This window comes from Arthrobacter sp. zg-Y238, from assembly GCF_024385525.1.
In the GTDB taxonomy this organism is placed as follows: Bacteria; Actinomycetota; Actinomycetes; order Actinomycetales; family Micrococcaceae; genus Arthrobacter_B; species Arthrobacter_B jinronghuae.
On sequence record NZ_JANFLU010000001.1, the window covers coordinates 280377 to 505002 of the forward strand.

A 224626-nucleotide genomic window follows, 5' to 3' on the forward strand; every position below is an offset into this window, starting at 1 on the left:
AGGATGGGAGGGCCCTCTACGCACACGCGCGGGAGGTGGTGGATGGTGCCACCGAAACCTCGGTGGCGCAGCTCTCCGCCGCCGAGCAGGGCGAACTGCGCCGGCTGCTGCAGAAGGTGGCGTTCTAGGCAGCGCCCCGGCCCCGCAGCACCCTTTCGTTATATGCGTCAAGGTGCATATATGGCGCCCTGCTGGTTCGGAGCCTGCGCCGGCATCTCCGTGCCGCTGGCCCTCAGCGGCTTTTAAGAATTCTCAAAGAAACAAGTTCGAGGATAGAACTGTCAGCGAACCACTTACGCGGAGGTGAAACAGCACCATGGGTATAGGCAGCGGAGCTCGGAAAGTCATCGCATGGGGCGGCGGCGCCCTTGCCGGTGTGGGCCTGCTGGTTGCCAGTTTCTTTGCGGGTACCGCTGTGGCGGACAACCCGGAGTTTGAGCAGGCCGGCTCCACCACCCAGGAACAGGACGCCGGGGACAACGAGAGCCGGGATCTGTTCGACGAGCAGGACGAGCAAGACACTCAGGACGAGCAGGACACCCAGGACGAGGAGGGCCGGGACGCCGACGCCGACGCCGACGGCCGCGACGGTGACCGCCACGGCGACGGACGGGGTCCCGACCGGGAGGATGCCGAGGGGCCGAACCAGGACCAGGGCACCGACGGCGAGGAGGAACAGGATCCGGACGGCCAAGGTCCCGACCAGAAGGACCAGGACGCCGAGGAGGGTGAAGGCCGCGACGACGGCGGCCGCCACCACGGCCGGCACCATGACGGCCCCCGCGACGGCGACGGCGGGCCGGATGAGGACCGGGAATCCGAGAGCGAAAGCGGTGACGGATCGGCCCCAGCGTAGTCCACGCAGCTCGAAGGGCCGGGTGCGGTGGCACCCGGACCTTTGTGTGTGGAGCAACCGAACAACCACATCGAAGCAGTGCGCTCGGGCTCTTCGGAAACCAACGTGCGGTTTTCGGTATCCTGCCGCTCGCTGGAGTGGAACCATGGCAAAAAAGGCCGGTGGACAAACCGATCAGGAATCAAGAAGCGCCCTCCGTCCGCCCGTCGGTAGCGTGAGGAAACACCGGACAGGACAGCAGCAGGGGAAGCATTCGATGAGTGTCGTATCAGCAGCCGTGGACAAGTACGGGGGATCCAGCGGGTCGTTGGAAAACTCCCGCCAGCTGGCGGACCTTGCCCGGCTGCGGCGGGTACGGGACCGGATCGACCGCGAGTATGCCAAACCTCTGGACGTCGAAGCACTCGCCCGCGGAGTATTTATGTCCGCCGGCCACCTCAGCCGCCAGTTCCGCCTGGCATACGGGGAGTCCCCGTATTCGTACCTCATGACCCGGCGCATTGAACGGGCCATGACCCTGCTCCGCTGCAGTACCTGGAGTGTCACTGACGTGTGCTTTGCAGTGGGGTGCTCCTCGGTGGGTACCTTCAGCACCCGGTTTACCGAGCTGGTGGGGGTCCCGCCGGGAACCTATCGGCGGCTGGCGGCAGAGCAGGGGCTGGAACTGCCGGGGTGCGTGAGCCGCACGGTGCAAAGACCGATCAGGAAAGGGCGGTTTTCGCCGCCCCGGAGAGGGTGAGTCCGATGGATATCTCCATCAATGCTGTATTTCTTCCCCAGACCGATCCCGATGCTTCGCTGGCGTTCTACCGCGATGTGCTGGGCTTCGAAGTGCGCAACGACGTCGGCTACGGCGGCATGCGCTGGATTACGGTAGGTCCGCCGGACCAGCCGGGAACCTCCATTGTGCTGGAACCGCCTGCAGCGGACCCGGGAGTCACTGACGCCGAGCGCAGGACCATCGAGGAAATGATGGCCAAGGGCACCTATGCCGGGATGCTGCTGGCAACGGCCGATCTGGACGCGGCGTTCGAGCGCGCCGTCGCCGGAGGAGCGGAGGTGGTCCAGGAGCCCATGCAACAGGATTGGGGCGCCCGGGACTGCGCTCTGCGGGACCCGGCCGGCAATCAGCTGCGGATCCAGGAACTGCGGTAGGCCTCCGGCACTACTCCCGGCGCGGCTCAGGCACCAGGTCCAGGAGGTGGGTCTCCACGTAGTCCAGGGCCAGGCGCACCGCACCGGTGGGCACCAGCATGGTGCCCAGGTTCGAGACGGCCACCCGGGGCGGTGTCACCACGTACCGGTTCAGCTCACGCGTCATGGCGGGCAGCAGGGCAGTGGCCGACGCCGCCACCGCGCCGCCGATTACGATCAGCCGCGGATCGAAGAACGAGGACACCAGTGCCAGTACCCGGGCCATCCGGCGGGCAATCCGGTCCAGGATTTCTTCGGCAACCGGGTCTCCCGCCTCGGCCGCTTCGAACACCAGCCGGGCCGAGGCGCGGTTGGTGTCCGGTCCCACGAGTTCGCGGATCCGGCCGTTGTGCCCTTCCTTCAGTGCGGCGCTGCCCCAGAGGCGGGCGAGCTTGGCAATGCCGTCTTCGTTGCCCACCCCTTCCACCAATTCCAGTGCACCCATCGCGCCGGTGCCGCCGGACGCGCCGTGCAGCAGGCGGCCGGACTCGATGATGCCACTGCCCAGGCGCTCGCCGGCCAGGATCACCGCCAGGTTGTTTTCGCCCGCGCCCACCCCGCGCCAGCGTTCTGCCAGCGCCGCGAGCTTGGCATCGTTTTCCACGAGCAACGGCCAGCCGCGGGAATCGCTGAAGATGGAGCTCAGCCCGAGATCGAACATCGGCGCCACCTCCTGTCCCGGGGCGACGTCGCCCGCGCCGGTCACCTGCGCCGCAATCCCCATCCCGGCGCACAGCACGGCCGACGAGGAAATCCCCGCGTCCTGCAGGGCGGCATCGACGGCCTCGGTAACCACGCGCCGTCGTTGTTCCGGTTCTCCGCCGTGACGCGGGAACCGGGCCTCCGATTCTCCGACGACGGCGCCCGCGAGGTCGGCGACCAGCACCCGGACGGTGGCGATGCCGACGTCGAGCCCCAGGACGTACCCGGCACTCTCATTGAATTCGAACCGGCGGGCGGGCCGGCCTTTCTGCCGATCGATGCGCGGGGAATCCGTTTCCCGGGCCCAGCCACGGGCAATCAGATCGTCACACACGGCAATTACGGTGGCGCGGGTCAGGCCGGTGGCGTTGATCAGGTCGGTGCCCGTGGCGGAGGGGGCAGCACGGAGCACCTCCAGCACGGCGCGCAGGTTGGTGCGGCGCAGCAGCTGCGGAGTGTTTGCGGAGGCGTCCATGGAAGTGGCCTTTGACGTGTGGCGGTAATAACAGCATAATTATAGGAGACAATAAATTTAGTTCCTAAATTTAGTTTCAGCATCAAGGAGGCACCAGTGACGGTACGCGTCGGAATCAACGGTTTTGGTCGGATTGGCCGCAACTACCTGCGGGCAGCCCTGCAGCACGGCGAAGGGTTCGAGGTTGTCGCGGTTAACGACCTCGGCGACCCCGCGCAGCTGGCCCACCTGCTCAAGTACGACTCGGTTGCCGGACGCCTGGCCGAGAAGGTCACCGTCGAAGACGGAAACCTCGTGGTCGGCGGCCACACCATCAAGGTCTTCGCTGAGCGCGATCCGGGCAACCTGCCCTGGGCCGACCTCAACGTGGACATCGTCATCGAATCCACCGGCTTCTTCACCAACGCCGAGGATGCCCGCAAGCACATTTCCGCCGGTGCCAAGAAGGTTCTGGTCTCCGCACCGGCCAAGGGTGACGCGTTCACCGTGGTTATGGGCGTGAACGACGGTGACTACGACGCCGAGAAGCACGACGTCATCTCAAACGCTTCCTGCACCACCAACTGCCTGGGCCCGCTGGCCAAGGTCCTGAACGATGCCTTCGGTATCGAAAAGGGCCTCATGACCACCGTGCATGCCTACACCGCAGACCAGAACTTGCAGGATGGCCCGCACAAGGACCTGCGCCGCGCCCGCGCCGCAGCCCTGAACATGGTTCCGACCTCCACCGGTGCCGCCAAGGCCATCGGCCTGGTCCTGCCGGAACTGAAGGGCAAGCTGGACGGCTTCGCCATCCGCGTTCCGGTCCCCACCGGTTCCGTCACGGATCTGACCGTCACGCTGGAAAAGGAAGCCGCGGTCGAAGAGATCAACGCCGCCTACGCCAAGGCCGCACAGGATCCGCGCTGGGCCGGCATCCTCACCTACACCGAGGATCCGATTGTTTCCTCCGACATCGTGGGCGATCCGTCCTCCTGCATCTTCGACTCCGGTCTGACCCGCGTTATGGGCAACCAGGTCAAGATCGTCGGCTGGTACGACAACGAGTGGGGCTACTCCAACCGCCTGGTCGATCTGACCGGACTGGTTGCTTCCAAGCTCTAATAAGCACCAAGCAACAACGCACGACGGCGCCGCGCCGGACTCCCTGCGAGTCCGGGCGGCGCCGTCGTCGTTTAATGTGCAGGTCGCTGAAACAGGGGTAAGTCGAAAAGAAAACCGGGGGAACCGTGAACCATTTCCGGTGAGCGGGCATTACAAGGTGTGAACACAGACAAAGAGATTGTGGAGCGGTCGCGCAGCGGCCCCACCATATTCGGGGAACTCTATGACCGGCACGCGCCGGACATCTACCGGTACGCGGCCCGCCGTGCCGGCGACTTTGCCGCCGAAGACGTGATGGCGGAAACCTTCCTGATCGCCTTCGAACGCAGGGCAGATTTCGAGGGGCCGTCCGAGGCCGTGCGGCCTTGGCTCTTCGGCATCGCCACCAACCTCCTGCGCCGGCATCACCGCGCCGAAGCGCGGATGCTGCGGGCCTTGGCCCGAAATGACGGCCGCGGGCATTCCGCGGACGGGCTGGAAGAAGTCGACGCGAAAGTGGATTCCGAAGGTGACCGGTCCCGGATCGGGGCTGCACTGCACGCGCTGACGCCGATCGACCGGGAAGCCATCCTGCTCTACGCGTGGGCGGACCTGACCTATGAAGGGATCGCCACTGCCACCGGCGTGCCCATCGGCACAGTCCGCTCTCGCATCAACCGCGCCCGGCGCAAGCTCCGGACGGCCCTCGGCTTTGCTCTTTTCGACGAAATGGACAGTGATCATGGACGAACTGCACCTGCTCCGCGCCACGCGTAACACCACCGGAACAGTACCCCCGGCTGTCCTGGCCGCGGGGCGGGAGAAGCTGATGCAAAGGGCAGCCGGAGAGCGCGAGCCGGCACCGGTGCTGCACCCCGTGCGGCCCTGGCGCCGCACTCTGTTTGCTTCCGCCGCGGCTGTGGCACTCGTCGCGACGCTGGTGGCGGTCGACGTCGTCGGAGCCGATGAACGCCCGGGTGCGACGGCGGAGGCGGCCCTAGTGCTCGACGCTGCTGCGACAGCCGCGATCAACACGTCTGATCCCGTAGTCCAGCCAGGCCAGTACCTGAAGATCAAAACCACCGGCGTGATAATGATGTTCGAGCCTGGGCCGACGGGAGAGGCCACTGACCGCTGGCTAGCCAGTATGGACCGGCAGATGTATGTGCCGGCGGATAGGACCGGGGAATGGGTCTGGACCTCGGAACCCAGCGCACCGGTGCGGTTCTTCGGCGAGGGTTCGCGGCAGGCGTCCGAGAAGATGGCGGAAAGGCGGGCCTTCGGAATGCCGATGGACGGCGAAGTATTGCGTGCACCCGGCGGGCAATGGGGCGGTTCCGACTGGTATGTCCTCGACAATTTGTCGCTGAACGAGGTGATTGAAAGCGCACCCCTCAACCCGGACGAATTGTTGAACATGCTTTATGAACAAACAAAGGGCAGAGGATGGAACACAGATGCCGAAGCCTTCACGGCTGCCTCAAACATCCTACGAACAGGTGTGATTCCGGCTAACCTGCGTGCCGCACTCTACGAAGCTATTGCCCTAATCCCAGGGGTGACCGTGGTGGACCGCGAGGCCACGTTGGACGGGCGGACCGGAGTCTCCCTGGGAATGAAAAGCAGCAATTACCGGGCCAGGATGGAAATCATCATCGACCCGGAGTCCGGCCAAGTGATCGGCGAGCGAGAGGTGCAGCTCAGGGAGGACAAAGGGGTCCCGGCGGGCACCGTGACTGGGTGGACGGCAATCACAACCTCCGTAGTGGATTCAGCGCCCTAGTTGTACTGACCGGCCACGCATCGACGACGACATGGGCGTTCTTCAGCCGACGGCGTGGTGTGAGGGCAGCGTTTGGGTGCGTCATGAATTCCCTCGGAGGCGGAAAGGGGCCAGCCGGATTGTGCTGGCCCCTTTGTGCGTGCAGTTCAGCTGGTTCGAGAAGCCGCTGATGCAATGACCTCGGCAAGGTCGCGGGGACGGCTCCACATCGGCCAATGTCCCGTCGGGAGGTCAACGACGTCGAGGTGCTGGATGTTCGCGACTTCGGCAAACATGGCATGGCCTGAGCGGGCCAGCTCCAGCACCTGCGCGCCCGGAATCGAGCAGCACACCAAGGTGGTCCGGACCTTGCGGCGGGCATCGTTGGTGAGTTCGACGGGCTGGCGAAGGACGGGGCCGGGCTCAGGGACGGCCCGGGACCGAAAACGCTTGAGGACCTCTGCGTCCAGGCCTTCGAGGCTCGCCTGCTGTGCCAGGACGTCGAGGGATGGAAGCCGAAGCTCCTCCAGCCCCGCCGGGAGGTCCGGGGCGAAGACGCTTCCCGCCGCCACAGGGCCGGAGTCGACCCACACCACCCGATGAACACGCTCAGGGTGCCGGTCAAGGACAAGGCTGACGGGGTAGTTCGCCCCGCTGTGGGCGACGATAGTCACGGGCTGATCTTCTCCGAGCCGGGCGACGACGTCCAGGATTGCTGCGGCTTGATCGTCGAGAGTCTTCGCCGCTCGCTCAGGATCGTCCCCGTCGAGGCCTGGCAGCGTCATCGCGATTGCACGCGGGTTGTCGGTGTTCAGGTGGTCAAGGACTTCATCCCATGCCCAAGCGCCCAGCCAGTGGCCGGCGATGAATATGATTGAGGGACTGCTCGTAGTAGTTGTCATATCCCTACCCTCGTAGCCGCTATGGGCAGGTGTATGTCACTATTTGTGGCATGAATTTGATCCGGGCTGACGGGTGAAGCGCGCAGAACGGCTCCATGCCCTGTCCGAGATGCTGCGCCGCAATGGATCACGGGGGAGCTCCGCCGAGCGGCTGGCCAGAGAGTTCGGCGTGTCCGTACGCACGGTCAAGCGAGACCTCGCTGCGCTCGAGAACAGCGGCGCGCCCGTATGGTCGCGCCCGGGTCCGGGCGGTGGCTACGGATTGGCCGTGGGCGCGTCGCTGCCGCCCGTCAGCCTGTCCCCGGCGCAGGCCGTGGCGCTCCTGGCGGCCGTGTCCGCTGCACCCGATGCCCCCTACGCCGATCTGGCAGCCGCCGGCATCCAGAAGATCCTGGACGTCCTCGATCCCGGAACCCGAGCAAGAGCCGACGAGTTGGCCGGCCGCGTCTGGGTCAACGCGGTTCCCCCGTCATCGCGCACAATCAGGTCGGCACTGGAGGAGGCGATGGCCGAGCAGCGGGTAATCCGCATTCGCTACACATCGAGAGATGGAACCACGACCACCCGCGACGTCGAACCCGTGCTTTTCGCCTCCACGAACGGCCAGTGGTACCTAGTTGGGTGGTGCCGGCTGCGCAACGCAATGCGCTGGTTCATCGTGTCGCGCATCGAGCGGGCCAGCATAACCAAGACGGCTTGCGGCGGCCATACCATCCAGGAGGTCGGGGAACCCCCTGCGAACGCCAGACCGGTGCACGGCCGGGGAGGGTGAGTCGCTCAGCCAATCGCTCCGCTAAGCATCCCTGGTTACCGGAACCCCTTGCGGGACCTCTCGATTGTCGATAAGTATTGATTGTCCTTCAATCGACGTGGTCCCGTAGGGAGAGCGTGATGGGAAAAGCAACCATCCTGGCTTTGCGGATCGTGCTGGTGCTGGTGTTCCTCGGCACCCTGTTTGTGCAGGCCGTGCTGGTGCCGCTGTTCGGCGTCGACCTGGCCGAGGCAGGCGCCGAAGCCGTCCGTGTGCCGGTCCTGGTGATTGTGGTGCTGGGGATCCTCGCCTTTCAGGCCTGCCTGGTCTGCGTCTGGCGGCTGTTGACCATGGTCCGGCGGGGAACGGTGTTTTCCTCGGCGGCCTTCCGTTATGTGGATGTGGTGATTGGCGCGCTCTCGGCGGCGGCCCTGCTGCTCTTTGCACTGGGGGCCGTGCTGGCACCGGGAGAAGCAGTCGCCCCCGGCATCGTCCTGCTGATTGGCGGCATGGGGGTGACCGTTGCGGCCGGCGCCCTGCTGGTGCTGGTGATGCGGGCGCTGCTGGCGTCCGCCGTCGACACCGCGGCCGAAGCCAGCCACCTGCGCGCAGAACTCGGCGGGGTGATCTGATGCCGATCGTTGTGGACATCGACGTGATGCTGGCGAAGCGCAAAATGCCCGTGGGCGTGCTTGCCGAGCGGATCGGCATCACCCCGGCGAACCTGGCCGTGCTGAAGAACGGCCGCGCCAAGGCGGTGCGGTTCACCACCCTGGCGTCGTTGTGCGAGGTACTGGACTGCCAGCCCGGGGACCTGCTGCGCTGGGAGCCGGAACCGGACGGAACGGTTGCGGTGGACGACCGCACGGACGGAATTGGGGGAGTGTCGCAGCGGGACACTGTCGGGCGGCCCGGGCCGTAACGTTTACTGCTGCCGGTGCTGCTCCATCTGCTGGGCCGCCCTGCTCCTGCATGAGCAGCTGACCTGGGCCACCGTGCTGGGCGGGCTGGCCGTCATCCTCTGCGCCGGCGTCGCCGTGCGGACCCGCGGACGGAAGGCGCCGCCGTCGTCCGCCTGACCGGCACGCGCCGGGCCAGGCTCAGGGCCAGGAATCCTCCTCCTCGTGGCAGATCAGCATTTCGCGGACCTCGCAGCCGGCGGGCTGGGACAGGGCAAACAGGATGCCGTCGGCCACCCGGCGCGGATCATTGAGGCGTGAATCGTCCTGCGGCCGGTACTGCTCGGTGCGGTCGTCGAAGAACCGCGTCTTCATGCCGCCGGGAATCATGGTGGTCACACCCACGCGGCCGCGGGTCTCGGCGGCAAGGGCCCGGCTGAAGCCGATCACTCCGAACTTGGAGGCACAGTACGCCGTCGCATCCGAGACGGCCTTGAGCCCCAGTGTGGAGGCCACGGTGATGACGCGGCCGTGGGAGGCGGCCAGATAGGGCAGTGCGGCGCGGACCACGGAGACGGTGCCCAGCAGGTTCACGCCGATGACCTTCTCCCATTCCTCCGCCGCCACGTCTTCAAGCCGGCCGCAGCGGTCAATGCCGGCGGCGGTGACCACGGCATCGAGTCCGCCCAGGATCTGCGCAGCCTCCTGGACTGCCGCTTCCACGCCGGCGCGGTCAGCCACGTCCACCTGCACGGCCTTGACCTCCGTGACGGCGCTGATATCGCGGTCCAGCACCACCACGCTGCCGCCGGCGGCGGTCACGGCGGCGCTGACGGCGGCACCCAGCCCGGAGGCCCCGCCGGTAACCAGCACCCGGCCGGTGAACACCGCGGGAAGGGGAAGTGTTTGGAGGAGGGGGTCCGGGACCGGCACAGGATCGGGAACAGGATCCGGCAAAGGACCGGGGAGGGCGACCGGCGCGGGGGCCACGGGGGACAGGCTCATGGGAATTCCTTTCAACGGAACGGAACGGAACGGAACGGGTAGGGGCAGCGGAAACAGGGAGCGGCTTGCTCAGCCGACCTTCGCCAGCGCGGAGGCCAGTGCGGTGGTGGAACGGGCGGGATGGAAGGGGACGGTGACGGTTTCCCCGCCCCAGGATCGGATCAGCGCGGCCTCCGGGAGCTGGTCTTCGCGGTAGTCGCCGCCCTTGACCCAGATGTCAGGGCGCAGCCGCTCCAGCACTGCCGCCGGGGTGTCCTCCTCAAAGACCAGGACCCCGTCCACGCATTCCAGTGACTGCAGCAGTTCCGCCCGGTCCTCGGCACCGATGATCGGGCGCTGCTCACCTTTGAGCCGCCGGACGGAATCGTCGGAGTTCAGGCAGACAATCAAACAATCGCCCAGCCCCCGGGCCGCCAGCAGGGTGCGGGCATGTCCGGCGTGGAGCAGGTCGAAGCAGCCTCCGGTGGCCACCACGGTTCCGCCGCGCTCCCGGACCCGCGCCGCCGTCGCCATCGCGTCCGGTGTCCCGCTGATGAACATTTGCAGGGGGTCCTCCGCCTCCAGTCCGGCCACGCCGCCGGCGGCCAGGAAGGAGGCCGCCGCCTGCACCGCGGCTTCAGCGGCGGTTTCCAGCCCGTCGCCGTCGAGCAGCCGCACGGTGAGGGAAGCGGCAAACCGGTCACCGGCACCGCACGTGTCCTCCGCGGAGACCTTCGGGGCGGGAAGGATCTGCGCCAGGCCCGCGGCGGGAAGTGCCAGCGCGCCCTGCGCCCCCATGGTGAGCACCACGGATTGGCTCTGCCACCGGGTGAGCAGCTTTTCCGCCGCGCGAAGTGCCGCCGGAACCCCGCCCGGTGCCTCCCCGGCAGCGGACAGGGCCTCGGCGAGGTTCGGTGTGACAGCCGCGACCCCGGGCACCGGATCAGCCCCGGCCGGATGCGGGTCCCAGACCACGGGAATACGCTGGGCCAGGGTTCCCAGCAGGTCCCGGAGGGCCGGATTGGCCGTGAGCCCGCGGCCGTAGTCGGCGACCACCACTGCATCGGCTGCCGCGACCACGGACAGCATCTGTGCAGTGACCGCCGGGACCGGGGCGGGGGAGCAGCCCTGGTCGAAGCGGACCACGGCGTGGGTGCCGGCCCGGATCCGCGTCTTGACCGGGGTGGGCGCCTCGGACGGTCCGCAAGTCAGGGGGATGCCGGCCAGCGCGGTCCGCAACTGTCCGGACGCGTCGTCGTCGGAGAGCACCGTCACCAGGTGGACCCGCCGACCGTCCCGTTCCAGCAGGCGTGCCACCAGGCCCGCTCCACCTGCCCGGCGTCCGACGTCGTCCACATCCACCACGGGTACCGGCGCGTCGGGGGAGAGGCGCCGGGCCGAGCCGGAAATGTCCGTGTCCAGCAGGACATCACCCACCACAACGATTGTCTTCACGCGGTTCCTCCTGCATTGGTGAGCCGTTCGATTTCGGCGTCAAAGGACCGGCAGAGGGCATGCAGGGCCACCAGATGGGCCTCCTGCGCATTTGCTGCCGGCGCATCAATGGCAATGAAGTCCTCGCAGGCCGCCGCGAGCGGATTCGGCACCCGGCCGGTCAGGGCCCAGGTCCGCAGCCCTGCACCGTGCGCGGCCTGCACCGCGGCCAGCAGGTTGGGGCTGGCGCCGCTGGTGGAGAAGAGGATGAGCACGTCGCCGGGCCTGCCGTGGCCCTGCACCTGCCGGGCGTAGAGCTGGTCGAAGCCGTAATCGTTGGCGATGGCCGTCACGGCTGAGGTTTCGGCATGCAGGGCGATGGCGGAAAACGGGCGCCGCTCGCCGTCGAACCGTCCCACCAGTTCCGCGCTCAGGTGCTGGGCTTCGGCCGCGGACCCGCCGTTTCCGGCGGTCAGCAGCCGGTGCCCGGCAAAGAGGCGGGCCGCCAGCTCAAGGCCCCATTCCGTCAGGTGCCGGGCCTGACGCTGGACGGAGAGCAGGGCGGGCTGCGCCTGGGCCAGGTGGTCCAGCACGGCCTGCTCCGGCCCGACGACGGGAGCGGTGACGGGGGATTCGATGCTCACAGCGCCTTCCCTCCCAGCGGCTGCAGCCGTCCGGGCCGCGCGGCGGCGCCCAGGGCCAACTGATAGGCCTTCTCCGTGTCCAGTGCCACCCGGTCCCAGGAGTAGCGGGCGGAGGCACGCTGCTTGCCCGCTGCGCCGAGCCGCCGGGCGTAGCGGGGGTTCTGCAGCAGCTCGGAGAGCGCGGCGGCCAGGGCGGCCGGATCCCGGGGCGGCACATGGAGGCCGGTCTTGCCGTGGACCACGGTGTCGATCAGCCCGCCCACTGCGGAGGCCACAACGGGCACTGCGCACGCCATCGCCTCCAGCGGCACGATCCCGAAGGGTTCATACCAGGGCGCACACACCACGGCATCGGCGCTGCGCAGCACCGCGGGCATTTGCTCGCGCGGAACCTGGCCCCGGAGCAGCACCCGGTCCGCCACACCCAGGGAGCGGGCCAGGGCCAGCAGCCGGCGGGCCTCCGGATCCGATTCCAGTCCGGCGCTGTCACTGGAACCGCCGACGATCAGCAGCTCCACATCTTCCAGGCCCTCGTCCCGCAGCAGCGCCAGGGCGCGGATGGCCAGGTCCACACCCTTGCGCGGCACCAGGCGCCCGACGGCGGCTATCCGGTGCCGCCGTCCGCGCGGTTCCGCCGGCCCGGTGGAAGAGAAGAGGGACAAATCCACGCCGCAGGGCGCAATGGAAATCCGGTTGGTCGGCACCCCCATGGCCTTGAGTTCAAAGACCTCGTCCGAACAGGTCGCCAGCACCCGGTCCGCACGCCGGCCCACGGAGGGCTCAAGCCAGGCCCGTTCCGGCGGGGACGTGTCCTCGGCGCCCTGATGCCGTTTTTTCACGGTGCCCAGGGCGTGGAAGGTGTGGACCACCGGCACGCCCTCGTCCCCGGCGTTGCGGGCCGCCTCCAGCGAGGCGAGGCCGGACATCCAGAAGTGCGAGTGCACGACGTCGGGCGGTTCGGTTCCCCAGTCGGCGAGGACGCCGTCGGCCAGCTGTCCCATGTACGGCAGCAGGTCATCCTTGGGCAGCGGCAGGGCCGGACCGGCGGTCACATGCACTACCTCCAGGCCGTCCTGCACCTGCACCCGGTCCGGGAGCCCGGGATCGTCCCGCCGCGTGTACACCTGCACGGTGTGGCCGCGGGCGGCCAGCGCCACGGACAGCGCGGCCACATGCACGTTCTGGCCGCCGGCATCCACGCCGCCCAGCGCGGCCAGCGGACTTGCGTGTTCGGACACCATTGAGATTCTCACTGTTGCCCCCCTCCTGTTGATGCCGGTGCGGTTCCCGCCGCCGGATTGAACGATGCAGCGGAAACCGCCTGGGTCAGCAGGTCCGCGAAGAGCGCGTCCCAGTCGGACAGGAACCGGTCCAGCCCGTACCGGGACAGCGCCGCCGCACGGGCTGCCCGGCCGCAGATGCGTGCCCGCTCGGGCTCGGCCAGGAACATCCGCACCGCCCGGAGCAGCTCCTCGGGATCGTTGCTGGCCACCCCCGCCTCCGGCGGAACCGCCCGGACCGCTTCGGTGGTTGCAAGGGCCAGGACCGGCAGTCCCAGATGCATGGCCTCAAGCAGGGACAGCCCCAGCGAGGTCCAGCGCATCGGGTGCAGGTAGGCCCGGCAGCCGGCCAGCTCCCGGTGCAGCCTGGTCACCGGCAGGTCGCCGCGGATCAGCAGCCGGTCTCCGCCCAGCACCCCGGGCGGCCGGTCCGTGCCCATCCCGAAGACTTCCAGCGGTGCGGTCCGGGCAAACTGCGGCAGGAGATCGGTGCCGGCCACCCGGCTGCGGCGGACCGGCTCGTTCACCACCACCCCCAGATGCGGGCGCTCCCCGGTGTAGAGGTAGCCGGGGTCGGGGATGCCGTGTTCGATCACCCGTACCGGTGCCCTCCCGTTATCCCAGAACAGGCGGTTGAACTGCGTGACATGCACAACCGGGATGTCCGTCCGTCCGGCCAGCGGATGCCGGGTCTCGGGCACGTTGCCGCGCGGGGTGTTGTGTTCCAGATACACCGCCGGAATGTCCCGGCCGGGCCGCCGGCCGAGCAGACGGGTGCAGGCCTCGATCTCCTCGGGACGCTGCAGCAGCACAACGTCGATCTGCTGGGCACGCAGATCTTCCGGCGCCACTTCCACGACGGATTCCGGCCAGGGGCGGCCGCCGCGGCCCAGCCCCCAGCCGTCCCGCGCCGGGGTAGCCGGCAGCAGGTATTCGTGCGCGCCGCGGACAAACGCCTCCATCCAGCCGCCGTGCACGTGCCACAACAGGATCCTCATCGGTGCCTCATTTCGCGGTGGGTCTGCAGCGACGGCACACCGGTGACCAGGCGCTGCACGGCTTCCACCACCTGCTCGGGGGAAACACCGGACAGGCAGGGATGCCCGGGCACCGGGCAGATCCGGGCACGGGTTCCGCTGCAGGCAGCGTGCTGGTTCCCCAGCAGTTCCAGCGGCACCCGGTAGGGCGCCCACCGGATGGCGGGCACCACGGGCGCGAAGAGGCTCACCACCGGAGTGCCTGTGGCGGCCGCCAGATGGGCCGGTCCGGTGTTTCCAACCACCACCGCATCCGCTCCGGCCAGGACCGCCGCCAACGCGGCCAGATCGGTGCGTCCGCCCAGATCCAGGCCGGCCACGGCCGCCACCGTGGCGGTCAGCTCCTTCTCCCCGGGGCCGCCGGTGACCACCACGCGGAACCCGGCGGCGGTGAGCAGCTCGACGGCGGCGGCATGGTGCAGCGCCGGCCAGGCCCGGGCCGGCACCGCAGCGCCGGGATGCACCACGATGTAGGGTCCGGTGCCCACCAGATGGGAGACATCGGGCAGCGGTCCCAGCCGCAGCCGGCCGTCGTCGCCGGCGGGAAGCGGAAAACCTGCGGCGGCAGCGATCCGCAGCGCACGCTCCGCCTCCGGCTGGTCTTCGGGAAAGTCCTCCCCGGGTTTGAGCCGGTGGGTCAGCAGCGCCCCGGCGTAATCCGTGGAGGCCGCCGTGATCGTTCCTACCCCCGCTTCCTGGAGCAGTAGCGCCAGGGGAAGCGGGGACTGGTGGAAGGACGTGAGGATCACCGCTTCATCGGCCCGGGAGGCGGCGACTACCTCCCGCAGGTCCTGAAGCAGGGCGGGGGAGGGGGCCGGAGCGGGATTCAGAATCCAGGGACAGGACCACTCGAGTACCTGTGTGACGCCGGGCAGCAGCCGCCCGGCTTGCGCACCCTGCGGTCCGCACAGCAGGACCGCTTCCACACCCGGAGCCGCGGCCACCGCCCGGACGGCAGGTCCGGCGAGCAGCACGTCGCCGGCCCCGTCGAGCCGAGCTACGAGTACCCGGCGGCTCACCCGGGACCCCAGAGCAGGTCAACCGCACCCGCGAGGTCCCGGGCCACGAACTTTGCCGCAGCGGTTTCTTCGGCCCGGGTCACGACGGTGGGCACCAGAACCCCGCGCGCCCCGGCTGCGGCCGCAGCCCGCATATCGATACCGATATCGCCGATCACGGCTACTTCCACCGGATCGAGTCCCAGGCGCCGGCTGGCCCGCAGCACCATGCCCGGCCGCGGCTTGCGGCAGATGCAGCCGAAGCCCGGAGCATGCGGGCAGATTTCCCAGACGTCGAACGGGCCCAGCAGATCTTCGACTGCTGCGTTGACACCGGCTACCTCGTCGGCGGAGAGCAGTCCGCGGCCGATGCCGGACTGGTTCGTGATGACCCCGATGGGCACGCCGCAACGCCGCAGCCCGGCCAGCACCTCGGCGGCGCCGGGCATCGGCCACACCCGCGCCGGGTCCGCGTTGTAAGGCACGTCAACGATGAGCGTGCCGTCCCGGTCAAACAGAACGGCACGCGGCGGCGGCCGGAAGATTCCCATACCGCATCTGTTCCCCGCCGGAAGGGGAACTAAACACCGCGCGAATCACTTCTTTGCCATCCGGAACCGCCGCCCCACCCGTATCCCGCGGCACAATCTTCTGGCAGGATGTGGACGTTCTGGCAGGAGTCGACCCGACCGGAAGGAAACTGCGCCCATGCCCGAGGTGGCCGACCGTCCCGAACTACTGGTGCTGCGAGCCCTGAAACTCGGGGATCTGCTGGTGGCGGTTCCGGCGCTGAAGGCCCTGCGGCGGGAGTATCCGGAGCACCGCATCCGGTACGCGGCGCAGGAGTGGCTGCGTCCCATCCTGCCGCTCACCGGGGCCGTGGATGACCTGCTTCCCCTGCACGGCCTGGATGTGCCCATTCCGCTCGCGCCCGGACTAATCGACATTGCCGTGAACCTGCACGGCAGCGGTCCGGAGAGCTGCAGCCGGATCGAGGCGCTGCAGCCCGGTCGCCGGATCGGTCATGCGGGACCCGGGTGGGACGGTCCGCCGTGGAAGGACGGTGTCCACGAACGGGAGCGGTGGGCAGGATTGCTGTCCTGGCACGGCATCCCTGCGGATCCGCTGGATTACCGTTTGGAGCCGCCGCCGGCGGAGGAAAACGCGCCGGAAGCGGTAGTGATCCATGTGGGCGCGGCCTACGGCAGCCGGCTTTGGCCCGCGGACCGGTTTGCCGACGTCGCCCGTGAACTGGACGCCGCAGGTTTCCCGATTCTCTTTACGGGCAGCGGGGCCGAGCGGCAGCGGGCGCTCGCCGTCGCCGACGCCGCCGGGCTGGGGGCGGAGCGCGTGGTGGCCGGTGAGCTTCGGCTGGACGAGTTCGCCGCCGTGATTTCCCGGTCCCGGCTCGTGATCTCGGCCGATACCGGAGCCGCACACCTGGCATCGGCCTATGCCCGGCCGTCGGTGGTCCTGTTCGGCCCGGCGCCGGTCAGCGAATGGGGTCCGCCGCCGGGGCCGCACATCGCCCTGACCGACGGCAGCCGACGCCGCGGAGACACCTTCGCCACGGATCCGGACCCCGCGCTGCTGGCGGTCACGGTAGAGGACGTCCTGGCCGCCGTGGAGAAGCTCGAGGCGCTCTAGCGGTCGCTCAGGCGCAGCCGGCCGCCGGATGCGTCCACGGTCAGTTCCGCGCGGCCGCCGATCGGCAGGGTCAGCTGCGGCTGGGTGTGCCCGAAGTCCACGTTGGCCAGAACCGGCAGGCCTGCCAGGGCAGGCTGCGCCGCGATCTCCTGCAGATGCGGCAGGGTGATGCCGCTGGACGCCTGGAACCTGCCAATGACCAGGCCCTGGATATCTTCCGCGTCCGGCTGCTGGAGCAGGGAAGTGAGGTCGCGGGCAAAGGTTCTGGGATCGGTGGCTGCATCGTCTTCCAGCATGAGGACGGCACCGGCCAGCGGAGGCATCTGCGCGGTGCCCTGCAGGAGGTTCAGCGTGCACAGGTTCCCGCCGATAATGCGGCCGGATGCGCTGCCCTGCTGCAGGTTCCACCATCCGCTCCCCGGCCGGGGACTGCGGTTGTCCTGGTCCAGGAACCACGCATCGTCGGTCCACTCCGCGGAGGGGGCAAGCTCCATCCGGTAGCCGTCCACCAGGGCGTCCACGAACCACTGCTGGGTTAGGTCAAAATGGTCCCGCATGCCGAAGCTGGACCAGTGCGGACCGGAATAGGTCACCAGGCCGGTGCGGGCGAAAATCGCGTTCTGCAGCGCCGTAATGTCGGAGTATCCGCACAGGATCTTCGGATTGGCGGCAATCAGGTCCCAATCCAGATAGGGGAGCAGTTCATTGCTGTTGAAGCCGCCGATGACGGTCAGGATGCCCTTGACCTCCGGATCCGCAAACGCGTCATGCAGGTCGGCAACGCGGGAGGCGACCGATGTGGAGTCGAAAATGTCGCGCTCATCCACGTGGCGGCCGTAGGAAAGCCGCAGGCCCAGGCCGGCGAAGCGGCGCTCGATGAGTGCGCTGTGATCGTGTTCGGCCACCATGGCGCGGCTCGCCGCCGGGGCAATGACGCGCAGCAGGTCGCCTTTGGCCAGTTTGGGCGGGACGGTGGCGAACGGGACTGTCTTTTCCGGGGTGCTGGTGTCCGGAGCGGCGGCGGGATCCATGGTGGAACGGTAACAGGGCTCCGTACGGTATGCGGGCAGGTGCGGGCCGCGCGGCGGTTCAGGCGGTTGCACTGCCCCCGACCGCGGGAGTCGCGGCTTGGTTGAGCGTGGAAGCACCCAGCAATTCATGCTGCAGCCGCACCAGAATCCTCGCCAGTCCGCGGGAGACCTGCATCTGGGTCAGGCCCAGCCGTTCTCCGATGGCCTGCTGGGATTCCTCGTGGAAATACCGCAGGAACAGCAGTTCCTTGTCCTGATCCGTCAGGTTCCGCACGGCGCGGCGGAGCATGGCAAGGTTTTCGGCCCGTTCCAGCCGCCCGTCGGCTACAGCCCATTGCTCGGCGCCGGTGGTGTCTGCCAGCGCTTCCAGGGATTCCGGGCGAAGACTGCTCTGGCAGTTCAGTGCTTCCGAAACGGCTTTCGTGGTAACTCCCAACGCCTCGGACAATTCACGGAGCGACGGCTCCCGCCCCAGCGTCTGCAGGAGTTCCGGTTGCAGCCTGGCGATGGCGGTCCGCAGGTCCTGGAGCTGCCGCGGGGGCCGGACTACCCAGGAGTGATCCCGGAGGTAGCGCTTGAGCTCTCCATGAATGGTGGGAACCGCGAAGGCCGGAAAGTGCGGGCCGATGGCAGGGTCAAAGCGGCGAACCGCCTTGATTAGTCCCATGTACGCGACCTGGCGCAGGTCCGCCAGCTCACGTCCCCGCCCCGCGTAGGCGGCGGCAGCCGTTTCCGCGATTTCCCGGTACCGGAGGACAAGTTCGTTGTGCAGTGCCTGCTGCAGGTCACCGCGTGCCTGGCGGGCTTTTTCAAATGGAAGCAGGGAGGACGGAACACCGGAGAAAGCGCTCATGAGCAGCACGGGTTTTCAGCAGCAGGTTCGGCCCGCTGCTGGACCGCCTGATCAGGACACCAGAGCACTCACGGGTTATCAATAGCCCGGACCACCTGTTTTGTTACTGCTTCTTGAGCTCTCGATGGAGCAGAAGGTATAAGCGCCGCGAATAGCCCTTATCCTTCGGAGCGGCGGGACCGGCTCCGTTTACCGCGCCGGCCCGGTCTGCGGAGCGGTGCAGGACCAACGCGGCGACGGCGGCCACCGCTACGGGCGCGCTTCCCAGGGCAATCATGACACTGCAGTACATCCACAGGAACATCAGGGTGGGCGGGGTGCCGAGCGGCGCCTCCAGGAACCCGGCCGCCAGGACCAGCCAGTACGCCGCGCAGGCAGCGAGGACAATCCAGGCGGTGCGGCGGCGGACGAGGGCGAGCAGCTTTTGCTCCATGGCGAAGATCCAGGCAGATAGGAGGAAGTGCCGCCTGCTTGACCCATCAACCCTAGGCCCGCAGGCGGCTCCACCGCCGGTTATGCGGAGCTTGTCCCTACTTTGTGGACATCGGGGTTGTCATTCCCGCTGATTCCTCCACAATGACGGATATTTCTCCGGCAGGTGCCTGCTCGTCGGCTGCCGCCTGCAGTGCGGTGACCTGATCCGCGGGGACCTTGACGGTCACCGTGCCGGTGCGACCGCTGGTGCTGATCGAGTGGACTTCCAGGTCCTGAACGGGCTTGTCCGCGAGCCAGGTCTGCACTTGGCTGCCGGCCTGCTGCAGTTCGTCGGCGTTGAACGCCACGAGGACCGGCTCTGCACCGGCGTCGCGCACCTTGGCCTCGGCCTCCGGACCGGTCACCGCGACGTAGAGAACGCCGCGGTCAATCCAGCCGTCCGCGTATTCGGCTCCCAGTTCGTTCCTGAGGCGCGCGTGCAGCAGCAGGAGCTGGGCAGCGGGTCCATCCGAGTTCATGGTTGCATCCGATCCTGGTGTGGGTGACGTGGCAGTGCCGGATGGCGAATCCGGTGGGGTACCGGGCCCGCCGTCTTGCGGCGCGCAGCCGGTAACCGAGCCTACGGCGATCACGGCTGCCACGGCGGCCCCGGCCAGGGAACGGGCTGAAGGCAGGTGGAGCGACGGCGGCGTCCGGTTTCGGATCATGATTCCTCCTGATGCGTGACTGTAGCTTAAGTCAAAGCGGGTCCCGGCCGTTGGCAGGGACCCGCTTCAGTTGTTTACCGCTGGCGCTGTTAGGCGTCCACGGAGACCCGGCGGCGCTTGTTGTACATCAGCGCTGCGGCACCGGCGGCGAGCAGGGATGCTCCACCTCCGGCAAGCAGACCGAGGTTTGCGGCGCCGGTATCAGGCAGTCCGCCACCCGGGTTAGCGGCCGGAGCGGGGTCCACCACAACCGGAGCTGCGGTGACCGTGATGCCCGCGAAGGCATCGGCCGACGGAGCACTGTTGATGGTCTGGGCGGCCGTGATCCCGTAGTCGCCGGCGGTCAAATCGCCCATCGGAACGGACCAGTTGCCGTCTTCATCCACGACTACGGCTTCGAGGGCCTTGTCATCGATAGCAACGGTCACCTCGACGCCGGCGGTGCCGGTACCGGTGATTTCGTTGGGGAGTGAACCTTCAACGAACTCCTGGCCGTCAGTGGGGGAGGTGATCACCGGAGCGTCGGGTGCGACCGTAAGGTTCAGCGTCGCTGCCCCCGAGTCTTCCTTGCCGTCAATGCCGCCCTGGACCGCGGACAGCTCGTAGACGCCGTACGTCAGCGGTTCCTCGAGGGTTACCGACCAGTTGCCTTCGTCGTCGACCTCGGTGTCGAGAACTGCAGCCGTAGCTACGTCCTCTTCCTCGGCGTCGCCCGGCACAGTCAAAGCCACGGTGGCGCCGGCTACGCCGGTGCCTTCAATGGTCTCAATGGAATGCAGCACTGTGGCAGGAGTCGTGAAGACCGGCGCCGGCAGGGGGGCTTCCTTGACCGTCAGTTCGAATTCGCTGACCGACGATTTGTTGTATCCGTTGACGGCCTGCGCGGTGATGGTGATCTTTTCGTCTGCCGGGACCAGGGTCGGTGCCTTGATCGTCCAGGTGCCGTCGGCGGCGGTCTCTGCCTTGGCGTCTTCGCCGTCGATGGTCACGTTTACGGTGCTGCCGGCAGGAGCGGTGCCGGTGATGACCGCGTCGGTGTCAACGGTGCCGTTGTTCGCCGGGCTGGTCAGCGCGGGCGCGTCCAGGTGGATGCCCACCGTGTAGCCCGGGACAGAGGCCAGCGCGGTATCCAGATCAGCGGCAAAGGAGATGGGTTCATTATCGGCCCCGCCGCTGGTGATGCCCACGCCGTATTCGCCGGAGATCATCGCTCCGCCGGAGTCGCCCCCGTCCACGAAAACATCGGTAAAGAAGCCGTGGACCCAGACACCTGATACGGAGGCGATTCCCAGCTCAGTGATCGTGCCGCAGTCCCAATTGGTGGTCCTGCCCGACTTGCAGATCGGGGCGCCTACGACAGGCGAAGTGGTGCCCTTGAGCTTGACCGTAGTGGCGGAGAGGTCTTCTGTGTTTTCCCAGTTGGCCGTCTCCGCGCGGAGGTCCAGCTCGGTGTTGATGTTATCGATGACAGCTATGTCGGTACCGGGTGCCTCCGCCGTGCCGTCGTGCGACCACGATCCGAACGTACCGAGTTCTTCACCCGTACCGAATTCGTCGGTCGTCACTTCGAGGAAGGTCTGGCTGCCAGCACCGTCTGCGCAGTGCCCTGCGGTGATAATGGCCTCGGCGCCGCTCGCGTTGTATCCGGTGTAGCCCACGGAGCAGCTGTAACGGTTCGAGCCGACCTCGGAGTAGTAGCCGGCGCCGCCGACGACGGTGTCGTCAGCCTTGGGTTTCACCTCGGGCTGGCCTGGGTTGAGCTTCACATTCGTGTACTGCTTATCAAATTCCTCCGGGGACATGGCAGGAGCCGTGCGTGCCGCCGAAGGGGTGCCCTCGATGGCGAACGGGTCGCCGAGGTCGATGGTGAAGCCTCGCTCCGGGCTGCCGGAGACTGACCTCAGGTTCTCGGTACCCACGGCAGAGGCGTAGGCAGACAGAAGGTCTTGCAGATCGGTGGCCTGCTTGGCCTCAGGCTCAGAAGCTCCTCCTTCAACTACCGCAGTCTCTGTTTCGTCCGCCGCGGGCGCCTCGGGCGCCTGGGTGAGAAGCTCAATGGGAGCCTGCAGGGACGGAGCTTCAGCGGGGGCTGCGGGCTCAACAACAGTGGCATCGAGTTCCGCGGCGAGTGCCTCGAGTTCTTCGCCGCTGCCGGTAACAACCAAGCCATTGTCACGGATTTCGATGTTGACAAAGCCCTTAGTGGCCCTGAGCTGCGCTAGGGCAGCTGAGGCCTTTTGGCTCAGCTCGCCTGCAGCCACGAATTCATCGACGGTCATCCCGAGATCGCGCTGGAGGGCCTCCTCGAGGCCGGGTGCCAGTTCTCCGGTGCCCTGGGTCGGGGTTTCGGTGCCCTGCAGCAGCGGTGCGGCAGGCGTTTCGGTCGTGGTCGGCTGCGGGGTGTCCCCGGTATCAGCCATGGCCGGGCCGGCGATGAATGCGCCGCTCACCGCCAGAAGGGCAGCGGCGCTAAGGGCGCCTACCCGTGCATAGAGCGGGCGTGAACTTTCCTGCATGAAATTTTTCCCCCATAAAACATCGACCCCCGGCGTTTCCATGCAGGCGCACGTACGGCACCTGGAGATTGCGGAGGTAATGAGACTGAAACTACTGAGTTTGTACTGATCCCGGCCGATTCGCTGAAAGACCGTTATCCGGCCAGTGAATTCGATCGTCCGGAATTAAAGCGCCCGGTAACCGAGATCACAGACACGCGAAAGAATAGCGGTCATCACCCGGGATGGCAAGGCGCGCGTGGTGCCTTCTATTAACCGGGACTAACGTCACCGGGGTTCGCGGAAACGGTATAAATACGAGGACGGGCCCCGGCTATTGCCGGGGCCCGTCCTCGTTTACCGCTTAGGGATTCCTAGGACTCCGAAGCCATATTGCGGCGGCGGTTGAACAACAGGGCTGCACCACCGGCGGTGAGCAGGGCTGCTCCGCCTCCGGCCAGCAGGCCCAGGTTCGCCGCACCGGTGTCGGGCAGTCCGCCCGCTCCCGGGTTTCCGACCGGAACGGGGTTGACGGTGACGGGCGGGTCAACGACTGCAGCCGTAACGGTGAAGCCGGTGTCGGAGAAATCGGACACAACGTCTCCGACGGCCTGGATGGCAACAATGTTGTGGGCGCCCTCAGCCACAGGATTCATCGGGACGGACCAGTTGCCGCTGGCATCGGCGACGGTTGCCTGGATCGCGAGTTCATCCACATCCGCTTCACCGTCGAGGTCGAAGTCGACGACGAGCTCGACGTCGGCACCCGGCACCGCGGTACCGGTGATTGCTGCCGGCAGCTTGTTGACGGGGATTTCGGCGCCCTCGCCCGGGGTGGTGACCACCGGAGCGGCGGGGGCCACGAGGATGACGCTGGAGATTTCCTCAGAGCTATCCTTGCCTTCCTGCGACTGCACGAGGGCCACGTTATGGGCTCCGTAGCCCAGGGGCGTCTCGAGGGTCAGCTCCCAGCTGCCGTTCTCGCCAACTGTGGCTGTGCCGGTAACCGGTGTTGCTTCGTCCCCGCCGATCGTGATCGTGACGGTGGCCCCCGGCACGCCGTTACCGGTCAGAACCTTCAGAGTGTCGACGACGCGGAACGGGGTGGTGAGGGTCGGAGCCGGCAGCGGAGCATCTTCAAGGGTCACTACGACGATGGTGGCAGCTGACCTGGTGTCGCCGTTGACGGCAACTATCGAAAGCGTCAGCGTCTCCCCGCCCGTCGCGACGAAGGTGGGCGCGAAGACACTCCACGTGCCGTCTTCCGCTACCGGGATGGTCTGCGGCTCTGCTCCGTTGACGGACAATTCCACAGAGGTGGCCCCCGGCGCTGTTCCCTTGATGAGGTGGCTCGTCTTAATGACATCACCATCGGCCAGATTCGTCGTGGGCGGCGCCAGAACTGCGGGTGCGGTTTCGGTGGGCGTCGGGGAGGCGGTGCCGGTGGGTGTCGGGGCAGCGGTCCCGGTGGGCGCCGGAGCGGCGGTGTCAGTGGGCGTCGGAGCGGCCGTATCCGTGGGATCCGGAGTCGCCGTGCTGGAGACCGAAGGAGCCGGCGTCGGAGACGGCGTGGTGGTCTCGCTGGGACCCGGAGACGGCGTCACCTCTGCGGCCATCGCGGGGCCTGCAATGAATGCACCACTGACCGCCAAAAGGGCTACGGCGCTAACGGCGCCGACCCGTGCCGAAATGTTGCGTGTATTTTCCTGCATGAAATTTTCCCCCATAAACCGTCAACCTCCGGCGTTTCCATGCTGGTAAGGCGGCAAATGGAGAATGCGGAGGGAACGAGACTGAAACTGCTGAACGAGTATTTGAAGTGCGCACAGTAATGTGCGTCCTCAATAAGTAGTATCTGCGACGGTCAGAGACCCTTGTCGCAGATAATGGCGAGAATAGCGTGCCTATCCCGAGATCGCAAGGCCTCGAATTATCTGTAGGGAAAGCATGTTGAAAGCGCTCCCCGCGCCGGGTAGCGTCGCCGTCGTAATCCCGGACTAAACCGCAGGGAGATTCATGGCACGGGCGCGGGTAAAAGGCAGCCAAACGGCGCTGCGGCCGGGGGCGTCCGGAATTTTCGTGGCGCTGGCATCGTCGGCGGTGTTCGGATTGTCCGGATCCTTTGCGAAGTCGCTGCTGGAAACAGGTTGGAGCCCCACCGGTGCCGTTGCTGTCCGGATGCTCGGAGCGGCACTCGTCCTCGCGGTTCCCACTGCGCTCGTCCTGCACGGCCGCTGGGAACAGGTGCGTGGCAACTGGCGCACCATCGTGCTGTTCGGGTTCATCGGGGTGGCCGGGTGCCAGTTCTTCTATTTCAACGCAGTGGAGCGCCTGTCAGTGGGCGTGGCCCTGTTGCTGGAATTCCTGGCACCGGTACTGATGGTGCTTTGGATTTGGGCTGCCACACGACGCCGGCCCGGCATCCGCACGGTCCTCGGCGCGGTGGCCGCCGTGGCGGGGCTGGTGCTGGTCCTGGATTTGGGCGGCAGCACGCGCATTGACCCGGTAGGGGTGCTGTGGGGACTCGCCGCCGCGGTCTGCCTGGCGATCTATTTCTTCATGACCGCCAAGCAGAACGATTCCCTCCCGCCGCTGGTGCTGGCCACCGGAGGCATGTTCGTGGGCGGTGTCACCATGGCCGCGTTGGGCCTCACCGGCATCCTGTCCCTGGATTTCAGCACCACGGATGTGGACCTGGCAGGTTGGCGGACCGCCTGGTGGGTCCCGCTGATCGGCTTGGTGCTGTTCTCCACGGTGCTGGCCTACGTCACCGGAATCATTGCGGCCCGCTCCCTCGGCTCCCGGGTGGCGTCGTTCGTGTCCCTGACCGAGGTGCTGTTCGCCGTCCTGTGGGCGTGGCTGCTGCTTTCGGAGCTGCCACGCCCCGTCCAGCTGGCCGGCGGGTGCCTGATCGTTGCCGGCGTTGTGCTGGTTCGTTCCGACGAACCGGCCGGGTTTCCGGGGGAGGCAGCGGCCGACGTCGAGCCCTACGCCTAACGGGGAGGTTCGCGTGCACGGGCCCCTGTGGGACCTTCAACGGTCCTGGAGGGGCCTGGAGGAAGGCGGCTTTAATATTCTCGGCGAGCTCTGCGAGCCGAGAATTTCGTTGCCGCCGTTCCAGGCCCCGTAGGGGCCGTGTCCAGGCCCGCGAAAGTCCCCGTAGGGGCCGTGTCCAGGCCCGAAACCGACTATGCCCCGGGCGCTTCGGCCGCCAGGGGTGCGGAGACCTTGATTTCGCGCTTCAGGATCTTGCCCGTGGGTCCCTTGGGCAGCGCATCGGTCAGTTCGATCAGCCGGGGATACTTGTACGCGGCCAACCGGTCCTTGGTGAACTGCTGGATGTCCGCAATCAGCTCTTCCCGGGCCGCGTCGTCAGCAGGAACTGCCTCTTCTCGAAGCCCCACAACGGCAGCGATTTCCTCGCCGTGCAGCGGGTCGGGGATGCCGATGACCGCGGCTTCGGCCACGGCCGGGTGTTCGTAGAGCACCTCTTCGATCTCGCGGGGATACACGTTGTAGCCGCCGCGCAGAATGATGTCCTTCTTGCGGTCCACAATGTAGATGTTTGCGTCCTCGTCGAAACGGGCCAGGTCCCCGGTCCGGAACCAGCCGTCCGGGATGGCAGCGGCCGTGGCGTCGTCGTTCTTCCAGTAGCCCTTCATCACTCCGTCGCCGCGGACGGACAGCTCCCCGACCTCGCCGACCGGAACGTCGTTGCCGTCCGGGTCCAGCATCCGGACCTCCGTCCCCGCCACGGTTTTGCCGATGGAGCCGGGCCGGCGGTCGCCGCCGGGAACGTTGAAGGAGACAATCGGCGAGGTTTCCGAGAGGCCGTAACCCTCCAGCAGTTCAATGCCGAAAACCTCCTCGAACTCGTGCAGGATTTCCAGCGGCATAGCGGAACCGCCGGTGATGGCTCCGCGCAGGGAGGACAGGTTGGTGTTCTTGACCGCCGGGTGGCGCAGCATGCCCACGTACATGGTGGGCACGCCTTCGAAGATGGTCACGCCGTCGCGCTCGATGATTTCCAGCGCTTTGCCCGCATCAAAGCGAGGCAGCAGGCTGATGGAGGCACCGGACAGGACGGACGAGTTCAGGGCCGCGGTCTGGCCGAACACATGGAAGAAGGGCAGTCCGCCGAAGTGGACATCAGTCTCCACCGTGTTCAGCAGGGACTGGGCAACATAGGCGTTGGTGAGAAGGTTCCGGTGCGTGAGGGCAGCGCCCTTGGGCCGTCCCGTGGTTCCGGAGGTGTAGAGGATCACCGCGGTGTCCTGGTCATCCACCTCCGCCACTTCCGTGCGGCTGTCCGCACCGGCCAGCAACTGCAGGAAAGCGGCGGAATCCACGGAGACCACCTCCACGCCGCCGGCCTCTTCCGCCCCGGCGGAGACTTCCGCGGCCACGCCCTCCCACGCGAAGACAATCCGGGCACCCGAGTCCTGCAGGTGGTAGGCCACCTCGCGGGCCTTCAGCAGCGGGTTCATGGGAACGACGACGGCGCCGTGGCGCAGGGTGCCGTAGTACAGGAACGCCATCTGCGGGATGTTCGGCATCACCAGCGCAACGCGGTCTCCGGGCTCCACCCCCCGGCTGGCGAGGAGGCCGGCAACCTTGGCGCTCATGGCGTCGAGGGCCGCATAGGAGACTACGGTTTCATCTAGCTTCAGGGCTGTCCGCTCCGGAAAGCGCGCCACCGTGTCGGTCAGGATGCCGGCGAGGTTGTGCATGGGGGTGATCTCCTTTGATCTGTGCAACGTAGAGGGAAGTCTAGCGACCGGCGTCGAACGCGGGAAACTTTCTTAACCCGGCGGCTCACAAACGGAGCGCGGAAAACGTCTACCGTATGTGGAAGTGAAACCCTTTGAGCAGATTGTCCGCGAACACGGCCCGGCCGTGCTGCGCGTCTGCCGTGCCGTCGTGGGGCCGGACCAGGCCGAAGACGCGTGGTCCGAAACGTTCCTCGCCGCCCTGGGCGCTTACCCGGACCTGCCGGAGGGTGCGAACGTCCAGGCCTGGTTGGTGACCATAGCCAAGCGGAAGGCCGTGGATCAGCACCGTTCCGCTGCCCGGAACCCGGTTCCGGTGGACGAAATCCCCGAACCTGTGAGGGCACCGCAGGCGGACACGGACGGACTGTGGTCGGCCCTGAAAACCCTGCCGGTCCGCCAGCGCGAGGCGCTGGCCTACCATCACCTCGCCGGGCTCCCTTATGCCGAAGTGGCCCGGCTGCTCGGCGGCAGCGAAGCCGCCTGCCGGCGGTCCGCGGCAGACGGCATCAAGAAACTACGCACCCTGTATGAGGAGGACCGCCATGGCATCCTTTGAGACGGACGACGCCGGTCCCACCGGCACCGGCACCGGCCCCACCGACACCGGCCTCCTGGCCCCCGACCCCCGCGAGGACGCGGTCCTTGCCACCCTGCATTCCCGCCTGGCCGCAGGAGCCGAGTTCGCCGGACTGCTGGACGTTGCCTACACGGTCATCGACAGTCCCGTGGGCCGGCTCATCCTTGCAGCCACCGATGCCGGCCTGGTCCGGGTCGCGTTCGAATGTGAAGGGGTGGATACCGTGCTCCAGGACCTCAGCACCCGGATCAGCCCGCGGATCCTCGAGGCTCCGGAGCGCCTGGCCCGTCCCGCCGCCCAACTCGGCGAGTACTTCGACGGTACCCGGCGCAGCTTCGACCTGGACTTGGACCTCCGGCTCACCGCCGGGTACCGGCGGACCGTGGTCCAGACGCTGCAGAAGATCGGTTACGGGCACACCTCCACGTACGCGGGCATAGCCGCACTGACCGGAAACCCCGGTGCCGTCCGGGCCGTCGGCACCGCCTGCGGCCGCAATCCGCTGCCCCTGGTGATCCCCTGCCACCGGGTCCTGCGCTCCGACGGGACCACCGGCGGCTACCGGGGCGGTCCCGCCGCCAAGAAAATCCTCCTCGACCTGGAAGCCGCCGCATGAGCAACTCGCTTTTCCCCCGCGAACGATCCGAACCCGCCGTCGGCGCCGTCCACGTGCCGGGCTGGCTGCCGCCGGAGAAACAGCAGCGCATTGTCCAGGCCTGCCGGCAGTGGGCCATCGGGCCGGTACCCATGCGCGCGGCCGTCCTCCCCGGCGGGCACACCATGTCCGTGCAGACCGTGTGCCTGGGCTGGCACTGGCAGCCCTACAAATACACGCGGACGGCCGACGACGTCGGGGGCGGCCGCGTCGCCGAGCTGCCGGACTGGCTGATCGAACTGGGCCGCGATGCCCTCCGCGAGGCCTACCGGCAGCCGGACGGAACGTATGCGCGGGAAGATTTCCGGCCGGAGAACTACACCCCGGATACGGCGCTGATCAATTACTACGCCGAGGGTGCCCACATGGGCATGCACCAGGACAAGGACGAGAAATCCAGCGCACCGGTGGTGTCCATCAGTATCGGGGACACCTGCGTTTTCCGGTTCGGCAACACCGAGACGCGGACCCGGCCCTACACCGACTTGGAGCTGGAATCAGGAGACCTGTTTGTCTTCGGCGGTCCCTCCCGGTTCGCCTACCACGGCGTTCCGCGGACGCTGGCAGGCACGGCGGACCCGGCATCCGGCCTGCCCGCGGGGCGGATCAACATCACGCTGCGCATGACCGGGCTGTCATGACCGGGCCTGCGGCTTTGGCAGGCAGGCAGCGGCACCCACTGCAGCACCGCGGTCCCTTCGCCTGGGAACCGCTCGCCAGGGCGCTGCAGGCGCACGCGGTACCGGGCCTGGAACGGGTCACCCGGACCGACGACGGCGCTACGGTAGAGCGGTTGCTGCGGGGCGCTTCGGCACCTGTCGCCGTGGCAGTGTCCCTGAGCGACGCCGGAGTGGTCCTCGACCTGCCCGCACTGCCCGCCGCGGAGGAAGCAACCCTGATATCAACGGTCCGGACCTGGTTGGACCTGGACGCCGATCCGGGCGTAGTGGACCCGTTCCTCTCCCGCTTCGAGCTGCTGGAACCACTGGTGGACCGGCACCCCGGGCTACGGGTGCCCGGCTCCACGGACGGTTTTGAAACCGGCGTCCAGACTGTCCTCGGGCAGCAGGTATCCCTCGCGGCCGCCCGGACCTTCGGCTCCCGGCTGGTCGCGGCGTTCGGGGAGCCCGGGCCGAACGGGTTGTTCGCTTTTCCGACGGCGGAGCGGCTGGCGGCGGTGCCGGCCGCCGAGATCCAATCCGCGGTCCGGATCACCCATGCCCGCGCCCGAACCCTGTCGGCGCTGGCCGACGCCGTGGCCGGTGGCCTGCCGCTGCGTCCGGGAGCGGAACCGGGAGCCGTGCGGGCCGGACTGTTGGCCCTGCCCGGGATCGGACCGTGGACGGCCGACTACCTGGCCGTGCGGGTGCTGGGGGACCGGGATGCCTACCCGGCCGATGACCTGGTGCTGAAACGGGCGCTCGGGGTGGGCAGCGGGCAGGAGGCTGCCGTGCTTTCGCAGCCGTGGCGCCCGTGGCGCTCCTACGCCCTGTTCCACCTCTGGACCCGGGCAGCCTACGCGGTGCCGGCCCCCGCTGCGCGGTAGCTTTCGTCCGGCGGGCGGCTAGTCAGGTCCCGAGCAGCGACAAGGCGAGGGACAACGCCGCCGGACCGCCCTGGACCAGGGACAGCCTGCCCAACCTCCGGTCGCTGAGCACCAGGACCACCGCAGCGAGCAGCATGCAGGCGGTGGTGAAGGTCATCAGCGTCAGTCCGGCCACGGCGTTGCCGGCGACAAGCAAAACCACACCCAGTCCTGCTCCCACCGCCAGGAACAGGTTGTAGAACCCCAGGTTGTACGCCAGTTGTGCGGTGGCGGAGGCATTGGCTCCCCGCAGCTGAAAGATCGCCGCGGTTTCCGGCTCGGCCCAGCGCAGGGATTCGAGCATAAAGAAGTAGAACGCGACGGCGGCGGCTACTACGGCAAAAATCGCTGCGGCAATCAGCACGGGCACAATGCTGGCAGCAGGCCCCGGAACTCCTCAAGAGGGAAGTCGGTTTTCGGTTGGCAGGCGGGACCGATTGCCCGCTAGCCTTGAAAGGGCAGCTTTTAGGATCTGCCTCCCCGGCGTTGGACGCCGTAGCCGCTTCTTTGGAAGGACACCCTTTGCGCCCAATCCGCCCCGCCCGTTCCCTGGCCACGGTGGTGCTGGCAACGCTTGCCCTCACCGCCTGCGGATCCGATTATCCCCTCGGCGACGCCCAGCGCGAGGCAGCCGAGAACAGCACCTCCAACCTCAGCGGAGTGCTCTCCGGCGCCGGATCGAGCGCCCAGGGCCCTGCAATGGATTCCTGGATTGCCGGTTTCGGGACGCTGCATCCCAAGGTCCAGCTTCAGTACTCCCCGGACGGCTCCGGCGCCGGGCGCAGTGCACTGCTGGCCGGTGCCGTGAACTTCGCCGGCTCCGACGCCTATCTGCAGGAAGAGGAAATGGCAGACGCCAAGGCAGTCTGCGGGCCGGAGGGTGCACTGGACATTCCTGCCTACATTTCCCCGATTGCCGTGGCATTCAACCTCCCCGGCATCGAATCGCTGAACCTGGACGCCGTCACCATTGCCCGGATGTTCCGCGGTGAGATTGAGTCCTGGAACGATCCGGCCATCGCCGCACTCAACCCGGGTGTCCAACTGCCAGAAACCCGGATCACTCCCGTCAGCCGGGCGGATGACTCGGGCACCACGGAGAACTTCACCGAATACCTGCACGAAGTCGCGCCCGATGCCTGGCCGGATGCACCGTCCGGAACCTGGCCGGGAGGGCTGCAGGGCGAGAACGCACAGGGAAGCTCCGGCGTCGTCAGCACCGTGACACGCACCGAGGGAGCCCTCACCTACGCCGACGACTCGGTGATCGACGATTCCATGGGCACCGCCAACCTGCTGGTCGGGACCGAATTCGTGCCGATCAGCGCGGAAGCGGCGAGCACCGCCGTCGAACAGTCCAAGCGCGTCCCCGGACGCGGGGAACACGACATTGCGCTCCAACTGGACCGGCGGACGACGGCGCCGGGGGCCTACCCGCTGGTGCTGGTTTCCTACCAGATCTACTGCAGTTCCTATGACGACGCCGACCTCGTCGAGCGTGTGCGGACCTTCGGCCAGTATGTGGTCAGCGAGGAGGGACAGCAGACATCCGCAGAGGCAGCGAAGAGTGCCCCGATCCCCGAATCCCTGGCCGAAGAGGCCCGCGAGGCGCTGGAATCCATCACCGTCCGCGATTAGTTCCACGGTCCTGCGGTGCTACCTGCCGGTAGCACCGCAGCTTCCCCTGCAGCTCTTTCGTTGTCCTCTTGCGCCCCCTTAGTGCCGGTGTCACCGTGGATTTACGCAACGCTGAAGGGGGCTGCTGTGGAACCTATCCGAATCGAACGCTGGTGGCCTTACCTAGACGGTTCGGCCAAGGACTGGTTGAGGCACAATCTCCGCCAGGACGGCCTGCCGCCCAAGGTCCAGGACCGGATTGCCGAGGCCGGCGGCCCCGTCATGGACCCGATCCTCGCCGAGCCCGACTGGGTCTTCATCGAAATGGACGCCCAGGCCGTCGAGTAAGTGCGAGGCACTCAGGCTTCTATGGGAGGGCCTGAGCCGATCTGCTAGATTGGCGCACCCCGGCCTAAGGTGGCGTTATGACCAAGCTCAGCGACGAGTCCCTTCCCCATCTTCCGCAGTCCATTGCCCGGCCCGTCTATGACCGCTCCCGTCTGCGCACCGGCATCGTGCATTTCGGTGTCGGAGGATTCCACCGGGCACACCAGGCAATGTACCTGGACCGGCTGATGAACGAAGGCAAAGCCCTGGACTGGGCCATCTGCGGCGTGGGTGTGCTCCCCTCCGATGCCGCGATGAAAACCGTGATGGACAGCCAGGACTGCCTGTACACGCTGGTCCTGAAGCACCCCGACGGTGCCTTGGAAGCCCGCGTGATCGGCTCGATTGCCGAGTACCTGTTCGCCCCCGAAAACCCCGAAGCGGTCATTGAAAAAATGGCAGCCCCGGCCACCCGCATCGTCTCCCTGACCATCACCGAGGGCGGGTACAACATTAGTGACACCACGGGGGAATTCGACGCCGGAAATGCCGGCGTCGCGGCGGATCTGCAACCGGGGGCGGTGCCGTCGAGCGTCTTCGGCCTCGTCATCGAGGCATTGCGGCGCCGGCGGGAACGGGGGCTGGAACCGTTCACCGTGATGTCCTGCGACAACGTTCCCGGCAACGGAGAGGTGGCCCGAAAGGCCTTCGGGGAGTTCGCGTGGCTGCGGGACCCGGAGCTGGGGAAGTGGGTGCAGGAGGCTGTTTCCTTCCCCTCCTCGATGGTGGACCGGATCACGCCGGCGACCACCGACGCCGACCGCACGCTGCTGGCCGATGAATTCGGAGTCGAGGATGCATGGCCGGTGGTGGCCGAGGACTTCGAGCAGTGGGCGCTGGAGGATGCGTTTCCGCAGGGCAGGCCGCCGTGGGAGGACGCCGGTGTGAACATGACGGCGGACGTTGAACCGTACGAACACATGAAACTGCGTCTGTTGAACTGTGGTCATCAGGCCCTGGCCTACTTGGGCTATCTCTCGGGCTACCGATACGTGCACGAGGCCGTGCGGGACCCTCAGATGGCGCAGTTCCTCCTGGACTACATGGACCGGGAAGCAACCCCCACCCTGCTCCCTGTCCCCGGCGTCGATCTGGGCGCCTACAAGCTGAGGCTGCTGCAGCGTTTCGGCAATGAACACGTCCGGGACACCCTCGCCCGCCTGTGCGCCGAAAGCTCGGACCGGATTCCGAAATGGCTGGTTCCGGTGGTCCGGGAGAATGTGGCCGCGGGCGGCGAAATCTCTCGTTCCGCCGCAATCATTGCCTCGTGGGCACGCTACGCCGAGGGCGTGGACGAGGCAGGCGAACCGATCCGGGTGGTCGATAACCGGCGTGATGAAGTGATGGCAGCGGCGGAGCGGAACCGGGAGGATCCGCTGGCTTTTATTTCGCAGCAGCACTTCTTCGCGGACCTGTCTTCCGATGCAAGGTTCGCGCAGGAGTACCTGTCCGCCCTCGGAACCCTGCACCGCAGCGGTGCCCGGGCAGCCGTCGCCGCGCTGGTGGACGAAGCCTGAATCGTCCCGGAGGCACGCCCTAGTCGATGAAGTGGGTTTCCACACCCTGCGACGTTACGGACTTCACCACTTGCTCGGCGAGGCCGCGGAGTTTCACGTTCCGGTTGCTGGAGGCACCGCTCAGGATCTGGAAGGCCTCCTTCTGACCGCATTTGTTCTGAGCCATGATAATCCCGACTGCAAGGTCGATGGTGGTCCGGGCTTCCATGGCCGCGCGGAGGTGATCGGCTGTGCTCTTGTGCCGGGCGATCTGGACGGCCAATTGCAGGGTGACTGCCGCCTCAGCGGCGAACGTTTCGGCTGACCGGATGATGTGCGGTGTGAAGTGACCGGCGTCCCGGGCATACAGGTTGAGCCCGGCACCGCCGTCGTTACCGAGGAGAAGCGGGACGCCGAGGATGGAATGGAAACCGCGGTCCCGGATGGCGTCCGTGTACTCCGGCCACCGGGGGTCGGTGCGCACATCTTCCACCATGACTGTCCGCCCCGTCCGCGAGGCCCGCATGCACGGCCCGTCTCCGAAGCCGTACTGGACTTCATCCAGCGCCCGCGCCGCCTCGCTGCTGCTGGCCACGGTGGTGCCCTGCTTGTTCCGAAGCAGGGTCACCCCGGCCAGGACTTCGGCATCGCTGCTGAAAAGCTCAGCGGCACGCATAGCGAAGCCCTCAAGGAAGAACTCCACCGACTCGGTCTGCAGGATAAGCTGCTGCAATTCAGCTGCAACGGACTGCTGGTCCGCGGTTAGGCTCATACGTTGATTCTATCGTCGCCCGTCCCCCGCCCCCGCATCCGCTGCGCGCTCCACGCCTAGGTGGCCTCCGCCAACTCGGTTTCTTTTTCCCTGCTCCACGTCCGGGCATAGACCCCGATCAGTGCCTCCTGGCGAAGCGTGAATCCCAGCCGGTTCAACAGGCCGTGCGCCTGGTACACGGTGAGGTGCTGGGCACTGCGGCTGGCTCCGGCCTTGTCTGCCCGGTAGAGATAGGTGTCAATGGTCCGCAGCCAGCGCCGGCGCCAGTTCGTGACGGCGGGTTCTGAGGCTGTGGCCATCATCAGCCTGTGTACCGGCATCAACTGGGCCTGGGCCTGCGCACCCGTGGCCTTCTGCACTCCGGCAGCCCGCGGATCGGAGGCCGTGCAGCTGTGGAGATGGCTGTCCCAGTAGTACTCCCAGGAGACCCGACGGCGGTCCGGCCACGTGGACGCACGCGGTCCCTTCATCATGGCGTAGGCCGAATCGAAGAGAAGCAGGGATGCCAGCGCCGACCGGTTCTGCGCCTTCGCAAACCGTGCGGTTGCCCAGAGGCAGAGATCGGAGGAAAGCTCGAAGACCTCCTCCGCCAAGGCCAGCCCGTCAACACCGCCGTAGCGGGCCACGTCTGCTTCGACCGACGGCAGCAGCGGGTCCGTGCCGATTGTCCGGTCCAGCACCGGTTCGCTGAATTCATGCTCCACCGTGAGACTTCGCACCGGATCTCCGGACTGCTCCTGCAGTGCCCCCAGCAGGGACTGCAGCCGGTCCAGGGTTTCCGCGGGGGCAAGTACCCGAAGCCGGACCTGAGCATTGGACGGCTGCATGCGGCGGGTATAGAACCATCGCTTGGTTCCGCAAAGCCTCGCCTGCGCAACAAGGGGGGTCACAAGTTCACCGATGATCCGATCGGCCAGTTCAAAACCACCGGCATCAACAGTCAGGTTCCACCACGTGAGGTGGGGGGAGGGGCGGGAGGGAGTTCGGACTGCGGCTGGCTGAGTCATGGCCATCCTTTCGGTGCTGGTAGTGCTGGACCACCCCACCCGGAACACCCAGTTCAGCGTGTCCCGGGGATCGAAGTCTTTCCCAATCCAGCGGCCGTGTCCACCACCCGAGGTTCCTCGCTGCGAAGACGGACGGAACCCATCCCGAAGCGCTCGATTAGTAGTAATATCTCCTGCTTGCGCACGCACATCCGGGGGTACCGCAGCCATGCGCAGGGGCCGGAAATGGGGAAATCCCGTCATATTACGAATCAAACAAGCATGCTGATAAATTGTTTGGCCGGGCACAAGCCTCAATCGAATACTCGACGAATGCGCGTCCCGGGAAATTGTCCCTGAGTAACTTGTTCTTCCAAAAGGTCCGGCATGCCCATGTTTTCCCGCCGTATTCCCCGCATCGGACGCCGACGAACGTCCATTCCGGACTGGCCGACCCTTTTCCATCGTTCCCCGTCCGGGTACGTTCTGGTTTCCGGGCAAGGCGTCATCCTGGAATCAAACTCCACCTTCGCGGCTTGGACCGGCAGGAACCGAAGTGCGCTGGCAGGCACCGTTTTTTCCGACCTGCTTTCACCCGAGGACCTGCTGGAATACCAACGCTGGAGCGCAGCACTCACTGCCGAACCAGCAACGTATCTCAGTGTCGACTTCAAGGGATCCGGTAACAGCAGACTGCCGGCTCACATTTCCGCGGTCCGGACTGCCTACCGCGGCCGCACCGTGGACCTGCTCACGGTCTTCCCCATGCCCGGAAGGCGCAGGTATGAACGCGACCTGGTTGACGCGCTCCAGCAGGCAGAAGCAGCAGAAGCCGCACGCGGCGTTGCCGAGCGTGCGGCCAGGGAACGGGAATCACTGCTGAAGACCATCCTGGACACGGTGGACGTGGGCGTGCTCGTGGTGGATGACGAAGGCCGGGAGATCCTCGCGAACGCCCATATGGAGGCCAGCCGGGCCATATTGGGTGCCCAGGACCTGAGTGACTTCAAGTCCGGAGCGTGGTCTGTTTACGGCCCCGACCGAATCACACCGCTTCCGGACGAGCTGCTCCCCATCCGCCGTGCCGCTTCCGGAGAATCCTTTTCGCAGCAGATCATGTGGATCGGCGCCGGCGAGGGCAAGATGGCGGTCAGTGTCTGTTCGCGCCCGGTGGTCGACGGTGGGGACTTCAAATGTTCGGTCCTGGCGTTCAGCGACGTCACTCAGTTGGTTCGTGCGCTGGCGGCACAGGGTGAGTTTGTGGGCAATGTGTCCCACGAGCTGCGCACGCCCCTGACATCCATCCTCGGTTACCTGGATATGGCCCTGGAAGAAGAGCAGTTGCCCGGCGCCGTCGAATCGGCCCTGCAGGCAGCGGTGCGGAATTCCGAGCGGCTGCTGCAGCTTGTTTCCGACCTGCTGTCCGTGGCGTCCGACAACGGCGCAATGGAACTGCAGGAAGTGGATCTGGCTTCCACTGTCGCAGCCGCCGCCGACTCCTTCCGCCCCCACGCCCGGATCAACGGGGTGGAAATCGGCGTCGAGCTGTCGGCAGGGCTACGGGCCGTGGTGGACGAAGGCCGGATCCGGCAGGTGCTGGAGAACCTGGTGTCCAATGCCGTGAAGTATTCACCCGGCGGCGGAACGGTGCAGATAGAGGCGCGGCGGCAGGATGAAACCGTGGTGATTGAGGTCGCCGACACCGGCATCGGGATGACGCAGGCGGAGCAGGAACAGGTTTTCAACAAGTTCTTCAGGTCCGGCCAGGTTCTCACCGCGGCCATCCCCGGGGCCGGGTTGGGCCTGGTGATCACCCGCAGGATTGTGGAAGAGCACGGGGGGAGCATCGACTTCAGCAGCGAGGCGGGGCGGGGGAGCGTTTTCACCGTGAAGCTTCCGGCGGCTGGACCGGGACCAGGGTTGCAAAGTTACTAAGTCTGCTTATTGTTAAGGGGCCAGATCCGGCTTCAGATGAGGAGACTGTCCAGTGCGAGCGATGGTGTACCGAGGGCCCTACAAGGTGAGGGTGGAAGAGAAGGACATGCCGCCGATCGAGCATCCCAACGATGCCATCGTGCGCGTCACCCGGGCGGCCATCTGCGGGTCCGACCTGCACCTTTACCACGGACTAATGCCCGACACCCGGATCGGGCATACCTTCGGCCATGAGTTCATCGGAGTGGTCGAGGAAGTCGGATCGTCCGTGCAGAACCTCAATGTGGGCGACCGCGTTATGGTCCCGGCCAACATTTACTGCGGGTCCTGTTTCTTCTGCGCGCGGGGGATGTATTCGAACTGCCACAACGTCAACCCCAACGCCACCGCCGTGGGCAGCCTCTACGGCTATTCGCACACCACCGGCGGCTACGACGGCGGCCAGGCGGAGTTCGTCCGGGTCCCGTTTGCCGACGTCGGACCCTCCATCATCCCCGACTGGATGGATGAAGAAGACGCCCTGATGTGCACCGATGCCCTGGCCACGGGCTACTTCGGCGCCCAGCTGGGGGACATTGTGGAGGGCGACACCGTGATTGTCTTCGGCGCCGGCCCGGTGGGGCTGTATGCCGCCAAGTCAGCCTGGCTGATGGGTGCGGGCCGGGTCATCGTCATTGACCACTTGGACTACCGGCTGGAAAAGGCGCGGACTTTCGCCCACGCCGAGACCTACAACTTCACCGAGTACGACGACATTGTGGTCCAGATGAAGAAAATCACCGACCATCTCGGTGCCGATGTCGCAATTGATGCGGTGGGGGCAGAGGCGGATGGTAATTTCCTGCAGCACGTGACCGCCACCAAACTCAAACTGCAGGGCGGCTCACCCGTGGCGCTCAACTGGGCCATCGATTCGGTCCGCAAGGCGGGCACCATTTCCGTGATGGGCGCGTACGGTCCGGTCTTCAGTGCCGTGAAGTTCGGTGACGCCATGAACAAGGGCCTGACCCTGAACATGAACCAGACTCCGATGAAGCGGCAGTGGCCGCGCCTGTTCGAGCACATCAAAGCCGGCTACCTCAAGCCCAGCGAGATCATCACGCACCGGATTCCGCTGGAACACATTGCCGAGGGCTATCACATGTTCTCCGCGAAGCTGGATAACTGCATCAAGCCCGTCATCATCCCCGGCTCCTGAAAGGAAGGACCCCGCAATGGCCTATACGCCGCAAAAGCCGGCCCTGACTCCCACCAGCGAGGAACTGCGCGCGCGGATCCCGGGCTGGGGTGTCGACCTTGATCCCCGGGACCGTCCTGCGGTGCCCAAGCTGCAGTTTGACCCGACCCTCAGCGGCGCACACTGGGAATTCCCGGAGCGCCAGGAGGAAAAGTATCCGCGGGAGCGGTCCATCGAGCACAAGTTCCTCACCCCCGTGTTCGGCACCTCCTGCCCGCCCAAGGGACTGTCCGGCGTGATGCGCCGGTACGCCTACCGCCGGTTCAGTGAGGCCCGGGCCGCGCACCGGCTGATCCTGCTCGCCGCGGACCGGGTGGACGCGGTGGAGAGCCATCTGGCGTCCTTCGCTACCCTGCACCCGGACAACCCGATCACGGAGACCGGCGTGCTGAGCGAGTTCACCCGCCACGGCTTCTCCTCCCGGGCGGGCCGGAAGCGGGCGGACGTGAACCACCAGTGGATCGACCCGATCCTCGTCGGCGGCCCGTGGCTGCTGGCAGGCGCGGGGGCGGCCACCGCCGTCGGCGCCGTCGTGCGCAGGCTGCGGAAGTAATCCGGGAACGGGCACGCTTTTGTCGCGTTTGCCGTTTCTCCTTAGTAGGAATACCGAAGAGGTCCGAACCGGTTGAAACACTAAACGGGACAGCTTAGGCGGCGGGAGATCATGGACGGCAGGGGTGTTGAGCAGTACCGGCGCAGGATGGAACGGGCCGCGCAGCTGCGGGCCGCGGCGGCCGGCGGAGACCTGGACCAGGAAGACCTGGAACAGGCCGCGGCGGAGGACAAGCTGCGGCACAATCGCCGGAAGGTCGACGACACCGCGAAGGCCGATTACCTGGTCCGGGATGCCATGGCCCGGGGGGACTTCGACAACCTGAAGTACGCCGGAAAACCTATTCCGAACCTGGGTGACGGCCATGATCCGGAATGGTGGATCAAGGGGCTGATGCAGCGCGAGAACGTGACGGGATTGGGGCCCAGGGCCATCCTGCTCCGCACGGAAGACGCGGAACTGGACGCCCGGCTGGACACCCGATGGACCGAAAAGCAGGTTCGGGAGATCGTTCAGGATTTCAATGCGCGGGTCATCGATGCGCGCCGCCAGCTTGAAGGCGGTCCGCCCGTTATCACCCGCACCCGCGACGTCGAGCAGGAAGTGCAGCGCTGGCGGGAACGGAAGGCTGAGGAAGCCGAAAAAGAAGCCGCCGCCGCTCCGGAACCGGAGCAGCGGCGGCCTTGGTGGAAGCTCTTTCGCTAGGCGTTAAACGGTGGTGGCGTCGTGGACTTCGCCCACCAGTTCTTCGATGATGTCCTCGAGGAACAAGACGCCCGTGGTGTTGCCCTTGGCGTCAAAGACCCGGGCTACGTGGGCGCCGCTCCGGCGCATGGTGGCCAGGGCATCCTCCAGCTCGCTGCCCCGGTAAGCGGACGCCAGCCGGCGGATCCGCTTGGCCGGTACCGGTGCGGCGAACTCATCCGGCGTGGTGAGGTCCATGACGTCCTTCAGGTGAAGGTAGCCGTCGGGGTCGCCGTCGTCGTTGGTGAGGATGTACCGCGAGTAACCGTGGACGTCCACGGCCTGCTGCAGGTCCGCGGGGGTGGCGGTCTCGTGCAGCAGCACCATCTGGCTGATCGGAACCTCGACGTCGGCCACGGTCTTCTCCGTGAACTCGAAAGCGGCCGTCAGGGTGCCGCTGCGGTCCGTGAGCACCCCGTCACGCGTGGACTGCTCCACGATGTTGGCCACCTCGTCCAAGGTGTAGGCGCTGGTGGCTTCGTCCTTGGGTTCGACCTTGAACAGGCGCAGGACGCCGTTCGCTATGCCGTTCAGCGTCCAGATGATCGGACGGACAATGCGGGACACCATCACCAGGGGCGGAGCCAGCAGCAGTGCAGCCCGGGTGGGCACGGAGAACGAGATGTTCTTCGGCACCATTTCACCCACCACCACGTGCAGGAACGTCACCAGCAGCAGCGCCACCACAAAAGCGATAATGCCGATGGCGTCTGCGGACAGCGGAGTCAGCCCCAGCGGAATCTCCAGCAGGTGGTGGATGGCCGGTTCCGAGACGTTCAGGATGACCAGGGAGCAGACGGTGATGCCAAGCTGGCTGGTCGCCAGCATCAGCGTGGCGTGCTCCATGGCCCATAAGGTGGTTTTTGCGGCCTTGCTACCGGCTTCGGCCTTCGGCTCAATCTGTGACCGTCGGGCGGAGATGACGGCGAATTCCGCGCCGACGAAGAACGCGTTGACCACCAGCAGCACTACGAGCCAGATGATTCCGGGCAGGTATTCACTCATGGGTCAGGTCCTTGGTCAGCGAGTCGACAATGCGGTCATGGGCGCTCACCGGGGTCTCCAGTGAGCCCGACGGGGTGAAGCGCAGGCGTTCTATATGGTTTCGGACCACCCGCTCCACGCGGAGCGTGCCACCCTCGATTTCCACTTCGTCGCCCAGTTCCGGCAACCGGTCCAGCACGTCCGTGACGAAGCCGGCGATGGTGTCATATTCCTCGCCGTCGGGAACCTCGACGCCGGTGCGGTCCAGGAGTTCGTCCGGCCGCAGCGCGGCGTCGAACGTGATGGCACGGCCCGTGCGGACGACGCCGACGCGCGCGCGGTCGTGTTCGTCCTCGAGTTCGCCGACGATTTCCTCCACGAGGTCTTCGAGGGTGACGATGCCGGCTGTACCGCCGTGCTCGTCGGAAACGATCGCGACCTGCAGGCCCTGGGCCCGCAGCAGTCCCAGCAGCGTGTCAACGCCCATGGACTCGGGTACATGCAGCGGTTCCACCATCAGTTCCGCGGCCGTGACGGAAGTCCGTGCGGCCAGCGGAACGGCGAAGGCCTGCTTGAGGTGCAGCACGCCCAGGACGTCGTCCGAATCGCGTCCGATCACGGGGAAGCGGGAATAGCCGGTTGCCGTGGCAACGGCGACCACTTGTTCCGCAGTGTCGGACTCATGAACCGTCCGCATGCGGACCCGGGGGGTCATAACGTCCGCGGCGGAGTGCTCGGCAAAGCGCAGGGTCCGGTTCAGGAGCACGGCGTGGTCCAGGTCCAGGACGCCTTCCAGCGCCGAACGCCGGACCAGGGAACTGAGCTCTTCCGCGCTGCGGGCACCCGATAGTTCTTCCTTGGGTTCGATGCCGAAGGAGCGGATGATCGCATTGGCAGTGTTGTTGAACAACAGGATTACGGGCTTGAACACCGTGGTGAAGACGGTCTGGAAGGGCACCACCAGCTTGGCGGTCGCCAGGGGGAGGGCCAGGGCAAAGTTCTTCGGTACCAGTTCGCCGATGATCATCGAGAAGATGGTGGCGAGGAAAATGCCGGCGACGGCACCGATCCCCGGCACCAGTCCTTCCGGCAGGCCCAGCGCCGTGAGCGGGGAGCGCAGCAGCGAACTAATCGCAGGCTCAAAGGTGTACCCGGTCAGCAGGGTGGTCAGCGTGATACCCAGCTGGGCGCTGGAAAGATGCGTGGAGGTGATCTTCAGCGCGTTGATCGTGGGATTGAGGCGTTTCTCGCCCTTGTCGCGGCGTGACTCAAGGTCCCCACGGTCCAGATTGACGAGCGCAAATTCGGAGGCGACAAACAGTCCGGTGCCGACGGTGAGGAGCAAACCTACGCCGACCATGAGCCATTCATACATGGGTCTGCCCCTCTCTCGCGATAGCCGGTGCAGCCGGAGTGGGCACAGTCTGCAGGTCGGTTAGGACGGGGAGGGGCAAGGGTTTATGTGAGGGAGGGTCATCCATAGTCCAAGGAATATTACAGGATGGACCTGTTTGCTGTTCCAAGGTTTTATTCAGGTTGTGGTCAGAGACCATGCCAAACTGCCTACCAGCTACCCTGCCTGTAGTTGGGCTCATGGTTGGTGGAAGCCGCCACCCGGTGCTGGCGCACCAGACAGAACGGGTCATAGATCTCAATCCCCAGCCGGCCGGTGCCGGGCACGGGCTGGCAAAAGCAGGTGCAGGGAAAGTTCACGGGCGCCTTTCCGGGCCCTCGCATCAAGGCCCTCGAAGTTCTCTTGATCCGCAGCGGAAGGCCCCCGCGGGAAGCGGAAAACCGTCCTACTCTCCTTGATACAACGCCTGCCCGCCCTGATCCAAAACGAGCAGTTACCACTGCCTTCCCGTGCGTCTGCACGCCGGCCGTGGCGTGCAGACGCAGGGGAAGCGGCAGCCGGAGCTAGCTGGTCGCCAGCTCCGGTTCCGCAATCGTTTCCATCAGGACGGAATCGAGCAGGTCGCCGGCGTCCTCCGCCGACGAGGACCTGGCAAGGGCAAGTTCGGAGACGAGCAGTTGCCGGGCCTTCAGCAGCATCCGCTTCTCCCCGGTGGACAGCGGATGGGTCCGCTCGCGGCACCACAGATCGCGGACAACTTCTGCGATCAGGCGCAGTTCGCCGGTGGACATCTTGCCTTCGTTGGCCTTGAACCGGCGGGACCAGTTGTCCGGTTCCATCCCCACCGGTCCGCGCAGCACCGCGAAGACGGCTTCTACGCCGGCGTCATCAATGACGGAGCGCACGCCAACATCTTCGGCGTTGTCCGCCGGAAGCTTGATCGTCAATTCAGTGGCGTGGACGCGGAAGGTCAGGGTTTCCCGTTCCACCCCTTTGATGGTCATGGGGGAAATATCGGTAACGGTGACTGCGCCGTGGTGCGGGTACACCAGGGTCTGCCCGACGGTGAAATTCAAAATGACGTCCCTCTGTTCAAATGGTTCCGAGCATGCTTTTAGAAGCGGGCTCCCGAGACCGCTTGGAACTGTCCAGGCCGGTCACCAGTGAAGGGTGACGGCCGGGCGGGCGGGCAATAGAGAAGGAGTCAATTTCCAGGCGGGAGGTGCGGATCTTGCTGAAAAGGTTGACGGATTAGTCATTGACTGTCCGGCTCGCGGTCCCCACGCTGTCCCGTCAGCTTATCCTCCCTGCGCAAGTGCCTTCTTTTCGGGGCCGCCGGCAGTGCTTGGGTTGCGCCGCACGGCGCACGTGCTCAGGCCTTCCTCCGGGAAGCATCGGCGTCACCGGGCGCCTCCCTGCGCCGCTGCGCCACCAGTTCCTTGGTACGCACCAGCCGCAGTGCCGTGACCAGCACCAGGCCGCCGAGCATATTGAACAGCAGGGTGTAGCCGAACCAGCCCAGCCATTCGAGGTAGGTGATTTCCGCTCCGGAGATGATGGCGCCGAAGATCAGCAGTGAGTCCAGGATTGAGTGGAAAAGCTGGAGCCCGGCGAGCAGGAAACCGCCGATGACAGTTGCCACGATTTTTGCCGGATCCGAGGTGGTTCCCTGCTGCATGCGGCTCATCAGGGTGATGGTGCTGCCGCCCAGGACCGCCAGTGCCACGGTCTGGAGCGAGAAGGGCGCCTCGGTAAAGTGCGACGCCGATGTTGCCACTGTGGGCGCCCACTGCGGAAAGGCCTGCATCACTATCCACATGAATATCCAACCGCCGGCCAGGTTGGCCAGCAGGGTTCCGCCCCAGAGCTTGGCCAGCAGTTTCATGCTGCCTTCCTTGGCAGCAACGGCGGCGACCGGCATGAGGAAGTTCTCGGTGAACAGCTCGCTGTGCGCCAGGAAGAGGGCGATCAGGCCAACGCTGAACGCGACGCCCGCCAGGAGGTGGTCTCCGGTTTCATGCATCACGGCGAGATAGGCCATGACGCCCAGGCCGACCTCCATGCCGCCGAACACGCCGGTCACCAGGATGGTCCGAAAGGTGCGGTGCAGTCGTTCTGCACCTTCCGTCACCGTGTTGTCGAAGGATTCCTTAAGTTCGTCCTCCACCGGTGCTGAGGACTCTCCGATTTCGCTGCGGCGTTCCTCGCTCATGGCGTCCTTCCGGTGCGGCTGGATTTTTCTGGATACGGTCCTCTTAAACCATAAAGCGGCCGCGGTGCGTTCAATTCCCTGTCCCGTGGCCCGGTATCCGCACTGGTCCCACAAGCCCGGCACAGGCCCGGCACAGGCCCGGCACAGGGTCGAGACAGCAGGGAAAAAATACCGGGACGCAAAGGGAACTTTGCGTTTACGCTGGACCCAGCCACGGCACCGAGCCAAAGGACGCATCCATGGCACACGTTTCGTCCCAATCGCCCACAGGCAATCTTCCGCGCCTCGCACGCCCCGACGGCAGTCCGATCCGGGCTCTGGTGGTGGACGACGAGACCAGCCTCGCGGAGCTCGTGAGCATGGGCCTGCGGATGCTGGGCTGGAACGTCGTTACTGCCGGTGATGGACTCGGTGCGGTCTCGGCCGCCCGCGAATTCCGGCCTGACGTCCTGGTGCTGGACGTAATGATGCCCGGGGTCGACGGGCTGGTGGCACTACAGAAAATCAGGGCCTTCCTACCGCAGGTTCCCGCCTTGTTCCTTACCGCCAAGGATGCGGTGGAGGACCGTATCTCCGGGCTGGCCGCCGGCGGGGATGACTACGTAACCAAGCCGTTCAGCATGGAAGAACTGATGCTCCGCCTGCACCGGCTGGTGCAGCGTTCCGGGGCCGCGGCGTCGGGCTCGGACGAACTGGTGGTCGGCGACCTGGTGATGAACCTGGAAACCCGCGAGGTCAGTAGGGGCGGGGAAGATATTGTCCTCACGAACACCCAGTGGGAGCTGCTGCGGTACCTCATGGAGAACCCCCGGCGGGTGCTGAGTAAAGCGCAGATCCTGACGAACGTCTGGAACTACGATTTCGGCGGCCAGGCGAACATTGTCGAGCTGTACATTTCCTACCTGCGCAAGAAGATCGACATTGGACGCCCGCCCATGATCCACACGGTCCGGGGCGCCGGCTACGTGATTAAACCGGCGGCCCCATGATCCATTCGGATAACCGTCCGGCTGCCGGTCGATCGCAGATACGCAGTCATCCGCTGCGCACCAAGCTCATACTCGCCACGCTGGCACTCCTGACAGTGACCTGTGCGGCGTTGGGCATTTTCAGCCACGTGGCCATGGACCGGTATCTCACCGGAGTGCTCGACGACGGCTTGGAACGTGCTGCGGCCCGGGCCGGGTTCCACCCCGGCCAGTCTTCGGGAGAGTATCAGTCACCCCAAAAGGAGCAGGCCCCGGGAGCCGCCGGTACGAACAACGGAGCCGGGGCGCGCGGGGACGGCAGCGACTACCAGCCCGGCCAACGCCCGGGCTCCCTGAATGCCTTCTTCGAGGACGGCGGTGTCCGCCGATCCGTGCTTGTGCTTGAGGACGGCACTGCCGTTTCCCTGAACGGAGCGGACCTGGACCTGCTGGCGGGAATGGATCCGGCCCGGGGCCCCCAGGACATGAACCTGTCCAGCGGGCATTACCGGCTGGATGCGTTCCCCGCCCCGCCCGGGGCGGGCGACCAAATGCTGGTCACAGGACTATCAACGGCGCAGCGGGAGAGCACCCTGGCCTCGCTCGATCTGACCATGGTTGTCCTGTCCCTGGCCGGCCTGCTTGTCACCGGATTTGCAGGCACGGTGATCATCCGCCGCTCGCTGCGCCCGCTGGACGAACTGGCCGCCGTCGCGACCTCTGTTTCCAAGCTGCCGCTGGCCTCCGGCGAAGTGGAAATTCCCGTCCGTGTGCCTCCTGCGGCGGCCCGCCCCGGGTCCGAAGTCGGAACGGTGGGGCTGGCCCTGAACGGCATGATCGATCACGTCACCAACGCCCTGCGCGCCCGGCATGCCAGCGAAACGAAGGTACGGCGGTTCGTTGCCGATGCCAGCCACGAGCTGCGCACGCCGCTTACCTCTATCCGCGGGTACACGGAGCTGGTCCTGCTCAGCGAACATGTCAGCCCACCGGGCCGTGCCGCGTTGGAACGGGTGGACAGCGAGTCCAAGCGCATGTCCGCGCTGGTTGAGGACCTGCTGCTGCTGGCGAGGCTGGACGAGGGCCAACGGGGCGAGTGGGCCGACGTCGACCTCACTGAACTGATCGTGGAGGCAGTCAGCGATGCGCAGGTCTCCGCCCCGGAGTACCAGTGGACGCTGATGCTGCCCGATGAACCGGTAGTGGTGTCCGCCGTCGAGTCCGAGCTGCGGCAGGTGCTGATTAATCTGCTGTCCAATGCCCATAAGCACACTCCTCGGGGGACCCGCGTAGAGATCGGATTGCAGGCGGGAGCAACCTGGGCCACCTTGACGGTGACGGATGACGGCCAGGGGATTGATCCGGACTTCATCGATTCACTGTTCTCCCGGTTCAGCAAGGCCGATTCCGCCCGGACGGGGAATAGGAGCAACACGGGCCTCGGCTTGGCCATTGTCTATGCCCTCGTTGAGGCCAACGGGGGGACCATCGAGGCCGAGAGCAAACCCGGCCGCACCAGCTTCACCGTGCTGCTGCCGCTGGCTGGTGCGGTAGCGGGCTGATCCAACTCCCGCAGTCTTTAGGCCGGGTCGATCCAGTACCGGCGGGTGCCGTCCCGGCTGTCCTCATAAACGCCGCCGTTTTTCTCGATAACGGCGCGTGAACCGGTGTTGTCTTCGGTGCAGGTGACCAGCACCCGTGCAATGCCCAGCTCACGGGCAACCGGCAGGGCGGCCTGAAGCGCGCGTGTGGCATGCCCCCGCCGGCGTGTGGAGGGCCGGACGCTGTAACCAATGTGGCCGCCCTGCTCGAACAGGAAATCGTTCAGGGTGTGCCGGATGGCAAGCGAGCCGAGAAACTCCTCGCCCTCCACGAGCCAGAGATAGGTGCAGGGCACAAAACCGTCCTGCCGCGGTGTGTCCGGGAGACGCTCCTTAACCAGCCCGTCGACGAATCCGGGAAAGTCCCCGGCAATTTCCGTGTGAATGCGCTCTTTCGAGGTGTCCCCGTAGACGCCGGAACCGTCCATCCATTCGCCGTTGAATTCTTCGGCCGCGGCCAGCCAGCTGTTCCGGAAACGGACGTCGGGGGTAATCAGGGTCGTCATGGGGGAATTGTACGGCCGTTTAATTTGGTGGGTTTATCGGAAATCAACCAAATGGGCAGGATTACCAGCCCCTGGGATGAAAGACTGCCGTTTCATCCGAAAGTCGGGTGGGGGCGGGATAGCTTCGGGGCCATGACTCAATTCCTGAATTACACGCGTACCTGGGGCGCCCCGGCGGCAGCTGCAGTATTTCTGGTGCTCTGGATTATCGGCGAGGCAGGCCGGATGGGTGGAGACTTTCTAAGCTGGTCCGGTCTGTTCCCGCTGCTGGCCTTCACCTTGGCCATAGGGCTTGCCTCACGGTTTGCCTACGCTGCAATGCTCATTCCCGCTGCCGTCCTTGGTGCGCAGCTGCTCCGCGCGGTACCGCCATTGGAGCCCAACACCTGGCCCATTTACCTGGGCTCCGCCGTCGTTCTCTTTTTCGCCGCGTTCTCGGGAAGCAAGTGGCAGCAGGTGGCTGGAATTGCCACCGCGCCTTTCCTCGCCGCCACCATGTCCTACCTCATGCTGAACAGAAGCTACTCGGGAGGAGTCGGTTGGCTGCCGGTTTACGGTGTCTCGTGGCACACCATGCGGGATTTCTGGATACTGTATTCCTCCTTCCTGCTGGTCATCCTGACCGTTGGGTGGCTGGCCGGCTATGCCCTTCGGGGCTGGGAGGAGCGCCGCACCCTGTCGGCGGAACGGACGGCGGCCGTGGACACGCTGAAGGCCACCGAAGTGGATCTGATCGTGGAACAGGAGCGCACCCGGATTTCCCGCGACCTGCACGATGTCCTGGCCCACTCGCTGGCGGTGATCGCCGCCCAGGCGGACGGCTCCCGGTATCTGGGCAAGGATCAGCCGCAGCCCGTGCTTGACGCGCTGGAGAACATCGCTTCGTCTGCCCGCCGCGCCCTGACGGATGCCCAGCGCGTGATCGAGGGGGTGGGCGACGGCGGGTCCGCTCTCCCGCAGCCGAGGCTGGCGGATATCGAGGAACTACTGGAACAGCAGGGCAGCAGCCTGCTCGTGGAGCGCACTGAATCCGGAACCCCGGTGGAACTTCCGGAGGGCCAGCAGATGGCCGTCTTCCGGATTGTCCAGGAGTCCTTGACCAATGCCCTGCGCCACGGCGGGACAGGCACCCGGGTAACCGTGCATCTGGATTGGAGCGGTCCCGGACTTTCGCTGCAGATAGCCTCCTATCCGGATCAGCCCGGAAAGCCGGGCACCGGAGCAACCACGTCGGTTGGCACGGGCCGCGGCATCCCCGGCATGCGGGAGCGGGCTCACCTTGCCGGGGGATGGCTTACGGCCGGTCCGGACGGGGACAGCTTCCGGGTAACCGCGTTCCTTCCCTACGGCCTGGCACTGAGTGCTCCGGGTGCGGAGATTTATGCCGCGGAGCTGGTTGGCGCAGATGAGTGAGGCTGCGGCCGGCGCCGGACCAATCACCGTGGCGTTGGTGGATGACCAGCCGCTGTTCCGGACCGGTATCCAGATGCTGATCCGCTCGCAGCAGGATCTGGCCTACTGCGGCAGCGCCGGCAACGGGATGGAAGCCGTGGAACTGGCGGAAGCCGTGTGCCCGGACATCATGCTGATGGACCTGCGCATGCCCGTGGTGGACGGCATCACAGCAACGCGTCGCATCATGGCAGCAGCGGACGAGGCCGGACGGGAACGGCCGAAGGTAATTGCCCTGACCACCTTCAACCGGGACCAGGCCGTGGTGGAAGCCGTCCGCGCCGGAGCCAGCGGCTACCTGCTCAAGAGCGCCGAACCGGAATTCCTGCTTTCCGCCATCCGGACCGTCTATGCGGGCTATTCCGTGGTGGCCCCCGGGTCAGCCCATGACCTCTTTGCGCATCTCACCCGCAGCGCGGATCCGGCGGAACCGGACACGGCGGCCATCGCCGAGCTGACCGCACGGGAAAAGGATGTGTTCCTGCTCGTGGCCAAGGGGCTCAGCAATGCGGACATTGCGGGCAGCGTGTTCCTTTCAGAGGCCACGGTCAAGACGCATATCCGCCGTATCCAGGACCGGTTGGGTCTGGCTACGCGGATTTCGATGGTGGCCTTCGCGTATGAGCACCGGCTGCTGGGCTAAGAGGGCTCCCGCTGACAGGAAACCGACCGTATCCTCCGAGGATGGACCCGGTTCGCGTTTGTTTCGAGATATTCACTGCTGCCTGCGCCGGAACCTGGGTGCTCTCACTGCTCACCCGGGAATACTCCTGGACGGACCGCATCTGGTCCATAGTTCCGCTGGCCTATCTGTGGGTTTTTGCCGTTGCGTCCGACGGCGACCACAGGGTGACGCTGATGGCGGTCCTGGTTACGCTGTGGGGCGTCCGGCTGACGTTCAATTTTGCCCGCAAGGGCGGGTACTCCCCGGGCGGGGAGGACTACCGGTGGGGGATCCTGCGCCGACGGCTGAAGCCGTGGCAGTTCCAGGCCTTCAACCTGCTGTTCATCAGCGTCTACCAGAACGTCGTCGTCTGGATGATGACCCTGCCGGTGCTGACCGTCTATCAACACCCCGGAGCGCTTACGGGCTGGGACTGGCTGCTGGCGGTCCTGTTTCTGGCCGCACTGGCTTCAGAGACCCTGGCGGACCAGCAGCAGTGGAACTTCCAGCAGTGGAAAAAGGCCCTGCGGACTGCCGGACGGATTCCGCCGGCCGACTTTCTCCGGACGGGGTTGTTCCGATACTCCCGCCATCCGAACTTCTTCTTTGAACAGCTCCAATGGTGGCTCTTCTACGGTTTCGCCGTCACTGCATCGGGGGAGTGGCTGCATTGGACGCTGGCGGGCCCGGTCCTCCTGACTCTGCTCTTCGCCGGCTCCACCGCCTTCACCGAGAGCATTTCCCTGGCACGCTACCCGGACTACGCAGGGTACCGGCGCCGGACCTCCGCGATGATCCCGCTTCCCCCGCGGCTGGGTTCGAAGCACGCCCGTTAGGCGGGGAGGCAAGGCGGAATGTTGAGCGGGCCGCCGGGCCTCAACCCGGGCACAGCGTCCCATTGGGTGGGGCGTCTGTTGCCTCCTGTTGTCCCAGCTTTCACAGGAGCACCAAATGGTGGGACCCTGTGCGGCGGAGCGGGCCGCCGGGCCCGGTCCGCGCCGACGGATGTCTGCTCAGTCACATTCGACGGTTTCGGGGCTGGGAAGTTCTTCTACAGGTGTTGAATAGGGCAGGATAGAAACCAACCGGTGCTGTTCCTGGCGAACCACTGGGCCGGTTATATCTAAAAGCTTGCGGCGTCCCCCAGCGCCGCGGCATGGAAGGGCTTCGCTTCGGCGGGGCCCTTCCGTGTATCTGAGAAGATAAGTCCCATGCCCGGACTGCACAGCCCAAAGCCGCAACGGTACTCACCGTCGGATGAGCCGCGGATTACGCGCACCCGGGATGCGCTCGAGGCGGGACTGTGGGAGCTGCTTCGGGATCACGAGCTCGCGGAGATCAGCGTGGCTGCACTCTGCCGGCAGGCCGGGGTGCACCGCACCACCTTCTACGGACACCACCGGAACATTTTCGACTTCGCCGGTTCGGTATACGCCGGCGTCGTGGATCGGCTTGGCACAGTTGAACTGGACCAACGCGGCACCGGCCGGACAATCGCGGAGATCGGGGACCTGTACGTCGAGTCCATCCGGCAGATCGTGCAGCACACCAAGGCCGAACAGCGGGTCTACCGGGCACTTTTCCACACCGAGACTTTTCTCGGGATCCTCGCTGACCAGCTAAACGTGCGGATTCTTCTGGCACTGCATGTCTGGCGGGCGCACAACGTGCCGCCGCCGGCCCTGGACCTGGACGCGACCGCGGCCTTCCTGGGCGGCGCCTATGCCTCCTGGTTCGAACAGTGGGTGGTTAGCGACGACGACGACGTCGAAGCCCGGCTGGCCACGCTGCGTTACCTGCTCCCGTGCTGGTGGCCGAGGGACGGCTTCCCGGAGGCCTAGCCCTTCGCCGCGCAGATCCTAGAGCCGGTGTAGGGATCCGCGCAGCGAGGCCAGGTCCGGGTAGCCGTTGACCGCCATGGTCAGGTCCGCTTCGGCGAGCAGGCTGCGCATGACATGGGTGATTCCCGCCTGCCCGCCCGCCGCCAGACCGTAGACGTAGGGCCGGCCGATGCCCACCGCCGTCGCGCCCAGTGCCAGCGCCCGCAGAGCGTCCACACCGGACCGCACGCCCGAGTCGAAGAGCACGGGTGCGCCGTCGGCGGCTTCGACGACGCCGGGCAGGCAATCGATCGCCGGGATGCCGCCGTTGGCCTGCCGCCCGCCGTGGTTGGAGCAGTAGATCCCGTCCATCCCGCCGTCCAGCGCGCGCCGGGTGTCTTCGGGGGAGCAGATGCCTTTAAGGATGATCGGCAGCGACGTCATGGACCGGAACCACTCCAGGTCCTCCCACGTCATCGTGGGATTCCCGAACAGCGAGGCCCACAGCATGACGGCCGCGGCGGGATCCGGTGACCCCTGGTCTGCCAGGAGCTTCCGGAACCGGTCATCGGTCAGGTAATTGGCCAGGCACTGGCCCGAGAGCATCGGCAGGTACGCGGCACTGAGGTCCCGGGGCCGCCAGCCATTCACCCACGTATCCAGGGTAATGACGATGCCCGAGTACCCGGCAGCTTCGGCACGGTGCACCAGATTTTCCGCCAGCTCCCGGTCGGCGGGCGGGTAGAGCTGGAAGAACCCGGGTGTTTCACCGGCGACTGCACGGACCTGTTCCAGCGGAGCTGAGGAGAGGGTGGAGGCAACCATTGGGATGCCCAGCTCCGCGGAAGCGGCAGCCGTCGCCAGGTCGCCGTCGTCGGCCACTGCACCCAGCACCCCCACTGGGGCGAAGAACAGGGGAGAAGGCAGCCGGTGGCCCAGCAGATCGATGCCCAGGCTGCGCTGGGCGGCTCCGACCAGCATGCGCGGCATGATGCCGAGCCGCTCAAAGGCAGCCACATTGACCCGTTGAGTGTGCTCGTTGCCGGCGCCGCCGGCCACGTAACCCAGAATCCGGGGATCCATCCTGCTTTCGGCCAATTCCTCCATGCCGGCGAAGCTCATCGGCAGATCCGGCAGGACCCCGCGTGCGCCGTTCATGTAGATGCCAAGCTGATAATCGCCGTAGTTCGTGCTCATGGAGGCTCCGCCTTTTCTTTCCGGCCGCTTTGCCGTATTTCCGCTTTGTCCGGGATGCTACTCCAGCGGCGGCGGCGCATCGGGCAGGCCCGCTGCGAACCGTTCCACCCGTTCCTCGAGTCGGGCGCGGACTGCAGGCCATTCGTCGGACAGGACCGAGTACACCGCGGTGTCCCGCCAGCTGCCGTCGGCGCGGCGTTTGTCCCGGCGTCGGACGCCCTCGAAAACTGCACCGATTCCGCGGATCGCGGCACGGGAACGGGTGTTGAGCGAGTCTGCCTGGATGCTGATTCGTCCGAAACCGGCTGCAAAAGCGGAGCCGAGCAGGAGCAGCTTCGTTTCCGCGTTGACCACAGTGCCCCAGAAAGCGGGAGCATAGGCGGTCCACCCCAGCTGCGCCGACTCGCCGGGCAGGTCCAGGTCCGCAAGGCTGCTGGTTCCCACCACCGCCCCCGGCGTGTTGCCCTCGACCAGCCGCACCGCGAACGGCAGCTCGCCCCACGGGTAATAGGCACGGGCCCAGGCCGTGAACCCGTCCAGATCGGGGTGCAGCCCGGCCGGCCCGCCGCCGTATCCACCGGCGAAGACCTCCGGCACCGCAATGGCCCGGTGCAAGTCCGGGATCAGGTCCAAGGTGAGCGGCTCAAGCCGGACAAACCGGCCCGGAAGAACCGAGTGTTGGGGCCGCACGGCGTTCATGCGGCCAACCCGGCATGGTCTGCCAGGCTCAACCCGCCGTGACCTGGAAGAGGTTGCGCCAGTCCGTGATCAGCCATTCGCCTGCGGTCTCCCCAGGCCGGGAACACAGCGTCATGGACGCCTCGATAACCTGTGTGTTGGTTCCCGGTTCGCCGGCACCGGGTGCGACCTCCATTTCCGCGTTTGCGGAAATCTCGGTGACGATGCTCTTGTTATCGTCGGCCAGCCACACCTCGAGGACTTCGATGTCCAGCTTTGTGAAGCGTGACCGGTCCTGTTCGTAGACATACCGGTAGGAGTCGCCGTAACGCTCCTGGTGGAAGGTGCTCTGCATAACGACTCCGCCAAAGGGCGAACCGTCGCTGAGGCTCTGCCGAGCCATGCCTTGGAGCTCCGGAGCGATTCGCTGCCCATTCGCTGCCCACCATTGATCCGGCGTCCAGGCGCCGCCGTTAAGCGGGGAATCGAGCCCTTCCTCGACCATAAAGGCCAGGTTGTTCCGGTGCGCTTCCTCGATTTGCGCCTGTGAGTACAGGGAAAGCAGCTTCGGCTCCACCAGCGCCGGATCGAGGGTCCACGCCGGATCATCTTCCGCCGGCGAAACCTGCAGGTAGGTTCCGTGGGCCGTCTCAAGGTTGCCCTTGACTCCCAGCCCGCGTTGGGAAGCGGACGACGCCGGCGCCGGACTCTTCGTCGCCGTTGCCGGGGAGGGCTTGGCCTTCGCTGATGCTTTTTCCGTCGATTTCACTGCGGGGGACGGGGAAGGTGAGCTGGAAGCGGTGAACCTGCTGGTGCCAGTGTCCGCCGGATCGGTGCCGCAGCCGGCAAGGACGGCTACCAGCAAGGCCAGACCCGCCGCCGTAAAAGCTGGGCGCGGGCCGGCTGAAATACCCATGGTCACGATTCCCCCAATCGGAACACACCGATTCCCGGTGCGGAAAACGCCAGTATAGGGCGGGAATTCCGGCCAGTGTGACGGAAGGAACTAAGCATGCTGCCATTTTGTGATCATCAGCACCCTTATAATTTATGAAGGATGGGTTCAGAAGCGGGCCGTAGGAAAGATTTGGGCTGGAAGCAGCCATTTCCACCGTTTTTGGGTCCTTTTTCTGCGTCTTCAGCAGGGGGAATCCGGTCCATATGACGGACATGATGAGCAAGGAAAAGAAGAATGACTGACGCAACACTGGAAACACCCAATGAATCCGCGGACGGTCCGACGACCGATGCGCTGCCGCTGGCCGTGGCAACCTTGCCGCTGCAAAGCAACGCAGTGGAGGTGCCGTCGTATGACCCCGAAAAGCTGCGCGCCGGCGTCGTCCACTTCGGAGTCGGCGGATTCCACCGGGCCCACCAGGCCGTTTACTTTGACGAGATTGCGGCCAAGGGCCTCAGCCAGGACTGGGGGATCATCGGCGTCGGACTGCACCGCCGCGAGATGAAGGACGTACTTTCAAGCCAGGACAACCTCTACACCGTGGTTGAACGGGGCGAAGACCACAACCATGCCCGGATTGTCGGTTCCATCGTTGACTACCTGTACGCGCCCGAAGATCCGGAAGCCGTGCTCACCGCGCTTGCTGCCGAGAGTACCCGCCTGGTGACACTCACCGTCACCGGCACCAGCTACCACGTGGACGCCCATACGGGGGAGTTCCTGCCCGAGGATGAGGAGATTGCCCGCGATCTGCAGGGCGACGGGCCGCCCGAAACCGTCTTTGGCTACCTCGTCGAGGGCCTGCGGCGGCGCCGCGCGGCCGGCATCAAACCGTTCACCATCCTGTCCTGCGACAACGTGCAGGAGAACGGCAAGACCACCCGCACCGCAGTGGTGTCCTTCGCCCGCCTGCAGGAGCCCGAGCTGGCGGACTGGATTGAGGAAAACGTCTGCTTCCCGTCCAGCATGGTGGACCGCATCACCCCGTCCACGTCCCCCGAGGACCGGGATGAGATCGCGGAGGAGTTCGGCGTCGAGGACGGCTGGCCCGTCCTGACCGAACCGTTCCGGCAGTGGATCATTGAAGACAAGTTCTGCAATGAGCGCCCGCCGCTGGACCAGGTCGGCGCGAAGCTGGTGCAGGACGTCGAGCCCTTCGAACTGATGAAGACCCGGCTCCTGAACGGCAGCCACTGCGGCCTGGGCTACTTCGGCTCCCTGCTGGGGCACAGCAGCAGCGACGAGGCCATGCGCGACGACGAGATCCGCGCCTATGTGCGCGGGCTCATGGGCGAAATCATCCCGCTCCTGCCCGATGTGCCGGGAATGGACCTGGCAGACTACCGCGAGACGCTGATCAGCCGTTTCTCCAACCCTGAGATCAGTGACCAGCTGGAACGCCTGGCCCGCCGCAGCTCCACGAAGATGCCCTCCTACGTCCTGCCCTCATTGAAAGAAGCGCTCGCCGCCGGCAGTGAGCACCGCCTTCTGGTCCTCACTGTTGCCGGCTGGATCGAGTTCCTCGGAGGCGAGGACCTCAACGGAAATCCGATCGACGTCCAGGATGCACTCCTGGAGGACCTGCGCCCCGTGGCCGCCAACAAGGACGTCGCGGCCTTCGCGGCGGACGAGTCGATCTTCGGCGAGCTGGCCGACGATGCCCGCTTCATCGCAGAACTGCAGGAAGCAGTCGACAGCCTGCGGACCCGCGGACCCCGCGAGACGATTAAACAAAGCCTGAAAGTTGAGAGGAACTAAGCATGCCTACGCAGACCAAGACACTCGATCCCGCAGCGGTGACCACCATCCTGTGCGACGCGGACGGGAACCTGTTTCCGTCCGAGGAAATAGCCTTCGAAGCTTCCGTGGGGGTCACCAATGACCTCGCCGCCGAACTGGGCATGGAGGAGCGCTTCGACTCGGAGCAGCTGCGTCTGGCCACCACGGGCAAGAACTTCCGGACCCTGGCCAAGGAGCTCTCCGCCGGTACCGGGCAGTGGGAAAAGCCGCAGCGCGAGCTCAGCCAGGAAGACCTTGAGCGGTGGATCGCCGAAGAGAAGCGTGTGGTCAGCGACTACCTGAACAAGCGGCTGGAACCGGACAGCGACGTCGTCGACGTCCTGGGTTCGCTCGCCAAGAGCTACGGGCTGGCAGTGGTCTCCTCCAGCGCCCTGTCGCGGCTGCATAAGTGCTTCGAAGCAACGGACCTTGAACAGTTCTTCGCGCCGGAGCGGGTTTTCAGTGCCGAAGACTCCCTGCCGACGCCGGTGAGTAAGCCGGACCCGGCCGTGTACCTGCAGGCCATCAAGGAACTGGGACTCACCGCCGGGGAAACGCTGGCCATCGAGGACTCGCTGCCCGGTGCACAGTCTGCGGTTGCTGCCGGTTGCCAGGTCATTGGAAACCTCCGCTTCGTAGCGCCGGCCGAACGCGAACAGCGCCGCCGGGAACTGGAGGAGGCCGGCGTCGCCGCCGTCATCAGTTCCTGGCCCGAGCTGCTTCCGCTGCTGCGGGGCTAAGGGCAGGCAGGACAAAAAAGATCCCGATCCGGGTTCCGGATCGGGATCTTTTTCTTGGTTGCGGGGGCAAGATTTGAACTTGCGACCTCTGGGTTATGAGCCCAGCGAGCTACCGAACTGCTCCACCCCGCGGCGTGGTCTCAACTTTACCGCAGATCCTCCGCACAGCGTAATCCAGTGGCGGGGCTCACAATTTCTCCGGTCCGGTTCGGTACGCTGGGGCGGATGAGCCTGCCGAAAATCGATACCGCCGTCACCTATCCCGCCGGAGCCCTGACGGGCACGGGAGCCGTACTCCACGTGGAGACACTGCCGGATGGACGGCTTGCGGTGCTCCTGGACGCCACTCCTGTACACCCGGTGGACGCCGGCTGGCCGGACCAAGGGCCGGACCGGGCAACGCTAACGACGCCGGGCGGCCACGAGGTGCCGCTGCTGGACTGCGTGGTGGGCGCCACTGACGGGGCCGCACTGTTCCTCGGACGGGACATTCCGGTCCGCAAGGGCACCGAGGGCTGGGTGTCCGTGGTGGTACATGTGCTGCCGGGGGACTCCGGCATTGCGGAGGAGGACCGCGTGGAAGTCAGCGTGGACGGCGCACATCGGGCCGCGCTTTCGGCCGGGCACACCGCTTGCCATCTCGCATCCCTGGCGCTGAACCGGCAGCTGGCGGGCGCCTGGAAAAAGGACGTGCAGGCAGATGCGGCAGGCAACCCGGACTTCGACGCCCTGGCCATCGAAACAACGACGATTCTGCCCGGAGGCTCCCGGGACGTTTACCGGCTGGGAAAGTCCCTGCGCCGCAAGGGCTTCCTGCCGGACGCTCTGCTGGCGGACCTGGCAGCCGTGGAAAAGGGCGTGAACGCGACGCTGGCCGAGTGGGTGGCATCCGACGGAGAGGTCCGCATCGAGCGCGAATCGGACCTTCTTACCGGCATGCGCCGCTGGGTCTGCGAACTGCCCGACGGCACGGTCAGCATTCCCTGCGGCGGCACGCATCTAGACTCATTGGCCGTTGTTTCCGAAATCGAAGTGCGGTTGAGCAGTGAACCCGGCGAGGGAGCTGCCGAAGTGGTTATGGATACCATTTGCACCCGCACCGACTCGGCTTAGTCAGCAAACGTTTCCCGGACTGCCGCCGCGGTTATTCCTCATTGCCCCATTCCGAAGCCATTCTTCTCTGCCAGTTGCCTCTGGAAGTGCTTTTCGCCGGTTGATCCGGTAACTCACTGATAGCCCTTGTCCGCTCGAATGGATGAACGTAGTGTTCCGCCCACGTGAGCGGAACCGCTGTCTCAAATGAGCAAAGGTGACCAGATGAGATTTCGACGCAGCAGGGGGAATTACAGCCACCGCCGTTACCGGCTTCGAGCGGGTCTGGCATCCGCGGCAGCAGCAGCCCTGGTGCTGACCGGCTGCGGGGGCTCCGAGGCGGAGGGCAGGGACGAAATTGTCGTAGCCATTGTTTCCAATCCGCAGATGCAGGACGCGATCACGCTCCAGGATGAATTCAAGGCTCAGTATCCAGACATTGACGTCAGCTTCGTGTCCCTCCCGGAAAACGAGGCACGGGCAAAAATTACTGCTTCCGTCGCCACGCAGGGCGGCGAATTCGACGTCGTGATGATCTCCAATTACGAAACGCCGATGTGGGCGGAAAACGGCTGGATCACCAATCTCCAGGAGTATGCCGATTCCACCGAGGGATATGATCCCGACGATTTCGTCCCCACAATCCGGGAGGCGCTGAGCTACGAAGGAGACCTGTATTCCGTTCCGTTCTATGGTGAATCCTCCTTCCTCGTGTACCGGCAGGACCTATTCGACGACGCCGGCCTGACCATGCCGGAAACCCCCACCTGGGAGGACATCCGCGGCTTCGCCGAAGCGCTCAACGATCCGGAGAACAATATGTCCGGTGTCTGTCTGCGTGGGCTGGCCGGTTGGGGTGAGGTCATGGCGCCGCTGGACACCATGATCAACACCTACGGCGGCCGGTGGTTCGACGAGGACTGGAATGCCCGTTTGGATGAGCCCGTAGTGGAAGAAGCCGTCACCGATTACGTGGACCTGGTGCAGAACTACGGGCAGGCCGGGGCCGCGACCAGCGGCTACGGGGACTGCCTGACCCTCTACAGCCAGGGAAATACGGCCATGTGGTACGACGCCACGGCCATGGTTTCCGCCATTGAGGACCCGGCGTCCTCCCTCGTGGTCGGGAAAAGCGGATACGCGCCGGCACCCGTCAAGGAGACCGAGTCCGCCGGCTGGCTCTACAGCTGGTCCCTGGCCATCCCCACCACCAGCAACTCCAAGGACGCCGCCTGGGACTTTGTTTCCTGGATGACGGACAAGGAATACATCCGGCTTGTGGGCGAGGAGATCGGCTGGGAACGGGTGCCGCCGGGCAGTCGGCTCTCCACCTATGAGATCCCGGAATACGCCGAGGTGGCCGAGGCCTATGCCGAGCCGACCCTGGACGCCATGGCCGGGGCATCCCAGGAAAACAGCATGGTCCGCGGTGTGCCCTACACCGGCCTCCAGTTCGTTGGTATCCCGGAGTTCCAGGATCTGGGCACACGGGTGGCGCAGCAGATTTCGGCAGCCATCGCCGGGCAGCAGACAGTCCAAGAAGCGCTGGAACAATCCCAGGGCTACGCCGAAACGGTGGCGGAAAGCTACCAGGACGGAGCGGGTTAAATGTCCACATTGGTAGAGCGGCAACAGGTCCGCGCCAGGAAGGCCGCAACGGAGCGCGAGGGTGGGGGAATGTCCTCTGCCGAGGGATGGCGGCGGCGCCTGCCGCTGTTGCCAGCCCTGATTTTCACATTGATCGTGACGCAGGTGCCCTTCCTCTTTACTATCTGGTACTCCCTGCAGAACTGGAACCTGCTGCGTCCGGAGGGTAACAAGTTTGTCGGTTTGGCAAACTACGTGGACATCTTCTCCGATTCCACGTTCCGCGGGGCGGCTCTGAACAGCGTCCTCTTCACCGTGGCCTGTGTTTTCTTCGCGATGTTGCTGGGCATCATCTTTGCCCTGTTGCTGGACCGCAGTTTCGCCGGTCGGGGAGTGGTGCGTACTCTCCTGATCACCCCGTTCCTGATCATGCCGGTGGCCAGCTCCCTGCTGTGGTCCATTTCAATCCTCAATCCGAGCTACGGCCTGTTGAACTGGGTGATCGGGCTGGTGGGCATCCCTCCGGTGGACTGGACGTCGCAGCACCCGATCGTGTCCATCCTGATGGCACTGGTGTGGCAGTGGACGCCGTTCATGATGCTGCTGGTCCTGTCCGGGCTGCAGGCGCAGTCCAAGGACGTGCTGGAAGCGGCTCAGGTGGACGGCGCGGGGTGGTGGCGGACGTTCATCTCGGTGACTCTGCCGCAGTTGCGCCGGTACATCGAACTCGGAATCCTGCTTGGCGCCATTTATGTGGTGAATACCTTCGACCAGATCTACCTCATGACCGCCGGCGGACCCGGGACGGCCAGTGCAAACCTGCCGTTCTACATCTACCAGCGGGCTTTCCTTGGCTTTGACATTGGCCAGGCCGCTGCCATGGGCGTGGTGGTTGTCATTGCCACCATCATTGTGGCCACCCTGGCCCTCCGCTTGATTTTCAAGAGCTTCGACGTAAAGGACTAACGACGTGGCTACCCAGACTGCTGCACCTACTCCCGCGGGGAAAGAAACAACCCCCGCCGCCAATTCCGTCCGGAAACCCGCCCGGAAGTTCAACTCCGCACCAATTCTCACCACGGTGACGTGGGTGCTGGCGCTGATTTTCTTCTCGCCGGTGCTCTGGATGGTGCTGACCTCCTTCAAGCAGGAGTCCGCTGCCGCATCCGATCCGCCGGTGTTCTTCTTCGCTCCCACTCTGGACCAGTACCGTGCCGTGCTGGACAGCGGGGCCGGAAGCTATTTCGCCAACTCGGCGATTGCCACCGGTGTCTCCACCATCCTGGTGGTCATTCTGGCGGTGCCGGCGTCCTATGCCCTGAGTATCCGGCCGGTGAAGAAAACCTCGGACGTGCTGTTCTTCTTTATCTCCACCCGCATGCTGCCTGTTGTCGCGGTCATCATGCCGATCTACGTGATAGCCGGCCAGCTGAAGGTATTGGACAACGTGTGGACGCTGGTGGTCCTGTACACCTCAATGAACCTGCCCATCGCTGTGTGGATGATGCGCTCGTTCTTTCTGGAAGTGCCCGGCGAGGTGCTTGAGGCAGCGCAGATGGACGGAGCCGGGCTCATGAAAACCCTCGTGCGGGTCTTGATGCCCATGGTCGCACCGGGCCTTGCCGCGACGGCCTTGATCTGCGTGATCTTCGCCTGGAACGAGTTCTTCTTCGCACTGATCCTCACCGCGGGCCAATCGGCTACGGTTCCGGTCTTCCTGGTGTCCCAGATGACCAGTGAAGGCCTGTTCCTGGCGCAGCTCTCGGCGGCGTCCGTGCTGGCTTCGCTGCCTGTCGTCATTGCCGGCTGGGTGGCGCAGAAACAGCTGGTCCGCGGCCTGTCCATGGGCGCGGTCAAGTAAGCGGTTCACGCTTTGGCCGGGCAGCATCCCGGTCCGGTCAAAGCGCGGAGTTCTGCTCCTGCACCGTGGCGTTGGAGGACACTTCGAAGGTCCGCTCGGGCGGCTCCACATTGGCGGGATCCATCCACATGAACTCCCAGACGTGTCCGTCCGGGTCGGTGGCCGAGCCGCTGTACATTCCGGGCATGCGTTCCTCGGCCGGAGCGTAAAGGGCACCCCCGCCGGAGGTGCAGGCGGCCAGGAAACGGTCCACTTCGTCCCTGCTGTCGCAGCTGATGCCGTTCAGCACTTCCTTGCCGGCGGAAGCAAGGTGCGGTGTGTCTCCTTTGGGCAGGAACTCCTGGTAATAGTCCTGCTGCAGCAGCATCACCACAATGCTGTCCGAGACGACAATGGCTGTGGTGCGTTCATCGCTGAACTGCGGATTCTTCGTGAATCCGAGACCCAGGTAGAAGTTCTCTGCCGTCTTCAGGTTTGCCACCGGCAGGTTGGGGAAAATCATGCGTTCCATGACGGGTCCTTCCTTCGAAGCCCGCAGGCGCGCATCGTGGCGGAGAGCCCACGGGGAATATGCGGGTAACACGCTGTTCCTTCACACTCCCACTGCCCGCCGCTGCTGACAACGGGTACCCGTTCCCCGGCCCGGCGGCCGCCGTGCCACCGAATATGACCAGCCCATATGCGTCCGCACAGCAACAACTGCTAGTCTCACTGCTGCGAAGGCGGGCCGGGGCATTTCCGGCTATCTACCTGGCATAAGCGGACCAAGGGAGAAGCCATGAGCAGCACGTCGGACGATATTTACCTGGCCCAGGCCATTCGTCTTGCCACCGAGAACGTGGCCAACGACGGCGGACCGTTCGGCGCCGTCGTCGTGACCGCGGAAGGTGCCGCGTTTGAGGGCGTGAACCGGGTGACAGCGAACAACGACCCCACCGCACACGCCGAAGTAACGGCCATCCGCAACGCGTGCGCCACCCTGGGCACCTTTGATCTCACGGGTGCGGTGCTCTACACCAGCTGTGAACCGTGCCCCATGTGCCTTGCGTCCTCGCTCTGGGCCCGCGTGGACCGCGTGGTTTTTGCTGCAGACCGGCACGACGCCGCCAGCGCGGGGTTCGATGATGCCGCCTTCTACGAGTACTTCGATATGCCGCAGGAGAAGCGTTCCATGCAGGTTGCCCAGCTGGCCGTGGAAGGCACTCCGGCGATGGCCCCGTTCGATGCCTGGACCGCGGCAGCGTCGGAACGGATCGACTACTAGGCCCGTCCGGCGCTCGCAGCCGGCCCGGGACACCTGGAGCCGGGACGCCTAGAACCGGTGCTCCAGTGCGGCGCCGATGGTTTTGGAATAACAGGTAGACCCGTCGGAGGCGATGTACGGGCCGAAGTTCGGCACCACCCGGTAACCGGCATTCTCGTAAAAGCGGTGGCCGTCCGGCTGGGCGGAGCCGGCCTCAGCCGTGAGGACCGCGAATCCCATCTGCTTCGCGCGTGCCTCCAACGCCCCGAGGACCGCCGTCGCCACTCCTGAACCGCGAGCATACGGCAGGACATACACGCGCTTGATCTCCGCCGTCGTGGTATCCAGCCGCCGAAGCCCGCCGCAGCCCAGCGGCTGGCCGGTGCTGCGCTCGTAGGCGATGAGGAAAACTGCGGAATCGCCGGCGCGGGGAGGGTTGGGGTCGTGTTCCATCGTGCCGTAACGGGCGTCCAGTTCGGCCTGCTGGGCCTCGCGCAGGTCAGCGCCCACGGGGTTGCTCCACGGCACTTCGCGGATCCGCAGGTGCGGGGTGGAGTAGGGGCGGAATCCGGAAAAGGGTCGCAAATCCGACATGCTGCCTCCAGCGTCAGGGGTAGTGCTTCCACGCTAGGAGTGCGGGGTTTCACCCGTGTTTCGGCCGTGTGCCGTCCCGGCAAAAGGAATGTTCCGGATATGCGAACCGTGCGAGAATAGTAGCGATGTCAACTGTCGATTCTTCCCCTGATAAAAACTCCGCCAAAAAGTCCGAGCTGCGCCGTGTCCGCTCGGTTCCCACCGCCACCGGGCCGCAGGTCCGTCCCGCCACGGAGGGCTGGGAGCAGGCCAAGGAGCCCGACGGCCGCCCGCTGCTGCAGTTCAAATCGCCGCGCGTGTCCCAGCCGCCGGCCCATCTGGCCGATATGACGCTGGCCGAACGCCAGGAGAAGCTGAAGTCCCTGGGCCTGCCTGCGTTCCGCGCGAAGCAGCTGTCGGTGCATTACTTCCAGCACTACACCACTGATCCGGAAGCCATGAGCGACCTCCCCAAGGAGCGCCGTGACGAGCTGGTGGGTGAAATGTTCCCCACGCTGCTCACCGAGATCAAGCGCCTGACCACCGACAACGGCGACACGATCAAGTTCCTCTGGCGGCTATTCGACGGCTCCCTCGTCGAGTCCGTGCTGATGCGCTACCCGGGCCGCATCACCCTGTGCGTCTCCAGCCAGTGCGGCTGCGGCATGAACTGCCCGTTCTGCGCCACCGGCCAGGCCGGCCTGACCCGCAACATGTCCGCCGCGGAAATCCTGGACCAGATTGTCCAGGCCAACCGGGTGATCAAGGAAGGCGGCCTCGGCGGCAAGCGGCGCGACGGCGGCCACGACGCCGAGCGCGTCACCAACATTGTCTTTATGGGCATGGGCGAGCCGCTGGCTAACTACAAGCGCGTGATGAACGCCGTGCACCGGATGGCCGCCGAGGTTCCCGAAGGCCTGGGCATGAGTGCCCGCAACATCACCGTCTCCACCGTGGGCCTGGTGCCGGCTATCAAGAAGCTTGCCGAGGAGAACATCCCGGTCACCTTCGCGCTGAGCCTGCACGCGCCGGACGACGAGCTGCGCGACGAGCTGATCCCGGTCAACAGCCGGTGGAAGGTGGACGAGGCCCTGGACGCCGCGTACAACTACTACCGCGTCACCGGCCGCCGCGTCTCCATCGAGTACGCGTTGATCAAGGACATGAACGACCACGCCTGGCGTGCAGACCTGCTGGCCAAGAAGCTCAACGCCCGCGGCCGCGGCTGGGTGCACGTGAACCCGATTCCGCTGAACCCCACGCCCGGTTCCATCTGGACGTCGCCGGAGCCGGAGGTCATCCAGGAGTTCATCAACCACCTGATCGACGCCGGCATCCCCACCACCATCCGGGATACCCGCGGCAAGGAAATCGACGGCGCCTGCGGCCAGCTCGCCGCGGCGGACTAGCGCCGGGATTTCGGTAACTTAGCTACCTAACGACGACGGCGGGAGGCCGGGCTGCGAGCCCGGCTCCCGCCGTCGTCGTTTTGGTTTTGCGCGGCAGCCTACTTGAGGTGGTCCACCAGGGTGTCCGCGATGCCCGTGTACTTTGCCGGGGTGAGGGCCTGCAGGCGGGCTTCGGCCTCGGCGGGAAGGCCAAGGCCGGCAATGAATTCCTTCATCCGTTCGGCGTCCACGCGGTGGCCGCGGGTGAGGTCCTTGAGCCGTTCGTAGGGGTTTTCCATGCCCTCAACGCCGGCTACGGCTTCGGCGCGCATCACCATCTGGATGGCTTCCCCGAGGACCTCCCAGTTGGAGTCCAGGTCTTCGGCCAGGACCTGCTCGGCGACGTGCAGCCGCTGGAGCCCCTTGGCGACGTTGGAAACGGCGAGCACCGAGTGTCCGAAGGCCACGCCGATGTTGCGCTGCGAGGAGGAGTCGGTGAGGTCGCGCTGCCAGCGGGAGGTGACCAGGGTAGAAGCCAGCGTGTCCAGCAGTCCGTTGGAGATTTCGAGGTTTGCTTCGGCGTTCTCGAAGCGGATCGGATTGACCTTGTGCGGCATGGTGGAGGAGCCGGTGGCGCCTTCCACCGGGACCTGCGCGAAGTAGCCAATGGAGATGTAGCTCCAGACGTCCGTGCAGAAGTTGTGCAGGATGCGGTTGAAGCGGGCAATGTCTGCGTAGAGCTCGGCCTGCCAGTCGTGGGATTCGATCTGCGTGGTCAGCGGATTCCAGGCCAGGCCCAGGCCTTCCACGAAGCTGCGTGCCACCTGCTGCCAATCGGTCTGCGGGGCCGCTGCATAGTGTGCAGCGTAGGTTCCGGTGGCGCCGTTGATCTTGCCCAGGAACTCAGTGTTGCGGATCCGGCGCAGCTGGCGTGTGAGGCGGTGGACGGTGACAGCCAGTTCCTTGCCCAGGGTGGTGGGGGTGGCCGGCTGTCCGTGCGTCCGGGACAGCATGGGCACGGTGCGGGTGTCCTCCGCCATCGCGGCGATCTGGTCCACCAGGTCCTGCGCGGCCGGCAACCAGACGTTTTCGACGGCGCCCTTGATGCCGAGCGCGTAGGAAAGGTTGTTGATGTCTTCGGACGTGCAGCCGAAGTGCACAAGGCTCTTCAGGTTCTCGAGACCGAGGGCCGGAAGCCGATCGGCAATGTAGTACTCGACGGCCTTGACGTCGTGCACGGTGCGCTTTTCGATTTCGCCCAGTTCGGCCACGGAGTTGCCGTCGAAGCTCGTGACGATTTCCCGCAGCCGGCTTTGCTGGTCTTCCGTAAGCGGCGCAGTGCCCGGCAGGACGGCGTTGGAGGTCAGGTGAATCAGCCATTCCACTTCCACATGGGTCCGGTCCCGGTTCAGGGCGGCTTCGGACAGGTAGTCCACCAACGGCGCGGTGGCGCTGCGGTAGCGGCCGTCCAGCGGGCCCAGGGCGATAGCGGGAGTTACGGAAGCGAGGGAGACACGGGATTCGGATTCGGCCATGCGGTAATTCTTTCATGCCGGTGCAGCGCTGTTGGTGTGTGACTCATCGCTGTTCTGCATATCCGCCTGGGCGGACCACTGTCCCTCAACAGCCAGGGTTCGAAAGGAACAGGTCCTGGCCGTTTCCACTGGAGGTGCCCGGGGCGCTGCGGTCAGGTGACAGGCCCGGCACCCTTGACGGACCGGCGTCGTTCTTGAGGGTCCCCGTCCGGACCCCTCCACGCCGGGCCCGGTATCCGGAACCTCAGCCGGGGCCATACCGGATGGAGACAATCCGTCACCCGAGGGAGGAAATGATGGACCAAATGGCTGCTGCGGCCTACGCGGCGGAGACGCAGCGGTTGCTACTGGCGTTTGCAGCAGAAACCGACGAGCTCGAGCGCGAGGTTGCCGCCTCCGCAGCTGTCCAGTGGGAGTCTCGCGCGGCGGATGCTTTCCGGCATGGACTGACCGCAGCGGTGCAGGAGATGCCTGACGCTTCCGGGCAGTTGCGGTCCGCCGCCGGTGAACTGCTGCAGGATCCACTCATGTTGGCTACGGGGAGCTGACAATGGCAGAGATAGGAACCTGTGATGAGCGGATGTACCAGGTGAGGGGAGGGGCCGCGGGGCTTCTGGTCCAGTACGAGGACCTGGTCCGGATTGCCGGCAGGCTGGAATCGACGACGGACCGCCTGCGGCTGCTTGGGCAGAGGGTGACGGAGCTTTGGCTGGAGGTCGGGGCCGTTAGCGGCGGCTCGGGGTCGGCTGACCGGGTGCGGTTGCGGATGCAGGAGGCCGCGCACACCTTGAGGAGTTCCGCTTCCGCCGTCGACGCCCTTACGGACGGGGTCCGGGAGAGCGCCCGTGCCTATGCTGAAGCCGAAGGGCAAATCAAGGCGCGGCTGCCATATTTCTTTCTCATTCCACCGAATCCCTGGTCCACAGTCGGCCCGTATCCACGGGCCGAGGGGTTCCCTACTCTGCGTCAGGCGGAAACGGTCCTTGCCGATCCGGTCTCCGAAAACTTGATGCGCGCTGCCCTGCTCCTGCTTTACGGTGCGGGGAGGGGGAAGCTGCGGCCCGTGGAGGTGTCGGCGCTTCCGGGTGCACAGGAACGTGTACGCCTGGACGGAACTGCTGCCGGCCTGCTGGAGAGGTCGGAGGTACTGTTGCGGGAAAACAGGCCAGGCGTGATCGAAGTCCTGCCGCTCACGGCGAGCGACGGAAAGAAGACATTCGTTGTCACTATTCCCGGTACGCAGAGCCCCGGCATTTCCCCCGGAAGCGAGAATCCGTTCGATGCCATGGGCGTCTTCGAACCGTCCCTGAAAGACAGTTTGTTTGTTGCTGCGGGAGTGCAGGAAGCCCTGCGGCTGGCCGGGGCTGAAGCGGAGGACGCCGTCATTCTTTCCGGCTACAGCCAGGGCGGCGACCACGCCACCCGTGTTGCCGCGTACCTGGCGGAGGAAAGCGACTACAACGTGGCGTTCCTGCTGACCGCAGGCAGCCACACGGGAGCTGCCGATCTACCCCCGGGTATCCACGCACTGCACCTGGAGCATGTGCAGGACTGGGTGTCCGGGATCGATGGCACCCCCAATCCTGATACACCGGACCGGGTCACCATGACCCTGACGAATCCGGCGGCCACGCCGGAGGGGGACGACGCCGGTTTGGGTCCCGGGCACCGGCTGGAGAATTACCGTCGGGGTGCCGCGCTCGCAGACGCCAGTGATGATGCCTCGCTGCGGGCATCTGTGGGATCCCTCGGTGCCGCTGTTGCAGCCGGAAGCGTTGCAACCAGGCACCTGTACCGTCTCTCCCGGGAAGAACTGCCGCAGCGGGAAGTGAGGGTTGTGCCGAGACCTTCGCCGGGGCCGGGCAAGGTCTACCGGCCGCCGGTCGGCCCTGGCCTCCGGCGGACCGAAGCCGATTCACCTCCCGTTTCAGGCGGCTAGCTACGGCTCCCGCTCCGGCTCCCGCTCCGGCTTCGCTTGCGGCTCCCGGTGACCGTATCCAGAACCAGCGACACGAGGCTGATGATAATTGCGCCCAGAATGGCGGTCCAGAAGAAGGAATCAACCTCGAAGCGGATGGGCGTGTAGCTGCTGAGCCAGGCGGTGAGCTCGAGCATGGCGGCATTGATGACTATGCGGAACAACCCAAGGGTCAGGATGGCCAGCGGCAAGGTCAGCCCCTGTGCGATGGGGCGGACCAGGGCGTTCACCACGCCGAAAATCAGGCCCACAAAAAGATACGCGAGCACCGTATCGATAACCGGATCGCCGCTGAGGCTCCCCGTCGGCGCGCTCACCGTGAGGCCAGGCAAAAGCCAGCCGGCCACCCAGAGGGCAACGGCGTTCAAGACTATCCGCAGCAACAGAGAGAACATGCCCCCATGCTGGCAGAAAACGGGCCATTACTGTTAACGCCATGACCACTACCGAGAATGACACCGACGCAGCTGAAGTTCCCGCACCCGGCATCACCCCACGGCCCGTTATCGGGAAGCTGCCCCAATACGCCGCGGGCAAGCCGCCGGTGGTTGTAGAAGGACTTCAGAGCTACAAACTTTCTTCCAATGAGAACCCGTTCCCGCCGCTGCCGGCCGTGTTGGATGCGATAAACGAGGCCGCAACGGTTAACCGCTATCCGGATCCGCTTTCCACTGCCCTGCGCAATGAACTCTCCACGTTCCTGGACGTTCCCGCGGAAGACATCGTTACCGGCGGCGGCAGCTTGGGAGCACTGAACCAGCTGCTCGCCACCTTTGCCGGACAGAACCCGGACGGAGCAGCGGACGAGGTTATCTACCCCTGGCGCTCCTTTGAGGCATACCCCATCAGCGTCGGCCTGGCCGGTGCCGAGAGCGTCCAGGTGCCGCTGAACCCCGACGGCACACACAACCTGGCAGCCATGGCCGAAGCAGTCACTGAGCGCACCAAGGTGATTCTGCTGTGCACGCCCAACAACCCGACCGGCCCAGTCCTGACGACGGCACAGGTGGAGGACTTCCTCCAGCGGATTCCCACCCACATCATTGTGGTCATCGATGAAGCCTATGAGGATTTCGTGCGGGACGAGGACGCCGTCGACGGCGTCGAAATGTACCGCAAGCACCCCAACGTGGTGGTGCTCAGGACCTTCTCCAAGGGTGCAGGACTGGCCGGACTGCGCGTGGGCTATTCCATTGCGCACGCGCCGATCACCCGGCACCTCCGGGTAGCGGCAGTCCCGTTTGCCGTGTCCACCATCGCCGAGCAGGCTGCCGTGGCCTCCCTCCGGCACCACGACCAAATTGTGGAGAGAATACAAGGACTCGTTGCCGAACGGACCCGTGTGGTGGAGGGCCTGGAGGCGCTGGGATGGTCCATTCCGGCTGCGCAGGGCAACTTCGTGTGGCTGGCCCTCGGGGAAGACACCCCCGGGTTTGCAGCTCTGGCGGGGCAGCAGGCACTGGCGGTAAGGGCCTTTGGCAACGAAGGTGTGAGAGTGACCATCGGCGAAGAGGAAGCAAACACGCGGTTCCTCGCGTTATGTGCGACTTATACAAAAGGCCCACGCGTTTCCTAGCGTGTCTTAGGTAGGGCCGGAAGCCGCGCCGTCGTTAGGCTTTGGAAGGTAACTTCCACTTATATGCGATGCAGGGAATGTATTCCCTCCGGAGCATATTTCCAGCGCGGTGCGGCTTTCGGCTGTCCAGGCAAGGAGAAGGCATGGACGTAGGACACTTGCCGGCCAGTGAGTTCGACTCGGCCGGACTTGAGCAATCCCTCATGGGCGCTCCGGATGCGAACCCTGTCCCGGACATGGTTCAGCTGCTCACCATTGACGGAGAGCTCCTGCAGGACGACACCTATGGCAGCTATGTCCAGGGCCTGACTCCCGAGGAACTCCGCGGGTTCTACCGGGACATGTTCCTGGTCCGCCGCTTCGATGAAGAAGCCACTGCGCTTCAGCGGCAGGGTGAACTGGTGATGTGGGTTCCGCTCACCGGCCAGGAAGGCGCGCAGATCGGTTCCGGCAGGGCCCTGAAGCCGCAGGATTACGTATTCCCCACTTACCGGGAACACGGCGTCGCCTACACCCGGGGCCTGGAGCTCGCCCAGCTGCTCCGGCGATTCCGCGGCATCTCCCACGGAGGTTGGGACCCCCGCGAGGCCAACTTCCACCTCTACACGCTGGTGCTGGCCGCCCAGGTGCCGCACGCCGTCGGCTATGCGATGGGAATGGCCCGCGACCGGCTGGTTAACCCCAAGCTGCCCGAGGCCGCCACCGTCGCGTACTTCGGCGACGGGGCGAGCTCCGAAGGCGACGTGCATGAAGGCATGGTCTTCGCCGCGTCCTACAACGCACCAGTGGTCTTCTTCTGCCAGAACAACCACTGGGCCATCTCCGTGCCCACCGAAGTCCAGTCACGCATCCCCTTGGCCAACCGGGCACAGGGCTACGGCTTCCCCGGGGTGCGCGTTGACGGCAACGACGTCCTGGCCGTCCACGCCGTAACTCGCTGGGCGCTGGAACACGCCCGTTCGGGCGGCGGTCCGGTGCTTATCGAGGCCTTCACCTACCGGATGAGCGCGCATACGACGGCGGACGACCCCACCAAATACCGTCTCAGCGCCGACGAGGAAGCCTGGCTGGACCGGGACCCGCTGCTGCGGATGGAAAAGTACCTGCGTAACCAGGGCCTGGCCGACGATGCGTTCTTTGAGGAACTCCGCGAGGAAGGCCGCAACATGGCCGTCCGGCTCCGCGAGAACGTCCAGCAGATGGAGGCGCCGGGCTTTGAAGACGCCTTCGCCGACGTCTATGCAGAGGCCCATCCTTTGATCCGCGAAGAGCTGGATGAGCATCGCCGGTATGAAGCCGGATTTGCCGGCGCCGACGACGCCAACCCCGCCACCACCGACCCCGCCGCCCGGGAGCACACCGCATGAGCACCACCATGACCATGGCCAAGGCCATCAACGCCGGTCTGCGCGCAGCCCTCGAAAACCACCCGAACTCCCTGCTGATGGGCGAGGACATCGGCTCCCTCGGCGGCGTCTACCGGGTCACCGAGGGTCTGAAGGCCGACTTCGGTGCGGACCGCGTTATGGACACGCCGCTGGCCGAATCGGGAATCATCGGCACCGCCATCGGCCTGGCCCTGCGCGGCTACCTGCCCGTCTGTGAAATCCAGTTCGACGGCTTCGTCTTCCCCGGCTTCAACCAGATCACCACCCAGCTGGCGAAAATGCATTCCCGCAGCGAGGGCGCGCTCAGCGCACCCGTGGTCATCCGGATCCCGTACGGCGGCGGCATCGGCTCCATTGAGCACCACTCGGAATCCCCCGAGGCGCTCTTTGCCCACACTGCAGGCCTGCGCATCATCACGCCGTCGAACCCCCAGGACGCCTACTGGATGATCCAGCAGGCCGTTGCCTGCAAGGACCCCGTCATCGTCTTTGAGCCCAAGCGCCGTTACTGGCTTAAGGGCGACGTCGACACCACAGCACCCACGTCGGACCCGTTCTCTGCCCATATTGTCCGCGAAGGAACCGACGCAACCATCGTCGCCTACGGGCCGCTGGTCCCGGTCGCCCTGGCGGCAGCCGCGGCGGCCGAGGAGGACGGACGGTCCGTCGAGGTGGTGGATCTGCGGTCCATTTCGCCCATCGACTTCGACACCGTGACCGAGTCCGTGCGCAAGACGGGACGACTGATTGTCACCCATGAGGCACCTACCTTCGGCGGAATCGGCGGCGAGATTGCCGCACGGGTGGCCGAACGCGCCTTCCTGTCCCTGGAAGCTCCGGTGCTCCGCGTAGGTGGCTTCCACATGCCCTACCCGGTAGCGAAGGTCGAGGAACATTACTTGCCGGACATCGACCGCCTGCTTGAGGCGCTGGACCGCTCCTTCGCCTACTGATGAGCCTGCCCGCCCGCCTACACCCCATGACGAAGAACGAGTTGCAATGACTGAAAAGACATTCCGCCTGCCGGACGTGGGCGAAGGCCTGACCGAAGCCGATATCGTGCAGTGGAAGGTTTCGCCGGGGGACACGGTTGCCGTCAACGACGTGATCGTGGAAATCGAAACCGCGAAGTCCCTGGTGGAACTTCCCTCCCCGTACGCCGGCACGGTCTCTTCCCTGATGGTTGCGGAAGGCGAAACGGTCGACGTCGGCACGCCCATCATCAGCGTGACGGTCGACGACGGCGCCGGGGCGAAGGTGCCGGCGGCGGCAGGCGGGCCAGCAGCCGCCGCGCCGGAAGAAGTTCCCGCGGCACCCGATTCCACACCGCCCGAAACGGCAGGGGAAGCCCCGGCGGCCTCGCTGACCGGCACCGGTCCCAAGCCGGACGCCGTGCGCCGCCGCCCGCGTCGCCCCGTGTCCCCGGGTGCGGCGGCGACGCCGGAACCAGCCGCAGCACCGGCTCCCGCTGCACCTGCGCCCGCCCCCGCTGCCCCCGCTGCTCCCGCAGCACCGGCTCCCGCCCCGGCGTCGTCCGGAACCGCAGCAGTCCAGGACCGGGTCAACCGGCTGATCCAGCGCGTGCTGGCCAAACCCCCGGTACGCAAGGCCGCAAAGGATCTGGGCATCAACCTGGCGGACGTCACCGCCACCGGAGCCAGCGGCGAGGTGACCAAGCAGGACCTGATCAGCTACCAGGCCCAGCGTGAAGCAGAGCGCGAGTCGGCCGGAGAGTTCTGGTCCCCGGGTGCCGCCGATTCGCGGATCGAGCGGATCCCCGTCAGGGGAGTCCGCCGTGCCACCGCAAAGGCCATGGTGGAAAGCGCCTTCAGTGCACCCCACGTCAGCATCTTCGTCGACGTGGATGCGTCCCGGACCATGGAGTTCGTGAAGCGGCTGAAGGCGGCCAAGGACTTTGAAGGCATCCGGGTTTCACCGCTGCTGATCCTGGCGAAGGCCGTGATCTGGGCGGCCGCGCGGAACCCGTCCGTGAACGCCACCTGGGCCGGCGACGAGATCCTGGTGAAGCACTTCATGAATCTCGGTATTGCGGCGGCCACCCCGCGGGGACTGATGGTGCCCAACATCAAGGATGCGCAGGAACTCTCCCTGAAGGAGCTGGCCATCGCCCTCAACACCCTGGCGGCAACGGCCCGCGAGGGCCGGACTCCGCCGGCCGATATGCGCGGCGGCACGCTGACCGTCACCAACATCGGTTCGCTGGGCATCGACACGGGCACCCCGATCATCAATCCCGGCGAGGTTGCCATCGTGGCGTTCGGCACCATCAAGCAGAAGCCCTGGGTGGTTGACGGCGAGGTGGTGCCGCGCTGGATCACCACCCTCGGCGGTTCCTTTGACCACCGCGTGGTCGACGGCGACCTGTCGGCCCGGTTCATGGCGGACGTCGCTTCAATCCTGGAAGAGCCGGCCCTGCTCCTGGATTAGGCCCGGCGGCACTGGCGCGGGTGCCTAGCGGACCTTTACGGCGGCGACGGCGGCACTCAGGATCGGGGCGAGCCGGCGCACGCCCTCGGCAATGTCCTCGGAGGAGACAGCGCTGAAGGCCAGCCGGAGCTTGTTCGAGGCGCCTTCGCCGGGCGTGAACGCCGCGCCCGGGATGAAGACCGTCCCGGCGTCGATCGCTTCATAGAGCAGGGGATAGGTGTCCACACCCTCGGGCAGCGTCACCCAGATGAAGAATCCGCCGTCCGGCCGGGTCCACGTCACGCCTTCGGGCATGTGTTCATCCAGTGCGGCCAGCATCGAGGAACAACGCTCGGCGTAGAGGCTGCGGGAGCTGCGCACGTGGCCCATCCAGTCGTACTCGCGCAGGTACGCGGAGACCAGCATCTGGGTCAACGGCGAGGGGCACAGGACCACGGCTTCGCAGGCCAGGTAGAACCGCCGGTAAAGGTGGCGGGGGACCAGCGCCCAGCCGAGCCGGACTCCGGGGGCGAAGATCTTGGAGAACGAGCCCAGGTACAGCACGTCCTGGGCGTTCCCTGCCCGCATCGGGGCCAGGGGTTCGCCGTCGAACCGGAGGAGGCCGTAGGGATTGTCCTCCAGGACCAGGATGTTGTTCCGCCGGCAGATTTCCACTACCGCCTGGCGGCGCCCGGCGGTCAGGGTGACGCCGCTGGGATTGTTGAAGCTTGGGATCGTGTAAAGCAGCTTGATGGTTTTGCCTTCGGCGCGCACCTCGCGGATCCGCTGCTCGAGTGCCTCCGGGACGAGGCCGCCGTCGTCCATCGGAACGGTGCGTACGTCCACCTCGTAGGCCTCAAAGGCATTCAGCGCCCCTACATAAGTGGGGTCCTCGCAGAGAATCACATCGCCCGGATCGCAGAAGACCTTGGCAGCAACGTCCTGCGCGGACTGTGAACCGGTGGTGATGACGATGTCCGCCGGATCGGCGTCGAGAATGCCTTCCGCGGCCATGACCTCGCATGCCTGCCTGCGCAGCTCTTCCATGCCCTGCCCGCCGCCGTACTGCAGTGCCTCCAGCCCGTGCTCGGCAATGATGCGCTGGGCGGTCCGGCCCAGTTCTTCCAGGGGGAGGGAACGCAGATAGGGACTCCCGCCTGCCAGGGAAATCAGGCCCGGACGGATGGAAATGTCGAAGACATCCCGTACCGCGGACTGCTTGATGTGGAAGGCGCGGTTGGAGAACAGCACCTCGTGGCGGTGGGAGCCGGCGGCGCGTTCCAAAGCAGCCATGGTGTCAACGGGCAGTTCTACGGCATCGGAGAATTCCTCGCGGGTCATGCCTCCAATGCTAACCCCGATAGTTGACCGTCAGGCAACGGCTGTTTAGTACACCAAGGAGGTTTAGATCCAGCCGGCCTTGTGGGCCTTGATTCCGGCCTGGAACCGGCTCTCGGCACCCAACTCCTCCAGCATCCAGGCAATGTGGCGGCGGCAGGTCCGCACACTGATGCCAACCCGCCGGGCAATGGCTTCATCCGAGTAACCGGAGGCCAGCGCCGTGAGGACGGACCGCTGCGTGCTGGTGAGTCCCTCCCTGCCGGGATTGTCGGTCAGGAACGGCTCGGCCAAGCCCCACGCAAACTCGAAGAGCAACCCGAAAATGCGGATCAGGTTGGTATCCCGCACAACCAGTCCGGCAACGTCGCCGGGGTGCAGATCGCGTGCAACAACCGCCACTTTGTCATCGAAAATCAGGGTTCTCAGGGGCATGTAGGGAAGGGTGCGGAACTCCCCTCCTGCCTGGGTAATAACTTCCACTGCCTTGCGGGTGGGCACATGGTCCCGCGTGCTTGCGTGGTACAGCGTTTGCCTACGAACACCGCCGCGCAGGAGATCCAGATCCTTCTGCACGCTTTCCTCATGGATGTCTGCGTTGGCGCCCTGCCCCGGCCGGGCGATCAGGACACGGTCGGTGGCGCTGCGCCCATACTCGATCAGTACCCGCTGGACTTGCTCCTGGTCCTCGACCACCTCCACCGACGAATCGGCGGCCAGCCGCTTACGTGCCTCGACGTAGGCCGGGGTCAATGCGGCCATTTCCCGCCGGCGGTTACTGATTCTTCCGCGCAGTTCCAGCAGCGCCCGTTCATCCGGATCCACCAGTTCCGCGAGGGCAACATCAGGGGAAACCGCGGTGTAGCTTGGGCCGCCCGTGTTCTGCTGCAGCAGGAGGCAGCTGGCGGTCAGTTCGGATATGGCACCGTCGATCACCTTGCTGGTGTACCCCAAGGCCTCGGAAGCCTCCTTCGCCGTCCACCCCGGACGACTTACGGCAAAGCGGTAAACGTCGAGCGAAACCTGAGACAGCACGGCGAATCCTTTCAACGCATCAGCTGTAGCCCCCACCGCTACCCTACCCAGCCAGCGCGGTTTCCGGGCCGCACGTGACAAAAGTGTTTTGTGACCGCAACACACTTCGGAATTCAGGCCATGGCCGGTTAATGCCAACGACGGCGGCCCAGGGCCCCTGCCGCGGAAAACCTCAGGTCGTGGCGCATCCCGAGGCGGTTGCAGCCGGAGGCAGGAACCGGGAGGGTCCACATCCGGACATGTCAGGAACCGGGCAGCGGAGGCTATTTACAGGCCGTGCGGCGGCGGGGGAAGCTTTCGGAGTCAAATCAAGGCGCCGGCTGAGCATCAGCCCAAGACCCAAGGGGGATAGCGATCATGAAGAGCTGGGATTGGTTCTAACTGAGGGCCCCGGAGGGGCCAAAGGCAAGTAACTACACAACTGCAAAGGCCGCCCAGTGGCGGTAACCGCACCCCGAGGGGAAAGACACATATGAGCCAGCTAGCTGCAGTTCGACCAGCCTCACGGACGCAACCGAGTACTCATTGGTGGTCGCTCTCAATTCATACCGGGGGCTTTGATGTTGCGGACGGCATCATCGGAGAACTGGTTACCCCGCTGGCGGCTCAGGCCCAGGTTCTGGGTGCGCAGCGCTGGTATTTCACGCGGTGCTCGGATCCGGCTAACGCACACGTAAAACTCCGGGTGCTCGCCCCTACGAGTACGTTGGACCGGCTGCAGTCGCTGTTGGTGGCCCTGCAGAACCAGTCCAGCGGTGTCATCGGGCACCTGGAAACCAGCCAGCAGTTCAGCGAGCCGGCTACGGACCGGCTCAGCCCGGGCGGCGGTGAGCCGCAGGACCTGCGTATCGAAGCGGACCTCGCGAAATACGGCGGCGTGGAGGGGCTCTCCCTCGCGGAAGAGGTTTTTGAGCTCTCTTCGGATCTGGCGAGTTGGGCCACGGCACGCTTTCCCAAGGTCCAGAACCGCTGGGCACTTGGATCGCTCCTGCTGTTTGATGCGGCCCGGAGCATGATGAAAGGTCCCCGGGCCTCAGCCTGGCCGGACCGGCGCCGCCTCTCCTGGGACTACTACTGGGACAGCCACCTGCGCAGCTGCACGGCGGGGTTCGGTCCCCGGGCCGCCGGTGTACGGCAGGCCATGACGGTCCAGGTTGGTGCGAAGGTCATGCCGACCCATCGGCTGATGGCAGCAACGGCAGCGGAATCCGCCGTCGAAAACTGGCGGCGGCGCTGGTTCCGGGGCATTGACACGTATTTGTACCGGGCGGACAAGGCCCGGCTGAGCCGAAGCGCCCAGCACCTAACGGTCTATCAGGCACACATGCTTCTGAACCGCCTCGGCCTGAGCCTCCGGGAGGAAGCGGCCATGGGATTGTACGCACGGACTTGGAGTCCGGAACGGGAATCAGTTCTGCTCGATAAGCGCTGAACCTGCGCGCAATGGGAAGGGGGCCCATCCGGTGGCCGATCATGAAGAAGTAGTGGTAGCGGACGCGCAGGAACTCGGCTCGGTCCTTGGCTGCTCGGATGACGTCTTGGCCGATCTGCAGAACAGCGGGGTCCTGGCGCCCTACGGTGAAGCCTGGAATGTTGGCCCGGCGCGTGAATACCTGAGGGACGCGGCCTGGGCGGACGAGGTCTGGTACTAGAAGGACGCCGAACGCAGAAGAGGGACGGACCAGTGACGGTCCGTCCCTCTTTTCTGTCTGCTTTGCCTAGGCTGCGGAGACAGAGGCTTCTGCGAGAACGCGGACGGCCTCGCCGAGCTGGGCAACGGTGTCCGGGTCATCCTGCGGGTGGATGCCGTCGTAGCGCGTCACGGATCCGCCGATGGCGAGGCGGACTTCCTCGACCACGCGGGCGCCGGCGATGCCGACCGACTTGCGTGCATCGTCCTGTGCCCAAACACCGCCGTACTGGCCGAAGGCAGAGCCGATGACGGCGGTGGGCATGCCGGAGATGGCACCGGCACCGAAGGGGCGGGACAGCCAGTCAATCGCATTCTTCAGCACGGCAGGCATGGTGCCGTTGTATTCGGGGCTGATCAGCAGCAGGCCGTCAGAAGCAGCGGCCGCGTTGCGCAGGGCCTGTGCTGCTTCGGGGACGAGCCCCTCTACGTCGATATCCTCGTTGTAGAACGGAATGTCGCCCAACCCCTCAAAGAGCTTCACCTCGACGCCTTCCGGAGCGCCGGCGGCGGCGGCTTCAGCGAGCTGGCGGTTGATGGAACCGACGCGGAGGCTGCCGACGAGGGTCAGGATGGTGGTGCTCAAAATTGGAACTCCTGTCTTGGCCGTGCCGCTTCTGGGGCACGGGCACGGATTCTTCTTCACGACCTTAAGCGGACTACAGTCCGATTTTATTCCCCGCGGCGCTACACTGGCCCGCATGAGTGGGAGAGGACCGTCACAAGCCGGTATCCGGGTGGACGCCGCCCGGAACCACCACCGCCTGCTCGAAGCAGCCCTGGAACTCGTTGCAGCCGGCGGTGCCGACGCCCTGACGATGGATGATCTTGCCGAGCGGGCCCACGTGGGCAAGGGGACGGTATTCCGGCGCTTCGGCTCCCGCGCCGGCTTGATGCAGGCGCTTCTGGACCATGCCGAGCAGGGTTTCCGGACCGCCTACCAGTTCGGTCCGCCCCCGTTGGGGCCAGGGGCACCGCCCAGGGACCGGCTGTTGGCCTTCGGCCTGGCACGGTTGGCATCGCTGAACGTGACCGGGGAGCTGGCCCGGGCGGCCGACGTCGATCCCCGGACCCGCTACCAGCATCCGTCCCGAAGCCTTGCACGCCGGCACCTCGCCGGGCTGCTCCGCCTGACCGGCACGGTTCCGGACCCGGAACTCGCCGCCTACCAGTTGATGGCCTTCCTTGATGCAGGCCTGCTTCTCCACCTGCGCGGCGAGGAAGGCATGGGCCTGCCCCGCCTGGAGAAGGGATGGGAGGAGTTGGTGGGCGCGTTCGCGCGGCCCAGCTGAGCTTAGAGTTTCTTCTGCGTCCCGCCGTCGGGCTGCTCGAGCCCAAGCGAGGAGATGAGGGAGCGCAGCGCCTGCCGCAGTTCCTGGCTGTCGTCCAGGGTCGTTTCCGCCTGGGCGAGATTTGCCCACTCGATGGCCTTGAGGCCTGCGTCGGTAACCGACCAGATCCCGGACTCGTCCCGGACGGAGTATCCGGAGGACTGGAGCTTCAGGAGGTGGACTCTAATAGCCGTTTCGGACTGGCCTTCCGCCTCGGCCAGCTCAGCTTCCGTAGCTGCCGCTGAGGCAAGGCATTCAAGCAGGTGAAAGCTGCCCTGGTTGAGGCCGAACCGATCCAGTGCACTGTCTGAGGCGATGTGTTTTACATGGGCAGCTGCCGAGAGGAGACGGGGGAAATAGCCCGGTGCCGTGGCGGGTTCGGAACCGGATGCAGGGTTGGCGCCGGACGGGACGCGCGAAGCTGCTTCTTCGCCGCGGGCCGGAGTCACGCTGCCGCCCACGCTGTGCGGGAGCTGACGGAAAAGCCCGTAACCGTGGTCTTAGGGGCGCTTAGGAGAAAGGTGTCGCGGGGGCAGACGTGGTGAAACGGCACTGGTTCCTCGGAGGTATGAAGGTTGGGTGCGGCTGGCAAACAGCCTGTGGCCACGTCTTGACCAATGGTCATCTTATTGTGAAGTATCCACGCCGGACAAACGGGATCGAGGGTTCACTGGAAGCTGACCGGCCGGTGCCCGGTCCGTAACGATTTCGACGTTCCGCGACATGGAATCCTTTAGTGACGCAGTTCTCAGTTAGCTTTGTTTGGTGCAAATCAAGGAACGGATCGAAGATTCGCGGATGAGCCCGCGGCAGGTGGCTATTATTGCCATTTGCACCACCCTTTACATGATCGACGGCTTCGATGTCCTGGTCATGGCCTTCAGCGCCAGCCATGTGGCCGAAGAGTGGGGATTGAACGGCGCACAGCTGGGCTACCTGCTCAGCGCAGCACTGGTGGGCATGGCTGTCGGATCTATCTTCGTCTCGACGGTCGCGGACATTATCGGGCGGCAGAAAACGCTGCTGATCGGTGTCTGCATTGTTGCCGCAGGCATGCTGGCCTCCTACTTTGCCCCGAACTATGCGGTGCTGCTGATTCTCCGCCTCCTGACGGGCGTGGCCATTGGAACGCTCCAGTCCACCATCAGTGTCTTCGCCTCTGAGTTCTCCAATGCCAAGCGCCGATCCACGGCCCTGTCCCTCGTCAGCATCGGGCAGCCAATCGGCGGCGTCCTCGGCGGCCTGATCAGCGGCGTTTTGATCAGCCAATACGGCTGGCGTTCGGCCTTCCTGTTCGGCGCCGTCGTCACCATCCTGATGATTCCGCTGGTGATGAAGGTATTCCCGGAATCGGTCGACTATCTGTTGACCCGCCGGCCTGCAGGCGCACTGGAACGGGTCAACCGCAGCCTGCGGGCCATCCGGCAGCCGGCCGTGGATGTGCTGCCGGAATCCGTGCTGGCGGAGCAGAACAAATCCCGTTTTGCGGACGTCCTTACCGGCTACAACGCCCGCCGAACCATCCTGCTGGCCCTGGCCTACTTTGTCCTTATGGCGAGCTTCTACTTCGCGAACTCCTGGACGCCCCGGCTGATTGCGGAAAGCGGTTTCACCGCCCAGGACGGCATCAATGCTGGAGTGCTGTTCAGCGTCGGGGCAATTGTCGGCGGCGTCCTGCTGGGCCTGCTCGGTGCACGCTTCCCCATGCGCAAGGTCCTGGCCGTGTTCTTCGTGATCGGGGCCGCCACTTTCGTCGTGTTCGCCAACTCGACCAACGGTTCGCTTGGCTGGGCCCTGTTCGCGGCAGCGCTGGTAGGGTTCGGCTCCAACGCGCCCATCGCCGGTATGTTGGCGATCAGCCCCACCTACTACACGAGTGAGGTCCGCGGCACGGCTCTGGGACTGGTGATCGGCATGGGCCGCATCGGCGCCATCATCTCGCCGATCCTGGCCGGTACCCTGATGGACGGCGGCTGGACGCCCGGTGACTTGTACTTCCTGTTCGTTATCCCGATGGCACTGGGCGCCGTCATCATTTCCATGCTCGGCCAGCCGGTCCTTCGCGGACCCAGCCCCAAGGCTGCCGCACCGGTTCACTGATTGGCGCCGTCCGGTCCGCAGCCGCGGCGGACCGGACGGCCTGAAACGCTAGGAAGTCACCAGATCCGGCCATTCCGAGGTCAGCTCCAGCCCGTGGGCGGCAGAGACCGACGCGTGGGTGACCCGGCCACCGGCGATGTTGAGGCCGTGGGCGAGGTCCGGGTACTTCTCGAAGGCGCCTGCCACGCCGAGGCTGGCCAGCGCCACTGCGTACGGCAGCGTCACGTTGGTCAAGGCGTAGGTGGACGTGTTGGGGACCGCGCCGGGCATGTTGGCCACGCAGTAAAACAGGGAGCCGTGCACGCGGAAGGTCGGATCTTCGTGCGTGGTGGGATGGCTGTCTTCAAAGCAGCCGCCCTGGTCCACCGCGATGTCCACCAGCACGCTTCCCGGTTTCATGCGCGAAACCATGTCATTTGTGACCAGCTTCGGAGCACGGGCCCCGGGGATCAGCACCGAGCCGATCACCAGGTCCGCATCCACTATGGCCCGCTCGATCTCGAAGGCGTTGGATGCCACCGTCTTGATCCGGCCGGCATACAGCTCATCGAGTTCCCGCAGCCGGTCAATATTAATGTCCAGGACCGTGACGTCCGCATGGGCGCCGACGGCCGCCGCCGCCGCGTTGGTCCCGGCCACGCCGGCCCCCAGCACCACTACCTTGGCCGACCGGACACCCGGAACGCCGCCCAGCAGCAGGCCCGGCCCACCCGCCGGGGCCATCATGGACTGCGCCCCCACCTGCACCGAAAGCCGTCCGGCTACTTCGGACATGGGTGCCAGCAGGGGGAGGGACCGGCCGCGCTGCACGGTCTCATAGGCGATCGCAGTGACTCCGCGTTCGAGCAGCGCAGCCGTCAGCTCCGGCTCGGCGGCCAGATGCAGGTAAGTGAAGAGGATCAGGCCCGGCCGGAAATGCCGGTATTCGGAGGCAACCGGCTCCTTGACCTTGAGAATCATGGCGGACTGGGCCCAGACGTCGTCGGCTGAGTCCAGAATCTGCGCTCCGGCGGCGGTGTATTCCGCGTCCGTAATGTTCGAGCCGGTGCCGGCACCGCTTTGTACCAGCACCTGATGGCCATGGGAGCGGAGTTCATGCACGCCCGAGGCGGTTATTGCTACACGGAATTCATTGTTCTTGATTTCCTTGGGGATACCGATGATCACAGTATTGCTCCGTCAGTAGGGTCAGCCGGCGGGGTGTCCGCCGACACATCCCCAGCATAGGTCCCCTGCCGCGCGGCCGGGCAGGGGCACCGGGAGCCGGTTTTCCTCCGCCGGCCGGCTTCCGAGATCAGGTGCCGGTGTTGTCCGCGCCGCTCTCCGTTGCTTCGCCCGCCGCTTTGGCTGCTCTCGCGGCCTGCTGCGATTCGAGCCAGGCCTGGACATCTTCCATCCGGATCCGGCGGTGCGAGCCGCGGTATTGGACCGGGATAACCCCGGCATCCGTCAGGTTGCGCAGGTAGGTGTGGGAAATGCCCGCTGCGGCGGCCGCCTGGGAAGTGGTCAGCAGGGGCACCGGTCCGGCCGGAAGCGGTGGATCCACCGGCGCGGCAGGCTCCGAGGACACCGTCACGGGGGCGCCCGCGGCGAGTCGGGACAGCAGGTCCAGCACAGCGTCCCGGGCGGCGTCGGGCAGCCGCAGCGCCGTGCCGTCCACGAAAACGGTGACGTCGCCGGCAGCCAGCGCGCGTTTCAGCGCAAGGGTGTCTTTGTCCGGCAGCGCCGGTACGGTCCTGGAACTCTTACTCATGGCCCTAATCTTGCCAAAGGAATGGCGGCGGGGCGGGCACCGATGCCGTGTTGAAGCGGTTCGGGCAGCGGAAACAGCGGGACGGCCCGGGTTGGTCGTGGTGGAATAGGGCTGGCGTATCGAAAGGGACCGGAAGCCGGTTCGAAATTTACTCGAGGGAGAGTTCATGGGCACCGACAGCACCAGGTCCATCCGCGGCGCGGTCCTGCAGACCATCGGCGCCCCGCGCCCCTACGCGCAGTCCCGGCCGGTGGTGGTGCAGGACCTCCAGCTGCAGCCGCCCGGGCCGGGTGAAATCATGGTGCGCATCGAGGCGGCGAGCCTGTGCCACTCGGACCTGTCGGTGGTGAACGGCAGCCGCGTTCGGCCGCTGCCCATGCTGCTCGGACACGAGGCCGCGGGCAAGGTGGAGGAGCTGGGCGAGGGCGTGGAGGACCTCGCCGTCGGACAGCGCGTGGTGATGGCCTTCCTGCCCCGCTGCGGTGAATGTGCAGGCTGCCGGACCGAGGGCAAGATGCCCTGCATCCCGGGATCGGCAGCGAATAATGCGGGTACGCTGCTCGACGGCGGGATGCGCCTGACCTCCGCGGACGGCGGGGAAGTGCGCCACCACCTCGGCGTCTCCGGCTTCGCCACGCATGCCGTGGTCAACCGGAAGTCAGTGGTACCCGTGGATGACGACATTCCGCCCCACGTGGCGGCCCTGCTGGGGTGCGCCGTCCTCACCGGAGGCGGCGCGGTGCTGAACCCGGCCCGTCCGGGCAAGGACGACGACGTCGCGATCGTCGGGCTCGGCGGCGTCGGCATGGCGGCCCTGCTGACCGCACTGTCGCTGGACGTGCGCAGTGTGATCGGCATCGACTCATTGCCGGAGAAACTGGCACGCGCCCGGGAGCTCGGCGCCGACGCGGTGTACACGCCGCAGGAGGCCCTCGACGCCGGCATCCGCCCCGCGCTGGTGATCGAGGCTGCCGGGCATCCCCGTGCCTTCGAAACGGCCGTACGGATCACAGCCCCCGGGGGCACCACCGTCACGGTAGGGCTGCCGGCCCCGGACCAGACCTCCGAAATCACGCCGCTGACCTTGACCGCCGAAGCGCGGACCATCATCGGCAGCTATCTCGGTTCCGCTGTTCCTGCCCGGGACATCCCGGTTTACGCGCAGCTGTGGCGGGAGGGAAAACTGCCGGTGGAGGAACTTGTCTCCTCCACCATTGGGCTGGAGGACATCAACTCGGCCATGGACACTCTGGCGGACGGCCTCGCCATCCGCCAGGTCATCCGCTTCGAACCGGATGGCGGTTCTGCATGAGCAAACCGCACCCCCGGCGCCGGTGGGAGCCGGACTTCCTGGGCGAGGGATTCGACCAGCTGACCCTGGACCTGCCCGGCGGCAAGATTGCCACCCTGGTCCGCTACACACCGTCGGATCCGCAGTCCGGCCCGGCGCCGTCAGGCACGACGGCGGATGTCCTCTACGTGCACGGCTGGTCGGACTACTTCTTCCAGACCGAACTGGCGAGCTACTGGGCCGGGCAGGGTGCGCGGTTCTTCGCCGTTGACCTGCACAACTACGGGCGGAGCCTGCGCCCGGGGGAGGAGCCCGGATACGTCCAGGACCTCAGTGACTATGACGCGGATGTGGGAGCAGCCCTGGAAGCCATGGGGCAGAACGCTGCAGATGCCAGGCCGCTGATCCTGCTCGGGCACTCCACCGGCGGCTTGACCCTGGCGCTCTGGGCGCAGCGCCACCCCGGCCGGGCCGCAGCCCTGATCCTGAACAGTCCCTGGCTGGAATTCCAGGCCACGGAACTGGCGCGCCGGGTTATTTCACCGCTGGTCAGCCTGGAGGCACAGCACCACCCGCGCCGGCCGTTGCCGCCGGTCGACCCCGGGATCTACACCCGGACGGTGTCCGCCGCGTTCGGCGGGGAATGGCATTACGACACCGAATGGCGTCCGGTGCGGGGGTTCCCGGTCACGGTCGCTTTCCTGCATGCAGTGTTCTCCGCCCAGGCAACGGTCGCCGCGGGCCTGCAGCTGCAGCTGCCCGTACTGGTGCTGCTGTCAGACAACAGCTACCTGCATCCGCGCTGGTCGGAAGATGCGGCACGCTCCGACGTCGTGCTGGACGTCAACGTCGTGGCCCACCGCGCGCTCTCCCTGGGCTCCACCGTGAGCGTGGACCGGATCCCCAATGCGATGCATGACGTGTTCCTGTCCGCACCGGCGGTCCGCGCACAGGCGTACAACGCAATCACCCGCTGGGGGAGCGGCTATCTGCGGGCCCTGCCGTCCTCCGGCAAGGCCCGCGTGCCGGAGGACTAGTCGATCAGCTCGTACGCCGGCAGGGTCAGGAAGTCCGTGTAGTCCTTGGACAGGCTGATCTCCCCGATGATCCGGCTGGCCGGCTCGAAGTAACCGGTGAACATCTCATCCGACACTTCCCCGCGCAGCCGCTCCGTTTCTTCGGCCAGGAGCCGGCTGACCAATTCCTCGGTGACGGTCTCGCCGGTGTCCTCAAGCACCACGCTGTTGCGCACCTGCTGCCAGACCTGGGAGCGGGAAATCTCCGCGGTGGCCGCGTCCTCCATCAGGTTCCGGATGGCGACGGCACCGTTGCCGGAGAGCCAGATGGCAACGTAGTTGATGGCTACATAGAGGTTGGACCGCAGCCCTGCCTCCGTGATGGAGCCTTCGGCCGTGCTGACATCGAGCAGGTCGGTGGCCGTCACGGACACATCCTCGCGCTGGCGGTCCACCTGGTTCGGCTTCTCGCCCAGGGCCTCGTCGAAGACGTCGCGGCACACGGGCACCAGATCCGGATGGGCCACCCAGGAACCGTCAAAGCCGTCACCGGCCTCACGGGTCTTGTCCGCCTTCACTTTCTCCAGCGCGCTCGCGGTGATTTCCGGTTCGCGGCGGTTGGGAATGAAGGCTGCCATACCGCCCATGGCGAAGGCGCCGCGGCGGTGGCAGGTCTTCACGAGCAGTTCAGTGTAGGCACGCATAAAGGGTGCCGTCATGGAGACATCGGCGCGGTCCGGCAGCAGATACGCCTTTCCGGCATCGCGGAAGACCTTGATCATGCTGAAAAGGTAATCCCAGCGTCCGGCGTTCAGCCCGGAGGCGTGGTCTCGCAGTTCGTAGAGGATCTCGTCCATTTCGAAGGCTGCCGGAATGGTTTCGATCAGGACGGTGGCGCGCACGGTGCCCTGCGGCACGCCCACATACTCCTCGGAGAACGTGAAGACATCGTTCCAGAGACGGGCCTCCAGATGGCTTTCCATCTTGGGCAGGTAATAGTAGGGGCCCTGCCCGTTGTCCAGCAGTTGCCGGGCGTTGGCGAAGAAGTGCAGACCGAAGTCCACCAGCGCGCCAACGGCGGGTTCTCCGTCGATCAGCACGTGCTTTTCGGGCAGGTGCCATCCGCGCGGGCGCATTACGACGACGGCGAGTGGCGCATCGGTGCGCAGCGCGTACTCCTTGCCCTCGGGTGAGGTGAAGGAGAGGTCGTTGCGCGCAGCACGGTAGAGGTTCACCTGCGAATCCACCACGTTGTGCCAGGTGGGGGTGCAGGCATCTTCAAGGTCGGCCAGCCAGACTTTGGCACCGGAGTTCAGGGCGTTGATGGCCATCTTGGCGGGGGACGCCGGGCCGGTCATTTCCACCCGGCGGTCCTGCAGCGCGGCGGGTGCCTCGGCCACCTTCCAGTCCCCGCTGCGGATGTCGGCGGTCTCGGGCAGGAAGTCCAGCCGGCCGGTGGTGGCGGCTTCCTGGCGGCGGACGGAGCGGGCGGCAAGGCGCTCGTCGCGGGTGCTGCGGAAGCGGCGGTGGAGTTCCTCGATGAATTCCAGCGCTTCGGGGGTCAGGATGTGTTCCGATCCTTCGGCGGGCGAGGAGTCGGTTACTTCAATGGCCATAATGATTCTCCCTGTGGCAATGCCGGTGGACAGCAGTAAAGTGATGCCGGTTACTTCTTCCGTATCGTGGATATTATTGTCTGACACGTGGAATTACAAGGGACTACCTCCACTGCGTCATGGCTGCTGACAGGTGTTCGCGGGCCCGGGACAACCGTCCGCGCACGGCCTGCGGGCTGATGCGCAGCGCAGCGCCGATCTCCGCATAGCTTTGCCCGTGGACCTCGCGCAGGAGCCAGCAGGCCCGCTGATCCGCAGGAAGCAGGGAGAGCGCCCGCCGCAGTGACTCCAATTCCGCCGCGACCTCCGCCGTGTGGTGCGGGTCCGCTTCCCGGTCCGAGTCCCGTGCGGTGGCAACGGCCGCCTCGTCAGCCAGCGGATCGGCGCCCGGCAGGTCCTGCGGGTGGGAGGTGCGGTGCCGAAGCACATCCAGGCAGCGGTTGGTCGCCGTCCGGTAGACCCAGCCGCCGAAGGCTTCCTCCCGGGTCAAGGTCGGGAGCATCCGCCAGCCGGCCGTCAGCGTGTCCTGGACGACGTCCTCTGCATCACCGCGGTCCCGAAGCATGCGGTAGGCGAGCCGGAACAACCTGCGCTGGTAAATGGCCACAAGGTACTCGAAGGCGGGCAGGTCTCCTGCGCGGGCCAGTGCGACCAGGGCCGCCTCGTCGGCGGGACCGTTCCCTGACCCGGCGCGCGGGGAACTCATACCGTAATACGCCGCATGCGGCAGCTCGGATCCTGCCATGGTGTCCCTGTCCCGTCCGGCAGCGGCCGGACGTGGCTTGAGTGTCCCAGAACGGGGGCCATAACGGAACAACCTCAGGACGGACTGGGCCAAAGGCAGTCGAAGTTCGGGGTTTGCCGTGACGATCCAGGTCTGGGCACGTCATTAACTCTGTAAGGGACGCGCGCGGTGCATCCGCAATGAACGCAGGAGACGATTCTCATGGCAGATCCATCAAAGGCAGCGGGGGCAACGTCCGCTACGGCCAATCCGCAGGGTGCCCAGAGTATGCAGACCGGGCAGGGCTCGCCCCAGGGGCAGGGCGGCTCCCCGGCGTCGTCGTCGGTTGACGCCGAGCGCCGGACCGGGCCGCTGCACACACCCCGGGGCGACACCACCATCGAGGAAACCGTGGTGCAGAAGCTGGCCGGCATGGCCACCCGCGAGGTACCGGGGGTTTATGCCATGGGCAATGCCGCCCGGCGGGCTTTCAGTTCCATGACCGAACGGATCCCGGGTTCGCAGACCAACGTCAGCAACGGCGTCACGGTGGAAAAGGGTGAACGTCAGGCGGCGATCGACGTCAGCATCGTGGTGGAGTACGGCTTTTCCGTGGTGGAGGTGAGCCAGGGTATCCGGCGCAACGTCATCCGGTCCGTGGAAAACGCCACCGGCCTGGAAGTGCTGGAGGTGAACGTGAATGTCACCGATGTCCACCTGCCGGACGAGAACGAGGACCAGGACGACCAGCAGCCCTCCAGCCAGTCCAAGAGCCTGGAGTAAGGGCCGTACAACAAGCAGAAGGAGGACTCCATGTCCGGAACGCGGTGGTGTTTGTTAATCGGGCTGGTGCTGGGAATCGTGCTGGCCTTCGGCGGTTGGCTGGCCTTCCTCATTACGCTGCTGTTCGGCCTGATCGGGCTGCTGGTGGGGTTGGTGGCGGATGGGAAGGTGGACGTCGCCGGGATGCTCGGTAAAGCGTCAAGCCGATGAGCATTCCCACGGCGCCGCCGTCGCTGCCTTCGGGGCGGGATGTCGATGACCGCGGGGAAACCGTCCTGGCCCGGCGGGTGCTGGAGAAAACGGCCAGCCAGGTAGCCCGGGATGAGACGTTTGCGGGTGGAAGCTCCGGAGGGTTCCTCGGTATCGGCAGCCGCGCGGATCTGTCGGCACGGCCGGATGCCAGTGTGGAGTTGGCCGGAAATGTCGCCAGCCTCAAGGTCACCGTGGGGCTGCCGTATCCGATGCCGCTGCGTCAGACAACCGAACAACTGCGCCGCCGGATCACGGAGCGGGTCACCGAGCTGACCGGAGTGCAGGTGAGGCAGGTGGACATTACGGTTTCCTGGCTGAAGCCGCCGCAGCGGGATCCGCGCGGTCGAAGGAAACTGCAATGAGCGCGAAGATCCCGCCGCCGGTGTCCATGCGGCGCAGGCCCAGCCGCTCCGTTCCCGCAACAATTTCGGCGATCGTGATGCTGGCGCTCGGTGTGGGGCTGGTTTGGGCCGCCGTCGCCCGCCTCATTCAGGGGAGTTGGCCGGCGTTCGTGACGGAACCGGTGCGTTGGCTTTCTGAGACCGGCTGGGACAGCACCCGGGGTTGGACCGGTGCCGTAGTGCTGCTCCTGATCGGGGTGATCCTGCTGCTGTGCGGGATGCTCCCAGGGGACTTCTCCGCGCTGCCGCTGCGGGCAAAACCGGTGAATATGCCGGGGCTGCCCGGAGCAGGGGAATCGGGCGGCGTTCCGTCGGTCCGGGGCGGGGAAACCGTGGTGATGAGCCGGCGCGCAGTCGCGCGGTTAGCGGCATCCACCTGCGACCACATTGACGGGGTCGCCTCCGCCTCCGCGACGGCGTCCTCACGCAAGGTCCATCTGGACGTGACGACGGCGCTGCACGGCACCACCGATTTGCAGCACTGGGTGGTGGACGGGGTGCGCTCACGCCTTGCCGCCACCGGCCTGGATCCGGTGCCGGAAGTCACGGCAACCATTCGAACGCGGGACTGACAGCCGGGACCAGCAGAGGAAGGCAGGGCAATGAGGCACCATTCAGGAAAAGCCAACCGGACGTGGCTGATAATCCTTGGGGTCCTTTTCCTTGCTGCCGGAGTGCTGGCAGCACTTATTGCCGCCGGAGGCCTGGAGCGCTTCATCGGCGGCAGCCCGGGCCGTTCGGACCGGGTGCTGTCCGAAACCGACGGCCAGGGGTTCCTGGCCGGGGAGTACGTGCCGTGGGGCATGCTGCTTGCCGGAGTGATCCTCGGCGTCCTGGGCCTGTGGTGGCTTCTGGCCCAGATTCCCCGGTCCCGGCCGGCAGGGACATTTCGACTGCAGGAAGACCCCGCGCACGGCATCACCGTGTGTGATCCCCAGGAGCTGGCCTCCGCCGTCAGCCACGAGACGGAACAGCTGCCCGGAGTGGTGGGCTCAACCGTCCGCCTGCGCGGCAGTGCTGACGAGCCGGACCTGGCCATGAAGGTGACGGTGAATTCCGACGCGGACGTGCAGGGCGTGATCGCCCGGATCCAGCAGGAAGTAGTGCCGCACCTGGTCTCAACACTGGAGGTGCCGCTGAATACCTTCGGCCTGGAGATAGACGCCAGCAACAAAGCCGGTGCCCCGGGAGGCGGCGCAACGGTCAGCTCCCGGGGGACGGTGGTGTACTAGGAGCCCGTTTACGGCTTCGCGGCCGTGAGTGCGGCGCGTTCGCGGGCGACGTCGTCGTGGTGTGCCGCTACCCGCGCCTGATGCACGGGCGTCCGGCGCAGTACGGCGTAGACGATGCCCAGCAGGACGAACCACACGGGGGTCACGAGGAGCGCCTGCAGGGTGTCTGTCTGGGTGGTGAGTGTCCACAGGATAAATGCGAAGAACGCCAGCACCAGGTAGGCCATCACGACGCCGCCGGGCATCTTAAACTTCGACGCCTCGTGCAGCTGCGGCCGGCGCTTCCGGTACACCAGGTAGCTGATCAGGATGATGGACCAGACGAACATAAAGCACAGGGCCGAAATGGTGCTCACCAGGGTGAACGCGGCGCTGACGGATTCTCCCGCGTACAGCAGGGCGACGCCGGCCAGCAGGAAGGTGCAGGAGAAGAACAGGGCGTTTTGGGGCACTTTCCGCCGGGAGAGGCGGCCGAACTGCCGCGGAGCATCGCCTTCCTGCGCCAGGCCGAAAACCATACGCGAAGTGGAATATATCCCGGAATTCGCTGAAGATGCCGCGGATGTCAGCACTACGAAGTTCACGATGGCTGCGGCGGTGCCGAGCCCGGCCAGGGTGAACATACCCACGAACGGGCTTTCATCGGCGCTGAATTCGTCCCAGGGGATCACGGCCATCAGCACCACCAGGGCGCCTACGTAGAAGAGCAGGATGCGGATCGGAATGGAGTTCACGGCCCGGGGCAGGTTCTTTTCCGGATCCTTGGTTTCCGCCGCGGTGGTGCCCACCAGTTCAATGCCGACAAACGCGAACACCGCAATCTGGAAGCCGGCGACAAAGCCCATGGGTCCGGTGGGGAAGAAGCCGCCGTGTTCCCAGAGGTTGCCGAAGCCGGCGGTAACCCCGTTGCCGTGCGTGAAGCCGGTAAGGATCATGACCAGTCCCACCACGATGAGCGTCAGGATGGCGATGATCTTGACCAGCGCAAACCAGAATTCGGTTTCACCGAACGCCTTGACGGTCGGCAGGTTCAAGGCCAGCAGCAGCAGGATGCAGGCCAGGGCCGGTATCCACAGGGGAGCGTTGCCCCACCAGAAGGTGACGTAATGGGCAATCGCCACCACGTCTGCAATACCGGTGACCACCCAGCAGAACCAGTAGGTCCAGCCGGTGAAGAAGCCGGCCCAGGGGCCCAGCAGGTCCGCCGAGAAGTCGGTGAAGGACTTGTAGCGAAGGTTGGAGAGCAGCAGTTCGCCCATGGCCCGCATAACGAAGAAGAGCATGAAGCCGATGATCGCGTAGACGAAGATCACTGACGGGCCGGCTGCGGAGATGGTCTTGCCGGATCCCATGAACAAACCGGTACCGATGGCGCCGCCGATGGCCAGCAGCTGGATGTGCCGGCTGGACAGGGAACGCGCGAGATGGGGTTCCTCTGCCCTGTTTTGCGGCGCGGGAACAGCGCTGTCGCTTGGTGGGCGGGTTCTGTGCTCAGACATTGAAATCTCTCTTTTAGGCACCCGCCGGCAGCTCATCCGCCGTAATCGCCTATGCCGCCTAAGAAAAGGCAACGCTGGATGTTGGCGCTGCCGCCGACATTTCAGTTTGGAAGCCGTTAACAGGCCCCGTCAAATTCAGGCAGCTGTGACGTTGCAGGTCACACGGGGGTCGGGGGCCTTTCCGGACGGCATCAGGCACCCGAGCCCGGGCGTGTCTGAGGGTTGAGGCGGTGCCGGGGGCAGGCTAAAGTTGGCCCTGTCACATCAGCAGTTCCAACTGAATATGCCTTTATCAGCCGTGGCGGGAGAGTCCCGCCGGATGCGCATCAGCATCGGCGGGCGCCGTAGGAGCAAACCCTCCCCGGGAATCTCTCAGGCCCCCGTACCGCCACAGCGAGGCAACTCTGGAAAGCAGTTCCCGGCCGTGCCGGAAACTCACCGACGGTGCAAGCGGAAGAACACCCGCGGAATCTCTCAGGTCCAATACAGAGCGGGGAGGAGCCGTCGCCGTCGACGTACCCCCGTCTGCCTTTCCTGGAGCCTCAAATGCCTGCAGAACCGTCCTCCTCCACTCTTGCCGCCGCGTTCGTGGACCGGCACATCGGCGCCCGTGCCGACGCCGTTGAAACCATGCTCAAGACTGTCGGCTACGACTCCCTTGACGGTCTGGTGGACATGGCCGTCCCCGCCGCGATCCGGCAGAATTTCCCGTTGGTCCTGGACCCGGCGAAGAGCGAAGAGGAAACCCTCGCGGCACTGCGGAGGATTGCCGGGAAGAACAAGACGGCCGTCCAGATGATCGGCCAGGGTTACTACGGCACCCACACCCCGCCGGTGATCCTGCGCAACGTGGTGGAGGATCCGGCCTGGTACACGGCCTACACCCCCTACCAGCCCGAAATCTCCCAGGGCCGGCTCGAAGCGCTGCTGAACTTCCAGACCATGGTGCAGGACCTCACCGCCCTGCCCATCGCGAACGCGTCCCTGCTGGACGAAGCCACAGCCGTGGCCGAGGCCGTGCTGCTGATGCGCCGGTCCAATAAGTCCGCAGGACAGAACGGAGCCAACGGCGCCATCGTGCTGGACTCGGAGCTCTTCCCGCAGACCATCGCCGTGGTGAAGGGCCGGGCCAAGGCGCTCGGCTTCGACGTCATTGTTGCGGACCTCGCCGCCGGCCTGCCCGAAGGCGAGCTGGCCGGCGTCGTACTCCAGCAGCCCGGCGCATCCGGCGTAGTCCGCGAGCAGAGCTCCCTGATCGCAGAGGCGAAGGATCGCGGCGCGCTCGTCACCGTGGCCGCGGACCTGCTGGCCCTGACCCTCATCGCCCCTCCCGGCGAGCAGGGCGCGGACATTGCCGTCGGCTCCGTGCAGCGCTTCGGTGTTCCGCTGTTCTACGGCGGTCCGCACGCCGCCTACATGGCCGTCCGCAAGGGCCTGGAGCGGTCCCTGCCCGGCCGCCTGGTGGGCGTCTCCAAGGATTCGGCGGGCACCCCCGCCTACCGTCTCGCGCTGCAGACCCGCGAGCAGCACATCCGCCGGGAAAAGGCGACCTCCAATATCTGCACCGCGCAGGCCCTGCTGGCCATCGTGGCCTCCATGTACGCCGTCTATCACGGCCCCGAGGGCCTGACCGCGATTGCCCGCCGCGCCCATGACTCCGCCCGGACGCTGGCCACCGCGCTGAAGGCTGCCGGCGTCGAACTGCTGCACGAGTCCTTCTTCGACACCGTTACTGCCCGCGTCCCCGGCCGCGCTGCGGAGGTCATTGCCGCCGCCGAAGCGAAGGGCATCAACCTGCGCCGGATCGATGCAGACACAGTGGGCATCTCCGCCGACGAAACGACGACGCCGGCCGTGATCGCCGACGTCGCCGCCGCCTTCGGTGCCGCACCCGTGGAATCCGCGGACGGCTTCGACCTGCCGGCCGGGCTGCTGCGCACCTCGGAATTCATGACGCACCCGGTGTTCTCCTCCTACCGCTCCGAAACCCAGATGCTGCGCTACCTGCGCCGCCTCTCGGACCGCGACCTGGCCCTGGACCGCACCATGATCCCGCTGGGCTCCTGCACCATGAAGCTCAACGCCACCGCGGAAATGCAGGCCATGACCTGGCCGGAATTCGCGTCCATCCACCCGTTCGCTCCGGACTCCCAGACCGAGGGCTGGCGCGAACTGATCGCGGACCTGGAAGAGAAGCTCGCGGTCATCACCGGCTATGACACCGTTTCCATCCAGCCCAACGCCGGCTCCCAGGGTGAACTGGCCGGCCTGCTGGCCATCCGCGGCTACCACCACTCCCGCGGTGACGAACAGCGCAACGTCTGCCTCATTCCGGCGTCCGCCCACGGCACCAACGCCGCCTCTGCGGTCCTGGCCGGCATGAAGGTGGTGGTCGTGGCCACCGCGGACGACGGCGCCATCGACCACGCGGACCTGCGCGCCAAGATCGACGCGAACCGCGAAAACCTTGCCGCCATCATGATCACCTACCCCTCCACCCACGGAGTGTTCGACGACGACGTCCGCGACGTCTGCGAAGCGGTCCACGAGGCCGGCGGCCAGGTCTACATCGACGGCGCCAACCTCAACGCCCTGGTCGGCCTGGCACAGCCGGGCGAATTCGGCGGCGACGTATCCCACCTGAACCTGCACAAGACCTTCTGCATCCCGCACGGCGGCGGCGGTCCCGGCGTCGGCCCCGTGGCAGCCAAGGCGCACCTCGCGCCCTTTATGCCCGGCGACGCCGCCACCTGGACCGGCGGCGAGGACATCCCCGTCTCCGCGTCCCGCTTCGGCTCCGCCGGCGTGCTGCCCATTTCCTGGGCATACGTCAGCCTCATGGGCGGCGAAGGCCTGACCAGCGCCACCAAGCACGCCCTGCTCGCAGCGAACTACGTCGCCGCCCGCCTGAACGAGTACTACCCCGTGCTTTACACGGGCAAGGGCGGACTGGTGGCGCACGAGTGCATCCTGGACCTGCGTGAACTGACCGCCAAGACCGGCGTCACTGCCGAGGATGTGGCCAAGCGGCTGGTGGACTACGGCTTCCATGCCCCCACGTTGTCCTTCCCGGTGGCAGGCACCCTGATGGTGGAACCCACCGAGTCCGAGGACCTGGGCGAGATGGACCGCTTCATCGACGCCATGATCGCCATCCGTGCCGAAATCGACCAGGTGGGCGCCGGGGACTTCACCCTCGAGGGAAGCCCGCTGCGCAATGCCCCGCACACCGCCGTCGTCGTGGCAGCCAATGAATGGGACCGGGCCTACCCGCGCGAACAGGCCGCTTTCCCGCTGCGCAGCCTGCGCATGGACAAGTACTTCCCGCCGGTGGGCCGGATTGACGGCGCCGCAGGGGACCGGAACCTGATCTGCTCCTGCCCGCCCATCGAAGACTTCGAAAACTAGAAGGAACATTCCATGACTGAGAAGTACACAGCGCTGTATGAGGCGCACAAACAGCTGGGCGCTTCCTTCACCGACTTCGGCGGCTGGCAGATGCCCCTCAAATACAGCTCCGAGCTGGCTGAACATAAGGCCGTACGCAGCGCAGCCGGGCTGTTCGACCTCTCCCACATGGGCGAAGTGGAGGTCTCCGGGCCCGACGCCGGGGCGTTCCTGGACTACGCACTGGCAGGCAAGCTTTCCGTTGTGAAGGTGGGACGCGCCAAGTATTCGCTGATCACCACCAACGGCGGCGGGATCATCGATGACCTGATCAGCTACCGCCTCGCCGACGACTCCTACCTGGTGGTGCCCAACGCGGGCAACGCGGACACCGTAGCCGCAGAACTGGCGTCCCGCGCCGAGGGCTTCGACGTCGCGGTGAACAACGTCTCGGCGGAAACCTCGCTGGTGGCCGTGCAGGGACCGGCTGCCGAAGCCATCCTGCTGGACCTGGTCCCCGCAGATCAGGCTGAAGCTGTCACGGGGATGAAGTACTACGCTGCCGACACCGTGGGCATCCGGGCGGGGGAGCGGACCCTGGACCTGCTTGTGGCCCGCACCGGGTACACCGGCGAAGACGGGTTCGAGATCTACGTCCCCAACGATGACGCCGCGGACCTCTGGTCTGCCCTGCTCGCCGCCGGGGAGGGTCGGGGACTCATTCCGGCGGGCCTGGCCTGCCGCGATTCGCTCCGCCTGGAGGCCGGGATGCCGCTCTACGGCAACGAACTCACGCTGGACACGGACCCGTACGCCGCCGGCCTGGGACCCGTCGTCGCCCTGTCCAAGGAGGGGAACTTTGTGGGCCGTTCCGCCCTCGAAGCCCGTAAGGCCGCCGGACCTGCCCGCCGCCTCGTGGGCCTGAAGGGCTCCGGCCGTCGTTCGGCCCGCTCCCATTACCCGGTGCTCAGCAGCGACGGCGAAACGGTCATCGGTGAAGTTACTTCCGGCGCTCCCAGCCCGACCCTCGGCTTCCCTATCGCCCTCGCTTACGTGGATGCGGCATTCACGGAGCCCGGCACGGAACTTAAGGTCGACCTCCGGGGCAAGCCTGAATCCTTCACGGTTGTCGAGCTTCCGTTCTATAAGCGCAGCAAGCAGTAGCGCCAAAAACAAAAAGATTCTCGTGACGGCGGCGCGGGGTGATGTGGTGGTGCGGTGCCCGGGCCGCTCACGTACGCAGGTGTGTGGGTCTCCTGAGGTACCCGGAACGTGCGCGCGGTGCGGCGTTCGTGTAGCCCCGCATCGCCGAGCGAGGAACGAGCGAGGTGTCTAAGGGGCGGCGAATGCCGCCCCGTGGGCACTCGGAACCTAAACTTTGAACCAGAGAACGAAACAACCAGACTTCCCGAGAGGCCCAAGATGAGCAAAGTAAACGCAGGACTCCGTTATTCCGCCGAGCACGAGTGGGTAGACTCCTCGAGCCCCGTCCGCGTCGGCATTTCCGCCGTCGCAGCGGACGCACTCGGCGACGTCGTTTATGTTGACCTTCCCGCCGTCGGCGACACGGTGACAGCCGGTGAGACCTGCGGCGAGGTTGAGTCCACCAAGTCCGTCTCGGACCTCTACGCTCCGGTTTCCGGCGAAATCGTGGAGATCAACCAGGAGGCCATCGACAACCCGGCCCTGTTGAACGAAGACCCGTACGGCGCCGGCTGGCTGTTCACCGTGAACGCAACGAGTGAGGGTGCACTCCTCACCGCCGAGGAATACGCGGAAAAGAACGGCGGCGACCTGTGAGCGATTACCTCAACGATTCCCTCGCGGTAGTTGACCCCGAGGTCGCAGCGCAGATCGACAACGAGCTCCGCCGGCAGCAGCAGGGCCTGGAGATGATCGCCTCGGAGAACCACACCGCCGTTTCCGTCATGGAAGCCCAGGGTTCGGTGCTCACCAACAAGTACGCCGAAGGCTACCCGGGACGCCGCTACTACGGCGGCTGCGAATTCGTGGACGTCATTGAGCAGTTGGCCATCGACCGCGCCAAGTCCCTCTTCGGAGCGAACTTCGCCAACGTGCAGCCGCACTCCGGCGCGCAGGCCAACGCCTCCGTCATGCACGCCCTGATCCGGCCCGGAGACACCATCCTGGGTCTGTCCCTGGCGCACGGCGGGCACCTGACCCACGGCATGAAGATCAACTTCTCCGGCCGGCTCTACAACGTGGTGCCCTACAACGTGTCCGAAGAGGACCACCGCGTGGACATGGCCGAAGTGGAGGCCCTGGCCAAGGAACACCAGCCCAAGCTGATCGTGGCCGGCTGGTCCGCCTACGCCCGCCAGCTGGACTTCGCCGAATTCCGCCGCATCGCGGACGAGGTGGGTGCTTTCCTGATGGTGGACATGGCCCACTTCGCCGGCCTGGTGGCCGCCGGACTGCACCCCAGCCCCGTCCCCCACGCCCACGTGGTCACCACCACCACGCACAAAACCCTTGCCGGTCCCCGCGGCGGCATCATCCTTTCCAATGACGCCGACATTGCCAAGAAGATCAACTCCGCAGTGTTCCCCGGGCAGCAGGGCGGCCCGCTGGAACACGTGATTGCCGGCAAGGCCACCGCCTTCAAGATTGCCGCCACCCCCGAATTCAAGGAGCGGCAGGAGCGCACGCTCGCCGGCGCCCGGATTCTCGCCGATCGCCTGCTGGCCGACGACGTCGCTGCCGCCGGCATCTCCGTCGTGTCCGGTGGAACGGACGTGCACCTGGTGCTGGTGGACCTGCGCAATGCGGCCCTCAACGGCCAGGAGGCCGAAGACCGGCTCGCGCAGATCGACATCACCGTGAACCGCAACGCCGTACCGTTCGACCCGCGGCCGCCCATGGTGACCTCGGGCCTGCGCATCGGCACCCCCGCCCTGGCCACCCGCGGCTTCGGCGAAGATGCATTCCGGGAAGTCGCGGACATCATTGCCCAGGCCCTCATCGCCGGTGAGGACACTGACCTGGCACCCCTGCGCGAACGCGTTACCGCTCTCGCGCAGGCCCACCCGCTGTACCCGGAGGTGGCGGATCTCGCCGCTGCCCCCGCTGCGGCAAACCGTTAGGAAGCACTACCTTGGCTGTCGGCGTTTTTGACCTGTTTACCGTGGGCATCGGCCCATCGAGCTCCCACACAGTGGGCCCGATGCGCGCCGCTGCCGTATTCGCGGCGGAGCTGGTCGACGCCGGCAGCCTGGCCGCCGTCACCGGCCTGAGAGTGGACCTGTACGGTTCCCTCGCGGCAACCGGCCGGGGCCACGGCACGATGACTGCAGTGCTGCTGGGGCTGGAGGGCTTCGCCCCCGAACTGATCCTGCCCGAGCAGGTGGAGCAGCGGCTGGCCGACATTGAGGCGACCCGGAAACTGCAGCTGTGCGCTCAGGTTCCCGGTGCCGTGGCCTGCCCGCTGGAATACGGCGAGGCGGACATTGTGCTGCACCCGCTCACGGTGCTGCCGCGGCACACCAACGGCATGAAATTCGCCGCCCTGGCCGCCGACGGATCCGTGCTGCAGGAGGCAACCTTCTTCTCCGTAGGCGGCGGCTTCATTGTCCGCGAGGGGGAAGAACGGGCGGATGCCCTGGAACTGGAGGCCAGCAAGTCCGACCTCCCCTACCCCTTCCGCACCGCCGTCGAGCTGCTGCAGCACTGCACCGGCAGCGGACTGAGCATCAGCGAAGTGATGCTGGCCAACGAAAAAATCTCCCGCACCGAAGCGGACATCCGCTCCGGCCTGCTGCACATCCGCGACGTGATGGAGGAGTGCAAGAACTCCGCCATCCGCCGCACCGGCCTCCTGCCGGGCGGGCTGAAGGTCCGCCGTCGGGCGCCGGCCTGGCACACCCGGCTGCGCGCCGAGGATCCAAACCGGGACCCGAAATTCTGGCAGGAATGGGTGAACCTCGTGGCACTGGCCGTGAATGAGGAAAACGCGTCCGGCGGACGGGTGGTCACCGCCCCCACCAACGGTGCGGCCGGCATCATTCCCGCGGTGATGTTCTACGCCACCCATTACGGCCCCGGCATGGAGAACGCGACACCGGAGCAGCGGGACGACGTCGTGGTCCGCTTCCTGCTCGCAGCCGCCGCCGTGGGGGTGCTCTACAAGGAACAGGCCTCCATTTCGGGCGCCGAGGTGGGCTGCCAGGGCGAGGTGGGCTCGGCGTCGTCCATGGCCGCCGCCGGTCTGGCCGAGATCCTGGGCGGCACCCCGGAGCAGGTGGAAAACGCTGCCGAGATCGCCATGGAACACAACCTGGGCCTGACCTGCGATCCGATCGGCGGGCTCGTGCAGGTGCCCTGCATCGAGCGCAACGCCATCGGCGCCGCGAAGGCCGTGAACGCCGCGAAAATGGCGCTCTGGGGCGACGGCGAGCACCGCGTCTCGCTGGATGAAGTCATTGTGACGATGCGGGAAACCGGGCGCGACATGAGCTCGAAGTACAAGGAAACCGCGCTCGGCGGGCTGGCTGTCAACGTGGTGGAGTGCTGACACCCCGTCTCACGTACGGCATGTGATTTGTGCAATACCACTGGGTTAAGCGAGGCTATGTTGTCGCATTCGACAGCACGCTTACAGAAAACAGGGGTTCGATCCAGTGAACGCAGCACGGGCAGTTTCCATGGCACCGGCATCGGAGGACGGTGGGCTGCTCGGCACCATTGACGCCGCCGTCAACTCCTTCTTTGAACCGATTACAGCTGTGTTCTCCGGGATCGTCTTCTTCCCGATCACCATCGGCGACTTCAGCTTCCCCGCGGTCGTCGCCTGGCTGATCATCGCCGGCATCGTTTTTACGTTCTACTTCGGTTTCATCCAGTTCCGCGGTCTGAAGGTGGCCACCCAGGTGGTCCGCGGCAAATTCTCCTCCCAGGATGATCCGGGCGAGGTGCCGCACTTCCAGGCCCTCACCTCCGCTCTTTCCGGCACCGTCGGCCTGGGCAACATTGCCGGTGTCGGCGCGGCCATGGCCCTCGGTGGACCCGGTGCGACCTTCTGGATGATCCTGGCCGGGCTGCTGGGCATGGCCTCGAAGTTCGCGGAGTGCACGCTCGGGGTGAAGTACCGCGAGGTCCATGAGGACGGCTCGATCAGCGGCGGTCCGTTCAAGTACCTGCCCGTGGCTTTTGCCCGCTTCGGCCGGTGGCCGGCGAAGATCCTCACCGGAATCTTCGCCGTCGCGATCCTGATCTTCGGCGTGGCCGGCGGCAACATGTTCCAGGCCAACCAGACCTTCGCGCAGATCCAGAACGTCACCGGCGGCGACGACGGCCTCCTCGGCAGCGCGGGTGCGGCCCTGATCTTCGGCCTGGTCCTGGCTGTCCTGGTCGCCGTGGTGATCCTGGGCGGCATCAAGTCGATCGGCGCCACCACCTCCAAGCTGGTGCCCGCCATGGCAGGCATCTACATCGTGGCCTGCCTGTTCGTGATCATCGTCAACATCGAGAACGTGCCGGCAGCCTTCGGTGCCATCATCGAGGGCGCCTTCCGTCCCGAGGGCTTCGCCGGCGGCATCATCGGCGTCATGATCGTCGGCTTCCAGCGGGCATCCTTCTCGAATGAGGCCGGTGTCGGGTCCGCAGCCATCGCCCACTCCGCGGTCAAGACCCGCCGTCCGGTCAGTGAAGGCTTCGTGGCGCTCTTCGAGCCGCTCGTGGACACGGTGCTCATTTGCACCATGACCGCACTGGCCATCATCATGGCGTCCACTCCCAGCCTGCAGGCAGGAATTGACCAGGTCCAGGGCGGCGGAGCAGCGCCCGACGGCGTCATCCTCACCTCCGACGCCTTCGCCACCGTCCTGCCGTGGTTCCCGATTGTGCTCTCCATCGCGGTGGCGCTCTTCGCCTACTCCACCCTGATTACCTGGTCCTACTACGGCCTGAAGTCCTGGGAATACCTCTTCGGGCGGGGCCGGCGCCGGGAAATCGCCTACAAGGTCATCTTCCTGCTCTTCACCGTGGCCGGCTGCGTCCTGTCCTTCAGCCAGGTCATCAGCTTCGCCGACGCCGCGCTCTTTGTCTGCGCGTTCGTGAACCTGCTCGGCGTGTACCTGCTGCTGCCCGTGATCAAGAAGGAAATGAAGGAGTACCTGGCGGACCGCAAGAGCGGAAAGCTGGAAGTGCTCGGCATTGACGACAACGACATCAAGGAGGCCGCCGCGACCGCCTAACCAGCGTGTCGGGCACGTGCCCTCGCCACTAAGCTCCTCCGCCGCTTCCGGGCATTCCCCGGAAGCGGCGGGGGAGTTTTTGGTTGAGCCCGTGCCGCGAAGGGTGGTAGACCGTAGGGAAAACGACGGACAGGGAAGACGATGCCTAAGACCGGCAAGAACGACCACGCATTGAAGAGCGAACTGCCTTCGACACTGCAGCGCTCGGATGCCAAGGCCCAGGACACGTTCGCCAAGACCTACGATTCAGCGGTGGAGGAATACGGCGACGGTGAGCGGGCCGCGCGGACGGCGTACGCCTCCCTCAAGCACACCCACGAAAAGGTGGGCGACCACTGGGAGGAAAAGGAACAGAAGGGCCCCTCCGATGCCCGTGCCGCCGAAGGGCGCAGTTCGTCCAAGGACACGGCCGGGGGAGTGGACGCCAACGCGTCCAAGGACCACTTGTATGAACTCGCGTCCCGACTGGACATTTCCGGCCGCTCGAAGATGACCAAGGACGAGCTGGTGGAGGCGCTGCAGAAGGCCAGCGAGAAGCAGACCCGGAAGGCTCGGGAAAGCTAGGGGCGGGGCCCTAGCCGCGGCCGCCGAAGGGCATCCCGGCCGCGGTGACCAGCAGTGAGCGGATATTGGCCGACGCCGGGGCGGAGGCCATAAACAGCACGGCGGCAGCGGCCTCCTCGGCCGGGAACGAGGGTTCCACCGCCCGGGTGCCGTTGGCCTGCAGCGCGCCCTGCCCGCCGCCGATCCCCGTGAGCAGGTCGGTGGCGGCGTTGCCGATGTCGATCTGCCCGCAGGTGATGCCGAAGGGGCGCCCGTCCAGATCTATGGCCTTGGTCAGGCCGGTGACCGCGTGCTTCGTCGCGGTATACGCCGCTGAAAGCGGACGGGGCGTGTGCGCGGAGACCGAACCGTTGTTGATGATCCGGCCGCCCTGCGGGGACTGGGCCTTCATGTGCCGCACGGCCGCAGCGGCACACAGCATGGTGCCGGTGACGTTGACCGCCAGGGTCCGGTTCCAGTCCTCGATGCTCAGCTCGTCAATGCTGCCCGTGGGCCCGAACGTCCCGGCATTGTTGAACAGTACGTCTATCCGCCCGAATGCGCCGACGGCCGCGGCGAAAAGCCGCTCGACGTCGTCGGGCACCGTTACGTCGGCGGGCACCACGAGTGCCGCGTCGGATCCGGCGGCGGTTTCCTGCAGTTCGGCCTCCCGGCGGCCGGCCAGGACCACTCGGAAGCCGGAGGACAGGAAAGCCCGGGCCGTGGCACGGCCGATCCCCGTACCTGCCCCGGTAATAACTGCGGTCCGGGGCGGAGGTGTTTCGGTCGAACGGGTCTGGTTGTCCATCCTTGCATTGTGCCTTGCCCTTCCTCCGGGCGGCACCGGTTCCGGAACGGAGCCGCCGCATCGCGTGCCACTGCCATTGGATTCTCTGAGGGGTCTGGCGGGCCGTCCGCCGCCGCCATACGATACCAACCACAGTCTTTCCTGACAGGGCAGTACCCTTCGGCGGATCGGGATAGTTCCATGTCGACAGTGAAATACACCGCGGAACCGGATGGAACTTTTGTTGCGCCCCGGGTGGTGCCGGTGTCCAGGGGGCGGATTGTCGTCAACTGGCTCACTTCCACGGACCACAAAACCATCGGGTTTATGTACCTGATCGCGTCCTTCGTCTTCTTCTCGCTGTCCGGTGTGATGGCACTGCTCATCCGGGCCGAACTGTTTGAGCCGGGAATGCAGATCCTGCAGACGCGGGAGCAGTACAACCAGCTCTTCACCATGCACGGCACAGCCATGCTGCTGATGTTCGCCACACCGCTTTTCGCCGGCTTCGCGAACGTGATCATGCCGCTGCAGATCGGGGCGCCCGACGTCGCGTTCCCGCGCCTGAATGCGCTGGCGTTCTGGTTCTTCCTGTTTGGCTCGCTGATTGCACTGTCCGGGTTTATCACCCCGCAGGGCACCGCGTCCTTCGGCTGGACTGCCTATACGCCACTGTCCAACGTTGCGTTCAGCCCCGGTCTCGGCGGTGACCTGTGGGTCTTCGGGCTGGCGTTATCCGGTTTCGGCACGATCCTGGGTTCGGTCAACTTTGTCACGACAATTGTCTGCCTGCGCGCTCCGGGCATGACCATGTGGCGGATGCCGATCTTCACCTGGAACACCCTGGTTACGGCGATCCTGGTGCTGATGGCCTTTCCGCCGCTGGCGGCCGCGCTGTTCGCGCTTGGCGCGGACCGGCGCTTCGGTGCGGACATCTTCAACCCGGAACGCGGCGGCTCCATCCTGTGGCAGCACCTGTTCTGGTTCTTCGGCCATCCCGAGGTGTACATCATCGCCCTGCCGTTCTTCGGCATCGTCTCCGAAATTTTCCCGGTCTTCAGCCGTAAATCCATTTTCGGCTACAAGGGTCTGGTATTCGCCACGATTGCCATCGCAGCCCTGTCGATGACGGTCTGGGCGCACCACATGTACGTGACCGGGGCGGTCATGCTGCCCTTCTTCTCCTTCATGACCATGCTGATCGCGGTGCCCACCGGAGTGAAGTTCTTCAACTGGATCGGCACCCTGTGGCGGGGGTCCATCACCTTCGAGACCCCCATGCTGTGGAGCATCGGCTTCCTGATCACGTTCCTCTTCGGCGGTCTAACCGGGATCATCCTGTCCTCTCCGCCGCTGGACTTCCACGTTTCGGACACCTATTTCGTGGTGGCGCACTTCCACTACGTGGTGTTTGGAACCGTGGTGTTCGCAATGTTTGCGGGATTTTATTTCTGGTGGCCCAAATTCACCGGGAAAATGCTGAACGAACGGCTCGGAAAAATCCACTTCTGGCTGCTTTTCCTGGGTTTCCACACCACCTTCCTGATCCAGCACTGGCTGGGCGTGCTGGGGATGCCCCGGCGGTATGCGGATTACCTGGTGGAGGACAACTTCACCTCAATGAACCAGCTGTCCACCATCGGGGCGGGAATTCTGGCGCTGTCCATGATTCCCTTCCTCTGGAACGTCTACGCCACCTGGCGGCACGGCAAGAAGGTCGAGGTGGATGACCCGTGGGGGTTCGGCGGATCCCTGGAATGGGCCACTTCCTGCCCGCCGCCGCGGCACAACTTCACCTCGCTGCCGAAGATCCGCTCGGAACGCCCCGCGCTGGACCTTCACCATCCCGAGCTGATGGCGCGCGCGAACTCCGACACCGATTCGCCGGCCGAGAAACTCTTCGGTGCTGCGGATATGGGCAGCGAGCAGCCGCGCAATCCCGATCCGCGGCAATAGGTAACCACAGCACCGCCGCCGCGGTTCCTGGCCCTTACCGGCAGGGAACCCCGGCGGCGATTGTGTTTTAACCCGGTTCCGTTTGACGGAGCCCATTTGTTTGACGGAGCCCGATTTTGTTCCGGGTGGGCACCAACCGTTGACCCTGCCAAGGGGCGGGCCTAGGGTCGAACGCATCATCACCGTGGATGTGGAAACAAAAACAAAGGAGTTTTTGTGACGACTGCTGCTGCGTTCCAACAGCCCCTCGACCCGATTGCCGGTTCCCTGGCCCTGTCCGCCATCCTGGCCGCCCTGCCGCTGCTGATTCTGTTTGTCCTGCTGGGCGTATTCCGGATGAAGGCCTACCAGGCGGCCCTGATCAGCCTGGCACTGTCCATCATCCTGGCCATAGTGGGCTGGCGGATGCCGGTGGGACAGGTTCTTTCAGCTACGGGGCTTGGCGCCTTCTATGCCATCTTCCCCATCCTCTGGATCCTGATCAACGCCCTGTGGATCTATAAGTTGACCGTGGCAACGCCGTGGTTTGAGGTCCTGGGACGCACCATCCGCTCCATCTCGGACGATCTGCGCATCCTGTCCATCCTGATTGCCTTTTGCTTCGGTGCCCTGCTGGAATCCCTGGCCGGCTTCGGAGCGCCGGTAGCCATCGCGGCGGCCATGCTGATGGCCGCTGGCATGAAGCCGTTGAAATCCGCCGTTGTCGCCCTGCTGGCGAACACGGCTCCGGTGGCCTTCGGCGCCATGGCGGCACCGATCATCGCGCTGAACGGCGTCACGGGCATCCCGCTGCAGGAGCTGTCCTCCATGACCGGACGGCAGACGCCCTTCATTGCGCTGGTGGTTCCGCTGATCCTGGTCTTCCTGGTGGACGGTAAACGCGGTCTGCGGCAGACGTGGCCGGTTGCGCTCGTCGCCGGAGCGGCCTTCGGGCTGGCACAGTTCGCTGCCTCGAACTTCTTCATTGTGGAACTGACCGACGTCGTTGCCGCCGTCGTGACAGTAGTGGCAGTACTCCTGATGCTTCGGGTCTGGCAGCCGGCCGAGATCATCGGCATGACCGGGGAAACCCGCGAGGCCGAGAAGGCAGGGGAAACCGCGCCGGTTTCTGAAACGGAATCCGTCGGAACGGACACCCTCACCGGCTCGGGCCGCGGTTCAGCGCCAGGGGCCGGAGCCGGTGCCGGAACCGGAGGGGGCGCCGGGGCAACCGCCATGGGTGCCGGCGCCGACAGCGGCCGCGCAGGAGACGGCGGGGAGGGAGATCGTGCCCCCAGCGGCAGCACATCCGCCACCGGCCGGCCCTCCGGACACGACGTCTGGATGGCCATTGCTCCCTACCTGGTGATCATCGTGGTGTTCTCCATTGCCCAGATTCCCGTGGTCAAGACCTGGCTGACCTCCATCGGCAGCACCACCTTCCTGTGGCCGGGACTCGACGTCACCGGAAACAACGGCAAACCGGCGGCCGCCCAGACACTGCGTTTTGACCACATCCGGGCGACCGGCACCCTGCTGCTTTTCTCCGGCATCATCACCATGGTGCTGTACCGGATCGCGGCTAGCCGCGGAGTACGCGTCTACGGAGAAACGCTGAAGCAGCTGCGCTGGACCATCCTGACCGTCTGCTCCGTGCTGGCCCTGTCCTTCGTGATGAACCTTTCCGGCCAAACCACCACCCTCGGGGTTGCCCTGGCCTCCGCCGGCGGCTTCTTCGCCCTGCTCTCCCCGCTGCTGGGCTGGATCGGCGTGGCCCTGACCGGGTCCGACACCTCCTCGAACTCCCTGTTCGGTGCCCTGCAGGTGGCCGCGGCCAACGAAACCGGGCTGTCACCCACGCTCATGGCCGCAGCCAACTCCTCCGCCGGCGTTATGGGCAAGATGCTTTCGCTGCAGAACCTGGCCATCGCCTCAGCCGCCGTCGGCCTGGAAGGGGCGGAAGGAACACTGCTGCGCAAACTCATCGGCTGGAGCCTTGGCCTGCTGGCGTTCATCACCGTGCTCATCTGGCTGCAGTCCACCTCTGTTCTTGGCTGGATGGTCCCCTGACCCCTGCCCGACCTACCTCCACCGAACTACAAGGAGAAATCCCGTGAGCACGCACTCCCTCGACCCGGTTCCCGCTAACGCCGCCGGGTCCGGCAGCACCGTCCTAAGCGGCTTCCCCTCCGTTTCCGTCCTGGAAGCGGACCGGCAACGGGTGAGCACCGACAGGTCCGGATTCGTTCCGGACTCGCTGCCGGACGGCGTGGTGTTCGCCCGCACCGCGGACGACGTCGTCGCCACCCTCCGGCTGGCCACCGAACACCGCATGCCCGTGGTTCCCCGCGGAGCCGGCACCGGGCTCGCCGCGGCGGCGTCCTCCCGGGCCGGGGAACTGGTGCTCGACGTTTCGGGCATGAACCGGATCCTGCGCATCGACCCCCAGGAGCAGCTGGCCGTGGTGGAACCCGGAGTCCTCAACGCGGACCTTAATGCGGCTGCCGCGGAATACGGACTCTTCTACGCACCCGACCCGGCAAGCACCGCCATCTGCAGCATCGGCGGCAACATTGCCACGAATGCCGGCGGGATGCGCTGCGCCAAGTACGGTGTCACCCGCGAATCGGTGCTGGCCCTGCGCGTGATCCTGGCGGACGGACGGGAACTGCGGACCGGCCGCGAAACCATCAAGGGTGTCAGCGGCTACGACCTCAACGCCCTGATGATCGGTTCGGAGGGGACACTGGGTGTGGTGGTCGAAGCCACGCTGCGGCTACGCCCGCTTCCGGTGCATACCGCCACAGTGGCCGCGTTCTTCCCGGATGTCACCGCAGCTGCCCAAGCCGCGTCCGCCGTCGTAGCCGCCCGGATCCAGCCCTCCGTGATGGAGCTGATGGACGGACAAACGCTGGAAGCGGTGGACATGGCCATGGGAACGGACTACCGCTCAAAGGGCGGAGCGTTCCTGCTGGTGCAGACGGACGGGTACGGGGCGTTCCTTGAGCAGGACGTGGTGATGGACGTCCTGTCCACGCTGGGCAGCTGCGAAAGGGCCGTCGACGACGAGCATGCCGCCGCGCTGATCACCGCCCGCCGGGAAGCCATCCCCTCGCTGGAGAAACTGGGCCGGGTGTCCATCGGCGATATCGGCGTTCCCCGGGGACGGCTGGCCGAAGTGGTGAGCGGGCTCGAAGAAATCTCCGCCCGCACCGGGGTCCGCATCTTCACCATCGCGCATGCCTCGGACGGGAACCTGCATCCCATGATCGTGCTGGACCCGGAGGACTCGGTGACCACGGGCCCGGCGAAAGCGGCCCTGGGGGAGATGTTCTACCTCGCCCACCGGCTGGGCGGCACCCTGACCGGCGAACACGGCATCGGGCTCCTCAAGCGGGACTGGCTGGAGGAGGAGCTGGGCGGGGTGTCCCTGGAGGTCATGCACACCATCCGCACCGCGCTGGACCCGCTGGGCATCCTCAACCCGGGGAAGGCGCTCTAGGCCGTTATGGTCCCCGAGCCGGGGGCCGGCGCAACAGTGCCCGGCGGCGGCTCGGTGCCGCGGTTTCGGTGGCGCACGACCTCGGCGGGGCCTACCCTGTGCAGTCCACCAGCTGATTATCCCCATGAGGAGAGGCCATGCGCCGACTGCCCGTAGTTACTGTTGCCGACAAACTGGAAAACGCGGGCTGGCTGGATCCTGCAGCCGGATGGGTGGCAAAGGCCGTGAAGGCGGTAATACCCTGGCCTGCCGTGAGGGACGTCCTGCACGGCGTCCCCCTTGGACATCCCCTGCACCCACTGATGATCGTGGTGCCGCTGGGAGCGTGGGTGTCCGCCGCCGTGCTGGACGTGCTGCCCGGTAATGAGCGGGCCGCGCGGACCTTGGTGGGCGTGGGCGTAGCTGCGGCGGGTCCCACGGCGCTCGCCGGCGCCGCGGACTTCTCCCAGCTGGATACCGAGCAGCAGCGCACCGGGATTGTGCACCAGGGCGCCAACGTGCTCGCCGTCGGCCTGTACTCCGCCTCCTGGCTGGCGCGCGGGAGGGGACGGACGGGACTGGGCCGGGCCCTGGCCTTCACCGGCCTGGCGGTCACCGGAGCGGGCGGCTTCCTGGGCGGACACCTGTCCTACCGGCAGGGTGCGGGGGTCAACCGCAATGAGGATTTCGCGGAGAAGGTGCCGGAGGGGTGGCACTCGCTGGGGCCCGTGGGCGCATTCGCGTCAGGAGTTCCCCAGCCTGCCCGGCTCGGAGCGGTGCGCCTCATGGTGCTCAAACGGACCGACGGCGCCGCGGACGGAGCGGTCTCCGTCCTGGCTGACACCTGCAGCCACCTCGGCGGCCCCCTGCACGAGGGTGAACTGCGGGAGGTGAAAAACGAGCTGTGTATCGTCTGCCCCTGGCACGGCAGCACCTTCTCCGTTGATTCGGGGGAGCCGATCCATGGCCCGGCAACTGCCCCGCAACCGTCCTTTTCCACCCGCATCCGGGACGGTCTGCTGGAAGTAAGCGTTAAGCCTTAAACCTGTCCGCTCCGCCACGAAGGAGACTGCAATGCGCACAACTTCCCTAGGAACCAACGGACCCGAGGTCGGCGTCATCGGCCTGGGCTGCATGGGCATGAGCTACGCCTATGACATGGACGCGGAACGCGACGAAGAAACCTCCATCTCGGTAATCCGCGGAGCGGTCGAACTGGGCACCACCCTGATTGACACCGCCGACGTGTACGGCCCCTACACCAACGAGGAACTCGTGGGCCGGGCCCTGAAGGACGGCTACCGGGAACGGGTGGTCCTGTCCACCAAGGTCGGGCTGGAGGTCAGCACCGAGGCCCCGGCCGCCGGGACCATGCCCGGACTGAAGAAGGACGGCCGCCCCGAGCACATCCGCGCCTCCATTGATGCGAGCCTGCGCCGGCTCGGCACCGATCACGTGGACTTGTACATCCTGCACCGGGTGGACCCGCAGGTGCCGCTGGAGGAATCCTGGGGCGCCATGGCCCAGGTGGTCCGTGACGGCAAGGCCCGCGCCGTCGGCCTGTCCGAGGCCAGCGTGGAACAGATCCGGCTGGCACAGACGGTGCATCCGGTAACCGCTGTCCAGTCCGAGCTCTCGCTCTGGACCCGGGACCGGCTTGCCGACGTCGTACCCTACTGCGAGGAACAGGGCCTCGCGTTCCTGCCCTTCTCACCGCTGGGCCGCGGGTTCCTCACCGGCCGCTTCACCTCTTTCGACCAGCTGCCGGCTGATGACATGCGCCGCAGGCTTCCGCGGTTCCAGCAGGAGAACCTCAAGGCAAACCTGGCCATCGTGCAACGGGTGCACGACGTCGCCGAACGGGTGGGGGCGACGCCCGCCCAGGTGGCGCTGGCGTGGGTGGTGGCGCAGGGCCGGTGGGTAATTCCGATCCCGGGCACCAAAACCCCCAAATACCTGCGTGAAAACGTGGCTGCCGGGGACTTGGTGCTCAGCAACGAGGACCTGGCAATGCTCAACAACGCACCGCAGCCCGAGGGCGCCCGGTACTGACCAGACACTTCGCGTCAGGCCCCGCCCACCGCCGCCAGATCGGCCCGCACCTGCTCGGGTTCCTGTGCCAGGGGCATGTTCTCCTCGTCCCGCACCCCGTCCAGGGAGCCTGACCGGTCCGGTGCCAGCGGAGCGAAGAATTCATCGAAGTCCTCGGTGGCCGGGCCCTTCTCGGCAACCAGCTCGAAGGTCTTGCCCACGGCCGCGTCGGAGGAGAGTGCGTGGACGAGTACCTGGGCGATCTGGCGGCGGGCGACGGCGCCGTCGGCCGGGGTTCCGGTGCGCCGGGTATCACCCTGCAGGGCAACCAGGCGGTGCTCGTCGGGGCCCGCGTAGTCGAACCAGCCGGGCCGCACGATCGTATAGGGCAGGCCGCTGGCGCGGACCAGCCTCTCGGAACGGCGTTTCCAGTCCAGAAGATGGCCGTATCCTGCGGCCCGGCTGGTGTCGCCGATGGCTGTCATCAGCACCACGCGGACCCGGCGCCCGGCCAGGGCTTCGAGGAGGTTGCGCACTCCTCCGTAGTCCACGTCCTCGGGGCTTGAGCCTCCGGCATCGGAACCCAGCGTCAGGATGATCGCGTCCGCTCCCTCCACTGCTGCGGGCAGGGTCTGCGGTCGGGTTACGTCCCCAACCGCGATCTCCGTTGCCGGAGGGAGTATCCGGGCTGCCTTGGCGGGATCGCGGACCAGGGCACGAACGGTGTAACCCTCGCTCAGGGCCTCTTCAACAACCAGGTGCCCGATGCTGCCGGTGGCGCCTGCAACCAAGATTGTGCTCATGGGGTCTCCTCCGTGGGATGTCGGTGCAGTCTTAATGGAACAGGGTGACGGGGTGTTTGTGGAGGCCGGAAGGGTAGCTGATGCCTTCCGGAACCGTTTGCACCCAGTGCAATGATGCACGTAGTGTAGAAGCGTGCTTACCATCCTCCCGGTTGAAGACCGCCGCAAAGCGCTGAAAAGCCGCCACCGGCAGGATATTGTGGCTGCCGCGGCCGCGCTGATGGACGAGCGCCAGGCCACGGACTTCACCGTGGACGAGTTGGCACAACGCGCGGATGTTTCCCGCCGCACGGTGTTCAACCACTTTGCCTCCGTCAACGACATTGTGTCGGAGGTCTGCAGCGACATACTCAGCGCTGCCGTCGCCAGCCTGACGGCCGTCCCGACCTCCGACGTCGGCCGCCCGGCAGTGCTGGATGAGATCGCCGAGGCGTTCCGCAACGCGGATCTGGTGGCACCCATGGCTTACCTGAACCGCGTGCTTGGCGACGGGGGCCCGGCGGTGACGGCACATCCCATGGCCCTGCGGGCGTTCACCGAGCTCAGTGAACGGCTTTCGGCCGTAATGCTTAGCCGCCACCCCGAGGCCGACAAACTCAGCGTGCACCTTCTGGTGGGCGCCCTGACCAGCGGACTGGGGGTGCTCTACCACCACTGGCATTGCGCCACCGGCGCCGTTGACACCCCGCAGTCCCGGCGCAGCTGGGCGACGATGCTGGACCAGCTCCTTGATACCGTCCGGTCCGGCCATGCCGCCGGACCGGCCGGCCAAGCCGGCCAACCCTGCCCTAGTTCCGTAGTTTCCTCCAACCATCCCTCTAAAGGACAGACTCTCAATGGCTGAATTCCTCTACCGCCTCGGAGCAGCGGCAGCCCGCCGTGCACGCTCCGTGCTGGCGGCGTGGTTCGCTGTGCTCGTGGTGGCCGGTGTGGCCTACACGCTCTTCAGTGGCACCCTCACCACCGCCTTCTCCATTCCCGACACGCCCACCACCCAGGTCACCGAACGCCTACAGGAGAAGCTTCCGCAGGCATCGGGCGGCTCTGGTTCCGTGATGGTCCAGACGGAGGACGGCTCCCGCTTCACCGATACCCAGCAGCAGGAAATCTCTGAGTGGGTCACCAAGGCCGCCGAGATGGACGGCGTGGAAGCCGTCATTGATCCGTTTGCCACCGAGGCGGACCGTGCCAAGCAGGGCCAGGAGCTCGAGGCAGGCCTGGCGCAGGTTGAGGCGGGCCGCGCCCAGATCGAGGACGGCCGCGCCCAGCTGGAGGCCGGGCAGGCCCAGCTCGACGCCGCACGGCAGCAGGCCGAAGCAGCCGGCACCCCCGCCGAAATGATGGCCGCACTGGACGCGCAGCAGGCCGAGCTGGATGCCAAGCGCGCGGAACTGGACGCCGGCAGTGAAGAGCTGGAAGCCGGCGCGGTGCAGGCCGAACAGGGTGCAGCCCTGCTGGACATGGCCGAGGAGATCCGCATGGTTTCCGAGGACGGCAGCGCCGCCATCCTGAACGTGACCTTCACTGATACGCAGATGGAAGTGACGGAGGAAACCAAGGACGCCCTAGTGGCCGTCTTTGAAGACGAGCCTATCGACGGGGTGAAAGTCGATTACTCCGCCGAGATCTCTGCCGCGGTGCCTGCACTCTTCGGCATCGGTGAAGTAGTTGGCCTCGTCATCGCAGGAATTGTCCTGTTTGTGATGCTGGGGACCCTGATCGGGGCCGGCCTGCCGCTGCTGACCGCCCTGATCGGTGTCGGCATCGGCGCCCTCGGCGCACTGGCCTTCTCCGGCGTGGTTGAAATGGCGTCGGTGACCCCCGTACTCGGCCTGATGCTTGGCCTGGCAGTGGGCATTGATTACGCACTGTTCATCGTCAACCGGCACCGCCGGCAGCTCAAGACCGGCCTCTCCCTGCAGGAATCCATTGCGCTGGCCAACGGCACCTCCGGCAATGCCGTGGTGTTCGCCGGTGCCACCGTGTTCATCGCCCTGCTCGCCCTGAACATCACGGGGATCCCGTTCCTGGGCCTCATGGGAACCGTGGGGGCAGCCTGTGTTGCCATCGCTGTCCTGGTTGCGGTCACCCTGACCCCGGCACTGCTGAAGCTTGTCGGCATGCGCATCCTCAGCCGCAAGGAACGCGCTGCCATCACCCCGGCCGAGGGCGCCGACTCCAAGGAAGGCCGCCCCCAGCTCGCGGAGGCCAAGCCCATGTCGACCGGCCGTGCAGTGATCACGGTTGTTGCCTCCATTGCCGCGCTGCTGCTGCTGGCGGTGCCTTCCATGGACCTCCGGCTGAACCTTCCCGACGGTTCTTCCGAATCCCACGACACCACCCAGTACCGGGCTTATGCCGCCGTCTCCGAGAAGTTCGGGGAAGGTCAGAACGGCCCGCTGCTGCTGGTGGCGGAGCTGCCCGGCGAGCCCAGCGAAGAGGAAGCACTGGTAGCCCAGAACGAGATTGCCAGCGCCATCTTCGACCAGGACGATGTGGCGGCAGTCGCCCCCATCGGCACCTCCGAGGACCGCAGCGTGGCCGCCTTCCAGGTCATCCCGGAAGAAGGCCCCACGAGTGAATCCACCGAGGCGCTGGTGAACTCGCTGCGCGGCATGTCCCCGATTGAGGGCGAGAACGGCGACTATGAGATCGGCGTGGCCGGCTCCGCCAGCGGCAACATCGACATCTCCGAGAAGTTGGGCGAAGCCCTGCCGCTCTACCTCGGCGTGGTGGTGGGACTGTCCCTGCTGATCCTGATCCTGGTGTTCCGGTCCATCTTTGTTCCGATCATCGCCACGCTCGGCTTCATCCTGTCCTACTTCGCCGCGCTCGGTGGCGTGGTGGCCATCTACCAGTGGGGCTGGATGTCCGGCATCTTCGGCGTGGAAACCCCCGGCCCGATCCTGAGCTTCCTGCCGACCATCCTGGCGGGCATCCTCTTCGGACTCGCCATGGACTACATGCTCTTCCTCGGTTCGGGCATGCGGGAGGCCTACGTCCACGGAGCCCCTGCACGCCTCGCCGTGGCCCAGGGCTTCCGCGCCGGCCGCTCGGTGGTTGCCGCGGCCGCCATCATCATGGCGTCCGTGTTCGGCGGGTTCATCTTCTCGCACAGCACGATGATCCGGCCGATCGGTTTCGCCTTGGCCTTCGGCGTCCTCGTTGATGCCTTCGTGGTGCGGATGCTGCTGATCCCGGCCCTGATGCATCTTGCCGGCGACAAGGCCTGGTGGCTGCCGAAGTGGGTGGACAAGATCCTGCCGGACGTCGACGTCGAGGGCGCGTCCCTGGAGCGCCGCCATCCGCACGTCGATGAGAAGCACTCAGAGGTGGAAGAACCGGTCCGGAGCTAGGCTCCGGCCCTCCCTGAGAATAAAAGAACGTGCCGCCATTCCTTCGGGAGGGGCGGCACGTTCTTTGTTACGGGAAGAGCATGCCTAGACTACTGCGGCCTCTTCGGCCGGAGCTTCCACGGACGTGTTCCTGCGCGTCAGCAGCAGGAAGGACGCGGCGGCCAGGACCAGGAAGCCGACCATGGCAACGCCCATCGGCACGCCGGTCTCTTCGCCCCACAGGCCAACCAGCGGGGACACAAGGGCTGCCAGGACGAACTGCAGGGAGCCCAGGAACGCGGAACCGGTGCCGGCGTGGTGCCCGGCCTCTTCGAGGGCCAGCGCCGTGGCGTTGCCGAAGATCAGGCCCAGGGAGCCCTGGAACACGGCGAACAGCACCAGGGTGGGGACCAGCGGAGTGCCGTTGGACACCGAAATCAGCATGCCGGCGGCAGCCAGGACGGCCACAGCCAGGCCGATGCCGATCATCAGGCGGTAAGGCGCCTTGCCCGCAAGGGCGGCTGCCACGGCACTGACGATGGTGATGGCGACGGCGTTCATGGCGAACACCAGCGAGAACCGGGTCTCGGACATCCCGAGGACATTCTGGATAACGAACGGGGAGGCGGCGATGTACGCGAAGAGACCGGCAAACGAGAAGCAGAAGGTCAGCAGGTAGCCGGTGTAGTTGCGGTTGCGCAGCACCTCGCCCGCCACTCGGAAGGTGGTCTTGAGGCCGCCGCGGTTGCGGTCGGCGTCGGGCAGTGTTTCCTTCACGCCGAACAGTGCGCCCAGGAACATCAGCAGGACCAGAACCGCGAGGACCCAGAACACCATCCGCCAGCCGCCGGCGGCAATGATGGCGCCGCCGGCCAGCGGGCCGACCACGGGGGCAATGACGCTGATCATGGTCAGCACGCCCAGGAGCTTGGCGGCTGTTGCTCCGCGGGAGGTGTCGGAGACAATGGCGCGGGCCAGCACAATGCCGGCGGCGCCGCCAAGGCCCTGCAGGAAGCGGGCGGTGGCCAGGATTTCAACGTTCGGTGCAACAGCGCAGAGCACGGTGGCCAGCAGGGCGACGAAGGAGCCGATCAGCAGCGGCTTGCGGCGGCCGATGCCGTCGGAGAGCGGGCCGATAACCAGCTGGCCGAGGGCCAGGCCCACCAGGAACGCCGTCATGGTGAGCTGGATGCCGGTGGCGCTCGTGTTCAAGTCATGCGCCATGTGGGGGAAGGCCGGCAGGTACATGTCGATGGACAGCGGGGCCACTGCGGTGAGCAGGGCCAGGATGCCTGTCAGCATGCCGGCGTTGGGCCGCTTGGTGGGCGGTGCGGGGAGCGTGGTGCTCGTCATGAAAAACCTTCTTCTAAAACCGTTTAAGTGCCGAGCGAGCATAGCATATGTGGACATATATATACTAAGATATGCGCTAGGATCGTTGGCATGACGAACGACGGCGTACCGGCGGCAACGCGCGAAATTGCGGACCTGCTGCGCGATCTTTCCTGGAACATCCACCGGAAGGCGCCCGAGATCACCGGGATCGAGCCGCTGCCGAACACCGAGCTGGCCGTGCTCAAGCATGTACTGGACAACCCCGGCCTGACGGTCACGGAGCTGGCCCGGCTGATGGGGCTCAAGCAGAGCAATGCCAGTGCCGCCGTCCGTACATTGGCCGAGCGCGGGCTGGTGACGCGGTCGAGCAGCCCGACGGACCGGCGGGTCAGCCTTCTGTTGCCCACCGAGGAGGCGCGGGCGCAGAACGAGGTCATTGCCCACGCGTGGGCGGGTCCTATCCGTGCCGGCATCGAGCGGCTGAATGCGGAACAGCGGGCAGCGCTGGAGGCGGCGTCGGGGGCGCTGGTTGCCCTTAACCGCGCGATGCAGACCCGGGGCTAGGCGACGGCTGCCACATGAAACCGGCAGCAGAAATGTAAACCGGCAGCCGAAATTCCCGTGACAGCCGGCGGCAGAGGGTCCTAAGCTTCCCGCCATGGCTATCGCGCGAGTTCCCAACACTGTCATCGACTGCCCGGACCCCGAGGCACTCGCCACCTTCTACGGTGCCCTCCTGGACTGGAAGGTGAGCGTGGACGACGACGGCTGGGCCGACATCACCGACGTCGCCGGCCAACGCTTCGCTTTCCAGAAGGTGGAGAACTACACGCCGCCGGCCTGGCCCGGCCAGGACGTTCCCCAGCAGATGCATATCGACGTCGATGTGGACGATCTGGACGAAGGGGAAGCGGCGGTCCTCGCCCTTGGCGCAACCAAGCACGAGTACCAGCCGGGGGAGACCTTCCGGGTGTTCCTTGACCCGGCCGGCCATCCGTTCTGCCTCTGCGTCGGCTGGAAGGATGACTGAAGCCCGGCGCCGGCGAGCAAAAATTCCCGTGACAGCCGGCGGCAGGGTGCTCTAAGGTTCCAGCCATGGCTATCGCACGAGTACCCAGCACAGTTATCGACTGCCCGGACCCCGAGGCACTCGCCATCTTCTACGGCGCCCTCCTGGACTGGAAGGTGGACCTGGACGGGTACGACGGCGACTGGACCGAAATCTCCGACGTCACCGGCCAGCGCTTCGCTTTCCAGAAGGTGGAAAACTACACTCCGCCGGTCTGGCCGGGCCAGCATATTCCCCAGCAGATGCATATCGATGTCGATGTGGACGATCTGGACGAAGGGGAAGCCGCGGTTCTCGCGCTTGGGGCAACCAAGCACGAGCAGCAACTGGGGAGGACCTTCCGCGTGTTCCTGGATCCGGCAGGCCATCCGTTCTGCCTCTGCCAGGCCTCGCCGGCCGGGGCGGCCGGCGCCGCGCAGATTAGCGGCTGAGGTTGTCCTCCAGTGTGGCGGTATGCGCGGCAAGCCGGGCGAACGCGCCGTCGGCAGCCCGCAGCTCGGCCGGCGTGCCCGCTTCGATGACCCGCCCGGCGTCGAGCACCACCACCTGATCTGCGTTCTCCACGGTGGAGAGCCGGTGCGCGATGGTCAGTGTGGTGCGCCCGGCGGACAGCCGCTCCAGAGCCAGCTGCACCTGCGCTTCGGTGGTGTTGTCCAGCGCCGAGGTGGCCTCGTCCAGGACGAGCACCGGCGGGTTGCGCAGGATGGTGCGGGCAATGGCGAGCCGCTGCTGTTCCCCGCCGGAGAAGCGGTGGCCGCGCGCACCCACCAGGGTGTCCAGGCCGTCCGGCAGGGCGCCGACGGTGTCGGCCATCTGCGCGGCGGCAAGCGCGGACCAGAGCTGCTCATCTGTGGCATCCGGATCCGCCAGCAGCAGGTTCTCGCGGATGGAGGCGTGGATCAGGTAGGTCTCCTGCGAGACGACGCCGACAATCCGGGCGAGGTCTTCGGGTGCCAGCTCGCGCACGTCCACGCCGTCGATCGTCACGCGGCCGGAGCCGGTGTCGTTGAGCCGCGGCAGCAGGGATGCCAGAGTGCTCTTGCCGGAGCCGGTGGGTCCGACGACGGCGGTGGCGGTCCCTGCGGGCAGCGCCAGGTTGATGCCGTGCAGGACTTCGGTGCCGTCGTCGTACGCAAAGTGAACGTCCTCGAACCGCACGTCGCCGCGGACGGTTGCCGGGTCCAGCCGAACCGGGTTTTCCGCGGGACGGATCTGCGGCTCGAGGTCCAGGTATTCGAAGATCCGGCTGAAGAACGCCAGGGCGGTCACCCACTGCACGCCGATGTTCAGCAGGCCCATGACCGGCCGGAAAATGCCGGCCTGCAGTCCGGTGAAGGCCACCAGGGTGCCGATGGTCATGCCGCCGCTGGTGGCGGGGAAGCCGGCGGCCAGGTAGATGACGGCCGGAATGGCTGCGAAGACAATCTGCATGGTGGCCATCCGCCAGCGTCCTGCGAGCTGGCTGCGCAGTTCCAGTCCCACGAGGGTTTCGGAGCGGGCGCGGAACCGGTCGGCGTCGCGCGGAACGGTGCCCAGCGTTTTGGCCAGGCGGACGCCCGAGACCGAGAGGCCTTCTTCCACCTGGGTGTGCAGGGCGGCGAGCTCGCGCTGGCGTTCGTCGGTGACGTCGCGGCGGATCATCGCCACCCGCCGGGAGAGCCAGATGGCCGGCGGAAGCACCACCAGCGAGATCAGGCTCAGCCCGGGGGAGAGGGCCACCATCGCGACGGCGGTGGCGACCGCCGTCGTGAGGTTGGAGGCCACGCCCGTGGCGGTGGTGGTGACCACGGACTGCATGCCGGAGATGTCGTGCGTGAGCCGGGACTGCACCTCCCCGCCGCGGGTGCGGGTGAAGAAGCCGAGCGACTGGGCCTGCAGGTGAGTGAAAAGATCAACGCGCAGGGTGTGCATAACGCGCTGGCCCATGCTGGTGGCCAGCCAGGTCTGGATGACGCCGATGGCGGCGGTCAGTGCTGCCACGCCCACCATGGAAGCGGTGAGGAACAGCAGCAGCCGGGTGTTGCCGTGCGGCAGTGCGTCGTCAATCACGGCGCGGACCAGGAACGGCTGTGCAAGGCCGACCACCGACGAGGCAGAGATGAGCAGCACGACGACGGCGATGGTCCCCTTGTGCGGGGCGAATAGTGCGGCGATGCGCCGCAGGTGAACCGGGTGTCGGTTCAGTTGCTTTTGGTCGGCGGGATTCAGCTTTGCGGGGCCGCGGCCGCCGCCTGGTCCTCTGCCGCTTCCGGGGCCTTCGGGGGCCGCTTCGGGAATAGCCATGGTTCCTCCTGTTGCTGCCGCGAGATGCGATTCGGCAGCTAATGCAGAGGTTACCTCATTATGTGGTTACCACGAAATGGGTAGACTGTTTTCATGACTGATGCTTCTGCCGATCCGGCGGCCCTGGGGGAACTGATGCATACGGCGTTCCGCGGACTGCGGAAGCGGTGGATGCAGCAGCTGGCCCCGTATGACCTGACGCCGCACCAGTTCCGGGCGCTGAGTGCAGTGGCCCGGGCAGCGGGGCACGGGCCCGAGGCGCACGGAGTGGCGCACGACGGCGCGCAGGACTCCGCCGACGCCGCGCGTGAGCCCGGGCTGCGGCTGAAGGAACTGGCGGAGCGGCTGCGCATTGCCCCGCGCTCGGCGACGGAGGTGGTGGACCAGTTGACCGCCAAGGGGCTGGTGGAGCGTCGGGCGCATCCCTCCGACCGCCGGGCTACGCTGCTCACGCTTACCGAAGCGGGGGAGGGGCTGCGGGAAACCGTGCTGGCGGACCGGAAGCGCGAGGCGGACGAGTTCTTTTCCGTCCTGGAGCCGGGGGACCGGGCGGAGTTGGCGCGGATTCTGGGGGAACTCGGCGGTAGCGGGGATGGATATTCCCGGAACGCAAACACAATGGAAAGCTAAGCAGCCTGATTTTCTCCTGTGGCGGTCATTCTGTTAGATTTCGAACGGGGAATTTCACGCGTTGCTGCGTGCCTTCCTTGGCAGCAATTTGCTGGTGATTGAACAAAGTCTCGATATAAGGTCTCTACTTCATGTGTAAAACGAGCGGTAAGCCCCTCGCCCGGGCTGGTTTCGCAGCTCCGGCACGGCCCGCAGTCAGTTCCCCGCCGCCCCCGGAAGAATCCGCCTGGACCTTGTAGGGAAAACGGCGTAGAACTCCCGCGCAGAACCACTAGCGGCCCGTGTCGCTCCAATTCTCCGCCGGATGTCCGTGAACTTCCCGATCTCTTCCGTCCGCTGACCGCGCCGCCCATTAGCAACGTTGGCAGCGGGCTGCAGTCCGCTGCCAAGCCCTCAGGTCGGCATCGAATAAACCAACCGAAAGCAGGTGCAGGATGAATGCGCAGGCAGTAATTGAGCGCAACAATGTCCGGGTGCTTGGACGTCCAGATGGCCCTGTACTGCTGCTGGTACAGGGATTTGGCTGTGACCAGGTGATCTGGGATCGGATCCTGCCGTTCTTTACGGACACCTACAAAGTGGTGCTGTTTGATCATGTAGGAACCGGCGGTGCCGATCCGGAGGCTTACGACGCCGCCAAATACGCTGCCTTGGAAGGTTATTTGACGGACCTGACCGAGATTCTTGAGGTCCTGGAGCTGAAGGACGCCACCGTCGTCGGGCACAGCATCGCCGGGACTATGGCCCTGGCGGTCGCGGCCCGCAACCCGCGGATTGCGCGTCTCGTTTTGCTCTGCACCTCGCCCCGCTACATCAATGACGACGGGTATATCGGCGGGTTCCGAGCGGAGGATATTGAGGGTGTCCTGAAGGCCGTGGAGGCCAACTACCCCCTATGGGCAAGGGCGATGGCTCCGGAGATAGCGGGCGACGATTCTGACTCCGAGGTCAGTGTGGAGCTGGCGGACAAGATGTGCCGCCTGCACCCAGAGTATGTTCGGAACTTCCTGCAGATGTCCTTTGCCACGGATGTTCGGAAGGTGCTCCCCGACGTGTCTGTCCCGGCCTTGATCCTGCAGTCGAGGGCGGACCCGCTGACCCCGGAACCGGCGTCGCTGTTCCTGCACAACCATCTTCCTGACAGTACCCGCGTGGAACTCGAAGCCCGCGGAAACATGCCACACCTCAGCGCACCCCGGGAGACGGCGGAGGCCATTCTCAAGTACCTGTTGGTGACTGCCCGTGCCTAGCTCTGCCGGTAAGGACATGGGCGCCGCCGGGGGCGCCGACTATGAGGAACACTTCCATTCGGCTGCCTCCGGATATCTCGTCCTCACCACGGACGGAACGATCCTGGATGTCAACCGGACTCTGGCCTCATGGACCGGGCGCTCCAGGGAGGGGCTGCTCGGCGGCAACATCATTGACCTGATGCCCGTGGGGGACCGGGTGGTATTCGCTTCCTATGCAGTTCCTCAGCTGGCCGTGGCGGGATGCTTTAACGAAATGGCGGCGGAGCTGGTGTCCGCAGACGGGGAGCTGATTCCGGTTCTCCTCTCCGGGGTGCGCTCGGAAGAAAAAGACGCCCGAGACGGCGCCGGCGTGGACCGGATCGCCGTCTTTAACGCCTCCGAACGCAGGCTCTACGAGCGGGAACTGGTGGCTGCCCTGCGCAAAGCTGAGGCGGCTGAAGCAGCGCGGGCCGCAGCGGAAGAAGAAACCCGGGAAAAGCAGAAGGCACTGGAGGAGAAAGACCGCGTCCTGCAGGCGAACCTGACGAAGAGCAGGGAGCGCGAAGCCTTGCTGGAAACGGTGCTGAACACGATCGACGTCGGCCTGCTTGTGGTGGACGCGCAGGGCAAGACCGTGCTGACAAACGCCCATCTCCAGTCCGCCTGGAACAGGGTTCAAGGGGAAGTCGCCCCGGGCGGGGAACGGCCGATTTTTGGTCCGGACCGCGTCACGCCCCTGTCCGACGCCGAGAGTCCGGTGAGACGGGCCGTCGCGGGCGAGTCCTTCTCGAACCGGTTGGTATGGTTCGGTTCCTTGGACTGTGGAAACCAGATAGCCCTCAACGTCTCTGCCCGGCCCATCAGGACGGAAGGAGCGTTTTCCGGCTCGGTGATCGCCTACAGCGACGTCAGCCGGTTGGTCCATGCCGTCGCGGCCCAGGAGGAATTCGTGGCGAGCGTGTCCCACGAACTGCGGACCCCGCTGACCTCGATCATGGGTTACCTTGACCTCGCACTGGACGAGGAGGGGCTGTCGCCGGAGGTGACCTCAGCGCTGAATGTTGCGCTGCGCAACTCGGAACGGCTGTTGGCGCTGGTGTCCGATCTGCTGTCCGTAGCGTCCGGAGCCACCAAAATGGACCGCCGGCCGGTGAACCTGGCCGAAATCGTGCGGGCAGGCGTGGTGTCCGTATCCCCGAAGGCCGCTGCGGGACGGGTGGACCTGGTGTCGGAGGTTCCGGCGTCGCTCACTGTTGACGCGGATCCGCAGCGCCTGGCCCAGGTGGTCGATAACCTGCTGTCCAACGCCGTGAAGTACTCCCCTGACGGGGGGACAGTGACAATCCGCCTCCGGCAGGACGAGTACGCGGTCCGCCTTTCCGTTGCAGACACCGGGATCGGAATGACCAAGGCCGAACAGGAAAAGGTATTTACCAAGTTCTTCCGGTCCCGCCGTGCTGTCGCCTCGGCTGTGCCCGGGGTCGGCCTGGGCCTGGTGATCACCAAGAACATTGTGGAATCGCACGGGGGAAAGCTGAGTTTCGTCAGCAGCCCGGGGCAGGGAAGCGAATTCACGGTGTCCCTGCCGCTGGCAGCGGAAACGGCGGCCGGAATCAGTCCCGCTCGTTGAGCTTCTTCAACAGGTCCGTAAGGTTCTGGAGCTCGGCCCGAGTCCAGCTGCCGAGCCGGTCCCGCAGGAGGGCCCGCTTCGCAGAATGTGCATTCTCGAAGCGGACCCGACCCTCCGGAGTAAGGTCCAGCAGCTGGACCCGCCCGTCGGAAGGGTTCGCCCGGCGGACCACCAGGCCCAGGGTTTCCAGCTGGGACACCGTCCGGCTGAGCAGCGCTTTGTCCACCTGAAGGGCCTCGGCCACGCTGCCCTGCGGGCATTCGCCGCCGCGGTACAGGGTCATCAGTACCGTGAACCCCAGCGGCTGCAGGCCCGGATGGACCGCCGCGGCGGCGTCCTTGAACGTCCCCCGCGCGGCGGCAAGCATCATCGAGAACTCGCGTTCCACTTCCAGGACGGCGGACTCGAAGGCGATGTTGTCAGCGTCCCCGGCTGCCGACGTCGTCACCCTATGCGTTGTTCTTTCCGGCCGGAACATCCTTTCCGGGCGTTACGTCCGGATTCTGCCCGGCGGCTTCTTCGGACACGGCGGCTACCGTCTCTGCGGCAGTCCCGGAATCAGCCGCCTTCCCGGAATCCTCGCCGGACGCCGCAGCAGCTTCTTCGGCCTGCATCTTCTCGTGCCGGGTCAGGCTGCCCAGCGGCAGGTTCGGAAGGAAGAGCACGGCCAGCAGGGTCAGGACGCCCAGCGGAGCGGCAATCATGAAGATGTGCGCCACCGACGAGCCGTACACAGATTCCACAATGAGACGCACGGATTCGGGCAGGGAATTCACGTCCGGGATGCTGCCGGAGGCCAGCGATGCGGCGACCGCCTTGCCCTCCTCGCCCAGCGCGCCGATGGCCGCCATCAGTTCGCCCTGCTTCTCGGCCAGCCGGTCGGTCACCTGGGTGGCCAGCACCGCACCCAGCGCGGAAACACCGACGGTGCCGCCGATAGTGCGGAAGAAGTTGATGCTGGAGCTGGCGACGCCGAGATCCCGGGTTGAAACATCGTTCTGCACCACGAGCACCAGGTTCTGCATCACCATGCCCACACCGGCGCCGAGCAGGAACATGTACAGGGAGACAAGCCCGAAGTTCGTGTCGTATTCGATGGTGCCCATGAGGACCAAACCCACCGTCAGCAGCACGGACCCGATCACCACGTAGGCCTTCCACTTGCCGCTCTTGGTGATCATCCTGCCCACGATCGTGGAGATGATCAGCAGGCCGGCCATCATCGGGATGGTCATCAACCCGGACATGGTCGCGGATGCGCCGCGGGCCAGCTGCATGTACTGGGACAGGAACACGGTGGTGCCGAACATGGCGACGCCGACGGCGAGTGACCCGACCACCGCGAAGGTGAAGGTCCGGTTGCGGAACAGGGTCAACGGGATCAGCGGCTCCGGGGCCTTCAGCTCCACGGCAACGAACGCCGCCAGGCCCAGCAGTGAACCGCCCACCATCCATGCGGTGGCAGCACTGGCCCAGCCGAAGTCGGTGCCGACCAGGGAAACCCAGATGAGCAGGCAGGACACGGAGGCCGAAAGCAGCACGATGCCGGCATAGTCGATCTGCACCTTCCGCTTCTTCAGCGGAGGCAGGTGCAGGGTCTTCTGGATCATCACCAGTGCGACGGCGGCCAGCGGCACCGCGACGTAGAAGTTCCAACGCCAGTTGACGGTGTCCGTGATGACACCGCCGATCAGCGGCCCGCCCACCGTGGACAGGGCCATCACGGCGCCGAACAGGCCCATGTACCGGCCGCGTTCCCGCGGCGAGACAATGTCCGCCATGACAATCTGGGTCAGCGCGCCGAGGCCGCCGGCACCGATGCCCTGCACCACGCGCATGGCGATCAGCCAGTCGGTGTTATGCGCGAAACCTGCCGCGGCGCTGGCGACAATGAAGATGATCAGGGCCAGCTGGATCAGGACCTTGCGGTTAAGCAGGTCTGCGAGCTTGCCCCAGATCGGGGTCGAAACCGCGGTGGCCAGCAGGGTGGCGGTGACCACCCAGGTGAAGGCGGCCTGGTCGCCGTCGAGGTCCGAAATGATTACCGGCAGCGAGGTGCTTACCACCGTGTTCGCCAGCATTGAGACGAACATGCCGAGCAACAGGCCGGTCAGGGCCTGGAGAACGGCGCGGTGCTTGCGTTTTGCTTCAGCCCGCGCCTCGGCTCGGGTTGCGGGGACAGCGCCCTGCGGGGCAGGGGAAACGGGCATGGGGTACTCCAAAAAGCCGAACGACGGTCAAAAGTTGATTTAAATCAACGGTACGTCCGGGGTTTTTGCCGTCCTGACCATATGCGCCTTCCGGTGACTGATCTCATGGGGAAAGGTGACGAGGTCCTCGTCCAGCTGCGGAATCGGAGCACGCCACCCTGAAGCCGGGCACAATGAAGGGTGGCTGAGATTCCGTTTTCCAAGGGGCACTGATGAGCAATACCGTGCATGGTTCGTCCACTTTTCCGCCGCACCACCCGGTTCCGGAGCCACGCTTCCGGGTGTCCCGGGACGCGCTGCGTGCCTCCCTCTGGTTCTGGCCCACCTGCGCCTCGCTCGCGGCGGTGCTGTTGACCCTGCTGCTGCTGCAGGTCCGCCCGGACGACGACGTCGCGTGGGCACGCTGGATCTGGCCGACCGGTGTCGACGCCGCGAGCAGCCTGCTGCAGACGGTGGCCACCAGCGTGATGACGGCGGCCACCGTGACCTTCTCGCTGACCGTGGTGGCGCTGCAGCTGGCCTCGCAGCAGTTTTCGCCCCGGCTGCTGCGCGAGTTTGCCCGGGATGCCCGCACCCAGACTATTTTGGGTGTGCTGATGGGAACCTTCATGGTGTCCATCACCGGCCTGCACGGCATGGATGCGGACCGGCCCGTCCCCGTGCTGGTGGTGGGTCTGGTCTACATTCTGGGTATTGCCAGCGGCGTGGTGCTGCTGCTGTTCATCGGACATATCACCCGGTCGCTGCGGGTGGACACCATGATGCTCAACGCGCATCAGGGCTGCCTGGCGGTCCTGCGCGAAACCTATCCCGCGTCCGATATCGGCGAGGTACAGGACTTTCCCCGGCCCGACGGCGGCACTCCCGTTCCGGTCGGCCGCAGCGGCATCGTGCAGGCAGTGCACGCGAAGCCCCTGGTCCAGACGCTGCACGAACACGGACTGACTATGCGGATGGAGGTGCAGCCCGGCGACCACGTCACCATCGGAACGCCGGTGGCCCGGGTCTGGAGCGACGACGGCGGCCCGGTCCCGCTGGGTGCCGTGCGCGAGTCCCTGGCGGGTGCACTGGAGATCGGCTACGAACGGACTCCGGAGCAGGACGCCGCGCTGGGGCTGCGCCAGCTGACCGACATTGCGGTCAAGGCCATTTCCCCGAGCATCAATGATCCGATCACGGCCGCCCACGCGCTGGGCTACTGCGCGGATTTGTTGGTGGATATCTCGCACCGGCGGCTCGGCCCCGAGGGGCAACAGGATAACGACGGCGTGCTGCGGCTGGTTACCGTGGGCCGCGACTACCGCTACTTCATGGACCTGGTCTGCGGTCCGGTCCGGCGCTTCGCCGATTCCGAACCGATTGTGCTCACCGCCGTGCAGCGTCTGCTGCGTGACTGTGCGGCCAATGCCGTCAATGATGACCAGCGCGAGGAGATCCGCCGGCAATCCTCGCTGGTGCTCGAGAACACGTCGCGGAACCTGGCGGTGGCAGACGAGCAGGAGGTCCGCGATATGGCCCGCCGGGTGGAGGAAGCCCTGGTGGGGGACCTGGAGTCCGCCTTTGCGGACCGGGCGGGGGAGACCCGGTCCGTCTAGGGAAGCAGTTCCATGGCTAGGACGAAAATGCCCATGCCCAGTACGAAGAACCCAAAGCCACGGCGCAGCGCGGCCTCCGGAATACGTCCTACCAGCCGGGCGCCGATCAGTGACCCGACGATGGCCGCCGCGGTCACACTGCCCACCAGAGCCCAGTCCAGAGACACAGTGGTGAGGTAACCGGACAGTCCCGCGAAGGACTTCAGGGAAATGACCACCAGCGAAGTTCCCACCGCCACGGGCATGGAAAGCCCGCCCAGCAGGGCCAGCGCCGGGACCACGAGGAAGCCGCCGCCGGCTCCCACCAGGCCGGTCACCAGACCCACGGCAAGGCCTTCGACAATGACCTTCCCTACCGGGAGCTCTTTGCTATGGGATTCCACGGCTCCGCCCCTGCGCCCGCGGATCATCGCCACCGAAGTTGCGATCATCATCAGGGCGAAGGCGACCATCAGCACCGCTCCCGGTATCCGTCCGCCAAGCAGGCCGCCACCAAACGCGCCTGCCATCCCGGCCGCGCCGAAGAGCAGCCCGGTGCGCCACTTCACCCGGCCCCGGCGGGCGTGCCTGACGGCGCTGAAGGCCGAGGTCACGCCGACCACGAACAGCGAAGAAGCAATGGCCTCGCGGGGGCTCATGCCGGCCACGTAGGTCAGGATCGGGACGGTGAGGATGGACCCGCCGCCGCCGAGCAGGCCCAGCGAGAGCCCGATCAGCACGGAAAGCAGGAGGGTTGCGGCGAGGGTGACGGTCATGGATGGTGTCCTTGGAAGCGGGGGGAGCGGTAGGCAGGCGGGTTAGCGGACCGCGGGCAGCTGGCTGATGACGGACTGTACCGTGGGCTCGGACGCCGCCTTGTTCCAGGGCATCTTCGACAGGGCCTGGCCCATGGCGCAGGTGTTGGTCGCAGCGGAGAATGTCAGCCCAGCGCCGATTCCTCCGGCCAGCAGGCGCACCTTGGGGGAAATGAAACGCCCGCCGGCGAGGCCTGCGATCACCAGGGAGCCTGCCGCCATGCGGACCTGGCGTTCCAGCGACCAGCGCTGGGCACCGCGGACGACGTCGCCGCCGGCCGCTGCGAAAGCGGGCACGCCGCCGGTGAGGACCCGGGCGTTGGCGACGGCGGCACCGGCGAGGTGTCCACGAGCTTGCTCGGCGCGGACGCCGGACTGGCAGACCAGCACCACGCGGTTGCCCAGGCGTTTGGCCAGCTCGTCGGCATGTTCGGCCAGCAGCGGCAGCGGCACGTTGTAGGAGCCGGGGATGTGCATGCTCTCGAACTCGGCGGCGGAGCGGACATCGAGGATCGCGAGGTCCTCGTGCCGGGTCATCCAGTTTTGCAGGGTGGCGGCGTCGAGGTCTGTCACAGGGGAAGCGGAGGAGGCCATGGGGCCCTCATTTCTGTAGGCGGGTAGTTCTGCGGGAAAGCCGGAGCGAAACCCCTGGGGGTATACTTCCGGTAAGAAAATCACCACTGGAGGAGAAGTCCATGCAGTTGGATAACAGCGAACTCGCGCCCGTCATCAACCGGCTGAAGCGGGCTCAGGGGCAGCTGACCGCGGTTACCCGCATGCTCGAGGAGGGGCGGGACTGCAAGGACATCGTCACGCAGCTGGCAGCTGTGTCGAAGGCACTGGACAAGGCAGGGTTCGCAATTATCGCGGCCGGCCTGGAGCAGTGCCTGCTCAATGATGACGGTTCGATGGACAAGAAGGACCTGGAAAAGCTCTTCCTCTCCCTGGCCTAAGCGGCAGGGGCGGCGGTAGCCCGCCGCTCCTGCCATCCGGAAATCAGCTGTTAATGCGGGCCTGCATACTGGACCAGCCGGCGTAGCTGCCATCCAGTTCGACGACGTCGTACCCGGCCCGGCGCAGGGCGCTGGCGGCCACGGAATTACGCACCCCGCTCTGGCAGTACGTCACGATGGTGCCCTCGTCCGGCAGCCGCTCCAGGTTCCAGAGCACCCGGCCGGCGCTGAGCTGCTCCGATCCGGGAATGTGTCCGGCGGTGTGCTCGGTGCGGTTGCGGACATCAAGGACCAGAGCTGCGTCAAAGCCGTCCAGCTCCTCCGGCTGGATTAGCCGCGGCGTGGTCTGCGGCAGCCCGTCGATGGTGGTGGTGAATCCGGCCACCCGGTCAATGCCGACCCGGACCAAGTGGTCCCACATTTCCTGCGCGGACTCCTGATCGGCGGCGAACAGCACCAGCGGCAGGCTGTCGGTTTCGGGGTCCACGGCCCAGGCGCCAAAGCTGGCGGTCTTGGTGCCTGCGGGGATGTTCACTGATCCGGTGACGGTTCCCTCGTGGACCTGTCCGTGTGGACGGGTGTCTACGAAGGTGAGGGTGTCCTGTGCCAGTCCGCGGGCGACGTCGTCGGCCGGGAGTTCCTGCAGCGGGGCGCGTTCGCCCATCACAGCCGGCCCCTGCCGGTTTTCGCGCTTCATCCGGGCGAAGTAGGCATGGGCATCGGGCTGGCCGTCGAGCAGTTCATCCACGAAGCCCTGCTCGTCATTGGCGGCAAGGTACTGGCCCCACCATGCGTAAAGACGTTCGTAGCCCACGGTGGTGGAGGGGAGCGCGCCCAGCGCCTTGCCGCAGGCGCTGCCCGAGCCGTGGCCGGGGTAGACCTGAACGTGGTCAGGCAGGGTCAGGAACTTCTCCTGCAGGCTGCGGAAAATCTGCCGGGCGCCTTCGAAGCGGGTGTCCACGCCCCCGGCGGCTTCATCCAGCAGGTCGGGCCGGCCCAGGTCTCCGGAAAAGACAAAGTCACCGGAGAGCAGGTAGCCGGGTTCACTGCTGAAGGCGCCGTCGGTCACCAGGAAGGAAAGGTGTTCCGGCGTGTGGCCAGGGGTGTGCAGGGCCTTGAGGGTGATGTTGCCGAGGGAAACGGTGTCGCCGTCGTGCAGGCGGGCTGCCTCGAAGCGGTACTGCCAGTCCGTGCCGCCTTCGCCGGAAACGTACATGTCGGCGCCGGTGGCGGCCGCGAGCTCGCGGGTGCCGGAGAGGTAGTCGGCATGGATGTGCGTCTCGGTCACCGCGACAATACGCATGCCGTTGGCGGCGGCGAGCTCCAGGTAGGTGTTGATGTCGCGGCGGGCGTCCACCACCACGGCCTCCCCCTGACGCTGGCAGCCGATGAAGTAGCTTGCCTGGGCCAGGTCCTCGTCATAGATGCGTTCGAGCAGCATGGAATCTCCTTTTCTAGACACCCCCGGGGGTATCCGTTCTGCTTCGACCGTAATACCTAGGGGGTATGCAGGCAACTCAGCGGTTGCTCTTTTGCATACCCTAGGGGGTATCTGCCACGATAGTGGAGGGGCGCAGTGTCCCGTAGGAATTCGAGCCAAGGAACAAGCAGAATGTGCCGAGCAGTAACGTGCCGCAAATGCGGCAAAACCACGTGGGCCGGGTGCGGGAACCACGTTGACCAGGTGATGCGCGGGGTGCCGAAGGCGGACCGTTGCAGCTGCGGCACGGGCACCGGCAAAACGCCGGCCGGCGCGCAGCCCGCCGGCGGATGGCTGGGGAGACTGTTCGGCAGGAAGTAAGAGCAGGGCCGGCCTAGTGGCCGTCGGGCTGTATCCCGTGCCTGATGGTCAGGACGGCTTCGGGGGTCACAGCGATGCCGGCGAAATCCTGCAGCGCCAGGCAGACCTCTTTACTGCGCCCTCGGCGGTCGGCGAGGTCCGCTGCGTCCTTCGCGGCTTGCTCACGCTCGTCCGCACCGTAGCAGTAGGCGGTGTCCTCGACAGGGGAGTTGGCGTTGCAGTTCGCCAGTATGGTGGTGCCGCGCTCACCGTCCGCCCTGGAGTCGATGATCTCGTAGTAGGGCTCACCGATCTTCTTCCAGACGGTGCCGGCGATCACGAGGAACTCATCCGCGGCACTGCGGGCGGCTTCCTCTGCCGCTGACTGGTCCTTCGTCCGGAAGAGTCCGTGGATGTGGGCGGAAAGGTCTATGACCTCCCGGGCGTCCTGGCCCAGGCTAACGAACCAGTCCCCGCCTCGGATGCGGAGCGATTCGCCGGAGTATTCGCTTCCAGGCTCATAAACGCCCGCGACCGGAGCTTCGGAGATGTCCACGGATTCCACGTCCATTCGGGTTTTGAAGACTGTATCCGGGCGCTGCCAGGGCAGCAGCTTCTTCCGCTGAATGCTGACGCTGAGACTGACGGTGGTCATGCTTCCTCGATTCCGTGCGGGGCAGGTATCCGTACATTGTCTCCGAGAGATCCCAAGCCGCGCCTTCGGACACCGGGGTGCGGCTGTGGCAGGCTGTCGCCATGGAAACCAGCACCGGCATGCCCTCCTGGCCGTCCGTCGACCCGCAGCACGGAAACGTGCGCCTCCGTGCCTTCCGGGATGAAGACGTGGCAACGGTCATGGAGATGTCCCGGGACGAGTATTTCCCCGCCATCGGCACCCTGGCCGGGAACGCCAGCGCTGCACAGGCGCTGGAGTGGGTGGAGCGGCAGCGGAACCGGTACGCGGAGGGCGCCGGCTTTTCCTTTGCGGTGGCCGACGCCGGCACCGACCGTTGCGTGGGACAGCTGGGGCTGTGGGTCCGGGAGCTGGAGAAAGGCCGTGCCCAGGCCGGCTACGGGATTACGCCGTCGGCCCGCGGCCGCCGGTTCGCGGCCTCGGCGCTCCTGGCCGCGTTGGAGTTCGCTTGGACCATGCCGGAACTGCACCGTGTAGAGCTGTACATCGAGCCGTGGAATACCGCCTCGATCCGCACCGCGGAACTCGCGGGTTTTGAGCAGGAAGGACTATTGCGCAGCTACATGGAGATTTCCGGACAGCGGCGGGACCTGCTCATCTATGGGGCGGTCAGGGGACACGAAAGCTAGCCGGCGCCCGGGACGGTGTGTCCGCAATCATCCGTTCGGGTGCACCTGAGGCCCTCGTCCGTTGACGCCCCGCCCCGCGGAAGCGGACAGTTGAGGCATGCCAGGCATCGCCGCACCCCTCTGGGATTCTCTGACCGAGACCGTCCAATCGGGCTGGTGCCCGGGACTGGTGGCAGGGGTCCGGATCAACGGGCAGACCGAAATCTTCGCCACCGGTTCGCTGGGACTCGACCAGTCCGAGTCGATGGAAGAGGACACCCCGTTCCGCATCTCCTCGTTGAGCAAGCTGATCGGCGGCGCCCTGGCCATGAGCCTGGTGGCCGACGGCACGCTCGGGTTGAGTGACGAGGCCGGCCGCTGGCTGCCGGGGCTTGCGAACCTGCGGGTGCTGGCCACCCCTGATGCCCCTCTGACGCTGACCGTCCCGGCCCGCGGCCCCGTAACGGTGCGCCACCTGCTGACCTTCACCGCCGGGCTCGGCGTCGACTTAGATCCGACACCCTATGTGGCTGCTACCCAGGATTTCCTCTGGGGACCCAACCCGCCGGACATGACCCCCGAGGAGTATCTGACTCGGCTCGGCAGCCTGCCCCTGGCATATCAGCCGGGGGAGCGCTGGATGTACCACTCCAGCGCGGACGTGCTCTCGGTCCTGCTCCCGGCAGCCACGGTCACGCCCCTAGATCAGCTGGTGCAGGAGCGGATCAGCGAACCGTTCGGGCTGACCGGCACCGGGTTCCCGACGGGCACCGAACATTTCCCGGTGGTGTACGCAGCCAACGACGAAGGCGGGTTGTTCGAGGCGGTGTCCTACCGGGATGCACTGGCAGGGCCGCCGAAGTTTGCCTCCCTGGCTGGCGGGATGGTCTCCACCGTGCCGGACTTCCTGCGCTTCCTCAGCGGGCTCGCGGATGACACGGTGCTGCCGGCCGAGCTGCGGCACCAGATGACTGCGGACCAGCTGACCTCCCTGCAGCAGGTCGGCGTGGCGGAACTGGCAGGCCCGGACGAGTCCTGGGGATTCATGACCGCCGTACAGACCGGACTGGGCGCGCCTTGGTCCGAGCCGGGCATGTGGGGATGGCTCGGCGGATCCGGGACCAGCGCCGCTGTCTATCCCAACGGAGACATCGGCGTCGTGTTCACCCAGCGGTTCCTGAGCGGCCCGCAGGATCATTTCGATTTCTTCTGGAAACCGTTCGGGGAGCTGCGGGGGAGTATTCGGGACACCGCTACATAGCTGGCCGCGGTCAGGTAAGTCTGCCTAGGCGAAGTGGGTTGCTACCTTGGCAGCGGTCACCGACTCGACCAGCCGTTCAGCCAGCTCGCGTAGCTTGATGTTCTGGTGGCTGGACGCCCGCCGGAGGATGCCAAAGGCCTCTTCCTGGCTGCAGCGGTTCTGTCCGGCAACGATCCCGACGGCTACGTCGATGGCGGTGCGGGATTCCATGGCCTTGCGCAGATCGTCGCTGACTTCCTTGTGGTTCGCGATCTGAACGGCAACCTGCAGCGTGACCGCCGCTTCCTCCGCGTATTCCTCAACTGCACGCACGAAGTCATCGGTGAAGATGCCCGTGCTCTTGCCGTAGAGGTTCAGCGCCGCGCCGCCGTCGTCACCAATGAGCAGGGGTACGGCGAGCATGGAATAACAACCCAGGCCGTGGATAGCCTCGAAATACTCGATCCAGCGTGAACCGGTGCGGGTATCGGCCACCAGGGTCAGCTCTCCGCTCTCCGCCGCGTAGAGGCACGGACCGTCACCGTACCCGTACTGGAGTTCATCGAGCTTATTGGCCTCGGTGCTGCTGCTGGCCACGGTCTGGGCGCGTTTGTCCCGTTTCAGGGTGATGCTGCTGAGCAGCTGGTTTGGGTCGCTGAAGAGTTCGGCAGCCTGCCCGGCGAAGGCTTCAAGAAAAAGCTCCATGCCCGGGTTGTCCAGAATGAGTTGCTGGAGCTGTGCCGCAACTGAGGTTCCACGAGTGAGGGCTGTCATTGCACCAGCTTACCCAAAAGGCATATCCGGGCCACGGCGCGCATCGGGGCCTTGCGGACGACGGCGCGCGGCGGCAACGCTGCCTGAGGCCTAGGGCGTTACGCTCCGGAAGGGCGGAAGAGCCCTAGGATAAACGCAATCCCGCAGCGCAGTAGAAACGCAGCTCAGTAGAAACGAGGCCCCGTGTCCACGCCCCGCTCCGACCCGCAGAATGCCCAGTACCCCTACCCTTCGACAACGGAAGCGGGGGATCAGCCCCCGACGTCGTCGACTCAGTTCCCGCCCTACCCGATGTCTGCCCAGCGGCCCAGCGGGCGTGCAGCGGGGGAGAATTTCAAGAACCAGTCGCTCTTCTGCGGCGTGCTTGGTTTGGTTGCTGCTGGCTTCGTACTCGGTCCTATGGCGATTTACTATGCCCAAAAAGCCGAAGCACTGAATGTCCCGGCAACCGGGGGCAAGGTGCTCGGCTGGGTCAACGTGGTCCTCTGCGCCATCGCTGTGGCCTTCTTCCAAGCGATGATTTACTTCCTCGTGTTCGCTGCGTTGACCGGTTTCGGGGACCCCTACTTCTAAATGCTTGACCCTGACACAGTGGCAGGCAGGAGAACTGAGACATGTTATCCATCGGAGCCTTCGCGCAGATCGGCCAAGTGACCCACCGCATGCTGCGGCACTGGGACACCGCCGGGCTGCTCGTACCGGCCCACGTGAACGAGTTCAGCGGCTACCGCTCCTACGATCCCTCCCAGCTCGAACGGCTGCACCGGATCGTCGCCCTCCGCCAGCTCGGCTTCGGCCTGGAGGAAGTTGCCTCCATTCTCGATGCCGGAGTCGACGCCGACCGGATCGCCCGGATGCTCCGCATCCGGCGGGCCGAGGTGGAGAGCGAACAGCGGACGGCCGCCGCGAGGCTCCTCGACGTGGAACGGCGGCTCCACCTCATTGAAAAGGAAAATGCCATGTCCCAGATAGAAATCGTGCAGAAGTCCCTGCCCGCAGTCCGGCTGGCCGCCCGCACCGCCGTCGTCTCCGAACAGCACGAGGTGGCCGGCGTCGTCGGGCCGTTGTTCGACGCCGTGGCGGAGGCCTTGGCGCCCACAGGTGCTTCCCTGGATAAGCCGATCGCCCAGTATGAGGTGAGCGAAAACGGCATGCACATCGTTGCCGGGTACGCCGTTGCCTCTGCCGGTCCCGACGGCGTGGAGATGGTGGATCTGCCGTCCGTCCCGACGGCCATTTGCGGTGTCCACCTCGGTGCCATGGACCGCATAGGGGAAAGCTGGCAGGCGGTGCATACGGAGACCATTGCCCGCGGCTTTGTTCTCTCGGGCCCGTGCCGCGAGGTGTATCTCCGCGCAGTGTCCGATGACCAGGCGGACTGGGTCACGGAGCTGCAGCAGCCCGTCCAGCCGGCATAAGGCGACCGCGGACCGGCACGCCTTGTGCCGGTCCGCGGAACACCGCGGGTTTAGACGTTGTAGATCTTCCCGGCGGTGATCCCGCCGTCCACTACGAACTCCGCACCGGTGGAGAAGCTGGACTCGTCGCTGGCCAGGAAAACGACCACGCTGGTGACCTCTTCCGGAGCAGCCGGCCGGGTGAGGGTGGTTTCCGAGAAATCGATGGGCTTCTGCCGGCCCATCACGGCGGTCATCGGGGTCTGGATGGACCCCGGGTGCACCGAGTTGACCCGGACGTGGGACGCGGCGAGTTCCAGTGCGGTGGACTTTGTCAGCCCGCGCAGGCCGAACTTCGACGCCGTGTAGCCGTGCATTCCGGCGATGCCCTCCAGCCCGGCGGTGGAGGAAATGTTGATGACCGACGACGGCGCGGACGCCTTGAGCGCCTCGACCGCTGCGGACATGCCGAGGAAGGGGCCGGTCAGGTTGATGTCCAGGGCCCGCTGCCAGCGCTCCGCCGGGTATTGACCGAGGGGGCCGCCGTCAAGGATGCCGGCGTTGTTCACCAGGATGTTGAGCTTGCCGAAGGTGTCCACTGTGGCTGCCACGGCGGCGGCCCAGTCCTCGGCGCTGGTGACGTTCAGATGTACGTAGCGGGCGGCGTCGCCCAGTTCCGCGGCCAGGGCGGCACCGGCGTCGTCGTTAATGTCGGCAATCATCACCTTGGCGCCTTCACGCACGAAAGCCCGCGCGTGGGAGGCGCCCATACCGCTGGCTGCGCCGGTAATCAGGGCTACTTTGTCTTTGAGTCGTTCGCTCACGGGTGGATCCTCCTGGTTGAATTGCCGGTTTGCACGGCACGTTCCCGCTGGGTGGGGCGGGGCCCATTTCGATCGTACGGCGGCAGAATCGGGCGGAATCCGGCGGAGGGGCCCCGTTGTGGGCAGTGTCATATCCGCGGTAAACCCTTTAGGCTCCTGCTCATGGCATCCCTGATCTCCCACACATCCTTCGACAGTCTCGACGCCTACGGCCAGTCCGTATTCTGGGGCCGGATCCTCGGCTTCCGGGAAGACCCGGAGGAACCGAACCGGCCGGGCGAAGAGGAATGCATGATCTTCTCCGAGGACGGCACGCAGCGGCTGCTGTTCATCGAGGTTCCCGACGCCAAGCAGATCAAGAACCGCGTCCATCTGGACCTGAAGCCCGCAGAAGGTACCCGCGACCAGGAACTCGAGCGCCTCCTGGGGCTTGGGGCCCGCGAAGTTGATGACCGGCGCAACGCGGACGGCACCGGGTGGGTGGTGCTCGCCGATCCCGAGGGCAACGAATTCTGCATCCTGCGCAGCGATGAGGAGCGCCGGATGTCCGCGGCAGCAGTTTAGGACCGCTGATCAGAAGCGCCCGTGCCTGAGCGGAACTGCCGGAACATAATCTCACCGTCCGGTGCCGAGTCCGCGCGGAGACCCTCCCGCCTGCGGCTCACCGCTTGTAGTCTCGAAAGGCCGACGGCAGCTCCGGACAAGCGCCGCGCCCCGGCATCCACCCGGGCACCCCGCCAAGCCCGTCCGTCCAGGGAGGCATCATGCAACTGGAACCGCGCAGGCCCAGCACCAAGGGACCGGCACACATGTTCACCGGCGACGTTTGGTTCGAAGTCATTGCCGCGCCTCAGCCGGCACCGTCCCGGATGCGGGTCAACGCCGTGCACTTTGCTCCCGGTGCCCGCACCGCCTGGCACGTCCACGCCGTCGGGCAGACCCTGCACGTCACCGAAGGCTACGGCCTGATCCAGTCCCGCGGCGGGGACGTCCTGACGATGCGCCCCGGCGACACCGTCTACACCCCGCCGGGGGAGTGGCACTGGCACGGCGCCGCCCCGGACAACCTCATGACCCACCTGGCCATGTGGGAGGCCCCGCCCGACGACGGCGCGGAGTCCGACTGGGGCGAGCTCGTCACCGACGAGGAATACGGTGCCCGGCCCTGATCCCGGAAGACCACCGAAAGGAAAGCCGATGGAAAATGTCACCCTGAACAACGGCGTCGAAATGCCGATCCTGGGCTTCGGCGTGTACCAGGTCCCGCCGGGCGAGACCGAAGAGGCCGTCAGCAACGCGCTGGCCGCCGGCTACCGCTCGCTGGACACGGCAGCGGCCTACCAAAACGAAGACGCGGTGGGGCGTGCCGTGCAGAAGAGCGGTCTGGCGCGCAATGAACTGTTCATCACCACCAAGCTCTGGATCCAGGACAACGGCGAGGCCACCACCACGCGCGCCTTCGAGACTTCGCTGCAGAACCTGGGCACGGAATATGTGGACCTGTACCTAATCCATCAACCCTTCGGCGACGTCTACGGCGAGTGGCGGGTGATGGAACAGCTTTACAGCGACGGCGCCGCGCGGGCCATCGGAGTTTCGAACTTCACCCCGGACCGGCTGATCGATCTGATCATGCACCACGACGTGGTTCCTGCCGTGAACCAGATTGAAACCAACCCGTTCTACCAGCGGGCCGTCGAAAACCAGCTGATGAGCGACCGCGGCGTCCGGCACGAATCCTGGGCGCCCTTCGCGGAGGGGAAGAACAATCTCTTCTCCGATCCCACGCTCTCGGCCGTCGGCGAGGCCCATGGGAAATCCATTCCCCAGGTAGTGCTTCGCTGGCTGATTCAACGCGGGATAGTGGTGATCCCGAAATCGGTCCGGCCGGACCGGATGGCGGAGAACTTCGACGTGTTCGACTTCGAGCTCAGCCCACAGGAAATGGCCTCCATCGCGGACCTCGACACGGGGAAGTCTCTGTTCTTCGACCACCGGGACCCCGAGGCCGTGGCCCGCTTGAGCGGGGTCACTTTGGACTAGTTTCGGGCGCCCGGTGCAGGTCCCGCACGAGGTAGAGCCACGGGAAGGACCGGCTCCCCACCTCCCAGCCGTCTGTTTCGTAGTGGGAGGACGGCCTGGTCCAGAGCACGCGGCGGTGTTCCCACTGGGTATCCGTCTGCAGCATCCGGTGCCGGAGCATGTCGACGCCGATGGTGCGCCAGCCCAGCCGTCCGGCCAGTTCCAGCTCGGGCAATTCATCGAAGGCCGTAACCGGACCGAGCCAGCGCTCGCGGGAACCGGGGGCCTGCTCGTCAGGCCGTGCACCGAAACGCTGCTGCACCGCCTGCCGGGTCATCCCCAGCTCCCGGCCCAGCGCGGCCCAGCTGACTCCCGCGCTCCGGGCCGCCGCGACTGCCCGGTGCTGCAGCTGCTGGCTTGCCTGCTCGGCGGCCCCTGCCCTGGCCACCAGGGCGAGATGGTCCGCCGCGGTGAGGGTCCCGGCGTCGTCGTAGTCACCGAGAATCAGCGCGCCGATCTGTTCCTGCAGATCCGTGACCGGACCGCCGGTCACGGCTGTTCCCCTGCATCGCGGCTGGGCAGCCAGTACTCCCTGCCGCTGCTGTCCTTGTTTCCCCGCCGGACCAGCGTGACGGCAAGGTACACGCTGAGCACGATCAGGGCGCCGCCGCCGCCCTGGCAGAGTCCCTTTGGGAAGCCGTGCAGATCGAGTAGCAGCCAGGTCGCAAATAGTGCGACCCCAACCAGAAACATGAGTGCGGAGTAAACGGCGGTGAAGATGCGGAAAGTTCTCATGGTGTCAATCAAAGCTTGACACCATCGGAACGTCAAGTGTTTGTTGACACTTTCTTTTCATGGCTCCCGGTACTCGCGAATTCGGGGTCCGCGGCGGCTAGGGTGCGGGCATTGGTGCGCCACGAACGGCACACCGCCAGGAAAAGGAGTGGAACATGGGACATTCAAGGCTGTCGTTGTGGTCATCCGGGTCGGTGCTGTCCATCGGGTCGAAGAACTCGGTGCTGTCGATCGGCAGCGTGGGGTCGGCGTGTTCGATCGGTTCGATCGGATCGTTTGGGTCGGTGCTGTCCATCGGATCCGCGCTATCCGCCGTGGCGGTGATGTCCTGGCTGTCCGTCGGGTCGATCATGTCGTCGCGGTCGAAGGCGGGGGTCATGGCCGCGGGCAAGGCCTAGCCTGCGGGCGTCCAAGCTGTGACCGTCAGATAGCCGGGTTCCGCCAGATCGATGTCTGCCTCCAGTTCCTGCCGCTGGGTCCCGGAGTAGGGGGCCACCAGCAAGGTGCCTACCCGGACCATGCCCGCCCCGGCCGTACCGCGCCAGCCGATCGAGGCCGTGGCTGCTTCCCCCGGGGCCAGCGTCACCGGCTGCACCGGAGGATCCTCGGTCATATGGGAGCCGCCGTGCACCGCGGTGATGCCCATGACCCAGCCATCGCTGCTCTCGAAGTCCAGATCCGGGTAGCCCTGCACCGTGCAGGACCGTGTTCCTGTGTTTCGCACGGTGATCTGCGCTGCCCGGTGGCCCGTGGCCGCATCCCACCCGCCGATCGAGGACTCGACTTCTTCACCGGTGCACCACAGCGGATCCGGCTCGGAGAGGGCGGCACCCACCGGGGCGGCACCGTAAACCGTTGGCTCCGGAGTAGGCGTCGCGGCAGGCTCCGGGGCCGGTTGCGAGGGATCGCGGGCGGTGAGCGGAAGCGCAACCATCACGGCTGCGGAGAAAAGGGCGAATGCCCCCAAGGCCCAGCCACGCTGCCGAACCCGGGCGGTGGGGGCGGGTTCCTCCGGAACCCGGGCTGCGTGACGTTTCTCCGGCAGATGGGAACCCGCCCCGTCGGAGGCGGGGGCGGAAAGGAAGGTGGCCACGAGGGCCGGCACCCAGCCCCAGGCAACCCCCCAATACGCTCCGGTGAGCAGTGAGGGCCCAAGCAGGTCAAAAATCCACTGTGCCCGGCCCAGGGGCCATTGGGCCAGGACCGAAGCCACGGCCAGCACCGCTGAACCGGCCACGGCCGCCAGCGTCACGCTCATCCAGTTGGCCAGGAAGAGCGCGCCCCGGGTACCGGTCTTCCTGCTATCGGGCAGGAGCACCAAGGTGATCGCGGCCACGGCCAGGGCTGTTAACCCGGCCACCAGCACCAGGCCGGAACCGTCCAGGAGAGATTTGATGCGGACAGGCATAGTGTCCGGGGAGACCAGTGAAGCCAGGTAGATCGGTATCCGGCCGTTCCCTGCGGTCAGCAGCGCTTCGAAGGCCCAGCCGGAAATCAGCCAGAGGACAGCCACGACAGCGGGTAGAAGGAGCGGCTTGAGTTTTTCTGCAGTGTTCCCCATGCAGCGAGGGTACCCCGTCGTCCTCTATCCGGATCCGGCAGCGGTGCGTGCGGGAATTAACGCACCGTTGCGGGCGGGAGCTGCCGCCGCAGCTCCGCGCACAGTTCCGCCAGCGCCTGCGGAGCGCTGCGGCACAGCCGCGGGAAGGCCAGGTAACCGTGCGGCATCCCTACATAGGTGGTGACGCGGACGGGAACGCCGGCCTTGCGCAGGGCTTCGGCGTAGCGCAGCCCGTCGTCGCGGATGGGATCGTGTTCGGCCACCTGGATCAGTGCCGGCGGCAGCCCGGTGTGGTCCAACGCCAGCAGCGGCGAGGCGTACGGGTTGCTGCGGTCCTCCAGATTGGGGACGTAGAGGCTGCCGTAACGGAGAACGTCCTCCTTGGTGAGGATGGGTGCGTTGGCGTTTTCCTCGATGGACGGGCTGCCCAAGGTCATGTCGGTGGCGGGATAAATCAGTCCCTGGAACGCGATGGCGGGGCCGGACCGGTCCCGCGACATCAGCGTCAGCACCGCTGCCAGGTTGCCGCCGGCGCTGTCGCCCACGACGGCGAGCCGGCCGGCGTCGGCCTCCCATTCATCGGCCCGGGCGGCTACCTCGAGCAGTGCGGCATAGCAGTCCTCCGCCGCGGCGGGCCAGGGATGCGTCGGCGCCAGCCGGTACTCGAGGGAAACGACGACGGCGCGTGCGTCCCGGGCAATGGTGCTGGCCAGCGAGTCATAGATGTCCAGGTTGCCGACCGTCCAGCCGCCGCCGTGGGCCAGGACCACCAGCGGCAACGTTCCATCGGCGTCCTTGGGGCGGTACACCCGCACGGGGATCCGGCCCTCCGCACCCGCGGCGGTGTCGTCCTTCAGTTTTACGCCGGAAGCGACGCCGCCCAGCACCCAGTCGACCACCGGGTTGTGCTTGATGGTGCGCTGCTGGTCGGCGAGAATCTGTTCCTCGCTCTTGCGGGCCACGGAGGTCCGCGCCAGCACCTTGCCCACCAGCCGTACCCGCAGATCCAGCTTTGCCATGTTCGTGCCTTTCCATCGGTCCTGCCGAGCTAGGCCTGAATATAGTCCTCCACAGCCTGCCCCGCTCGGCGGCGGCCGAGCCGGCGCCGTCGTCGTTCCCGTTAGCCGTTGCCGCGCCCGGAGTGACCGGGCAGAATCGGACCGACGACGAAGGCACGGGGCAGCGAGCCCCGGGCGGAGTCCCGGGCGGATGGAGCGGCAATGAGCGCGGACACCACAACGAGCACCGGCACCGGCGGAGCGTCGCACGCGGCGGACAGCCATGATGTGATCCGGGTGCAGGGTGCGCGGGTGAACAACCTGCGGGACATCAGCATCGAGATTCCCAAGCGGCGTCTGACGGTGTTCACCGGGGTGTCCGGCTCCGGCAAGAGCTCGCTGGTGTTCGGCACCGTGGCCGCCGAATCCCAGCGGCTAATCAATGAGACTTACAGTGCTTTTGTGCAGGGTTTTATGCCCTCCTTGGCCCGGCCGGAGGTGGACCTGCTGGAGGGACTGACCACCGCCATCATTGTTGACCAGGAACGGATGGGTGCGAATCCGCGCTCCACGGTGGGCACCGCCACGGACGCCAACGCGATGCTGCGGATCCTGTTCAGCCGATTGGGGCAGCCGAACATCGGCCCGCCCAACGCGTATTCCTTCAATGTCCCGTCCGTGAAGGCCTCCGGCGCCATCACGGTGGAGCGGGGCGACGGCAAGACCCGGGCGGAAAAGGCGGTGTACAACCGGCTCGGCGGCATGTGTCCCCGCTGTGAGGGGACGGGAGCGGTCACCGACTTTGACCTGACGGCACTGTTCGACGGCGCGAAGTCGCTGTCCGAAGGGGCGATCACGGTGCCGGGCTACAGCATGGAGGGATGGTTCGGGCGGATCTACGCCGGTTCCGGGTTCTTCAATATGGACAAGCCGATTGCAAAGTTCAACAAGCGCGAGCTGCATGACCTGCTCTATAAGGAACCCACCAAGATCAAGGTGGAGGGCATCAACCTCACCTATGAAGGACTGATCCCCAAAATACAGAAGTCGATGCTGTCCAAGGATCCCGAAGGGATGCAGCCGCACATCCGCGCCTTCGTGGAACGGGCCATCACCTTCAGCACCTGCCCGGAGTGCGACGGGACCCGGATCAGCCCGGAGGCACGGTCCTCGAAGATCGGCGGCCTCAACATCGCCGACGTCTGCGCCATGCAGATCAGCGACCTGGCCGGCTGGGTGCGCGGGCTGAAGGAACCCTCGGTGGCGCCGCTGTTGGCCGGGCTGCAGCACCTGCTGGACGCGTTTGCGGAAATCGGGCTGGGCTACCTGTCCCTGGACCGGCCGTCGGGCACCCTGTCCGGCGGGGAGTCGCAGCGGACCAAGATGATCCGTCATCTGGGCTCCTCGCTGACGGACGTCACCTACGTCTTCGACGAACCGACCATTGGCCTGCACCCGCATGACATTGCCAGGATGAACCAGCTGCTGCTGCAGCTGCGGGACAAGGGCAACACCGTGCTGGTGGTGGAACACAAACCCGAAACCATCGCGATTGCGGACCACGTGGTGGACCTGGGCCCAGGCGCCGGCACCGGGGGCGGCACCGTCACCTTCGAGGGGCCGCTGGACGGACTGCGGAAAAGCGGCACCCTGACCGGCCGGCACCTCGGGGACCGGGCCCGGCTCAAGGACTCGGTGCGGCCGGCGTCGTCGGCCCTGGAAGTGCGCGGTGCCGCCACCAACAACCTGCGCGACGTCGACGTCGACATTCCGCTGGGTGTGCTGGTGGTCCTCACCGGGGTGGCCGGCTCCGGCAAAAGCTCACTGATTACCGGGTCGGTGTCCGGGCGGGAGGGTGTGGTGACCGTGGACCAGGGCGCCATCCGCGGCTCGCGGCGCAGCAACCCGGCCACCTACACCGGTCTGCTGGAACCGATCCGCAAGGCGTTCGCGAAGGCCAACGGGGTGAAACCGGCACTGTTTTCCTCCAACTCCGAGGGAGCCTGCCCGGCCTGCAACGGCGCCGGGGTGATCTACACCGAGCTGGGCGTGATGGCCACTGTGGAATCGGTGTGTGAGGACTGCGAGGGCCGCCGCTTCCAGGCCTCGGTGCTGGAATATCGGCTGGGCGGGAAGGACATTGCGGAGGTGCTGGCCCTGTCAGTGGGCGAGGCGCAGGAGTTCTTCGGCGACGGCGAAGCCCGCACCCCTGCCGCACATAAGATCCTGAGCCAGCTGGCCGACGTCGGGCTCGGCTACCTGCATCTGGGGCAACCGCTGACCACGCTTTCCGGCGGGGAGCGGCAGCGGCTGAAGCTGGCCACGCACATGGGCGGCAAGGAAGCGGTTTTTGTGCTGGACGAGCCGACCACCGGCCTGCACCTGGCCGACGTCGAACAGCTGCTGGCCCTGCTGGACCGGCTGGTGGATTCCGGGAAGTCGGTGATCGTGATCGAGCACCACCAGGCCGTGATGGCGCATGCGGACTGGATCATCGACCTGGGCCCTGGTGCCGGACGGGACGGCGGGCGCATCGTGTTCGAGGGGACACCGGCGGATCTGGTGGCGGACGCGTCCACGCTGACCGGAGAGCATCTGGCGGCCTACGTGGCGGGGTGAAGTTTGCTGCCGGTGGCAGGATTCTGCTGCCGGTTCGGGAAATCCCTCCGCTGCGCAGTGGCAGGGATTTCCCCTCTGGCAGGGAATTACCAAAGTGGCAGGATTTCCTAGCGGACCCTGGGAAGGGAGGCGGGCCAGCGCCGGGTTACGACACCGGGCTGCGGTGCGCAAACATGATCACGGCGACCCCCGCCAAGCAGATCAGCGACCCGAGGATGTCCCAGCGGTCGGGCCGGAAACCGTCGAAGACCATGCCCCAGGCCAGCGAGCCGGCCACGAAGACTCCGCCGTACGCGGCCAGGATCCGGCCGAAGTGCGCGTCCGGCTGCAGTGTGGCCACGAAACCATAGGCGCCCAGGGCCATCACGCCCAGGCCCGCCCACCACCAGGCCCGGTCCTCCCGCACGGACTGCCACACCAGCCAGGCTCCGCCGATTTCGGCGGCAGCGGCCAGGAGGAACAGCAGGATGGTTTTTGCAATGGTCATGGCATCCATCCTGCCGCAGGTTCGGAGGGGAGCGGGGGTGCGGGCAAGCGGGGTCGGCGGGCGTGCGGCCAGCCGGCGAGCGTAGTCGGAGTTTGTGCTGCCGGCATGGGAATTTGCTGCCGGTTCAATCTGGCAGCAAAACGTCAAAGTGACAGCGTAAGTGCAAAACGGACGGTTAGACGGCTGGTCCAGACGGAGAACCGACGCCGGAGTCTGGGAACCGCCGGATTTCCTGCACATTGTCGGAATCCCTGCAGTTTGTGACAATCCCCGCTCCGCGCAGCGCAGGGATTGTCACAAACTGCAGGGATTTGCCCAAAACGCAGGGAATCCAACTGCGTCAGGGGTGGTCCGCCCCGGCCCCGCCCGTCCGGCCCGGCCCGGCCCCGGGCTACATGCACCCGGACCGGCCCGGTCATCAGCAAGTCATGTCGCCTGCGCGCCACGCACCCGGCGCCGGACCTCTCGGTACAACAGGGCTTCCACGGCAACCAACCCCGCAATTAGGGCGGTAACGAGGAGAAGCGCCGCCAACGAGGTCAACGGCAGACCGAAGGCTATCAACGCCAGCAGCAGTGCAGCCGTTCCCAGCCGCCACTTCTTCCAGCCCCCGCCCATCCTCCGCCAGAAGGCCGCGGTGCCCAGCAGGTACAGTGCCGGGCCGCCGAACAACGCGAAGACCCCGAGGCTGCTCAGCTCCTTCCCCTCGTCCACATGCGCCAGCACGTCCTCTACCCCCAAGGCCGCGAGGACAATGCCGGCCACGAGGGGCAGGTGCAGGTAGGTGTAAGCGACGACGGCGGCTGAAGACCGGGCGGATCCGCGCAGTGCGGCGAAGCGGTGTTCGGCCGCGACTGCCGTGACGTCGAAGTAGAGCCACCAAAGCCCGATGGACAAACAAATTCCCGCCGCCGCACCGGCAAGCACCGGTACGCTCACGGGCAGTTCGGAGGCACCGACGCCGATGGACACGATGGATTCGCCGAGTGCGAGGATGACCACGAGTGCGTACCGTTCGGTCCAGTGCGCCGCCGAGTGGATCCGCCAGTTGCCGTGCCAGGAGATGAGGAAGGTGATCCCGGTGTCCAGCGCCATGCCGGCCAGCCAGAACCACGTCTGAGCGGTTCCGCCCAGCAGCGCCCCGGTGACGACCAGCGCCGCCCCCAGGACGGCGGTGAAGGTCAGCTTGGCTATCTGGCGCCGCAGCGGCCGGTCGTTCCCGGACGCATACACGTACAGAACCAGGTGCAGGATCCGGACCGCAGAATAGGCCAGGGCAAGTACCAGCGGGCCGTGCAGGCCGCCGTCGAGGTCTTCGAACGCTTCTGGAATGGCCAGTGCGGCAATAAAGGCCGCCACCATGACGGCGGACAGGCCGAACCGCATCAACCCTTCATCGACGTGTGCCTGGTTGGCGAGCCAGGAAAAGGGCGCCCAGGACCGCCACAGCAGGACCAGGATGACCATCCCCTGCAGCACACCCAGGAATGAATGCTCGTGCACCATGAACCCGGTGACCTGGGTAAAGGCGAACACGAACACCAGATCAAAGAACAATTCAAAGGTGGTGACCCGGTGCGTTTCGTCCGAAATGCGGGCATGGGGCGGGCGCGGCAGCTGCGGCATGGCACAAAGAATAGGAGTCCACGGCCCCGCCCAGAAGATGATGCGGGCTGAAAGCCGGGCGGCCCGCGGCAGCTACAGCGTCCGGATCGGGGTCCCGGCCAGGAAAGCCGAGATGTCCTCCACCACCTGCGGAAAGAACGTGCGGTAGTTCCCCTCGGTGACGTACCCGAGGTGCGGCGTCGCCAGGACGTTGGGCAGGTCCCGGAACGGGGAATCTGCCGGCAGCGGCTCTTCGGCAAACACGTCCAATCCGGCGCCGGCAATCGCCTGCCGCCGAAGGGCATCGAGCAGGGCGGCCTGGTCCACGATCCCGGCCCGCGAGGTGTTGATCAGGTAGGCGCCCGGTTTCATCAGCGTCAGCTCCCCTGCCCCGAGCAGCCCGTGTGTACGGTCGCTCAGCATCAGATGGATGGAGACGACGTCGGACGCCGCCAGCAGCGCCTCCATGGAGGGAGCCAGTCGGGCGCCGGCCGCCTCGGCCCGTTCGGCAGTGAGATTTTGGCTCCAGGCCAGGACGTCCATCCCGAACGCCGCCCCCACCCGGGCCACCTGCATCCCGATTTTCCCCAATCCCAGCAGCCCGAGCGTGGCTCCGTGCAGATCGGTGCCGATGGTCTGCTGCCAGGGTCCGCCGTCCCGCAGGGCAGTGGCTTCGGGCACCAGGTGCCGGCCCAGTCCCAGGATCAGAGCCCAGGTGAGCTCGGCGGGCGGCGTCGAGTTGCTCGCAGTGCCGCAGACGGTCACGCCCCGCTCCCGGGCCGCGGCGAGATCAATCGAGGCATTGCGCGCGCCCGTCGTGACCAGCAGCTTCAGGCGGGGCAACCGGGCGAGCAGGCTCGCCGGAAACGGGGTGCGCTCGCGCATGACGACGACGACGTCGAACCCGGCCAGGCGCGCGGCGACGTCGTCCTCGGCCGCCAGATGGTCGGAGAAGACGGTCAGCTCCACCTGACCCTGCAGCGAAGCCCAGTCGGCGAACCGGGTGGCGGCGTGCTGATAGTCGTCGATCACTGCGCATGTAACGGTCATGGACTCTTCCCTGCTGGCGGTTCGCGGCTGGGAACAAGGTACCGCGGCCGGCGCTATACTGCTCCCGGCTCCGGCGGGCCGACCGGAAGTGAGGCGGAAAGTGAAGCCGGAAGTTACACAGACCGTTCCGCTTGTGACCCACGTCATGTCTCCGGTACGGTGACTACACCGCCTGCGGTTCGACTATCGAACTTAGTGTTCAAATAACGAGCACCGCCGGGCGGGCACCTACGGCACAACGAAGTGAGGACCCCCGTGCAGTTCCACCACCACGGCTACGTATCCGGTGACCCCCGCATCCAGCCCGCCGCCGGCACCGGCGTCGACCGCCCCGCCGACCTGCCCGACGAAGTGGACGTGTTGATCGTCGGCTCCGGTCCCGCCGGGATGCTCACCGCCGCACAGCTTTCGCAGTTCCCCGGCGTCACCACCCGGATCGTGGAGCGCCGGGACAGCCGCCTCGCCATCGGCCAGGCGGACGGCATCCAGGCCCGCAGCGTGGAAACCTTCCAGGCCTTCGGCTTCGCCGAGGAAATCACCGCCGAGGCCTACCGCATCACGGAGATGTGCTTCTGGCGCCCGGACCCGGAAAACCCGGAGAATATCGTCCGCTCCGGCCGCGCACTGGATGATCCGGCGGGAATCAGCGAATTCCCGCACCTGATCGTCAACCAGGCCCGCGTGCTGGACTACTTCGCCCGCTTCATGGCGAACTCGCCCACCCGCATGCGGCCCGACTACGGGTTCGAATTCCGCAGCCTCGAGGTCGACGACGACGCCGAGTACCCGGTCACCGTCACCCTCCTGTCCACGTCCGGTCCGGACGAAGGCACCGAGCGCACGGTTAAGGCCAAGTACGTGGTGGGCTCCGACGGCGCCCGCAGCAAGGTCCGCGAATCCATCGGCTGCACCATGGCCGGAGACAAGGCGAACCACGCCTGGGGCGTGATGGACGTGCTGGCCAACACCGACTTCCCCGACATCCGCACCAAGTGCGCCATCCAGTCCTCCAACGGCGGCAGCATCCTGCTCATCCCGCGCGAGGGCGGCCACCTGTTCCGCATGTACGTGGACCTCGGCGTTGTGCCCGAAGGCGACAACGGCGCCGTCCGCAAGACCTCCATTGACCAGATCATCGCCAAGGCCAACGGCATCATGGCCCCCTACACGCTCGACGTCCGCAACGTCGCCTGGCACAGCGTGTACGAAGTGGGCCACCGGCTCACCGACCGGTTCGACGACGTCCGGCCCGAGGACCTCGGCACCCGCACCCCGCGCGTCTTTATCACCGGTGACGCCTGCCACACGCACAGCGCCAAGGCCGGCCAGGGCATGAACGTCTCCATGCAGGACGGCTTCAACCTGGGCTGGAAACTCGGGCACGTGCTGGACGGCCGCAGCCCGGAAAGCCTGCTCTCCACCTACTCGGCCGAACGCCAGGTGGTGGCGAAGAACCTCATCGACTTCGACAAAGAGTGGTCCACGCTCATGGCGAAGAAGCCCGAAGAGTTCGAGAACCCCTCGGACCTGGAGGACTTCTACGTCCGTACCGCCGAGTTCCCGGCCGGGTTCATGACCGAGTACACCCCCTCCATGCTTATTGCCGAGCCTCTGCACCAGGATCTGGCCGCCGGCTTCCCGCTCGGCAAGCGCTTCAAGTCCGCACCCGTGCTGCGCGTCTGCGACACCAACCCGGTGCAGCTGGGCCACCAGGCGCGGGCGGACGGCAAGTGGCGGATCTACGTCTTCGCCGATGCCGCGGCCGCCGGCACCCCCTCGCCGGTCACCGAGCTGGCCGAATGGCTGGGCACCGCGCCGGATTCCCCGTTGGCGGCCACGCCGGAAGGCGCGGACCGGGATGCCTGGTTCGACGTCAAGGTGATCTACCAGCAGGACCACACGGGCATCGACCTCGGCGCCGTGCCGGCGGTGTTCAAGCCGCAGGTCGGACCGTTCCAGCTTGACGATCTGGCGAAGGTCTACGGGGCGGACCCGACCGCCGACATCTTCGAGCAGCGCGGGATTTCCCGGAACGGCGCCGTGGTGGTGGTCCGCCCGGACCAGTACGTGGCCAACGTGCTGCCGCTGACTGCCACGGCGGAGCTCGCAGAGTTCTTCGCACCCCTGCTTCCGGCCCGCCAGCAGGCGTAACCGGTTTCCCAACGTACGACGACGGCGGCACCCGGTGTGCCGCCGTCGTCCCGCGTTAACGGCGGCAGGGCTGGCAGAGTGACCCGTATGGACCCATCCGAAAGGCACCAATGAGCTATACGCAGTACCCCATGCCCAGTCCTCCCAAGATGGCGTCTACACTCGGACCGGTTGGAAAGACGGCCATTGCAGTAACCGCTTTCCTGCTGGTTATGGCCGTAGTGGCGGTAGGAGTCTTCATCGCGAGGGGTGGAGCCGGGTATCAGGACCGTGATTGGGAAGACAAGGTGGACTCCATTGTCGACTCCCTGCTCCCGATGGCGTCCGGCGAGGTGGACGACCCCCACGCCGACGAGTTCGATGAGTTCTGGAAAGACCCGGCGATGAATACCCCGGAGGCCACCGCCCTCATGGCCGCGGTGACAGCTCAGTGGGAATCTCACTTCCGCACCTACCAGCTTCAGGCGCAGGGATACCTGTCCAAGATCGAGGACGCGGACGCCAAGGCGAGGGCCCAAGAGAAGATGGACCAGCTTGACCGTGCGTTTGCCGACGACCGACCGGCGCGTGGAAGGGTGGTCATCTTCGAGGACCTGTCCCCGTTCCTCTCTGCGAGTTGCGACCCGGACGACAGTGACAAAGACCTGATCAAGTTCGACTCCTCCGGGAACCCCCAGCCACAGTTCACCACTCGCAACACGCGGGCCGGTACTTGGCCTTCGGACCCCGATTTTGAAGCGCGGGTTAAGCCCCTGATCGTGAAGGCGTACCCGGAAATGTATGACGCTTGGCTCTCCGAGCGTTGTAGCAAGTAACCCTGGGCCGAATGGCTGCTGGACGCGGCAGGGCTGGCAGACTGACCCCTATGGACAGCTCCGACCCTTCCAAAATTACGCTCGACTTCGACGCCGCCGCGCTCCTTTGGGACGCCTACGCCGCGGCATTCCCCAAGCAGGTCGCGGCCGCCGGGGAATACACCGTGGAAACGTTCGGCGACTCCCCGGCGATGGCCGACGAACTGCTGGCGCTGGTTCTGGATGGCCGCAAGCAGGCCACCTCCTCGCACGTCGCTGACTATGTCCCCGACGGCGAACCGCTCCCGCGCATCGGCTGCCACTGGATTGTCTGCGACGGCACCGGTGCGCCGAAAGCGATCCTCCGCACGGTCGAACTGAGGCTCGGAACCTTTGCCGACGCGGATGAGGCTTTCGCCTACGACGAGGGTGAAGATGACAGGAGCCTGGCGTCCTGGCAGCGCGAGCACCGGAAGTTCTGGGAACGCACGGCCGAAGCCCGGGGCGGCAGCTGGTCCGAGGAGGATGAGCTGGTGTTCGAACGCTTCGACGTGGTCTGGCCCGCCGGGGCGCGGTAAACGCTTCCTCAGCCCCGCCGGAAACCACCCTCGGTGCTGATCGTCTGGCCCACCACCCAGCGGCCCTCGTCGGACACCAGCCAGGCAATGAGCCGGGCCGGATCATCGGGGGCGCCGATGCGTCCGCCCGGGAAACGGGACCCGACGTCGTCGAGGACTTCCAGCGGGCGGTCCGCCGTTTCCGGATCAAGGTAACCGGTGTTGACCGGGCCCGGATTGACGGTGTTGAGCAGGATCCCGCGGTCGGCAAGGTCCGCTGCGACCGAGGGAGTGATGCTGGCGAGGGCGGCCTTCGAGGTGCAATAGGCAATTTCACCGGGCATCGGGCCCAGCAGCTGTCCGCTGGTGAACCAGATGACCCGCCCGCCGGCACGTCCGTCGTGCTGGTCGGCGAAGCGAGCGGTGGCGAGCAGCACGGAGCGGGCGTTGACGGCCCAGTGCATGTCCAGCATGGCGGCGTCCAGCGCCTGCAACCGCCCGTCGCCCCCGTTGCGGGCATGGTTGCAGATGAGGATGTCCAGGTGCCCCAGGGCTGCGTGGGCATCGGAAATCAAAGCATCGGGTGCCTCCGGTGCAGCGAAATCGTGTTCGCCGTGGGCAAGCCGGGCCCCGGGCTGCAGCCGTTCCCGCAGCAGGTCCATCACCTCGTCAACGTCCTCGGCGCCCCAGGGCTGTTCGGCGTCGTGCGGCGCGAAGTGCTGCAGGTAGAGGCTGGCGCCCATGTCGGCCAGACGCGCGGCAACGGCGAAGCCAATGCCCCGGCGGCGGCTCACGCCGGTGACGACGGCGGTGCGTCCGGTCAGGGGAGGGGGAGTCATCGGGCCATGCTAGCGGGAGGAATCCGCGCTCCGGAGGAAGGACGAGCAGTCTCCCTTGAAAAACTCCCGCAGCTGAGCGGGATCTCCGGCCTGTGCTGGGGCAATGACGGAGGCATCAAAGACTTCGGGGTTGACCATGTTCTCCTGTATTGCGGGCAGGGACGTGTACTTGGCCAGGTACTCCATGCTGTGTTCCTGGCCGGTAGCGTCTCCGCTGTCGAGGGCCTGGAGGTAGGAATCCATCCAAGCGCAGAGCCAATAGCCGGCGACGGTGGTGTCCTGGACTCCGTCCGCGATGCTGATGTCCCCCTGCTTCGACCGGACTTCGGGATCGCTGAAATCGGTGGTTTCGAGCAGCCACGAGGTGCCGGCGGGCAGCGGCTCCGGGAACTCCGCGATGGCCTCCGCAACCGCCTGGTCGAAGCAATCGGGTTTGATGCTGGTGGTCCCGGCCGGGTCCATCCGCATAATTTCGCCGCCCGGGCAGGGCTGCAGGGTCATGGTGGGTTCCGGGGCGGGCCGGGCACTGGCCTCGGCGCGTGCCAGAGCCTCGTTTCTTTCCGCGTCGGTGGTTCCGCAACCGGCGAGTACGCCGGTGAATAGGGCGCCGGCTGCGGCAATGCCCATGGCTGCTGTCACTCGCGTGTTCATGTGTGTCCCCCCGGTCCTACGCAGACAATAGCCGAGCAGTGGCCGGGGGGATAGCGGCATTGTTGGCTAACCCTGCCGGGGCTAAGCCGCCCGGGATGCGGGTTCGCGCTACCAGGGCAGGGGGCCGTCCTCGTCACTGAAGGTGCCGCTGGGTCCGTTGGCCGGGATGGTGGCCATCCGGACGGCGGCCCTGGCGCCCTGCTCCGGTGTTCGTGTTCCCCGGAAACCGTTCAGATCCGTGGCAACAAAGCCCGGGCAAACCGCATTGACCAGGATGCCCTCCGGCGCCAGCCCCTTCGCATACTGCAGCGTCAGGGAGGTCAGGGCCGTTTTGGAGGGAGCGTATCCGGCTGCGATGGGGTCCGTATTGGCTGGATCGGATACTGCGGCCAGGGACCCGGCCACGCTGGAGACGTTTACAATCCGAGGGGCGTCGGACAGGCGCAGCAGCGGCAGGAAGGCCGCAGTCACGGAAATGACTCCGAAGAAGTTGGTCTCGAAAACCGAGCGGATTTCGTTCACGTCCGCCGATCCCGGCTGCTGGGCGGCAAAGCTGACACCCGGCGTCGCCGCAATGCCGGCGTTGTTTATCAGGGCATCCAGCCGCCCAAAGCGGGTCTTAACGCTGTCCGCCGCGGCCGACGCGGAGGCCGGATCGGTTACGTCGAGAACCACGGCGACGGCGTCTCCGCCCTCCGCGCGCAGCTCCGCGGCGGCCCGCTCGCCGGCGTCGGCGCTTCGTGCGGCTACCACCACGGTGTGGCCGAGTGCGGCCAGCTGGCCGGCAATCTGCCGGCCGATGCCCTTGTTGGCTCCCGTGACGAGGGAAATCATGCTGTCATTCATGGCACTCCTTGGAAAAGCGGTTTCTTTCCGGTTGTGGAAGGTACCTCCACTCTGTGCCCAATATTCGGGACTAGGAATAAGGAAAAGTCCGCATTTCTTGCTCTAGAGTACAGATATGGTTTCCGACCGTTTATCCGAAGTCCTCGATTTCATCCAAGTCCGGGGCGTCATCTCCGGGAGCATCGCTGTGCACGGCCGCTGGGAAACGGAGGCAAGGATTGACGACGACGTGAAGTTCTTCGCCGTGGTGCAGGGCAGCATGAAACTGGCGACCGACGGCCTTGAAGAACCTCTGCTTCTGGAGGCGGGCGACGTCGTCGTCCTCAACGGCCGCACCTGGCTGCGGCTCCACGGCGGCAGCGGAGATGCAGTGCCCGCCCGCGTCGATCCGCCCGCCAGCGGCACCTTTGTCCGGGCAGGGGAGGGCGAGGCCGGAACCGAGGACATCATCATTGGCGGCCGGGTGGCGGTGAATACCGTGGGCCGGGACCTGCTGCTGCAGGCGCTGCCGTCCGTGGCCCACGTCCGGTCCGGCACGGAAGCCGCACCCCACCTGCACATGCTGATGCGGCGTCTTTTCGACGAAGTTTCCCGGCAGCAGATGGGCTCCGGGTTTGCGGTCCGCCAATATGCTCAGCTCCTGTTGCTGGACGTACTACGGTCCTTCATCACCGATGCCGAACTGCCGCAGGGATGGCTGAAGCTGATAGCCGATGAACGGCTCCGCCCGGCCCTGGCACTGATACATGCCCCAGGGGTGCCGCCTCCGAGCCTGGCGGAACTCGCGAACGCAGCCGCCATGTCCCGCACCGCCTTCGCGGAGCGGTTTCGGGACGTTGCCGGCACTCCGCCCCGCGCGTACCTGAACAACTGGCGCATGCTCGTGGCGCAGCGGGAACTGCGTTCCGGGGATACCCGGATCCGGTCCCTGGCGCTGGAGCTGGGCTTTTCTTCCGAAAGCGCGTTCAGTACGGCCTTCAAACGCAGCGTCGGCGAGTCCCCCCTGCATTACCGGTCCCGGGTGCGCACGCTGCAGCCGGCGGACTAGCGGGGCGGACCGGTGGCACCCGCGCTCCGGACAGGGGCCGGCGGACGACGACGGCGGGAGCGCACGCGGCGGCGGTGGGCGCGCGCGCGGCTGCGGGAGCGGGCGTAGATCCGAGCCCGGTCGCTGGACAGGGCAAGGATCAGCAGGACGTCGAAGGCGTAGCCGAACAGGTTGGTCCGCAGCGCGGTCTCGGGACCGGCGGACGCGGCTGCTACCTGCACGGCGATGGCGACTGAGCTCAGGGACATCGCAGTAATCCGGGCAGAGTTGCTGCCGCGAAGAATGAGCACGGCCAGCACCGCCTCCACGCCGGCGAACACGGTCAGGGAGACGCTGGTGGGGGCGTAGGCGCTGCCCAGCTCGGCGAGGCCACGGCTCTGCGTACCCAGCAGGTTGATCACCAGGGAGATATCGGTCAAATGCACCAGAAAGGGTGCCGCCACCGCCAGGGCGGCAAGTCCGCGCAGCAACACCAGGACCGTGCCGAAAACAACGGGTGCCGGCGGCCGCTCCCGGCGGGCGGCTGCCGCCCCCGTCGGCACGGCGGGGCCGGTCTCCGGCAGATTGCTCAGGTCCGCCACCGGCAAGTCCCCGTCGGTGACAATCGAATCCCCGCCGCCGTTGCGGGAGTGGTATCCGGTGGAGAAGTTCTTGATGACCTCCACGGACACTGCGGGGGAGGAGCCCCGGAGGGAATCGATCAGGTAGTCCCGTTCGGCGTCGATATTCTCTCCGACCCGGTGCGTGACCTGCAGGGTGAACAGGGATAAACCGACGGCACGGTCAAAGGACGCGGCACCCAGCCAGTCCGCGGCAATGCCGCCGGGAAGCATCCATCCCTCGGGGCAGCGCCAGAACCGGACGTGGTGACGCTGCCGGGGATTGCCGTGCACTTCCTGCTCGTAGGCGAAATCCTGCTGCCGGTCGAACAGGAGCAGGGGGCTCACCGGGGCCTGGACGTAGCTGCGGTGCAGCAGGGTTGAGGAGACAATGTGCCAGCTGCTGGACAGGGTCACCGGGTCAGCGAGCTTCCAGCCCGCCTTTTCCAGTGCGCCCCGCAGCTGTCCCTCGCTGCCCAGGAAGGCCAGGTTGACGGCGTCGCCGAACAGGCCGGCACTGGTGCGGGTGCGGCCCATGAAGTAGTTCGGGATGAAAATCTGGGTCAGGACCCGGTCCAGGCGCGGCAGCACCAGATACGCCAGCGCCGCCCAGAACACCACCAGAAACCAGACGTGCCGTTGCTGAAGGCTTTCCTCCAGCAGGAACACGGCAAACCAAGCCGCCCCGATGGCGCTGAACGTGAAGAAAGCCCAGTCGACGGCGGTTGCCGCCGGTCCGCCGTCGGACTCCTCCACGGGGCCCGGCCGGATCATCCGGAAGTCAGAGCCCCGGTATTTCGCCGTTGGACTTGGCTTCGATCCAGTCCACGGCGGCATCCGGCAGATAGTAGGACCCGCTGCCATCGGAAGCCATGCCTCGGCTGCGGGAGATGTCCTCCACCACCCACGCCTCCACCGCGTCGCCGTTATTGGCGGTCAGCCACTCGCGGGACTCAGAGGTGAGCATCGGCCACCAGAGGGCAATGCCCAGGTCATCGCGCTCAAACTGTTCATCAGTCATGGCTAAAACTCTGGCACTAACGGGCCGGCGGGTCGACGGTCTGCGCTTCCCGGTTACCGGCCGGCCGTGAATTCCGGTGCAGGCGCAGCGGTGAGCCAGCAGTGGTGTACCGGGCCGTCGCGGGGAGGGCGTGGAGGGTCTGCTGCATCGAAAGAGCACAAATTACCGATTTTCAGCCGAAAAACGGTAACTATTGCCCTTTCGATTCGCGAAACGGTAACTATTGCCCTTTCGATTCGCGCCAGGACCACGGCATCAGCCGGTTCACCCGCCGCGAAGCCAGGTTGCCCCGGAAAACCGGACGTGCGACCGTGGAAGGGAGGCCGCGACACGGTCTCCCGGACGAGGGGTGCCGTACCCGGTGTGCGACAAGACGGCCCAAGGGAGACTCTCATGTCATGGATTGTTCTGGTGCTGTCCGGCGTCCTGGAAGCAGTGTGGGCCACCGCCCTGGACAAATCACAGGGCTTCAGCCGGTTCTGGCCCTCCGCCATCTTCGTTACCGCCCTGCTGGCGAGCATGGCCGGACTCGCTTATGCCATGCGGGAACTGCCGCTTGGCACCTCATACGCTGTCTGGGTGGGCATCGGCGCCACGCTGACCGTCATCTACGCCATGGCCACGGGCGCGGAATCGGTGTCCCTGCTGAAGATCCTGTTCCTCGCCATGATCGTCGGCGGCGTCATCGGACTGAAGACACTCCACTAAAAAGGCGCCCACGCCCGCTAGATTGGACGGCATGACTGCTGCGGGGGCCGTGCTCGAGATTTCCAACCTACTGGTGGGCTACGCCGGTGCACCCGTCTGCGGCGCCATCACCGCCTCGGCGGACGTCGGCGAGATCCTCGGCGTCGTGGGCTTCAACGGCGCCGGCAAATCCACCGCCGCCCGCACCATCGCCGGGAAACAGCTGATGCTCGACGGCGAGGTACGCGTACACGGGCTGCCCGCCAACGAGGACGCCATCCCGTTCCGCCGGCAGGTGGCCGCACTCTTCGACGAGGATGCGTTCTTCCCTTCCCTGTCACTGCGGGAACACCTGCAGCTGGTCGCCCGCGGGCACGGGGTCGCGGACCCGGACGCCGCCGTCGACGCGGAACTGGACTTTTTCGGCCTGCAGGACCGCGCCGACGCCGTCCCGGAGTCGGTCTCCTCCGGCCAGCGACGGCGGCTGCTGCTCGCCTCGGCCCTGATCCGGCCGTCCTCCCTGCTGATCCTCGACGAACCGGAACAGCGCCTGGACCCGGTGATGCGCGAACGGGTGGGGAAGCGGATCCGCCGGTACGCCGACGACGGCGGGACGGTGCTGCTCGTGACCCACGACCCCGCGCTGCTGCTGGCGACGGCGGGACGCTGCCTGCTGATCGATGACGAGGTGCAGGAGATCGAGCCGGCGCTCGCCGCGGCCGAGATCGCGGGCCGGTAACCTGTGACGCTCAGTGAAGCCGCCGGCCTGCCGACGGAGTTCAACCCCGCCCGCTACAGCCGTGTCGCCTCGCGGGAACACCGCCGCGGCAGCGTCCGCGTCCGGGATGTGCTGCTGGATGCCTATGCCACCTTGCTGGGGGTCGCAACCATCGGAGCGCTGGCCGGGGGACTGGTTTTAGCGATGCGGAACGAGGTCGCGAAGGCTCTGGGTCCCGGAACCGGCGGCCGCCGCACCATCGTGGCCGCGGACTGGAGTGCCCTGCCCGACGGCGCGGCGGTGACCGTCCTGCTGTTCGCGGTCCTGGCTGCGGTGATGGCCGGGGCGCGGAAGCTCGGGCCGGTGGCCGTGGCCTCGGCCGAGGGGTACTGGTGGCTGAGCCTGCCCGTGGACCGGCGCTCCTTCCTGGCCGGACCGCTGCTTCGCCGGGTGGGCCTGGTCTGGGCGGGAGGTGCGGTCCTATACCTTCCGGTCGGCTTCATCACCGACCTGCAGGCAACATTGGAAGGCCAATTCCTCGGCGCCGCCGTCTTCGGGCTGGCCGCGGTCTGTGCCCTGCTGGTTTCGGCCCTGCGGCAGTCGGCGGGGAACGGCTTCCCGGGCGGAGTGTCGGGCGCGGCCGGCGGGCTGGTGCTGCTGGCCGTGCTGAGTTTCTTTACCCGGCTGGCCGCCGCCGGGGAACTCTGGCCGTCCGCCGCAGCGCTTGCCGCCGTCGTCGGACTGTGGGCGCTGGTGTTCGCGCGGATGGGTGCGATCCCGGGCCGCGAGCTGATCCGCGGCGGCGGGGTGTCCGGGCACGCCGGTGCCGCGCTGTATCTGATGGACACCAACGAGCTCGGCCGGGCGTTCGCCGGCACTCCGCGCGGCCGGACGACCTCCCGTGCGCGGCGCTGGTACGCCAGGGGATCGCGCACCCCGTTCGGCGCACTGCTGCGGGCGGATGCCACCGCGTTCCTGCGCACTCCCGGGACCTGGGCCCGTCCCGTACTGCTGCTCCTGCTGTGCCTCACGGTTCTGCTGTCCGCCGGGCAGCAGCCGGCGCCGCTGCAGCTGGTCATCATCCTGCTCACCGTCTGCGCGGTGGTTCCGGCGCTGGGTGCCCTGGCCCGGCAGACCGCGGTCACGCCGGGGCTGGACGCGCTGCTGCCGCTGTCCCCGGCACTGGTGCGGCTGAGCCGGACGGCCCTGCCCGCCGCCGCACTGGTGCTGTGGTCTGCAGGGTTCTGCGCCGTCCTGGTGCTGCTGGGTGCGGGCAGTCCGGCGTTGATCGGGCTCGGTGCGCTCGCCGGGGTCGGGTTTGGCGCCGCGGCGGTGCGGGGTGCCTACCGGCCGCTGCCGGACTGGACCGCTCCGCCGACAGAGACCGTGTTCGGCCCGGTGCCGTCCGCGCAGACCGGGTCTCTGGCCCAGGGGCTGGACGCGATCCTGCTGGCGGCGGTGCCGCTGCTGCTCGGCCTGTTTCTTGGCTACGTTCCCGGAGTGCTGCTCCTGGCGCAGGCGGGCTTTTCCGCGGTCTGCGTCCTGCTGGTGATGTACTCGCGTTCGAAGTAGAAGCGGCAGCCCATCATGCGTGCCTGCACCCTTGTGCGGGGAAAAACCGGAGGGTGGAGTTGGGGGATGGGATCCCTTACATACTCCATGAACTGCTCGCTGGACGGGTACAGCGCCGACGCTGACGGTAACTTTGCCTGGCTGGAGCCGACCGAAGATTTTCTTGCCTCCCATTCCGAGGACCTGGAGGACGCGGCCACCGTGCTCTACGGGCGGCGGATGTACGAAACCCTGTCCGTGTGGGAGACCGACCGCGCGGCATCGGTTGGCCTTCCGGGGACTGACAGGTTCGCGGATGCCTGGTCGGCGGTGCCCAAGGTGGTGTTTTCCTCCACCCTGCAGGATGTTTTCACCGGCCGGACGACTTTGGCACCCACCCTGACTCCGGAAGCCGTGGAACGGGCCAAGGCCGCGGGAAACGTCATGATCGGCGGACCGGAACTGGCCAAGAGCGCCATGCGGATGGGGCTGGTGGACATTGTGTCGCTGGTGATCTGTCCGGTAATTGCCGGCGGCGGCACGCGGGCCCTGCCCGACGGGTTGCCGCTGAACCTTCGCCTCCTGCGGGAACAACGCCTCGACAACGGGGGAGTCCGGGTGACCTACGCCGTGGGCTGAGGCGTTGCTTCCCGCGCGGCGGCCGGATCAGAGCCGCGCGGGAAGAACCCGGCTACCGCCTAGAAGAGGCGTTCGGCCACGTTCACCCGGGTGGCCGACGCCAGTGCAGACTCGACCTTCTCCTTGGGCGTTGTGCCCGGAGCCGAGGTCATCAGCTGGTCGTCGGGTGTGCTGGCATCCGCAAGGTACAGACGGGTGTAGCCTGCGGAGTCCGGCTCAAACCTCCAGCTCTCGGCCACGGTGCCCGCGTCGACGACGTCGTAGCCCAGCGCGTCGATGAGTGCGGCCGCCTCGGCCTTGGCCGAGTCGTCGTCAGAGGCGATGGGCAGCGCGGAGCGGTCAGCGGACCCGGCGGGGCGGGCCAGAAGCGGAATGTGATGGGCCAGGATGTTATTGAAGGCCTTGACGTACTGCGCTCCGGGAAGCCGGCTCTGCACCAGTTCGCTGGTGGTCACTGTGCTGTCATCAAGCTCGGCGATGTGCCCGTCCCGCGACGGGTAGTAATTGCTGGTGTCCAGGACGATCTTGCCGGCCAGCAGCCCGTCCGGAAGATTCCGGACCGCGTTCAACGGAATGGAAAGCACGACGGCGTCGCCGGATTTCGCGGCGTCTTCCACCGTTCCGGCCTGCGCCAGCGGCCCGAGGTCGGCCACCAGTTCCGAGAGCGTTTCAGGTCCCCGCGAGTTGGCAATCACGACGTTCATACCCGCCGCAACCGCTAGCCGTGCGACTGCGGATCCGATGTTTCCGCTTCCAATGATTCCCAATGTCGGCATTGCGTATCCCTTCGATGATGTTCGGTTGGACTGGCACGCGTGTACTTCGGCAGTCCCTAAAGGAGGCAACTGCCCCTGCCGTGAAGGAATTCCCCTAGGCGACGGCGTCCCTGACGGCGGATTCCGGGCGGCGGACGCGCTAGGCGAACCGTATCCCGGCGGACATCGCGAGGTTTCGGGCTCCGGTGAAATGTTCGGCCGTGGCGGCACGGTTCAGCAGCCGTGCCGCCCGAACCATGAGGTTTCCCCGCCGACGCCGGCCGGCGTCGTAGCACTGCAGGCCGGCGGTCACGTCGGGAGCCGAACTGAGTGCGTCGATCAGGGCGACCGCGTCCAGAAGAGCGTCACAGGCGCCGCGGCCAAGGTTCGGTGCCATTCCGTGCGCAGCGTCGCCCAGCAGTGCCAAGTTGCCGGAAATGTAGGACGGGAGCGGCGGAACGTCGAACAGTTCCCGGTAATCAATCGGGTTTCCGTCCAGTTTCCCCAGGACCCGGGTGACGTCCGGATGCCACCCGCGGTAGAGGCTGCGCAGCAGTTCTGCCCCCTGGGCACCGATAGCCTCCGGGGAACCCAGCGGAGGAAGGTCCGTGGAACGGAGGCAGGCAAACCAGTTAGTGCTACCGGCATCCAGCGGCGTAATGCCGAACAGGCGGCCGCGCCCCCAGGTCTCGCTGACTCCGCCGGCCGGGCCGGGGACAACGCCCCGAAAGGCCACTGTTCCAAGCGCCCGGGGCGATATTCCGGTGGAGGCGGTGCGCAGGCGGCTGAAGATTCCGTCGGCGGCCACAACAACATCGGCAGAGGGCAGGGTTGAGGGCCCTGCAACCGGTGAATTCCATTGGATGACCCCGGCGGGCAAGTCCCCGGATAACGCCTCCAGCAGGACGGTGCGCGGCACCAGGCGGGCGGTCCGACTGCGGCCCATGGCGGCGATCTGGCTGCCGTCCGGTTTCAGGATCCGTGCGCCCTGCTCCACCACCGAACCGGCGCGGACTGCGTCACCGGCGCCCAACGCGTCGAGGGCCCGCATCGCCTCGGGCCACATGGCCGGCGCCGTTCCGCTGCCGGGCAGGTTCGCGCCGCGTTCGAGCACCTGGACCGACCATCCTGCGCGGAGCAGCCCCCGCGCAACGGCGGTTCCTGCGATACCCGCTCCGACGATCAGTGCTGAACCGCGCATGACCTCTCCTCATCAATGGTCCGGTTCCGGCCGGCTCGGGGGCGGCCCCTGCCTGCTGTAGATTCCGCTCCTGCCGGAATCTACGCCGCCTGCTGCCTGCTGTCGACGTCGGCCTCGTGGACCGCTCCGCTATTCCGCACCCGGCGGAAGCCGACGACCGTCAGGTAAATCCCCAGCGACGCCTCCCAGATGATCTCCGGAAGGGTGGCCAGCGCGGACGGAACCGAGGACTGTCCGTAGGCGCCGAAAAGCACGGCAATACCGGACAGCGACATCAGCGGACCGCCGATCAGCCCGAACAGTGCCATCGGCCGCGGCACCAGGTGCGAGCGGTACATCAGGAACCCCAGCAGCAGCCCGTTGCCGATGCCCACCACGAACCCCGGGCCGAGCAGGAAGGTCCAGCCGTGCACCGCCACCAGCGCCCGGGCCACGGGCAAGTACTCCCCGGCGTCGGCCCCGGCGGTCTGCCGCAGCGTCACCACGGTGAGCACGCTGAGAATCCCGACGGAGATCAGCGCGCATTCCATGATGCGGGCCGCGACATAACCGACCGCAGCGGTCTCGCTGTGCCGGCGGAGGACGGGAAACAGCACGACGGCGGTGCCGATGTTCGCGACGATCAGCACCAGTTCGCAGACCGTGCCGAGCAGGATCCGGGTGTCCGTGCCGGGTCCGGCGAGGTAGTCCGGGCCGGTCAGCAGCGGTGCGTACAGGGCAGCCCCGGCGATGGCGGAGGCGAAGGTGAGGAGGAAAAGGATCCCGGCGGTCCGGGCGGTCCGGTTGGAGGCGTGCATGGTGCTCCTGTCGGCCAGAAAGTGTACTGCGTACACCTGATGCGACGAACCTAGGTGTATGTCGTACACTCTGTCAAGGATCGATTTCCCGGAAGGCGGCTCTGTGGGACAGGTACCGAAGGATCGGCAGCAGGAAGCATCCGCGCGCCGGCCGCGACTGAACCGGGACGCCGTGCTGCGCGCCGGCGTCGTACTGGCCGATCAGGTGGGCATCGACGGCTTCACCATGCGCACGCTTTCCCAGGAACTCGGCGTGGTGCCCATGGCGCTGTACAAGCATGTGGCGAACAAGCAGGAACTGCTCGAGGGCATGGTGGACCTGGTGTGGGCGGAGGTCACGGAGCCGGACAGGGGACACGGCTGGAAGCAGGCGATGCGTGATCGTGCCGTCTCCCTCCGGGCCGCACTGGTCACGCACCGCTGGGCCGTGGGGCTGATGGAGGCGGCCGGCCGGCCGGGACCGGAGAACCTGCGCCAGCACAACGCGCTGCTGGGCTGCCTGCGGCAGAGCGGATTCTCCTTCCGCAGCACCGTCCACGTCACCAGCCTGCTGGATGCTTACGTGTACGGCTTCGCACTGCAGCAGAAGACCCTGTCCTTCGAGACCCCCGAGGAATCGGCCGAGGCCGCGGCAGCCACCCGCGACGGTGAAACGGCGGAGGCGGCCGCCCGGTATCCGTACCTGCTCGAAGTGGTGGGGGAGCTGGCGAAGGAAGGCTACGACTACGACGCCGAGTTCACCGTCGGGCTGGACGTCCTGCTGGACGGCATCGAGGTTCTGCGGGGTTCCTGGCGCGACGGCTAGGTTCGCCGGCGCGGATGGCGTGAACGACGACGTCGCCGGCTCCACGTTTCGCCGCAGGAGCCATGTCCGGTGACCATGGACCCCCCGACATGAGGTAGATTTTTCGCGCAGGACTAATGAGCAAGTATTTTGGCTACATTCCGGGGGTAACTGCCAATGGATCTAATCATCGCCGTGGTCTGCCTCGCGGGCATCATAGCTATTAATTGGTGGGTCCAAAAGTACCCTAACCGGTCCAAGGAATACCCGGAACGAATCCGAATGACGAAACTGATAATGATTGTCGGTTGGCTTTCCATCGGTATCGGAGTCCTAGTGGGTCTGGTGGGGTTTACCACGGACACCGACCCCCTCCCACCCCGCATTGCCGGCGCCGGCATGCTTCTGATCGGGCTGATACTCCTGGGCATGTATCGCAACTTCTACATTGTGCCGGGCGAATCTGAGATTGCTTTCCGCACTATGTTGGGCAGGGAGCATGTCCTTCCCTACAGTGACATTGCGAGTTATCAGATGTCGCAAGTGAATCGGCGGACGTACGTGACGGTTAAGTCGATTCACGGCGTCAAGCTTGGCCTGGACATCGCTATCTACAATGTGAGCCCCCTGCTGCGGGCCATCGAGCACCACGAGGCAACCGGGCGCTGGCCCGTCCGGGGTGAACTGCCCCTGCAGAAGCAGTAATCAGGGGCTTTGCCCGGGTCCGGAGACGCTCAATCAGGACTATGAGGGGGGGAGCGGACATGCTGGTCATCCTGCCACCGCGCGGCTCTTGCCCCGCACAGCGGGTGATGCGAACGTGGGGGAAAGTCCGTGAAGCTGTGCGGCTGCGGACTGCGCCGGCACTCCGATCCGGACCCCAGGTGTAAGGAATCCCATGGAACCCGAGGAACTGCTCGTGGCGCTGAACGCAGGCGAAACAATTACCGCCGGGTCACCCCTGCATGAAGCCATGCACCATGCCAGTCAGGCCGCCTTGCAGATCACCGGCGAGCTCAACGGCGGCTACCACGAACCGGCCCGGGTGCGGGAGCTGCTCTCCCGGTTGACCGGGAAACCGGTGGATGAATCCGTGGCCCTGTTTCCGCCGTTCTCCTCCGACTTCGGGAAGAACATCAGCCTGGGGAGACGGGTGTTCATCAACGCCGGCTGCCGGTTCCAAGACCAGGGCGGGATCCGCATCGGGGACGACTGCCTGATCGGCCACAACGTTGTCCTGGCCACGCTCAACCATGATCTGTCGCCGGCGCACCGGGCGGACATGCATCCGGCGCCGGTCACGCTCGGCCGGAACGTCTGGCTCGGCTCCAACGTCACGGTCCTGCCGGGTGTGACCATCGGCGACGATTCCGTGGTGGCCGCCGGCGCCGTCGTCACCAAGGATGTTCCGGCACGGTCCCTCGCCGTCGGGTCGCCGGCACGGGTGATCCGCTCGCTCGCGGATTAGACCGGCGGGCGGCAGGCGTGTGGCGTGCGCAGCTCTTTAATTGCGGCTGACGCCGGTGTTAGCTTGAGGCACGGATCGAATCGATGTGCGGGAGCCCGTACAGGAAGGAGATCGCCATGACCGAGCATCTCCACAAATTCGCGGATCTCTACCGCAAACAAGGACCCTGGTGTGCCGCCTATGTTGATGCAGGGGCCGGAACCGTGGAAGGTCGGGAAGCGGCCGAAGTCCGCCCGGGCGCTGTCCGGAGGGCGCTGGCGGAAAAGGGGGCTCCGCCGGCGGACCTTGAGGCCATGGAAGCCGCGGTGGCTCCTGCCTACGGCGTGCCCGCCCCGGTGTCGCGCTTCGTCCTCGTCAGGCAGGGGACGGAGGAACTGAACGAACTCCTGCCCGGCCCGCTGATGGGCCCGAAGCACCTTTCCGTGGGGCCCGTTCCGGACCTGCTGCCGCTGCTCAAGCACCGCCCGGAAGAATTCCCGTACATCGTTGCGGAAGTTTCGAGGGAAGGTGCCGAGATCCGGCTGGCATACGTGGGCCGCCCCGGTCCCGCCAGCGTCCAGGACGTTGAAGGCTCCAGCGAGGACATCCGTAAACTTTCCGTCGGCGACGGCTGGGCGCAGGACAAGCAGCAGCGCAGGACGGAAGGCATCTGGCGCCGGAACGCGGACGAGGTCGCGGGACAGATCGACAGCGTCGTGGACAGCAGCGGCGCCCGGCTGATCGTGCTCGCCGGTGATGTCCGTGCCCGCGGACTGGTGCAGGACCAGCTCGCCGAAGCGCACAGGAATCTGGTCCGCATGCTCGATTCGCATACCCGTACCGGCGGCGCCCATCATGAGGGTTTCGAGGACCGTGTCCAGGAACTGATTGCCCTGGAGTGGGCGGACGAGCAGGAACAGATCATGGACCGCCTCGCCCTGCAGCAAGGGCAGGCCAACCCCGAGTCGACCACCGGCATCGGTGCTGTTGTCCAGGCCCTTCAACAGGCGCAGGTGGACGTGTTGATCCTGAATGACACTGCGCTCGCCGACCACCAGTTGCTGGCCCTCGCCGTCGAGCCGTGGGTGGCCACTGCGGAGGAACAAGCGCTGGGCTCAGACGTGCTGGGCAAGGTTTCCGCTCCCGTGGCCCTGCTGCGGGCGGCCGCCCTGACCGATGCGCGACTCCTTCTGGTGCCCGACGGCGTCCTGCCCGGCGGAGCCGGCGTCGCCGCGCTGCTACGCTGGCCCACCGGTCCGGAAGCACCCGGAAGGAACGCGGCCTAGAGGCAGTCCCGGATTAGCGCTGGCGGGTGGCCTGGACGACGACGTCGCGCAGGGTGACCTGGCTGCCGTCCGGCGCGGTCATGGAGCGCGGATGTTCCTCGGCGACGGTGATGCTCCACGTCGCCGGATCCAGGAGCGCTCGGATGGATTCGGCAGTCACGATCGTGTCGGCGGGCGGGTGGTGCCCGTGCGCCGTCGTCGCCTCATCGTCGTGGGCGTGCCCGACAATCAGGAGGGTGCCGCCAGGAGCCACCCACTCCGCGACCCGGGTATAGAACGCCAGCTGCGGCATCGCCGGGTGGGCGTAGTTGGTGGTGACCAGGTCAAAGCGGCGTCCCGGTTCCCAAGAGACCAGGTCCGCCTCGATCCAGTCCACGCTGCCGGACAGCGTCTGCGCTTCGGCACGCCGGGACGCAGCGGCGAGGGCAGATGCGGATACGTCCGCACCCACTACCGTCCAGCCGTGCGCGGCCAGTTCCAGGGCTTCCGCGCCCGTTCCGCAGCCGGCGTCGAGCGCGCTGCCTGCCGGGAGCTCCGCCGCGAGGCGTGCCACGTAAGGGTTCGCGGGCGGCTGGTGGCCCGCGGCCGGATCGGTGTCCGGGGCCTCGTGCCAGTGCTGCTCCCAGTAGTCCTTGTCGAAGCTGTGTGTCATTGTTCCAGCGTAGTCCCAGGCCGATCCGGAGCTAGCTGGAGGTGAGCTCCCCGGCCAGAAACCGGTTCCGTGACTCAATGAGCCTCCGGAGGTAGCGGGCCAGCACCAGTTTCTCGACCAGGCGCCCGACGATGCCGAACGGCACCTCGAACTCGATGCGGTCAACCATTGTGCTGCCCGCGGTGTCCTGATGGAACTCATGGACGTGCCGGAACCGCCGGAACGGGCCCTTGACCTGTTCGTCGACGAAACGGTCCGGCGGTTCCATCTCGGTGATCCGGCTCGTCATCCGCAGCGGAACGCCGAAATGCCAGGCCCGCCAGGTGACGTCCTCACCCAGCGAGATGAGGCCGGACGTCACGCCGCAGACCGCCTCTTCACGGGACCGTGCCATGGAGTCCTTATGCGCATCAATGCTTCGGGCACGGTCAAACAGCTCCGATGCGGGCAGGGCTATCCGGGTGGTGCACTCGAAGTAGACGGTCATGGTCAGAGTATGGCAGGGCGTTCTGCAGCCAGCGGCGCGCGGACTGATTAGGTTTTAGATAATGTCAGGGAAGGAGGCTGAAATGAGAAACCATGCTGCAGGGAACGACGATAAATCTCCCCGCCTAGAATCGGTCTGGCCGGGCGCTTTATTCATCATGCTCATTGGCATGTTCATTGCCATCACTGCGTTCATCCCCTACAACATTGACCGGCGCCTAATGAATAACGGGACTAGCGCCGAAGGCACGGTCATTGACTTTGACGAACAATCGTCAAGAGGGTCAACGACAAAGGTTACAACTGTTTCCTTTACCGATTCAGACGGGGGTACACATACCATCGAGGAAAGAGCAGGGGTTCGCACCGCGACTCCTGACATAGGTTCCAAGCACACGGTGTATTACAACCCGGACCGTCCTGATAAAGCGGTGGTGGAAGGATGGGAAAAGAGTGCCGGTTCCGGCTTTGGCGCCGGGGGCTTTTTCATTATGTTCGGTGTCTCCCTAGTGGTTATGGAAAAGTTCTCCTCGAAACGCGCTAAGGGAGCCGGCAGCCCCGTGAAGTAGCACCGGCAACTGCCCGGTCGCCAGGCATCCCGGGAAGGTCAATATGTCCCGGGAGATGGTCCCACCGGTCCCGAAGCTCCCGGGCAGGCCGGGGGATTGCGATCTTTCCGCCGCGCGCAGATGGATGCCAGGTTTATCGAGACCGGCATCATGACGACTGTCCGCGAGGTCCTGGGCCGACGCGTCCTTCGCCGGGAAATCAGACGCACTTGAGCCGGAGCTGCGGGCCCGGCCGGAACCTCGGCGCGGATCTCGTCGTCGACGTTCACCCGCCCGCGGCTCAGCACGATGCCCATGAGTCCCGTCTTCCGCACGACTTTTCCGGCGCTGTTGAGGGGCAGCACTGTTTTGAGCAGCCCGGCCTGGAAGCGGTCAATCTGCCGGCAGGGGTTCCGCAGCCCGGTCACCTGGACGACGGCGTCGGGCCCGATCCGCAGGAGTGTTCCCTCGGGCAGGTTCAGGAGGTCGATGCCGCGGGTGGTGATGTTTTCGCCGAGGTCGCCGGGACCCACCTCGAAGCCGTCCTGCGCCAGTTCCTCGAATAGCTCCGCGTGGATCAGGTGCACCTGCCGCAGGTTGGGCTGTCTCGGGTGGGACCGCTTTCTGAACACATGCTGCACGGTGGTGCCGGAATGCGCGTCTTCGTCGACGCCCAGCCCTTCCACGAGCAGAACCGATTCCACCAGGTCCTTGCTGAAGTTGTGCCTGCTGCTTTGACTCGGCAGGCGCAACCGGCTTTTGGATGGCTGTGGCTTTAATCAGCTCAACGCCGGGGTGGTAGGCATCTCCTTCGCGCACCTCTGCCGCCAGCGTGGAGGGTTCGCAAACCCATAGTCGGTCAGCGTGCGCAGGAAAAGAGTCCCTGACGCAAATGGGAAATTTCTTAGAACCCGTATGGACATTCACATTTTGGCAACACACTGTTGCGAACACACTGTTGGGAACACACCTACCGAAGTCAAGACGATCATTTTGGGGATGATATGAGCCGCGTAATGCAATCGAACACTGGTCATCGAGAGGCAGCTACCCGTCCTGTGCAGCACGACAGCACGGCTGTGTGGTCCATGTTGACTGTAGAGCCGGAGCGCAGGGATGCGGGTGATGAAATAGTCCGCCGCATTGTTGCTCCGCTGATTTCCGGAACGAGGACCGGGGGAGAGCGCTGGTTTGGCTTTTCCCGCAGGCTGGAATCCGCCCATCCGGCCGTGCACCTGCATGTGCGTGCCGCCGACGACGTCGTTAAGCGGCTTTGGAAGTTTGTGTACGCGTTGGCAGACGAAAGCGCTGCCTCACTGGGTCCCGTGAAGATCTCCCGGTGGCCGGACATCACTTATCCACCCCGATCAGGCGAACCAGCGCACGAAGTAATGGAAGCGGCATTTGCCCGGTTCGGTGGACCGAAGGGCTTGGAACTGGTTTCTGAGGTTGCCGACTTGTCCTCGGACCTGGCTTTGTGGGCAGTCAACCGCTTTCCCCGCCTCAACATGCGCTCGATGCTGGCCGCCCTGCTTCTCTTCGACACCGGCCACGCCATGATGCGCGGACCGCGGTCGGCTGTGTGGCCCGACCGCAGAACCACTAGCTGGGACTACTACTGGAACGCTCATCTGCACGCCTGCACAGGTTCTTTTGGTTCGCACTCCGGGCAGGCACGCACGGCAATGATGGCCCAGATGGCACCCCGGGTTATGCCTGCGCATAGGGTGATGGCCGCCCTTGCCTCGGAGTCGGCAGTGGATATCTGGCGGAAGCGCTGGGCAAGGGCCATCGATGAGTATTTGTACCGAGCAGACAAGCAACGCATCAGTCGCAGTGCGCAGCAGCTGGCTATGGGGGCTAGCGGGCTAGCACTCAACCGGCTGGGCTTTCCACCCCGGGAACAGGGGGCGCTTGGGATATACGCGCGTGCCTGGAGCAAGGATATTGAAGCGCAGTATTCGGGTCAGGAGCGCTCGCCGCAGCCGTCGAAGCCGGGTAAGAAATGACGGCGTAGGCGGCCCACGCCAGGGGCCACCGCTTATGTTCCGGACGACGTTTTCCTAGAACTGGATTCCCCGGGAGAGGCCACCGTCCGCGAGGACGTTCGCTCCGGTCATCCGGGAGGCGCACGGACTGGAGACGAAAACAACGACGTCGGCCACCTCCTGCGCGCTGCCCATCCGTCCGGTGGGATTCAGCGCCAGGGACGAGGCAAACATCTCCGGACTGTTCCGTTCCATGCTCTGCCAGACGCCGCCGTCGTGATAGGTGTTACCCGGCGACACCGTGTTGGCGCGGATCCCGGTTCCGGCCAGCTGGAAGGCCAGCCCGGCCATATAGGCGATCAGCGCGGACTTGACCGTGCCGTACGGTCCGGACGCGAAATCAACCTCCCGGCCGGAGACGCTGGAAATGGCCACCAGCGACGGCGACTCGCTGCGCCCAACATGCGGGATCGCCGCCTGCATCAGGCGCACGGTTCCCATCAGGTCTACCCGCAGGCACGCCTCCCACGACTCGGCACTGTCATCGATGGCCAGGGCGCTGACGTTGCTGACCACCGCGTCCAAACCACCGAAGCGCCCGGCGACGGCATCCACCCAGACGGCCACCGCGTCGCCGTCGCCCACGTCCAGAACGGTGCCTTCCACCTTCACGCCACTGCCGGCCAACGCCGTTTCGGTGGCACTGATTTCCGCCGCGTCCCGGGCGCAGAAGGCAACGTTGGCCCCCTCCGCGGCGAACGCTTCCACGATGGCCCGCCCGATTCCCCGGGTTCCGCCGGTGACCAGTGCCGTCTTGCCGTTCAACTGCAGATCCATGGTTTCCTCCGGGGCAGGTTGTCGGGTTTAGAGAAGTTCTTCACTGCGCCGGCGCAGGTCGGCGTGCAGCCCGCCGTAGGCTGCGGCCTGCGGGAACAGGGACTTGCGTGCCTTGACCACCACGGAGTAGTTGGCGTCCACGGCGTTGGCGATCGGTGCCTGCGCTGTCTGGGTGAGCAATTGGTAGGCGTCCATCTGGTGCAGGCCGAACAGCTCGCCGAACCAGCGCACCATCTCCACCTGGCCGATGCGCCAGGAATCCTCCATGGGCCGGGACGAGCCGACCGCCATCCACTCGGCGTCGGTCTCCAGCCGAGGCCAGGTTGGGGCGCCGCCTTTGATCAGTTCCACCAGGATCGTGGAATGCATGGCCCCTTCGACGGCGGTGCCGCAGGCTTCACCTTCGCCCTGGCGGTAGTGCCCGTCGCCGATGGAGAACAGCGCGCCCGGCTGGTTCACCCCGAGGTACACGGTGGTTCCGGCCTTCACCTCGGGGGCGTCCATGTTTCCGCCGAAGCGTTCGGGGACCAGGGAGGAGCGGACCTCCCCGCCGGGAGGAGCCACCCCCACCGTTCCCAACATGGGTTCCAGCGGCAGAGCGACCTCAAAGTCCCCGAACCGGGCGGAGAAACCGACGGTGGAGCGGGCCGAGTCCACGTGGTAAATCCAGGTGGTGTCCGGCAACGGATCCTGCAGGAACGCGGTGCGGTCGGTGCTGGTGAGCCCGCCGAAGAACGGGATGGTGGCGGAGGCGCCGTAGCTCCGCGCCGGGGTCAGTTCCACGATGTGCAGGGCGAGCGTGTCGCCGGGTTCGGCGCCTTCAACGTAGAACGGTCCGGTCTGCGGGTTCACGAAGTTGAGGTCGACCTTCTCACTGGAGAGGTCCTCGACCGTGGTCAGCGCGTTGTTGAACGCGTCCTCTGACCAGAGCTTCAAGGCGGTTCCTGGTCGAACCTTCATCACGGGCTCGGCCCCGCCGAAGGTATAGACCAGCTGGTCCGGACGCGGGCGGTACTCAAGGATTTCCATGGGGCCGGATGCTATCGAAGGTTTCCGGTTCTGGATATAGGCGGCGGGGGCCGGGCGAGAATGACGGCCTGCTAAGGCTCTTCACTGATTTCCGTCGGGATGACTTAAGGAATGAAGCTCGGCATTTCCCTGATTCAGCGTTGCTGACCTCGATATGACATTCCAGTCACCGCACTTTCTTTCGGTGCGGAAAGTTTCAGGGTTTCCGCCGCCGAATATGCGTCCGACAGACGAATTTCGCCTAACCGGAACCGCATGGCAGGATTCCCTTCGATAAGCAGAAACTTCATCCTGGAGAACACCCCGGGTTCTGGAGTGTTGACATCTTGGACTACTGAAGAACGACCCTGATCACAGAAAAGGCATACCTTTTAATGAGCACTACCGACACAAGTTATATGACCACCACCGCCACCAAGAAGTCCTTCGTTGTGACATGGCTGCTCGCGCTTTTCCTAGGCACGCTGGGCATCGATCGCTTCTACTTGGGCAAGATCGGGACCGGTGTCCTGAAGCTCCTGACGGGTGGCGGTTTCGGTATCTGGACGCTGGTCGACCTGATCATCACCCTGACCGGCAACCAGAAGGACAAGAACGGTCAGCCTCTCGCCGGATACCCAGAGAACAAGAAGATGGCGTGGATCGTCACAGCCGTCGTCTGGGTCCTCAACATCGTGGTTTCGCTGGTCATGGTCCTCACCGGAGCGCTGGCAGTCGGCTCGGCCGTTGAGAACAGCCAGACAGTGTCCCAGGAGGACAACGGCACGGCAGTCGAGGCCCCGGCTCCCTCAGAGGAGTACACGGTGGCCCCCGCTCCCGTCGAGTCGGAAGATTCCACCATGGACTCGTCAGTGCCGGAGGAATACCGGGCCGCTATGGAGAGTGCTGAGGGCATCAACTTTCTGAGCCCGAGCAAGGCCGACTTCTACGACAAGCTGATCTTCGCTGGCCACTCCCCGGAGGCGGCTCAGTATGTCCTGGACAACTTTGACGTGGACTACAAGGAGAACGCGCTGAAGAATGCCCAGAACTATAAGGACGGATGGGACAAGACCCCCGAGGAAATCCGCGAGCAGCTCGTCAGCGAACACGGCGAGCAGTTCACGCCGGAGGAAGCCGACTACGCCATTCAGAACCTGAAGTAGCCACCTCCGCCGGAGTCTGCGGCACCTTCAAGGAATAGCCAGAAGCGCACGGTTGCTTCTGGCTATTCCTTTGCCCGGATGACACGGTCCGCTCTACGAAATCATGCAGCCCGATTTGGTAGGCGGCCTGGCTGGGCGTACCCGGTCAGGCGCGGGACTCGTCCCTGAGGAGCCAGACCGCACTGTCCGCCGGAAGCAGTCCCGCATCGGTCAGGGGCGATGATGCCAACACAACGCTGCCTTGCGGAAGGGCACAGGGCTCCTCACCCATGGCCACGGCAAGCAGGAACCGGTCCCCGCGCTCGCAGATGAGCAACCCGTTGTCCTGGACGTGCCAAGTGCTGGCGTCGTCAGGGGAGAAGATCTCTTTTTCGGTCAGCTGCCTCCGCAATTCGAGCGCCTCAGTAACGAGATGCAGAGTTGACCCGCGATCGTTCCTGTGTGCTTCCACAGATCGCGATCCCCACAAAGCCGGTGTCGGCAGCCAAGGTTCGGCTGCCGCTGCGGGGGAGAACCCGTAGGCATTGTCGGGCGCGATCGTCCAGGGCACCGGGACACGAGCCCCGTCACGGGACACCCCGGCCCGGGTCCACATGGGATCCGCTCGGGCGTGGAGCGGCACCTCAGCTTCGGGCAGGTTAAGCTCCTGGCCTTGGTAGATGTACGCGCCACCGGGCAGTCCCAGGATGGCGAGCAAGCCCGCACGCGCGCGGAGGGTTCCGCGTTCACCGCCACCGAACCGTGTCACAGAGCGGACAATGTCGTGGTTCTCGAGTGCCCAGGTCAGCGGCGCCCCGTGTTCTTTCCGAGCGGCTTCGAGTTCAGTGCCGACTGCGGCCCAAGCTGCGGCATCCCAGCCCAGCTTCACGAAGGCAAATGCGAAGGCCTGATGCATCTCGTCATGCCGGGTGTACCGGGCAGCGCGGTGCGGTTCCAGATTCACCTCGCCTACCAGCACCCGAGTGGGGGAGTAAGAGTCGGCAACGCGGCGCCAGCGCCGGTACACCTCGTGCACTTCATCCTGATCGGATACCTGCGGGTTGGAGCGCAGCCCGTCGACGACGGCGTCAGTGCCTTCAGTGTCGGGCAGCCCGTCCGCTTTGAACAGGGCGTGTGCGACGTCGATGCGCACGCCGTCCACGCCCTTGTTGAACCAGAACCGGAGCACGCCCTCGAAGTAGTCGCCCACTGCGGGGTTGCGCCAGTTCCAGTCCGGCTGCTCCGGGGAAAAGAGGTGCAGGTACCACTCCTTGTCCGTGTCCGAGCCAGGATTCACCCGGCTCCAGGCACGGCCGCCGAAGACGCTCTGCCAGTTGTTCGGCGGGGTGTCGTCATCAACGCCGTTCTCGAAGTGGAACATCGCCCGTTCGGGTGAGCCTGAATCGGCGGCGACGGCAGCTTGGAACAGAGGGTGCTCCGATGAGCAGTGGTTGGGCACCACGTCGAGGAAGATCCGAAGCCCCAGAGCGTGCGCTGCCTCGAGCACTTGGTCGAATTGTTCCATGGTGCCGAAGAGGGGATCGACCGCACAGTAGTCGCTGACGTCGTAGCCCTGGTCCACCTGCGGGGAGGGCTGGAACGGGGTCATCCAGATGCCGTCGACGCCGAGTGAGGCAATGTACGGCAGGCGGTCCAGCAGGCCCGCAAGATCGCCCACCCCGTCACCGTTGCCGTCGGCGAAGGAGCGTGGATAGACCTGGTAGATGACGGCGTCCTGCCACCAGCCGGGCTTCTGCCCCCGGGCCGTCGGCCGGCTCATTTGGTGGCACCCGAGGTGAGTCCCTCGACGATCCGCCGCTGGAAGATGAGAACCATGATGACCAACGGGACGGTGACGATCACTCCCGCTGCCATTTGCTCACCGAAGGGTGCCTGGAACTCCGTCGCCCCTGTGAACTTGGAAATGGCGACCGTGGCAGTCTGCCGTTCGGGATCATTGATCATCGACAGCGCGATGATGAACTCGTTCCAGCTGTGGATGAACGTGAGGATCGCCGTCGTGAAGACGCCGGGGGCGGCCAACGGCAGGAGGATCTTCCGGAACGCCTGCCACTTCGTGCAGCCGTCAATCATCGCCGCCTCCTCCAGGTCGAAGGGCAGCGCCTTCATGAAGGTGGTGAGATTCCAAACGGCAAGCGGGATGGCGAAGGACAGGTTGGGCACGATCATTGCCTGGTAGGTGTTGATCCAGCCGATGTCCGTGAACAGGCGCAGCAGTGGCACCACCACGGAGATGCCGGGGAACATGGAGGTGGCAATAACGAGGCCGAGGATCACGGACTTGAACCGGAAGTTCAGCCGCGAGATGGCATAGGCGGCGAAGATCCCGAGCACTAGTGCCGCCGTCGTCGTGGTGCCGGCGACGATCAGGCTGTTCAGCAGGGCCTGGCCGAACATCGTGGATCCGTCGAAGACCTTCAGGTAGTTCTCGAGTGAGAAGGGCTGGGGAATGAGGGTGTTGTCGAAGATATCTGCCGTGCGGCGGAAGCTGGAGACCAGCATCCAGTAAAAGGGTGAGAGGCAGTACACGAAGATCGCGGCGAGGCCGAGGTACGTGAGGTAACTCTTCGCGCCGCGCTTCGCGGGTTTCCGCTGCGGGGCGGGGTCGGGGGTGTCCGCGCGTGTCAGGAGGGGGATCTGGGTCATGCCTTTGCCTTCCGGGAGCCGGCCTTGCGGAGGGTACGCGTCTCCTTGGTCCCGGCGACGTCGGCGCCGAGCAGCTTCACGAAGACGATCGCGACCAGGGCCACGTACAGGAACAGGATGATGGCGAACGCCGACGCCGAGCCGTAGCGCAGCTGGTTGGATTCGTCCCAGGCGAGCATCGAGAGGGTCTCCACGGATTGTTTGCCGGGGCCGATCAGGACGAACGGCAGGTCGAACATCCGCAGGGCGTCGAGCAGCCGGAAGAGGACGGCGACCAGCAGCGTCGGCTTCACGAGCGGCAGGGTAATCGAACCCAGCGTGCGCCACCAGCCGGCGCCGTCGATGCGTGCGGCCTCGTACACCTCCTCCGGGATGACCTGCATGCCGGCCAGGACGAGCAGGCCGATGAACGGTGCCGTTTTCCAGACTTCGGCGATGATCACTGCGGCTTTGGCCTGGAAACCTTCGGCGGTCCAGAGGATTTCCGTGCCGATCAGGGTGTTGGCGATGCCGTCCGACTGGAAGATCCAGCGCCACAGCAGTCCCGAGACGGCGGTGGGGACGGCCCACGGGATGAGGATGCTGGCGCGCAGGATGCCCCGGCCGCGGAACGCCCGGTTCATGGCCAGGGCCAGGCACAGCCCGAGCACGGTTTCCAGACCGACGGTGGTGATGGTGAAGAAGGTGGTGTTGGCGAGGGCGTTCAGGAACCGTTCCCCGGACTCCCCGGCAAGGAGGTCCAGGTAGTTGGCCAGCCCGACGAAGGTCTCACCTTCGGCCACGAAGCCGTCTTCGTCGAGCCCGGATTCCTCCCGGAAGAGCGACTGGTAGAGGGCGGACACCAGGGGGTAGGCGATGACCAGGCCCAGGACCAGCAGGGTGGGGGACAGCAGCAGCGCGGCCATCCTGCCTTCGCCGGAGGTGCGGGTGCCGGGCTTGTGCTTGGGGGCCGGGCCGTCGGGACGGCGCGGGGGCGCAGCGGTGCTGGTACTCATGGAGTTCCTAACTGTGCACGGGGAATGGGAATCAGACGGCGGCCGCGGGCACAGGCGCCTGCGGCCGCCGGCGGCCTATTCGGCGGAGAGCTCTTCGAGCTTCGCCTGCATGTCGGCCAGGGCCGTCTCCGGATCCTTCTCCCCGGTGAGTGCCGCGTACGCCTCTTCCTGAATGGCCGTCGTCGTCGCGCCGTACTTCACGACCTGCGGGCGCGCCTGCGCGTTCTCCAAAGATTCCAGGAGCGTGGGATAGAACGGGCGCTTTTCAACAACGGCGGGATCCTCGAGCAGTGAGGGGTAGACGGGAGCCCGCGAACTCTTGTCCAGGCGTGCTTTCGACTCTTCCTCGCTGGTGAAGAACTTGATGAAGTCCAGGGCCGTTGCCTTGTTCTCCGTGAACGGCGAGACGGCGAGGTTCCGGCCGCCCAGCGTGGAGACCCCCGGATTGTCGCCGATGCCGGGAACCGAGCTGATGCCGAATTTGTCCACAACGGCGCTGGAACCGTCCGTGGCGGTCAGCGAGGAGTAGACGAACGGCCAGTTGCGCAGGAACACGAGATCGCCTTCTTGGAAGGCCCGGCGGCCCTGCTCCTCGATGTAGGTGATGGCGTCACTGGGAACCAGGCCCTCGTTGAAGGCGTCGGTGAGCTGGGTGAGTCCGGCGAGGGCTTCGGGGGTGTTCACCGTCGGGGCACCCTCATCGTCGAAGACCTGGCCGCCGGCTGATCCGACGGCTTCGGTGAAGTTCACCGTCAGGGCCTCGTTTTTGTCGAACTGGCCCGCGTAGCAGGACATGCCCTCCGCCTCGGGGAGGGCGAGGACCTTCTCGCACGCCGCCGTCATCTCTTCCCAGTTCGTGGGCGGGGCTTCGATGCCGGCCGCCTGGAGGAGGTCCGTGCGGTGGTAGAGCAGGGCACCGTCCGTGTAGTACGGGGCGCCGTACAGCGTGCCGCGGTAGGTTGCGGTCTCCACTGCGGCAGGGACCATGGTGTCCGTGGGCAGTGCGTCGTCGGGCAGCGGCATGATCCACCGGTTCGCGGCGAACTCGGAGGTCCAGACGACGTCGAGGTTCAGGACGCTGAAGGTCTCCGACTTGATCTGGGCGTTCTGCACCAACTGCTGGCGCTGCTGGTCCGCGGAATCGGGCAGCTCGACGAACGTCACCTGCTCCTCGGGGTGCTCGGCGTTCCATTTGTCGATAGTGTCCTGCGCGGCGCCGGAGGCATCCCGGGAGGAGACATAGTTGATGGGGCCCCGGCCCTCGAACGCTGCGGCCGCGTCCTGCTGCGCTTCGGGTTCTTCACTGTTTCCTCCGCCGCAGCCGGTGAGGACCAGGCCGGAGATGGTCAGTGCTGCTGTTCCGAGGAGGATCTGTCGAAAGTGGCGTCGTTGCCTCATGCTGTGCTCCTTGTAGTGGCGAGTGGTGCGTGGCTTTTTAGTGCTGGTCTTGGGGCGGGCTGGTGGACCCGCGGGCAATGAGGGTGTGCGGCACAATGCGCGGACCGAGGTCGCGGGTGCGCAGCAGTTTGGCGACCGCCGTCCTGCCCATTTCCTCCAGCGGCTGGGCGACGGTGCTCAGCGGAGGGTGGACGTGCTGGGACGTGGACGTGTTGTCGAAGCCGAGTACCGAGACGTCCTCCGGCACCCGGCGGCCACGCTCCTGCAGCTCGTTGACGGTGGCGGCGGCCATCTCGTCGCTGACCGCGAAGACGGCGGTGAGGTCCGGTTCCTGCCGAAGCAGTTCATCCAGGCCCGGGGCGCCGCTCTCGTAGAAGAAGGTGCCGTGGGCGACGACGGCGGTGTGGCCTGCCTCGGCCATGGCCCGTTCGTAGCCGCGCTGGCGCGGGTGGGCGACGAAGACCGACGCCGGATCCCCGGCGAGCAGGCCGATCCGCCGGTGGCCCAGCGAGAGCAGGTACCGGGTGGCATCGTAGGCGGCCCGCTCGTCATCAATGGAGACGCTGGGGGAGCCGGACCGGTCACTGATGGCCACGGAAATCAGGGGGATGTTCGGGCCGAGGATCTGCCGCATTTCCTGGGTGATGACGGCGGAAATCAGGATGACGCCGGCGGCCCGGTAGGTGCGCAGCGTCCGCAGGTACCCGTCGATGAAGACGGACTGCAGGCCGGTGCGGCCGAGCATGACCGCATAGCCCTGCTCGCGTGCGGCTTCCTCGACGCCGCGCATCACCTCGGAGGCAAGGGCGTCGGAGACCATGGGGGCGAGGAGCCCGATCACCGAGGTTTGCCGGGTCTTTAGCCCGCGGGCCATGAAGTCGGTCTCGTAATTGAGGCGGGTTACGGCCTCTTCGACGCGGCGCCGGGTCTCCTCGGAGTAGCCCACGAGGCCGTTGACCACCCGGGACACGGTGGCCGGGGAGACGCCGGCATGCTTCGCCACATCCCTGATGGTTGCCATGGCCCGCCTCCTTCTGGTCTCCTGTGTGGGGCGCAAACGGTTTACGTAAACGGTTGCGCGATCTCTGTCACACCCTATGCGGAGGCGTGGAGGATCCATGACGTTTCGTAAACGGGCAGGAAAAATCCCCTCGAACCCGGGTCCGAGGGGATTTTCAAAAGGTCTGTCGCCGGGGAATCAGACGCACTTGAGCCGGCGCTGCGGCCCAGCCGGAAGCTCAACACGGATCTCGTCGTCGATGTTTACCCGCCCGCCTGCCAGCACAATGCCCATGATTCCCGTCTTCCGCACGGTTTTTCCGGCGTTGTCGCGGGGCAGCACCGCTTTGAGCAGCCCGGTCTGGAAGCGGTCGATCTGCCGGCAGGGATTCCGCAGCCCGGTCACCTGCACCACGGCGTCGGGTCCGATCCGCAGGAGTGTCCCCTCGGGCAGGTTCAGGAGGTCGATGCCGCGGGTGGTGATGTTTTCCCCGAGGTCGCCGGGGCGCACCTCGAAGCCGTCCTGCGCCAGTTCCTCGAACAGCTTCGCATGGATCAGGTGCACCTGCCGCAGGTTGGGTTCCGTCGGGTGGAACCGCTTTCTGAACACATGCTGCACGGTGGTGCCGGAATGCGCGTCTCCGTCGACGCCCAGCCCTTCCACCAACAGAACCGAGTCGACCCGGTCCTTGCTGAAGTTGTGCTTGCTGCTTTGACTGACGGAGACCACTTGCGGTCCTTCGGGAGTGCGGGTGGCAGTCATTGACGGATCATTTCATATCCCGCCACGGCCTTCGGGAAGGCGCCAGAGGTCGAGCAAACTCCCTGCACCTGTCGGTGCGGCTGCCGTTCAGGAAACGCCGGGGAGGGAGAAGGAGAAGAACCTTCCCTCCCCAAGAGGGGTCGCGTTGACCCGGTACAGGCCGGAGACCAGCGCGGCGGACAGGACCGACGACGTTTCACCGGCGGCGACGACCCGGCCGTCGTCGAGGGCAATGATTCGGTCGGCATACCGTGCAGCCAGGTTCACGTCATGCAGGGCGGTGATCACTGTGAGTCCGTCCCCCGCGAGATCACGCAGCAGTTCGAGGGTTTCGAGCTGCGCGCGGACGTCGAGGTGGGGCGGCGGTTCCGTCTCCGGCGCCCACCCAGCGGCGTACGGGCCGTCGGGGAAGGCGACGCCGGAGATCCGGTCCTCGAGGCCCAGCGCGAGCAGCATTTCAATGGACGTGGATTTGATCGCCACCACCTCCTCCGGCGGCTGCTCGAAGGTCACCGGCGTGCCGCAGTTGTCCACGGTGAACGGGAAGCCCGCCGCGGCGTCGGGCTGTGGGTCGGGCCGCGCCCCGGCGGAAGGGCCGGCGCACCCGCCGAGCAGGAGGGCGGCCAGCACGGGAAGCATCAACCAGCGGATGCGGCGCGGCATCAACGCAGTCCTTCCAGACGTGGTTTGAGGTCGCTTTGGAAAAGGTCCATGAACCGGAGCTGGTCGTGGCCCGGGGCGTGGAACACAAGGTGGTTGAACCCAAGGTCCACGTATTCGGCGATCCGCTCGACGACGTCGTCGGGGTCCGTGCCCACGATCCACCGGCGGGCGATCTGCTCCAACGGGAGCGCGTCTGCGGCGCGTTCCATCTCCACCGGGTCGGTGATGCTGTGCTTCTGCTCCTTTGAGAGGGACAGCGGAGACCAGAACCGGGTGTTTTCCAACGCCTTCTCCCGGCTGTGCTCATAGGAGAGCTTGATTTCGATCATCCGGTCCATCCCGGATAGATCCCGGCCCGCGGCGTCCGCACCCGCAGCCAGCGCCGGCATCAGCTGCTCGGCATACAGCTCGTGGCCCTTGCCGGAGGTGGCAATGAACCCGTCCCCGGCGCGGCCGGCATATTTCGCCACTACGGGGCCGCCCGCGGCGATGTAGACGGGTACGCCGCCCGCCGGGCTGTCGTAGACGGAGGCGTTGGAGGTGGAGTAGTAGTCGCCGTCGAAACTCACCCGGTCCCCGTTCCACAGCTCCCGCATCAGGCGCACCGCCTCGCGCAGCCGGGCGAACCGCTCGGAGAACTCCGGCCAGTCCTGTTCTCCGGGGCCGCGGAACCCGGTCGCGATTTCGTTCAGCGCCTCACCGGTCCCCACACCCAGCCAGATCCGGTCCGGGTAGAGAAGACCCAGCGTGCCGAAGGCCTGGGCAATGACGGCGGGGTTGTACCTGAAGGTGGGCGTGAGCACGCTGGTGCCCAGCCGGATGTGCGAGGTGCGTTCCCCGGCCGCGGCGAGCCAGGCCAGGGAGAACGGGGCGTGTCCGCCCTGATGCCGCCAGGGCTGGAAGTGGTCGCTGACTGCCGCGGACGCGAAGCCGTGGGCTTCGGCCGCGACGGCGAGCTCCACCAGCTCACGCGGGCCGAACTGTTCTGCGGAGGCCTTGTAGCCCAGGGTCAGTGTCATGATCTGCTGCTTTCTGTGTCGGCGACGGCGTTGAGGCCCGCGGCGAAACCGGCCGCGTAGGCCTCGTCGCTGCCGAGCCGGAACATGTCCGTCTCCGGGGTGCGGATGATGGACCGGGCGCCGGGGAGGTCCAGCGGGCCGACCGCGTCCGCGTAACCGCGTACTACCGCCACGGGCAGCCCGAGGGTCTTGCCCTTGACCAGGTCCCCGACGGCGGCGAGTTCGTCGGCCAGGCACGGGCGGGTCACGGTCAGGGGCCGGCCGGCCGAGTCCGGGGCGCCCTCGAGCTCCTCGAACACCCGGACGCCAGCGGCCCCGATGGCGATGTCGGTCTGCCCCTCCCGCCACGGCCGGCCGATCGTGTCGCTGAGAATCACCCCAATGTGCGGGCCCGCGGCGCGGATGCCGGCGGCCAGGATCCGGGCCGAGCGGTCGGGATCCTCCGGCAGCAGCAGGACGGTGCCCGCGGGAACGTTGGAGGCGTCCACCCCGGCGGCCGCTCCCACAATGCCCAGACGGTTCTCGACGATGCGGGTGCCGTTGCGGGTGGCGACCACCCGGGCCGTCTCCGCACTGATCGCTGCCTCGCGGTCCGCGGCCCGCACCAGCCGCCCCTCGGCCTTGGAGACGATCTTGGACGTCACAACCAGGATGTCCCCGTCCATCAGCGGCCGTGCCGCGGCGGCGGCAAGGATCAACGCGACAAGGTTGTCGCCCGCCGCGATCTCCGGGAGGCCGGGAAGCGCCCAGACGGACAGTTCCCGCGGCGGGATGGTGCGCGCCGGGCTGGCTGGTGCGTCGGTGTCGCCCCCGGTCACCGTGCGGCTCCCGCGGCGGGCTCGGTGGTCGCCGACGCCTGGTCCGCCGGCTCGAGTTCCGACGCGTGGTCCGCCGACTCGTGCTCCGGGGCGATGTAGAAGTTGTCGCGGAACAGGCCCGTGGGGTCCCACACCGCCTTCAGCGCGCGCAGGCGCTGCAGGTTCCCGGGCGGGAAGGCGCGGGCGACGACGTCGGGCCCGGTGTCGGTCTCGAAGCTCAGGTACATGCCTTCCAGCAGCGGCACCAGTTCCGCCCAACGCCGGGCCATCTGGTCGCCGCGTCCGCCCAGCATGGCGATCACGAAGTTCGCGTCCCGCCAGCCGTACGCGGTGGCCTCCGCCGGGAGGTTCGCCGCGGCACCGCCGGCAGAGCGGATGCTCAGGATGAAGGAGGACTCGGCGGCGAGCAGGTCGGTCAGGACACGCGCGACGTCGGCGCTCAGGTGCCGCACCAACCCGGAGTGGCTGCGCGGTTCGCCCCGGCCGTGCTGATCGCCCTCCGGCGGCACTTCAAGCAAAGCCGCGTACGGCACCATCTGCACAGACTGGTTCGCCAGCGGCGCGAGGGCTGCGAAGGGCTGGAGCCGCTCGATCACAGTCTCCGGATCGGAGGAATCCACCACGATCAGTGCCTGGACGGCGGTCGAGCCGGGGCTGCCGGGGCTGATCATCAGGGATCCGGTCACCGTGGGATGTGACCCCTCGATGGTGGTGCCCCACCCTTCGAGGAAGGCCGCGACGTCGTCCGGCGCGAAGAGGAGCATCGCGAACCCCACCTGCTCGGACACCGGGTGCGCCTCGAACTCGAACGAGACCACCACGCCGAAGTTCGCCCCGGCGCCCCGCACCGCCCAGAACAGGTCGCTGTTCTCCTCTGCGCTGGCGTGCACGAGCTCACCGTCGGCGGTCACGATGTCCACGGAGCGCAGGTAATCGATCGTCAGCCCGCGCTCGCGGACGAACCAGCCGATCCCCGCCGCCGTCGCCAGGCCGCCGACGCCGACGCCGCCGTAGTCGCCGGAGGTGATCGCCAGCCCGTGCGGGGCCAGGGCCTGCGCCACCTCGCCCCACCGGGCGCCGGGCTCCACCCGGACCCGGTTGCCGCTGCCCAGGGTGATCGCGTTCAGTGCGTCGAGCGCAATGACGATGCCGCCGGTGTTCAGGGACCGGCCGGACAGGCCGTGTCCGCCGCTGAACAGCCCCAGCGGCACGTCCCGGTGGCGGGCGGCGAAGCGCACTGCCTCCTGCACTTCGTCGGGGGTTTCAGGACGGATGACGACGCCGGGCCGGGCGCCGCGGAAGTAGCTGGAGGTGTAGCGGGCGTACCCCCGGTCGCCGGGTAACAGGACCCGCGGGACGAGGGCGTCGGGGATCGGATCGTCGCGGAAGGACCGGGCGGGTGCTTCCGGCGAGGCTGGCGCGGCGGCGGCTGCGGGGCCTGCGGGGGCGGCGGGTGCGGGTGCGGTGGTCGGGGAGCCGCTGCGCCGGCGGGCCTGCTCCACCCGGGACCGGATTGCGGGAGCGGTGACCTGCGCGAACCGGCGGAGCTCGGCCGGGTCGTCGGTGGCTACGATGAACACGCTCACCCCGTGATCCGTTGCCAGCTCGGCCAGGGCCTCGGCGTGGTACTGCGGGGTGATGTTCATCATCCGGGTGATTTCCCGCGGATCGCGTCCGGCCTTGCGCGCGGCCTTGTCGATCACCTCGTTGCCGCGTTCGACGTCGCCCTGCTTCATCCAGGGAAGGCTCGGCAGCCAGCCGTCACCCTTGCGCCCGATGATCCCCTGCATCCGGGGTTTGTAGGCGCCCACCCAGATGGGGATGCGGTGTGCAGGTGTCGGGCCCCGCTGCACGCCTGTGACGTGGTGGTATTTTCCTCCCGCGTGCAGGGGCGTCGGATCCGCGGTGTCCCAGATGCCCCGGATGATGTCCAGCGCATCGTCCAGCCCGCCGACCGCGTCCGGGATGGCCAGCAGCGGGGCGCCCATCGACGCGATCGCCTCGAAATACCCGCCGGTGCCGATGCCGAGCTCCGCGCGGCCGCCGCTGAGCAGGTCCAGGCTGGCGAGGGAACGGGCCAGCACGGCGGGCTGGCGCAGCGGCAGGTTCAGCACATTGCCGGAGACGTGGATGCGTTCGGTACGGGCGGCGACTACCGAAAGCAGGGTCCAGGTGTCCAGGAACTGGGCCTGATAGGGATGGTCCTGGAAGGTGACCAGGTCCAGGCCGAGCTCCTCGCTGAGCAGGGCCCGGTCGACCGGCAGTTGAGGGATGGCGGCGGACGGGGTGATGAAGCTGCCGAAGCGCAGCGGGTGCAGGTAATCGGACATGGCCACAGCATGCGCGCCACCAGTGCCATTGACAATCCGTAGGTAAGCCGCTTACTTTTTGTGCGTGACTACTTCTGAGACGGGCCGCGCAAACCCTCCGCTAAGCATCAGTGATGAGGAGTGCCGCCGCCTGCTCGGCGTGATGGAGGTAGTGGGACGGCGCTGGGCCAGCGGGATTCTGCTTGCCCTCGGGACCGGAGCCGAACGGTTCACCGAAATCGAGCACCGGGTCCAGGGGCTGTCCGGGCGGATGCTCACGCTCCGGCTTCGCGAGCTCGAGGCCGCGGGCCTGGTCGAACGCCTGGTCGAGCCCACCATCCCGGTCAGCGTCCGGTACCGGCTGAGTGCGCGCGGCATCGACCTGCTGCGCTCCCTGCAGCCCATCGCCGGCTACGCCCGCCGCTGGGAGACTGACGACGCCGGAGAAGCGGTCTCCGCCAAGAGTGCCTGAGCCGGCGGGCCAGCCGCCGCGGACGCCACCCACGGCGGACGCCACCCAGAGCGGTGGCGGGGGTGCAGGGGAATAATTCCCGGGCGCTTCGTCCTTCCCTGTACCAACAGAAAGACTCTTACTAGGGCGGGGCAGGCGCATGCCATGAGCTGGAACGTCGTTATACCCGTCAAGAGTCTTGATGCCGCCAAGTCCCGCCTCCGGCGGGACCGCAGCGGTGTAACCGACCTGGCGCTGGCCTTTGCACTCGATACGCTTTCCGCGGTCCGGAACAGCCGTGGAGCGGGCACCATCATCGTCGTCACGAGCGATGTCCGCGTCCGTACCGCTTCCCCCGCCGGTACGCTTTTCGTGGATGATCCGGGGCTCGGACTCAATCCGGCGGTCGCGGCGGGGCTCCACGGCGCGGGTCCCGGCAAGGTTGCCGTCGTCACGGCGGACCTGCCCGGCCTGACGGCGGACGAGTTCGACGCCGTCCTCGCAGATGCCGGCCGACACGAGCGCGCCATGGTCGCCGATCATTCCGGTCACGGCACCACCATGCTCACCAGCCTCGGCGGCCTGATCGTCCCGCGGTTTGGTCCCGGTTCCCGGTGGCGCCACGAACGGCAGGGTCACGTGGTCCTCCCGGTGCCGCAGGCGTCCGCGCTGCGCCGGGATATCGACACGGCAGAGGATCTAGCTGCGGCCCTGCGGAACCGGCTCGGGCCGGAGACCCTGAAAACCCTCGCAGTTGCTGCCACCGGACCGGCCGGTTCAGCTGCGGAGACCGGTTAAGGTTCCCTCACCTCGCCGGCCAGTTGGAGCGCTCCGGCAACAATGGCCGCCGAATCCTCGTCGGTGTTCATCCACAGCGGAAGTGACCGTGCGGGGATCCCGGCACGCTCCAGCAGCGGGAGGTCACCGGCGTCAACCGGATCGACCAGCCAGCCGTCCAGGAGGCCGCCCTGTGTCCGTGCCCCGTAATGCTGCCCCACGGCCGCAGCGGAGACGTCGACCCCGATGACCCCCAGACAGATGTCGGCCATCCCGCGCACGGGCGAGCCACCGATGATGGGCGATACGGCGATCACGGGAGCCGCCGTTGTCCGAAGGGCAGCCGCCATGCCCGGCAGCGCAATGATCGTTCCGACCGACACCACCGGATTGGAGGGTGCCAGCAGGACGACGTCGGCTGACAGGATCGCCTCCACGGCTTCCGGTGCGGGGGAGGAGGATTCGATACCCCGGTGGACGAACCGGCGGGTCGGGACGTTGCCGCGGTGGCGCACCCACCATTCCTCAAAGTGGATCAACTGCGTCCGGCCGCTTCCGTCGACGATTTCGACGTGGGTTTCGACTTCGTCGTTCGTAGCCGGCAGGAGGCGGACGCCCGGATTCCACCGCAAACAGAGCCGTTGGGTCACTTCGGTGAGGGTCAGGCCCTCCCGAAGAAGGGCGGTCCGGGCAATATGGGTGCCCAGGTCAAGGTCTCCCAGGGTGAACCAGGGCCAGCCGACGCCGTAGGCGGTCAGTTCCGCACTCACGCGCTCGGATTCGCCGGCCCTGCCCCATCCGCGTTCCGTATCGTTGGCTCCGCCCAGGGAGTACATGATGGAATCCAGGTCGGGGCAGACCCGCAGGCCCGTCAGCCACAGATCATCTCCTGTGTTGGCCACGACAGTGATTTCCGCCCCGGTTGCCTGTGCCAGGGTTCGGGCGCCGCGGACGAACCGCGCGCCGCCTACCCCTCCGGCGAGGATCGTTATTCTCTTCATGCGCCCCCCGTTACCTTTTTCGTAGCCCGTTCCTGATGCAGGATACGACGACGGCCCCTCCGCGGTATGCGGAAGGGCCGTCATTTGTTCGGGCTAGGAAACCGGAGCCAGTTCCGGGTAGTCCGTGTACCCGGCGGCGCCGTCGGTGTAGACGGTGGTCTGGTCGATCTCGTTCAGCGGGTGGTCCTCCTGCCAGCGGCGGGCCAGATCCGGGTTGGCGATGACGGGACGGCCGACGACGGCGGGTTCGCCGAGTAAAAAGAACAGCCGGCTACCAAATCGGCAGTTGTTCTTTCCACGGATGACCTTCGGGAAGGCCAACTCTTGTGGTTTCGAGGGCAAGATCGCGAAACCGCTGGGGGAGCATCACAGGTATTTCATCTGTAGGCGTGCCGAGAAGGTCCCATCGATCCTCGTACAGTTCAAAGGCATCGACTCCCACCCGGGACTGTTCCGGCCCGACATTGCGCTTTCCTGGGAGCGCCTCGGGATCGTTAAGCCAGTCCATATGCCCTATCCATGCGGCAGCGGCCACATGGTCCCTCGGGACAATAAAGGAACGGGGCGCCACAGTAGGTGTCGAAGGATCGAGCATCACAAGCACATACCATTCGTGCTGGGAGAGTGCTGGCTGCTGGGACTTCAGACCAAGAGGCCACTTCCCCTTTGATCCTTTTGCCTGGATAGCCTTTACTTGAACCTCGATTTGGCGCCGCGGCCCGTTCGTATTAACTGCGAGGATGTCGGTCCGCTCGAGTCCGTCCCGGGTGAGTGCTGCGGCCCAGTTATGCCGTGCCAACACAGAACACACCCAGTGTTCCCCTGCGCTTTTGCTCATTTTCGTATCTGCCATGCTCGGGAGCATACTCAACACCAGCTACGGTCCCCGGTAGGCACCCCGCCGACAACCGTTGGTGCACCCACGCACATAGAAGCGGCAGGCCTCCCACGTTGCGCGGAAGGCCTGCCGTTGTCCTGCGTGCGGGCTAGGAAACCGGAGCCAGTTCCGGGTAGTCCGTGTACCCGGCGGCGCCGTCGGTGTAGACGGTGGTCTGGTCGATCTCGTTCAGCGGGTGGTCTTCCTGCCAGCGGCGGGCCAGGTCCGGGTTGGCGATCACGGGGCGGCCGACGACAGCGGCGTCGGCCAGGTTCTCCTCGAGCAGCATGACGGCGTCCTCGCGGGTGGTGACCGTGCCGAAGCCGGTGTTCATCAGCACCGGGCCGCCGAAGCGGTGGCGCAGGCCCTGGACCAGCTCGTCGGCCGGATCGGCGTGCAGGATGCTCAGGTAGGCCGGCTTCAGATCGGCGATGCCGTCCACCAGGGCGGTGTAGGTGGCGGTCACATCGGCGCGGTCGGTTTCCAGCACGCCCTGGATGTTGTGCTCCGGGGAGATGCGGATGCCGGTGTGTTCGGCGCCGACGGCCTCGGCCACGGCCCGGAAGGTCTCGATGACCATCCGGGCCCGGTTCTCCGGCGAGCCGCCGTAGTTGTCCGTGCGGGTGTTGGAGACGGGGGAGAGGAATTCCTGCAGCAGGTAGCCGTTGGCACCGTGCAGTTCGACGCCGTCGAACCCTGCCTTCATCGCGTTCTGCGCTGCGGAGACGAAGTCCTGTACGACGCCGGGGAGTTCGGCCTCGGTGAGGGCGTGCGGCACCGGGAAGGGCTGCTTGCCGTCGTACGTGTGGGCCATGCCTTCGACGGCGATGGCGCTGGGGGCCTGCGGCTGGCGGCCGCCGTTGATGTTCTCGTGTGCGACGCGGCCGGAGTGCATCAGCTGGGCGACGATGCGGCCGCCGGCCTCATGCACGGCATCGGTGACGCGCTTCCAGCCGGCGACGTGCTCCTCGGTGACCAGGCCGGGCATCAGGGCGTTGCCCTGGCCGGTGAAAGAGGGGTAGATGCCGTCACTGATGATCAGGCCCATGGAGGCGCGCTGGCGGTAGTGCTCGACCATGATGTCGGTGGGCACGCCGCTGCGGTCGGCGCGCACGCGGGACATCGGTGCCATGACGAGGCGGTTGGGCAGTTCCATGGTGCCGACGGTGAGGGGGGTAAAGAGTTTCAAGTGGGGGTTCCTTTTGTTGCAGGGCTCAGGGCTGAGCTGTCCTGGGACGGACCTTCGTCTACTGAGCGACAACTGAAACGGACGCCGAGTCTATTCCAGCTTGGTCCGTATAAGCAGGGCGACCCTCAACACAAGTTCTACCCGTGCAGCCAGGTGACAGCCCTGCGGGCATGCGACGAGTTGGAGCTTCTGCAGACCGAGACGAAAGTCGCTGCGGATATCGTCGACATTCAGCGGTAGACGGCGAGTCGCAGACTCGGGGAGAACGTATCGCTGGAGTATTAGAACAAGTCTATTTTGGGGGAAAATAATGTCTGATCAAATACTTGAAGCCGCCGATGAAGTCGCGGTCAGTTCTCCAGCAGACCCACGTGTGACACTCGCGGCGTGGGCAAACAAACGGGACGAGTGGGTACGGTACGTCGTGCGTCACGTCCTAAGTACGGGAGCGGCATTGACCGAAATAGAGGTAGCGCATGCCTATGCACTATTTCGTCAAGAAAAGTCTTTGGACCCGCGAGAGCTTGCGGAAGAACCCGAGATTGAGATCGAGTTGAGCGCAGACGATGCAGAACTCCCACTCGTCATTACCCGAATCTCCGACGTCTCAGGAGTCAACGCTCTGGTCACCGGTTCTGTCATAGAACCCCATGCAGGCCTTACGATCCTATTCGGAGAGAACGGCACGGGAAAGACTGGCTATTCACGCATCTTCAAAGCGCTCGCTGGTAGCCGTACGGCAGACGCGATTCTGGGCGACGTTCGTGCCGATACAAAGCAGCAAAAATCAGCGAAGATTGAATTTTCCTTAGGGGACGACGCCCAAGACTTTGAATGGCGTGGCGAGTTAGGCCACCCACCATTCACCCGCATGTCCATCTTCGATAGTCCAGCTGTAAATTTTCATGTCGACGACGACCTTGAGTACGTCTATACCCCTGTAGCTCTGGCTCTTTACAAGCACGTAATCTCCGGCATAAAAGCAGTACAAGGGAAAATCGAAGCAGCGGTTGCTGACCTGTCTGGAAAGAACCCTTCCTTGCTTGGTCGATTCCCCAAGTCGTCGACCATCTATTCTCTGATCGAGACCTTGGGGGCATCGACTGACCTCACGGACCTGAGGGGTCGCGCAGACGACAAGCCGAATCAAGATGATCGAATAGATGCCCAACGTCGTGCCGTCGCCGCACTTGAGGCCAATACCACGGCATCGCAGATTACGATCTGCCAACGCAACAAAGCGGTTCTTAAGCAAGCGACCAATGTTGTGGATAGTCTTTCTAGCTTTGATCTAACGGGCTTCAACGACGCGTTGACCCAGCGAGCGGACTTGAGGAAGGACTACGAAGCCTTCCGTGTGGAACTCTTCAAGGCGGCAGATTTGCCCTCTGAGCCGGAATCTACCTGGGAATCCTTCGTTGCCAGCGGCGATGCGTATCGGCAGCACCTTCAAAGCCTCGAAGTTCACGATTCGGAGAGGTGCTTGTACTGCCGGCAGCCTCTGGACCAACAGGCAAAGCGTCTTGTTAGTAAGTACGGAGAGTTCTTAGCAGACAAGATCAGTAAGGATCTTGCTGGCATCGAAGAGACCATTATTCGTTTGGCGGCACCAATTGATGCCGTTGATGACGGTGAAGTGAAATCTTTCCTTGTTCAACATGGGGACAACGAAGACAAGCCAGCTTTCCATACGGATGTTGCGGCCCTCAGCGTGCTCTTAGGCGCGGTCAGACAGAGGGTTGAAGGTCAGGAGCCTACGTCTTCGCAAGACATAGCCGCGCTTCCGCAACTAGGAATCTCATTGAAAAGTTCGCTTGCATCAATATCAGACGAACTTGAACACCTTCTCACGCAGGCGGCCAACCGCCAGGCAGCACTGCAGGCAGGCAAAACGACACTAAATGAGCTTATAGCTTCGGTGGAGATATCTAAGGCTTGGTCGCAGATCGAAACACAGGTAAATCAGGCGAAGGAGTCCAATAAGCTCGGTATTCTTAACCGAGCGCTACCTGGATTGACGAGGAGTATTACCGAACTGTCTAAGGCGGCAAGTGATCAGCTTGTTAATCAGAATTTCGACACACTCTTTGCGGAGGAATGCAAAGCACTTAGGGCTCCAACTTTGAAGCTTGAGTTTCTGGGACGGCAGGGAAAAGCTCAACGTCGCAAGGTTCTCCATGGCAAGCACAAGCCCTCAAAGGTACTTTCGGAAGGTGAGCAAAAGGTACTAGCCATGGCCGACTTCCTAGCTGAGGCACGGCTGGCAGGCATCACTGCCCCGGTAATCTTCGATGATCCTGTATCCAGCCTTGACCACCGGCGGATCAATGAAGTTGCTAGCAGGGTTGCTGGCTTGGCGGAGGACAACCAAGTCATCGTCTTCACACACGACATCTTCTTTGCCACAACGCTCCTCTCCCTATTCGAGAAGTCAAAGCGATGCGCGTACTTCCAAATAACAGATGAGGAAGGCAAAGGTAAGGTAACTAGAGCTACCGGACCGCGCTGGGATACCCTAACCAGTCTCAAGGCAAACATTAACAATACGATCCAGGCAGCCAAATTAGCAGAGGGTGAAGCCCGAGCCGCTCTTGTGAGGGAGGGGTACGACTGGATTCGCTCATGGTGCGAAGTCTTTACGGAGACGGATCTCCTTCAAGGTGTTTCACAGCGCTACCAGCCGAACATTCGCATGAACTCGCTGAGCAACATCAAGGCTGAGGCACTTCCCGACGCGATTACTACTGTCACTAGGGTATTTGATGATGCATGCAGATACATCAGCGCGCACTCCCAACCATTGGTGACGCTGGGTGTAAGCCCAACACTGTCCGGTCTTGAGGAACATTGGAAAGAACTGCAGGACTGCCGGAAGTCCTACAAAGACGCAGATGCGTAGGTTTCGGTAATCTTTGTAAGCCGCTCTCGGCACACGACGTAAAGTGGACTGTCCGGCGTGCAGGGCAGGTGCTTGTCGGAAGACTGACTGCTATCCGGAGCAGTCAGTCTTCCAACGATCAAGGGAATAGACCAGTGAGTTAGACGTCGGCTGAATAGAGAGGCATCCAGGGCAGCATAATGTGGCTGGGTTGTCCCCATTCGCCTTGCCTGTCGCTAGACAAAAGGACCGCAGAGGACCCGGCAGCACGGACGGGATGAAATTAGCTCGTTAACTGGAGTGTGAAGCTACATCTATTGAACAGCAACCAACTGGGCATGCGAATTGCATGACTACGCCCTGGAGATTCGCCCTGATTTACTAAAGTCCACGCCAGAGGCGCCAAACTTTTCCGTGTCCCAATGGGTCGTACGTGGAATCTGCTAGCAAGCGCCTCAGTTGAGGATAAGCAGTTCGATCCGCCTTGTCGATCTCTGTTGCCACAGGAGCGGTGAGACAAAGGCCTCGGATGTCGCGCCTCCAATAGTCCCACGTATGATCTGTTACCCGCCCAAGGCCACGTAATTCGATCTGATCCTCACAGAGTCCTAGGTAGTCTTGCAGTAAGATCCTGTCGTTTTTCGTTACTACCTCCTTTAGCCTAAATCGTTTAGAGCGCTGGTCCATCAGGGCCCAGAAACGAAGGAGATACTGCATTTCGAAATCCCGATGCATTTGGCGGTTTATGTGTCGGATTTGGATGAACGCAATAGCAACTGCGAGTAGCGTAAATAGTGAGACAAGGGCAGTTACGCCTTCGGCCCAATTAGGGGGTTGTGTTGAGAACAAGGTTGCCTCACTTAGAATGCGCGTTTGGAAGTTTTGAGCCTCACGATTGGTGCAAGCCTATCGTGAGGTGAGCGCAGTTTTGACGCGGAACTGTGTAGTGACGGGTCCGCCGGCCAGTTGTTACTGTATTTGGTTTGTTTACGCGGCGCCTTTTCAAAGTAAACGGTTTCAAGGGTCATTAGAGCCCTAGAGGCTGCCCCTTGACGTGACCCGCACCACATGCAACCCTGATGATATACGATTTCGTACTTCATCCAGGAGAGACATGGGCAACGACGCCACCAAGGACACGCTGAAGCAGGCCGGCAAGGTCATCGCCGTCCACATCAACTACCCCTCGCGGGCAGCAGAACGCGGACGCACCCCGGAACAGCCCTCCTACTTCCTCAAGCCCAGCTCCTCCCTGGCCCTGACCGGCGGCAGCGTAGAACGCCCGGCCGGCTGCGAGCTGCTCGGCTTCGAAGGCGAAATCGCCCTCATTATCGGCAAGACCGCCCGTCGCGTCACCGTCGAGGACGCGTGGAGCTACGTCGGGGGAGTGACCGCCAGCAACGACCTGGGCGTGTACGACCTGCGCTGGGCAGACAAGGGCTCCAACCTCCGCTCCAAGGGCGGCGACGGCTTCACCCCCGTCGGCCCGCACATCCTTGACGCGGCCGACGTCGACCCCGCCGACCTGCGCGTCCGCACCTGGGTCAACGGCGAACTCGCGCAGGACGACACCACCGCAGACCTGCTCTTCCCCTTCGCGCAACTGGTCGCCGACCTCTCCCAGCTGCTCACCCTGGAACCCGGCGACCTGATCCTCACCGGCACGCCCGCCGGAGCCTCCGTGGCCGTCCCCGGCGACCGCCTCGAAGTTGAAGTGGACGTCCCCGGCACAGACAAGAGCACCGGACGCCTCGCCACCACCGTCACCGACGGCATCACGCCGCTGGCACGGTTCGGCGCCCAGCCGAAAATCGACGACAAGCAGCGCGAAGAAGCATGGGGTTCCGCAGAAAAGGCCGGCCTCGCCCCGCAGCCGGAAACACCGCAGGAACAGGCCAAAACCCTCACCCCGGAACTCAAGGCCAAGCTCGAATCCGTCGCCACCGCCACCTTGTCCTCCCAGATGCGCGCCCGCGGCCTGAACAACGTCTCCATCGACGGCCTCACCGGCACCCGCACCGGCCGCAAGGTGGTCGGCACCGCCCGCACCCTGCGCTTCGTGCCCAACCGCGAGGACCTCTTCAAGACCCACGGCGGCGGCTACAACGCGCAGAAACGCGCCATCGACTCCGTCGGCGACGGCGAAATCCTGGTCATGGAAGCCCGCGGCGAAAAGGGCACCGGCACCCTGGGCGACATCCTCGCGCTGCGCGCCAAGCACAACGGTGCCGCCGCCATCATCACCGACGGCGGCGTCCGCGACTACTCAACCGTCGCCGGCATCGAGCTGCCCGTCTACTGCGCCAACCCGCACCCCGCCGTCCTCGGACGCAAGCACGTCCCCTGGGACACCGACATCACCATCGCCTGCGGCGGCGCCACCGTACAGCCCGGCGACATCATCGTGGCCGACGACGACGGCATCCTCGTCATCCCGCCGGCCATCGCCGAGGAGCTCGTGGAGGCCTGCATTCGGCAGGAACACCAGGAAGAATTCATCGCCGAAATGGTGAAGGCCGGCCACGGCGTCGACGGGCTGTACCCGATGAACGCCGCCTGGAAGGAAAAGTACGAGGCCTGGGCAGCGGAACAGGCATGAGCGCAGCAGCCAACAGCACCGGGCAAGCCACCAGCACCGCCACGGGCACCGGCTCCAAGTCGGAACAGGCCTACGAACAGCTGAAGGAACGCATCCTCGGCGGGGAAATGAGCCCCGGCTACCGCCTGGTGCTCAGCAGCATTGCCACGGAGATGGGCTTCAGCGTGGTCCCGGTCCGGGAAGCCATCCGCCGGCTCGAAGCCGAAGGGCTGGTGCACTTTGTCCGCAACGTCGGCGCCAACGTGGCCGGCATCGACCCGGACCTGTACCTGCACACCATGCAGACCCTCAGCATCATCGAAGGTGCCGCCACCGCCCTCGCGGCCCCTGACATCAGCGCCGAGGAACTGGCCCAGGCCCGCAAACTCAACAACCAGATGCGCGAGGTCCTGGACAACTTCGACCCGGTCCGCTTCACCGCCCTGAACACCGAGTTCCACGCCCTGCTCTACGCCCGGTGCCCCAATCCGCACATCCTGGATCTGGTCCACCGCGGCTGGAACCGGCTTGGCCGGATGCGCTCCTCGGTCTTCCGGTACGTCCCGGACCGGGCGCACGCTTCGGTGCAGGAACACGAGGCGCTGCTGGACCTGATCGACGCCGGCGCCCCGGCCCCCGACGTCGAGCACGCCGCCCGCGCGCACCGCACCAACACGCTCAACGCCTTCCTGGCCCAGAGCCACCAGCCGCCCTCCCCGATCTAAAGAACTTCCCCGATCTAAAGAAACACACGAAAGAGGAACACCCATGACCACGCACTTCGTCCCCGAAAACCTGCCCACCCACATCCAGCACTTCATCAACGGCAAGTTCGTGGACTCCGCCAGCGGCGCCACCTTCGATGTGCTGGATCCGGTCACCAACAAGACCTACGCCACCGCCGCCGCCGGGCAGAAGGAAGACATCGACGCCGCCGTCGCCGCCGCCCGAGAAGCCTTCGTCAACGGCCCGTGGCCGAAGATGAAGCCGCGCGAACGCGCCCGCATCCTCAACAGGATCGCCGACGCCGTCGAGGCCCAGGAAGAACGCCTGGCCGAAATGGAAACCTTCGACACCGGCCTGCCCATCACCCAGGCCAAGGGCCAGGCCCTGCGTGCCGCGGAGAACTTCCGCTTCTTCGCGGACCTGATCGTCGCCCAGTTCGATGACGCCATGAAGGTCCCGGGCGCCCAGATCAACTACGTGAACCGCAAGCCCATCGGCGTCGCCGGGCTCATCACCCCGTGGAACACCCCGTTTATGCTCGAATCCTGGAAGCTCGCCCCGGCCCTGGCCACCGGCAACACCGTGGTGCTCAAGCCGGCCGAATTCACCCCGCTTTCCGCCTCGCTCTGGGCGGACATCTTCACCGACGCCGGCGTCCCCGCCGGGGTGTTCAACCTGGTCAACGGCCTGGGCGAGGAAGCCGGCGACGCCCTAGTGAAGCACCCGCAGGTCCCGCTGATCTCCTTCACCGGCGAAACCACCACCGGGCAGACCATCTTCCGCAACGCCGCGGAAAACCTGAAGGGCCTGTCCATGGAGCTCGGCGGCAAGAGCCCCTGCGTCATCTTCGCCGACGCGGACCTGAACGCCGCCATCGACTCCGCCCTGTTCGGCGTCTTCTCCCTCAACGGCGAACGCTGCACCGCTGGCTCCCGCATCCTGGTCGAACGCCCGGTCTACGACGAGTTCTGCGAACGCTTCGCCGGCCGCGCCAAGACCATCGTCGTCGGCGACCCGCACGATCCCAAGACCCAGGTGGGCGCGCTGGTGCACCCCGAACACTTCGACAAGGTCGCCTCCTACGTGGAGATAGGCAAGACCGAAGGCCGCCTGCTCGCCGGCGGCGGACGCCCCGAAGGCCTCGAAGAGGGCAACTACATCGCACCCACCGTCTTCGCCGACGTCGCCCCCGACGCGCGGATCTTCCAGGAGGAAATCTTCGGCCCCGTCGTCGCCATCACCCCCTTCGGCACCGAAGCCGAAGCCCTGGAACTGGCCAACAACACCAAGTACGGCCTCGCCGCCTACATCTGGACGCAGGACCTCACCCGCGCACACAACTTCGCGCAGAACACCGAGGCCGGCATGGTCTGGCTCAACAGCCACAACGTCCGCGACCTGCGCACCCCGTTCGGCGGCGTGAAGTCCTCCGGCCTGGGCCACGAGGGCGGCTACCGCTCCATCGACTTCTACACCGACCAGCAGGCCGTGCACATCACCCTGGGCAAGGTCCACACCCCCAAGTTCGGGACCGACGACGCCGCCCAGGTCGACGGCTAAAGCCTCCTCGACACTTCCCCCGCCTTTTGCAAAGGAGCAAAACCATGGAGATTGAAAACCGCATTCCCACCCCGAGCATCGCCCCGCCGGACATCGTCCGCTGCGCCTACACGGACCTGGTGGTCACCGACCTGGAACGGTCCCGGAAGTTCTACGTGGACGTCCTCGGCCTGCACGTCACCGAAGAGGACGACGGCGCCATCTACCTGCGCTCCCTCGAGGAGTTCATCCACCACAACCTGGTGCTGCGCAAGGGCCCAGTGGCCGCCGTCGCCGCCCTTTCCTACCGTGTCCGCACCCCCGAGGACGTGGACGTCGCCGAGGCGTACTACCAGGAACTGGGCTGCCGCACCGAACGCCGCAAGGACGGCTTCGTGAAGGGCATCGGCGACTCCGTGCGCGTGGAGGACCCGCTGGGCTTCCCCTACGAGTTCTTCTACGAAGTGGACCACGTGGAGCGCCTCACCCAGCGCTACGACCTCTACTCCGCCGGGGAACTGGTCCGCCTGGACCACTTCAACCAGGTCACCCCGGACGTGCCCCGCGGCCGCGCCTACCTGGAGGACCTGGGCTTCCGCGTCTCCGAGGACATCAAGGATTCCGACGGCGTTACCTACGCCGCCTGGATGCACCGCAAGCACACCGTCCACGACACCGCCCTGACCGGCGGTGACGGCCCGCGGATGCACCACTTGGCCTTCGCGACGCACGAAAAGCACAACATCATCCAGATCTGCGACAAGATGGGCGCCCTGCGCATCTCCGACCGGATTGAACGCGGCCCCGGCCGGCACGGCGTCTCCAACGCCTTCTACCTCTACATCCTCGATCCGGACGACCACCGCATCGAGATCTACACGCAGGACTACTACACCGGCGATCCGGACAACCCCACCATCACCTGGGACGTCCACGACAACCAGCGCCGCGACTGGTGGGGCAACCCCGTAGTCCCGTCCTGGTACACCGAGGCCTCCCTGGTGCTGGACCTGGACGGCAACCCGCAGCCGCTCACCGCCCGCACCGAGACCTCGGAAATGGCGGTCACCATCGGCGCGGACGGGTTCTCCTACACCCGCCCCGACGACGGCGGCAGCTCCTCCGGCGAGGCCGCGAAGGGCTTCAAGATCGGCACCCAGCTCTAGACCGCGCCCGACGACGGCGCCCGGCCCGGCGCCGTCGTCGTCGCACCCTACGAACACACCCCCCCGAACACGCCGCACCCTCCGAACCCAAAGGAATTGCCGTGCTAGATAAACAGACTCTCCGGGCGGTGGCCGATGAGCTGCTCGAAGCCCAACGCACCCGCACCCCGGTGCCGCGCCTGACCGAGCGCTACCCGGACATGACCATCGATGACTCCTATGCCGTGCAGAACCTCTGGCGGGAACGGATGATCGCCTCCGGGCGGTCCCTGGCCGGCCACAAGATCGGCCTTACGTCCAAGGCCATGCAGGCCGCCACCGGCATCACCGAACCCGACTACGGCGTCATCCTCGATGACATGGTGCTGGAAAACGGCTGCACCCTGGAGTGGGACCGCTACACCCATCCGCGGATCGAGGTGGAGCTCGCGTTTGTGCTCGGCAAGCCGCTCTCCGGGCCGAACTGCACCCTGTTCGACGTCCTGGACGCCACGGACTACGTGGTGCCCGCGCTGGAAATCCTGGACTCCCGGATCGAGATGGAGGGCCGGACCATCGTGGACACCATTGCGGACAACGCCGCGATGGGCGCCATGGTGGTCGGCGGGAACCCGGTGCGACCGGCCGACGTCGACCTGCGCTGGGTCTCGGCCCTGCTGTACCGGAACCAGGGCATCGAGGAAACCGGCGTCGCCGCCGGAGTGCTCAACCATCCCGCTGCCGGCGTGTACTGGCTGGCGAACAAGCTCGCCGTGCACGGCACTTCGCTGGAGGCCGGGGAAATCATCCTCGCCGGCTCCTTCACCCGCCCGATGTGGGTATACAAGGGCGACACCGTCTTTGCCGACTACGGACCGTTGGGAACCATCACATGCCGCTTCGAGTAGAGGAAACCTTCGCCGCCCGGCTGGCCGGCGGCCGGCAGACCGGCATGTGGGTCTGCTCCGGCAGCCCGCTGGTCGCCGAAATCTGCGCCGGGTCCGGGCTGGACTGGCTGCTGATCGACGCCGAGCACAGCCCCAACGGGCTGGAGTCGCTGCTGGCCCAGCTGCACGCGGTGCACGGCTATCCGGTCAGTGCGCTGGTCCGCCCGCCCGTCGGGGACGCGGTGCTGCTGAAGCAGTACCTGGACCTGGGGGCGCAGAACCTGCTGATTCCCATGGTGGACACCCCGGAACAGGCGGCCGAACTGGTCCGCGCCGTCCGGTATCCGCCGCTGGGCATCCGCGGGGTGGGCAGTGCCCTGGCCCGCGCGTCGCGCTGGAACCGGATCGAGGGGTACCTCGAAAACGCCGCGGAGTCCGTGACGCTGCTGGTGCAGATCGAGACCGCCGCCGCCGTCGAGAATGTCGAGGCGATTGCCGCCGTCGACGGGGTGGACGGACTGTTCATCGGGCCGTCGGACCTCGCCGCATCCATGGGCCACCTCGGGCAGCAGGAGCACCCGGACGTTGTTGCCGCCGTCGAGCACTGCATCCGCGTGGTGAAAGCTGCTGGCAAACCGGTGGGCGTAAACGCGTTCGCCGAAGCCACTGCCCGCCGCTATATCGACGCCGGCGTGGACTTCATCCTGGTGGGTGCCGACGTCGCACTCCTGGCCCGGGGCAGCGAAGCCCTGGCCGCCAAATTCATTCCAGCCGCGGACGACGACGTCCGCGCGAGTTACTGACAAGGATTCCCATGGCTGCACCTTCCGGCACCGCCGCCGGCCCCCATTCCCCTCGATCCACCCCTCAATCCGCCTCTCGATCCACGCCTCGGGACACCCGCAAGGTCGCGGTCGCCACGCTGATCGGCACCACCGTTGAGTGGTACGACTTCTTCATTTACGCCACCGCCGCAGGATTGGTCTTCTCCGAGCTGTTCTTCAAGCCGGCCGGAAGCGAGTTCGCCACCCTCGTCACGTTCGCCTCGGTGGGCCTGAGCTTCCTGTTCCGTCCGCTCGGCGCCTTCCTGGCCGGGCACTACGGCGACAAGATCGGCCGCAAGGCCATGCTGGTGCTGACCCTGCTGCTCATGGGCGGGGCCACCACGCTGATCGGCGTACTGCCCACCCATGCCACCGCCGGCATCTGGGCACCCATCCTGCTGGTGCTGCTGCGCATCATCCAGGGCATCTCCGCCGGCGGCGAATGGGGCGGCGCGGTGCTGATGTCCGTGGAACACGCCCCGCGCAACCGCCGCGGCCTCTTCGGCTCCTTCCCGCAGCTGGGCGTGCCGCTGGGCATGTTGCTGGCCTCCGGCGTGACCGCGCTGATGACCGGCGTGATTTCCCCGGGCGACGAGTTCGTCGAGTGGGGCTGGCGCCTGCCGTTCCTGCTGAGCATCGTGCTGATTGTGGTCGGTTTCCTGGTCCGCAGGTCCGTGAGCGAAAGCCCGGTCTTCGAGGAAATCGCCGAGAAGAAAAAGCAGACGCAGATGCCCATCGTGGAGCTGATGAAGAACCACTGGAAGCTGGTGATCCTGGCCGCCCTGGTCTTCGCGGGCAACAGTGCCGCCGGCTACATGACCACCGGCGGGTTCATCCTGAACTACTCCACCAACCCCGAGGGCCCCGTGGCATTGGACCGCACCGACGTGCTGCTGGCCGTTTCCGGTTCGGCGGCCCTGTGGTTCATCTTCACCCTGGTCAGCGGTTTCATGGCGGACCGGATCGGACGGAAGAAGACCTACCTCATCGGGTTCGCCTGCCTGGCCCTGACCGTGTTCCCGCTGTTCTGGCTGATCAACACCGGTGACATCTGGATCCTGTTCCTCGGCATGGCCCTGTTCACCGTGGGGCTCGGCCTGACCTACGGGCCGCAGGCCGCCTGGTACAGCGAGATCTTCCCGGCGTCGATCCGCTTCTCCGGTGTTTCGGTGTCCTACGCGCTCGGTGCCATCATCGGCGGGGCGTTCGCGCCGACCATCGCCGCGGCATTGGTCAAGGAGACCGGTTCGACGACGGCGGTCTCCGCCTACCTGCTGGTGATGATTGTGCTCGCTGCGGCCGCGACCATGATGCTGCGCGACCGGCCGGGCATCGACCTGTCCATCCGGAACCAGGCGGAGCAGGAAGTCGGCGCGACCATCTTCGACAAGCGCCGCGGGGTGTCTACGGATGCCCCGGTGTCGAAGGCGGTTGGTTCGGGCACGGGCAAGGTGGAAACCCGCTAGCCGCCGAGCCGAGCCCGGGAGGCGGCTTGTCCAATGAGGTCCCGCGGCGTGGGGTCGGGCGCCGGCGCGGGCGTTTCCAAGACGGGCACCGACAGCGCGTTTAGCGCTCCCAGTCGGTGACCCGGCATGCTTAGCCGGGGGCCCGGTGGGCTTAGGGGTTCGATTCCCCTAACCTGCCGGGCCTTAGCTGTTTCCGGGATGACCGGGCGTCCCTGCGAAACGAAAAGGCACTAATTACCGTTCTCCGTCCAAAAATCGGTAATTAGTGCCTTTTCGTTTGCCGCAGTCGCCGCTCGCCGCACGGCGTCCCACGAAGTGGTGCTGGTGGGGCTGCTGGTTCCTCATCGGGCAACATCCGTACCATTCCGTGGGATGCTGTGCTCGCGCCGGCCCCTCCGCTGCACGGCGTCCCACGAGGTGGTGCTGGTGGGTCTGCTGGTTCCCCACCAGGCAACATCCGTACCATTCCGTGGGATGCTGTGCTCGCGCTGACCCCTCCGCTGCACGGCGTCCCACGAGGTGGTACTGGTGGGGCTGCTGGTTCCTCATCAGGCAACATCCGTACCATTCCGTGGGATGCTGTGCTCGCGCCGATGCTCGTGCCGACCCCGCCGCCGCACGATGCCGATGCCAGCAAGCGGCCCCGGCCCGGCCTCGCCAAACACCCGCAGCCTGACCCGGTCAGGGCGCTTCGACCGTCGAAGCCTCCTGCGGCAGCTCGTTCTGGCGCTGAAGAAAAGTCCTGCCGCGGACTGGCTTCTCGCCGAAGGACCGGAACACCAGCGGCAGTCCGCGGGCGGTCCACGGATCCGCTCCGTCCATCGCCTGCACATGCACGTGCGGCTGCGTGGAATTGCCGGAGTTTCCACAGTCCCCAAGATGCTCGCCCTCGCGGACCTGCTGCCCGGCAGAAACCCGGATCGAGCCGGACCGCAAGTGCATCACCCCGACCACCGGGCCGCCGTCGGCCGTCTCGATGAGGACGTAGTTTCCGGCAATCGCCCCGGTTCCCTCCCGCAGCCGGCCCTGCTGGCCCAGCATGTACGGGATGAGCGCCAGCTGCGACCGCCGGGCTTCATGGTCCGCTTCGCCGTCGTACATGGTGACCACCTGCCCGCTGACCGGAGCCAGGATCGGACGCCCGAAGGCGAAGAACAGTTCCGGCGGCTCGGTGCCGAACGCGGTGCGCCAGCTGGCCGTGGGAGCCGACCGGCCGGCGTCGTCCACACCCACGAAGTCGATGGCGTAGGTGGTGGCAAGCAGATGCGTGCCGTGGCTGGGTACCCGCCGCAGGGGACTGTTCTGCACTTTCCATTTCCCGGTGAAGGGGAGGGAAACCACCAGCGGGGCATCGGGGGTGTTCATCATGGTTCCCTTTATAGGCACCCCGCCTCTCGTGCACGATGACTTGCGCCGGTTCGGGTTCGAGATGGGCGGGGAGACTGCCGCAGGTTCGGGGTCCGGGCCTAACCTGAAAGTGCACTGAGGGTGCGGGCCGGACGACCAGCTCCCTCGGCAGCTTCTCCGGCATAGGCCCAGCGAACAGCAGAAGCTCCGTCAGGGCTTCGCGGCAACAGGGAGCATCAACATGTGCACAGGCATCAGGTTCTCGGACGGCAGCGGCAACCTCTATTTCGCCCGCAATCTCGACTGGACGTCTGATTTCGGGGAGCGGGTGGTGGTGACGCCCACCGGGTACACCACCAAGTCGCCCTTCGGGGCGGTGCCGAAGATCCAGCATGCGGTCATCGGCATGGGCATCGTTCAGGAAGACACACCCCTGTACTTCGACTGCGGCAATGACGCAGGCCTGGCCGTCGGCGGCCTCAACTTTCCGGGGTACGCGCAGTACGCGCCGGCACCGGTCGACGGCGCGACGAACGTCGCCGCATTCGAGTTCCCGCTCTGGGTGGCCTCCCAGTTCAGCACCGTCGACGAGGTCGAGGCGGCCCTGGACACGGTTGTCATTGTGGACAGGCCGATCAACGACCAGTACCCGAGCTCACTGCTGCACTGGTTGATCGGCGACTCGACGCGCGCCATCGTCGTGGAGTACACGAGCGACGGCATGCACGTCTTCCGCGACGACGTCGATGTCCTGGCAAACCAGCCCGGCTTCGGTTGGCACCACGAGAACCTGCGCAACTACCTCAATGCCTCGCCCGACTTCCCCGAGGAGGTTGTGCTCAACCAGGCGCACCTGACCCCGTTCGGCTCGGGGTCGCTGATGCGGGGGATCCCCGGCGACTACTACTCGCCGTCGCGGTTTGTGCGCGCGGCCTACGTCCACGCGCACTACCCGCCCAAGACAAGCGAAGAGGAGAACGTCAGCCGCGCGTTCCACACGCTGCAGCAGGTCGCGATGGTGGAGGGAAGCGCGGCCATGGGCTCGGGCGAGTTTGAGAAGACCACCTACACCGGGCTCTTCTCATCCCGGACCATGACCTACTACTGGAACACCTACGACGACCCGGCGATCCAGAGCGTCGCGCTGGCCGATTACGGGGCAGACAAAACGGAGCTTGTGGTCGTCTAGATTCTCCTGCGCGCCCGGGGACCAAGGGAGACTGCCGTGCCGAACCTCGCCAGTATCCTCAGCGATACCGCAGCCCGCTCACCGGCCAGTCCCGCGCTGAGGATCGGCGACAGCATGATGAGTTACGCGGCGCTGGATGGGCTGAGTGCCCGTGCCGCCGGTTTGCTGGCATCCCGCGGCATCGGCTCCGGTGACCGGGTGGCGCTCCTCTTGCCCGATATTCCGCCGATGGCCGCCCTGTATTACGGGGTCCTGCGGCTCGGGGCCGTTGCAGTGCCGATGAACCCGTTGCTCGGTGCCCGGGAGATTACGTATCAGTTGGCGGATTCCGGCGCCCCGCTGCTCTTTGCCTTCGGCTACGAGGACATCATTGCCCATGCGGACGACGGCGCAGCGGAGGCTGGCACCAATGTCATCCCGGTGAATACCGGCAGCTTCCGTGAGCTGCTCGCCGCCGCGGAGCCGCGTCCGGGGGTGGTGGACCGAGCCGATAACGACGCCGCCGTCATCCTCTACACCTCGGGAGCCACGGGTACGCCCAAGGGTGCAACGCTCTCGCACGCCAATCTGCGCAGCGCCGCCGATGCTGCCAGCGGCCTGCTGTCGGTGCAGGACTCCGACGTGCTCTTTGGGGGACTGCCGCTCTTCCACGGTTTCGGGCAGGCCCTGGTGATGAACGCTGCCGTGCTGGCGGGAGCTTCCGTCAGCCTGCTGCCGCGGTTCGAACCCGGAACGGCGCTGCAGATGATCGAGCGGGATGGGGTCACCATCTTCGCCGGGATTCCAGCGATGTACGCGGCCATGCTGGAGCATCCGGCCCTGGGGGAGACCGATACATCCAGTGTGCGATCGGGAATCTCCGGTACGGCGCCGCTGCCGCGCGAGAGCCTGGAGGGCTTCGAACGGGCCTTCGGCGTGCAGGTCCTGGAGGCATACGGGCTGGCCGAAGCCCTTGTCTCGTTCAATGCCCCGGTTCCGGAGCGGCGCCCTGGATCGGTCGGCCAACCCGTACCCGGTATGGAGGTGCGCATTGTGGACGGTGCCGCCAACGACGTTCGTGAAGGCGAGGCCGGTGAGCTGGTCACCCGCGGCGAGGGGCTCATGCTGGGCTACTGGAACGACCCTCAGACAACGGCTGGGGCACTGACGGACGGCTGGCTTCACACCGGCGACCTGGCGCGGTTTGATGAGCAGGGCAACATCTACGTCGTCGGCCGTGTGGAGGTTTGACGGACCGGCACCGCAAACCTCTCCGGAGAATCGAAAGAGCATTAGTTACGGTTTTCCGGCCGGGAAACGGTAACTAATGTCTTTTCAATCGAGGGGTACCCGAAACCCGCTGTCCCGTGTAGATTACTTCGCATGCGAAACAATACTGAGGCAGCGGTCACGTCCGAACGAATCAGCATCCCCGTCCCTGCGGGCGGTGCGCTCGCCGGCACCGTACGCCTGCCGGCCGACGCCGCGCCCCGCGCCGCCGTCGTCATCCACCCTGCCACGGCGGTGGCCGAACGGCTGTACACCGGCTTCAGCGAATACCTGGCCGAAAACGGCTACGCAGTCCTGACCTATGACTACCGCGGAACCGGTGCGTCCGGCAGCCCGAAGGCCAACCGGAAGCTGCGGATGCGCGACTGGATGGCCCAGGACGTGCCGGCGGCCGCGGACTGGATGGCCGAGCGGTTCCCGGAGCTGCCGCGCCTGGCCGTCGGGCACAGCATCGGCGGACACGCGATGGCCCTGGACAACGGCACCGACGGACTGCTGGGGTTCGTGGCAGTGGCCTCGCACGCCGGTGTCACCAAGGCCATCCAGGATCCGAAGGAACGGCTGCGCGTGGGACTGGTCCTGCGGGTCCTCGGCCCGGTCACCAGCCGGCTGCTCGGCGCAGTGCCGGGCCGGAAAATGGGCCTGGGCGAGGACATGCCCGGAGGGGCCATGCTCGAGTGGAGCAAGTGGTCACGCCGGCCCAACTACTTCTTCGACGACCCGAGCATGGATGCCGCCGAACGTGCAGCCCGGGTCAAGACCGAGGTGCTGTCCATCGGCTTCACCGACGACCTCTGGGCCACCCCAGGACAGATCAACGCCATCTACAGCCGGCTGACCAACGCCCCGCTGGAGCGGCGCACTTACTCGCCCGACGACGCCGGGGTACCCGCGATCGGGCACATGGGCTTCTTCCGGCGCGGGGTTAAGGACAAGCTGTGGCCCGAGATCCTCACCTGGCTGGACGGACGGATCGCGAAGCAGCCGTGACCGCGGGCGGTGCCGGCGGGGACCGCGGCGCCGGCAGGACGGACGACGGCGGCCGGCGGCGTCCGCCGCGGCTGGTCTTCCTGACGTTGACCGCCGAGCGGCGGCTGCGCCGGTGGATCGGCCGCCGGGGTGAGGACCGCGGGCTCAGTGCGCCGGCCGCCGGGGTGCTGCTGTATCTCGCTACCCGTCCCGGCGCGAGCACCGGCGAGGTGGCCGAAGCAGTGGACGCCTCGCCGGCCGGGCTAAGCGGGCTACTGTCCCGGCTGGAGAAAGCCGGGCTCGTCACCCGGGCACCTGATCCGGCCGACCGCCGCACCATCCGGGTGAACCTGACCGCCGACGGGAAGGCTGCGCTCGGCGTCGTGCAATCCGCCCTGGGCGAGCTGAACGGAAAGATCACCGACGGGTTCAGTGCCCAGGAGCTGGCCGTCGTTGCGCGCTGGCTAGAGCACGTGGGGCGAGTGCTGGATTAGTCCGGATCCGCGAGGAGACCCCGCCGTCCGCAGCGTCCTGGGCAAGCCGGATCGTCGCCTTCCAGCCCCACACCGACGTTGCCAGGCCACCATAGCCGGGGCTGTACCACCGCTCCTGCCCTTCATCGTTCGGTTCTGCATTCCCGATCACCTGCAGGCGGCCTTCGGTGAAGATTTCGATCCGGGTCAATGCTCGTTCAAGCGGAACGAGTCCCGTCACCTCGGCGGTGCCGGGCGCCGATCCGCCGCGCCAGGGCAGCAGGGCAATGATGAAATTCGTGCGCACCCGAGGCTCAAGTTCCACAACCTGCAGGCATGCCCAATTGCCGGACGAGCCCTGCACCGGGACCAGGTCACCGACCATGAGTGAGGTGGCGGAAGTCGGCGAGAAAGGGAACGCTCTGGGTTTCATTGGAGCCTCGAGCTGATCGGCTCAGACCGCTCCCCGGCGGAAGCCCCGGTAGCCAAGTACCGCAGCGAGGCCGAGCCAAATGGCACCGGAAACGTAGTCGAACCATTCGGCCGCATTTCCGAAAGCGAGTATTGAGAACATCAGCATGGCGACCGCACCACAGAAATACATGACGGCGTCACTTGAGCGGTTGTCGGATTCGGTGCCCCCGGGAATTGTCATGCTGGGAAGAATACCTTGCTGCTCATGGCCGGCTGACAGGTCAGGGGTTCGATTCCCCTGAGCCTGTTGAACGAAACCGGGGGAGGCCCCGCTTAGGATGGGCGCATGCGCCAAGATCCGAGCGACTGGACCCCCGTGAGCACCGAGCGGCTGCTGCTGCGCCGCCTCGAACGTTCGGACTACGATGTCGCCATCCGGATCCATACGGACCCCCGGACCAACCGGCACAATCCGCATAGCCCCACCGTGGAATCCGTGGCACGGAGCCTGCAGGATTTCCTGGACCACTGGGACCGGGAGGGCTTCGGCTACTGGGCGGTGGTCGAACACGAGGCCCCGGAGATCGTCGTCGGTTTCACCGGACTACAGCGCGCCGTCGTGGACGGCCGGACCATCCTCAACCTGTATTACCGCTACGACCCGGCGGTCTGGGGCCGGGGCTATGCGAAAGAGGGAGCAACGGAAGCGGTCCGGCGCGGCCGGAAGCTGCTGCCGGAGCTGCCGGTCCTGGCCCGCACGACGACGACGAACACCGGTTCCCAGCGGACCGCCCTCGCCGCCGGGCTGCAGCATTTTCCCGGGTTGGACCGGGAGTATGCCGGAGTACCGGAGATGTATTTGGCCCTGGGCTGGCCTGGGATCTCTGGCGGAGACCCGCTCTAGCGATTGGAAGACTGCAGCCGGCCCAAGTGTTCCTTAGCCAGGCACACACACGTGGTTATCCGTTTCGCAAATACGAGGTATCCCAATTACTCTCTTCCTCACATAGTCCGGCTCCTTCACAGTGGTTGCAACGTGATGTACGTCACGTTCAACTTTGACTGTCAATGGAGACCCGATGAGAAGCATGAAGCCGAGAATGAAGGCCGGCGCACTCAGCGCCTTGCTCATTGCCAGCCTCGCTCTGGCATCCTGCAGTACGGCAACTGCAGAGGATGAACCCGCTGACGCAGAATCCGCTTCGGCAGCACCCTCCGGGAGCACCGACGCGTTGGCCGCCGCCTATGAGGGTACGGTCGGCACCCCGCCCACCGAATCGGTTCCAGTCCCCGAAGACCTCACGGTCTGGATTGTCTCCTGCGGACAGTCCCAGGTCACCTGCTCGACACCTTCCCAAGCTGCGGCGGATGCGGCGGAAGCGATCGGCTGGCAAAGCAACATCTGCGACGGCCAACTCAATCCCAACGGCTGGGCCAGCTGCATCCGTCAGGGTGTGGGCGCCGACGCGGACGTGATCCTTGTGATGGGCCAGGACTGCTCCAGTTTCCAGGGACCCCTCGAGGAAGCCCGTGCGGCAGGAATCACTACGGTCGGGGTCGGTGCCAACGACTGTGACATCGACGGCGGCGAGCCGCTGTACTCCGGCATAACCAAGAAGCTGGACGGACTGGACAACGAGCAGTGGTGGAACATGGTCGGTAAATTGCAGGCAGACTGGCTGATAGGCCAGACCGACGGCGATCTGAAGCTGCTGGAAGTGACGTTTGCAGACGCCAGGTTCGGACCCTGGATCAGCGACGGCCTGAACGCCGCCCTTGCGGACTGTGACACCTGCGAAGTCGTGGGAACACTGCAGCTGAGCAACCAGGACGCGGCGAGCGGCACCATGGCACAGAAGCTCTCCACAGCCCTGCTCCAGGCGCCAGATGCCAACGCCATCTCCGTTCCGCTGGACGGCTGGTTCCTGGCAGGTCTCTCGCAGGCCATTGTGTCTTCCCAGCGTTCCGACGATCTGGCCGTCATCGGCACCTTCGGTCAACGCAGCAACCTGGACCTGATTGCGGCAGGCGAAGGCCAAGACGCATCCGTTACCTTCAGCCTGGAGTGGGACGGCTGGTCCGGTGTGGACACCGCGCTGAGGCTGCTGGCTGATCAGGAGATTGCCACCTCCGGCGTTGGGCTCCAGGTGGTGGACGCGGAAACCAATATGCCCGCCGACGGCACCTCCTTCACATACAACCCGGAAATTGATTTCAAGCAGGCGTATCTGGAGGCTTGGGGCAAGTAGTGGCTGCGGACAACGAAAACCGCCGTTCCGTGCCCGCGGCAGCCGGGGGCACGGAACGTGCGGATGACCAAGCGGGAGCCGTTGCCTTGGCCGCCTATGGACTGGTGAAGTCATTCGCCGGCGCCAATGCACTCTCGGGCGTGGACCTGACGGTCAACGGCGGAACCATCCATGCGCTGCTCGGGGGCAACGGGTCGGGCAAATCGACACTGATCAAGTGCCTCGCCGGCGTCTACCAGGCCGATGCAGGCATGATCAGCATCCACGGAGAAAACCTTCCGGCCCGGCAGGTGACCCCGCGCCGCGCTCGTGCCGCCGGACTGAGGTTTGTTCATCAGGATCTTGGCCTGTTCGACTCCCTGAGCGTGGCGGAGAATTTCGCGTTGGATGCGGGCTTCCCCACCAATCCGCTGCACGGGATCCGTTGGCGGGAATTGCAGAACCGGGTGGACGGGTTGCTTGCGCATTACGCCATAGCGGTCCGGGCAACCGACCGATTGGGTTCGCTGCGGCCCAGCCAAAAAACCATGGTGGCCGTGGCACGAGCCCTCGCCGACCAGCAGGACAGCGAATACACGCTGCTGCTGGACGAGCCGACGGCGTCTCTCGCTGAGGACGAGTCCAGGGAACTGATGGCGGCACTGCGCTCCCGTGCCAACCACGGGCAGACAATCGTGCTGGTGACGCACCGTTTCCGTGAAATCGAGGAAGTTGCAGACCACGTAACAGTGCTCCGCGACGGCATCGTTGCCGGCGGCGGACCCGTGGCTGATACGTCCATCGCTGCCATCGTTGACATGATGTCGGGCGCCGGACCCGCGGGCTCCGGTCTTACAGCCGGACCCGCCGGACCAGCCGGACCCGTCAGCGAAGAGGCGGTCCTGGGAACTCCGGCGCCTCAGGCCCCGGGGGCCGGCACGCGGAGCCCCCTCTTCGAAGGCAGGGATCTTTCCAGATACCCGCTGACTGACGTAAACCTTTCGGTGGCGTCTGGTGAAATCGTGGGCCTGGCCGGGCTGGCCGGTTCAGGCCGCTCTACTGTCCTGCGCGCGATCTTCGGAGACACCTCCCTGGCCGGCGGAAGCATGAGCTTGGACGGATCGCCCCATGAGCCGTCCTCTCCCGCGGACGCGGTTCGTTCCGGCGTCGTCTTCGTACCGGAAAACCGCCACCGGGATGCAGCCTTCCTGGACCTCGGAGTACGGGAAAACGCCTCCGCCACCGTCATCGGGCGCTACTGGCGCAGGCTCGTGATGAACCTGCGGATGGAACGCGATGAGACCCACCGGCTGCTGGCCGACCATTCGGTTCGCGCTGACGGAATAGAGATCCCGATCAGCAGGCTCTCCGGCGGCAACCAGCAGAAGGTGATCCTGGCACGCTGGTTGCGGCGGAAACCCCGGCTGCTCCTGCTCGACGAACCAACGCAGGGAGTCGATGTGACCTCCCGCCGGGATATCTACCGGTCGCTGCGGGACATTGCAGCACAAGGGTGCGGAGTGCTGGTGGCCTCCAGCGACCTCGACGAACTCGCCGAGCTGTGCGACCGGATCCTGGTCCTGGTGGAAGGCCGTATCGTCGCCGATCTTGTCCCCGCGGACACCGGACGCAGCGAGCTTGCCGCTGCCGTGATGGCCGCAGACCACACCGTCCGTGCCACTCAAGAAGGATCAAAAGACTAATGGATAGCAGCCACACACCCCTCGAGACCCGGGAGGCCAAAGTTCCTGGTCCGGCCGGGCCGGAAAGCTCCCGGGCCCGGCCGCAACGCAGTGCGGGAGGCCGGCTTCTGGGCGCGCATCTGGAACGTTTTGCCCTCCCGCTGCTGCTGGTCCTGATCATCGCCTTCTTCGGCGTTTTCCCGGCCAGCTCCACTGTCTTTCTCAGCGGAGCCAACGTCTCGGTGGTGCTGGCAAACCAGTCCGTCGTTACCCTTGTCGCCCTCGCCCTGATATTTCCCCTTGTCGCAGGACACTTTGATTTCTCGGTCGGCGGTATCGCGGTCCTGAGCAGCGTAGTTACCGCGGCTTCCATGGCGCATTTTTCGCTGCCGCTGTGGCTGTCCTGCCTGCTCGGAGTGGCAGTAGCTGCGGTTGTGGGAGCGGTAAACGGGCTGCTTGTGGCACGGTTTGGGATGAACGCCTTCGTCTCCACCCTTGGCATGGCCACACTTTTGGGCGGACTCATCCAGTGGTACACCGGCGGGCTAGCCATCATCGGCGTGGATCCGGTGTTCACGAAGTTCGGCAGCAGCAGCTGGCTGGGCCTGCCGCGGGTGGTGTTCGTGGTGGCAGTGCTCGCTTTCCTGGCCTGGTATCTCCTGACACATACTCCCTTCGGCCGCTCCCTCTACGCCATTGGGTCCAACAACCGAGCCGCCGTCCTGGTGGGCCTGCCGCTGCGCCGCTACACACAGACCGCCTTTTGCCTCTCCGGAACCCTGGCCGGGCTGGCAGGAGTCATCCTTGCGGCACGAACGGGCGGGGCCAATGCGGACAACGGAACCTACCTGCTTTTCCCTGCCCTGGCAGCTGTCTTCCTGGGAGCAACCGCCATACTGCCGGGCCGCTTCAACGTTGTCGGAACCGTGTTCGGAGTGCTGTTCGTGGCGGTCAGCGTCAGCGGCCTGACACTGAGCGGCGCTGCCAACTGGGTGGACCAGGTCTTTAACGGCGTGGCTCTTCTTGTCGCCGTCGGGCTGTCCAGTTATCTCGGCCGGCGCCGTTCGGGCCAAGGGACGTAGCGAAAGGGCAGCTCAACCACCCCGACGAGAAGAAGGCGGTAGCCGCTCACCTATGCTGTCCCGCATGAAGTCCATCGATCTGAACCTCCTGCCGACGCTTCAGGCCCTGCTCCGGCTGCGCAATGTCTCGAGGACGGCCGAATACCTGCAGCTGAGTCAGCCGGCTACAAGTGCCGCGCTTTCCCGGCTGCGCCGCTATTTCGACGACGAACTACTCGTCCGTTCCGGCAGGCACTTCGAGCTCACCCCGCTGGCACAGGACCTGGTCCCGCTGGTGGACGAGGCGCTGCAGGGCCTGGACCGGGTCACCGGCATCCGCAGCAGGTTCGATCCCTTCACCAGCGACCGCGAGTTCACCATCGCAGCGTCGGACTACGCAGCAACGGTGATTCTGGAACCGCTGCGCCGCATCCTGCAGGTCGAGGCACCCGGTGTCAGCGTGAACGTTGTCTCGGGAGATGCGATGCCCCTGCACCAGGCCGATTTCACCCGCTGCGACCTGATGGTGGGACCCACCGGGTACTCCCTGCCCGGGGAGAAAAAAGCGGTCTTCCGGGACAGCTTTGTGGCGGTGGTCGATTCCGGGAATCCCATCGTGCTGGCGGAGCCCCTCCGTGCGGAGGACCTGGGCAGGCTCCCGCACGCCGTGGGTAACTTCGGTGCATCGATCAAAACCCCTGCCGACCTCTTCTGGGAAACGTTGGGGGTTGAACGCCGGGTCGCCGCGCAGGTATCCGGGCTGCTTGCCCTCCCGCTGCTCGTCGAAGGAACGGACCTGGTGGCGGTGGTTCCGAAAATGCTCGCCCTCAAATCCCAGCGGGGAGCAGGGATTTCGATCATTGAATTTCCCGCGGAGACGGAACCCGTGCTGGTGGAGGCCATGTTCTGGCACCCCAGCCGGGCCGAAGACCCGGCGAACCTGTGGCTCCGTTCCGTGGTCCAGCGCGCCTGCGCCCAACGGCACCCGGAGAACAACGTCGTGACCCGCACGGCGGAGGTCGGCGGGACACCGCGGCCCTGACGGTTCAGCCCCGCTCCGCGGCGCCGTCGTAACTGCGCGGCAGACGCTGCCGGGGCCGGGCACGCACCAGGGTGGATGCTTCACGGCGGGGTCCCACGGTGTTGGTGATGGTGCCGATGCCCTCCACCGTCATGCTGACGCTGTCCCCCGTCTGCAGGGGCGGCGGAGCCTGATCGCCGAGACGTCCCCACAGCTCGGCGAGGCAGCCGCTGCCGCAGGTGCCGGACCCCAGCACATCGCCCGGAAGCACCCGGGAATCCTGCGAGGCGTAGGCCACCAGCTCGGCAAACGGCCAGCCCATGTTGGACAGCAGGTCCTCGCCGACCCGGGACCCGTTGACGTCCACGCTCATCCGCAGGGCCAGGAAACCGTCGGAGTCGTGCCGGTGAGCGAACTCGTCGGCAGTGACAATCCAGGGACCCAGGGTGCCGGCGAAGTCCTTTCCCTTGCAGGGACCCAGACTGACCTTCATCTCCCGGCGCTGCAGGTCCCGGGCGGACCAGTCGTTAAATACCGTGTAACCGAAGATGTGCTGCTGCGCCTGCACGGCGCTGAGGTTGCTGCCGCTGCTGCCGCGGACCCGGCCGACGACGGCGGCGACCTCCGTTTCGAAATCCAGTTGGCTGCAGCCGGCCGGGATGGGAATCTCTTCACCCGTGGCCCGGATGGTGTGCGGATTGCTGAAGTAGAAGGTGGGGGCCTGATACCACTCCTCCATAACGCCGGGTGCGCCGTCGATGCTGATCCGCATCCCCTCGACGTGTTCCTCGAAGGCAACAAAGTCCCGCAGGGTGGCCGGGACCAGCGGAGCCAGCAGCACCACGGCGGACAGCGGCGCGGACGAGGCGGCTCCGATGACCCGGTCCGCGGTTGCCAGGGTCTCCTCCAACCCGGCCTCGAGCAGGTCGTTGGCAGTCTGTCCCGCGGGAAGTGCGTAGGCCCGGTCCTCATGGATGAAGCCGGAGCGGACCTCGCCGCCGTCGTTCCAGCGTGCGAGCTTAACCATCGATTTCAATTCCTTCCCTAGAAGCGGCAGCACTGGCTCCGGCCTCTGCACGGCCCGCCCGGACCCCGAGGGCCGCGGCATTGCCGGCGAGGATTTCCTGCTCCTCCCGGACGGAAAGACCGGCGGCTCGAACGTCCCCTATCGGGTCTTCCGAGCCCATGTCGAACGGATAGTCGGAGCCCAGCAGGATCCGGTCCGCCCCGGCGGCCCCGGCCAGTGCGTGCAGTTCGGCAGGACTGTGGGTGAGCGAGTCGAACCACAGGCGGCTGATGTACGACGACGGCGGGGCGGCGCAGCCGCGTGCCTCCGGCCGAACCCGCCAGGCATGGTCGGACCGGCCGAGCGTGGTGGGCAGGTATCCGCCGCCGTGTGCCGCGATGACCCGCAGCTCCGGATACCGGTCCAGCACCCCGGCGAAGATCAGGTGGGAGAGTGCGACGGCGTTTTCGGCCGGCTGCGAGACGGTATTCGCCAGGTAGAACCGGTCCAGCCGCTCATCCAGCGAGCATCCGAAAGGGTGCAGGAAAACGAGCGCGCCGAGTTCTTCGGCCCGGGCCCAGAAAGGCTCCAGGCGAGCGTCGGACAATTCCACGGTCCCGGCGTTCGGCCCCTGTCCCGGGACCCGGTCGAATCCGGGGGCGTAGGACCCGATTTCCACCCCCAGCAGGCCGCAGTCGAGCACCGCGTGGTCCAGTGCCGCGACCATGGCCTCCGGGTGCTGCAACGGAACCAGGCCCAGTCCCGCAAGCCGGCCGGGGGCGGACGCCACCAGCTCCATGACCGCGGTGTTCGCGCGGCGGGCGATTTCCCCGCCGAGCTCGGGGCCGGCGAAATAGTAATAGTGCGACGGCGAGGGCGAGACCAGCTGCACGTCGACTCCCGCGGCATCCATGTCCGCGAGCCGCCGGGACAGGTCCACCAGCCGCGGCCAGCGTTCACGGATCATGGCGCCGGAGACTTTCACCGATTCGGGTCCCTGCCGGCGGGCATCGAGCTCCTGGGCAGCAGCAAACTCCGCCGGAGCGCTGGCCGCCACATACTCCTGCAGCGCCGGCAGCACCACGTGGGCGTGGACGTCCACGACCGCGGGCCCGGACTTCTTTCCGGTCATGCGGGCTGGCTCACGGTTGCCGCAACTTTAGCGATCACGCCCGGCACGTCGGCGTCACGCATCCGGCCTTCGAGCATCCACTGTCCCAGCTGCACCGATCCCCCGATGACGGTGCGGGCCCGTTCCAGCCGTCGCTGCGTGAAGGCCTCCCAGAGTGACTCATCCAGCCTTTCCCGGCTGGTCAACAGATCCGCCAGGACCGCCCCGTCTTCCACGGCCATGGCCGCTCCCTGGGCAATGGTGGGCGGGCAGCTGTGGGCGGCGTCGCCGATAATCACGGCCCTGCCGCGGTTCCAGGGTCCGTCCACCAAGTGGGCGGTGAACCGGGTGTAGTTGATCCGCGCACTGTGGTCCAGGCTGGCCCGGATCTCCGTCCACGGCCCGCCGTAGGCTGCTGCAAGTTCGGTCATGATCTTCGGGCCGTCCTCCACCCTGCGCTCCTGGGCGTCCTCGACCAGGTAGGCGTACATGCTGTCCTGGCCGGTGGGGCAGTACCCGGCAATGTAGCAGGGCCCGCCGTAGGTCAGATCGGTGCGGACCACGTCGGCCGGCCGGTCCACGAATGCCCGCCAGATTCCCATCCCGGTGGGCTCCGGTTCGGTGGTGATCCCGATCGCGGCCCGCACCGTCGAGTGCAGCCCGTCGGCGCCGATCAGCAGGTCATAGGTGAGGCGGTCGCCGTCGTCGGTAATGACCGTGACTGAACCAGCGTCCTGTTCCACCCCCTTGAGCCGCCTGCCGTAGCTGATCCGCACTCCGGCATCGGCGGCGCGGCGCCTGAGCGCGTCGGTAAGGTCCGGCCGGTACATGCCCAGGGTGGCGGGCAGGTCCGGCCCGCCGGTCCGGACGTCGTCAACCACGGACAGCACGGTTCCCGCCGGATCCGGTGCGCGGAAGCCGAGCTCGCTGAAGGCGAAGCCCTTGCTGGCAATCTCGTCCCAGATGCCGAGCTGCCGGAAGATCCGCAGGGCGTTGCCCTGCAGGGTGATGCCGGAGCCGAGCGGGGACGGTGCCGCTTCCTTCTCCAGCACTTCCACGTCCACGCCCGCGTCGGCCAGCAGAATGCCCGCCGTTAACCCGGCTGCGCCCGAACCGACAATGCCTACCCTGTTCACAGCTGCCATGATGCAAACTCCCTTGTTTTCATTCCGGCGGATTATGTAACGGCTTACTTCAAGGCGATGGGATTAACCGGCGAGCCGACGGCACCGGTGATCGGCAGCGGAGCCGCGGTCAGCAGAAAGTCATATTGGCCGTCCGCCGCGCAGGACGCGGCAAGCTGCTCCGGGTCCCACATTTCGCCCAGATAAAGGCCGAGGTTGGGGATGGCGATCTGGTGCAGCGGCTGGAACGCGGTGTCGAACTCGTTCGGCCGGACCTCGAAACCCCACGTGTCGGTGGCGATCCCGGCGATCTCGCTGCGATGCAGCCAGGGCGCCATGCTGAAGGAAAGCCCCGGCGCCGGCCCGCCCGCATAGTCCCCCCACCCCTGCCGCAGGGTCCGGGCATACTGGCCGGTGCGCAGCACCACGATGTCACCGCGCCGGATCTCCGAGCTGGGCCCCTGCTTCTCGATGGTGGCCTCGATGTGCTCGGCGGTGATGGCGAATCCGTCCGGCAGCTCCCCGTCGTCGCTGCCCGCGCCGGGGCCCAGCGCCCGGCCGACGTCGAGCAGCACGCCCCGGGTCACGATCCGGGCCGCCGCGGTCTGGATTCCGGTGAGCTGGTCACCTTCGCTGGTCACCACCTGCCCCGCCCGCCGGCCGTTCCAGGCCTTTCCCCGGTCGAAAATGTGGCCGAGCCCGTCCCACTGCGTGGAGCACTGCAGCGGCATCGCGATGAAGTCGTCGGCTCCTCCGATGCCGTGCGGAAATCCCTGGTTGCCGAACTCGGCTTCCGTGCCCGTGTCGGTCATGGTGTGGACGGGGTTGATGCGGCGGCGCCAGCCCTTCTGCGGACCGTCGGTATTGAACGGCTGGGACAGGGAGAAGGTCTGGCCGGTGCGGACCAGCCGGGCGGCCTCCACCCGCTTGGCCTCGTCGATGAAGTTCAGCGTGCCCAGGACGTCATCCGGACCCCAGCGCCCCCAGTTGTTGTGCGCAGCCGCCATCGCCTCGATGCTTCCCAGCGCGTCGTCGCGGCGGATCAGCTCCTGGTCTTCGGCATTGATTCCGGTCACGGTGCCACCTCATCCCTGCAGCGCACAAGCTGCGTTCCCAACCCGGTAATCGTGCCTTCCATAACGTCGCCGTCGCGGAGCAGCCGCCCCCAGTGCGCCCCGTTCCCGGCGGGGCTGCCGGTCAGAACCAGGTCCCCGGGCAGCAGCGGCATCTGCTGGGAAGCATGCGAAACCAGCTGGGCCACGGTGAAGATCATGTCGGCGGTCGATTCCGACTGCATGGTGTCGCCGTTCAGCCGCAGCGTCACCATCAGGTCCTGCGGATCCGCCACGAACTTTGCGGGCAGCACCAGCGGTCCGGTCGGCAGGAAACCCGGGGCGTTCTTGGACCGGTACCAGTCACTGCCGATGGCCGGCATGTCCTTGCGGAAGACCAGGTCCCGGGTAGTGATGTCGTTGACCATCGTGTAGCCGAAGACGTAATCCAGGGCCTCCTCGGGGCTCACACGGAACGCCCGCTTGCCGACGACGGCGGCGAGCTCCAGTTCCCAGTCATGGGACTGGCTGTAGGCCGGGAGCACCAGATCCTCGGTGGCGGAGGCCATCGCCGTCGGGAGGCCGATGAAAAAGTACGGGGTACCCTCGCCGGCCCGCCGGTCCATCGTGGCGGCGGTCCGTGCCCGGATTTCCTCCTCCGTGCCTTCACCGTCGCGGTGCGCCACTGCCAGGTCAATCACGTGCTGGCGGTAATTGGCCCCGGCCTGCAGGACCTGCTGCGGCCGCAGCGGCACAAGCACCGTGAGGTCCGCGTAGTCCAGCCAGCCGGCGGACTCACCGGCGGACTCTTCCGCAAGCCGGTCCAGCTGGCCCTCGGCCTTGTCCCAGTGTTCGATTACCGCTTCCAAGGTGACCCTGTTTCCGGGCAGGTCCAGGTTCGTGTCCGTCAGCGGCAGGACGCGGCCGCCGGATTCCAGTCCGGCCCGGGTCTCACCGGTGCCCGGGTCCCGAAACGTGATCAGCGAGTAGGTCATCGACTTAGCCCCTGCCGTGCTTGGCGTAGGGGTTGATCAGCGCTTGTTTCATTTCCTCCGAGGCGCCTTCCTCCGTGGCAGTGAACCCGTCCGCCAACGGGAAGGATTCGGTCAGCGAATGCGGCATGGCCCCGTTGCGGTAGAAGTTGTTTGATCCCTGGGAAGGCGTCCAGGTGCGCGGCTCCCAGTCCGGCACGTAGTTGCGGTAGCCGCCCGAGTTCAGTTCCACCCGCAGCGCACTCGGCTCCCGGAAGTACAGGAAGTTCTGCTCTCCGATGCCGTGGATGGAGGGGCCGTATTCCATCGGGGTGCCGTTTTCCATCAACACGTCTGCGGCGCGGAGCAGGTCCTCATGGGAATCCACCCAGAACGCGATGTGGTTGACGCGTCCGGCCCGGCCCGAGGTATCCATGACCACCCCCAAATCGTGCGATTTTTCATTGGTGGTAAGCACGGAGAAGACGGTGATCGGCGCCTCGTCCAAGGTGGTGAAGGCCATGATCCGGAAGCCCAGGGCAGCGCTGTACCAGTCGGCGAACCCGGTGACATCGCTGCTGGCCACGGTCACGTGATCCAGGAAGCGCGGCGCCGCGGCATGGCTGCTCCGCCGTTCCGGCCGGTCCGGGTAGATGGATTTCCAGTCGGGTTCCGCTACATACGGTTCCACTTCGTAGAACAGTTTCATCGGGTGCCCGTAGGGGCCGGTGAACTGATAGGCCTTGCCGTGCGCGTGCCCGCCCGGAATCCATTCGCCCTGCACACCCGCGGCTTCCACGTTTGCCGCCGCCGCCTCGAGTGCCTCAGCGGAGGCCGTGCGCCAGGCCATGTTCGCCAGGGACGGTTCTTCCCCTGGCCGCACCACCAGGCTGTACCGGTAGTGGTCACCCCAGCAGCGCAGATAGGAAACGCCGTCAAGGGAATCCACCAGGCGCATGCCGAACTTCTCCACGTAGAACCGGGTGGAGGCCTCGACGTCGGGGCTGGTGATTTCCAGGTGTGCCAGATGGGAGAGCAGTCGTTCCACGGGCTTTCTCACAATCGTTAGGTGCGGAGCTTTTCAGAACCTAACTGTGATCGTCACCACGTAGTTGTGGAAGCGCTCTTTTCCTATGGCAGGTATCCATGCGGTGGATGGCCGGCCGGGCCCGCTCCGAAGGGCCCGGCCGGCCTCCTCCACACGCGGGTCCCTCGGCCTCATCGGGCGTTGAAGCCCGCGTCCACGGGGAGAGTCACGCCGGTGATATACCGGGCGTCGTCGCTCACCAGGAAAGCAATCGCGTTGGAGATATCGATGGCCTCGACCCACGGAACAGGCATCAGGTTCTTGACCGCATCGCCGCTGTCCGGGTTGTCGGCGAACAGCTTCTCGAGGACCGGATTCTGGACCATGGGGGTCGCGACTCCCGTCGGGTGGATCGAGTTGACGCGAATGTTCTGCGGGCTGAGCCAGTTGGCGAACGATCTCATGAGCCCCACGACTCCGTGTTTGGCGGCGGCATAGCCGGTTCCGGCTCCACCGTTGCCGCCGGTTCCCTTGAGGCCCTGGGTGGAACTCGTCAGGACGATGGAGCCCGCCTGCTTCGCGATGAGGTTTGGCACAGCAGCAATCACCGTGTTGTAGACGCCTGTGAGGTTGACGTCGATGACATCGAGGAAAGGCTGCTCGCGATCACCACTCAGTCCGAGAGGTGCAATGCCTGCGTTGGCCAGGATGATGTCGATGGGGCCGACGGTAACCTCGCCCTCCTTGACCGCCTTCTCGAGCGCGGCGAGGTCGCGTACATCAGCCTGCTGGGCGAAGATCCGGCGGTCGAGAGCTTCGACGAGGCGCACCGTCTCGGCAAGGTCCTCCGGGGTCGCCATGTCGTATTCGACCGACTCAATTTGACTGCAGATGTCGACGGCAATGATGTCGGCACCCTCCTCCGCCAGCTTGATGGCGTGGCTTCGCCCCTGGCCTCGTGCCGCACCGGTGATGAACGCTACTTTTCCGTCGAGCTTGCCCATGAGGGACTCCTTCATGCGTCGAGTCAGGAAACGCCGTTGATTCCCGACAGTGCCCGACAAGCTAACATGCGGTGCCATCCGGTGGGGAGCAGAATGTACTCGATTTTCGCCGGGCCGCTTTTAGCCGGCCGAACGCGCCGGCACCGGCGCGGTGGCCCAGAACGCCAGCGCGGCGACCGGCAGCACGACGCCCAGGCTTGTGAACAGCTCCAGCGCCGCCGGGCCCTGGCCGCTGACGACGCCGGTCAGCATCATGGTGACGGTGATCGAGGACAGCATAAACACCGGCACCAACACCACTAGCAGGGCGATGCCCGCGCCGCGGACCCCGGCCCGCCGTCGTCGTACCGCCACCCACAGCGCCGGCAGCACCAGCGCGATCCAGACCCAGTGATGGAACCAGGAAATCGGCGAGATCGCGAGCATCACGACGGCGTTCGCGCTGATTGCCGCCACGGTGTCACCGCGCGCGTCCGAGCGGCGGATGGCGAAGAAGCCCAGCACGACGACGGCGGCCGAGGCCAGCAGCCAGAGCGGACGCTGCAGCGCCTCGGGTGTCCCGACATGCGCGAGGAGCGAATTCAGCGACACGTTGTACATGTCCGTGGTGTCCCCGACGCGGTCGGAATTGAAGAGCGAGTCGAACCAGAAGGTCCGCGACTGCTCCGGCGACGCGAGCCAGCCGACGGCAATAGTGGCGGCGAACGTGGCGCCCATCGTCAGGATGGCCCGCCAGTCGCGGCGGACCAGGAAGATCAGCCCGAAGGCCAGCGGGGTGAGTTTGATGCCGGCGGCGAGCCCGATGAGGATGCCGCGCGGAATCTTTGACGACGCCGGCCGGAGCAGGTCCGCGACGATCAGGAGCATCAGCATCGGGTTGATCTGGCCGAAGCCCAGTCCTTCCCGCCACGGTCCGAGCACGCCGATCAGCAGGGTGGCGAGGACCGCGACGCCGGCGCTGCCGCCCAGGGCGGTGTGCAGCCGCGGCGGCAGCACCTCGTTTTCCGTGAGGTAGCGCGCAACCAGGAAGGCGGTCAGCACCAGGCAGGCGCACGACGTCACCGTCAGCAGGACCAGCCCCACGGCCTCGGGGAGAACCGCGAACGGCGTCAGCAGCAGGGCGGCGAAGGGCGGATACGTGAACGGCAGGCCGCGGGTGTCCGTTTCGACCAGGCTTGGGTCATACAGCCGGTGCTCGCCCAGGCCCAGGAAGGCCCGGGCCCCTTCGCGGTACACGGTGAAATCCAGGCCGTGGATCTGGGCGCCGAGGACCACCAGGACCAGGGCGGCGGGCAGGCCGAGGGCGAGCCAGAGGATCCGGGTGCGGGGACGGGACGCCGGGTCCGCCGTTGATAATGCCATGCCTGCCAGTTTAGACGGCGGCATCACGGCGCGTTATTGGGCCTGGGGGTTCCTTCTGCGTTCCTGGCAGGTGGGCCCTAGCGGCGTCTCGGGTTCGGAATCGGGGTCGATGCCAGGGCCCGCTGCGCGGCCAGGATCCCTGTCAGGGTCCCGGGCTTGGCGTAGACCTTGCCCTCGGGGGCTGCGTCCGGGGCGGCGGCTTCCGCGGGCCCTGCCGCTGGGGCGCGCAGATTCAGGCACATAAAGGTGCTGTTGGGGTCGGCGCGGTAAGTGCCGAACGGCGGGCAGACGGAGAAACCGTGGCGCTGATACAGCCGCCGGGACGAGGCGAAGAACTCCTGTGTTCCGGTTTCCAGCAGCAACGCGATGTAGCCGCGGGCACGGGCGTTCGTGATGATCTGCTGCAGGAGCATCTGCGCAACACCCCGTCCGCGGGCGGACTCGACCGTCCGCATCGAGGTGATTTCGCCGTATTCGCCTGCTGCTCCTCCGAACAGCGGAGGAAGTTCCTTCAATGCGCCGCAGCCCAGCAGGGCGCCGTCTTCCCGGACCGTCCAGAAAGTGACCGAGGGGTCCCGCAGCGACGGAGGAGTCAGACCCGCGGCTACCGTTCCGGCGGGATACAGCAGGTCGCGGTTCTCTGCGAGCAGGGCCCGGACATCCCCTTTGCCCGGATCGTCCCGGATTACGCTCACCCGGTGCGCCTCCAGAGCGCGCGGTCCGTCCTGCCCTCCCCGGACGGCGGGGTGCGTGTCGCGGACGTCCGGGATAAGGGGGAGGGCCGCCGTCGTCGCCTGCTGGTCCGCACCGGCGAACGGCACCCGACCCGGAACGCGGATCGGCGGCGGGGTGGGGGTGGAACCGGGCATTTCTACTTCTTCCAGCTTTGAAACGGAGACGGGGGGCTCCTGGGGTGTATCAGGGACGAAAGGCTGTTGTCCCGGCAGGGCGGCGTCGGCGACCTGCCGCCTTGCAGCTGGTGGCGCACGCCGCGTCTTCTCAGCCAGAGTCTAACCGGTGCCCGCCGTGACGGCGGACACCGGCGTCAGCAGGCGAGGTTAGCGGTCGGTGAGCTCCCGGGCGGCGGCGGCAAGCTCGGCGATCCGGGGATTGGATTTCTCCAGCTCGGCTGCGTGCTCGGCGACAACCTCTTTCTTGGTCCCAAGGATTAGTGCGTCGAATTCATCCCGCACGCCCGTTTCCAGGGAGCAGTTGTAGTACTTCACGGCCAGGGCAGCTTCGGCGGGAGTGGGTGCGTACGTGATTTCGACGTCGGCGGGAATGATTTCCACACCGGAGGCCTGCTTCGGGCCGCTGCGCTCCGGGTATTCCACTGCCGTACCGAGCTCGACGTCCGACGTGAAGCCGTACAGCTCGCCGGACGCCGGCGTTACCGGCGCCCCGTCGTCGATCAGGCACTGGACCACTTTCTGCTGGAGGGGTGCCAGGGCCTCAAACGTCCGGTCCGCCAGGCCGCCGGCCAGTTTGCTGCTGAGCCGGTTGTAGTCGATCAGGCTTTGCTCGGCGTTGTCTCCCAGTGCAGCCCAGGCTTTTGTGTTGCAGGCTTCGGACACTGCCTCGAAGGCGTCGTCATGCACAAAGACCTTGGCCGGTGACGGGCCGAACTGTTCGCCGCGGAGCCCGCTGGACGTGGCGTCCTGCACGCTTTCGAAGAACGCGTCATTGGTGGTGAGCTGGTCCAGGAGATCGGCGCGCCACTGCACGGCCGGTTCGTCCGGGATGAACGCCTCGTATTCGGGATAGCCGTTGTCCGCGTAGCACTGGAAGCGGAGGGTGTCCTGGGCTAGGTGAATGGCCTCCATATCTTCGGCCAAATAGATTTCGAACGGGTCACCCGAGGACTCCGAAACGGGTGCCAGGCCGGAATCGGCGGCACAACCGGCGAGAGCGGCGGCTCCGAGGGCGATGACCCCGAGGCCGGCCAGATAACGACGACGCCGGGCCGGGGTGACGGCCTCGGCGGCCGGTGCGGGACTAACGGGGGAGAGTCGGTTGCGGTTCATGGTATGCCTTTCGAGACTGAATCCAGGGTGCGGTGCCGGACCGGCTCATCGGGAGCATGTCCGTAGAACGACAGCAGTAATCAGGTGGAGCAGGCAGTGCTGGTGGAGCGAGTGGTGCAGGGAAGCTGAGGACGCGGGTCAGGCGGTTCGGAGCCGCCGGGACCGGAGCCGCTGGTCCGCGGCGGTCAGTGCTGCCGTGGCCAAGGCCAGTATTAGGAACGCCCATTCCCAGTGGGCGGTAACTGGACCAGGTAAGCCCGAGGCGGCAAGCCAGGTTTCGAGGGACCCTCCGGACCAGAGCCGGACCAGCAACGGCGTCGATGCCACGGCCAGGCCAGCAGTCCAGGGGATCATCCGGCTTCCGCTGACCAGGACCATTCCGACGGCCAGCATCAGCGCCGCCGCTGCCAGTGTCAGGGACCGGGCATCAACGGCGACCACGCTTGTGGCGTCGTAGAAGAACAGGGCGGCACCGCCGGCCAGGCGGCTTACGGCCAGCAGCAAACCCGCCAGTGAGGCAGCGGTCGTGACGGCAGCCAGCAGGACACGGCGGGAAGCGCCGGCAGCGGGATTGCCGATCAGGGCCAGCAGCGCCAGGCCGCTGAGCACCAGCATGGGCGTAAGCGGCGGTGCGAGGATTCCCGCGACGGCGCCGGAGAGTGGAATCAGCGGAGCTGCCACTGCCGCGCTGAGATGCAGTGTCCGGCGCAGGGAGTGCCGGCCGGCCAGTGCAGCAACGAATCCGGCGAGCAATGCCAGGTAAACCGCCGCGGCCGCCGTCGTGAACGGTCCCGCGGCCAGGAACGCCTCGCCGAACCCCTCGCCCGTGGGCCGCCAGCGCAGCGTGCCCGGCCGGACCCACGGACCACATTCGCCCAGCAGTGTCAGGGTGAGCGCAAGGTAGGTGGCCAGCACGGTGGCGGTGAAGGCGATGCCGTTGCGTCGCCGCCGGCCCACGCTGCCAAGCAGTTCTAAGCCGCGGGTAGCCAGGCCGTTGCCTATGAGGTTGAGTAGTTCGGCCGGGGTGGCCTTGGTGCGGTGCTCGGAACGGGCGACGTAGAGCAGTACGCCGATCAGTTCCTCGCCCTGCTCCCGGCGCCAGCGGCGCGGGTAGGCTCCCAGCGCCCGGGTGTAGGTGGCCTCCAGTTTGGAGGCTCCGCCGTTCATGCTCCGGCCTGCGCTGCACGCAGTCGCAGCTTCGACATGGCCTGCCGGGCGTTGGCTGCCAGACGGTCCGCTTCCCGAGCGAGGGTGGCGGCGCCGCCGTCGGTAATCCGGTAGTAGCGGCGGGCTCGGCCGTCCACCACGTCCTCGCCGGAAATCTCCACCAACCCGTCTTCCCGCAGCCGGTCCAGCACCCCGTAGAGGGTGCCGGGCTGCAGCTTCACCCGACCGCCGGAGAGATCCTTCGTCTCTGCGATCAGGGCGTAGCCGTGCTTGGGTCCGTCAGCCAGGGCCGAGAGGACCAGGAAGGTCGGTTCGCGCATTTCATGCTTGCTCATGCTGAGAACGATAGTCAGAAAAACTGAATATAGGGAAGAAATGTATATAACGGTTGGGTCACGGTTGTTTCACTGCTGCCTGGGCTATGGGGTCCGGATTTGCGGGGTCGTAATCGCGGCTGAAAGTCCTTGCCATACTCATGTTCGGAGCCCGGGCAGCCGGACGGCGCACTACTGCCATATTCCTGCAGCTGGCTTCCGTGGCTGCAAGCATCGCCCTGGCGGTCATCCTCGGCGTCACGGATCCACCCATCCCGGTGCATCCGCTGGTGTTTGCCCTCTTTGCCGTAGCGGGTCTGCTGGCGTTGAGTGGTGACCCCATCGGGACCCCGCTGCTCCGAAACGTTGTCCTCATCGGCGCGCCAGCACTTGGTGCTTTCCTCACCCTCACCAGCTATCTGCAGGGCGGGGGAGCCCAGCGCACCTTCTGGGGCGGCCCCTACCTCATCAATGACCAGCGGTTGGCATGGTGGTCCCTGGAACTGGTGGTTCTTGGCGCGGTTCTTGCTGCTGCCGGGCACAAGGTGCGCCCCTGGGCCTGCCTTGTCCTTATCCCGCTGATGTCCCTCCCGCTTTCGGGCATGTTCCTGATGCTTGGGGGCAACAGCGGCATTGGACTTGTCGGGATACCGCCCGAGGTCTTTTACTTCGGTCGCTCGTCCATTGGCGTCCTCAGCGCGTGGGTGGCCTGGAAGCGGCCCGTGCTGAGCTTCCCGGGCAGGGGTTCCGCACCTGCCGCCTGACCGGGTGTCCGGAGAGATGGAATCCGGGCCGGACGCCCCTGCGGTTTGGGGAAAACCCTGCGGTTTGTGGCAATCCCTGCGCTGCGCGGCGCAGGGATCCGTACAAACCGCGGGAATCTGCGCAGCGCGTAGGGACAAACCGCAGTGCAGCGCGTAGCGAAAAACCGCAGGGATTCGCCCGCCGTTGAGCCCGGGTGGCCCCTACCCCTTCATCACCTTTTCCAGGACGGCCTGGAATCCCGGGCTCACCCGGATCATCACTGTGCCGTCGTCGGACACCTCGGTCAGCTGCTCGTAACCGGTTCCGTTCCACCAGTAGACGTGCGGACTCGCCGGACCGGGGGAGTCGCTGTACCCCGCGGCCGCGAAGTAGGCCATCCCGTTCGCTGTTCCGATGACGGAAGAATCCTCGATGACATGCCACATCAAGGCATTCGGTGCTCTTCCAGGATTTTCCGGGTTCTGCCGCCCCGCCGGCAGGGAATCCCTGAATGTGGAAAACCTCAGCAGCCGACCCGCAAGCGGAAGGCAAACCGTCAGGTGTCCAGCTTGGCCAGCAGGGCTGCCAGCGCCTCCCGCTCGCCGCTGTCCAGGGCCGCCAGCAGTCGGTGTTCGGTGGCCACATGGTGCGGGAGGGTGGCGTCGACGGCGGCCCGGCCGGCGTCGGTCAGGGTCACCTGCTTTCCGCGCCGGTCCACGGAACTGGGGGAACGCAGTACGTATCCCTGCTCCTCGAGCCGGTTCAGCCGCTGCGCAATGGCGCTGGAAGTGACCATGGAAGTGGCGGTGAGGTCCTTGGGGCTGAGCGTATAGGGCGGACCGGACCGGCGCAGTGTGGCCAGCACGTCGAAGGACGCCGCATCCAGGCCGTGCTTGGCGAAGGTTGCGGCCAATTGTTCATCGAACCGGCGTGCCACCCGGGACAGCCGGCCGACCACGGCCACGGGGGAGACATCCAGGTCCGGCCGCTCCGCCGCCCACTGCCGGAGAACCATGGCCACGTGATCGTTCATGAATGCACCCTAGCAATTAACTAAGCACTTAGCTATGTTTGCTAAGTGCTTAGCAAAACTGGACTTCTGGTCGCGACGACGGCCCTGGCGCCGATCGTCTGGGGCACCACCTATATCGTGGCCGCGGAACTGCTGCCGCCGGACCGTCCGCTCCTGGCTGCGCTGCTGCGCTCGCTGCCCGCGGGCCTGCTGCTGCTCCTGTTGGTGCGGCGGCTGCCCCGCGG

General features: G+C 66.1%; 223 protein-coding genes, 1 tRNA gene, 1 pseudogene and 2 riboswitches (2 of these 227 only partly in view). Of the genes and pseudogenes, 121 read left to right on the top strand and 104 right to left on the bottom strand.

The features are described from left to right. The 4 genes from NNX38_RS01415 to NNX38_RS01430 all read left to right on the top strand — a co-directional run. Positions 1 to 128, top strand: the 3' end of a protein-coding gene (locus tag NNX38_RS01415) for a MarR family winged helix-turn-helix transcriptional regulator (RefSeq protein WP_255796372.1). It extends 331 nt beyond the left edge of the window; only the last 128 of its 459 coding nucleotides appear in the window; its start codon lies beyond the left edge, outside the window; the stop codon is at positions 126 to 128. A gap of 188 nt (positions 129 to 316) precedes the next feature. Further along, complete coding sequence (locus tag NNX38_RS01420) at positions 317 to 856, top strand: hypothetical protein (protein WP_255796373.1); 540 nt, start codon at positions 317 to 319, stop codon at positions 854 to 856. Positions 857 to 1112: 256 nt separating this feature from the next. After that, positions 1113 to 1595 (top strand): helix-turn-helix transcriptional regulator, encoded by a 483-nt coding sequence (locus NNX38_RS01425; RefSeq protein WP_255796374.1) that lies wholly within the window; start codon positions 1113 to 1115, stop codon positions 1593 to 1595. A 5-nt stretch (positions 1596 to 1600) separates the two neighbouring features. Beyond that, positions 1601 to 2011, top strand: a complete 411-nt coding sequence (locus NNX38_RS01430) for a VOC family protein (protein ID WP_255796375.1) — start codon at positions 1601 to 1603, stop codon at positions 2009 to 2011. 10 nt (positions 2012 to 2021) lie between these two features. On the opposite strand, the gene NNX38_RS01435 is transcribed toward NNX38_RS01430, so the two are convergent. Continuing rightward, positions 2022 to 3227 (bottom strand): ROK family protein, encoded by a 1206-nt coding sequence (locus NNX38_RS01435; protein ID WP_255796376.1) that lies wholly within the window; start codon positions 3225 to 3227, stop codon positions 2022 to 2024. Positions 3228 to 3323: 96 nt separating this feature from the next. On the opposite strand from NNX38_RS01435, the gene gap reads away from it, so the two are divergent. The 3 genes from gap (at position 3324) to NNX38_RS01450 (ending at position 6093) form a co-directional block, all read left to right on the top strand. Then, positions 3324 to 4331, top strand: a complete 1008-nt coding sequence (gene gap, locus NNX38_RS01440) for a type I glyceraldehyde-3-phosphate dehydrogenase (RefSeq protein WP_255796377.1) — start codon at positions 3324 to 3326, stop codon at positions 4329 to 4331. A 159-nt stretch (positions 4332 to 4490) separates the two neighbouring features. Further along, complete coding sequence (locus NNX38_RS01445) at positions 4491 to 5087, top strand: RNA polymerase sigma factor (protein WP_255796378.1); 597 nt, start codon at positions 4491 to 4493, stop codon at positions 5085 to 5087. Then, positions 5053 to 6093, top strand: coding sequence for a CU044_5270 family protein (locus NNX38_RS01450; protein ID WP_255796379.1), 1041 nt, complete (start codon positions 5053 to 5055; stop codon positions 6091 to 6093). Before NNX38_RS01445 ends, NNX38_RS01450 begins: the two co-directional genes overlap by 35 nt. 146 nt (positions 6094 to 6239) lie before the next feature. Here NNX38_RS01450 and NNX38_RS01455 read toward each other — a convergent pair whose 3' ends face one another. Next, positions 6240 to 6974 carry an alpha/beta fold hydrolase gene (locus NNX38_RS01455; RefSeq protein ID WP_255796380.1) on the bottom strand — a complete coding sequence of 245 codons (735 nt, stop codon included), beginning with the start codon at positions 6972 to 6974 and terminating at the stop codon, positions 6240 to 6242. A 73-nt stretch (positions 6975 to 7047) separates the two neighbouring features. On the opposite strand from NNX38_RS01455, the gene NNX38_RS01460 reads away from it, so the two are divergent. The 3 genes from NNX38_RS01460 (at position 7048) to NNX38_RS01470 (ending at position 8647) form a co-directional block, all read left to right on the top strand. Continuing rightward, positions 7048 to 7746 (top strand): WYL domain-containing protein, encoded by a 699-nt coding sequence (locus NNX38_RS01460; RefSeq protein WP_255796381.1) that lies wholly within the window; start codon positions 7048 to 7050, stop codon positions 7744 to 7746. Between the two features lie 119 nt (positions 7747 to 7865). Further along, positions 7866 to 8357 carry a DUF2975 domain-containing protein gene (locus NNX38_RS01465; RefSeq protein ID WP_255796382.1) on the top strand — a complete coding sequence of 164 codons (492 nt, stop codon included), beginning with the start codon at positions 7866 to 7868 and terminating at the stop codon, positions 8355 to 8357. Next, complete coding sequence (locus tag NNX38_RS01470) at positions 8357 to 8647, top strand: helix-turn-helix transcriptional regulator (protein WP_255796383.1); 291 nt, start codon at positions 8357 to 8359, stop codon at positions 8645 to 8647. The genes NNX38_RS01465 and NNX38_RS01470 overlap by 1 nt, the downstream gene beginning before the upstream one ends. A gap of 178 nt (positions 8648 to 8825) precedes the next feature. Here the strand turns inward: NNX38_RS01470 and NNX38_RS01480 are convergent, their stop codons facing one another. The 7 genes from NNX38_RS01480 to NNX38_RS01510 all read right to left on the bottom strand — a co-directional run bounded on the left by NNX38_RS01480 (position 8826) and on the right by NNX38_RS01510 (position 15552). Beyond that, positions 8826 to 9629: an SDR family oxidoreductase gene (locus tag NNX38_RS01480; RefSeq protein ID WP_255796384.1), complete on the bottom strand. Its 804-nt coding sequence runs from the start codon at positions 9627 to 9629 to the stop codon at positions 8826 to 8828. A gap of 69 nt (positions 9630 to 9698) precedes the next feature. After that, positions 9699 to 11063, bottom strand: coding sequence for a D-glycero-beta-D-manno-heptose 1-phosphate adenylyltransferase (gene rfaE2, locus NNX38_RS01485; protein WP_255796385.1), 1365 nt, complete (start codon positions 11061 to 11063; stop codon positions 9699 to 9701). Then, positions 11060 to 11686, bottom strand: a complete 627-nt coding sequence (locus NNX38_RS01490; protein WP_370646350.1) for an SIS domain-containing protein — start codon at positions 11684 to 11686, stop codon at positions 11060 to 11062. Before NNX38_RS01490 ends, rfaE2 begins: the two co-directional genes overlap by 4 nt. After that, positions 11683 to 12939, bottom strand: a complete 1257-nt coding sequence (locus NNX38_RS01495; protein ID WP_255796386.1) for a glycosyltransferase — start codon at positions 12937 to 12939, stop codon at positions 11683 to 11685. Before NNX38_RS01495 ends, NNX38_RS01490 begins: the two co-directional genes overlap by 4 nt. Continuing rightward, a complete protein-coding gene (locus tag NNX38_RS01500) occupies positions 12936 to 13964 on the bottom strand; it encodes a glycosyltransferase (RefSeq protein ID WP_255796387.1) in 1029 nt (342 codons plus the stop codon). The genes NNX38_RS01495 and NNX38_RS01500 overlap by 4 nt, the downstream gene beginning before the upstream one ends. After that, positions 13961 to 15022, bottom strand: coding sequence for a glycosyltransferase family 9 protein (locus tag NNX38_RS01505; RefSeq protein WP_255796388.1), 1062 nt, complete (start codon positions 15020 to 15022; stop codon positions 13961 to 13963). Before NNX38_RS01505 ends, NNX38_RS01500 begins: the two co-directional genes overlap by 4 nt. Then, complete coding sequence (locus tag NNX38_RS01510; protein WP_255796389.1) at positions 15019 to 15552, bottom strand: HAD-IIIA family hydrolase; 534 nt, start codon at positions 15550 to 15552, stop codon at positions 15019 to 15021. The genes NNX38_RS01505 and NNX38_RS01510 overlap by 4 nt, the downstream gene beginning before the upstream one ends. 157 nt (positions 15553 to 15709) lie before the next feature. Between NNX38_RS01510 and NNX38_RS01515 the strand changes: the two genes are divergently transcribed. Beyond that, on the top strand, positions 15710 to 16648 hold the full coding sequence (locus tag NNX38_RS01515) for a glycosyltransferase family 9 protein (RefSeq protein ID WP_255796390.1): 939 nt from the start codon (positions 15710 to 15712) through the stop codon (positions 16646 to 16648). On the opposite strand, the gene NNX38_RS01520 is transcribed toward NNX38_RS01515, so the two are convergent. The 6 genes from NNX38_RS01520 to NNX38_RS01545 all read right to left on the bottom strand — a co-directional run bounded on the left by NNX38_RS01520 (position 16645) and on the right by NNX38_RS01545 (position 23881). Next, positions 16645 to 17679: a S66 peptidase family protein gene (locus tag NNX38_RS01520; protein ID WP_255796391.1), complete on the bottom strand. Its 1035-nt coding sequence runs from the start codon at positions 17677 to 17679 to the stop codon at positions 16645 to 16647. The two genes, NNX38_RS01515 and NNX38_RS01520, sit on opposite strands and share 4 nt — an antisense overlap. 58 nt (positions 17680 to 17737) lie before the next feature. After that, positions 17738 to 18532, bottom strand: a complete 795-nt coding sequence (locus tag NNX38_RS01525; protein WP_255796392.1) for a sigma-70 family RNA polymerase sigma factor — start codon at positions 18530 to 18532, stop codon at positions 17738 to 17740. A gap of 103 nt (positions 18533 to 18635) precedes the next feature. Next, a complete protein-coding gene (locus tag NNX38_RS01530) occupies positions 18636 to 18965 on the bottom strand; it encodes a hypothetical protein (RefSeq protein ID WP_255796393.1) in 330 nt (109 codons plus the stop codon). A gap of 97 nt (positions 18966 to 19062) precedes the next feature. Then, complete coding sequence (locus tag NNX38_RS01535) at positions 19063 to 19485, bottom strand: hypothetical protein (protein ID WP_255796394.1); 423 nt, start codon at positions 19483 to 19485, stop codon at positions 19063 to 19065. 278 nt (positions 19486 to 19763) lie between these two features. Continuing rightward, entirely contained in the window at positions 19764 to 22190 is a 2427-nt protein-coding gene (locus NNX38_RS01540) for a trypsin-like serine protease (RefSeq protein WP_255796395.1), read from the bottom strand. A 353-nt stretch (positions 22191 to 22543) separates the two neighbouring features. Next, entirely contained in the window at positions 22544 to 23881 is a 1338-nt protein-coding gene (locus NNX38_RS01545) for an Ig-like domain-containing protein (RefSeq protein ID WP_255796396.1), read from the bottom strand. 304 nt (positions 23882 to 24185) lie between these two features. Between NNX38_RS01545 and NNX38_RS01550 the strand changes: the two genes are divergently transcribed. Further along, complete coding sequence (locus NNX38_RS01550; protein WP_255796397.1) at positions 24186 to 25166, top strand: DMT family transporter; 981 nt, start codon at positions 24186 to 24188, stop codon at positions 25164 to 25166. A 191-nt stretch (positions 25167 to 25357) separates the two neighbouring features. Here NNX38_RS01550 and NNX38_RS01555 read toward each other — a convergent pair whose 3' ends face one another. Then, entirely contained in the window at positions 25358 to 26899 is a 1542-nt protein-coding gene (locus tag NNX38_RS01555; RefSeq protein WP_255796398.1) for a long-chain fatty acid--CoA ligase, read from the bottom strand. Positions 26900 to 27023: 124 nt separating this feature from the next. Here NNX38_RS01555 and NNX38_RS01560 point away from each other — a divergent pair, with 124 nt between their 5' ends. The 4 genes from NNX38_RS01560 to NNX38_RS01575 are packed head-to-tail and all read left to right on the top strand — an operon-like array spanning position 27024 to position 29719. Continuing rightward, positions 27024 to 27497 carry an RNA polymerase sigma factor gene (locus NNX38_RS01560; protein ID WP_255796399.1) on the top strand — a complete coding sequence of 158 codons (474 nt, stop codon included), beginning with the start codon at positions 27024 to 27026 and terminating at the stop codon, positions 27495 to 27497. Further along, a complete protein-coding gene (locus NNX38_RS01565; RefSeq protein WP_255796400.1) occupies positions 27484 to 28134 on the top strand; it encodes a methylated-DNA--[protein]-cysteine S-methyltransferase in 651 nt (216 codons plus the stop codon). Before NNX38_RS01560 ends, NNX38_RS01565 begins: the two co-directional genes overlap by 14 nt. Further along, positions 28131 to 28814, top strand: a complete 684-nt coding sequence (locus tag NNX38_RS01570; protein WP_255796401.1) for an alpha-ketoglutarate-dependent dioxygenase AlkB — start codon at positions 28131 to 28133, stop codon at positions 28812 to 28814. Before NNX38_RS01565 ends, NNX38_RS01570 begins: the two co-directional genes overlap by 4 nt. Continuing rightward, complete coding sequence (locus NNX38_RS01575; RefSeq protein ID WP_255796402.1) at positions 28811 to 29719, top strand: DNA-3-methyladenine glycosylase; 909 nt, start codon at positions 28811 to 28813, stop codon at positions 29717 to 29719. Before NNX38_RS01570 ends, NNX38_RS01575 begins: the two co-directional genes overlap by 4 nt. Before the next feature lie 22 nt (positions 29720 to 29741). Here NNX38_RS01575 and NNX38_RS01580 read toward each other — a convergent pair whose 3' ends face one another. Beyond that, entirely contained in the window at positions 29742 to 30122 is a 381-nt protein-coding gene (locus NNX38_RS01580; RefSeq protein ID WP_255796403.1) for a DUF1304 domain-containing protein, read from the bottom strand. A gap of 158 nt (positions 30123 to 30280) precedes the next feature. On the opposite strand from NNX38_RS01580, the gene pstS reads away from it, so the two are divergent. The 3 genes from pstS (at position 30281) to NNX38_RS01595 (ending at position 33279) form a co-directional block, all read left to right on the top strand. Beyond that, the gene (gene pstS / locus NNX38_RS01585) at positions 30281 to 31396 is read left to right on the top strand and encodes a phosphate ABC transporter substrate-binding protein PstS (RefSeq protein ID WP_255796404.1); all 1116 of its coding nucleotides are present in this window, start codon (positions 30281 to 30283) and stop codon (positions 31394 to 31396) included. Positions 31397 to 31522: 126 nt separating this feature from the next. Next, the gene (locus NNX38_RS01590; RefSeq protein WP_255796405.1) at positions 31523 to 31723 is read left to right on the top strand and encodes a hypothetical protein; all 201 of its coding nucleotides are present in this window, start codon (positions 31523 to 31525) and stop codon (positions 31721 to 31723) included. Between the two features lie 77 nt (positions 31724 to 31800). Beyond that, the gene (locus tag NNX38_RS01595) at positions 31801 to 33279 is read left to right on the top strand and encodes a mannitol dehydrogenase family protein (protein ID WP_255796406.1); all 1479 of its coding nucleotides are present in this window, start codon (positions 31801 to 31803) and stop codon (positions 33277 to 33279) included. Positions 33280 to 33298: 19 nt separating this feature from the next. Here NNX38_RS01595 and NNX38_RS01600 read toward each other — a convergent pair whose 3' ends face one another. Together NNX38_RS01600 and NNX38_RS01605 are read right to left on the bottom strand one after the other, a co-directional pair. Beyond that, positions 33299 to 34030, bottom strand: a complete 732-nt coding sequence (locus NNX38_RS01600; RefSeq protein ID WP_255796407.1) for a GAF and ANTAR domain-containing protein — start codon at positions 34028 to 34030, stop codon at positions 33299 to 33301. Between the two features lie 56 nt (positions 34031 to 34086). Further along, the gene (locus NNX38_RS01605) at positions 34087 to 35037 is read right to left on the bottom strand and encodes a lantibiotic dehydratase C-terminal domain-containing protein (protein WP_255796408.1); all 951 of its coding nucleotides are present in this window, start codon (positions 35035 to 35037) and stop codon (positions 34087 to 34089) included. A gap of 366 nt (positions 35038 to 35403) precedes the next feature. Here NNX38_RS01605 and NNX38_RS01610 point away from each other — a divergent pair, with 366 nt between their 5' ends. The 4 genes from NNX38_RS01610 to NNX38_RS01625 all read left to right on the top strand — a co-directional run bounded on the left by NNX38_RS01610 (position 35404) and on the right by NNX38_RS01625 (position 39446). After that, positions 35404 to 36951 (top strand): ATP-binding protein, encoded by a 1548-nt coding sequence (locus NNX38_RS01610; protein ID WP_255796409.1) that lies wholly within the window; start codon positions 35404 to 35406, stop codon positions 36949 to 36951. Positions 36952 to 37003: 52 nt separating this feature from the next. Continuing rightward, positions 37004 to 38149 carry a zinc-dependent alcohol dehydrogenase gene (locus tag NNX38_RS01615; protein ID WP_255796410.1) on the top strand — a complete coding sequence of 382 codons (1146 nt, stop codon included), beginning with the start codon at positions 37004 to 37006 and terminating at the stop codon, positions 38147 to 38149. 16 nt (positions 38150 to 38165) lie between these two features. Continuing rightward, positions 38166 to 38741: a hypothetical protein gene (locus NNX38_RS01620; protein ID WP_255796411.1), complete on the top strand. Its 576-nt coding sequence runs from the start codon at positions 38166 to 38168 to the stop codon at positions 38739 to 38741. Positions 38742 to 38852: 111 nt separating this feature from the next. Beyond that, entirely contained in the window at positions 38853 to 39446 is a 594-nt protein-coding gene (locus NNX38_RS01625; protein WP_255796412.1) for a DUF1992 domain-containing protein, read from the top strand. A gap of 3 nt (positions 39447 to 39449) precedes the next feature. On the opposite strand, the gene NNX38_RS01630 is transcribed toward NNX38_RS01625, so the two are convergent. The 4 genes from NNX38_RS01630 to NNX38_RS01645 form a co-directional block, all read right to left on the bottom strand. Continuing rightward, the gene (locus NNX38_RS01630; protein WP_255796413.1) at positions 39450 to 40490 is read right to left on the bottom strand and encodes a hemolysin family protein; all 1041 of its coding nucleotides are present in this window, start codon (positions 40488 to 40490) and stop codon (positions 39450 to 39452) included. Continuing rightward, positions 40483 to 41844, bottom strand: coding sequence for a hemolysin family protein (locus NNX38_RS01635; protein WP_255796414.1), 1362 nt, complete (start codon positions 41842 to 41844; stop codon positions 40483 to 40485). Before NNX38_RS01635 ends, NNX38_RS01630 begins: the two co-directional genes overlap by 8 nt. Before the next feature lie 542 nt (positions 41845 to 42386). Next, positions 42387 to 42899 carry a CarD family transcriptional regulator gene (locus NNX38_RS01640; protein WP_255796415.1) on the bottom strand — a complete coding sequence of 171 codons (513 nt, stop codon included), beginning with the start codon at positions 42897 to 42899 and terminating at the stop codon, positions 42387 to 42389. 296 nt (positions 42900 to 43195) lie between these two features. Next, a complete protein-coding gene (locus NNX38_RS01645) occupies positions 43196 to 44035 on the bottom strand; it encodes a formate/nitrite transporter family protein (protein WP_255796416.1) in 840 nt (279 codons plus the stop codon). Positions 44036 to 44274: 239 nt separating this feature from the next. Here NNX38_RS01645 and NNX38_RS01650 point away from each other — a divergent pair, with 239 nt between their 5' ends. Together NNX38_RS01650 and NNX38_RS01655 are read left to right on the top strand one after the other, a co-directional pair. After that, complete coding sequence (locus tag NNX38_RS01650; RefSeq protein WP_255796417.1) at positions 44275 to 45024, top strand: response regulator transcription factor; 750 nt, start codon at positions 44275 to 44277, stop codon at positions 45022 to 45024. Further along, positions 45021 to 46565, top strand: coding sequence for a cell wall metabolism sensor histidine kinase WalK (locus NNX38_RS01655; protein ID WP_255796418.1), 1545 nt, complete (start codon positions 45021 to 45023; stop codon positions 46563 to 46565). Before NNX38_RS01650 ends, NNX38_RS01655 begins: the two co-directional genes overlap by 4 nt. 17 nt (positions 46566 to 46582) lie before the next feature. Here NNX38_RS01655 and NNX38_RS01660 read toward each other — a convergent pair whose 3' ends face one another. Beyond that, complete coding sequence (locus NNX38_RS01660; RefSeq protein WP_255796419.1) at positions 46583 to 47110, bottom strand: GNAT family N-acetyltransferase; 528 nt, start codon at positions 47108 to 47110, stop codon at positions 46583 to 46585. A gap of 132 nt (positions 47111 to 47242) precedes the next feature. Here NNX38_RS01660 and NNX38_RS01665 point away from each other — a divergent pair, with 132 nt between their 5' ends. From NNX38_RS01665 to NNX38_RS01680, 4 genes are all read left to right on the top strand, one after another. Continuing rightward, positions 47243 to 48523, top strand: coding sequence for a sensor histidine kinase (locus NNX38_RS01665; protein ID WP_255796420.1), 1281 nt, complete (start codon positions 47243 to 47245; stop codon positions 48521 to 48523). Beyond that, positions 48516 to 49205, top strand: coding sequence for a response regulator transcription factor (locus tag NNX38_RS01670; RefSeq protein WP_255796421.1), 690 nt, complete (start codon positions 48516 to 48518; stop codon positions 49203 to 49205). Before NNX38_RS01665 ends, NNX38_RS01670 begins: the two co-directional genes overlap by 8 nt. A gap of 41 nt (positions 49206 to 49246) precedes the next feature. Continuing rightward, the gene (locus tag NNX38_RS01675) at positions 49247 to 50062 is read left to right on the top strand and encodes a DUF1295 domain-containing protein (RefSeq protein WP_255796422.1); all 816 of its coding nucleotides are present in this window, start codon (positions 49247 to 49249) and stop codon (positions 50060 to 50062) included. 375 nt (positions 50063 to 50437) lie between these two features. Beyond that, on the top strand, positions 50438 to 51067 hold the full coding sequence (locus NNX38_RS01680; RefSeq protein WP_255796423.1) for a TetR/AcrR family transcriptional regulator: 630 nt from the start codon (positions 50438 to 50440) through the stop codon (positions 51065 to 51067). An 18-nt stretch (positions 51068 to 51085) separates the two neighbouring features. On the opposite strand, the gene NNX38_RS01685 is transcribed toward NNX38_RS01680, so the two are convergent. From NNX38_RS01685 to NNX38_RS01695, 3 genes are read right to left on the bottom strand one after another with little or no spacing between them, the layout of a single operon-like run. Continuing rightward, positions 51086 to 52243: an alpha-hydroxy-acid oxidizing protein gene (locus NNX38_RS01685; protein WP_255796424.1), complete on the bottom strand. Its 1158-nt coding sequence runs from the start codon at positions 52241 to 52243 to the stop codon at positions 51086 to 51088. A gap of 57 nt (positions 52244 to 52300) precedes the next feature. Beyond that, positions 52301 to 52942: a GNAT family N-acetyltransferase gene (locus NNX38_RS01690; RefSeq protein ID WP_255796425.1), complete on the bottom strand. Its 642-nt coding sequence runs from the start codon at positions 52940 to 52942 to the stop codon at positions 52301 to 52303. A 28-nt stretch (positions 52943 to 52970) separates the two neighbouring features. Beyond that, a complete protein-coding gene (locus NNX38_RS01695; RefSeq protein WP_255796426.1) occupies positions 52971 to 53837 on the bottom strand; it encodes a hypothetical protein in 867 nt (288 codons plus the stop codon). A 276-nt stretch (positions 53838 to 54113) separates the two neighbouring features. Between NNX38_RS01695 and NNX38_RS01700 the strand changes: the two genes are divergently transcribed. Together NNX38_RS01700 and NNX38_RS01705 are read left to right on the top strand one after the other, a co-directional pair. Next, positions 54114 to 55637, top strand: coding sequence for a mannitol dehydrogenase family protein (locus NNX38_RS01700; protein ID WP_255796427.1), 1524 nt, complete (start codon positions 54114 to 54116; stop codon positions 55635 to 55637). Positions 55638 to 55639: 2 nt separating this feature from the next. Then, on the top strand, positions 55640 to 56398 hold the full coding sequence (locus NNX38_RS01705) for an HAD family phosphatase (protein WP_255796428.1): 759 nt from the start codon (positions 55640 to 55642) through the stop codon (positions 56396 to 56398). 55 nt (positions 56399 to 56453) lie between these two features. On the opposite strand, the gene NNX38_RS01710 is transcribed toward NNX38_RS01705, so the two are convergent. Continuing rightward, positions 56454 to 56530 (bottom strand) — tRNA-Met (locus NNX38_RS01710). Between the two features lie 93 nt (positions 56531 to 56623). On the opposite strand from NNX38_RS01710, the gene NNX38_RS01715 reads away from it, so the two are divergent. The 4 genes from NNX38_RS01715 to NNX38_RS01730 all read left to right on the top strand — a co-directional run bounded on the left by NNX38_RS01715 (position 56624) and on the right by NNX38_RS01730 (position 60938). Beyond that, entirely contained in the window at positions 56624 to 57511 is an 888-nt protein-coding gene (locus tag NNX38_RS01715; RefSeq protein WP_255796429.1) for a metal-dependent hydrolase, read from the top strand. Between the two features lie 204 nt (positions 57512 to 57715). Then, positions 57716 to 59098 (top strand): sugar ABC transporter substrate-binding protein, encoded by a 1383-nt coding sequence (locus NNX38_RS01720; RefSeq protein WP_255796430.1) that lies wholly within the window; start codon positions 57716 to 57718, stop codon positions 59096 to 59098. After that, on the top strand, positions 59099 to 60043 hold the full coding sequence (locus tag NNX38_RS01725) for a carbohydrate ABC transporter permease (protein ID WP_255796431.1): 945 nt from the start codon (positions 59099 to 59101) through the stop codon (positions 60041 to 60043). A gap of 103 nt (positions 60044 to 60146) precedes the next feature. Further along, positions 60147 to 60938, top strand: coding sequence for a carbohydrate ABC transporter permease (locus NNX38_RS01730; protein ID WP_255796750.1), 792 nt, complete (start codon positions 60147 to 60149; stop codon positions 60936 to 60938). A gap of 37 nt (positions 60939 to 60975) precedes the next feature. Here NNX38_RS01730 and NNX38_RS01735 read toward each other — a convergent pair whose 3' ends face one another. Further along, positions 60976 to 61449, bottom strand: coding sequence for a VOC family protein (locus NNX38_RS01735; protein WP_255796432.1), 474 nt, complete (start codon positions 61447 to 61449; stop codon positions 60976 to 60978). A 267-nt stretch (positions 61450 to 61716) separates the two neighbouring features. Between NNX38_RS01735 and NNX38_RS01740 the strand changes: the two genes are divergently transcribed. Next, positions 61717 to 62202, top strand: coding sequence for a nucleoside deaminase (locus NNX38_RS01740; RefSeq protein ID WP_255796433.1), 486 nt, complete (start codon positions 61717 to 61719; stop codon positions 62200 to 62202). Positions 62203 to 62250: 48 nt separating this feature from the next. On the opposite strand, the gene NNX38_RS01745 is transcribed toward NNX38_RS01740, so the two are convergent. Next, positions 62251 to 62775, bottom strand: a complete 525-nt coding sequence (locus NNX38_RS01745; protein ID WP_229951058.1) for a GNAT family N-acetyltransferase — start codon at positions 62773 to 62775, stop codon at positions 62251 to 62253. 125 nt (positions 62776 to 62900) lie between these two features. Between NNX38_RS01745 and rlmN the strand changes: the two genes are divergently transcribed. Beyond that, complete coding sequence (gene rlmN / locus NNX38_RS01750) at positions 62901 to 64163, top strand: 23S rRNA (adenine(2503)-C(2))-methyltransferase RlmN (RefSeq protein ID WP_255796434.1); 1263 nt, start codon at positions 62901 to 62903, stop codon at positions 64161 to 64163. A 98-nt stretch (positions 64164 to 64261) separates the two neighbouring features. On the opposite strand, the gene purB is transcribed toward rlmN, so the two are convergent. Further along, on the bottom strand, positions 64262 to 65677 hold the full coding sequence (gene purB / locus NNX38_RS01755; protein ID WP_255796435.1) for an adenylosuccinate lyase: 1416 nt from the start codon (positions 65675 to 65677) through the stop codon (positions 64262 to 64264). A gap of 296 nt (positions 65678 to 65973) precedes the next feature. Between purB and NNX38_RS01760 the strand changes: the two genes are divergently transcribed. Together NNX38_RS01760 and NNX38_RS01765 are read left to right on the top strand one after the other, a co-directional pair. Further along, the gene (locus NNX38_RS01760) at positions 65974 to 66225 is read left to right on the top strand and encodes a hypothetical protein (protein WP_255796436.1); all 252 of its coding nucleotides are present in this window, start codon (positions 65974 to 65976) and stop codon (positions 66223 to 66225) included. A 2-nt stretch (positions 66226 to 66227) separates the two neighbouring features. Further along, the gene (locus tag NNX38_RS01765; protein WP_255796437.1) at positions 66228 to 67616 is read left to right on the top strand and encodes a hypothetical protein; all 1389 of its coding nucleotides are present in this window, start codon (positions 66228 to 66230) and stop codon (positions 67614 to 67616) included. Here the strand turns inward: NNX38_RS01765 and NNX38_RS01770 are convergent. Then, the gene (locus tag NNX38_RS01770; protein WP_255796438.1) at positions 67613 to 68050 is read right to left on the bottom strand and encodes a phage holin family protein; all 438 of its coding nucleotides are present in this window, start codon (positions 68048 to 68050) and stop codon (positions 67613 to 67615) included. The genes NNX38_RS01765 and NNX38_RS01770 overlap by 4 nt on opposite strands. Before the next feature lie 41 nt (positions 68051 to 68091). Between NNX38_RS01770 and NNX38_RS01775 the strand changes: the two genes are divergently transcribed. The 4 genes from NNX38_RS01775 (at position 68092) to NNX38_RS01790 (ending at position 73067) form a co-directional block, all read left to right on the top strand. Continuing rightward, complete coding sequence (locus NNX38_RS01775; RefSeq protein ID WP_255796439.1) at positions 68092 to 69231, top strand: histidinol-phosphate transaminase; 1140 nt, start codon at positions 68092 to 68094, stop codon at positions 69229 to 69231. A gap of 143 nt (positions 69232 to 69374) precedes the next feature. Continuing rightward, positions 69375 to 70598, top strand: a complete 1224-nt coding sequence (gene pdhA / locus NNX38_RS01780; RefSeq protein ID WP_255796440.1) for a pyruvate dehydrogenase (acetyl-transferring) E1 component subunit alpha — start codon at positions 69375 to 69377, stop codon at positions 70596 to 70598. Continuing rightward, a complete protein-coding gene (locus tag NNX38_RS01785) occupies positions 70595 to 71572 on the top strand; it encodes an alpha-ketoacid dehydrogenase subunit beta (RefSeq protein WP_229951049.1) in 978 nt (325 codons plus the stop codon). The genes pdhA and NNX38_RS01785 overlap by 4 nt, the downstream gene beginning before the upstream one ends. A 46-nt stretch (positions 71573 to 71618) precedes the next feature. Further along, positions 71619 to 73067, top strand: coding sequence for a dihydrolipoamide acetyltransferase family protein (locus NNX38_RS01790; RefSeq protein ID WP_255796441.1), 1449 nt, complete (start codon positions 71619 to 71621; stop codon positions 73065 to 73067). 24 nt (positions 73068 to 73091) lie between these two features. Here the strand turns inward: NNX38_RS01790 and NNX38_RS01795 are convergent, their stop codons facing one another. Next, on the bottom strand, positions 73092 to 74387 hold the full coding sequence (locus tag NNX38_RS01795; protein WP_255796442.1) for a PLP-dependent aminotransferase family protein: 1296 nt from the start codon (positions 74385 to 74387) through the stop codon (positions 73092 to 73094). A gap of 63 nt (positions 74388 to 74450) precedes the next feature. After that, positions 74451 to 75419, bottom strand: coding sequence for a helix-turn-helix transcriptional regulator (locus NNX38_RS01800; RefSeq protein ID WP_255796443.1), 969 nt, complete (start codon positions 75417 to 75419; stop codon positions 74451 to 74453). Positions 75420 to 75891: 472 nt separating this feature from the next. Here NNX38_RS01800 and NNX38_RS01805 point away from each other — a divergent pair, with 472 nt between their 5' ends. Beyond that, positions 75892 to 76851, top strand: coding sequence for a lantibiotic dehydratase C-terminal domain-containing protein (locus tag NNX38_RS01805; RefSeq protein ID WP_255796444.1), 960 nt, complete (start codon positions 75892 to 75894; stop codon positions 76849 to 76851). Positions 76852 to 76882: 31 nt separating this feature from the next. Further along, a complete protein-coding gene (locus NNX38_RS01810) occupies positions 76883 to 77071 on the top strand; it encodes a hypothetical protein (protein ID WP_255796445.1) in 189 nt (62 codons plus the stop codon). Positions 77072 to 77137: 66 nt separating this feature from the next. On the opposite strand, the gene NNX38_RS01815 is transcribed toward NNX38_RS01810, so the two are convergent. Further along, positions 77138 to 77698: an NADPH-dependent FMN reductase gene (locus tag NNX38_RS01815; protein ID WP_255796751.1), complete on the bottom strand. Its 561-nt coding sequence runs from the start codon at positions 77696 to 77698 to the stop codon at positions 77138 to 77140. A gap of 112 nt (positions 77699 to 77810) precedes the next feature. Here NNX38_RS01815 and NNX38_RS01820 point away from each other — a divergent pair, with 112 nt between their 5' ends. After that, positions 77811 to 78401: a TetR/AcrR family transcriptional regulator gene (locus tag NNX38_RS01820; protein ID WP_255796446.1), complete on the top strand. Its 591-nt coding sequence runs from the start codon at positions 77811 to 77813 to the stop codon at positions 78399 to 78401. A gap of 2 nt (positions 78402 to 78403) precedes the next feature. Here NNX38_RS01820 and NNX38_RS01825 read toward each other — a convergent pair whose 3' ends face one another. Further along, entirely contained in the window at positions 78404 to 78889 is a 486-nt protein-coding gene (locus tag NNX38_RS01825; RefSeq protein WP_255796447.1) for a hypothetical protein, read from the bottom strand. A gap of 316 nt (positions 78890 to 79205) precedes the next feature. Here NNX38_RS01825 and NNX38_RS01830 point away from each other — a divergent pair, with 316 nt between their 5' ends. Continuing rightward, positions 79206 to 80540: an MFS transporter gene (locus NNX38_RS01830; RefSeq protein WP_255796448.1), complete on the top strand. Its 1335-nt coding sequence runs from the start codon at positions 79206 to 79208 to the stop codon at positions 80538 to 80540. Positions 80541 to 80588: 48 nt separating this feature from the next. Here NNX38_RS01830 and ald read toward each other — a convergent pair whose 3' ends face one another. Both ald and NNX38_RS01840 read right to left on the bottom strand, forming a co-directional pair. Then, positions 80589 to 81707 (bottom strand): alanine dehydrogenase, encoded by a 1119-nt coding sequence (ald, locus tag NNX38_RS01835; protein WP_255796449.1) that lies wholly within the window; start codon positions 81705 to 81707, stop codon positions 80589 to 80591. A gap of 127 nt (positions 81708 to 81834) precedes the next feature. Continuing rightward, entirely contained in the window at positions 81835 to 82293 is a 459-nt protein-coding gene (locus tag NNX38_RS01840) for a helix-turn-helix domain-containing protein (RefSeq protein WP_255796450.1), read from the bottom strand. Positions 82294 to 82459: 166 nt separating this feature from the next. Between NNX38_RS01840 and NNX38_RS01845 the strand changes: the two genes are divergently transcribed. Next, the gene (locus NNX38_RS01845) at positions 82460 to 83605 is read left to right on the top strand and encodes an alcohol dehydrogenase catalytic domain-containing protein (protein ID WP_255796451.1); all 1146 of its coding nucleotides are present in this window, start codon (positions 82460 to 82462) and stop codon (positions 83603 to 83605) included. Further along, complete coding sequence (locus tag NNX38_RS01850) at positions 83602 to 84621, top strand: alpha/beta hydrolase (protein ID WP_255796452.1); 1020 nt, start codon at positions 83602 to 83604, stop codon at positions 84619 to 84621. Before NNX38_RS01845 ends, NNX38_RS01850 begins: the two co-directional genes overlap by 4 nt. Here NNX38_RS01850 and aceB read toward each other — a convergent pair. Together aceB and NNX38_RS01860 are read right to left on the bottom strand one after the other, a co-directional pair. Further along, positions 84618 to 86216, bottom strand: a complete 1599-nt coding sequence (aceB, locus tag NNX38_RS01855) for a malate synthase A (protein WP_255796752.1) — start codon at positions 86214 to 86216, stop codon at positions 84618 to 84620. The two genes, NNX38_RS01850 and aceB, sit on opposite strands and share 4 nt — an antisense overlap. Positions 86217 to 86319: 103 nt before the next feature. After that, the gene (locus tag NNX38_RS01860) at positions 86320 to 86961 is read right to left on the bottom strand and encodes an RNA polymerase sigma factor (protein WP_255796453.1); all 642 of its coding nucleotides are present in this window, start codon (positions 86959 to 86961) and stop codon (positions 86320 to 86322) included. A gap of 201 nt (positions 86962 to 87162) precedes the next feature. Between NNX38_RS01860 and NNX38_RS01865 the strand changes: the two genes are divergently transcribed. From NNX38_RS01865 to NNX38_RS01885, 5 genes are read left to right on the top strand one after another with little or no spacing between them, the layout of a single operon-like run. Then, positions 87163 to 87723 (top strand): Asp23/Gls24 family envelope stress response protein, encoded by a 561-nt coding sequence (locus NNX38_RS01865; RefSeq protein ID WP_255796454.1) that lies wholly within the window; start codon positions 87163 to 87165, stop codon positions 87721 to 87723. Between the two features lie 30 nt (positions 87724 to 87753). Beyond that, entirely contained in the window at positions 87754 to 87933 is a 180-nt protein-coding gene (locus NNX38_RS01870) for a hypothetical protein (RefSeq protein WP_255796455.1), read from the top strand. Beyond that, on the top strand, positions 87930 to 88337 hold the full coding sequence (locus tag NNX38_RS01875) for an Asp23/Gls24 family envelope stress response protein (RefSeq protein ID WP_255796456.1): 408 nt from the start codon (positions 87930 to 87932) through the stop codon (positions 88335 to 88337). The genes NNX38_RS01870 and NNX38_RS01875 overlap by 4 nt, the downstream gene beginning before the upstream one ends. Next, the gene (locus NNX38_RS01880; RefSeq protein WP_255796457.1) at positions 88334 to 88948 is read left to right on the top strand and encodes a DUF6286 domain-containing protein; all 615 of its coding nucleotides are present in this window, start codon (positions 88334 to 88336) and stop codon (positions 88946 to 88948) included. The genes NNX38_RS01875 and NNX38_RS01880 overlap by 4 nt, the downstream gene beginning before the upstream one ends. 30 nt (positions 88949 to 88978) lie before the next feature. Next, on the top strand, positions 88979 to 89608 hold the full coding sequence (locus NNX38_RS01885) for an alkaline shock response membrane anchor protein AmaP (RefSeq protein WP_255796458.1): 630 nt from the start codon (positions 88979 to 88981) through the stop codon (positions 89606 to 89608). A gap of 8 nt (positions 89609 to 89616) precedes the next feature. Here the strand turns inward: NNX38_RS01885 and cycA are convergent, their stop codons facing one another. After that, on the bottom strand, positions 89617 to 91107 hold the full coding sequence (gene cycA, locus NNX38_RS01890; RefSeq protein ID WP_255796459.1) for a D-serine/D-alanine/glycine transporter: 1491 nt from the start codon (positions 91105 to 91107) through the stop codon (positions 89617 to 89619). A 292-nt stretch (positions 91108 to 91399) separates the two neighbouring features. Then, positions 91400 to 91505, top strand: a riboswitch (glycine riboswitch). Between the two features lie 148 nt (positions 91506 to 91653). On the opposite strand from cycA, the gene gcvP reads away from it, so the two are divergent. The 7 genes from gcvP (at position 91654) to NNX38_RS01925 (ending at position 101270) form a co-directional block, all read left to right on the top strand. Further along, a complete protein-coding gene (gene gcvP / locus NNX38_RS01895; RefSeq protein ID WP_255796460.1) occupies positions 91654 to 94515 on the top strand; it encodes an aminomethyl-transferring glycine dehydrogenase in 2862 nt (953 codons plus the stop codon). A gap of 12 nt (positions 94516 to 94527) precedes the next feature. Beyond that, complete coding sequence (gcvT, locus tag NNX38_RS01900; RefSeq protein WP_255796462.1) at positions 94528 to 95658, top strand: glycine cleavage system aminomethyltransferase GcvT; 1131 nt, start codon at positions 94528 to 94530, stop codon at positions 95656 to 95658. A gap of 258 nt (positions 95659 to 95916) precedes the next feature. Beyond that, complete coding sequence (gene gcvH, locus NNX38_RS01905) at positions 95917 to 96294, top strand: glycine cleavage system protein GcvH (RefSeq protein ID WP_255796463.1); 378 nt, start codon at positions 95917 to 95919, stop codon at positions 96292 to 96294. After that, positions 96291 to 97598: a serine hydroxymethyltransferase gene (gene glyA / locus NNX38_RS01910; protein ID WP_255796464.1), complete on the top strand. Its 1308-nt coding sequence runs from the start codon at positions 96291 to 96293 to the stop codon at positions 97596 to 97598. The genes gcvH and glyA overlap by 4 nt, the downstream gene beginning before the upstream one ends. Positions 97599 to 97609: 11 nt before the next feature. Then, complete coding sequence (locus NNX38_RS01915; protein WP_255796465.1) at positions 97610 to 99025, top strand: L-serine ammonia-lyase; 1416 nt, start codon at positions 97610 to 97612, stop codon at positions 99023 to 99025. Positions 99026 to 99155: 130 nt separating this feature from the next. After that, positions 99156 to 100706, top strand: coding sequence for a sodium:alanine symporter family protein (locus NNX38_RS01920; protein WP_255796466.1), 1551 nt, complete (start codon positions 99156 to 99158; stop codon positions 100704 to 100706). A gap of 141 nt (positions 100707 to 100847) precedes the next feature. After that, a complete protein-coding gene (locus NNX38_RS01925) occupies positions 100848 to 101270 on the top strand; it encodes a ChaB family protein (RefSeq protein WP_255796467.1) in 423 nt (140 codons plus the stop codon). Positions 101271 to 101280: 10 nt separating this feature from the next. Here NNX38_RS01925 and NNX38_RS01930 read toward each other — a convergent pair whose 3' ends face one another. Continuing rightward, positions 101281 to 102057 (bottom strand): SDR family oxidoreductase, encoded by a 777-nt coding sequence (locus tag NNX38_RS01930; RefSeq protein WP_255796468.1) that lies wholly within the window; start codon positions 102055 to 102057, stop codon positions 101281 to 101283. 180 nt (positions 102058 to 102237) lie between these two features. Between NNX38_RS01930 and ctaD the strand changes: the two genes are divergently transcribed. The 5 genes from ctaD (at position 102238) to NNX38_RS01955 (ending at position 109504) form a co-directional block, all read left to right on the top strand. After that, positions 102238 to 103992, top strand: a complete 1755-nt coding sequence (gene ctaD, locus NNX38_RS01935) for a cytochrome c oxidase subunit I (RefSeq protein ID WP_255796469.1) — start codon at positions 102238 to 102240, stop codon at positions 103990 to 103992. 216 nt (positions 103993 to 104208) lie between these two features. After that, positions 104209 to 106041, top strand: a complete 1833-nt coding sequence (locus tag NNX38_RS01940; protein ID WP_255796470.1) for an L-lactate permease — start codon at positions 104209 to 104211, stop codon at positions 106039 to 106041. A 43-nt stretch (positions 106042 to 106084) separates the two neighbouring features. Next, positions 106085 to 107473: an FAD-binding oxidoreductase gene (locus tag NNX38_RS01945; protein ID WP_255796471.1), complete on the top strand. Its 1389-nt coding sequence runs from the start codon at positions 106085 to 106087 to the stop codon at positions 107471 to 107473. Positions 107474 to 107610: 137 nt separating this feature from the next. Continuing rightward, positions 107611 to 108495 (top strand): Rieske 2Fe-2S domain-containing protein, encoded by an 885-nt coding sequence (locus tag NNX38_RS01950; RefSeq protein ID WP_255796472.1) that lies wholly within the window; start codon positions 107611 to 107613, stop codon positions 108493 to 108495. 31 nt (positions 108496 to 108526) lie between these two features. Beyond that, positions 108527 to 109504: an aldo/keto reductase gene (locus NNX38_RS01955; protein WP_255796473.1), complete on the top strand. Its 978-nt coding sequence runs from the start codon at positions 108527 to 108529 to the stop codon at positions 109502 to 109504. Between the two features lie 14 nt (positions 109505 to 109518). Here NNX38_RS01955 and NNX38_RS01960 read toward each other — a convergent pair whose 3' ends face one another. Next, positions 109519 to 110286, bottom strand: a complete 768-nt coding sequence (locus NNX38_RS01960; protein ID WP_255796474.1) for an SDR family oxidoreductase — start codon at positions 110284 to 110286, stop codon at positions 109519 to 109521. A 133-nt stretch (positions 110287 to 110419) separates the two neighbouring features. On the opposite strand from NNX38_RS01960, the gene NNX38_RS01965 reads away from it, so the two are divergent. Further along, positions 110420 to 111130, top strand: coding sequence for a TetR/AcrR family transcriptional regulator (locus tag NNX38_RS01965; RefSeq protein ID WP_255796475.1), 711 nt, complete (start codon positions 110420 to 110422; stop codon positions 111128 to 111130). After that, positions 111123 to 113642 carry an MMPL family transporter gene (locus NNX38_RS01970; protein ID WP_255796476.1) on the top strand — a complete coding sequence of 840 codons (2520 nt, stop codon included), beginning with the start codon at positions 111123 to 111125 and terminating at the stop codon, positions 113640 to 113642. Before NNX38_RS01965 ends, NNX38_RS01970 begins: the two co-directional genes overlap by 8 nt. Before the next feature lie 84 nt (positions 113643 to 113726). On the opposite strand, the gene NNX38_RS01975 is transcribed toward NNX38_RS01970, so the two are convergent. Then, the gene (locus NNX38_RS01975) at positions 113727 to 114974 is read right to left on the bottom strand and encodes a multidrug effflux MFS transporter (RefSeq protein WP_255796477.1); all 1248 of its coding nucleotides are present in this window, start codon (positions 114972 to 114974) and stop codon (positions 113727 to 113729) included. Positions 114975 to 115064: 90 nt separating this feature from the next. Between NNX38_RS01975 and NNX38_RS01980 the strand changes: the two genes are divergently transcribed. The 3 genes from NNX38_RS01980 to NNX38_RS01990 all read left to right on the top strand — a co-directional run bounded on the left by NNX38_RS01980 (position 115065) and on the right by NNX38_RS01990 (position 116456). Next, the gene (locus tag NNX38_RS01980; protein ID WP_255796478.1) at positions 115065 to 115520 is read left to right on the top strand and encodes a MarR family winged helix-turn-helix transcriptional regulator; all 456 of its coding nucleotides are present in this window, start codon (positions 115065 to 115067) and stop codon (positions 115518 to 115520) included. 94 nt (positions 115521 to 115614) lie between these two features. Next, the gene (locus tag NNX38_RS01985; protein WP_255796479.1) at positions 115615 to 115986 is read left to right on the top strand and encodes a VOC family protein; all 372 of its coding nucleotides are present in this window, start codon (positions 115615 to 115617) and stop codon (positions 115984 to 115986) included. Between the two features lie 65 nt (positions 115987 to 116051). Then, the gene (locus NNX38_RS01990; protein ID WP_255796480.1) at positions 116052 to 116456 is read left to right on the top strand and encodes a VOC family protein; all 405 of its coding nucleotides are present in this window, start codon (positions 116052 to 116054) and stop codon (positions 116454 to 116456) included. On the opposite strand, the gene NNX38_RS01995 is transcribed toward NNX38_RS01990, so the two are convergent. Beyond that, on the bottom strand, positions 116446 to 118308 hold the full coding sequence (locus NNX38_RS01995; protein WP_255796481.1) for an ABC transporter ATP-binding protein: 1863 nt from the start codon (positions 118306 to 118308) through the stop codon (positions 116446 to 116448). The two genes, NNX38_RS01990 and NNX38_RS01995, sit on opposite strands and share 11 nt — an antisense overlap. Positions 118309 to 118401: 93 nt before the next feature. Here NNX38_RS01995 and NNX38_RS02000 point away from each other — a divergent pair, with 93 nt between their 5' ends. From NNX38_RS02000 to NNX38_RS02010, 3 genes are all read left to right on the top strand, one after another. Continuing rightward, positions 118402 to 118938 carry a MarR family winged helix-turn-helix transcriptional regulator gene (locus tag NNX38_RS02000; RefSeq protein WP_255796482.1) on the top strand — a complete coding sequence of 179 codons (537 nt, stop codon included), beginning with the start codon at positions 118402 to 118404 and terminating at the stop codon, positions 118936 to 118938. A gap of 434 nt (positions 118939 to 119372) precedes the next feature. Continuing rightward, positions 119373 to 120188, top strand: coding sequence for an alpha/beta fold hydrolase (locus NNX38_RS02005; protein ID WP_255796483.1), 816 nt, complete (start codon positions 119373 to 119375; stop codon positions 120186 to 120188). Further along, on the top strand, positions 120181 to 121800 hold the full coding sequence (locus tag NNX38_RS02010) for a PAS domain-containing sensor histidine kinase (RefSeq protein ID WP_255796484.1): 1620 nt from the start codon (positions 120181 to 120183) through the stop codon (positions 121798 to 121800). The genes NNX38_RS02005 and NNX38_RS02010 overlap by 8 nt, the downstream gene beginning before the upstream one ends. Here the strand turns inward: NNX38_RS02010 and NNX38_RS02015 are convergent. Both NNX38_RS02015 and NNX38_RS02020 read right to left on the bottom strand, forming a co-directional pair. Beyond that, the gene (locus NNX38_RS02015; protein WP_255796485.1) at positions 121784 to 122248 is read right to left on the bottom strand and encodes a MarR family winged helix-turn-helix transcriptional regulator; all 465 of its coding nucleotides are present in this window, start codon (positions 122246 to 122248) and stop codon (positions 121784 to 121786) included. The two genes, NNX38_RS02010 and NNX38_RS02015, sit on opposite strands and share 17 nt — an antisense overlap. A 1-nt stretch (position 122249) precedes the next feature. After that, positions 122250 to 124010, bottom strand: a complete 1761-nt coding sequence (locus NNX38_RS02020; RefSeq protein WP_255796486.1) for an MDR family MFS transporter — start codon at positions 124008 to 124010, stop codon at positions 122250 to 122252. A 212-nt stretch (positions 124011 to 124222) separates the two neighbouring features. On the opposite strand from NNX38_RS02020, the gene NNX38_RS02025 reads away from it, so the two are divergent. Next, positions 124223 to 125605, top strand: coding sequence for a DUF2254 domain-containing protein (locus NNX38_RS02025; RefSeq protein WP_255796487.1), 1383 nt, complete (start codon positions 124223 to 124225; stop codon positions 125603 to 125605). Here the strand turns inward: NNX38_RS02025 and NNX38_RS02030 are convergent. Beyond that, positions 125602 to 126360, bottom strand: a complete 759-nt coding sequence (locus NNX38_RS02030) for a sulfite exporter TauE/SafE family protein (protein WP_255796488.1) — start codon at positions 126358 to 126360, stop codon at positions 125602 to 125604. The genes NNX38_RS02025 and NNX38_RS02030 overlap by 4 nt on opposite strands. A gap of 42 nt (positions 126361 to 126402) precedes the next feature. Beyond that, a complete protein-coding gene (locus NNX38_RS02035; protein WP_255796489.1) occupies positions 126403 to 126993 on the bottom strand; it encodes a rhodanese-like domain-containing protein in 591 nt (196 codons plus the stop codon). Positions 126994 to 127094: 101 nt separating this feature from the next. Here NNX38_RS02035 and NNX38_RS02040 point away from each other — a divergent pair, with 101 nt between their 5' ends. After that, complete coding sequence (locus NNX38_RS02040; RefSeq protein ID WP_229950959.1) at positions 127095 to 127352, top strand: metal-sensitive transcriptional regulator; 258 nt, start codon at positions 127095 to 127097, stop codon at positions 127350 to 127352. A 43-nt stretch (positions 127353 to 127395) separates the two neighbouring features. Here NNX38_RS02040 and NNX38_RS02045 read toward each other — a convergent pair whose 3' ends face one another. Next, positions 127396 to 128793: a rhodanese-like domain-containing protein gene (locus tag NNX38_RS02045; RefSeq protein WP_255796490.1), complete on the bottom strand. Its 1398-nt coding sequence runs from the start codon at positions 128791 to 128793 to the stop codon at positions 127396 to 127398. A gap of 171 nt (positions 128794 to 128964) precedes the next feature. Between NNX38_RS02045 and NNX38_RS02050 the strand changes: the two genes are divergently transcribed. After that, positions 128965 to 129153, top strand: a complete 189-nt coding sequence (locus NNX38_RS02050) for a hypothetical protein (protein ID WP_255796491.1) — start codon at positions 128965 to 128967, stop codon at positions 129151 to 129153. A 13-nt stretch (positions 129154 to 129166) separates the two neighbouring features. On the opposite strand, the gene NNX38_RS02055 is transcribed toward NNX38_RS02050, so the two are convergent. Beyond that, positions 129167 to 129787 (bottom strand): hypothetical protein, encoded by a 621-nt coding sequence (locus NNX38_RS02055; protein WP_255796492.1) that lies wholly within the window; start codon positions 129785 to 129787, stop codon positions 129167 to 129169. A 101-nt stretch (positions 129788 to 129888) separates the two neighbouring features. Between NNX38_RS02055 and NNX38_RS02060 the strand changes: the two genes are divergently transcribed. After that, complete coding sequence (locus NNX38_RS02060) at positions 129889 to 130455, top strand: GNAT family N-acetyltransferase (RefSeq protein ID WP_255796493.1); 567 nt, start codon at positions 129889 to 129891, stop codon at positions 130453 to 130455. Positions 130456 to 130552: 97 nt separating this feature from the next. Further along, positions 130553 to 131695, top strand: a complete 1143-nt coding sequence (locus NNX38_RS02065; RefSeq protein ID WP_255796494.1) for a serine hydrolase — start codon at positions 130553 to 130555, stop codon at positions 131693 to 131695. A gap of 24 nt (positions 131696 to 131719) precedes the next feature. On the opposite strand, the gene NNX38_RS02070 is transcribed toward NNX38_RS02065, so the two are convergent. After that, a complete protein-coding gene (locus NNX38_RS02070) occupies positions 131720 to 132448 on the bottom strand; it encodes a GAF and ANTAR domain-containing protein (protein WP_255796495.1) in 729 nt (242 codons plus the stop codon). 399 nt (positions 132449 to 132847) lie between these two features. Between NNX38_RS02070 and NNX38_RS02075 the strand changes: the two genes are divergently transcribed. Beyond that, on the top strand, positions 132848 to 133021 hold the full coding sequence (locus NNX38_RS02075; protein WP_255796496.1) for a hypothetical protein: 174 nt from the start codon (positions 132848 to 132850) through the stop codon (positions 133019 to 133021). Between the two features lie 41 nt (positions 133022 to 133062). Continuing rightward, a complete protein-coding gene (locus tag NNX38_RS02080) occupies positions 133063 to 133866 on the top strand; it encodes a MerR family transcriptional regulator (RefSeq protein WP_255796497.1) in 804 nt (267 codons plus the stop codon). Between the two features lie 50 nt (positions 133867 to 133916). Here NNX38_RS02080 and NNX38_RS02085 read toward each other — a convergent pair whose 3' ends face one another. Beyond that, on the bottom strand, positions 133917 to 134669 hold the full coding sequence (locus tag NNX38_RS02085; RefSeq protein ID WP_255796498.1) for a glucose 1-dehydrogenase: 753 nt from the start codon (positions 134667 to 134669) through the stop codon (positions 133917 to 133919). 162 nt (positions 134670 to 134831) lie between these two features. On the opposite strand from NNX38_RS02085, the gene NNX38_RS02090 reads away from it, so the two are divergent. The 3 genes from NNX38_RS02090 to NNX38_RS02100 all read left to right on the top strand — a co-directional run bounded on the left by NNX38_RS02090 (position 134832) and on the right by NNX38_RS02100 (position 136712). Next, positions 134832 to 135233, top strand: coding sequence for a VOC family protein (locus tag NNX38_RS02090; protein WP_255796499.1), 402 nt, complete (start codon positions 134832 to 134834; stop codon positions 135231 to 135233). A 200-nt stretch (positions 135234 to 135433) separates the two neighbouring features. Beyond that, positions 135434 to 135838 carry a cupin domain-containing protein gene (locus NNX38_RS02095; RefSeq protein ID WP_229950939.1) on the top strand — a complete coding sequence of 135 codons (405 nt, stop codon included), beginning with the start codon at positions 135434 to 135436 and terminating at the stop codon, positions 135836 to 135838. 28 nt (positions 135839 to 135866) lie between these two features. After that, positions 135867 to 136712, top strand: a complete 846-nt coding sequence (locus NNX38_RS02100) for an aldo/keto reductase (protein WP_255796500.1) — start codon at positions 135867 to 135869, stop codon at positions 136710 to 136712. Here the strand turns inward: NNX38_RS02100 and NNX38_RS02105 are convergent. The 5 genes from NNX38_RS02105 to NNX38_RS02125 form a co-directional block, all read right to left on the bottom strand. Beyond that, complete coding sequence (locus tag NNX38_RS02105) at positions 136699 to 137244, bottom strand: hypothetical protein (RefSeq protein ID WP_255796501.1); 546 nt, start codon at positions 137242 to 137244, stop codon at positions 136699 to 136701. The genes NNX38_RS02100 and NNX38_RS02105 overlap by 14 nt on opposite strands. Next, on the bottom strand, positions 137241 to 137486 hold the full coding sequence (locus NNX38_RS02110; protein ID WP_255796502.1) for a hypothetical protein: 246 nt from the start codon (positions 137484 to 137486) through the stop codon (positions 137241 to 137243). The genes NNX38_RS02105 and NNX38_RS02110 overlap by 4 nt, the downstream gene beginning before the upstream one ends. Positions 137487 to 137583: 97 nt before the next feature. Then, the gene (locus tag NNX38_RS02115; RefSeq protein WP_255796503.1) at positions 137584 to 137865 is read right to left on the bottom strand and encodes a hypothetical protein; all 282 of its coding nucleotides are present in this window, start codon (positions 137863 to 137865) and stop codon (positions 137584 to 137586) included. Positions 137866 to 137880: 15 nt separating this feature from the next. Further along, entirely contained in the window at positions 137881 to 139047 is a 1167-nt protein-coding gene (locus tag NNX38_RS02120) for a DUF4232 domain-containing protein (protein WP_255796504.1), read from the bottom strand. A gap of 56 nt (positions 139048 to 139103) precedes the next feature. Then, positions 139104 to 140066 carry an alpha/beta hydrolase gene (locus NNX38_RS02125; RefSeq protein ID WP_255796505.1) on the bottom strand — a complete coding sequence of 321 codons (963 nt, stop codon included), beginning with the start codon at positions 140064 to 140066 and terminating at the stop codon, positions 139104 to 139106. A 201-nt stretch (positions 140067 to 140267) separates the two neighbouring features. Here NNX38_RS02125 and NNX38_RS02130 point away from each other — a divergent pair, with 201 nt between their 5' ends. Beyond that, positions 140268 to 142664, top strand: a complete 2397-nt coding sequence (locus NNX38_RS02130; RefSeq protein ID WP_255796506.1) for an excinuclease ABC subunit UvrA — start codon at positions 140268 to 140270, stop codon at positions 142662 to 142664. A gap of 145 nt (positions 142665 to 142809) precedes the next feature. On the opposite strand, the gene NNX38_RS02135 is transcribed toward NNX38_RS02130, so the two are convergent. The 3 genes from NNX38_RS02135 to NNX38_RS02145 form a co-directional block, all read right to left on the bottom strand. Beyond that, a complete protein-coding gene (locus NNX38_RS02135; protein ID WP_255796507.1) occupies positions 142810 to 143151 on the bottom strand; it encodes a YnfA family protein in 342 nt (113 codons plus the stop codon). Between the two features lie 426 nt (positions 143152 to 143577). Then, positions 143578 to 144777 carry a low temperature requirement protein A gene (locus NNX38_RS02140; protein WP_255796508.1) on the bottom strand — a complete coding sequence of 400 codons (1200 nt, stop codon included), beginning with the start codon at positions 144775 to 144777 and terminating at the stop codon, positions 143578 to 143580. Positions 144778 to 144849: 72 nt separating this feature from the next. Further along, positions 144850 to 145806 (bottom strand): D-2-hydroxyacid dehydrogenase family protein, encoded by a 957-nt coding sequence (locus NNX38_RS02145; protein WP_255796509.1) that lies wholly within the window; start codon positions 145804 to 145806, stop codon positions 144850 to 144852. A 255-nt stretch (positions 145807 to 146061) separates the two neighbouring features. Here NNX38_RS02145 and NNX38_RS02150 point away from each other — a divergent pair, with 255 nt between their 5' ends. The 3 genes from NNX38_RS02150 to NNX38_RS02160 all read left to right on the top strand — a co-directional run bounded on the left by NNX38_RS02150 (position 146062) and on the right by NNX38_RS02160 (position 149329). Further along, positions 146062 to 147957 carry an FAD-binding monooxygenase gene (locus NNX38_RS02150; protein WP_255796753.1) on the top strand — a complete coding sequence of 632 codons (1896 nt, stop codon included), beginning with the start codon at positions 146062 to 146064 and terminating at the stop codon, positions 147955 to 147957. Between the two features lie 110 nt (positions 147958 to 148067). Continuing rightward, positions 148068 to 148772 carry a hypothetical protein gene (locus NNX38_RS02155; protein ID WP_255796510.1) on the top strand — a complete coding sequence of 235 codons (705 nt, stop codon included), beginning with the start codon at positions 148068 to 148070 and terminating at the stop codon, positions 148770 to 148772. 50 nt (positions 148773 to 148822) lie between these two features. Next, positions 148823 to 149329: an ASCH domain-containing protein gene (locus NNX38_RS02160; protein ID WP_255796511.1), complete on the top strand. Its 507-nt coding sequence runs from the start codon at positions 148823 to 148825 to the stop codon at positions 149327 to 149329. An 8-nt stretch (positions 149330 to 149337) separates the two neighbouring features. On the opposite strand, the gene NNX38_RS02165 is transcribed toward NNX38_RS02160, so the two are convergent. From NNX38_RS02165 to NNX38_RS02175, 3 genes are all read right to left on the bottom strand, one after another. Continuing rightward, on the bottom strand, positions 149338 to 150147 hold the full coding sequence (locus NNX38_RS02165) for an SDR family oxidoreductase (RefSeq protein WP_255796512.1): 810 nt from the start codon (positions 150145 to 150147) through the stop codon (positions 149338 to 149340). A 9-nt stretch (positions 150148 to 150156) separates the two neighbouring features. After that, positions 150157 to 150798: a hypothetical protein gene (locus NNX38_RS02170; RefSeq protein ID WP_255796513.1), complete on the bottom strand. Its 642-nt coding sequence runs from the start codon at positions 150796 to 150798 to the stop codon at positions 150157 to 150159. A 108-nt stretch (positions 150799 to 150906) separates the two neighbouring features. Continuing rightward, complete coding sequence (locus NNX38_RS02175; RefSeq protein ID WP_255796514.1) at positions 150907 to 151644, bottom strand: SDR family oxidoreductase; 738 nt, start codon at positions 151642 to 151644, stop codon at positions 150907 to 150909. A gap of 115 nt (positions 151645 to 151759) precedes the next feature. Here NNX38_RS02175 and NNX38_RS02180 point away from each other — a divergent pair, with 115 nt between their 5' ends. Then, positions 151760 to 152692: an AraC family transcriptional regulator gene (locus NNX38_RS02180; protein WP_255796515.1), complete on the top strand. Its 933-nt coding sequence runs from the start codon at positions 151760 to 151762 to the stop codon at positions 152690 to 152692. Here NNX38_RS02180 and NNX38_RS02185 read toward each other — a convergent pair. After that, positions 152689 to 154047: an LssY C-terminal domain-containing protein gene (locus tag NNX38_RS02185; protein WP_255796516.1), complete on the bottom strand. Its 1359-nt coding sequence runs from the start codon at positions 154045 to 154047 to the stop codon at positions 152689 to 152691. The genes NNX38_RS02180 and NNX38_RS02185 overlap by 4 nt on opposite strands. A 25-nt stretch (positions 154048 to 154072) precedes the next feature. Further along, a complete protein-coding gene (locus NNX38_RS02190) occupies positions 154073 to 154312 on the bottom strand; it encodes a hypothetical protein (protein WP_255796517.1) in 240 nt (79 codons plus the stop codon). A gap of 316 nt (positions 154313 to 154628) precedes the next feature. Beyond that, positions 154629 to 154695: riboswitch (guanidine-III (ykkC-III) riboswitch) on the top strand. Between the two features lie 10 nt (positions 154696 to 154705). Between NNX38_RS02190 and NNX38_RS02195 the strand changes: the two genes are divergently transcribed. The 4 genes from NNX38_RS02195 to NNX38_RS02210 all read left to right on the top strand — a co-directional run bounded on the left by NNX38_RS02195 (position 154706) and on the right by NNX38_RS02210 (position 157907). Next, positions 154706 to 155020: a multidrug efflux SMR transporter gene (locus NNX38_RS02195; protein WP_229946320.1), complete on the top strand. Its 315-nt coding sequence runs from the start codon at positions 154706 to 154708 to the stop codon at positions 155018 to 155020. Between the two features lie 31 nt (positions 155021 to 155051). Further along, the gene (locus NNX38_RS02200) at positions 155052 to 155738 is read left to right on the top strand and encodes an ABC transporter ATP-binding protein (protein ID WP_255796518.1); all 687 of its coding nucleotides are present in this window, start codon (positions 155052 to 155054) and stop codon (positions 155736 to 155738) included. A 3-nt stretch (positions 155739 to 155741) separates the two neighbouring features. Beyond that, a complete protein-coding gene (locus tag NNX38_RS02205) occupies positions 155742 to 157289 on the top strand; it encodes a DUF6297 family protein (RefSeq protein ID WP_255796519.1) in 1548 nt (515 codons plus the stop codon). 66 nt (positions 157290 to 157355) lie between these two features. Continuing rightward, the gene (locus NNX38_RS02210; RefSeq protein WP_255796520.1) at positions 157356 to 157907 is read left to right on the top strand and encodes a dihydrofolate reductase family protein; all 552 of its coding nucleotides are present in this window, start codon (positions 157356 to 157358) and stop codon (positions 157905 to 157907) included. Positions 157908 to 157966: 59 nt separating this feature from the next. On the opposite strand, the gene NNX38_RS02215 is transcribed toward NNX38_RS02210, so the two are convergent. The 3 genes from NNX38_RS02215 to NNX38_RS02225 all read right to left on the bottom strand — a co-directional run bounded on the left by NNX38_RS02215 (position 157967) and on the right by NNX38_RS02225 (position 160660). Continuing rightward, complete coding sequence (locus NNX38_RS02215) at positions 157967 to 158893, bottom strand: NADPH-dependent F420 reductase (protein ID WP_255796521.1); 927 nt, start codon at positions 158891 to 158893, stop codon at positions 157967 to 157969. Beyond that, positions 158823 to 159863, bottom strand: a complete 1041-nt coding sequence (locus NNX38_RS02220; RefSeq protein WP_255796522.1) for an FAD-dependent monooxygenase — start codon at positions 159861 to 159863, stop codon at positions 158823 to 158825. Before NNX38_RS02220 ends, NNX38_RS02215 begins: the two co-directional genes overlap by 71 nt. Positions 159864 to 159943: 80 nt before the next feature. Next, complete coding sequence (locus tag NNX38_RS02225; RefSeq protein WP_255796523.1) at positions 159944 to 160660, bottom strand: DUF4386 domain-containing protein; 717 nt, start codon at positions 160658 to 160660, stop codon at positions 159944 to 159946. 58 nt (positions 160661 to 160718) lie between these two features. Between NNX38_RS02225 and NNX38_RS02230 the strand changes: the two genes are divergently transcribed. The 4 genes from NNX38_RS02230 to NNX38_RS02245 all read left to right on the top strand — a co-directional run bounded on the left by NNX38_RS02230 (position 160719) and on the right by NNX38_RS02245 (position 164177). Beyond that, on the top strand, positions 160719 to 161465 hold the full coding sequence (locus tag NNX38_RS02230; protein ID WP_255796524.1) for a TetR/AcrR family transcriptional regulator C-terminal domain-containing protein: 747 nt from the start codon (positions 160719 to 160721) through the stop codon (positions 161463 to 161465). A 156-nt stretch (positions 161466 to 161621) separates the two neighbouring features. Next, entirely contained in the window at positions 161622 to 162149 is a 528-nt protein-coding gene (locus NNX38_RS02235; RefSeq protein ID WP_255796525.1) for a hypothetical protein, read from the top strand. 193 nt (positions 162150 to 162342) lie between these two features. Further along, the gene (locus NNX38_RS02240; protein ID WP_255796526.1) at positions 162343 to 162912 is read left to right on the top strand and encodes a sugar O-acetyltransferase; all 570 of its coding nucleotides are present in this window, start codon (positions 162343 to 162345) and stop codon (positions 162910 to 162912) included. A 116-nt stretch (positions 162913 to 163028) separates the two neighbouring features. Continuing rightward, entirely contained in the window at positions 163029 to 164177 is a 1149-nt protein-coding gene (locus NNX38_RS02245; protein WP_255796527.1) for a Vms1/Ankzf1 family peptidyl-tRNA hydrolase, read from the top strand. Between the two features lie 13 nt (positions 164178 to 164190). On the opposite strand, the gene NNX38_RS02250 is transcribed toward NNX38_RS02245, so the two are convergent. Next, positions 164191 to 164829: a bifunctional 2-polyprenyl-6-hydroxyphenol methylase/3-demethylubiquinol 3-O-methyltransferase UbiG gene (locus NNX38_RS02250; protein ID WP_255796528.1), complete on the bottom strand. Its 639-nt coding sequence runs from the start codon at positions 164827 to 164829 to the stop codon at positions 164191 to 164193. 31 nt (positions 164830 to 164860) lie between these two features. Next, the gene (locus NNX38_RS02255; RefSeq protein ID WP_255796529.1) at positions 164861 to 165316 is read right to left on the bottom strand and encodes an SRPBCC family protein; all 456 of its coding nucleotides are present in this window, start codon (positions 165314 to 165316) and stop codon (positions 164861 to 164863) included. An 82-nt stretch (positions 165317 to 165398) separates the two neighbouring features. Between NNX38_RS02255 and NNX38_RS02260 the strand changes: the two genes are divergently transcribed. Beyond that, entirely contained in the window at positions 165399 to 165884 is a 486-nt protein-coding gene (locus tag NNX38_RS02260; RefSeq protein ID WP_255796530.1) for a DUF3592 domain-containing protein, read from the top strand. 38 nt (positions 165885 to 165922) lie between these two features. Here the strand turns inward: NNX38_RS02260 and NNX38_RS02265 are convergent, their stop codons facing one another. Next, positions 165923 to 166567, bottom strand: coding sequence for an MOSC domain-containing protein (locus NNX38_RS02265; RefSeq protein WP_370646351.1), 645 nt, complete (start codon positions 166565 to 166567; stop codon positions 165923 to 165925). 384 nt (positions 166568 to 166951) lie between these two features. On the opposite strand from NNX38_RS02265, the gene NNX38_RS02270 reads away from it, so the two are divergent. Beyond that, positions 166952 to 167872 (top strand): lantibiotic dehydratase C-terminal domain-containing protein, encoded by a 921-nt coding sequence (locus tag NNX38_RS02270; protein WP_255796531.1) that lies wholly within the window; start codon positions 166952 to 166954, stop codon positions 167870 to 167872. A 54-nt stretch (positions 167873 to 167926) separates the two neighbouring features. On the opposite strand, the gene NNX38_RS02275 is transcribed toward NNX38_RS02270, so the two are convergent. After that, the gene (locus tag NNX38_RS02275) at positions 167927 to 168688 is read right to left on the bottom strand and encodes an SDR family NAD(P)-dependent oxidoreductase (protein ID WP_255796532.1); all 762 of its coding nucleotides are present in this window, start codon (positions 168686 to 168688) and stop codon (positions 167927 to 167929) included. Positions 168689 to 168715: 27 nt separating this feature from the next. Next, the gene (locus NNX38_RS02280) at positions 168716 to 169717 is read right to left on the bottom strand and encodes an acetamidase/formamidase family protein (protein ID WP_255796533.1); all 1002 of its coding nucleotides are present in this window, start codon (positions 169715 to 169717) and stop codon (positions 168716 to 168718) included. Positions 169718 to 170091: 374 nt separating this feature from the next. Here NNX38_RS02280 and NNX38_RS02285 point away from each other — a divergent pair, with 374 nt between their 5' ends. Next, on the top strand, positions 170092 to 170862 hold the full coding sequence (locus tag NNX38_RS02285; protein WP_255796534.1) for an Ltp family lipoprotein: 771 nt from the start codon (positions 170092 to 170094) through the stop codon (positions 170860 to 170862). Positions 170863 to 171007: 145 nt separating this feature from the next. Here the strand turns inward: NNX38_RS02285 and NNX38_RS02290 are convergent, their stop codons facing one another. The 10 genes from NNX38_RS02290 to NNX38_RS02335 all read right to left on the bottom strand — a co-directional run bounded on the left by NNX38_RS02290 (position 171008) and on the right by NNX38_RS02335 (position 182493). After that, positions 171008 to 172621: an alpha-amylase family glycosyl hydrolase gene (locus NNX38_RS02290; RefSeq protein WP_255796535.1), complete on the bottom strand. Its 1614-nt coding sequence runs from the start codon at positions 172619 to 172621 to the stop codon at positions 171008 to 171010. Next, a complete protein-coding gene (locus NNX38_RS02295; protein ID WP_255796536.1) occupies positions 172618 to 173508 on the bottom strand; it encodes a carbohydrate ABC transporter permease in 891 nt (296 codons plus the stop codon). Before NNX38_RS02295 ends, NNX38_RS02290 begins: the two co-directional genes overlap by 4 nt. Further along, a complete protein-coding gene (locus tag NNX38_RS02300) occupies positions 173505 to 174503 on the bottom strand; it encodes a carbohydrate ABC transporter permease (protein ID WP_255796537.1) in 999 nt (332 codons plus the stop codon). The genes NNX38_RS02295 and NNX38_RS02300 overlap by 4 nt, the downstream gene beginning before the upstream one ends. Positions 174504 to 174578: 75 nt before the next feature. Continuing rightward, entirely contained in the window at positions 174579 to 175901 is a 1323-nt protein-coding gene (locus NNX38_RS02305) for an ABC transporter substrate-binding protein (RefSeq protein ID WP_255796538.1), read from the bottom strand. A 37-nt stretch (positions 175902 to 175938) separates the two neighbouring features. Further along, positions 175939 to 176922: a LacI family DNA-binding transcriptional regulator gene (locus NNX38_RS02310; RefSeq protein ID WP_255796539.1), complete on the bottom strand. Its 984-nt coding sequence runs from the start codon at positions 176920 to 176922 to the stop codon at positions 175939 to 175941. 177 nt (positions 176923 to 177099) lie between these two features. Continuing rightward, positions 177100 to 177663 (bottom strand): MOSC domain-containing protein, encoded by a 564-nt coding sequence (locus tag NNX38_RS02315; RefSeq protein WP_255796540.1) that lies wholly within the window; start codon positions 177661 to 177663, stop codon positions 177100 to 177102. Between the two features lie 87 nt (positions 177664 to 177750). Further along, complete coding sequence (locus NNX38_RS02320) at positions 177751 to 178326, bottom strand: hypothetical protein (protein WP_255796541.1); 576 nt, start codon at positions 178324 to 178326, stop codon at positions 177751 to 177753. Further along, a complete protein-coding gene (fgd, locus tag NNX38_RS02325) occupies positions 178326 to 179345 on the bottom strand; it encodes a glucose-6-phosphate dehydrogenase (coenzyme-F420) (protein ID WP_255796542.1) in 1020 nt (339 codons plus the stop codon). Before fgd ends, NNX38_RS02320 begins: the two co-directional genes overlap by 1 nt. Then, positions 179342 to 180163, bottom strand: a complete 822-nt coding sequence (gene cofE, locus NNX38_RS02330) for a coenzyme F420-0:L-glutamate ligase (protein ID WP_255796543.1) — start codon at positions 180161 to 180163, stop codon at positions 179342 to 179344. The genes fgd and cofE overlap by 4 nt, the downstream gene beginning before the upstream one ends. Then, a complete protein-coding gene (locus NNX38_RS02335; protein ID WP_255796544.1) occupies positions 180160 to 182493 on the bottom strand; it encodes an LLM class flavin-dependent oxidoreductase in 2334 nt (777 codons plus the stop codon). Before NNX38_RS02335 ends, cofE begins: the two co-directional genes overlap by 4 nt. A gap of 64 nt (positions 182494 to 182557) precedes the next feature. Here NNX38_RS02335 and NNX38_RS02340 point away from each other — a divergent pair, with 64 nt between their 5' ends. Together NNX38_RS02340 and cofC are read left to right on the top strand one after the other, a co-directional pair. Further along, a complete protein-coding gene (locus tag NNX38_RS02340) occupies positions 182558 to 182944 on the top strand; it encodes a helix-turn-helix domain-containing protein (protein ID WP_255796545.1) in 387 nt (128 codons plus the stop codon). A gap of 144 nt (positions 182945 to 183088) precedes the next feature. Beyond that, positions 183089 to 183721: a 2-phospho-L-lactate guanylyltransferase gene (gene cofC / locus NNX38_RS02345; protein WP_255796546.1), complete on the top strand. Its 633-nt coding sequence runs from the start codon at positions 183089 to 183091 to the stop codon at positions 183719 to 183721. Here the strand turns inward: cofC and cofD are convergent. From cofD to NNX38_RS02365, 4 genes and pseudogenes are all read right to left on the bottom strand, one after another. After that, positions 183718 to 184701, bottom strand: coding sequence for a 2-phospho-L-lactate transferase (gene cofD / locus NNX38_RS02350; RefSeq protein WP_255796547.1), 984 nt, complete (start codon positions 184699 to 184701; stop codon positions 183718 to 183720). The genes cofC and cofD overlap by 4 nt on opposite strands. A gap of 93 nt (positions 184702 to 184794) precedes the next feature. Then, positions 184795 to 184953 (bottom strand): annotated as a pseudogene (locus tag NNX38_RS02355) (alkene reductase); the annotation flags it as partial. Positions 184954 to 184972: 19 nt separating this feature from the next. Further along, entirely contained in the window at positions 184973 to 185554 is a 582-nt protein-coding gene (locus NNX38_RS02360) for a hypothetical protein (protein ID WP_255796548.1), read from the bottom strand. A 133-nt stretch (positions 185555 to 185687) separates the two neighbouring features. After that, positions 185688 to 186767, bottom strand: a complete 1080-nt coding sequence (locus NNX38_RS02365) for an alkene reductase (RefSeq protein WP_255796549.1) — start codon at positions 186765 to 186767, stop codon at positions 185688 to 185690. 454 nt (positions 186768 to 187221) lie between these two features. On the opposite strand from NNX38_RS02365, the gene NNX38_RS02370 reads away from it, so the two are divergent. The 8 genes from NNX38_RS02370 (at position 187222) to NNX38_RS02405 (ending at position 198810) form a co-directional block, all read left to right on the top strand. Next, on the top strand, positions 187222 to 189666 hold the full coding sequence (locus tag NNX38_RS02370) for an AAA family ATPase (protein WP_255796550.1): 2445 nt from the start codon (positions 187222 to 187224) through the stop codon (positions 189664 to 189666). Between the two features lie 1093 nt (positions 189667 to 190759). Beyond that, positions 190760 to 192244, top strand: a complete 1485-nt coding sequence (locus NNX38_RS02375) for a fumarylacetoacetate hydrolase family protein (RefSeq protein WP_255796551.1) — start codon at positions 190760 to 190762, stop codon at positions 192242 to 192244. Further along, positions 192241 to 192948, top strand: a complete 708-nt coding sequence (locus tag NNX38_RS02380; protein WP_255796552.1) for a GntR family transcriptional regulator — start codon at positions 192241 to 192243, stop codon at positions 192946 to 192948. The genes NNX38_RS02375 and NNX38_RS02380 overlap by 4 nt, the downstream gene beginning before the upstream one ends. A 43-nt stretch (positions 192949 to 192991) precedes the next feature. Continuing rightward, positions 192992 to 194509, top strand: coding sequence for a 5-carboxymethyl-2-hydroxymuconate semialdehyde dehydrogenase (hpaE, locus tag NNX38_RS02385; RefSeq protein ID WP_255796553.1), 1518 nt, complete (start codon positions 192992 to 192994; stop codon positions 194507 to 194509). Positions 194510 to 194559: 50 nt separating this feature from the next. Beyond that, positions 194560 to 195654, top strand: a complete 1095-nt coding sequence (gene hpaD / locus NNX38_RS02390) for a 3,4-dihydroxyphenylacetate 2,3-dioxygenase (protein WP_255796754.1) — start codon at positions 194560 to 194562, stop codon at positions 195652 to 195654. A 101-nt stretch (positions 195655 to 195755) separates the two neighbouring features. Then, the gene (gene hpaH, locus NNX38_RS02395; RefSeq protein WP_255796554.1) at positions 195756 to 196541 is read left to right on the top strand and encodes a 2-oxo-hept-4-ene-1,7-dioate hydratase; all 786 of its coding nucleotides are present in this window, start codon (positions 195756 to 195758) and stop codon (positions 196539 to 196541) included. Continuing rightward, the gene (locus NNX38_RS02400; protein ID WP_255796555.1) at positions 196526 to 197323 is read left to right on the top strand and encodes an HpcH/HpaI aldolase/citrate lyase family protein; all 798 of its coding nucleotides are present in this window, start codon (positions 196526 to 196528) and stop codon (positions 197321 to 197323) included. The genes hpaH and NNX38_RS02400 overlap by 16 nt, the downstream gene beginning before the upstream one ends. Before the next feature lie 11 nt (positions 197324 to 197334). Continuing rightward, positions 197335 to 198810, top strand: coding sequence for an MFS transporter (locus NNX38_RS02405; RefSeq protein WP_255796556.1), 1476 nt, complete (start codon positions 197335 to 197337; stop codon positions 198808 to 198810). Between the two features lie 681 nt (positions 198811 to 199491). On the opposite strand, the gene NNX38_RS02410 is transcribed toward NNX38_RS02405, so the two are convergent. Next, the gene (locus tag NNX38_RS02410) at positions 199492 to 200178 is read right to left on the bottom strand and encodes a M23 family metallopeptidase (protein WP_255796557.1); all 687 of its coding nucleotides are present in this window, start codon (positions 200176 to 200178) and stop codon (positions 199492 to 199494) included. A 220-nt stretch (positions 200179 to 200398) separates the two neighbouring features. Here NNX38_RS02410 and bsh point away from each other — a divergent pair, with 220 nt between their 5' ends. The 4 genes from bsh (at position 200399) to NNX38_RS02430 (ending at position 204078) form a co-directional block, all read left to right on the top strand. Next, positions 200399 to 201346: a choloylglycine hydrolase gene (bsh, locus tag NNX38_RS02415; protein ID WP_255796558.1), complete on the top strand. Its 948-nt coding sequence runs from the start codon at positions 200399 to 200401 to the stop codon at positions 201344 to 201346. Between the two features lie 36 nt (positions 201347 to 201382). Beyond that, complete coding sequence (locus tag NNX38_RS02420) at positions 201383 to 202576, top strand: AMP-binding protein (RefSeq protein ID WP_255796559.1); 1194 nt, start codon at positions 201383 to 201385, stop codon at positions 202574 to 202576. Positions 202577 to 202708: 132 nt separating this feature from the next. Continuing rightward, positions 202709 to 203605: an alpha/beta fold hydrolase gene (locus NNX38_RS02425; protein WP_255796560.1), complete on the top strand. Its 897-nt coding sequence runs from the start codon at positions 202709 to 202711 to the stop codon at positions 203603 to 203605. Beyond that, entirely contained in the window at positions 203602 to 204078 is a 477-nt protein-coding gene (locus NNX38_RS02430) for a MarR family transcriptional regulator (protein WP_255796561.1), read from the top strand. Before NNX38_RS02425 ends, NNX38_RS02430 begins: the two co-directional genes overlap by 4 nt. A gap of 433 nt (positions 204079 to 204511) precedes the next feature. Here the strand turns inward: NNX38_RS02430 and NNX38_RS02435 are convergent, their stop codons facing one another. After that, a complete protein-coding gene (locus tag NNX38_RS02435; RefSeq protein ID WP_255796562.1) occupies positions 204512 to 204712 on the bottom strand; it encodes a hypothetical protein in 201 nt (66 codons plus the stop codon). A 105-nt stretch (positions 204713 to 204817) separates the two neighbouring features. On the opposite strand from NNX38_RS02435, the gene NNX38_RS02440 reads away from it, so the two are divergent. From NNX38_RS02440 to NNX38_RS02460, 5 genes are all read left to right on the top strand, one after another. Then, a complete protein-coding gene (locus NNX38_RS02440; RefSeq protein ID WP_255796563.1) occupies positions 204818 to 205375 on the top strand; it encodes a GNAT family N-acetyltransferase in 558 nt (185 codons plus the stop codon). A gap of 175 nt (positions 205376 to 205550) precedes the next feature. Beyond that, positions 205551 to 206720 carry a substrate-binding domain-containing protein gene (locus tag NNX38_RS02445; protein ID WP_255796564.1) on the top strand — a complete coding sequence of 390 codons (1170 nt, stop codon included), beginning with the start codon at positions 205551 to 205553 and terminating at the stop codon, positions 206718 to 206720. Further along, positions 206720 to 208402: a sugar ABC transporter ATP-binding protein gene (locus tag NNX38_RS02450; protein ID WP_255796565.1), complete on the top strand. Its 1683-nt coding sequence runs from the start codon at positions 206720 to 206722 to the stop codon at positions 208400 to 208402. The genes NNX38_RS02445 and NNX38_RS02450 overlap by 1 nt, the downstream gene beginning before the upstream one ends. Further along, positions 208402 to 209463: an ABC transporter permease gene (locus NNX38_RS02455; RefSeq protein ID WP_255796566.1), complete on the top strand. Its 1062-nt coding sequence runs from the start codon at positions 208402 to 208404 to the stop codon at positions 209461 to 209463. The genes NNX38_RS02450 and NNX38_RS02455 overlap by 1 nt, the downstream gene beginning before the upstream one ends. Positions 209464 to 209527: 64 nt before the next feature. Then, entirely contained in the window at positions 209528 to 210484 is a 957-nt protein-coding gene (locus NNX38_RS02460) for a LysR family transcriptional regulator (protein ID WP_255796567.1), read from the top strand. Positions 210485 to 210488: 4 nt separating this feature from the next. On the opposite strand, the gene NNX38_RS02465 is transcribed toward NNX38_RS02460, so the two are convergent. From NNX38_RS02465 to NNX38_RS02520, 12 genes are all read right to left on the bottom strand, one after another. Beyond that, positions 210489 to 211490 carry a fumarylacetoacetate hydrolase family protein gene (locus tag NNX38_RS02465; protein ID WP_255796568.1) on the bottom strand — a complete coding sequence of 334 codons (1002 nt, stop codon included), beginning with the start codon at positions 211488 to 211490 and terminating at the stop codon, positions 210489 to 210491. Continuing rightward, positions 211483 to 212601: an amidohydrolase family protein gene (locus NNX38_RS02470; protein WP_255796569.1), complete on the bottom strand. Its 1119-nt coding sequence runs from the start codon at positions 212599 to 212601 to the stop codon at positions 211483 to 211485. Before NNX38_RS02470 ends, NNX38_RS02465 begins: the two co-directional genes overlap by 8 nt. Then, positions 212598 to 213725 (bottom strand): FAD-dependent monooxygenase, encoded by a 1128-nt coding sequence (locus tag NNX38_RS02475; protein WP_255796570.1) that lies wholly within the window; start codon positions 213723 to 213725, stop codon positions 212598 to 212600. Before NNX38_RS02475 ends, NNX38_RS02470 begins: the two co-directional genes overlap by 4 nt. A 44-nt stretch (positions 213726 to 213769) precedes the next feature. Then, entirely contained in the window at positions 213770 to 214711 is a 942-nt protein-coding gene (locus NNX38_RS02480; protein ID WP_255796755.1) for a cyclase family protein, read from the bottom strand. A gap of 65 nt (positions 214712 to 214776) precedes the next feature. Further along, entirely contained in the window at positions 214777 to 215751 is a 975-nt protein-coding gene (locus tag NNX38_RS02485; RefSeq protein ID WP_255796571.1) for a fumarylacetoacetate hydrolase family protein, read from the bottom strand. A 4-nt stretch (positions 215752 to 215755) separates the two neighbouring features. Continuing rightward, on the bottom strand, positions 215756 to 216775 hold the full coding sequence (locus NNX38_RS02490) for a VOC family protein (RefSeq protein WP_255796572.1): 1020 nt from the start codon (positions 216773 to 216775) through the stop codon (positions 215756 to 215758). 170 nt (positions 216776 to 216945) lie between these two features. After that, positions 216946 to 217758, bottom strand: coding sequence for a mycofactocin-coupled SDR family oxidoreductase (locus NNX38_RS02495; protein WP_255796573.1), 813 nt, complete (start codon positions 217756 to 217758; stop codon positions 216946 to 216948). Between the two features lie 120 nt (positions 217759 to 217878). Next, positions 217879 to 219120, bottom strand: a complete 1242-nt coding sequence (locus NNX38_RS02500) for a glycosyltransferase 87 family protein (protein ID WP_255796574.1) — start codon at positions 219118 to 219120, stop codon at positions 217879 to 217881. 77 nt (positions 219121 to 219197) lie between these two features. Then, complete coding sequence (locus NNX38_RS16880; RefSeq protein ID WP_370646352.1) at positions 219198 to 219989, bottom strand: GNAT family N-acetyltransferase; 792 nt, start codon at positions 219987 to 219989, stop codon at positions 219198 to 219200. Positions 219990 to 220178: 189 nt separating this feature from the next. Next, positions 220179 to 221144: a hypothetical protein gene (locus tag NNX38_RS02510; RefSeq protein ID WP_255796575.1), complete on the bottom strand. Its 966-nt coding sequence runs from the start codon at positions 221142 to 221144 to the stop codon at positions 220179 to 220181. Positions 221145 to 221282: 138 nt separating this feature from the next. After that, positions 221283 to 222311: a hypothetical protein gene (locus NNX38_RS02515; protein ID WP_255796576.1), complete on the bottom strand. Its 1029-nt coding sequence runs from the start codon at positions 222309 to 222311 to the stop codon at positions 221283 to 221285. Next, positions 222308 to 222646, bottom strand: coding sequence for a PadR family transcriptional regulator (locus NNX38_RS02520; RefSeq protein WP_230022403.1), 339 nt, complete (start codon positions 222644 to 222646; stop codon positions 222308 to 222310). Before NNX38_RS02520 ends, NNX38_RS02515 begins: the two co-directional genes overlap by 4 nt. A 140-nt stretch (positions 222647 to 222786) precedes the next feature. On the opposite strand from NNX38_RS02520, the gene NNX38_RS02525 reads away from it, so the two are divergent. Next, a complete protein-coding gene (locus NNX38_RS02525) occupies positions 222787 to 223389 on the top strand; it encodes a hypothetical protein (protein ID WP_255796577.1) in 603 nt (200 codons plus the stop codon). 201 nt (positions 223390 to 223590) lie between these two features. On the opposite strand, the gene NNX38_RS02530 is transcribed toward NNX38_RS02525, so the two are convergent. Both NNX38_RS02530 and NNX38_RS02535 read right to left on the bottom strand, forming a co-directional pair. Further along, positions 223591 to 223818 carry a hypothetical protein gene (locus NNX38_RS02530; RefSeq protein WP_255796578.1) on the bottom strand — a complete coding sequence of 76 codons (228 nt, stop codon included), beginning with the start codon at positions 223816 to 223818 and terminating at the stop codon, positions 223591 to 223593. Positions 223819 to 223925: 107 nt separating this feature from the next. Beyond that, entirely contained in the window at positions 223926 to 224402 is a 477-nt protein-coding gene (locus NNX38_RS02535) for a MarR family winged helix-turn-helix transcriptional regulator (protein WP_255796579.1), read from the bottom strand. A gap of 45 nt (positions 224403 to 224447) precedes the next feature. Between NNX38_RS02535 and NNX38_RS02540 the strand changes: the two genes are divergently transcribed. Next, positions 224448 to 224626: the start of an EamA family transporter gene (locus tag NNX38_RS02540; protein ID WP_255796580.1), read on the top strand. The gene runs 736 nt beyond the window's last position; 179 of the gene's 915 nt are visible here — the first part of the coding sequence; the start codon lies at positions 224448 to 224450; its stop codon lies off the right edge, out of view.

Bases quoted from the DNA above. Each gene is read 5' to 3' on its own strand.
- NNX38_RS16880 (WP_370646352.1), bottom strand. From the start codon at position 219,989: ATGCCCGGTTCCACCCCCACCCCGCCGCCGATCCGCGTTCCGGGTCGG.
- NNX38_RS02275 (WP_255796532.1), bottom strand. From the start codon at position 168,688: ATGGATCTGCAGTTGAACGGCAAGACGGCACTGGTCACCGGCGGAACC.
- NNX38_RS02360 (WP_255796548.1), bottom strand. From the start codon at position 185,554: ATGGCAGATACGAAAATGAGCAAAAGCGCAGGGGAACACTGGGTGTGT.
- NNX38_RS01670 (WP_255796421.1), top strand. From the start codon at position 48,516: ATGAGTGAGGCTGCGGCCGGCGCCGGACCAATCACCGTGGCGTTGGTG.
- NNX38_RS02510 (WP_255796575.1), bottom strand. From the start codon at position 221,144: ATGAACCGCAACCGACTCTCCCCCGTTAGTCCCGCACCGGCCGCCGAG.
- NNX38_RS01525 (WP_255796392.1), bottom strand. From the start codon at position 18,532: ATGAGCGCTTTCTCCGGTGTTCCGTCCTCCCTGCTTCCATTTGAAAAA.
- NNX38_RS02120 (WP_255796504.1), bottom strand. From the start codon at position 139,047: ATGGGGAACACTGCAGAAAAACTCAAGCCGCTCCTTCTACCCGCTGTC.
- purB (WP_255796435.1), bottom strand. From the start codon at position 65,677: ATGGCCGAATCCGAATCCCGTGTCTCCCTCGCTTCCGTAACTCCCGCT.
- NNX38_RS02315 (WP_255796540.1), bottom strand. From the start codon at position 177,663: ATGACTGCCACCCGCACTCCCGAAGGACCGCAAGTGGTCTCCGTCAGT.
- NNX38_RS01665 (WP_255796420.1), top strand. From the start codon at position 47,243: ATGACTCAATTCCTGAATTACACGCGTACCTGGGGCGCCCCGGCGGCA.
- NNX38_RS01635 (WP_255796414.1), bottom strand. From the start codon at position 41,844: ATGTATGAATGGCTCATGGTCGGCGTAGGTTTGCTCCTCACCGTCGGC.
- NNX38_RS01760 (WP_255796436.1), top strand. From the start codon at position 65,974: ATGGACCAAATGGCTGCTGCGGCCTACGCGGCGGAGACGCAGCGGTTG.
- cofC (WP_255796546.1), top strand. From the start codon at position 183,089: ATGAGCTGGAACGTCGTTATACCCGTCAAGAGTCTTGATGCCGCCAAG.
- NNX38_RS01480 (WP_255796384.1), bottom strand. From the start codon at position 9,629: ATGAGCCTGTCCCCCGTGGCCCCCGCGCCGGTCGCCCTCCCCGGTCCT.
- NNX38_RS01795 (WP_255796442.1), bottom strand. From the start codon at position 74,387: ATGACCCGCGAGGAATTCTCCGATGCCGTAGAACTGCCCGTTGACACC.
- NNX38_RS01570 (WP_255796401.1), top strand. From the start codon at position 28,131: ATGAGCAACTCGCTTTTCCCCCGCGAACGATCCGAACCCGCCGTCGGC.
- NNX38_RS02055 (WP_255796492.1), bottom strand. From the start codon at position 129,787: ATGACCACCGTCAGTCTCAGCGTCAGCATTCAGCGGAAGAAGCTGCTG.
- NNX38_RS02435 (WP_255796562.1), bottom strand. From the start codon at position 204,712: ATGACAATTCCCGGGGGCACCGAATCCGACAACCGCTCAAGTGACGCC.
- NNX38_RS02305 (WP_255796538.1), bottom strand. From the start codon at position 175,901: ATGAGGCAACGACGCCACTTTCGACAGATCCTCCTCGGAACAGCAGCA.
- NNX38_RS01610 (WP_255796409.1), top strand. From the start codon at position 35,404: ATGCCCATGTTTTCCCGCCGTATTCCCCGCATCGGACGCCGACGAACG.
- NNX38_RS02260 (WP_255796530.1), top strand. From the start codon at position 165,399: ATGAGAAACCATGCTGCAGGGAACGACGATAAATCTCCCCGCCTAGAA.
- NNX38_RS01865 (WP_255796454.1), top strand. From the start codon at position 87,163: ATGGCAGATCCATCAAAGGCAGCGGGGGCAACGTCCGCTACGGCCAAT.
- NNX38_RS02075 (WP_255796496.1), top strand. From the start codon at position 132,848: ATGGCGATTTACTATGCCCAAAAAGCCGAAGCACTGAATGTCCCGGCA.
- NNX38_RS02195 (WP_229946320.1), top strand. From the start codon at position 154,706: ATGTCATGGATTGTTCTGGTGCTGTCCGGCGTCCTGGAAGCAGTGTGG.
- cycA (WP_255796459.1), bottom strand. From the start codon at position 91,107: ATGTCTGAGCACAGAACCCGCCCACCAAGCGACAGCGCTGTTCCCGCG.
- NNX38_RS02035 (WP_255796489.1), bottom strand. From the start codon at position 126,993: ATGGCCTCCTCCGCTTCCCCTGTGACAGACCTCGACGCCGCCACCCTG.
- NNX38_RS02110 (WP_255796502.1), bottom strand. From the start codon at position 137,486: ATGAGAACTTTCCGCATCTTCACCGCCGTTTACTCCGCACTCATGTTT.
- NNX38_RS01700 (WP_255796427.1), top strand. From the start codon at position 54,114: ATGACTGACGCAACACTGGAAACACCCAATGAATCCGCGGACGGTCCG.
- NNX38_RS02100 (WP_255796500.1), top strand. From the start codon at position 135,867: ATGGAAAATGTCACCCTGAACAACGGCGTCGAAATGCCGATCCTGGGC.
- NNX38_RS01925 (WP_255796467.1), top strand. From the start codon at position 100,848: ATGCCTAAGACCGGCAAGAACGACCACGCATTGAAGAGCGAACTGCCT.
- NNX38_RS02310 (WP_255796539.1), bottom strand. From the start codon at position 176,922: ATGGCAACCATCAGGGATGTGGCGAAGCATGCCGGCGTCTCCCCGGCC.
- NNX38_RS01840 (WP_255796450.1), bottom strand. From the start codon at position 82,293: ATGAGTAAGAGTTCCAGGACCGTACCGGCGCTGCCGGACAAAGACACC.
- hpaE (WP_255796553.1), top strand. From the start codon at position 192,992: ATGACCACGCACTTCGTCCCCGAAAACCTGCCCACCCACATCCAGCAC.
- NNX38_RS02285 (WP_255796534.1), top strand. From the start codon at position 170,092: ATGAGCACTACCGACACAAGTTATATGACCACCACCGCCACCAAGAAG.
- NNX38_RS01920 (WP_255796466.1), top strand. From the start codon at position 99,156: ATGGCACCGGCATCGGAGGACGGTGGGCTGCTCGGCACCATTGACGCC.
- NNX38_RS02005 (WP_255796483.1), top strand. From the start codon at position 119,373: ATGAATGCGCAGGCAGTAATTGAGCGCAACAATGTCCGGGTGCTTGGA.
- NNX38_RS02245 (WP_255796527.1), top strand. From the start codon at position 163,029: ATGACCGAGCATCTCCACAAATTCGCGGATCTCTACCGCAAACAAGGA.
- NNX38_RS01605 (WP_255796408.1), bottom strand. From the start codon at position 35,037: ATGACTCAGCCAGCCGCAGTCCGAACTCCCTCCCGCCCCTCCCCCCAC.
- NNX38_RS02440 (WP_255796563.1), top strand. From the start codon at position 204,818: ATGCGCCAAGATCCGAGCGACTGGACCCCCGTGAGCACCGAGCGGCTG.
- gcvH (WP_255796463.1), top strand. From the start codon at position 95,917: ATGAGCAAAGTAAACGCAGGACTCCGTTATTCCGCCGAGCACGAGTGG.
- NNX38_RS01450 (WP_255796379.1), top strand. From the start codon at position 5,053: ATGGACGAACTGCACCTGCTCCGCGCCACGCGTAACACCACCGGAACA.
- NNX38_RS01420 (WP_255796373.1), top strand. From the start codon at position 317: ATGGGTATAGGCAGCGGAGCTCGGAAAGTCATCGCATGGGGCGGCGGC.
- NNX38_RS02130 (WP_255796506.1), top strand. From the start codon at position 140,268: ATGAGCGCGGACACCACAACGAGCACCGGCACCGGCGGAGCGTCGCAC.
- NNX38_RS02095 (WP_229950939.1), top strand. From the start codon at position 135,434: ATGCAACTGGAACCGCGCAGGCCCAGCACCAAGGGACCGGCACACATG.
- NNX38_RS02250 (WP_255796528.1), bottom strand. From the start codon at position 164,829: ATGACACACAGCTTCGACAAGGACTACTGGGAGCAGCACTGGCACGAG.
- NNX38_RS01970 (WP_255796476.1), top strand. From the start codon at position 111,123: ATGGCTGAATTCCTCTACCGCCTCGGAGCAGCGGCAGCCCGCCGTGCA.
- NNX38_RS02295 (WP_255796536.1), bottom strand. From the start codon at position 173,508: ATGACCCAGATCCCCCTCCTGACACGCGCGGACACCCCCGACCCCGCC.
- NNX38_RS02525 (WP_255796577.1), top strand. From the start codon at position 222,787: ATGTTCGGAGCCCGGGCAGCCGGACGGCGCACTACTGCCATATTCCTG.
- NNX38_RS01465 (WP_255796382.1), top strand. From the start codon at position 7,866: ATGGGAAAAGCAACCATCCTGGCTTTGCGGATCGTGCTGGTGCTGGTG.
- NNX38_RS02335 (WP_255796544.1), bottom strand. From the start codon at position 182,493: ATGTCCGATTACCTGCACCCGCTGCGCTTCGGCAGCTTCATCACCCCG.
- NNX38_RS01805 (WP_255796444.1), top strand. From the start codon at position 75,892: ATGAGCCAGCTAGCTGCAGTTCGACCAGCCTCACGGACGCAACCGAGT.
- NNX38_RS02280 (WP_255796533.1), bottom strand. From the start codon at position 169,717: ATGGAAATCCTTGAGTACCGCCCGCGTCCGGACCAGCTGGTCTATACC.
- NNX38_RS01950 (WP_255796472.1), top strand. From the start codon at position 107,611: ATGCGCCGACTGCCCGTAGTTACTGTTGCCGACAAACTGGAAAACGCG.
- NNX38_RS02220 (WP_255796522.1), bottom strand. From the start codon at position 159,863: ATGCGCGGTTCAGCACTGATCGTCGGAGCGGGTATCGCAGGAACCGCC.
- NNX38_RS02145 (WP_255796509.1), bottom strand. From the start codon at position 145,806: ATGACCGTTACATGCGCAGTGATCGACGACTATCAGCACGCCGCCACC.
- NNX38_RS02020 (WP_255796486.1), bottom strand. From the start codon at position 124,010: ATGCCCGTTTCCCCTGCCCCGCAGGGCGCTGTCCCCGCAACCCGAGCC.
- NNX38_RS01770 (WP_255796438.1), bottom strand. From the start codon at position 68,050: ATGTTCTCTCTGTTGCTGCGGATAGTCTTGAACGCCGTTGCCCTCTGG.
- NNX38_RS02535 (WP_255796579.1), bottom strand. From the start codon at position 224,402: ATGAACGATCACGTGGCCATGGTTCTCCGGCAGTGGGCGGCGGAGCGG.
- fgd (WP_255796542.1), bottom strand. From the start codon at position 179,345: ATGACACTGACCCTGGGCTACAAGGCCTCCGCAGAACAGTTCGGCCCG.
- NNX38_RS02475 (WP_255796570.1), bottom strand. From the start codon at position 213,725: ATGGCAGCTGTGAACAGGGTAGGCATTGTCGGTTCGGGCGCAGCCGGG.
- NNX38_RS01430 (WP_255796375.1), top strand. From the start codon at position 1,601: ATGGATATCTCCATCAATGCTGTATTTCTTCCCCAGACCGATCCCGAT.
- NNX38_RS02480 (WP_255796755.1), bottom strand. From the start codon at position 214,711: ATGGCGGCTGCGCACAACAACTGGGGGCGCTGGGGTCCGGATGACGTC.
- NNX38_RS01745 (WP_229951058.1), bottom strand. From the start codon at position 62,775: ATGTCGGATTTGCGACCCTTTTCCGGATTCCGCCCCTACTCCACCCCG.
- NNX38_RS01790 (WP_255796441.1), top strand. From the start codon at position 71,619: ATGACTGAAAAGACATTCCGCCTGCCGGACGTGGGCGAAGGCCTGACC.
- NNX38_RS02255 (WP_255796529.1), bottom strand. From the start codon at position 165,316: ATGACCGTCTACTTCGAGTGCACCACCCGGATAGCCCTGCCCGCATCG.
- NNX38_RS02175 (WP_255796514.1), bottom strand. From the start codon at position 151,644: ATGAATGACAGCATGATTTCCCTCGTCACGGGAGCCAACAAGGGCATC.
- NNX38_RS01660 (WP_255796419.1), bottom strand. From the start codon at position 47,110: ATGACGACCCTGATTACCCCCGACGTCCGTTTCCGGAACAGCTGGCTG.
- NNX38_RS01655 (WP_255796418.1), top strand. From the start codon at position 45,021: ATGATCCATTCGGATAACCGTCCGGCTGCCGGTCGATCGCAGATACGC.
- NNX38_RS02135 (WP_255796507.1), bottom strand. From the start codon at position 143,151: ATGACCATTGCAAAAACCATCCTGCTGTTCCTCCTGGCCGCTGCCGCC.
- NNX38_RS02425 (WP_255796560.1), top strand. From the start codon at position 202,709: ATGCGAAACAATACTGAGGCAGCGGTCACGTCCGAACGAATCAGCATC.
- NNX38_RS01675 (WP_255796422.1), top strand. From the start codon at position 49,247: ATGGACCCGGTTCGCGTTTGTTTCGAGATATTCACTGCTGCCTGCGCC.
- NNX38_RS02470 (WP_255796569.1), bottom strand. From the start codon at position 212,601: ATGACCGGAAAGAAGTCCGGGCCCGCGGTCGTGGACGTCCACGCCCAC.
- NNX38_RS01500 (WP_255796387.1), bottom strand. From the start codon at position 13,964: ATGAGGATCCTGTTGTGGCACGTGCACGGCGGCTGGATGGAGGCGTTT.
- NNX38_RS01620 (WP_255796411.1), top strand. From the start codon at position 38,166: ATGGCCTATACGCCGCAAAAGCCGGCCCTGACTCCCACCAGCGAGGAA.
- NNX38_RS01880 (WP_255796457.1), top strand. From the start codon at position 88,334: ATGAGCGCGAAGATCCCGCCGCCGGTGTCCATGCGGCGCAGGCCCAGC.
- NNX38_RS01535 (WP_255796394.1), bottom strand. From the start codon at position 19,485: ATGAACTCGGATGGACCCGCTGCCCAGCTCCTGCTGCTGCACGCGCGC.
- pdhA (WP_255796440.1), top strand. From the start codon at position 69,375: ATGGACGTAGGACACTTGCCGGCCAGTGAGTTCGACTCGGCCGGACTT.
- NNX38_RS02165 (WP_255796512.1), bottom strand. From the start codon at position 150,147: ATGACTCCCCCTCCCCTGACCGGACGCACCGCCGTCGTCACCGGCGTG.
- NNX38_RS01715 (WP_255796429.1), top strand. From the start codon at position 56,624: ATGAGCCTGCCGAAAATCGATACCGCCGTCACCTATCCCGCCGGAGCC.
- NNX38_RS02405 (WP_255796556.1), top strand. From the start codon at position 197,335: ATGGCTGCACCTTCCGGCACCGCCGCCGGCCCCCATTCCCCTCGATCC.
- NNX38_RS01510 (WP_255796389.1), bottom strand. From the start codon at position 15,552: ATGGGAATCTTCCGGCCGCCGCCGCGTGCCGTTCTGTTTGACCGGGAC.
- NNX38_RS02080 (WP_255796497.1), top strand. From the start codon at position 133,063: ATGTTATCCATCGGAGCCTTCGCGCAGATCGGCCAAGTGACCCACCGC.
- NNX38_RS01550 (WP_255796397.1), top strand. From the start codon at position 24,186: ATGGCACGGGCGCGGGTAAAAGGCAGCCAAACGGCGCTGCGGCCGGGG.
- NNX38_RS02025 (WP_255796487.1), top strand. From the start codon at position 124,223: ATGAGCAATACCGTGCATGGTTCGTCCACTTTTCCGCCGCACCACCCG.
- NNX38_RS01520 (WP_255796391.1), bottom strand. From the start codon at position 17,679: ATGGATCCCGCCGCCGCTCCGGACACCAGCACCCCGGAAAAGACAGTC.
- NNX38_RS02495 (WP_255796573.1), bottom strand. From the start codon at position 217,758: ATGGGCAAGCTCGACGGAAAAGTAGCGTTCATCACCGGTGCGGCACGA.
- NNX38_RS01860 (WP_255796453.1), bottom strand. From the start codon at position 86,961: ATGGCAGGATCCGAGCTGCCGCATGCGGCGTATTACGGTATGAGTTCC.
- NNX38_RS02070 (WP_255796495.1), bottom strand. From the start codon at position 132,448: ATGACAGCCCTCACTCGTGGAACCTCAGTTGCGGCACAGCTCCAGCAA.
- NNX38_RS01680 (WP_255796423.1), top strand. From the start codon at position 50,438: ATGCCCGGACTGCACAGCCCAAAGCCGCAACGGTACTCACCGTCGGAT.
- NNX38_RS02180 (WP_255796515.1), top strand. From the start codon at position 151,760: ATGGTTTCCGACCGTTTATCCGAAGTCCTCGATTTCATCCAAGTCCGG.
- gcvP (WP_255796460.1), top strand. From the start codon at position 91,654: ATGCCTGCAGAACCGTCCTCCTCCACTCTTGCCGCCGCGTTCGTGGAC.
- NNX38_RS02465 (WP_255796568.1), bottom strand. From the start codon at position 211,490: ATGGTTAAGCTCGCACGCTGGAACGACGGCGGCGAGGTCCGCTCCGGC.
- NNX38_RS01785 (WP_229951049.1), top strand. From the start codon at position 70,595: ATGAGCACCACCATGACCATGGCCAAGGCCATCAACGCCGGTCTGCGC.
- NNX38_RS01930 (WP_255796468.1), bottom strand. From the start codon at position 102,057: ATGGACAACCAGACCCGTTCGACCGAAACACCTCCGCCCCGGACCGCA.
- NNX38_RS01575 (WP_255796402.1), top strand. From the start codon at position 28,811: ATGACCGGGCCTGCGGCTTTGGCAGGCAGGCAGCGGCACCCACTGCAG.
- NNX38_RS01980 (WP_255796478.1), top strand. From the start codon at position 115,065: ATGACGAACGACGGCGTACCGGCGGCAACGCGCGAAATTGCGGACCTG.
- NNX38_RS01995 (WP_255796481.1), bottom strand. From the start codon at position 118,308: ATGGCTATTCCCGAAGCGGCCCCCGAAGGCCCCGGAAGCGGCAGAGGA.
- NNX38_RS01685 (WP_255796424.1), bottom strand. From the start codon at position 52,243: ATGAGCACGAACTACGGCGATTATCAGCTTGGCATCTACATGAACGGC.
- NNX38_RS02230 (WP_255796524.1), top strand. From the start codon at position 160,719: ATGTCGTACACTCTGTCAAGGATCGATTTCCCGGAAGGCGGCTCTGTG.
- NNX38_RS02090 (WP_255796499.1), top strand. From the start codon at position 134,832: ATGGCATCCCTGATCTCCCACACATCCTTCGACAGTCTCGACGCCTAC.
- NNX38_RS01425 (WP_255796374.1), top strand. From the start codon at position 1,113: ATGAGTGTCGTATCAGCAGCCGTGGACAAGTACGGGGGATCCAGCGGG.
- NNX38_RS01545 (WP_255796396.1), bottom strand. From the start codon at position 23,881: ATGCAGGAAAATACACGCAACATTTCGGCACGGGTCGGCGCCGTTAGC.
- NNX38_RS02445 (WP_255796564.1), top strand. From the start codon at position 205,551: ATGAGAAGCATGAAGCCGAGAATGAAGGCCGGCGCACTCAGCGCCTTG.
- cofD (WP_255796547.1), bottom strand. From the start codon at position 184,701: ATGAAGAGAATAACGATCCTCGCCGGAGGGGTAGGCGGCGCGCGGTTC.
- NNX38_RS02040 (WP_229950959.1), top strand. From the start codon at position 127,095: ATGCAGTTGGATAACAGCGAACTCGCGCCCGTCATCAACCGGCTGAAG.
- NNX38_RS01740 (WP_255796433.1), top strand. From the start codon at position 61,717: ATGAGCAGCACGTCGGACGATATTTACCTGGCCCAGGCCATTCGTCTT.
- NNX38_RS01975 (WP_255796477.1), bottom strand. From the start codon at position 114,974: ATGACGAGCACCACGCTCCCCGCACCGCCCACCAAGCGGCCCAACGCC.
- NNX38_RS01765 (WP_255796437.1), top strand. From the start codon at position 66,228: ATGGCAGAGATAGGAACCTGTGATGAGCGGATGTACCAGGTGAGGGGA.
- NNX38_RS01690 (WP_255796425.1), bottom strand. From the start codon at position 52,942: ATGAACGCCGTGCGGCCCCAACACTCGGTTCTTCCGGGCCGGTTTGTC.
- NNX38_RS01775 (WP_255796439.1), top strand. From the start codon at position 68,092: ATGACCACTACCGAGAATGACACCGACGCAGCTGAAGTTCCCGCACCC.
- NNX38_RS02060 (WP_255796493.1), top strand. From the start codon at position 129,889: ATGGAAACCAGCACCGGCATGCCCTCCTGGCCGTCCGTCGACCCGCAG.
- NNX38_RS01735 (WP_255796432.1), bottom strand. From the start codon at position 61,449: ATGGAACGCATGATTTTCCCCAACCTGCCGGTGGCAAACCTGAAGACG.
- NNX38_RS02155 (WP_255796510.1), top strand. From the start codon at position 148,068: ATGAGCTATACGCAGTACCCCATGCCCAGTCCTCCCAAGATGGCGTCT.
- bsh (WP_255796558.1), top strand. From the start codon at position 200,399: ATGTGCACAGGCATCAGGTTCTCGGACGGCAGCGGCAACCTCTATTTC.
- NNX38_RS01555 (WP_255796398.1), bottom strand. From the start codon at position 26,899: ATGCACAACCTCGCCGGCATCCTGACCGACACGGTGGCGCGCTTTCCG.
- NNX38_RS02050 (WP_255796491.1), top strand. From the start codon at position 128,965: ATGTGCCGAGCAGTAACGTGCCGCAAATGCGGCAAAACCACGTGGGCC.
- aceB (WP_255796752.1), bottom strand. From the start codon at position 86,216: ATGGCCATTGAAGTAACCGACTCCTCGCCCGCCGAAGGATCGGAACAC.
- NNX38_RS01870 (WP_255796455.1), top strand. From the start codon at position 87,754: ATGTCCGGAACGCGGTGGTGTTTGTTAATCGGGCTGGTGCTGGGAATC.
- NNX38_RS02200 (WP_255796518.1), top strand. From the start codon at position 155,052: ATGACTGCTGCGGGGGCCGTGCTCGAGATTTCCAACCTACTGGTGGGC.
- NNX38_RS01540 (WP_255796395.1), bottom strand. From the start codon at position 22,190: ATGCAGGAAAGTTCACGCCCGCTCTATGCACGGGTAGGCGCCCTTAGC.
- NNX38_RS02170 (WP_255796513.1), bottom strand. From the start codon at position 150,798: ATGAACACGCGAGTGACAGCAGCCATGGGCATTGCCGCAGCCGGCGCC.
- NNX38_RS02455 (WP_255796566.1), top strand. From the start codon at position 208,402: ATGGATAGCAGCCACACACCCCTCGAGACCCGGGAGGCCAAAGTTCCT.
- NNX38_RS01885 (WP_255796458.1), top strand. From the start codon at position 88,979: ATGAGGCACCATTCAGGAAAAGCCAACCGGACGTGGCTGATAATCCTT.
- NNX38_RS01650 (WP_255796417.1), top strand. From the start codon at position 44,275: ATGGCACACGTTTCGTCCCAATCGCCCACAGGCAATCTTCCGCGCCTC.
- NNX38_RS01955 (WP_255796473.1), top strand. From the start codon at position 108,527: ATGCGCACAACTTCCCTAGGAACCAACGGACCCGAGGTCGGCGTCATC.
- NNX38_RS02410 (WP_255796557.1), bottom strand. From the start codon at position 200,178: ATGATGAACACCCCCGATGCCCCGCTGGTGGTTTCCCTCCCCTTCACC.
- NNX38_RS01455 (WP_255796380.1), bottom strand. From the start codon at position 6,974: ATGACAACTACTACGAGCAGTCCCTCAATCATATTCATCGCCGGCCAC.
- NNX38_RS02520 (WP_230022403.1), bottom strand. From the start codon at position 222,646: ATGAGCAAGCATGAAATGCGCGAACCGACCTTCCTGGTCCTCTCGGCC.
- NNX38_RS02380 (WP_255796552.1), top strand. From the start codon at position 192,241: ATGAGCGCAGCAGCCAACAGCACCGGGCAAGCCACCAGCACCGCCACG.
- NNX38_RS01850 (WP_255796452.1), top strand. From the start codon at position 83,602: ATGAGCAAACCGCACCCCCGGCGCCGGTGGGAGCCGGACTTCCTGGGC.
- NNX38_RS01820 (WP_255796446.1), top strand. From the start codon at position 77,811: ATGAGTGGGAGAGGACCGTCACAAGCCGGTATCCGGGTGGACGCCGCC.
- NNX38_RS01990 (WP_255796480.1), top strand. From the start codon at position 116,052: ATGGCTATCGCACGAGTACCCAGCACAGTTATCGACTGCCCGGACCCC.
- NNX38_RS02290 (WP_255796535.1), bottom strand. From the start codon at position 172,621: ATGAGCCGGCCGACGGCCCGGGGGCAGAAGCCCGGCTGGTGGCAGGAC.
- NNX38_RS01435 (WP_255796376.1), bottom strand. From the start codon at position 3,227: ATGGACGCCTCCGCAAACACTCCGCAGCTGCTGCGCCGCACCAACCTG.
- NNX38_RS02030 (WP_255796488.1), bottom strand. From the start codon at position 126,360: ATGACCGTCACCCTCGCCGCAACCCTCCTGCTTTCCGTGCTGATCGGG.
- NNX38_RS01515 (WP_255796390.1), top strand. From the start codon at position 15,710: ATGCCCGAGGTGGCCGACCGTCCCGAACTACTGGTGCTGCGAGCCCTG.
- NNX38_RS02125 (WP_255796505.1), bottom strand. From the start codon at position 140,066: ATGGCAAAGCTGGATCTGCGGGTACGGCTGGTGGGCAAGGTGCTGGCG.
- rlmN (WP_255796434.1), top strand. From the start codon at position 62,901: ATGTCAACTGTCGATTCTTCCCCTGATAAAAACTCCGCCAAAAAGTCC.
- NNX38_RS02045 (WP_255796490.1), bottom strand. From the start codon at position 128,793: ATGCTGCTCGAACGCATCTATGACGAGGACCTGGCCCAGGCAAGCTAC.
- NNX38_RS01530 (WP_255796393.1), bottom strand. From the start codon at position 18,965: ATGGAGCAAAAGCTGCTCGCCCTCGTCCGCCGCCGCACCGCCTGGATT.
- NNX38_RS01695 (WP_255796426.1), bottom strand. From the start codon at position 53,837: ATGGGTATTTCAGCCGGCCCGCGCCCAGCTTTTACGGCGGCGGGTCTG.
- NNX38_RS02500 (WP_255796574.1), bottom strand. From the start codon at position 219,120: ATGGCATTATCAACGGCGGACCCGGCGTCCCGTCCCCGCACCCGGATC.
- NNX38_RS02400 (WP_255796555.1), top strand. From the start codon at position 196,526: ATGCCGCTTCGAGTAGAGGAAACCTTCGCCGCCCGGCTGGCCGGCGGC.
- NNX38_RS02460 (WP_255796567.1), top strand. From the start codon at position 209,528: ATGAAGTCCATCGATCTGAACCTCCTGCCGACGCTTCAGGCCCTGCTC.
- NNX38_RS02235 (WP_255796525.1), top strand. From the start codon at position 161,622: ATGGATCTAATCATCGCCGTGGTCTGCCTCGCGGGCATCATAGCTATT.
- NNX38_RS01600 (WP_255796407.1), bottom strand. From the start codon at position 34,030: ATGAGCCTAACCGCGGACCAGCAGTCCGTTGCAGCTGAATTGCAGCAG.
- NNX38_RS02000 (WP_255796482.1), top strand. From the start codon at position 118,402: ATGACTGATGCTTCTGCCGATCCGGCGGCCCTGGGGGAACTGATGCAT.
- NNX38_RS01960 (WP_255796474.1), bottom strand. From the start codon at position 110,286: ATGAGCACAATCTTGGTTGCAGGCGCCACCGGCAGCATCGGGCACCTG.
- NNX38_RS01845 (WP_255796451.1), top strand. From the start codon at position 82,460: ATGGGCACCGACAGCACCAGGTCCATCCGCGGCGCGGTCCTGCAGACC.
- NNX38_RS01720 (WP_255796430.1), top strand. From the start codon at position 57,716: ATGAGATTTCGACGCAGCAGGGGGAATTACAGCCACCGCCGTTACCGG.
- NNX38_RS01625 (WP_255796412.1), top strand. From the start codon at position 38,853: ATGGACGGCAGGGGTGTTGAGCAGTACCGGCGCAGGATGGAACGGGCC.
- NNX38_RS01645 (WP_255796416.1), bottom strand. From the start codon at position 44,035: ATGAGCGAGGAACGCCGCAGCGAAATCGGAGAGTCCTCAGCACCGGTG.
- NNX38_RS02225 (WP_255796523.1), bottom strand. From the start codon at position 160,660: ATGCACGCCTCCAACCGGACCGCCCGGACCGCCGGGATCCTTTTCCTC.
- NNX38_RS02115 (WP_255796503.1), bottom strand. From the start codon at position 137,865: ATGACCCCCGCCTTCGACCGCGACGACATGATCGACCCGACGGACAGC.
- NNX38_RS01875 (WP_255796456.1), top strand. From the start codon at position 87,930: ATGAGCATTCCCACGGCGCCGCCGTCGCTGCCTTCGGGGCGGGATGTC.
- NNX38_RS02375 (WP_255796551.1), top strand. From the start codon at position 190,760: ATGGGCAACGACGCCACCAAGGACACGCTGAAGCAGGCCGGCAAGGTC.
- NNX38_RS01630 (WP_255796413.1), bottom strand. From the start codon at position 40,490: ATGAGTGAATACCTGCCCGGAATCATCTGGCTCGTAGTGCTGCTGGTG.
- ctaD (WP_255796469.1), top strand. From the start codon at position 102,238: ATGTCGACAGTGAAATACACCGCGGAACCGGATGGAACTTTTGTTGCG.
- NNX38_RS01985 (WP_255796479.1), top strand. From the start codon at position 115,615: ATGGCTATCGCGCGAGTTCCCAACACTGTCATCGACTGCCCGGACCCC.
- NNX38_RS02320 (WP_255796541.1), bottom strand. From the start codon at position 178,326: ATGCCGCGCCGCATCCGCTGGTTGATGCTTCCCGTGCTGGCCGCCCTC.
- NNX38_RS02065 (WP_255796494.1), top strand. From the start codon at position 130,553: ATGCCAGGCATCGCCGCACCCCTCTGGGATTCTCTGACCGAGACCGTC.
- NNX38_RS02140 (WP_255796508.1), bottom strand. From the start codon at position 144,777: ATGCCGCAGCTGCCGCGCCCGCCCCATGCCCGCATTTCGGACGAAACG.
- NNX38_RS02485 (WP_255796571.1), bottom strand. From the start codon at position 215,751: ATGACCTACTCGCTGATCACGTTTCGGGACCCGGGCACCGGTGAGACC.
- NNX38_RS02240 (WP_255796526.1), top strand. From the start codon at position 162,343: ATGGAACCCGAGGAACTGCTCGTGGCGCTGAACGCAGGCGAAACAATT.
- NNX38_RS02190 (WP_255796517.1), bottom strand. From the start codon at position 154,312: ATGACTGATGAACAGTTTGAGCGCGATGACCTGGGCATTGCCCTCTGG.
- NNX38_RS01565 (WP_255796400.1), top strand. From the start codon at position 27,484: ATGGCATCCTTTGAGACGGACGACGCCGGTCCCACCGGCACCGGCACC.
- NNX38_RS02515 (WP_255796576.1), bottom strand. From the start codon at position 222,311: ATGAACGGCGGAGCCTCCAAACTGGAGGCCACCTACACCCGGGCGCTG.
- NNX38_RS01705 (WP_255796428.1), top strand. From the start codon at position 55,640: ATGCCTACGCAGACCAAGACACTCGATCCCGCAGCGGTGACCACCATC.
- NNX38_RS02270 (WP_255796531.1), top strand. From the start codon at position 166,952: ATGTTGACTGTAGAGCCGGAGCGCAGGGATGCGGGTGATGAAATAGTC.
- NNX38_RS01470 (WP_255796383.1), top strand. From the start codon at position 8,357: ATGCCGATCGTTGTGGACATCGACGTGATGCTGGCGAAGCGCAAAATG.
- NNX38_RS01725 (WP_255796431.1), top strand. From the start codon at position 59,099: ATGTCCACATTGGTAGAGCGGCAACAGGTCCGCGCCAGGAAGGCCGCA.
- NNX38_RS02210 (WP_255796520.1), top strand. From the start codon at position 157,356: ATGGGATCCCTTACATACTCCATGAACTGCTCGCTGGACGGGTACAGC.
- NNX38_RS02160 (WP_255796511.1), top strand. From the start codon at position 148,823: ATGGACAGCTCCGACCCTTCCAAAATTACGCTCGACTTCGACGCCGCC.
- gcvT (WP_255796462.1), top strand. From the start codon at position 94,528: ATGACTGAGAAGTACACAGCGCTGTATGAGGCGCACAAACAGCTGGGC.
- NNX38_RS01595 (WP_255796406.1), top strand. From the start codon at position 31,801: ATGACCAAGCTCAGCGACGAGTCCCTTCCCCATCTTCCGCAGTCCATT.
- NNX38_RS02300 (WP_255796537.1), bottom strand. From the start codon at position 174,503: ATGAGTACCAGCACCGCTGCGCCCCCGCGCCGTCCCGACGGCCCGGCC.